This is a genomic window from Primorskyibacter sp. S187A (assembly GCF_049800955.1).
Lineage (GTDB): Bacteria > Pseudomonadota > Alphaproteobacteria > Rhodobacterales > Rhodobacteraceae > JAKVBH01.
The window spans coordinates 225,974-388,624 of sequence record NZ_JBNAGA010000003.1; the positions used below are offsets into that span (position 1 = coordinate 225,974).

Annotated in this window: 167 protein-coding genes, 2 tRNA genes and 2 other RNA genes (1 of these 171 running past the window's edge); 88 read left to right on the forward strand and 83 right to left on the reverse strand. The window is 61.1% G+C overall.

Features of this window, described 5'->3' with window-relative positions; all coding sequences use genetic code 11:
- The 3 genes in view from ACP15S_RS18430 to ccoG are tightly spaced (at most 4 nt apart) and all read right to left on the reverse strand, a layout consistent with a single transcriptional unit that may run on beyond the window.
- Window positions 1-1,029: the start of a heavy metal translocating P-type ATPase gene (locus ACP15S_RS18430; RefSeq protein ID WP_425041140.1), read on the reverse strand. The gene continues 1,155 nt to the left of window position 1, outside the view; only the first 1,029 of its 2,184 coding nucleotides appear in the window; its start codon is at window positions 1,027-1,029; its stop codon lies beyond the left edge, outside the window.
- Window positions 1,030-1,033: 4 nt separating this feature from the next.
- Window positions 1,034-1,495, reverse strand: a complete 462-nt coding sequence (locus tag ACP15S_RS18435) for a FixH family protein (RefSeq protein ID WP_425041141.1) — start codon at window positions 1,493-1,495, stop codon at window positions 1,034-1,036.
- The gene (gene ccoG / locus ACP15S_RS18440) at window positions 1,492-2,925 is read right to left on the reverse strand and encodes a cytochrome c oxidase accessory protein CcoG (RefSeq protein WP_425041142.1); all 1,434 of its coding nucleotides are present in this window, start codon (window positions 2,923-2,925) and stop codon (window positions 1,492-1,494) included. The genes ACP15S_RS18435 and ccoG overlap by 4 nt, the downstream gene beginning before the upstream one ends.
- Window positions 2,926-3,087: 162 nt before the next feature.
- Between ccoG and ACP15S_RS18445 the strand changes: the two genes are divergently transcribed.
- Window positions 3,088-4,041, forward strand: a complete 954-nt coding sequence (locus ACP15S_RS18445) for a hypothetical protein (protein ID WP_425041143.1) — start codon at window positions 3,088-3,090, stop codon at window positions 4,039-4,041.
- Here the strand turns inward: ACP15S_RS18445 and ACP15S_RS18450 are convergent.
- A complete protein-coding gene (locus ACP15S_RS18450; RefSeq protein WP_425041144.1) occupies window positions 4,025-4,906 on the reverse strand; it encodes a LysR family transcriptional regulator in 882 nt (293 codons plus the stop codon). The two genes, ACP15S_RS18445 and ACP15S_RS18450, sit on opposite strands and share 17 nt — an antisense overlap.
- Before the next feature lie 98 nt (window positions 4,907-5,004).
- Between ACP15S_RS18450 and ACP15S_RS18455 the strand changes: the two genes are divergently transcribed.
- Window positions 5,005-5,160: a hypothetical protein gene (locus ACP15S_RS18455; RefSeq protein ID WP_425041145.1), complete on the forward strand. Its 156-nt coding sequence runs from the start codon at window positions 5,005-5,007 to the stop codon at window positions 5,158-5,160.
- Between the two features lie 241 nt (window positions 5,161-5,401).
- Here the strand turns inward: ACP15S_RS18455 and ccoP are convergent, their stop codons facing one another.
- From ccoP to ccoN, 4 genes are read right to left on the reverse strand one after another with little or no spacing between them, the layout of a single operon-like run.
- Window positions 5,402-6,298, reverse strand: a complete 897-nt coding sequence (gene ccoP / locus ACP15S_RS18460) for a cytochrome-c oxidase, cbb3-type subunit III (RefSeq protein WP_425041146.1) — start codon at window positions 6,296-6,298, stop codon at window positions 5,402-5,404.
- A complete protein-coding gene (locus ACP15S_RS18465) occupies window positions 6,295-6,480 on the reverse strand; it encodes a cbb3-type cytochrome c oxidase subunit 3 (RefSeq protein WP_425041147.1) in 186 nt (61 codons plus the stop codon). Before ACP15S_RS18465 ends, ccoP begins: the two co-directional genes overlap by 4 nt.
- 12 nt (window positions 6,481-6,492) lie before the next feature.
- Window positions 6,493-7,224, reverse strand: coding sequence for a cytochrome-c oxidase, cbb3-type subunit II (gene ccoO / locus ACP15S_RS18470; protein ID WP_425041148.1), 732 nt, complete (start codon window positions 7,222-7,224; stop codon window positions 6,493-6,495).
- Window positions 7,225-7,238: 14 nt separating this feature from the next.
- Window positions 7,239-8,849, reverse strand: coding sequence for a cytochrome-c oxidase, cbb3-type subunit I (gene ccoN / locus ACP15S_RS18475; RefSeq protein WP_425041149.1), 1,611 nt, complete (start codon window positions 8,847-8,849; stop codon window positions 7,239-7,241).
- A 199-nt stretch (window positions 8,850-9,048) separates the two neighbouring features.
- Here ccoN and ACP15S_RS18480 point away from each other — a divergent pair, with 199 nt between their 5' ends.
- Entirely contained in the window at window positions 9,049-9,891 is an 843-nt protein-coding gene (locus ACP15S_RS18480) for a universal stress protein (RefSeq protein ID WP_425041150.1), read from the forward strand.
- Window positions 9,892-9,903: 12 nt separating this feature from the next.
- Here ACP15S_RS18480 and ACP15S_RS18485 read toward each other — a convergent pair whose 3' ends face one another.
- Complete coding sequence (locus ACP15S_RS18485) at window positions 9,904-10,338, reverse strand: DMT family transporter (RefSeq protein WP_425041151.1); 435 nt, start codon at window positions 10,336-10,338, stop codon at window positions 9,904-9,906.
- A 124-nt stretch (window positions 10,339-10,462) separates the two neighbouring features.
- On the opposite strand from ACP15S_RS18485, the gene ACP15S_RS18490 reads away from it, so the two are divergent.
- Complete coding sequence (locus tag ACP15S_RS18490) at window positions 10,463-10,906, forward strand: c-type cytochrome (RefSeq protein WP_425041152.1); 444 nt, start codon at window positions 10,463-10,465, stop codon at window positions 10,904-10,906.
- Between the two features lie 114 nt (window positions 10,907-11,020).
- Window positions 11,021-11,950 carry a polyphosphate kinase 2 gene (gene ppk2 / locus ACP15S_RS18495; RefSeq protein WP_425041153.1) on the forward strand — a complete coding sequence of 310 codons (930 nt, stop codon included), beginning with the start codon at window positions 11,021-11,023 and terminating at the stop codon, window positions 11,948-11,950.
- A 402-nt stretch (window positions 11,951-12,352) separates the two neighbouring features.
- On the opposite strand, the gene ACP15S_RS18500 is transcribed toward ppk2, so the two are convergent.
- From ACP15S_RS18500 to ACP15S_RS18510, 3 genes are all read right to left on the reverse strand, one after another.
- On the reverse strand, window positions 12,353-12,850 hold the full coding sequence (locus tag ACP15S_RS18500; RefSeq protein ID WP_425041154.1) for a MarR family winged helix-turn-helix transcriptional regulator: 498 nt from the start codon (window positions 12,848-12,850) through the stop codon (window positions 12,353-12,355).
- Between the two features lie 68 nt (window positions 12,851-12,918).
- Window positions 12,919-13,191 (reverse strand): succinate dehydrogenase assembly factor 2, encoded by a 273-nt coding sequence (locus ACP15S_RS18505; protein WP_425041155.1) that lies wholly within the window; start codon window positions 13,189-13,191, stop codon window positions 12,919-12,921.
- Entirely contained in the window at window positions 13,192-13,584 is a 393-nt protein-coding gene (locus ACP15S_RS18510) for a helix-turn-helix domain-containing protein (protein ID WP_425041156.1), read from the reverse strand.
- 121 nt (window positions 13,585-13,705) lie between these two features.
- Between ACP15S_RS18510 and ACP15S_RS18515 the strand changes: the two genes are divergently transcribed.
- A complete protein-coding gene (locus ACP15S_RS18515) occupies window positions 13,706-14,908 on the forward strand; it encodes a pyridoxal phosphate-dependent aminotransferase (RefSeq protein ID WP_425041157.1) in 1,203 nt (400 codons plus the stop codon).
- Window positions 14,909-14,920: 12 nt separating this feature from the next.
- Entirely contained in the window at window positions 14,921-15,328 is a 408-nt protein-coding gene (locus ACP15S_RS18520) for a hypothetical protein (RefSeq protein WP_425041158.1), read from the forward strand.
- 97 nt (window positions 15,329-15,425) lie between these two features.
- Here ACP15S_RS18520 and ACP15S_RS18525 read toward each other — a convergent pair whose 3' ends face one another.
- From ACP15S_RS18525 to ACP15S_RS18555, 7 genes are all read right to left on the reverse strand, one after another.
- On the reverse strand, window positions 15,426-16,754 hold the full coding sequence (locus ACP15S_RS18525; protein WP_425041159.1) for an MATE family efflux transporter: 1,329 nt from the start codon (window positions 16,752-16,754) through the stop codon (window positions 15,426-15,428).
- Between the two features lie 46 nt (window positions 16,755-16,800).
- Window positions 16,801-17,733: a nickel/cobalt transporter gene (locus ACP15S_RS18530; protein ID WP_425041160.1), complete on the reverse strand. Its 933-nt coding sequence runs from the start codon at window positions 17,731-17,733 to the stop codon at window positions 16,801-16,803.
- Window positions 17,715-18,377, reverse strand: a complete 663-nt coding sequence (locus ACP15S_RS18535; protein ID WP_425041161.1) for a DUF1007 family protein — start codon at window positions 18,375-18,377, stop codon at window positions 17,715-17,717. The genes ACP15S_RS18530 and ACP15S_RS18535 overlap by 19 nt, the downstream gene beginning before the upstream one ends.
- A gap of 57 nt (window positions 18,378-18,434) precedes the next feature.
- Window positions 18,435-19,118, reverse strand: a complete 684-nt coding sequence (locus tag ACP15S_RS18540; protein ID WP_425041162.1) for a DUF1194 domain-containing protein — start codon at window positions 19,116-19,118, stop codon at window positions 18,435-18,437.
- Complete coding sequence (locus tag ACP15S_RS18545; RefSeq protein WP_425041163.1) at window positions 19,118-19,546, reverse strand: VOC family protein; 429 nt, start codon at window positions 19,544-19,546, stop codon at window positions 19,118-19,120. Before ACP15S_RS18545 ends, ACP15S_RS18540 begins: the two co-directional genes overlap by 1 nt.
- Window positions 19,547-19,680: 134 nt before the next feature.
- Window positions 19,681-21,174, reverse strand: a complete 1,494-nt coding sequence (locus tag ACP15S_RS18550; RefSeq protein ID WP_425041164.1) for a hypothetical protein — start codon at window positions 21,172-21,174, stop codon at window positions 19,681-19,683.
- Window positions 21,175-21,220: 46 nt separating this feature from the next.
- Window positions 21,221-22,255: a hypothetical protein gene (locus ACP15S_RS18555; RefSeq protein WP_425041165.1), complete on the reverse strand. Its 1,035-nt coding sequence runs from the start codon at window positions 22,253-22,255 to the stop codon at window positions 21,221-21,223.
- Window positions 22,256-22,452: 197 nt separating this feature from the next.
- Between ACP15S_RS18555 and thyX the strand changes: the two genes are divergently transcribed.
- The gene (gene thyX / locus ACP15S_RS18560; RefSeq protein ID WP_425041166.1) at window positions 22,453-23,358 is read left to right on the forward strand and encodes an FAD-dependent thymidylate synthase; all 906 of its coding nucleotides are present in this window, start codon (window positions 22,453-22,455) and stop codon (window positions 23,356-23,358) included.
- Between the two features lie 362 nt (window positions 23,359-23,720).
- On the forward strand, window positions 23,721-24,530 hold the full coding sequence (locus ACP15S_RS18565) for a DUF3800 domain-containing protein (RefSeq protein WP_425041167.1): 810 nt from the start codon (window positions 23,721-23,723) through the stop codon (window positions 24,528-24,530).
- 743 nt (window positions 24,531-25,273) lie between these two features.
- On the opposite strand, the gene ACP15S_RS18570 is transcribed toward ACP15S_RS18565, so the two are convergent.
- Both ACP15S_RS18570 and ACP15S_RS18575 read right to left on the reverse strand, forming a co-directional pair.
- A complete protein-coding gene (locus tag ACP15S_RS18570) occupies window positions 25,274-25,756 on the reverse strand; it encodes a hypothetical protein (RefSeq protein WP_425041168.1) in 483 nt (160 codons plus the stop codon).
- 111 nt (window positions 25,757-25,867) lie between these two features.
- On the reverse strand, window positions 25,868-26,326 hold the full coding sequence (locus ACP15S_RS18575) for a YHS domain-containing (seleno)protein (protein WP_425041169.1): 459 nt from the start codon (window positions 26,324-26,326) through the stop codon (window positions 25,868-25,870).
- Between the two features lie 151 nt (window positions 26,327-26,477).
- Here ACP15S_RS18575 and ACP15S_RS18580 point away from each other — a divergent pair, with 151 nt between their 5' ends.
- Both ACP15S_RS18580 and ACP15S_RS18585 read left to right on the forward strand, forming a co-directional pair.
- Window positions 26,478-26,828 (forward strand): hypothetical protein, encoded by a 351-nt coding sequence (locus tag ACP15S_RS18580; RefSeq protein WP_425041170.1) that lies wholly within the window; start codon window positions 26,478-26,480, stop codon window positions 26,826-26,828.
- 37 nt (window positions 26,829-26,865) lie between these two features.
- Window positions 26,866-27,357 carry a copper chaperone PCu(A)C gene (locus ACP15S_RS18585; RefSeq protein ID WP_425041171.1) on the forward strand — a complete coding sequence of 164 codons (492 nt, stop codon included), beginning with the start codon at window positions 26,866-26,868 and terminating at the stop codon, window positions 27,355-27,357.
- 7 nt (window positions 27,358-27,364) lie between these two features.
- Here the strand turns inward: ACP15S_RS18585 and ACP15S_RS18590 are convergent, their stop codons facing one another.
- The 3 genes from ACP15S_RS18590 to lepA form a co-directional block, all read right to left on the reverse strand.
- Entirely contained in the window at window positions 27,365-27,742 is a 378-nt protein-coding gene (locus ACP15S_RS18590; RefSeq protein WP_425041172.1) for a Sir2 family NAD-dependent protein deacetylase, read from the reverse strand.
- Between the two features lie 113 nt (window positions 27,743-27,855).
- A complete protein-coding gene (locus tag ACP15S_RS18595) occupies window positions 27,856-29,097 on the reverse strand; it encodes a hypothetical protein (protein WP_425041173.1) in 1,242 nt (413 codons plus the stop codon).
- A 2-nt stretch (window positions 29,098-29,099) separates the two neighbouring features.
- Complete coding sequence (lepA, locus tag ACP15S_RS18600; protein ID WP_425041174.1) at window positions 29,100-30,902, reverse strand: translation elongation factor 4; 1,803 nt, start codon at window positions 30,900-30,902, stop codon at window positions 29,100-29,102.
- A 307-nt stretch (window positions 30,903-31,209) separates the two neighbouring features.
- On the opposite strand from lepA, the gene ACP15S_RS18605 reads away from it, so the two are divergent.
- Complete coding sequence (locus ACP15S_RS18605; RefSeq protein ID WP_425041175.1) at window positions 31,210-32,580, forward strand: DUF3179 domain-containing (seleno)protein; 1,371 nt, start codon at window positions 31,210-31,212, stop codon at window positions 32,578-32,580.
- 6 nt (window positions 32,581-32,586) lie between these two features.
- On the opposite strand, the gene ACP15S_RS18610 is transcribed toward ACP15S_RS18605, so the two are convergent.
- Both ACP15S_RS18610 and ACP15S_RS18615 read right to left on the reverse strand, forming a co-directional pair.
- Window positions 32,587-32,940 carry a hypothetical protein gene (locus tag ACP15S_RS18610; RefSeq protein WP_425041176.1) on the reverse strand — a complete coding sequence of 118 codons (354 nt, stop codon included), beginning with the start codon at window positions 32,938-32,940 and terminating at the stop codon, window positions 32,587-32,589.
- A gap of 86 nt (window positions 32,941-33,026) precedes the next feature.
- The gene (locus ACP15S_RS18615) at window positions 33,027-33,719 is read right to left on the reverse strand and encodes a metal-dependent hydrolase (RefSeq protein ID WP_425041177.1); all 693 of its coding nucleotides are present in this window, start codon (window positions 33,717-33,719) and stop codon (window positions 33,027-33,029) included.
- Between the two features lie 105 nt (window positions 33,720-33,824).
- On the opposite strand from ACP15S_RS18615, the gene ACP15S_RS18620 reads away from it, so the two are divergent.
- The 9 genes from ACP15S_RS18620 (at window position 33,825) to ACP15S_RS18660 (ending at window position 40,644) form a co-directional block, all read left to right on the forward strand.
- A complete protein-coding gene (locus ACP15S_RS18620; RefSeq protein WP_425041178.1) occupies window positions 33,825-34,493 on the forward strand; it encodes a ceramidase domain-containing protein in 669 nt (222 codons plus the stop codon).
- 31 nt (window positions 34,494-34,524) lie between these two features.
- Window positions 34,525-34,812 carry an Asp-tRNA(Asn)/Glu-tRNA(Gln) amidotransferase subunit GatC gene (gene gatC, locus ACP15S_RS18625; protein WP_425041179.1) on the forward strand — a complete coding sequence of 96 codons (288 nt, stop codon included), beginning with the start codon at window positions 34,525-34,527 and terminating at the stop codon, window positions 34,810-34,812.
- Window positions 34,812-36,296 (forward strand): Asp-tRNA(Asn)/Glu-tRNA(Gln) amidotransferase subunit GatA, encoded by a 1,485-nt coding sequence (gene gatA, locus ACP15S_RS18630; RefSeq protein WP_425041180.1) that lies wholly within the window; start codon window positions 34,812-34,814, stop codon window positions 36,294-36,296. Before gatC ends, gatA begins: the two co-directional genes overlap by 1 nt.
- Window positions 36,297-36,326: 30 nt before the next feature.
- Window positions 36,327-37,040 carry a hypothetical protein gene (locus tag ACP15S_RS18635; protein ID WP_425041181.1) on the forward strand — a complete coding sequence of 238 codons (714 nt, stop codon included), beginning with the start codon at window positions 36,327-36,329 and terminating at the stop codon, window positions 37,038-37,040.
- A gap of 10 nt (window positions 37,041-37,050) precedes the next feature.
- Complete coding sequence (locus ACP15S_RS18640; RefSeq protein ID WP_425041182.1) at window positions 37,051-37,704, forward strand: N-acetylmuramoyl-L-alanine amidase; 654 nt, start codon at window positions 37,051-37,053, stop codon at window positions 37,702-37,704.
- A 978-nt stretch (window positions 37,705-38,682) separates the two neighbouring features.
- Window positions 38,683-39,176: RNase P RNA component class A (gene rnpB, locus ACP15S_RS18645), an RNA gene on the forward strand.
- 159 nt (window positions 39,177-39,335) lie between these two features.
- Window positions 39,336-39,788 (forward strand): PAS domain-containing protein, encoded by a 453-nt coding sequence (locus ACP15S_RS18650; RefSeq protein WP_425041183.1) that lies wholly within the window; start codon window positions 39,336-39,338, stop codon window positions 39,786-39,788.
- An 82-nt stretch (window positions 39,789-39,870) separates the two neighbouring features.
- Entirely contained in the window at window positions 39,871-40,038 is a 168-nt protein-coding gene (gene rpmG, locus ACP15S_RS18655; protein ID WP_007814563.1) for a 50S ribosomal protein L33, read from the forward strand.
- A gap of 93 nt (window positions 40,039-40,131) precedes the next feature.
- Window positions 40,132-40,644 carry a GNAT family N-acetyltransferase gene (locus ACP15S_RS18660; RefSeq protein WP_425041184.1) on the forward strand — a complete coding sequence of 171 codons (513 nt, stop codon included), beginning with the start codon at window positions 40,132-40,134 and terminating at the stop codon, window positions 40,642-40,644.
- Here the strand turns inward: ACP15S_RS18660 and ACP15S_RS18665 are convergent.
- On the reverse strand, window positions 40,634-41,545 hold the full coding sequence (locus ACP15S_RS18665; RefSeq protein WP_425041185.1) for a GlxA family transcriptional regulator: 912 nt from the start codon (window positions 41,543-41,545) through the stop codon (window positions 40,634-40,636). The two genes, ACP15S_RS18660 and ACP15S_RS18665, sit on opposite strands and share 11 nt — an antisense overlap.
- A 68-nt stretch (window positions 41,546-41,613) precedes the next feature.
- Between ACP15S_RS18665 and ACP15S_RS18670 the strand changes: the two genes are divergently transcribed.
- From ACP15S_RS18670 to ACP15S_RS18710, 9 genes are all read left to right on the forward strand, one after another.
- Window positions 41,614-42,774, forward strand: a complete 1,161-nt coding sequence (locus ACP15S_RS18670; RefSeq protein ID WP_425041186.1) for an acyl-CoA dehydrogenase family protein — start codon at window positions 41,614-41,616, stop codon at window positions 42,772-42,774.
- Between the two features lie 211 nt (window positions 42,775-42,985).
- Complete coding sequence (locus tag ACP15S_RS18675) at window positions 42,986-44,995, forward strand: acetate--CoA ligase family protein (protein WP_425041187.1); 2,010 nt, start codon at window positions 42,986-42,988, stop codon at window positions 44,993-44,995.
- A complete protein-coding gene (locus ACP15S_RS18680; RefSeq protein WP_425041188.1) occupies window positions 44,992-45,777 on the forward strand; it encodes a carnitinyl-CoA dehydratase in 786 nt (261 codons plus the stop codon). Before ACP15S_RS18675 ends, ACP15S_RS18680 begins: the two co-directional genes overlap by 4 nt.
- Window positions 45,778-45,835: 58 nt before the next feature.
- The gene (locus tag ACP15S_RS18685; RefSeq protein ID WP_425041189.1) at window positions 45,836-46,744 is read left to right on the forward strand and encodes a 3-keto-5-aminohexanoate cleavage protein; all 909 of its coding nucleotides are present in this window, start codon (window positions 45,836-45,838) and stop codon (window positions 46,742-46,744) included.
- Window positions 46,741-47,493 carry an SDR family oxidoreductase gene (locus ACP15S_RS18690; protein WP_425041190.1) on the forward strand — a complete coding sequence of 251 codons (753 nt, stop codon included), beginning with the start codon at window positions 46,741-46,743 and terminating at the stop codon, window positions 47,491-47,493. The genes ACP15S_RS18685 and ACP15S_RS18690 overlap by 4 nt, the downstream gene beginning before the upstream one ends.
- Window positions 47,494-47,506: 13 nt before the next feature.
- Entirely contained in the window at window positions 47,507-47,851 is a 345-nt protein-coding gene (locus ACP15S_RS18695; protein WP_425041191.1) for a hypothetical protein, read from the forward strand.
- 16 nt (window positions 47,852-47,867) lie between these two features.
- Window positions 47,868-49,298, forward strand: a complete 1,431-nt coding sequence (locus ACP15S_RS18700; RefSeq protein WP_425041192.1) for a carnitine 3-dehydrogenase — start codon at window positions 47,868-47,870, stop codon at window positions 49,296-49,298.
- Between the two features lie 63 nt (window positions 49,299-49,361).
- Window positions 49,362-49,808 (forward strand): RbsD/FucU family protein, encoded by a 447-nt coding sequence (locus ACP15S_RS18705; protein ID WP_425041193.1) that lies wholly within the window; start codon window positions 49,362-49,364, stop codon window positions 49,806-49,808.
- A 3-nt stretch (window positions 49,809-49,811) separates the two neighbouring features.
- Window positions 49,812-50,720: a ribokinase gene (locus ACP15S_RS18710; protein ID WP_425041194.1), complete on the forward strand. Its 909-nt coding sequence runs from the start codon at window positions 49,812-49,814 to the stop codon at window positions 50,718-50,720.
- A 6-nt stretch (window positions 50,721-50,726) separates the two neighbouring features.
- On the opposite strand, the gene ACP15S_RS18715 is transcribed toward ACP15S_RS18710, so the two are convergent.
- Complete coding sequence (locus tag ACP15S_RS18715) at window positions 50,727-51,764, reverse strand: ABC transporter ATP-binding protein (RefSeq protein ID WP_425041195.1); 1,038 nt, start codon at window positions 51,762-51,764, stop codon at window positions 50,727-50,729.
- A gap of 203 nt (window positions 51,765-51,967) precedes the next feature.
- Between ACP15S_RS18715 and ACP15S_RS18720 the strand changes: the two genes are divergently transcribed.
- The gene (locus tag ACP15S_RS18720; protein WP_425041196.1) at window positions 51,968-53,599 is read left to right on the forward strand and encodes an extracellular solute-binding protein; all 1,632 of its coding nucleotides are present in this window, start codon (window positions 51,968-51,970) and stop codon (window positions 53,597-53,599) included.
- A gap of 181 nt (window positions 53,600-53,780) precedes the next feature.
- On the opposite strand, the gene ACP15S_RS18725 is transcribed toward ACP15S_RS18720, so the two are convergent.
- Window positions 53,781-55,328 (reverse strand): SulP family inorganic anion transporter, encoded by a 1,548-nt coding sequence (locus tag ACP15S_RS18725; RefSeq protein ID WP_425041309.1) that lies wholly within the window; start codon window positions 55,326-55,328, stop codon window positions 53,781-53,783.
- A gap of 332 nt (window positions 55,329-55,660) precedes the next feature.
- Between ACP15S_RS18725 and ACP15S_RS18730 the strand changes: the two genes are divergently transcribed.
- From ACP15S_RS18730 to ACP15S_RS18755, 6 genes are all read left to right on the forward strand, one after another.
- Window positions 55,661-56,881: a WD40 repeat domain-containing protein gene (locus tag ACP15S_RS18730; RefSeq protein WP_425041197.1), complete on the forward strand. Its 1,221-nt coding sequence runs from the start codon at window positions 55,661-55,663 to the stop codon at window positions 56,879-56,881.
- A gap of 65 nt (window positions 56,882-56,946) precedes the next feature.
- Window positions 56,947-57,819, forward strand: a complete 873-nt coding sequence (locus tag ACP15S_RS18735) for an S-methyl-5'-thioadenosine phosphorylase (RefSeq protein ID WP_425041198.1) — start codon at window positions 56,947-56,949, stop codon at window positions 57,817-57,819.
- Window positions 57,820-57,900: 81 nt separating this feature from the next.
- Window positions 57,901-58,530, forward strand: coding sequence for a LysE family translocator (locus ACP15S_RS18740; protein ID WP_425041199.1), 630 nt, complete (start codon window positions 57,901-57,903; stop codon window positions 58,528-58,530).
- The gene (locus ACP15S_RS18745; RefSeq protein ID WP_425041200.1) at window positions 58,527-59,057 is read left to right on the forward strand and encodes an adenine phosphoribosyltransferase; all 531 of its coding nucleotides are present in this window, start codon (window positions 58,527-58,529) and stop codon (window positions 59,055-59,057) included. Before ACP15S_RS18740 ends, ACP15S_RS18745 begins: the two co-directional genes overlap by 4 nt.
- A gap of 189 nt (window positions 59,058-59,246) precedes the next feature.
- Entirely contained in the window at window positions 59,247-59,792 is a 546-nt protein-coding gene (locus tag ACP15S_RS18750; RefSeq protein ID WP_425041201.1) for a VPLPA-CTERM sorting domain-containing protein, read from the forward strand.
- 184 nt (window positions 59,793-59,976) lie between these two features.
- The gene (locus tag ACP15S_RS18755; protein ID WP_425041202.1) at window positions 59,977-63,018 is read left to right on the forward strand and encodes a hypothetical protein; all 3,042 of its coding nucleotides are present in this window, start codon (window positions 59,977-59,979) and stop codon (window positions 63,016-63,018) included.
- Between the two features lie 114 nt (window positions 63,019-63,132).
- Here ACP15S_RS18755 and ACP15S_RS18760 read toward each other — a convergent pair whose 3' ends face one another.
- Entirely contained in the window at window positions 63,133-63,849 is a 717-nt protein-coding gene (locus ACP15S_RS18760; RefSeq protein ID WP_425041203.1) for a hypothetical protein, read from the reverse strand.
- 67 nt (window positions 63,850-63,916) lie between these two features.
- Between ACP15S_RS18760 and ACP15S_RS18765 the strand changes: the two genes are divergently transcribed.
- Together ACP15S_RS18765 and ACP15S_RS18770 are read left to right on the forward strand one after the other, a co-directional pair.
- Complete coding sequence (locus tag ACP15S_RS18765) at window positions 63,917-66,337, forward strand: calcium-binding protein (protein ID WP_425041204.1); 2,421 nt, start codon at window positions 63,917-63,919, stop codon at window positions 66,335-66,337.
- Between the two features lie 77 nt (window positions 66,338-66,414).
- Entirely contained in the window at window positions 66,415-68,349 is a 1,935-nt protein-coding gene (locus ACP15S_RS18770; protein WP_425041205.1) for a M10 family metallopeptidase C-terminal domain-containing protein, read from the forward strand.
- 47 nt (window positions 68,350-68,396) lie between these two features.
- On the opposite strand, the gene tyrS is transcribed toward ACP15S_RS18770, so the two are convergent.
- Entirely contained in the window at window positions 68,397-69,647 is a 1,251-nt protein-coding gene (tyrS, locus tag ACP15S_RS18775; protein ID WP_425041206.1) for a tyrosine--tRNA ligase, read from the reverse strand.
- A gap of 61 nt (window positions 69,648-69,708) precedes the next feature.
- Here tyrS and ACP15S_RS18780 point away from each other — a divergent pair, with 61 nt between their 5' ends.
- Window positions 69,709-70,803, forward strand: a complete 1,095-nt coding sequence (locus ACP15S_RS18780) for an anhydro-N-acetylmuramic acid kinase (RefSeq protein ID WP_425041207.1) — start codon at window positions 69,709-69,711, stop codon at window positions 70,801-70,803.
- 66 nt (window positions 70,804-70,869) lie between these two features.
- Here the strand turns inward: ACP15S_RS18780 and ACP15S_RS18785 are convergent, their stop codons facing one another.
- Window positions 70,870-71,838 carry an NADPH:quinone oxidoreductase family protein gene (locus tag ACP15S_RS18785; protein ID WP_425041208.1) on the reverse strand — a complete coding sequence of 323 codons (969 nt, stop codon included), beginning with the start codon at window positions 71,836-71,838 and terminating at the stop codon, window positions 70,870-70,872.
- Window positions 71,839-72,115: 277 nt separating this feature from the next.
- Here ACP15S_RS18785 and ACP15S_RS18790 point away from each other — a divergent pair, with 277 nt between their 5' ends.
- The 3 genes from ACP15S_RS18790 to ACP15S_RS18800 all read left to right on the forward strand — a co-directional run bounded on the left by ACP15S_RS18790 (window position 72,116) and on the right by ACP15S_RS18800 (window position 74,767).
- On the forward strand, window positions 72,116-72,496 hold the full coding sequence (locus ACP15S_RS18790) for a helix-turn-helix domain-containing protein (protein WP_425041209.1): 381 nt from the start codon (window positions 72,116-72,118) through the stop codon (window positions 72,494-72,496).
- A gap of 31 nt (window positions 72,497-72,527) precedes the next feature.
- On the forward strand, window positions 72,528-73,316 hold the full coding sequence (hisN, locus tag ACP15S_RS18795; protein ID WP_425041210.1) for a histidinol-phosphatase: 789 nt from the start codon (window positions 72,528-72,530) through the stop codon (window positions 73,314-73,316).
- A 119-nt stretch (window positions 73,317-73,435) separates the two neighbouring features.
- Window positions 73,436-74,767: an 8-oxoguanine deaminase gene (locus tag ACP15S_RS18800; protein WP_425041211.1), complete on the forward strand. Its 1,332-nt coding sequence runs from the start codon at window positions 73,436-73,438 to the stop codon at window positions 74,765-74,767.
- Window positions 74,768-74,787: 20 nt separating this feature from the next.
- Here ACP15S_RS18800 and ACP15S_RS18805 read toward each other — a convergent pair whose 3' ends face one another.
- A complete protein-coding gene (locus ACP15S_RS18805) occupies window positions 74,788-75,483 on the reverse strand; it encodes a PAS domain-containing protein (protein WP_425041212.1) in 696 nt (231 codons plus the stop codon).
- A gap of 247 nt (window positions 75,484-75,730) precedes the next feature.
- On the opposite strand from ACP15S_RS18805, the gene ACP15S_RS18810 reads away from it, so the two are divergent.
- Genes ACP15S_RS18810 through ACP15S_RS18820 form a run of 3 tightly spaced genes read left to right on the forward strand, consistent with a single transcriptional unit; the run spans window position 75,731 to window position 77,800 of the window.
- Entirely contained in the window at window positions 75,731-76,630 is a 900-nt protein-coding gene (locus ACP15S_RS18810; protein WP_425041213.1) for a YicC/YloC family endoribonuclease, read from the forward strand.
- Between the two features lie 4 nt (window positions 76,631-76,634).
- A complete protein-coding gene (gmk, locus tag ACP15S_RS18815; RefSeq protein ID WP_425041214.1) occupies window positions 76,635-77,276 on the forward strand; it encodes a guanylate kinase in 642 nt (213 codons plus the stop codon).
- Window positions 77,273-77,800, forward strand: a complete 528-nt coding sequence (locus tag ACP15S_RS18820) for a gamma carbonic anhydrase family protein (RefSeq protein WP_425041310.1) — start codon at window positions 77,273-77,275, stop codon at window positions 77,798-77,800. The genes gmk and ACP15S_RS18820 overlap by 4 nt, the downstream gene beginning before the upstream one ends.
- Before the next feature lie 3 nt (window positions 77,801-77,803).
- Here the strand turns inward: ACP15S_RS18820 and ACP15S_RS18825 are convergent, their stop codons facing one another.
- From ACP15S_RS18825 to ACP15S_RS18850, 6 genes are all read right to left on the reverse strand, one after another.
- Entirely contained in the window at window positions 77,804-78,451 is a 648-nt protein-coding gene (locus ACP15S_RS18825) for an aldolase (RefSeq protein WP_425041215.1), read from the reverse strand.
- Window positions 78,448-79,686, reverse strand: a complete 1,239-nt coding sequence (gene otnK / locus ACP15S_RS18830; RefSeq protein ID WP_425041216.1) for a 3-oxo-tetronate kinase — start codon at window positions 79,684-79,686, stop codon at window positions 78,448-78,450. Before otnK ends, ACP15S_RS18825 begins: the two co-directional genes overlap by 4 nt.
- Entirely contained in the window at window positions 79,683-80,585 is a 903-nt protein-coding gene (ltnD, locus tag ACP15S_RS18835) for an L-threonate dehydrogenase (protein WP_425041217.1), read from the reverse strand. Before ltnD ends, otnK begins: the two co-directional genes overlap by 4 nt.
- A gap of 56 nt (window positions 80,586-80,641) precedes the next feature.
- Entirely contained in the window at window positions 80,642-81,382 is a 741-nt protein-coding gene (locus ACP15S_RS18840) for a glutamine amidotransferase (RefSeq protein WP_425041218.1), read from the reverse strand.
- 149 nt (window positions 81,383-81,531) lie between these two features.
- Complete coding sequence (locus tag ACP15S_RS18845) at window positions 81,532-83,304, reverse strand: SLC13 family permease (RefSeq protein ID WP_425041219.1); 1,773 nt, start codon at window positions 83,302-83,304, stop codon at window positions 81,532-81,534.
- Between the two features lie 100 nt (window positions 83,305-83,404).
- Window positions 83,405-84,052 carry a hypothetical protein gene (locus tag ACP15S_RS18850; protein WP_425041220.1) on the reverse strand — a complete coding sequence of 216 codons (648 nt, stop codon included), beginning with the start codon at window positions 84,050-84,052 and terminating at the stop codon, window positions 83,405-83,407.
- Between the two features lie 89 nt (window positions 84,053-84,141).
- On the opposite strand from ACP15S_RS18850, the gene ACP15S_RS18855 reads away from it, so the two are divergent.
- From ACP15S_RS18855 to ACP15S_RS18865, 3 genes are all read left to right on the forward strand, one after another.
- On the forward strand, window positions 84,142-84,882 hold the full coding sequence (locus ACP15S_RS18855) for a YebC/PmpR family DNA-binding transcriptional regulator (RefSeq protein WP_425041221.1): 741 nt from the start codon (window positions 84,142-84,144) through the stop codon (window positions 84,880-84,882).
- Window positions 84,883-84,991: 109 nt separating this feature from the next.
- The gene (locus tag ACP15S_RS18860) at window positions 84,992-85,591 is read left to right on the forward strand and encodes a LysE/ArgO family amino acid transporter (RefSeq protein ID WP_425041222.1); all 600 of its coding nucleotides are present in this window, start codon (window positions 84,992-84,994) and stop codon (window positions 85,589-85,591) included.
- A gap of 85 nt (window positions 85,592-85,676) precedes the next feature.
- On the forward strand, window positions 85,677-86,579 hold the full coding sequence (locus ACP15S_RS18865; RefSeq protein WP_425041223.1) for a DMT family transporter: 903 nt from the start codon (window positions 85,677-85,679) through the stop codon (window positions 86,577-86,579).
- Window positions 86,580-86,585: 6 nt separating this feature from the next.
- On the opposite strand, the gene ACP15S_RS18870 is transcribed toward ACP15S_RS18865, so the two are convergent.
- On the reverse strand, window positions 86,586-87,446 hold the full coding sequence (locus tag ACP15S_RS18870) for a helix-turn-helix domain-containing protein (protein ID WP_425041224.1): 861 nt from the start codon (window positions 87,444-87,446) through the stop codon (window positions 86,586-86,588).
- A 99-nt stretch (window positions 87,447-87,545) separates the two neighbouring features.
- On the opposite strand from ACP15S_RS18870, the gene ACP15S_RS18875 reads away from it, so the two are divergent.
- Both ACP15S_RS18875 and ACP15S_RS18880 read left to right on the forward strand, forming a co-directional pair.
- A complete protein-coding gene (locus ACP15S_RS18875; RefSeq protein WP_425041225.1) occupies window positions 87,546-88,448 on the forward strand; it encodes a fatty acid desaturase in 903 nt (300 codons plus the stop codon).
- An 18-nt stretch (window positions 88,449-88,466) separates the two neighbouring features.
- Complete coding sequence (locus tag ACP15S_RS18880; protein ID WP_425041226.1) at window positions 88,467-89,366, forward strand: EamA family transporter; 900 nt, start codon at window positions 88,467-88,469, stop codon at window positions 89,364-89,366.
- On the opposite strand, the gene ACP15S_RS18885 is transcribed toward ACP15S_RS18880, so the two are convergent.
- Entirely contained in the window at window positions 89,363-90,460 is a 1,098-nt protein-coding gene (locus tag ACP15S_RS18885) for a THUMP domain-containing class I SAM-dependent RNA methyltransferase (RefSeq protein WP_425041227.1), read from the reverse strand. The genes ACP15S_RS18880 and ACP15S_RS18885 overlap by 4 nt on opposite strands.
- A gap of 6 nt (window positions 90,461-90,466) precedes the next feature.
- On the reverse strand, window positions 90,467-91,453 hold the full coding sequence (locus tag ACP15S_RS18890; RefSeq protein ID WP_425041228.1) for a 2-hydroxyacid dehydrogenase: 987 nt from the start codon (window positions 91,451-91,453) through the stop codon (window positions 90,467-90,469).
- A 118-nt stretch (window positions 91,454-91,571) separates the two neighbouring features.
- On the opposite strand from ACP15S_RS18890, the gene ACP15S_RS18895 reads away from it, so the two are divergent.
- The gene (locus tag ACP15S_RS18895) at window positions 91,572-92,069 is read left to right on the forward strand and encodes an SH3 domain-containing protein (protein ID WP_425041229.1); all 498 of its coding nucleotides are present in this window, start codon (window positions 91,572-91,574) and stop codon (window positions 92,067-92,069) included.
- 11 nt (window positions 92,070-92,080) lie between these two features.
- Here the strand turns inward: ACP15S_RS18895 and ACP15S_RS18900 are convergent, their stop codons facing one another.
- Together ACP15S_RS18900 and ACP15S_RS18905 are read right to left on the reverse strand one after the other, a co-directional pair.
- Window positions 92,081-92,797 (reverse strand): NUDIX hydrolase, encoded by a 717-nt coding sequence (locus ACP15S_RS18900; RefSeq protein ID WP_425041230.1) that lies wholly within the window; start codon window positions 92,795-92,797, stop codon window positions 92,081-92,083.
- 15 nt (window positions 92,798-92,812) lie between these two features.
- Entirely contained in the window at window positions 92,813-93,223 is a 411-nt protein-coding gene (locus ACP15S_RS18905) for a DUF983 domain-containing protein (RefSeq protein ID WP_425041231.1), read from the reverse strand.
- Between the two features lie 187 nt (window positions 93,224-93,410).
- Between ACP15S_RS18905 and ACP15S_RS18910 the strand changes: the two genes are divergently transcribed.
- From ACP15S_RS18910 to ACP15S_RS18925, 4 genes are all read left to right on the forward strand, one after another.
- Window positions 93,411-93,902, forward strand: coding sequence for an EF-hand domain-containing protein (locus tag ACP15S_RS18910; RefSeq protein WP_425041232.1), 492 nt, complete (start codon window positions 93,411-93,413; stop codon window positions 93,900-93,902).
- Between the two features lie 98 nt (window positions 93,903-94,000).
- Window positions 94,001-94,573, forward strand: a complete 573-nt coding sequence (locus tag ACP15S_RS18915; RefSeq protein WP_425041233.1) for a sigma-70 family RNA polymerase sigma factor — start codon at window positions 94,001-94,003, stop codon at window positions 94,571-94,573.
- Between the two features lie 10 nt (window positions 94,574-94,583).
- Window positions 94,584-94,925 carry a hypothetical protein gene (locus ACP15S_RS18920; RefSeq protein ID WP_425041234.1) on the forward strand — a complete coding sequence of 114 codons (342 nt, stop codon included), beginning with the start codon at window positions 94,584-94,586 and terminating at the stop codon, window positions 94,923-94,925.
- Between the two features lie 2 nt (window positions 94,926-94,927).
- Window positions 94,928-95,428: a periplasmic heavy metal sensor gene (locus tag ACP15S_RS18925; protein ID WP_425041235.1), complete on the forward strand. Its 501-nt coding sequence runs from the start codon at window positions 94,928-94,930 to the stop codon at window positions 95,426-95,428.
- On the opposite strand, the gene ACP15S_RS18930 is transcribed toward ACP15S_RS18925, so the two are convergent.
- Window positions 95,425-96,861: a diguanylate cyclase gene (locus ACP15S_RS18930; protein ID WP_425041236.1), complete on the reverse strand. Its 1,437-nt coding sequence runs from the start codon at window positions 96,859-96,861 to the stop codon at window positions 95,425-95,427. The genes ACP15S_RS18925 and ACP15S_RS18930 overlap by 4 nt on opposite strands.
- 94 nt (window positions 96,862-96,955) lie before the next feature.
- On the opposite strand from ACP15S_RS18930, the gene ACP15S_RS18935 reads away from it, so the two are divergent.
- The 10 genes from ACP15S_RS18935 (at window position 96,956) to ACP15S_RS18980 (ending at window position 106,844) form a co-directional block, all read left to right on the forward strand.
- Window positions 96,956-97,234 carry a DUF3572 domain-containing protein gene (locus tag ACP15S_RS18935; RefSeq protein WP_425041237.1) on the forward strand — a complete coding sequence of 93 codons (279 nt, stop codon included), beginning with the start codon at window positions 96,956-96,958 and terminating at the stop codon, window positions 97,232-97,234.
- Entirely contained in the window at window positions 97,225-97,926 is a 702-nt protein-coding gene (locus ACP15S_RS18940) for an HAD family hydrolase (RefSeq protein WP_425041238.1), read from the forward strand. The genes ACP15S_RS18935 and ACP15S_RS18940 overlap by 10 nt, the downstream gene beginning before the upstream one ends.
- A 100-nt stretch (window positions 97,927-98,026) precedes the next feature.
- Window positions 98,027-99,589: a trimethylamine methyltransferase family protein gene (locus ACP15S_RS18945; RefSeq protein WP_425041239.1), complete on the forward strand. Its 1,563-nt coding sequence runs from the start codon at window positions 98,027-98,029 to the stop codon at window positions 99,587-99,589.
- An 86-nt stretch (window positions 99,590-99,675) separates the two neighbouring features.
- On the forward strand, window positions 99,676-100,260 hold the full coding sequence (locus ACP15S_RS18950) for a heme NO-binding domain-containing protein (RefSeq protein ID WP_425041240.1): 585 nt from the start codon (window positions 99,676-99,678) through the stop codon (window positions 100,258-100,260).
- Window positions 100,257-101,258: a diguanylate cyclase domain-containing protein gene (locus ACP15S_RS18955; protein WP_425041241.1), complete on the forward strand. Its 1,002-nt coding sequence runs from the start codon at window positions 100,257-100,259 to the stop codon at window positions 101,256-101,258. The genes ACP15S_RS18950 and ACP15S_RS18955 overlap by 4 nt, the downstream gene beginning before the upstream one ends.
- Before the next feature lie 439 nt (window positions 101,259-101,697).
- Window positions 101,698-102,609, forward strand: coding sequence for a substrate-binding domain-containing protein (locus ACP15S_RS18960; protein ID WP_425041242.1), 912 nt, complete (start codon window positions 101,698-101,700; stop codon window positions 102,607-102,609).
- 96 nt (window positions 102,610-102,705) lie between these two features.
- Entirely contained in the window at window positions 102,706-103,872 is a 1,167-nt protein-coding gene (locus ACP15S_RS18965; protein ID WP_425041243.1) for an ABC transporter permease, read from the forward strand.
- A 2-nt stretch (window positions 103,873-103,874) separates the two neighbouring features.
- A complete protein-coding gene (locus ACP15S_RS18970) occupies window positions 103,875-104,648 on the forward strand; it encodes an ATP-binding cassette domain-containing protein (protein WP_425041244.1) in 774 nt (257 codons plus the stop codon).
- Between the two features lie 160 nt (window positions 104,649-104,808).
- Window positions 104,809-106,641, forward strand: a complete 1,833-nt coding sequence (gene iolD / locus ACP15S_RS18975; protein ID WP_425041245.1) for a 3D-(3,5/4)-trihydroxycyclohexane-1,2-dione acylhydrolase (decyclizing) — start codon at window positions 104,809-104,811, stop codon at window positions 106,639-106,641.
- Window positions 106,638-106,844: a hypothetical protein gene (locus tag ACP15S_RS18980; RefSeq protein WP_425041246.1), complete on the forward strand. Its 207-nt coding sequence runs from the start codon at window positions 106,638-106,640 to the stop codon at window positions 106,842-106,844. Before iolD ends, ACP15S_RS18980 begins: the two co-directional genes overlap by 4 nt.
- A gap of 201 nt (window positions 106,845-107,045) precedes the next feature.
- On the opposite strand, the gene ACP15S_RS18985 is transcribed toward ACP15S_RS18980, so the two are convergent.
- Together ACP15S_RS18985 and ACP15S_RS18990 are read right to left on the reverse strand one after the other, a co-directional pair.
- A tRNA-Ala gene (locus ACP15S_RS18985) sits at window positions 107,046-107,121 on the reverse strand.
- 72 nt (window positions 107,122-107,193) lie between these two features.
- Entirely contained in the window at window positions 107,194-107,514 is a 321-nt protein-coding gene (locus ACP15S_RS18990) for a TIGR02300 family protein (protein ID WP_425041247.1), read from the reverse strand.
- A gap of 95 nt (window positions 107,515-107,609) precedes the next feature.
- Between ACP15S_RS18990 and ACP15S_RS18995 the strand changes: the two genes are divergently transcribed.
- Both ACP15S_RS18995 and ACP15S_RS19000 read left to right on the forward strand, forming a co-directional pair.
- Entirely contained in the window at window positions 107,610-108,320 is a 711-nt protein-coding gene (locus ACP15S_RS18995) for a M48 family metallopeptidase (RefSeq protein WP_425041248.1), read from the forward strand.
- Between the two features lie 32 nt (window positions 108,321-108,352).
- Entirely contained in the window at window positions 108,353-109,000 is a 648-nt protein-coding gene (locus ACP15S_RS19000; protein ID WP_425041249.1) for a GntR family transcriptional regulator, read from the forward strand.
- A gap of 17 nt (window positions 109,001-109,017) precedes the next feature.
- On the opposite strand, the gene ACP15S_RS19005 is transcribed toward ACP15S_RS19000, so the two are convergent.
- Window positions 109,018-109,980 carry an acetyl-CoA carboxylase carboxyltransferase subunit alpha gene (locus ACP15S_RS19005; RefSeq protein WP_425041250.1) on the reverse strand — a complete coding sequence of 321 codons (963 nt, stop codon included), beginning with the start codon at window positions 109,978-109,980 and terminating at the stop codon, window positions 109,018-109,020.
- A gap of 113 nt (window positions 109,981-110,093) precedes the next feature.
- On the opposite strand from ACP15S_RS19005, the gene ACP15S_RS19010 reads away from it, so the two are divergent.
- Window positions 110,094-110,930 carry an AraC family transcriptional regulator gene (locus ACP15S_RS19010; RefSeq protein WP_425041251.1) on the forward strand — a complete coding sequence of 279 codons (837 nt, stop codon included), beginning with the start codon at window positions 110,094-110,096 and terminating at the stop codon, window positions 110,928-110,930.
- Here ACP15S_RS19010 and ACP15S_RS19015 read toward each other — a convergent pair.
- Window positions 110,927-111,535 (reverse strand): LysE family translocator, encoded by a 609-nt coding sequence (locus tag ACP15S_RS19015; protein ID WP_425041252.1) that lies wholly within the window; start codon window positions 111,533-111,535, stop codon window positions 110,927-110,929. The two genes, ACP15S_RS19010 and ACP15S_RS19015, sit on opposite strands and share 4 nt — an antisense overlap.
- A 72-nt stretch (window positions 111,536-111,607) precedes the next feature.
- On the opposite strand from ACP15S_RS19015, the gene ACP15S_RS19020 reads away from it, so the two are divergent.
- Complete coding sequence (locus ACP15S_RS19020; protein ID WP_425041253.1) at window positions 111,608-112,060, forward strand: Lrp/AsnC family transcriptional regulator; 453 nt, start codon at window positions 111,608-111,610, stop codon at window positions 112,058-112,060.
- Here ACP15S_RS19020 and ACP15S_RS19025 read toward each other — a convergent pair.
- Both ACP15S_RS19025 and ACP15S_RS19030 read right to left on the reverse strand, forming a co-directional pair.
- Window positions 112,021-112,680 carry a hypothetical protein gene (locus ACP15S_RS19025; protein WP_425041254.1) on the reverse strand — a complete coding sequence of 220 codons (660 nt, stop codon included), beginning with the start codon at window positions 112,678-112,680 and terminating at the stop codon, window positions 112,021-112,023. The two genes, ACP15S_RS19020 and ACP15S_RS19025, sit on opposite strands and share 40 nt — an antisense overlap.
- Before the next feature lie 66 nt (window positions 112,681-112,746).
- Entirely contained in the window at window positions 112,747-113,706 is a 960-nt protein-coding gene (locus ACP15S_RS19030; protein ID WP_425041255.1) for an L-malyl-CoA/beta-methylmalyl-CoA lyase, read from the reverse strand.
- A gap of 254 nt (window positions 113,707-113,960) precedes the next feature.
- On the opposite strand from ACP15S_RS19030, the gene dgcN reads away from it, so the two are divergent.
- From dgcN to ACP15S_RS19045, 3 genes are all read left to right on the forward strand, one after another.
- Complete coding sequence (dgcN, locus tag ACP15S_RS19035; RefSeq protein ID WP_425041256.1) at window positions 113,961-114,962, forward strand: N-acetyltransferase DgcN; 1,002 nt, start codon at window positions 113,961-113,963, stop codon at window positions 114,960-114,962.
- Between the two features lie 67 nt (window positions 114,963-115,029).
- Window positions 115,030-115,995 carry an N-acetyl-D-Glu racemase DgcA gene (dgcA, locus tag ACP15S_RS19040; RefSeq protein WP_425041257.1) on the forward strand — a complete coding sequence of 322 codons (966 nt, stop codon included), beginning with the start codon at window positions 115,030-115,032 and terminating at the stop codon, window positions 115,993-115,995.
- A gap of 4 nt (window positions 115,996-115,999) precedes the next feature.
- Window positions 116,000-116,863 carry a D-amino-acid transaminase gene (locus ACP15S_RS19045; RefSeq protein ID WP_425041258.1) on the forward strand — a complete coding sequence of 288 codons (864 nt, stop codon included), beginning with the start codon at window positions 116,000-116,002 and terminating at the stop codon, window positions 116,861-116,863.
- A 34-nt stretch (window positions 116,864-116,897) separates the two neighbouring features.
- Here the strand turns inward: ACP15S_RS19045 and ACP15S_RS19050 are convergent, their stop codons facing one another.
- Both ACP15S_RS19050 and ACP15S_RS19055 read right to left on the reverse strand, forming a co-directional pair.
- Window positions 116,898-117,215: a DUF1244 domain-containing protein gene (locus ACP15S_RS19050; RefSeq protein ID WP_425041259.1), complete on the reverse strand. Its 318-nt coding sequence runs from the start codon at window positions 117,213-117,215 to the stop codon at window positions 116,898-116,900.
- Window positions 117,216-117,233: 18 nt separating this feature from the next.
- Window positions 117,234-117,974, reverse strand: a complete 741-nt coding sequence (locus tag ACP15S_RS19055) for an N-formylglutamate amidohydrolase (protein ID WP_425041260.1) — start codon at window positions 117,972-117,974, stop codon at window positions 117,234-117,236.
- Window positions 117,975-118,120: 146 nt separating this feature from the next.
- On the opposite strand from ACP15S_RS19055, the gene pyk reads away from it, so the two are divergent.
- The 5 genes from pyk to ACP15S_RS19080 all read left to right on the forward strand — a co-directional run bounded on the left by pyk (window position 118,121) and on the right by ACP15S_RS19080 (window position 121,810).
- The gene (pyk, locus tag ACP15S_RS19060; protein ID WP_425041261.1) at window positions 118,121-119,566 is read left to right on the forward strand and encodes a pyruvate kinase; all 1,446 of its coding nucleotides are present in this window, start codon (window positions 118,121-118,123) and stop codon (window positions 119,564-119,566) included.
- A gap of 33 nt (window positions 119,567-119,599) precedes the next feature.
- Complete coding sequence (locus ACP15S_RS19065) at window positions 119,600-119,824, forward strand: hypothetical protein (protein ID WP_425041262.1); 225 nt, start codon at window positions 119,600-119,602, stop codon at window positions 119,822-119,824.
- A gap of 136 nt (window positions 119,825-119,960) precedes the next feature.
- The gene (gene rpmI / locus ACP15S_RS19070) at window positions 119,961-120,161 is read left to right on the forward strand and encodes a 50S ribosomal protein L35 (protein ID WP_425041263.1); all 201 of its coding nucleotides are present in this window, start codon (window positions 119,961-119,963) and stop codon (window positions 120,159-120,161) included.
- Between the two features lie 12 nt (window positions 120,162-120,173).
- On the forward strand, window positions 120,174-120,539 hold the full coding sequence (rplT, locus tag ACP15S_RS19075) for a 50S ribosomal protein L20 (protein WP_425041264.1): 366 nt from the start codon (window positions 120,174-120,176) through the stop codon (window positions 120,537-120,539).
- A gap of 380 nt (window positions 120,540-120,919) precedes the next feature.
- Complete coding sequence (locus tag ACP15S_RS19080; protein WP_425041265.1) at window positions 120,920-121,810, forward strand: OmpA family protein; 891 nt, start codon at window positions 120,920-120,922, stop codon at window positions 121,808-121,810.
- Between the two features lie 77 nt (window positions 121,811-121,887).
- Here ACP15S_RS19080 and ACP15S_RS19085 read toward each other — a convergent pair whose 3' ends face one another.
- Window positions 121,888-123,390: a DUF1963 domain-containing protein gene (locus tag ACP15S_RS19085; protein ID WP_425041266.1), complete on the reverse strand. Its 1,503-nt coding sequence runs from the start codon at window positions 123,388-123,390 to the stop codon at window positions 121,888-121,890.
- Between the two features lie 170 nt (window positions 123,391-123,560).
- On the opposite strand from ACP15S_RS19085, the gene pheS reads away from it, so the two are divergent.
- A complete protein-coding gene (gene pheS / locus ACP15S_RS19090) occupies window positions 123,561-124,631 on the forward strand; it encodes a phenylalanine--tRNA ligase subunit alpha (protein ID WP_425041267.1) in 1,071 nt (356 codons plus the stop codon).
- 85 nt (window positions 124,632-124,716) lie between these two features.
- Here the strand turns inward: pheS and ACP15S_RS19095 are convergent, their stop codons facing one another.
- The 8 genes from ACP15S_RS19095 to xdhA form a co-directional block, all read right to left on the reverse strand.
- Complete coding sequence (locus tag ACP15S_RS19095; protein WP_425041268.1) at window positions 124,717-125,685, reverse strand: alpha/beta fold hydrolase; 969 nt, start codon at window positions 125,683-125,685, stop codon at window positions 124,717-124,719.
- Window positions 125,686-125,765: 80 nt separating this feature from the next.
- Window positions 125,766-126,863 carry a BMP family ABC transporter substrate-binding protein gene (locus ACP15S_RS19100; RefSeq protein WP_425041269.1) on the reverse strand — a complete coding sequence of 366 codons (1,098 nt, stop codon included), beginning with the start codon at window positions 126,861-126,863 and terminating at the stop codon, window positions 125,766-125,768.
- A gap of 66 nt (window positions 126,864-126,929) precedes the next feature.
- The gene (locus tag ACP15S_RS19105; protein WP_425041270.1) at window positions 126,930-127,862 is read right to left on the reverse strand and encodes an ABC transporter permease; all 933 of its coding nucleotides are present in this window, start codon (window positions 127,860-127,862) and stop codon (window positions 126,930-126,932) included.
- Complete coding sequence (locus tag ACP15S_RS19110) at window positions 127,862-128,947, reverse strand: ABC transporter permease (RefSeq protein ID WP_425041271.1); 1,086 nt, start codon at window positions 128,945-128,947, stop codon at window positions 127,862-127,864. Before ACP15S_RS19110 ends, ACP15S_RS19105 begins: the two co-directional genes overlap by 1 nt.
- Complete coding sequence (locus ACP15S_RS19115; protein ID WP_425041272.1) at window positions 128,934-130,457, reverse strand: ABC transporter ATP-binding protein; 1,524 nt, start codon at window positions 130,455-130,457, stop codon at window positions 128,934-128,936. The genes ACP15S_RS19110 and ACP15S_RS19115 overlap by 14 nt, the downstream gene beginning before the upstream one ends.
- A complete protein-coding gene (gene xdhC / locus ACP15S_RS19120) occupies window positions 130,432-131,421 on the reverse strand; it encodes a xanthine dehydrogenase accessory protein XdhC (RefSeq protein ID WP_425041273.1) in 990 nt (329 codons plus the stop codon). Before xdhC ends, ACP15S_RS19115 begins: the two co-directional genes overlap by 26 nt.
- The gene (xdhB, locus tag ACP15S_RS19125; RefSeq protein ID WP_425041274.1) at window positions 131,411-133,750 is read right to left on the reverse strand and encodes a xanthine dehydrogenase molybdopterin binding subunit; all 2,340 of its coding nucleotides are present in this window, start codon (window positions 133,748-133,750) and stop codon (window positions 131,411-131,413) included. The genes xdhC and xdhB overlap by 11 nt, the downstream gene beginning before the upstream one ends.
- The gene (gene xdhA, locus ACP15S_RS19130; RefSeq protein ID WP_425041275.1) at window positions 133,747-135,132 is read right to left on the reverse strand and encodes a xanthine dehydrogenase small subunit; all 1,386 of its coding nucleotides are present in this window, start codon (window positions 135,130-135,132) and stop codon (window positions 133,747-133,749) included. Before xdhA ends, xdhB begins: the two co-directional genes overlap by 4 nt.
- A gap of 296 nt (window positions 135,133-135,428) precedes the next feature.
- On the opposite strand from xdhA, the gene dnaE reads away from it, so the two are divergent.
- A complete protein-coding gene (gene dnaE, locus ACP15S_RS19135) occupies window positions 135,429-138,923 on the forward strand; it encodes a DNA polymerase III subunit alpha (RefSeq protein ID WP_425041276.1) in 3,495 nt (1,164 codons plus the stop codon).
- Window positions 138,924-138,964: 41 nt separating this feature from the next.
- Here the strand turns inward: dnaE and ACP15S_RS19140 are convergent, their stop codons facing one another.
- On the reverse strand, window positions 138,965-139,420 hold the full coding sequence (locus tag ACP15S_RS19140) for an MmcB family DNA repair protein (protein WP_425041277.1): 456 nt from the start codon (window positions 139,418-139,420) through the stop codon (window positions 138,965-138,967).
- Between the two features lie 91 nt (window positions 139,421-139,511).
- On the opposite strand from ACP15S_RS19140, the gene ssrS reads away from it, so the two are divergent.
- Window positions 139,512-139,666: non-coding RNA, 6S RNA (gene ssrS, locus ACP15S_RS19145), on the forward strand.
- A 109-nt stretch (window positions 139,667-139,775) separates the two neighbouring features.
- Here ssrS and ACP15S_RS19150 read toward each other — a convergent pair.
- The 5 genes from ACP15S_RS19150 to ACP15S_RS19170 all read right to left on the reverse strand — a co-directional run bounded on the left by ACP15S_RS19150 (window position 139,776) and on the right by ACP15S_RS19170 (window position 142,688).
- Window positions 139,776-140,069, reverse strand: a complete 294-nt coding sequence (locus ACP15S_RS19150) for a hypothetical protein (protein ID WP_425041278.1) — start codon at window positions 140,067-140,069, stop codon at window positions 139,776-139,778.
- Between the two features lie 193 nt (window positions 140,070-140,262).
- Complete coding sequence (nusB, locus tag ACP15S_RS19155) at window positions 140,263-140,742, reverse strand: transcription antitermination factor NusB (protein ID WP_425041279.1); 480 nt, start codon at window positions 140,740-140,742, stop codon at window positions 140,263-140,265.
- Window positions 140,739-141,290, reverse strand: coding sequence for a 6,7-dimethyl-8-ribityllumazine synthase (locus ACP15S_RS19160; protein WP_425041280.1), 552 nt, complete (start codon window positions 141,288-141,290; stop codon window positions 140,739-140,741). The genes nusB and ACP15S_RS19160 overlap by 4 nt, the downstream gene beginning before the upstream one ends.
- 33 nt (window positions 141,291-141,323) lie before the next feature.
- Window positions 141,324-142,445 (reverse strand): 3,4-dihydroxy-2-butanone-4-phosphate synthase, encoded by a 1,122-nt coding sequence (gene ribB / locus ACP15S_RS19165; protein WP_425041281.1) that lies wholly within the window; start codon window positions 142,443-142,445, stop codon window positions 141,324-141,326.
- A gap of 54 nt (window positions 142,446-142,499) precedes the next feature.
- Window positions 142,500-142,688: a DUF6324 family protein gene (locus ACP15S_RS19170; RefSeq protein WP_425041282.1), complete on the reverse strand. Its 189-nt coding sequence runs from the start codon at window positions 142,686-142,688 to the stop codon at window positions 142,500-142,502.
- Between the two features lie 81 nt (window positions 142,689-142,769).
- Between ACP15S_RS19170 and ACP15S_RS19175 the strand changes: the two genes are divergently transcribed.
- Both ACP15S_RS19175 and ACP15S_RS19180 read left to right on the forward strand, forming a co-directional pair.
- Entirely contained in the window at window positions 142,770-143,246 is a 477-nt protein-coding gene (locus ACP15S_RS19175) for an N-acetyltransferase family protein (protein WP_425041283.1), read from the forward strand.
- 104 nt (window positions 143,247-143,350) lie between these two features.
- A tRNA-His gene (locus ACP15S_RS19180) sits at window positions 143,351-143,427 on the forward strand.
- A gap of 34 nt (window positions 143,428-143,461) precedes the next feature.
- Here ACP15S_RS19180 and ACP15S_RS19185 read toward each other — a convergent pair.
- The 7 genes from ACP15S_RS19185 to ACP15S_RS19215 all read right to left on the reverse strand — a co-directional run bounded on the left by ACP15S_RS19185 (window position 143,462) and on the right by ACP15S_RS19215 (window position 150,500).
- Window positions 143,462-144,214: a maleate cis-trans isomerase family protein gene (locus tag ACP15S_RS19185; protein WP_425041284.1), complete on the reverse strand. Its 753-nt coding sequence runs from the start codon at window positions 144,212-144,214 to the stop codon at window positions 143,462-143,464.
- On the reverse strand, window positions 144,211-145,176 hold the full coding sequence (locus ACP15S_RS19190; RefSeq protein WP_425041285.1) for an ABC transporter permease: 966 nt from the start codon (window positions 145,174-145,176) through the stop codon (window positions 144,211-144,213). Before ACP15S_RS19190 ends, ACP15S_RS19185 begins: the two co-directional genes overlap by 4 nt.
- The gene (locus tag ACP15S_RS19195) at window positions 145,173-146,714 is read right to left on the reverse strand and encodes a sugar ABC transporter ATP-binding protein (protein ID WP_425041286.1); all 1,542 of its coding nucleotides are present in this window, start codon (window positions 146,712-146,714) and stop codon (window positions 145,173-145,175) included. Before ACP15S_RS19195 ends, ACP15S_RS19190 begins: the two co-directional genes overlap by 4 nt.
- 54 nt (window positions 146,715-146,768) lie before the next feature.
- Window positions 146,769-147,686 (reverse strand): substrate-binding domain-containing protein, encoded by a 918-nt coding sequence (locus tag ACP15S_RS19200; RefSeq protein ID WP_425041287.1) that lies wholly within the window; start codon window positions 147,684-147,686, stop codon window positions 146,769-146,771.
- Between the two features lie 96 nt (window positions 147,687-147,782).
- Window positions 147,783-149,252, reverse strand: a complete 1,470-nt coding sequence (locus ACP15S_RS19205) for a xylulokinase (RefSeq protein WP_425041288.1) — start codon at window positions 149,250-149,252, stop codon at window positions 147,783-147,785.
- A 90-nt stretch (window positions 149,253-149,342) separates the two neighbouring features.
- Window positions 149,343-149,816, reverse strand: a complete 474-nt coding sequence (locus ACP15S_RS19210; protein WP_425041289.1) for a response regulator — start codon at window positions 149,814-149,816, stop codon at window positions 149,343-149,345.
- A 390-nt stretch (window positions 149,817-150,206) separates the two neighbouring features.
- Complete coding sequence (locus tag ACP15S_RS19215) at window positions 150,207-150,500, reverse strand: DUF6476 family protein (protein ID WP_425041290.1); 294 nt, start codon at window positions 150,498-150,500, stop codon at window positions 150,207-150,209.
- Here ACP15S_RS19215 and ACP15S_RS19220 point away from each other — a divergent pair.
- Window positions 150,499-151,518, forward strand: a complete 1,020-nt coding sequence (locus ACP15S_RS19220) for an RluA family pseudouridine synthase (protein ID WP_425041291.1) — start codon at window positions 150,499-150,501, stop codon at window positions 151,516-151,518. The genes ACP15S_RS19215 and ACP15S_RS19220 overlap by 2 nt on opposite strands.
- A gap of 56 nt (window positions 151,519-151,574) precedes the next feature.
- Here the strand turns inward: ACP15S_RS19220 and ACP15S_RS19225 are convergent, their stop codons facing one another.
- From ACP15S_RS19225 to thrS, 6 genes are all read right to left on the reverse strand, one after another.
- Complete coding sequence (locus ACP15S_RS19225; protein ID WP_425041292.1) at window positions 151,575-152,153, reverse strand: DoxX family protein; 579 nt, start codon at window positions 152,151-152,153, stop codon at window positions 151,575-151,577.
- Window positions 152,150-152,890: a putative DNA-binding domain-containing protein gene (locus ACP15S_RS19230; RefSeq protein WP_425041293.1), complete on the reverse strand. Its 741-nt coding sequence runs from the start codon at window positions 152,888-152,890 to the stop codon at window positions 152,150-152,152. Before ACP15S_RS19230 ends, ACP15S_RS19225 begins: the two co-directional genes overlap by 4 nt.
- The gene (locus tag ACP15S_RS19235) at window positions 152,887-153,756 is read right to left on the reverse strand and encodes a DUF692 domain-containing protein (RefSeq protein ID WP_425041294.1); all 870 of its coding nucleotides are present in this window, start codon (window positions 153,754-153,756) and stop codon (window positions 152,887-152,889) included. The genes ACP15S_RS19230 and ACP15S_RS19235 overlap by 4 nt, the downstream gene beginning before the upstream one ends.
- Window positions 153,757-153,877: 121 nt before the next feature.
- Complete coding sequence (locus ACP15S_RS19240) at window positions 153,878-154,183, reverse strand: DUF2282 domain-containing protein (protein WP_425041295.1); 306 nt, start codon at window positions 154,181-154,183, stop codon at window positions 153,878-153,880.
- A 312-nt stretch (window positions 154,184-154,495) separates the two neighbouring features.
- Window positions 154,496-154,999 carry a hypothetical protein gene (locus ACP15S_RS19245; RefSeq protein ID WP_425041296.1) on the reverse strand — a complete coding sequence of 168 codons (504 nt, stop codon included), beginning with the start codon at window positions 154,997-154,999 and terminating at the stop codon, window positions 154,496-154,498.
- Entirely contained in the window at window positions 154,996-156,945 is a 1,950-nt protein-coding gene (gene thrS / locus ACP15S_RS19250) for a threonine--tRNA ligase (RefSeq protein WP_425041297.1), read from the reverse strand. Before thrS ends, ACP15S_RS19245 begins: the two co-directional genes overlap by 4 nt.
- 227 nt (window positions 156,946-157,172) lie before the next feature.
- Between thrS and ACP15S_RS19255 the strand changes: the two genes are divergently transcribed.
- The 3 genes from ACP15S_RS19255 to ACP15S_RS19265 all read left to right on the forward strand — a co-directional run bounded on the left by ACP15S_RS19255 (window position 157,173) and on the right by ACP15S_RS19265 (window position 159,255).
- Window positions 157,173-157,373 (forward strand): hypothetical protein, encoded by a 201-nt coding sequence (locus ACP15S_RS19255; protein WP_425041311.1) that lies wholly within the window; start codon window positions 157,173-157,175, stop codon window positions 157,371-157,373.
- A 164-nt stretch (window positions 157,374-157,537) separates the two neighbouring features.
- A complete protein-coding gene (locus ACP15S_RS19260) occupies window positions 157,538-158,278 on the forward strand; it encodes an alpha/beta hydrolase (RefSeq protein ID WP_425041298.1) in 741 nt (246 codons plus the stop codon).
- The gene (locus ACP15S_RS19265) at window positions 158,275-159,255 is read left to right on the forward strand and encodes an alpha/beta hydrolase (RefSeq protein WP_425041299.1); all 981 of its coding nucleotides are present in this window, start codon (window positions 158,275-158,277) and stop codon (window positions 159,253-159,255) included. Before ACP15S_RS19260 ends, ACP15S_RS19265 begins: the two co-directional genes overlap by 4 nt.
- Here ACP15S_RS19265 and ACP15S_RS19270 read toward each other — a convergent pair.
- Entirely contained in the window at window positions 159,252-159,662 is a 411-nt protein-coding gene (locus tag ACP15S_RS19270) for a hypothetical protein (RefSeq protein WP_425041300.1), read from the reverse strand. The two genes, ACP15S_RS19265 and ACP15S_RS19270, sit on opposite strands and share 4 nt — an antisense overlap.
- Entirely contained in the window at window positions 159,604-160,779 is a 1,176-nt protein-coding gene (locus tag ACP15S_RS19275) for an alkane 1-monooxygenase (RefSeq protein ID WP_425041301.1), read from the reverse strand. The genes ACP15S_RS19270 and ACP15S_RS19275 overlap by 59 nt, the downstream gene beginning before the upstream one ends.
- Window positions 160,780-160,978: 199 nt before the next feature.
- Between ACP15S_RS19275 and ACP15S_RS19280 the strand changes: the two genes are divergently transcribed.
- The coding region (locus ACP15S_RS19280; RefSeq protein ID WP_425041302.1) for an NAD(P)H-dependent oxidoreductase subunit E at window positions 160,979-162,651 on the forward strand (1,673 nt) is incomplete at its 3' end.

Below are 162,651 nucleotides of genomic sequence, written 5' to 3' on the forward strand. Positions count from 1 at the left end.
CACCAGATCGGCCAGACGGTGCAGCGAGCTATCCTGCCCAACGGCTTCGGCGCGCAGGGTGAGCGGGCCTGTCAGGTTCACTTCGCCTGCCGAGACGGCCATGCCGGGGGCGGCATAGACGGGCAGCGTCTCACCTGTGAGCATGGAGCGATCCAGCTCGGAAGTTCCTTCCGTGATCGTGCCGTCGACGGGTGCGCGGGCACCGGGGCGCAGCAAGACCAGATCGCCAACCACGACCTCTGCCAGAGGCACAACCTCTTCGATCCCGTTGCGCAGAACAACCGCACGCGGGACTTCGAGGGCGGCCAGCTCTTCAGCGGCGGAGCGCGCAATGGCGCGGGTCCGGTGATCAAGATAGCGTCCTGCGAGCAGGAACATCGTCAGCGTAACGGCTGCGTCGAAATAGGCGTGATGGCCTGACAGCATCGTTTCCCAAAGCGACGTCCCCAGCGCCAGCGCAATGGCCAGCGAAATGGGCACATCCATATTGAGCCGCCCCGCGCTCAAGGCAGACCAGGCATTGACGAAGAATGGCTTGCCCGCAAAGCCAATGGCAGGGAAGGCGATGGCGGCGGAAATCCAGTGGAACATGTCGCGCGTGGCGCCTTCTGCGCCGGACCAAACGGCCACGGAGAGCAACATGATGTTCATCGAGGCAAAGAAGGCCACCGCCAGCCGCATCAACAGATCGCGGCCTGCGCGGTCCGTCTCGGTTGCGCGGATCTGGGCGGGATCGAGTTCGTGGGCCTCAAAACCGGCGCGCTCCAAGACGTCGATCAGGTCCTCTGCCGTGACGCCCTCAGCCTCGACGGCCACGCGCTTGAGCGTGAGGTTGACCCGTGCGCTCTCGACGTCCGGTACATCGCCCAGAACACGCTCGACTTGTGCAATACAGGCCGCACAATGGATCGTGGGCAGCGACAGCATCAGCCGTGTCTCTTCCAGCGGCGCCACGGTGATCTGTTCAGCCGGGGCCGCCAGGCAGCCCGGACAGGCCGCGGCAGAAGGCGGGCGGAGCGTCGCGGTCACGTCACTAGCCTTTTACAAAGAGCTCAATGCGCTGCTCGAAAGGCGTGCCATCGGCGGCATAGGCGCGCATGCGCAGGTTCCAATAGCCGGGCGCAAGCTTGGCGGGCGCTTCATAGCGATGGCCATTGAACGTGAAGATCGGTGATTGATCATCTTTCACATGGGTGGCCCGGCCCAGCGTCGCGTAGAGGCGATTAACCTCAACAGGCGCGCCGCGCGCGTCCTTGATCTCAAGGCTCACGCCACCGTTCATCGTTTGGGCATAGACATTCCAGCCAAGCGCTTCCTGCTGTTCGCGGCGCGCGTCAAAGGTTTGCGAGGCCACATAGGAATTCTTGACTTCGATGCCCGGGAAGGTCGAGACCGCTGAATAGGCAAGCATCAGGTTCACGGTGATGATGGTGCCGAAGAAGGCGCCGAAGATGGCCGCGACGTGCCAGCCGGTCAGTGTGCGTGGTTCGTTCATTGTCCTCTCCCGAAAAAGACTGTGTCGTTATGGGCGCGTTCCCCGTTCGAAATGTCTTCGATCCAGAACCGGAACTCGCTGCGTTCATCCTGCGCGGGCGCTGAGCCGCCGGGCGCAATCACGTAGACGCGCTGCAAAATCTGATCATTCGCGGGCACATCGACGCTGTCGTAGACCGTGCCCTCCAGATCGACGCGCAGCGCGCCATCGCCTTTGACCGAAATGCGGAAGGGCCGGTCATCGCCATGTTTGTTGCGCAGGCGAATGTCATAGGTGTTGCGGATGGAGCCATCCGAGAGTGTCACGAATTGCGGATTGCGCACAGGGCTGACCGTCAGCTCGATTTCCGGACGGATAAAGAGCGCGAAAAGCAAGGCCACGCCCACAAAGGCCCAAAGCCCGGTGTAGAGCAGGGTGCGCGGGCGCAGCACGTGTTTCCACGCAGCGCGCGGCGGCTTGCCCGCGCGCTCCGCCGGCTCATCGGACAGTGCCAGATAGTCGATCAAACCGCGCGGCTTGCCGATCTTGGCCATGATGTCATCGCAGGCGTCGATGCAGAGCGCGCAGGTGATGCACTCCATCTGCTGGCCATCGCGGATGTCGATCCCCACGGGGCAGACGTTCACGCAGGCCATGCAATCGATGCAATCGCCCTGCGGCTCACCGGCCTTGACCGCGTCGGAATGCTTGCGCGGCTCGCCCCGCCACTCGCGATAGCCCACGGTGAGCGAATCCTCATCCAGCATCGCGGCCTGAATGCGCGGCCAGGGGCAGGCGTAGATACAGATCTGCTCGCGCGCAAAACCGCCAAAGAAGAAGGTTGTTGCCGTCAGAATGCCAACGGTGGTGTAGGCGATGGGATGGGCCTGAAGCGTGAAGAAATCCCGGATCAGCGTCGGAGCGTCGGCGAAATAGATGATCCAAGCCCCGCCTGTGGCGAAGGCAATAATGAACCAGATCGTCCACTTGGTCAGCCGCAGGCGCAGTTTGCGCAGGTCCATCTTCTTTTGGCGATGCAGGCGCAGGCGCGCATTGCGGTCGCCCTCGATCCAGCGCTCCACCGCGATGAAGAGGTCTGTCCAGACCGTCTGCGGACAGGCGTAGCCGCACCAGACCCGGCCCGCGGCCGAGGTGAACAGAAACAGACCCAAGCCCGCCATGATCAAGAGACCGGCCACGAAATAAAACTCATGCGGCCAGATCTCGATCCAGAAGAAGTAAAAGCGGCGGTTGGCCATATCGATCAAGACAGCCTGATCGGGCAGGGCGGGCCCCCGGTCCCAGCGGATGAAGGGCACGAGATAGTAAATCCCCAGCGTGACGATCATGATGACCCACTTGAGATTGCGGAACTTGCCGGAAACGCGTTTGGGGAAGACCGGCTCGCGCGCGGCGTAAAGGGAGGTGTTTTCGCTGTCTTGATGGCTCACGGGCGGGACCGACTCATTGGCTAAAGAGGTTTTTCTGACGCCTGTTTTCCCCTGTGCGCCCCTGCCGCACCTTGATGCATGTCAAATTCTGCATCTCGGATGTTGGTTTTTTGTGATCAGGCGTCTCTTGCCAGCCGGAAGCGTCGTGGTATCTTTTTGCCCATGATGAAAAAAACCCGGTTTCCCGCCCGCCTTTTGTCCTGTCTGTCTGCGTTCTGTATGGCCACGACGGCTGTCGCCTGTGAGCTGCCCGCGTTTGAGCGTGTGGGAGGTCCGGTCTTCCGTGATCAGATTCCGTCGGAGAATTATCAAGCGGCGGCGGATGCCCATATCTTTGCGCGTCCGGGCGGCGGCTATGCGATGATCTACAGCGGTGATGACAGCGGCCATTCCTCGATCAAGATGGCGGTCAGCGATGATCGGGTAAACTGGCGGCCTGCGGGCACCATGGTGGGGCCCTCGGCGGGTCACCGTGCGCCCATCGAGAAGGAAACCTCATTTTATTTCCGCACAGCCTCGGGTGAGCATCAGATCTATTTCATCGGCTATGCTGATGGAAACACGTATGAATCCGAGATCTATATGGCGACATCCGGTAGCTACAACGGGCCTTACACCGTGCGGCCCGAGCCCATCGTGCGCCTAGGTCGGATGGACGGCAAACCGGTCAAGGTGATCACCTCGCCCTCGATTGTGGAGCACAATGGCGTTTTGCACATGGCGTTTCTGGGCTGGAACGGGTTCCATAATGTCTCGGCGGTCTGGACCTTCGGGACGACCTCGCCAGACAATGGGCGCAGCTGGGAAAACCTGCGCGAAGTGAATGTGCCGATTGGCATGGAGGGACAGATCACGCGCACGCCGCAGGGCCAGTATGTGGCCGTGGCCACCCGCGAGCATCGCGGCAAGGAGGCGATTTTTGCAGGCTGTGCCAACCACCCCTTTGGCCCCTACCAGACCCTGCGCCAACCGATCCTCGCGCAGGCAGGCCCGCCCCATGAGACCGATGAGATCATTGCGCCGCAGCTCTTTTACCCGCCTGGCGCCTCACGGCCCGAGCTTTTCTATACTGGTGCGCAATATGACACCGGCTGGTGGATCATGAAGGCGCGTTGACCTGACGGCGCAGCCAGACCGCAAAGAGTTTCGCAGACGGACGCAGCACACCCGGACGGGTGAGCAGATGATAGCCGTTGTCGGGGTTTTCCTCTGACAGGATTTTCAGCCGCCCCGCCGCCACATCGTCCTGCACCCAGACCGCCGCCGTTACGGCGATGCCTTGCCCCGCGCGCGCGGCCTCCAGCATCAGATTGCCGGGCAGGGCCATCATGCCCGCCGTGCGGGTCTCGGTTATGCCATTGCGCTCCAGCCATTGCGTGGCCTCATTGGTGCCGAGCTCTTGCAGCCAAGGAAATTCCTGCAGATCTGCCGGGCAGGCCACGGGTTTGTCTCCGATCAGGCTGGGTGCTGCGATCAATGCCATGGACGTTCGAATGAGCTGCGTGCTCTCCAGGCCCGGCCAGGTGCCTTTGCCATACCGGATGGCCATGTCGATCCCGCCGGGGCTGGGGTCGCAGCAGGCGGGGTTGGGGTCGATGACCAGATCAATCTCGGGGTGGCGCGCGCGAAAGTCGGCCAGACGGGGCATGAGCCAGTTGGCCGCAAAGGAGGGCGTGGTTGTAATATGCAGCGGGCGGGCCTCTTCGGTGCCGGTGAGCTCGGTGACGCGGCGCGCCATCATCTCGAACCCGCGCCGGAGCGCTTCTGACAGATGCGCGCCTTCCGCCGTCAGGGTGGCTTGCCGCGCCGTGCGATCCAGCAATTGCAGCCCCAGATGCTCTTCGAGATTGCGGATTTGCTGACTGATGGCGGCATGGCTGACATTGAGCGCGAGGCCTGCGGCCTGCACGGAACCCGTATCCGCATAGCTTGCGAAGGCGCGCAGAGCGGCAAGGGGAGGCAGGGCGTTCCAATCCATCATGTAACCTCAACTTACATTAAAGCATCTTTCCTGAGTCGTAATATTTGCAGGAAACCTCCATGTTTCAAGCATCAAACACGATCAAGTGGAGAAGAAACATGTTGGGAATATTTGCAGATGTATTCAAGCGCGCCACCCATCAGGATGCGCGTTTTCAAGACACACCCGGCGATTGGCGCCCGCCCACCTATTGGCAGCGCAACCCCGGCCAGAGCCATCTGGGCCCTTATGAAAAGGCGCACAGAGATGATTGATCCGATTGTGTATTGGCCGCAATACGTGGCCTCGCCGGTGTCCTTCCCCGCGCCACGGAGTAACCGCAAACCGGTGCGCCGCCGCTAGGCCCGCCGAAAAAGCATTATCAAAGCAAGAAAAAACCGGCCCTCGCGAGGGCCGGCTCTATATGTGGCATCAGGTGCCCAGGAAACGCGCGAACATTTAGGCGCCTGATGCCGTCCTCGCGCAGGATTTAGCCCGTCTTGCGCAAGGAATGGGTCACTCGCTGGCCTCGCCGCCGCCAAGCCCGTGGATATACGTGGCGACAGCGCGCAGCTCTGCTTCGCTAAGCCGCTCGTTCCACGCGGGCATCACGCCGAACCGTGAGTAGGTGACAGTCTCGGTCAGCGTCTCGGCATCGCCGCCATAGAGCCAGATGGCATCTGTCAGGTTCGGCGCGCCCTGGAAGCGGTCGCCTTTCCCGTCATCGCCATGACATGCGGCACAATTGTCGAGATAGACTTCCTCACCGGCTCCCACGAGCCCCGCATCACTGGGCGTTTGCCCGGAGATGTTTTGCACGTAGGCCACCACGGATGTGATCTCTTCGGCTTCGAGGATGTCCCCGAAGGCAGGCATTTCGGAGTAGCGCGCATCGTCGCTGTCCTCATTGCGGATCCCGTGGGTGATGGTCTCGTGGATGGCTTCGATGTCGCCGCCCCAGAGCCAGTCATCATCCAGAAGGTTCGGATAGCCCGAGGCCTGAACACCCGCGGCACCGGCCCCGTGACATTGCGAACACCAGGAGCGATAGACCGCCGCACCAGCCTGGCGCGAATAGGTCAGAAGTTCCTGATCATCGGCAATCTCGGTCAGAGCCACCTCGGTCAGACGTGCGTTGATCGGGCCATTGGCCTCTTCAACGGCCGCAATATCTGCGGCAACTTCAGCCCGGGTCGAAAACCCGAGGATGCCGGGCGTGGCGGCGTTGATCCCCGGCCAGGCCGGATAGAGGATCACATAGCCCACACCCCAGATGATGCAGAGATAGAAGCACCACAGCCACCAGCGCGGCATGGGATTGTTGAATTCTTCAATCCCGTCCCAGCTGTGACCGGTGGTGTCGATATCACCGGTCTGATGCTCAGGGACCTTGTCTTCATTGATTTTGGTCATGACCGTGCCTCCTTCGCGGCTGCGGGTCGATCCTCATTGCGGAGAATGACGGTTTTGGCCTGCGCATGGGCGGAATTCGAGCCGGGCCGGATGACCCAGACGAAGACCCCTACGAAGAAGGTGAAGAGCACCAGTAGCATCCAGCTGTCGGCGAATTCACGCAGGAGAGAATAGGTTTCCATACTCCCGCCCTCCTATCGGTTTGCTTCGGCGGTGAAGGTCGAGAAATCGACCAGCGTGCCGAGCATTTGCATGTAGGCGATGAGCGCATCGGCTTCCGAGACGCCCGGTTGGCCGTCAAAGTTGCGCACGTTCACGGTCTCTTCGCCATACCGCTCCAAAAGGCCGTCATAGTCACTGTCGGGATCGGCTTGCGCCAGGAAGTCCGACTGTGCTGCTTCGAGCATCTCGGGTGTGTAGGGCGTACCGACCCAGGAATGCACCCGCATCAGATCACCGATATATTCCCCGTCCACGAGCGTACGCTCGAGCTGGTCATATTTCGGCATCACCGATTCCGGCACAACCGATTGCGGATCGCGCAGGTGGTCCACATGCCAGCCGTCAGAGTAGCGGCCGCCGACGCGGGCAAGATCTGGCCCTGTCCGCTTGGAGCCCCACTGGAACGGGTGGTCATACATGGATTCTGCTGCGAGCGAATAATGCCCGTAGCGTTCCACCTCATCGCGCATCGGCCGGATCATCTGGCTGTGGCAGACGTAGCAGCCCTCGCGCAGATAAACCTCACGTCCCGCCAATTCGAGCGGTGTGTAGGGTCGCATCCCTTCCACTTCCTCGATGGTGTTGTCGAGGTAGAAGAGCGGCACGATTTGCACCAATCCACCTATTGTCACCACAAGGAAGGAGAAGATCAGAAGAAGCGATGCATTCTTCTCGAGGATTTTATGCTTCTCAAGGATAGCCATGTTCGAAGCCCTCCTTATTCTGCTGCGACGACGTTGTCGGAGGCTGCCTCTTTGGCAGGGCTACGACGAACAGTCATCCAGAGGTTGTAGCACATGATGAGCGCACCAGCGAGGAACAGGACCCCACCGAGAGCGCGGACCACGTACATCGGGAATTTGGCACCGACGGTGTCAGCAAAGCTGTTCACCAGGAAGCCGTTTGCATCCACTTCACGCCACATCAGGCCTTCCATGATCCCCGTGACCCACATCGAGGCCGCGTAGAGAATGATGCCGATGGTGGCGAGCCAGAAGTGCCAGCTGACAAGCGTGAGCGAGTAGAGCCGCTCGCGATCCCAGAGCTTGGGCACAAGGTAGTAGAGCGCGCCAAAGGTGATCATGCCGTTCCAGCCAAGCGCGCCGGAATGCACGTGACCGATGGTCCAGTCCGTGTAATGCGACAACGAGTTGACCGCACGGATCGACATCATCGGGCCCTCAAATGTGCTCATGCCGTAGAAGCCAAGCGAGATCACCATCATCCGGATGACCGGATCGGTGCGCAGCTTGTCCCAGGCGCCAGAGAGCGTCATCAGACCGTTGATCATGCCACCCCAGGAGGGCATCCACAGGATCACCGAGAAGACCATGCCCAGCGTCGAGGCCCAGTCAGGCAGCGCTGTATAGTGCAGGTGGTGGGGGCCGGCCCAGATATAGAGGAAGATCAGCGCCCAGAAGTGGATGATCGACAGCTTGTAGCTGAAGACCGGGCGTTCGGCCTGCTTGGGCACGAAGTAGTACATCATGCCCAGGAAGCCCGCCGTGAGGAAGAAGCCCACCGCGTTGTGGCCATACCACCATTGCACCATCGCATCCTGCACGCCCGAGAAGACCTGCACGGATTTGGACCCGAAGATCGAGACCGGGATGGAGAGGTTGTTGAACACATGCAGCATCGCCACCGTCACGATGAACGACAGCAGGAACCAGTTGGCCACGTAGATGTGGGGCTCCTTGCGCTTGATGATCGTGCCGAGGAACGAGGCCAGGAAACCCAGCCAGACGATTGTCAGCCAGATGTCGATATACCATTCCGGTTCGGCATATTCCTTACCCTGCGTCTGGCCGAGCAGATAGCCCGTCGCCGCGAGGACAATGAAGAAGTTGTAGCCCCAGAAGACAAACCAGCCCAGATTGCCGCCCCAGAGCCGCGCAGCGGAGGTCCGCTGGACGATGTAGAAAGAGGAGGCGATCAACGCGTTGCCACCAAAGGCAAAAATCACGGCTGACGTATGCAGGGGGCGCAGGCGCCCGAAGTTGGCATAGCCCTCGGCCCAATCGAAATTGAGCGCCGGGAAGGCCAGCTGAAACGCGATAAAGGTTCCCGCGAGGAACCCGACAACGCCCCAGAAGGCCGTCGCAATCACGCCGGCGCGCACAACGCCGTCGAAATATTCATCCTGAGGATGGGGATTGGCATATGCCGGCTCATCCGTGCGGCGCAATGTCCACACAAAGAGACCAGCCGAGACCAGCATGATGAGAATCATGTGGACCTGATATGCCAAGTCACGTGCAAAATTGGCTGCAATGGCGGCAAAGAGCGCCACGATGCCAAGCACGATAAGCTTGATATAGTTGGTCATTTTCGTTCCCTTCGTCTGTCCCCTGACAAAGGCATTCATGTTCGCGCAGGGGGGTAGTGACAGGGCGTTTTTGCCAAGCACACCCAAAAGATGCATTGATCCAAGTCAATATTTGCGACCGCAGCATTTGAGCCGTATCAAGGCGCTGCATCGCGGCATGGTGTTAGAATCCCTACGAAACGAGCGAAGGGATATCATCATGACACCCAAAACAGTCTTCACCGCGCTGACCGAAGCCGAACAGGCCAAGGAGCATCTGATTGCGGCGGCGACCCTGGCGGGGCAATACGGCGCGCATCTTGATGTGCTCGCACTTGGCGTCGACCGGACGCAGGTTGGATATTACTACGCTGGCGCAACCGCGCTTGTGGTTCAGGAAGCGCTGACACGCGCGCAAACCGGCTCGAAATCCGCAGGTGAGGCCGTGCGTGCAGAGCTCACGGGCCAACCCGCGCTGCGCTGGTCGGTGGACAATGCCGCGTGCCAATTGGCGGATGTGGGCCGTATCATCGCGCGCAATGCGCTCTTTTCCGATCTGGTCGTTTTGCCGCAGCCCTACGGGCCGGAAAAGGGCGAGGAGCTGGAAAACGTGCTCGAAGGCGCGCTCTTTGGCGGCATGGGGCGTGTGCTGGTTCTGCCGGACGGGGCCGCTGCGCCCAAGCTCTCGCGCATTACGCTTGCGTGGAACAACAGCCCCGAAGCCTTTGCCGCGGCGCGCGCCGCGCTGCCCTATCTGGTGCAGGCGGATCTCGTCAAAGTCCTGATCGTGGACCCGCCGACCCATGGCCGCGATCGCTCTGATCCCGGCGGGGCGCTGTCGGAATTCCTGGCGCGCCACAAGGTCAAGGTGGAGATCGATGTGCAGGCAAAATCCTTGCCGCGCGTCTCGGACATGATCTTGCGCCACGCGAGCGACAGTAACGCGGACATGATCGTCATGGGGGCCTACGGCCATTCGCGCTTCCGCGAAGCCATTATCGGCGGCGCCACGCGGCACATGCTGGAGCTCGCCGACCGGCCGCTCTTCATGGCCCATGCCTAAGCTTGCAGAAGGTCAAGCCATCTGCGTGAGCCAAACACCAAAGGCCATGACCGCAATGCCACCGGCCCGCATCGCACCCAGCGGTGTGGGCACGGCGCCGAAAAGGCCGAAGTGATCAATCGCTGCCGCTGAGATCAGCTGGCCCAACAGCACGAAAAAGACAGCATTGCCCACGCCGATCTTGGGCGCGATGAAGGTGATCGAGAGCACGTAAAACGCAATCAGAACGCCCGCCAGAAACAGATGCTTGGGCGCCTCGGCGACTTTGCTGAGCCCGGTGGGCCCCATAAGGATCAAAACGACCAGACTGCTGAGAAACGCCACGGCGAACAAAACGCTGGCCGCCGCCACGGGCGCGCCCAGCCGAACCCCAAGCGCGGCATTCAAGGCCGCGAGGATGGGAATGCCGATCCCGGCGATGAGCATGGTTAACGCAAGTGCTGGCATGGGTCTCTCCTCAAGCTTGCCCCACTCTACGACGCGCGCAATCGCGCGCAAGCACATGGGAGTTGCTTGGCAAGCCCGAGTGAGTGCGCCATGGTTGTGCCATCTACCGATGAAGGGTCATGTCATGCGCAGAATTGTCCTCTCCCTGGCGGCTGTCATTGCCGCAACTGGCTGTACGCCTGACGGCGGGCCCTTTCTGAGCCAGCCAGCGGATACGATGACGGCGATGCCGGACGCGACGGAAGGGCAGGCGCTCTATCGGGAGTATTGCGCAGCGTGCCACGGCGAGACGGGGGCGGGAGATGGCCCGCTGGCGCGCGGGCTGAACCCGGCGCCGCGCAATCTGACCCTGATCTCGGTGCGCCACGACAATAGCTTCCCGCGCGCCAAGGTTCTCTCGACGCTGGATGGCTATACCCGCGTGCAATCGGAGAATACGGCCATGCCGGAATTCGGGGATCTGTTGGGCGGTGAGAGCGTGCCGGTTGATGTGGGGTCTGATCAACCAAGCCCCGTGCCGCGCAGGCTGGCCGCGCTCATGTTCTATCTCGAGACGCTCCAGCAGTAGAGCGCGGGCCAGGCGACCGAAAAGATGCAGGCGGTACGCGGGTTTTTGACGCGTGTCAAAGCGGGCTGTGTTGGTCTGTGCGACCATGGGGCAACGCCAATCTTGGAGGACCCCATGACAACCGCAACTGTAGCCAAAGCCAGCCCCGTCCCGAAAGCCCCTCAAAAAACTTCTGCGAAACCGGCCAAACCGGCCAAGGTCAGCCCGTTGCAAGAGGCGTTTGACGCGGGCGAATACCCCTATGCGCAGAAAATGGGCACGTCTGAATATGAAACAACCAAGGCGCAACTTCAGGCGGAATTGCTGAAGGTGCAACTTTGGGCGCAGGAAACGGGCCAGAAGTTTGTCCTGCTGTTTGAAGGACGCGATGCGGCGGGCAAAGGGGGGACGATCAAGCGCTTTACCGAACATCTCAACCCGCGCGCGGCGCGGGTCGTGGCGCTCAACAAGCCCACCGATGAGGAGCGCGGGCAGTGGTACTTCCAACGCTATGTGACGCATTTGCCCACGGCTGGCGAAATGGTTCTCTATGATCGCAGCTGGTACAATCGCGCAGGCGTTGAGCGGGTGATGGGCTTTTGTGAGCCGACGGAATATCTCGAATTCATGCGTCAGACGCCTGATTTTGAACGTATGCTGACGCGCTCGGGCATCCGGCTCTACAAGTATTGGTTCTCGGTCACGCAATCGGAGCAAGCGCGGCGCTTCAAGTCCCGCGAGACGGATCCGCTGAAGCGTTGGAAGCTTTCGCCCATCGACAAGGCGTCACTGTCAAAGTGGGATGATTATACCGAGGCCAAGGAAGCGATGTTCTTCTACACGGATACCGCCGATGCGCCTTGGACGGTCGTGAAGTCAGATGACAAGAAGCGGGCCCGGATCAATTGCATGCGGCACTTCCTGTCGTCGCTGGATTATCCGGACAAGGATTTCGAGATTGCCGGTCCCCATGATCCGCTGATCGTGACAGGCGCCAGCCATGTGCTGCACCAGTCCGATCATATTTTGGGCAAGTCCCTGCATCCGGATCAACGCAAGAACTGACCAAACGCCCGGGGTTGCTTGAACCCCATGCAGCAGAAACGGTCGCACGAGCGTCTGGTGTGTTGCGGCAGGGCTCCTTGTCCGGGCGCATTCAGACGGTGCGTCCGGGCCATGCTCAGATCGGTCGCTTTGCGCCCGGGTCGGATGCGATGACGACGGAATGACACAGCAAAAAGGTGCCAACAGCCCCCGCGTTGGCACCTTTCTGTCACGGCCGGGCCGTGAGTAATCCCTGCGCATCTCGCGAAGGCGGGGAGGATATCTTGTGTCGATGATCTGTTCCGGAAAGAGGGTCCGGGTTCAGATGCTGCGACGCGAGGGGAGGTGGCACGGATCCTTTAGGGTTTTCTGAGCATTTGCGTTGCGCCCCGAGGCGCAACACAGGGCGTATGTGCGCGCGGGTCAGTAGATGTAGCGGATTTGATCTGCCCAATAGCGTTCGACCCGGCGCAGCATATGGGTGATCTCATTGATCCCGTCGGGACCCATCACGCCTTTTTCCTGCAAACCTTCCGCATGCCGGGAAAACAGATCGCGAACGACATCGCGGATCTCGCGGCCCTGCTCGGTCAGCCGGACGCGGACGGAGCGGCGGTCAATCTCGCAGCGCTGGTGGTGCATATAGCCCATCTCGACCAGCTTCTTGAGATTGTAGCTCACATTCGACCCCTGGTAATACCCGCGGGTTTTGAGCTCGCCTGCCGTGACCTCATTGTCGCCGATGTTGAAAAGAAGAAGTGCCTGCACTGCATTGATTTCGAGCACACCCACACGCTCGAATTCATCCTTGATCACGTCGAGCAGCAACCGATGCAACCGCTCAACCAGTGCCAGTGCTTCCAGATAGCTGCCCATGAAAGCGTCCTGTGACGCACCGGGCAAAGGGGTGTGCATTGACATGTTTGGCTCCGCCTGTTTGTTCGAGAGCCTTTGTGACGTATAAAAATGAATAGTTCGCTAAATGCAGATCACTTTATGGGGCCGGCCAACGCCACGGCGCGGATGTCTGCGATGAGGGCCTCAAGCGGCGCGGGCGGTGTCGCTTGCGCAGAGACCCATTGGTACAGATCCTGATCATTTTCCGACAAAAGCGCCTCATAGATATCAAGCTCTGCCTCCGACAGATCATCCAGGCGCGCGTCGGCATATCGCATCAGGATCAGATCCATTTCCTTGATGCCGCGCCGCATGGAGCGCATCTTGATGCGTCTGAGGCGGGTCTGTCGGGGTTCGTCGCTCATTCAGGCTTGCTCCTTCAAGGCCAGACGGAGGCGTTTTTCGAGGCGGCCCAACCTGTCGGCTCCGGCGCGCATTTCCGTGCGCATATCGCGAATTTCCAACAGCAGCGATGCGACATCGGGCGACATCTCGGGCTCTTCGTCATGGGGCGCGTCCAATCCGTCGCCTTCGCCATTGATCAGCCACATCAGCGAGACATTCAAAATCCCGGCCATCATCGACAGATGATTGGCGCGAGGCTCAGATCTGTCTTCTTCCCAGCCGCGCAAGGTGGTGACGCGGATCCCGAGCCGCTTGGCCAGATCGCCCTGGCTCATGCGCGCAGCATCGCGCGCAGCGGCGAGCCGGTCGCCAAATGTTGCAGTGTCGGGGCCGTACCAGTCCTGGGCTTGCATGAACATGCTCCTTTCGCAGTCGCACAGTTGCACAGTCGCGTTGTGCGGCGCCTGCATTGATTGATCCTTTCGTGCATCTTAAAGGAGATAACAGACGCAACAAACCCACAGGCCCGACGCCATGCCCTTTCTTTCCGACGCTCTTGCCCGCGTGCAACCCTCGCTGACCATTGCCGTGACGACGAAAGCGGCGGAGCTGAAGGCACAGGGCCGTGACATCATTTCGCTCGGCGCAGGCGAGCCGGATTTCAATACGCCCGAACATATCCGGGCCGAAGGGCGCGCCGCAATAGAAGATGGGCGCGTGAAATACACCGCACCTGACGGGATCCCGGAACTCAAGGACGCCATCGTGCGCAAGTTCGCCCGCGACAACGGGCTCACCTACGCGCGCGCGCAAATCACGGTGGGCTCCGGCGGCAAGCAGGTGCTCTTCAATGCCTTCAAGGCTACGCTCAATCCCGGCGATGAAGTGATCATTCCGGCCCCTTACTGGACCTCCTATCCCGATATGGTGGCGCTGTGTGGCGGCACGCCTGTGGTCGTGGAGGCCGGGATCGAGACCGCGTTCAAACTGACGCCAGAGGCGCTGGAGGCGGCGATTACACCGCGCACGAAGTGGATGCTTTTCAACTCTCCGTCCAACCCCACCGGTGCCGGATACAGCTGGGATGAGCTGAAAGCGCTCACCGATGTGCTCTTGCGTCACCCCCATGTCTGGGTGCTGACCGATGATATGTATGAGCACCTTGTCTATGACGATTTTACCTTCTGCACGCCCGCAGAGGTCGAGCCGCAGCTCTATGAGCGCACGCTGACCGTCAATGGCGTCTCAAAGGCCTATGCCATGACCGGCTGGCGGATCGGCTATGCCGGCGGGCCAAAAATGCTGATTGATGCGATGCGCAAGGTGCAGAGCCAATCCACCTCCAACCCCTGCGCCATCTCGCAATATGCAGCTGTCGAGGCGCTGGATGGGCCGCAGGATTTTCTCAAGACCAACGCCGCCCTCTTTGAAGCGCGGCGCGATCTTGTCGTTTCCATGCTCAACCAGATCAACGGGGTCAGCTGTCCGGTGCCGGAAGGGGCGTTTTACGTCTACCCCTCGATCAAGGAGTTGATGGGCAAGACCTCACCGGGCGGAACGCAGATCGAAACAGACGAGGATTTTGCAGCGGCGCTTCTGGAGGAAGAAGGCGTTGCGGTGGTCTTCGGGGCGGCCTTCGGGCTTTCGCCAGCCTTTCGCATCAGCTACGCTACCTCGGAAGAGGCCCTGACGGAGGCCTGCACCCGCATCCAGAGGTTCTGTGCGGGCTTGAAATAACCGGGTGAGGGCATGGCGAGCGAACTGCCGAAATACTACTTTCGCATCCGCGAGAATGGGGCGCTCTGCTTTCGCGTCGATACCGAAAATCGCCAGCGCCGGATCGAGATGGACCCCATTGCGCATATCAATATGCGCAATGGCGAGGTCAAACCGCAGGGCGACCGGGTGCTGTCAGAGGAGGATCTGGCCGAAATCAGCGCCTGGATGCGCGAGCGCAGCGAATTGCTTGCCTGGCGCGATATCGACGATATCCACCGCGCCGTGGATTATCTGAATATCACGACACAATGGGCGCAATCCAAGGCCTCGCCCGAACAGCTCGAAGAGGTCACGGACGCGCTGCTTCTGGCGATGCATGATCTGCGCTCGGTGCTGGTGCGCAAGAAGGCGGATCGCCTCCTCGACGACAAGAGCTGATCCCACGCGAGACTTGATCCCAAGCGAGACCTGATCCCACGGTGCGGCCCCTGCGGGCCCGCGCTCTATTCTGGGACGAATGGCAACGTGAGCCCTCTCAGGCCCGACGCCAAAAGCGCGTCATCATCATGAGCGCCGCACAGCTGAGCCCGGTGACAAGCCCGGCCCAGACCCCGACCGCGCCAAAATCCAGGACAAATCCAAAGAGCAAGGCCGAGCCCAGGCCAATGGGCCAATAGCTGAACGCGGCCATGAACATCGGGATTGTCGTATCCTGCATGCCGCGCAACAGGCCAAGCGCCATGACCTGTGCGCCGTCGGCCAATTGAAACAGGGCGGCCATGATCAACAACACGGTGCCGATGGCGATGACCTCGGCCCGGTTTGGCTCATCGGGTTTGAGAAAGAGCGAGATCAGCGGTTCGGGGAAGGCCACAAACAGCACGACTGTCACAAGCGCGATGCCGATGGAGGCGGCGATGGCAACTCTCGCCCCCAGACGCAAATGCGTCCGGTCGCCCCGCCCGAAGGCCTGGCCTGCGCGGATGGTGGCGGCGTTGGACAGGCCAAGGTGGACCATGAAGGTCGCCGTGGCGCATTGCAGCGCGATCCCGTGGGCGGCGAGAGGAATGGTCCCGAGCCATCCCATCAGGACCGCGCTTGCGGCAAACAGGCTGACCTCGGAAAGACTGGTAAGCCCGATGGGCACGCCGAGCCGCACCACCTTGCCCATCACGTCGAAATCAGGGCGCCAGAGCCGGCGGAAGAGGTCATGTTCTGGCAGCACGAGGCGCGCATAGAGAATGACGCCCAGCAGGCTGACCAGTTGCACCGAGACGCTGGCCCAGGCCGCTCCGGCGATGCCCAGTTCCGGCGCGCCCCACATCCCGAAGATCAGCGCGTAGTTCACCAGCGCATTGACGATCACGGCGAGGCTCGTGATCCAGAAAACAACCGAGGTGCGCTCGAGGGCTGCGAGATAGCTCTTGAGGACCATGACGCCCAGGGCAGGCAGGATCGCAGGCCCGGTAATGCGCAGGTAGGTCTGCGCGTCCTGCGCCACTTGAGGCGCCTGACCGATCGCCTCCAGAAGGGGTGCGGACCACCAAAAGAGCGGCAGGCACAAAAGCCCGAACAGGGCCGAGAGCCACAGCGCCATGCGGGTCACGCGGCGGATGGTTTGCGCATCGTCATTGGCCGCGGCAACCAGCGGTACAACCGCCCAGGCAAAGCCCGAGCCCACCAGAAAGAACACAAAGAAGAACGAGGAGGCCAACACAAGCGCGGCCAGCCCCTCGATGCTGTAGCGGCCCATCATGATCGTATCGGTCAGACCGATAGCAAACTGCCCCAGATGCCCGCCGATCAGCGGCATGCCGATGCGCATGACATCCTTGAGATGGTGAGTGGAGGTCTGGCTATGCATGGAGCGGCCTTAGCGGCCATGGCAGGATTCGAAAAGCGCTATCGCCTCACAGGGCGCGGCTGAGCAGGGTCAGGGCGACGGCGGCAATGGTCAGACCGACCAGCGCCTCGAGCGCCGAAAGGGCTTGCAGCGCGCGCGTGCCCGACAGGTGATCCGCGAGGCGGCGCGTGGTGCCCTCGCGCAGGGTGATGGCGGCCAGCGCCGCGGCGATGCTGACGCTGGCGGTGCCCAGCCCCATGGCAAAGGCTGCCGCGATCCCTTCCGCGACCAATCCCATGCGCCATGTCAGGATCAGCACGAAAATCGCCCCGGTGCAGGGGCGCAGGGCGATGGCGCCAATCAACATGACAGCATCGCGCAGGCTGCGGGTGTTTTGGGCTTCTGTCAGGCTTGGGCCATGGGCGTGGCCGCAGCTGCTGCAGGTGCCGTCATGAGAATGATCGTGGTCATGGTCGTGGTCGTGGTTGTGATGGTGCTGGGCGCGCAGGGCTTGCCGCAGCCGACGTTGGCCGCGCCAGACGAGCCAGAGACCAACCGCGCCAATGGCGGCGTAAGACGCAGGCGCCAGCCAATCCTCCGTGACGTCCACCAATTGCGTGCGCGTCATCTCAAAGGCCCAGACGCCGGCATAGACCAGCATCACCGCGCTGGCCGCCTGCGCCAGCGAGGAGGCGAGCGCCAGGGCCGAGAGCCGCACAAGCGGAACGTCTGTGCCCAGCCCATAGCCGGAAATCAAAACCTTGCCGTGTCCGGGCCCAACGGCATGAAAGAACCCATAGGCAAAGCACAGGCCCCACAGCGCCCAAAGCGCACCCGGCTCACCGGCGCGCAGCGCGCGTAGCGCAGTGGCCAGCGATTGCTGTGCCTCACGCTGACCTGCAGCGGCCCAGATGGCCAGCCTGTCCGCGCCGCCCATGCCCCAAAGCCAAACTGCGCCCGCGAGAACCGCGAGCGCGGCCGTCAGGACAATCCATCGCATGTGATACGCACCCGATCGGCATAGTGAATGCCGAGCTCGACGGTCTGGAAGATGTCTTCGCTATCGCCCAGACGCTCATCCTCGGCCAGGATCTCGGCCAAAGCGGCCTCCTGCGCCAAGCGCGCATCGTTGAGGTCGGGATGAATGACCTGCGCGGCGCAGCCACGCTCGAAATGCACGCCGCCCGTCACGGTATAGGCGACATAAAATGTCGGATCATATTGCCAGACCTCAAGACCCTTGGGGCTGACGGGGGTGACGGGGCGCTTGTGTGCGGCGTGGATCTTGCCATCGATCACATCGAGATGGGTCGCCACGGGCGTGCCCAGAGCCACCTTGCTGCCGTCTGCCGCCGTCAGGTACAGATCGCCCTCAAAGCCCTCGTACCAGTTCTCGAGATCAAAGCCCCAGAGCTTTTCCATCTCCGCCTCGGTCAGCTGCGCATCGCCATCCGGGTCGAGCCCCAGGTCCTCGAAAATCAACAGCGTGAAAAAGTCGTCATAGACCCAGGTCACCTCGACCTCGGTCACGCGATCCTGTGCATCCATGCGAAAATGCAGGGTCGAATCCACAAAGATATGCGGATGAGAGCCCCCGATCTGGGGCAGAACGCACAAAAGGGCGGCCGTTGCGAGCTGTTTCATACCTGCCAAAGTAGGCAGATGACGCCCGGACGCAAGACCCGGCGCAGCACTTAGGCGTTACTCTGCCCAGCCCACGAGCATCTCGGAGAGCTCCCGATAGAGCTTGCGCACCATCACGCGCTCGAAATCCTCATAACCCTGCGCGACTTCGACGAAAGACAAAGGCCCGCGCGCCACAACGCCCTCGAAATACGGCACGACATCAGCCTCCGCGCCCTTGATGGCCAGACCGTTGACGGTGATGTCACTGAAATCGAAATGCTTGTAGGTCAGCGCCGGGCTGAAGCCGTCATTGGTGACGCCATCGCCGGACAGATCAATGACCTTGCGGCGGCACTCCGGCGCGCGCTCCATCATCGTGTGACCAAAGCCAAGCGCATAGCCCATGGCCGTCGGGAATTCCGAATATGAGCGCGGCGCGGCCTGCACCGTCGCGGCCACAGCCTCGATATCCCCCAGACCGCGCATCATGGTCCAATCCACGACCACGCGCTGCTGGCGCCGCCCGGACCATTCATAAATGGCCAGCGCAACCTCGCCGGGCCCCTGCAGGATCGCATCGGCGACATCTGCATGCCGCAAGGCGGCGGCGAGGCCGTCCCGCTGCAGATCATGCTCGCCCTCATCCACAGAGGAAGAGACATCCACCGCCAGCAACAACGCAACCCGGCAGTTGGCCTGCGCCACCGTTGCGACCAGGGCAGCAGTGGCCAGCGCGGCCGAAAACAGGGCCCCGCGCATTACCAATGCCCCGTGTTTTCCATGGACGTCCAGGGCTCTTGCGGGGGCAGGTTATCGCCTGCTTGCAACAGCTCGATGGAGATATTGTCGGGAGAGCGGACAAAGGCCATATGCCCGTCGCGCGGCGGGCGGTTGATCGTGACGCCATTGTCCATCAGATGCTGGCATGTCTCGTAGATATTATCGACGCGGTAGGCGAGATGGCCGAAATGGCGGCTGTCCGATGGCAGACCCTCGTCGCCATCCCAATTATAGGTCAGCTCCACCGGGCATTCGGGCTGGCCGGGAGGGGCGAGGAACACCAGCGTGAACCGCCCGCCCTCGCTGTCCATCCGTCGCGTCTCTTCGAGCCCCAGAAGCTTGTAGAACGCAATTGATGCGTCGAGATCTTTGACGCGCACCATTGTGTGTAGATAAGTCAATGCCATTGGGGCTGCTCCTTCATGTTTGCAAAGAGAGCTAAGGCGCTGCGACAATCTGTCCAGTCCGGTGGTGCGCGTGCAGTCACTGCGCGCGCGGTAAGTCCCGCAGATGGCCTCTTGTGACGGCGGTAAACGCAGGCTTAGAACTGGGACTTGAACCCGATGGAAATCGACGTGGCCTCGGTATCAAACCGGCCCACGTTGGAGCTTGTCTTCTGCCGTTTGACGCTCAGCGTCGGGATGAACCCCATGTAGTCGAGCTGATGCAGGCCAATGTCGATCTGCGCGCTCAGCTGCGTGTCCCAGCGGCCGCCGGGCACGGGGAAGATCACGTGATAGTCCGGGTAGTGGCTCTCTTGCGCGCGCAGGCTGGCGGAGAGCTCCAGCGGGCCCACGGGTTTGGCGCGTGCATAGCCGAGGCTGAGCCCCCGGGTTGTCTTGCCGATCTGGACGTTGTCCCCCTCGGTTTCCCCCAGAAAGAGGCCCGCAGAGAGGCGGTCGGCATTGCCCAGCTTGTGCGAGAGCGCCAGCGACCAGGATGTATTGACGACGTCATCGCGCGTCCCGTCGGCATCGATCTGGATCTGGCGGCCATGGCCCAGATGCAGCTCTGTGGCATCGCCGATTTTCTGGGTCAGGCCCAGCTGGGCGCGTTGCGTGTCATAGGCGTGATCGCCGCCAAACCATGCGCGGCCCAGATGCGCGCCAAAGCTGAGCACAGGCCCGCCTTGCACGGTCAGCCTGCGGTGGGCGAGGCCCAGTTCTGCTATCGTGTAGCCGTAGTTCTTGGCGTCGGCCATCGGGGCCTTGTCGCGCGCGTCAGCAGAGAGGGTGACCCGCTGGACCTGCACATCGCCCACCACTTCCGTCACGGCGGTCTGTGTCTTGTGCAAAACATAGCCGCCCGAGACGCGCCCACGGCTGATTGTGCCCGAGAGGGCCAGCGCATCAGGCGAGAGGATGCCCACGAAAGGCAGACCTTCGACGACATGCACTTCCTCAGAGGCCCCGCCGTTCACATTGTTGGACGGCGACACCGAGAGCGCAAAGCGCAGCCGCAGTTTCGAGGCGCGGCGGACGGTGCGGAATTCGTTGGCGGCGCGTGCTTCGGCTTCCGGTGTCGGTGCGTTTTGCAAAGCGCGGCGCATCCAGATTTGCGCAGGCAGAAAGCGCTCCTGCGTGGCGGCCGTCAGCGCGGCCACACGGGCAGCCTCATGCTTTTGCGTGGGTGTCTGCGCCAGAGCGAAGGCCCGGCGCGCCGGCGCGCGCGCCTTGTCTGCCTGACCCGCCCGCAAGAAGGCCTGCGCCAGGACAAAATGCCCGAATGTGTCCTCGCTGTCGCGCGCGATGAGCGCCTCGGCAATGGCAATGGCGATATCGTTGCGCCCGCGCGCCAGCGCCTGTGCGGCCACTTCGCGGGCCTGCTGCGGCGCCATGGCATGCCCTGCGACGCGCACCTCATCGACAGAGGCAGCGATCTGCGGTTGGGCCGGGGGGGTGCCATCGGCTGTTCCGGGGGCGGCATGGCCGGTCAGCGCGCCTGCGCCCAGAGCGCAGCCGAGCGTCGCCGCCCAAATGGCCCTGCGCCGCTTGGGACGGTGCGAGGCCACAGGGCGAAGGAGAGGGGGGCTCATCCGTGACACGACAGGCGCGCGATACCGGCGAATGCCTGGGCCGCGCTTAAGGCGCGACCGCGTCACAGATCGGTGCATCATCGGGCTGGCCGCATTGCGTCAGCACGAAGACACCGTTTTCCAATTCACCCTCGCGGGTTTCGTCATACCGGTCGATGGAGACAAGGCCACCCACGGCGGAGGCATTGGTGCCCCCGAAAGTGCCCCCGTAATTGCCGATGGTCTGGCCAACCTCATTGGTGATCTCCACTTCGCCCAGAAAGGCACCCTCATCATTGATATCGGTGATCAGGAGCGCCAGCGAATTGAGGTCTTCCTCGGTCCCGTCGGGCAAGAGCAACGTGCGGGCATAGACCGACCCATTGACCTGATTGTCCACGAAGTTCGCATTGAGCAGGATCGAGCCCACAATGCGCGCCGCTTCAAGCGGCTGAATGTCTTCATCCGTGCCGGGCGGAATGGGCAGGAGCGCGGGACCACCGAATTGGCCGATATTGGTCACCGCAGCGTAATCACCCGCATAGCTGACCTGGCCCGCGCCGGGGCCATCGCCCACGGCCGGGCGCGTGAACGTGCCGTTCTGGCGATAGAAGCCACCCTGTTGCACCTCGTTGAACTGCGGGCCGCCGCCCACGGTAAAGGCTGTGACAGAGCCGTCCGCACTGTCGCCACCGATCGCGATGAAGAGACGGTCCAGCGCGTCTTCCTGCTTGGTGTAGGCCACATAGTCGATCCCGTCGCCATCCGCCGTGGTCGAGATCTTCAGTGTGTTGTTGCGCGCATAGGTGACCGATTCCGGCGTGCCGTCGATGCCCTTGGTCGTGACCGAGATGGTGTTGCCATCGGGCGCAATCGTCACGTTGGTGGTGTTGATGAACAGATCTTCCGGGACGGTCGGGGCGTCGGTCGGCGCATCGGGATCCACCGGCAGGGCCGGGTCCGCCGGATCGGTCGGATCCGTCGGTGTGTCATCCGGCGCTTCCGCTTCGGGATCCGCCTCGAATGGATTGTCTTTACCCGTTGAGCCGTCGCATCCCGCAACAAACCCAAGTGCCAGCAACACCGCAAGCATCCGTGTCATGACCAGCCCCAATCTGCCTGAATAATTGTTTTGTCCCACCTGCTGTGAACAACTCAAATTCGTCAATAAAAAAAGCGGCCTACCACGATTTCTTCACCCATTGCGTCCGTGGCGCAATACTGCATCTCGCGGTTCAAAAAGCGCGCCACACAAGATAGGGTGGGACACCGACTCATCTAGTGGAAAGGATTCGCCCCATGGGCCTCACGCCGGAACAGCAAGCCGAAATCGACGCCCAGCGATCCGAGACGCACAGCACATTGCGCGCCACCGTGCCTGCCATGGAGGCCCATCTCTACCACGCGCGCCCCGTGCTCGATCACGGGTTTGTCCGCGTGATCGACTATATGGGCGACGATGCCGCCATCTGTCAGGCTGCCCGCGTCTCCTACGGCAAGGGCACGAAATCGGTCCAGAACGACGAGGGGCTGATCCGCTACCTCATGCGCCACTGGCACTCGACGCCCTTCGAGATGTGCGAGATCAAACTGCACGTGAAACTGCCCGTCTTCGTCGCCCGCCAATGGATCCGCCACCGCACCGCCAATGTGAACGAATATTCCGCCCGCTACTCGATCCTCGATCGCGAATTCTACATCCCCGCCCCCGAGCATCTCAACGCGCAGTCCGTGGTCAACAATCAGGGCCGCGGCAAGGCGCTGGAGGGGGCCGAGGCCGACCGCGTGCTCAAGATCCTGAGCGACGACGCCATGCGCTGCTATGACAATTACGAACAGATGATCTCACAGGACGGCCAGGACGGCCTCGCCCGCGAGCTCGCCCGCATGAACCTGCCCGCCAATGTCTACACGCAATGGTACTGGAAGGTGGACCTGCACAACCTGCTGCACTTCCTGCGGCTGCGTGCCGACGCCCACGCCCAATACGAAATCCGCGTCTACGCCGACGCGATCTGCGAGATGGTCAAGGATTGGGTGCCCTTCGCCTACAAGGCGTTCGAAGACTACCGCATGGGCGGCGCGACTTTGTCGGCTGGCGCTTTGGACTGCTTGCGTCGCATGCTGGCCGGCGAAGAGGTCACGCAGGAGAACTCGGGTATGAGCAAAGGCGAGTGGCGGGAGTTTCAGGGGGTGATTGGGTGAGCTGCACCAACAGAGGGTAGCCCCAGACCCTGGGTGGGGGCGCAAGCCCCCTCCGTTTTGCCGCAGGCAAACCTCCGGTTTGAAGGGGAGGGTCGGGGGCTGCCCGGCGATGCCGGGCGGAGCGCGCGTGCCAAGAGCGGCAAGGATCCAATCCATGGGATCAACGCACCCCAGCCCGATGCGCGCTCGCAGAGCGCAGGGCAGCGCCGGACCGTCCCATCGGGCTGGCGATTTGGCTGATCTAAGTGCGCCGATTGTCTGGTGCGATGATTTGGTGGGGATAAAGGGCTTTTGAACGCAGGGTGGTTCGCCATCCCGCGGGCAGGCGATGGCCGGTCAATCACCATTTTGGATGAGTGAATATGAAATTTAGAGTTTTTGTAGATGAAAGTGGGCAAACTGGTATTACAAAAGTCCGTAGTAAAAATAGTCCTGGCGCGTCGCCATATTTTGTGATGGGAGCAGTGGTTTGTGAGCCAACAAGTGAAGTCCATCTTGCAAATGCGATTGCGCAGTTCAAAAAAGAAATTAGAAAGAAATCGTGGAAGCATGCTTCGGACCTTGGGCACTTCGAAAAAGTGCTGTTAGCGAGAGAATTAAGTCGTTTGCCAATTAGATATTTCGCTACAATATCTCTCAAAGAAACACTTGGGGAGTATAAAGAGGATATCGATAACGATCCTCATAAGTACTATAATAAGTGCCTAAAATATCTGCTTGAACAGATCTTTGGTTACTTGGGTCCAAGGCTCACAAGTTGCAATGATGTTGATGTCATACTTGAAGAGAGAAACCATGACTACGATGCCATGTATCGATATCTAGAAAAAGTAAAAAGAAACCCTCTGCATCCAAATTCAATAGCTTTGTCAAAGATGAATCCATTTGCGATTTCTGTAATGAAAAAGGGTGAGGCTCCAGGGCTGGAAGTTGCAGATTTTGTTGCTCATGCCGTTTTTCAATGCGCGAATGCGAGCGCATCAAATTATGGAATCCCGGAGCCACGCTATTTTCGTGAGATGGTTTCAAGATTCGCTGGAGACAAATCAGGCAGAGTATTGGGGGTAGGAGTGAAATGCATACATTCGATAAATCAGGTTTCTTTGCAATTGGAGGTTAGGAAAATACTTGAAACAGCTTGTGCTCAATTGCCTTCGAAAAGAGTTTCCTAGTATTCGCGTTTGTCGAGGCCTCTAGCCCGGAATAGCACCGCAGGTGCCCGCCTCTCGCGCATTTTTGACAAATGCGCTGCCGGTTCCCGCTGTAAAGAGCGTCCAAGCCAGCGCCGACCCGCCCCGTCGCACCGAAGGTGCGCCGCCTACAATCGGCTCGCCTTCGGCGAGACGGGGCGGCGCTTTTGTGGACCTCAGCACGCCGCTCATTCTGCGCAATGACTTGGCTGGGATAAAGGGCTTTAGAATGCATGTTGGAGCGCCTTCCCTCGGGTCGGCGCTAGCACGGGCGCTGCTGGGCTTCCGCTAGACTGCAAGCGCCCCTGGGCTCCACCCGTTCGGACCGCAAACGATCCACTGGATCGTTTGTCACTTCGTGAACTGGTCCTCACCCCCTCGGGTCGGCGCTGGCCCTCTGCGTCTAACAAGCGCCCGGGGCTCCGCCCGCTCGTCTCTCAAACGATCCCCCGGATCGTTTGCCGCTTTGCGGTCCGAGACTCGCTCCCGCGGGTCGGCGCTGGCCTGGACGCAAGCTTGCTTGCGCTAACCGGCAATGCATTTCTTGCAATGCATGAGAGGCGGAGTCCGTTGGCTGTTTGGGGCTTACCGCGTCGGGTGCGCCTGGAGTGACGTCTGTGTGGGACCGCGTTTTTTGGCGGAGCCAAAAAATCGCTTTTCCCACCGTCAACAAAACGCGTTGCGTTTTGTTGCTTTGTCCCACCCGTCTTGCTTTGGAAAGGGCGTCACTTTTGGTGCCGCAGTCTCTCCAAAGCCAGACGTCTTTCAACCTCTTCCTCCGGCAACGGATCATCTTCCGGCCCCAACAACTCATCCAACTCCGCCAAGGCTTGCAGGTCGCGCATCCGTTGGCGTTCGCGTGCGCGGTCTTCGGCTTTGCGTTTCTCTTCAGCCTCAAACGTCGCGTATTTCGTGGTGAAGCCTTCGCGTTCCCAATCGAAGGGTTGATCCTTGTCGAGGTGCCCGAGCGCCTTCATGCGTTTCCACGCGCCGTATTCCTCCTCCAGACGCCGCCGCCGGTCGGCCAGCGTGCGGCCCTCGAAAGCCTCCAGCTTTTCGCATTGATCCATCGGCACCACAGCGCCCACGAGGCGGCCATAGCGTTTGAGCCAGATGCGGTTGCCCGTGGTCTCGACCCATTCCATGAGCGGGCCGGTGTTGTGGCGAAACTCGGTCAGGCTGACGATGCGGAAATCTTTGAGCGACATACCCCGACCTCGCAGGTCAGGGTTAACAGCGCGCAAACCCGCCGCGCGCTCAAACGCGGCGGGGTGAGGGGTTTTGTGCGATTTGGAGGGGTCATCGCACAACTTGCCCCCTTAGCCGAGCACGCCGGGCCAGTTTGCGAGGCCCGCCGCGATGTTGCCCGGCACGTCTTGCAGCCACAATTCACGGGCGCGCAGATTGGCGTTGAGATAGAGCTTTCCTTCATGGACCGTCCAGGCCTCCGGCACTGTCGGGGCGAGGTAGCCCTTGGAGGCGGCATAGGCGCAGTAGCCGCCGAAAACGGGCGCGTAAGCCTCTGGATTTGCTTGGAAAGTCGCGGCGTTCTCGGCTGAGGAGAAGTGCCATTCCGCGCCGTTCCACATGACCTTGTGATCCGCGCTGCCGGGCACGGGTTTGCTCATCGTGAAATAGGCGACGGGGTCTGTGCCATTGATGGCGATGGGGTTTTGGAATATCTGTGGCTCCATGGCGGAGGCTGCCTTGGGCGTGAGCGCATAAGCCACTGGGGCCATTGCGAAAAGTCCGAGTGCGGCGCGGCGTGTCAGGGTCATATCAAGTCCTCTCGTTGCTGTGTCTGAGGAGCATATGGGCGCGTTTGTGAGCCCGCGCAAAGCCCGCTCCCTGCCTCGTGATCCGCGCGTGAGAGGGCACTGCGGCGAAAAGCGCCTTGTCAGACATGTCATTTCGGGACAAGTCTTTCACATGTCAGTGTTTTTCACCCGCGTGATCTCACTTGTGCTGTCCGTGACGCTGCTGCTCACGGCTGAAACAATGGCCATGGCGCGGGGTGCTACGGCGGCCGTTGATGAAATAATTCTCTGCACGGGCCACGGACCGAGTTCCGTTTACGTTGATAGCGACGGAGAGCCGACCTCCGCGCCGCATATCTGTCCCGATTGTGCGCTGTTTTTTGCAGCGGTATCAGGGGCTTCGCCGGACGCGGCACTTGTTGAGGTTTTGGTAACCCTGGGTTTTGCGCCGGAAACGGTAGACGCAACGCCCGCCGATCCCCGGATCGCGCAACGGGCCAGAGCACCGCCTGTCATCCTGTGACTCACCCCTGAAATTCCCTCTTCACAGGACCATACAGATGAAACGCAAATTTGCTGCGGCCTTTGCCGCGACCCTTCTCGCCCTTCCCGCCTTCGCCGAAGGCATCATGATCAAAGACGCCTACGCCCGCGCCTCTGGCCCCAATGCCAAGGCGGGCGCGGCCTTCATGCAGATCATGAACCATTCCGACAGCGAAGACCGCCTGATCGGAGCCAGCGCCGATGTCGCAAAACGTGTGGAACTTCATACACATAAGGACATGGGCGACGGCGTCATGAAGATGATGGAAGTGGAGGAAGGCTTTGCCGTTCCCGCCGGTGGCATGCATGCGCTTGCGCGGGGCGGCGACCACGTCATGTTCATGGGGCTCAACCAGAGCTTTATCCAAGGCGAGACGATTTCGGTCACGCTTACCTTTGAGCAAGCGGGGGATGTCGTCGTCGAGATCCCGATCGACAATGAGCGCAAGGGCGGGCATGGGTCTATGGACCATTCCGGCCATGGCATGAAGAAAGACGAAAACAGCTAAGCGCTTGTTATGAGAGAATTTCCGCGACCCATTGGGGCACCACCTGGGTCGCGGGACCAAGCCTGACTTCATCAAATTGCGACGAGATGGCCGTGGGTTCGAGGGACATCTCCAGCGTCGGGATATTGCGCGCATTGGCGTCTTCCACGAAGGCGGCGGCGGGGTAGACCTGACCGGATGTGCCGATGGAGACAAACAGATCGGCACTGGCCAAATGGTCTGCGATGGCGTCGAGGTGGTGGGGGATTTCGCCGAACCAGACGATGTCGGGGCGGGCGGTCAACGCATGGCAATCTGGGCAGGGCGTGTCGCGCCCCATCTCCAACGGTGCCTCCCATGTCGCATGGCAGGAGGTGCAAAGAGCGCCAGACAGTTTTCCGTGCATTTGCAGGAAAACTCCTTGTAGTGGCGTTGCCACTAGAAAATTAGCACTATGCAGATTTGGCTCTAAACTCACTCCCGTCCGGGGATCTAACGTATCTTGTCAAGTACCGTAGGTTACCGGAACGCCACGTACGGGCTAATCTCTTCTTTTTTGCCTTTACGCGTGAGTATATCAATTTTTGCTGTCGCCATTGCATTTCCAGCCTTAATCACTGCGTGCAAAGCGTCTCGAAAATCGTGATCGACTTCACCGGCGTAAGTCCGTAAAACCACATCTCTGGGTCCAAGTCTTTGGTTTTCTGTATCACTGGCAATTAAGTCGAAACTAGGAAATCTTTCATCTTGCACTACAAAACGGCATTTGTTTGATAGAGCTGCAGCATAACGGGCAGAATTAAAAACTTTCAGCACTACTCTGATAGTAGAAGGTGAAGATCTTAAAAGTAAGTCATTGAAACTAGAAATTGCTTTTTCAATGCTTTCCCGCTCTCGCGCGGCTCTATCCCTTTGCCGCCGAAATACTTCTGCCATTTTAGAAGAGTTGCACGAGGCTACTAGTGAGTAAATCACCGCAGCTGATTTTTTCCGTTGCGGCGCGAAGTGACCTTCACAAGTCAATCCAATTCCAAATCCGGGGAAGTCGCAGAGCAATGCAGTTACTCCATTGTCTGCAATCCAATATGCCGGGACGCTCAGTTGTTCGACCTGCTTACGTGCCGCTGCTTTTTGATCTATGGGTGTATCGGCTTGTATCATTGACAAAACCAACTTTGCCAGATTTTCCTCCTTCTCATCGATTAGGTCTTCTAGCTGCATCTCTCCTCGATTGTGTGCTACCAGAATTGACGTGAACATGGGGGTTGACAATCCAGTTCCTTGGATGGCGCTGTTGAAGTAGTGCAGATATGCTGCTTCATCATCGGTTGGAATTTGCTCTAAACCTTCAGCTAGTAGTTCTGCTGTTTTTTCGTATACTCCCATTCGACCGTAGTTGACGATTGCTCCTTGGAAAAGTTCAAAAAGCGTTTCGCCATTGTAAGCCATGGCGAAACATGGCCTTATAGTTCCAGATTCTACAGAAATCTCGTTTATCTCTTTTTGAATTCGAGAATCAAAGACTATAGTATCCCTCGCTAAAAAAGAGCGCTCTATCCTTTGAAATTCATCGTGCGATAATAGGCCTTCCCATTCGGCCGTATTGAGGGGATCTAACCCAAAGCTAATTTTCTCAATGCTGGTATCTATTTTGGTTGGTGTGTCGCGAGAGTTCTGAAGCCACGACCAAGCGATCGTTCCCCCGGATCCGGCCAAAAGCAGCAGCACCTCATCTCTCAAAGACAACAGAGTCTCAAGCATGTTTAACCGTCCATCTTCAGCGCGGAGATGAAAGCCTCCTGCGGAATGTCGACCTTGCCGAACTGCCGCATCTTCTTCTTGCCGGCCTTTTGCTTGTCGAGCAGCTTGCGTTTCCGCGTCGCATCCCCGCCGTAGCATTTCGCCGTCACGTCTTTGCGCAGGGCGCTAAGCGTCTCGCGCGCAATGACTTTTCCGCCAATGGCCGCCTGGATCGGGATCTTGAACATGTGGCGGGGAATGAGGTCCTTGAGCTTCTCGCACATCGCCCGCCCGCGCATCTCCGCGCGGTCCCGGTGTACCATCATGGAGAGCGCATCGACCGGCTCGTCATTTACGAGCACCGACATCTTCACAAGGAGATCTTCGCGATAGCCCGTCATCTGATAGTCAAATGACGCATAGCCCTTCGTGACCGATTTGAGCCGGTCGTAGAAGTCGAACACCACCTCGTTCAAAGGCAGATCGTAGACCACCATTGCGCGGGAGCCTGCATAGGTCAGGTCCAGCTGGATGCCCCGACGGTCCTGACAAAGCTTGAGCACATCGCCAAGGTATTCATCAGGCACAAGGATGGTCGCTTTGATGCGCGGCTCTTCGAGGTGATCCACCTTTGACATATCGGGCATGTCGGCGGGGTTGTGCAGCTCGATCATCTCGCCGTCTTTCATGTAGACGTGATAGATCACCGAGGGCGCGGTTGTGATGAGTTCGATATTATACTCCCGCTCGATCCGGTCGCGGATCACTTCGAGATGCAACAGACCAAGGAAGCCACAGCGGAAGCCGAAGCCGAGCGCGGCGGAGGTCTCCATCTCATAGGAGAAGCTCGCGTCGTTGAGCGCGAGTTTCTCAATCGCGTCGCGCAAGTCTTCAAACTCGGCGCTGTCCACCGGGAAGAGCCCACAGAACACAACGGGTTGGCTCGGTTGGAAGCCGGGCAGGGCCTCGGTCGCACCTTTCTTTTCATGGGTGATCGTGTCGCCCACTTTGGTATCGCGGACCTGCTTGATGGAGGCTGTGATGAAGCCCATCTCGCCCGGGCCCAGCTCGGCCACGTTTTCCATCTGCGGGCGGAAGACGCCGATCCGGTCGACGCCATATTTCGCGCCGGTCTGCATCATCTTGATCTGATCGCCCTTTTTGAGGACCCCGTCCATGATCCGCACAAGCACGACCACGCCAAGATAGGGGTCATACCAGCTGTCCACGAGCATCGCCTTGAGCGGCGCGTCCCGGTCGCCGCCATGGGGCGCGGGCAGGCGGGTTACGATGGCTTCCAGCACGTCTGGAATACCCACGCCTGTTTTTGCGGAAATCAAACAAGCGTCAGAAGCATCAATGCCGATGACGTCTTCGATCTGTTCGGCCACGCGCTCGGGCTCGGCAGCAGGCAGGTCCACCTTGTTGAGAACGGGGACAATTTCGTGATCTGCCTCGATAGCAGTGTAGACATTGGCCAGCGTCTGCGCCTCGACGCCCTGCGAGGCATCGACCACCAGAAGCGAGCCCTCGACCGCGCGCATGGAGCGGGAGACTTCATAGGCGAAGTCCACATGGCCGGGCGTGTCGATGAGATTGAGGACGTAATCCAGACCATCCTGAGCGCGGTAGTCAATCCGCACGGTGTTGGCCTTGATCGTAATGCCGCGTTCGCGCTCGATATCCATAGAGTCGAGCAATTGCTCCTTCATGTCCCGGTCCGCGACCGTATTGGTCGACTGGATCAGCCGGTCAGCAAGGGTGGATTTCCCGTGGTCGATATGGGCCACGATGGAGAAATTGCGGATGCGAGAAAGCTCTGTCATGCATGGGGATATGATGCGCTTTGGAGGCTTGGTCAATGGGGCTGTGGTTTGGTTGGGGTAACAGGCCGCAGTGACGCTGTGCGTGCGACGAAAAACGCCTCGCGTTTTAGGCGACACAGGCGGCGCGACAACCGGCCGGGAATGCGTAAGAACAAGATGCAGAACGTCTTGGCTGCCGTCGTCTCATGCGTGATGGCTCACCGCTTTCTGATGCAAACGTGATTAGCGCGAAGCGGCGATTGCAGGGATGCTGATCGCCAAGGCGGGTCGCGGACCTGCGACATGGCAGTCAGGAAAGGCGGCACCTATGGGACGGGATTGGATTTCGATGCAGCTCTGGCGGGGGCTCGTCTGCGCGCTCGTGGTGAGCCTAGCAGGCATTGCAGCAGCGCAGAGCGCGCCGCGCACGGCGGAGGCCTTTGGTGCCGCGCCTGTGAGCCCGACCGGTGCCTTGTCCGCTGAGGTTCAAGCCGCCATTGACGGCGCTCTTATTGATGCGGTGGAGCAGGGCGCGTGGGGGCCGGATCAGGGCGCGGCACTGGAGGTGATTGCCGCCTCCGGCGATCCCCGACTGGCATGGATGATTGCAGATCTCATGCGATTTGCCTCCAGCCAGCGGTTGAGCGCCGTGTTGGGTGATGCCGCCGCTGTTTTGCTGGGCATTCCCGCGCCGCAGCAGAACCACTGGGGCATCATCACCGATCACCTGATTGCCTGGGACATTCCCGCGCCGCCTGATTACCTGCGCGTCAAACGCGCGATCTTTACAGGCATCGTGCCCGGCTGGGAGCGCATTTTTGTCGAAGGTGAGATCGATTGGCGGCAGGTGTCCTGGGGTGGTGTGATGATTGATGACCGCGCCTATGACACGACCGAGCGTCCCTGCAATTGCATTCCTGCCGCGGACAACCCCGAAGTGCAGGCCGCGTCCGAGGCGACGTGGCTCGCGGATGATGCGATTGTCTTCGGGGTCGAGGTCAACGGAGAATACCGCGCCTATCCACGCCGCATCATGGAAGTGCGCGAGATGGTCAATGACACGTTGGGCGGGCGCGATTTGGCCATTCCCTATTGCACGCTCTGCGGCGCTGCGCAGGCGTATTTCACCGATGATCTGGGCGAGGGTCTGCAACGGCCTGTCCTGCGCACCTCCGGGCTGCTCATCCGGTCCAACAAGGTGATGTATGACATCAACACCTATTCAGTGTTTGACACGTTCAAGGGCCATGCCGTCACCGGGCCGCTCGCAGAACGCGGGGTTCAGCTGAGCCAGGCCAATGTCATCACCACCGATTGGGGCACGTGGAAAGCCACGCATCCCGAGACGAGTGTGCTTGTGGAAGATCTGGCGCTGGGGCGTGATTTCGATTTCCGCAACACCCGCGATGCCAATGGTCCGATTTTCCCGGTGGGTGATGTGGATCCGAGGCTGCCGGTGCATGAAGATGTCATTGGCGTCATCACGGCGTCGGGCCAGCCGGTTGCTTTCCAGCGGAGTGCGGCCTTTGTGGCGCTGCAAGCCGGGCAGGAGATCGCGGTCGAGAATGTGCGGCTTGCGCTGGATGCGGGCGGCATCAAGGCGGTGGATGCGCAAGGCGAGGGCCTTGGGAGCCACCAGGCGTTCTGGTTCGCCTGGTCGCAGTTTTATCCCGCCACGATATTGTGGGACGGTTCCTGAGAGGGCTTAACCCTTGATCTCATAGGGTTGCGAGGAGCTGCCGTCGCGCCGGTTGAAGACAACGGTATTGCCGTTCTGAACCGGTGTGCTGCAATACTCACGTCCAGTGAGGAAGTCAGGCGCAGAATAGGTGCTGCAGATTTCCTTGGCGGTTGCGGAATAGCTGCCCATGATGGCTTCGCCGCGAATGGTTCCGCCGACAGTCCCGTCTGCGCCGAAGAGGAAAACTGTGCCATCATCAGACACCAGCTGTTTGCCGACGTAAGGCGCGGCCGCGTCTGACATCATCATCTCTTCTTCCGGCGCGCAGGCCGCAAGGGCGAGGGCGGCGGCCGCGAGCGTGGGCACAAGCAATTTCATTCCGACTTCCTTTCTTGGTTCAATGGCGCAAGTCTGTCAGGCGGTGTTCAGGGAGGCAAACAAATTTTGCCGCCCGCAAAAAGGGGTCACAGCGCGATGGGTTGCATCACCTCCGGCTCGATCACCTCCACGCCGGGCAGGCCCGCGCTCAGCAGCTCCGCCGATTGTTCGAGGGCCGGGAAGGTGCGGTAGTGGCAGGGGATAACCGTCTTGAAATCGAAGTATTTCCGCGCGGCAAACGCGGCCAGTTTCATGTCCATCGTGTAGTATCCGCCTGCCGAGAGGATGCCGACATCGGGCAGGTAATACTCGGCGATCCAGGCCATATCCGCCATGGGCGCCGTGTCTCCGGACAGGTAGATCGAGCGCCCTTCGCCTTTGAGGATGAAGCCGGTTTCGCGGCCCATATAGGCGCTCTTCCCGTCGCGTTCGATGGAGGAGGAATGCGCGGCAGGCACCATGTGCACCTCGACATCCCCCAGCGTGATCGTCCCGCCGAGATTGAACGCGTGGCCCTCCACCGCGCCTTGCCCGTGCAGGTGCCCCGCGAGCTCATAGATGGCCGAGACCGGCGCGCCTGTGTCTTTCGAGATTTGCACAATATCGACCGTGTGATCGAAATGGCCGTGCGTCACGAGGATATGGCTCGCGTCCTGAATGGCGGCGGCGTGATCCTGGTCTTCCATCATTGGATTTCCATTCAGCCAGGGATCCACAAGCAGGACTTGATCGCCGATCTCGATGCGGAATGAGCCGTGGCCGAGCCAGATGATGTTCATGAGTGTCTCTCCCTGTGTTGTCTTTGGGTCAATGTAGCGGAAAGACTTGAAGCCTGTCACCTCTGGCACAGGTTGGTCTTTGCGTATTTGGAGCCAGAAGAAACCATGGATCTAACACGACAGATGGACGGCTATTGTGAGCGGCTGGACCCGTCTTTCTGGGCGGAGCCTGTGAATGCGGTGACCAATCTGGCGTTCATGGTGGTGGCGCTTGTGATGTGGCGGCGCAGCGCTGGCGTGCCCGGGGCGCGGTGGTTGTCGGCTGTGCTTTTTGTGATCGGGGTGGGCTCGTTCCTGTTTCACACCTTTGCGACGGTTTGGGCGGTGATCGCAGATGTGGTGCCGATCCTCATCTTCACGCTGAGCTACATCTTTCTCGCGGCGCGCGATTATGCGGGCTGGCGGCCTGTGTGGGCTGCAGGAGCGGTCGTGGCGTTTTTCCCGTATGTGGCGGTCTTGGTGCCGGTTTTGCGGGAGATACCGTTCTTGCAGATCTCGGCCGGCTATTGGCCGATTGCGCTGTTGATCGGCGGGGTCGGAGCCTTGCTGTTGCGGCGCTTGCCCGCGGTGGGGCGGGGCTTGTGTCTGGGGGCGCTTGTCCTGGCGCTCTCGATCACCTTGCGCTCGCTCGACATGCCCTTTTGTGATGCGCTGCCCATGGGTACGCATTTCTGGTGGCATGTGCTCAATGCGCTCATGCTGGGCTGGATGATCGAGGTTTACCGACGCCATCAGCGCGCGGATGGACTTGCGAGCCAAAGGGCGGCGCGCTAAAGCGGGCAAAAGTCTGAGGATGAGAGGTCCCATGTCCATCGATCAAGACACCGCGGCCAAGGTGGCCAAGCTGGCCCGGATCCGGGTTGAACCTGAGGAGTTGCCCGCGCTGGCGCAGGAATTCAACGGTATTCTGGGCTTCATCGAGCAGCTCTCCGAGGTCGATGTCGAGGGCGTCGAGCCGATGGTCTCCGTCACGCCGATGCGCCTGAAGCGGCGCGAGGACGGGGTCACCGATGGGGGCCAGCAGGAGAAGGTTCTCGCCAATGCGCCGGATGCGCGCGAGGGATTTTTTGCGGTGCCGAAGGTGGTTGAGTGATGGGTGAGCTGAACAAACTCAAGATTGCCGAGGCGCGCGACGCGCTGCGCAAGGGCGATGTGACCTCGGCTGAGCTGACCGAGGCCTGCCTTGGGGCCATCGAGGCGGCGGGTGAGCTCAATGCCTTTGTGCACAACACACCCGAGATCGCGCGAGAACAGGCGGCGGCGGCAGATGCGCGGATCAAGACGGGCGATGCGCCTGCGCTCTGCGGCGTGCCTCTCGGCATCAAGGACCTCTTTTGCACCAAAGGTGTGCCCTCGCAGGCGGCCTCCAAGATCCTCAATGGCTTCAAGCCGGAATATGAGAGCACCGTCTCGCGCCAGCTTTTTGAAGCAGGTGGCGTCATGTTGGGCAAGCTCAACATGGATGAGTTTGCCATGGGTTCGAGCAACGAGACCAGCGTTTATGGCAATGTGGTCAACCCCTGGCGCGCGGGCAATTCCGATCAGGCGCTGACGCCCGGTGGGTCCTCTGGCGGCTCGGCCTCTGCGGTCGCCGCCGATCTCTGCCTTGGCGCCACGGGCACTGACACCGGCGGTTCGATCCGCCAGCCTGCCGCTTTCACCGGGATCACCGGGATCAAGCCAACCTATGGGCGTTGCTCGCGCTGGGGCATCATCGCCTTTGCCTCCTCGCTGGATCAGGCGGGCCCGATGACCAAGGACGTCCGCGATGCGGCCATCATGCTGGAAGCCATGTGCGGCCATGACCCGAAAGACAGCACGTCGGCCGACCTCGCCGTGCCCGATTTCGAGGCGGCGCTGACAGGTGACATTCGCGGCAAGACCATCGGCATTCCCCGCGAATACCGTATGGACGGCATGCCCGACGAGATCGAGGCGCTCTGGGCGCAGGGGCGCGAAATGCTGGCCGATGCCGGTGCCAAGATCGTCGATATCTCGCTGCCGCATACGAAATACGCCCTGCCAACCTACTACGTGATTGCGCCTGCCGAGGCCTCCTCCAATCTCGCGCGTTACGATGGGGTCCGCTACGGGCACCGGGCGCAGCTGAGCCAAGGTGATGGCATCACCGAGATGTATGAAAAGACCCGCGCCGAGGGGTTTGGTGCTGAGGTCAAGCGCCGGGTCATGATCGGGACATATGTGCTCTCGGCGGGTTTTTATGACGCGTATTACAACCGCGCGCGCAAGGTGCGCAGCCTGATCAAGCGCGACTTTGAGACCGTATTTGACCAAGGCGTCGACGCGATCCTCACACCTGCCACGCCATCTGCCGCATTTGCCTTGGGCCAGGAAGTGGCTGATCCCGTGCAGATGTATCTCAACGACGTCTTTACCGTGACGGTCAACCTCGCCGGGTTGCCAGGGATTTCGGTGCCTACTGGGCTGGACGGGCAGGGCCTGCCTTTGGGCTTGCAGCTGATCGGGCGTCCCTGGGAAGAGGGTGATTTGCTCAATACCGCTTATGCGCTGGAGCAGGCGGCCGGGTTTGTGGCCAAGCCGGGCAAATGGTGGTAAACCCCATCCAAAAGCGATGAGGCAGTCAAAATGATCCGAGTTCTCCTGTGTGGTGCCGCGTTGGCGGCGCTGGCCGCGTGCCAACCTGCGATCCCCGACAGCGGGGCGGGTGTGGGGTTTGATCGTGTGGATGCCGAGCGCACCGCGCGGCTGAACCGCGAGGCGCAGCTTGAAGGCCGCAGCGCGGCACAGCCCGGGCTGACAGCGCCTGCAACCGTGGCGCAGCAGAGCCTTGAAGACACGGCGGGCGCAGCCGCGCGCGCGCAGAACTCAGGCCAAGCGCCGCTTGACGCCAGCCCCTCAAATCCGGCGCCCCGAGCAGTGACAAACTCCGCAGGCATCAGTCAGGAGCAGGATTTCAACGCGGTCTCTGATGAGCGCGGCATTCAGGATGATGCCGCCCGCATTGCCGCCGCGCGCGCGCAATACGTTGTGATTGAACCCGGCGCTTTGCCGACGCGTCCCGGGACGGATGTGCCAAATATCGTGGAATACGCAATCCGGACCAACAACCCGGTGGGCGCCAGCGTCTATCGTCGCGGCGGCTTTAACGCGCAGGCCAAGTTCGTGCGCAATTGTGCGGTTTATGCCTCGCCCGACCAAGCACAAGAGGATTTCCTGATCCGCGGCGGGCCGCAGCGCGATCGCAAGGGCCTCGACCCCGATGGGGATGGCTTCGCGTGCCAGTGGGATCCGACGCCGTTCCGCAGGGCCGTACAGGCCAATACGGCCACCGGCGGGTAAGAGCCGCGCCGTGCGCGATGCAAACGCCGTGTGGCATCCCAGCCCCAACGCCGGTGCGCGCAGGGCGGGGCTGACGCCCCACCTCATCGTCTTGCACTACACGGCCATGGCGTCTGCTGAGCGCGCGCGCGACTGGCTGTGCAACCCCGAGGCGCAGGTCTCCGCGCATTACGTGCTCGCACGCGACGGGACCCTGTGGCAGCTCGTAGACGAAACAGAGCGCGCCTGGCACGCGGGCGCCGGTGAATGGCGCGGGCAGGACGACATCAACTCGCGCTCCATCGGGATCGAGATCGCCAACACAGGGGCGGAGCCCTTCCCGGAGCCGCAGATGGCCGCGCTGGAAGCGCTCATGGGCCGGATTAAGGCGCGCTGGGATATCACTGAAACGATTGGTCATTCCGATATGGCCATTGGCCGCAAAATCGATCCGGGTCCCCGGTTCGACTGGGCCCGTCTGGCTCGCCAAGGCCTCGCGCATGGCGTCGGGCAAGGACCTACCCAAAATCCAACCCCGGCGCAGTTTCGCGCCGCAGCAAAGGCGCGCGGCTACAGCTGTGATGCCAGTGATGACGCTTTGTTGCACGCCGTGCGGATGCGGTTCCGTCCCTGGGCGCGCGGGTCTCTGTGCGCCGCAGATATGGCCGTTCTGGCAGAGGTCTAGCCCCACGGTGCTCAAGGTCCCGCGAGCCAATTCGACCCTATGGGTATGCTATGCGAATTGTCCCGCCTCAGGCGATACGCGTAGCGGCATGCCAATGCTGAGCATGGCCGCTACCGTCTAGGCATTCTCGTCATGCCGGTCACTTGGCGGCCATAGCACGATCCACGCCATTCGTCTCGGGTTCCGTTGTCGCGAGGACAGGAAACCGACCTAGGCCCGCGTGGTGGCGCGCATCGGGGAGGTGGGTGCGCAAGCCGCCGTAACTCAATCGGCCATCCCGGAGAATTGGCGCCGAAAACAGAGGCGCCATACCCCAATCCGGCTCAGCCGCTTCGAAACGCCGGTTTTTATATTGGAGCCGCTGCCCAGACTCAGCACCTTGTCCATGACCAAAAAGCGGTCAAACCGATCTGGCATATCTGGCGGGACGGTCAGACCCGGTGAACCACCCCACAAGGACCACATAATGCAGACCCAGCGCGGTAGTCACCGCCAAAAGGCTGTAAAGATTTGAGCCGAAGCTACAGACGGCTGTCTCTCTCAGGCTTGTCCATGTATCGAACTCCCAAAAAGTCAGCCAGGATGACACGCGCGCCAGTGTCCAAAAAGCTGAGATCAAATAGGGTTGGAAAACTCCGCAAGAGGGTCGACGATACAAGAGAAGAACAATGCATCCCGCCTCATAGCTATCCACAGCCCCTCATCCACAGCCCCTCAAATTCAGCCAGTTCCTATGAGTTACTCTACTATTCTCGCAAGCGTACTGGCCGACACGACGCATCCTCTTGTCACGACTGGCCCGATACAGATCACCCAAGCCGTTCAAAATGCGCCGACCTGTCTTCTTTTGTCTTCAAATACCTCGGGGGAGCGCGCCGCGCGCGCGGGGGCAGCGCCCCCAAGAACACCGCCCATCCTTTTCACGAGAAGGGTCACACCATTGACCACACCCGCCCCACGCCCTAAACGACCCAACGCGCGGTGGGCCGGATGGCCGCGGGGGTTGTCACCAGCCTTCGAGGAAAGTCCGGACTCCCTGAAGCAACGGTGCCGGGTAACGCCCGGGCGGGGCAACCCGACGGAAAGCGCCACAGAGAACAGACCGCCCGTCGCACCGGAGGTGCGCCAAAGGTATGACCGGAGGTGCGCCAAAGGTATGACCGGAGGTGCGCCAAAGGTATGACCTGAGGTGCGCCAAAGGAGATTGCGCACGGGCAAGGGTGAAACGGTGGGGTAAGAGCCCACCGGGGAGGCGGCAACGTCTTCCGCATGGCAAGCCCCACCGGGAGCAATGCCGAATAGGACCTTCGCGGGCCCCGCAAGGGGCCCAGGGCGGCTTCAGCCCAGAGGGTCGGGTTGGCAGCTAGAGGCCGCGTGGTAACGCGTGGTCGAGAGGAATGGTCATCTCGGGACATGCAGGTTCGCGCCGGCAGGTCCTACGACAGAATCCGGCTTACAGGCCCACCGCGCAAATCTCTTCGTCCCCCGAGCGCGCCTGCTCCGCGAGGGCAGCTCGGGGTGCGACCTCTCAGCGCTTTTCCGCACGACAGGCAGTTATCTTTTGCCAGCCTTGCCCGAATCGTGAATGTTTCGTGAGGGGAGCCGGGTGCCGCCAAGGAAAGGGCCCGCACATGACAATCGAAGTGCACCAGCGTGCGTTTCAACCACAGATCAACGAAGGCATTCTCGATGTGCTTGGATTGGCCACGCCATCCTTTGTGCTCTCGATGCTGCACGCAACGCCGGATTGTCTGTTCCTGCTCAACGAGGTGGGAGAGGTGATCTACGTCAACGAGCATGGGCTGCGCAGGGTCTGCCACACCAGCTTTGATCAGGCGCGGGGTGCCCATTGGGCCTCGTTCTTCCCGCCCTCGGCGCGGCGCGAATTGTTGCGCGCGGTGCAGCTGGCGGCGCAGGGCGAGCAGGTGCATTGCGAGATCGCTGAGCCTGGTTCCATGGAGGGGCAACTTCTGTCGATGACAATTGCGCCGGTTTTCCTGCGCGACGGGTCAGTCGAGTGTCTGTGTGTCGTCGGTCGCCGCTTGAGTGCGAACACCAATGCGCGGCCCGCCGAATCCAGTTGACAGCCCCGCCCAGCCCGGTAAAAGGCGCCTCTCAAGAGATACGACGCGCGCGCAATCCGCGTGAGCGCCCGAGGAGAGTGACATGGCCAAGCCGACCACAATCAAAATCCGCCTGAACTCGACCGCAGGCACTGGCCACTTCTACGTGACCAAGAAAAACGCCCGGACCATGACCGAGAAAATGGTTGTTCGTAAGTACGACCCGGTCGTGCGCAAGCATGTCGAGTACAAGGAAGGCAAGATCAAGTAATCTTGCCCTCTATGCAGATGGAAGCGCCGCCTGATTTACGACAGCGCGGCGTTTTGTTGTGGTCAGGGTGCACCTTTGCCCTACCTCAGCCGTATGACCGCAACGCTCCTCCATCCCCGCGTGCGCGTTTCTACACCGAATGACCTAATGGCGGTCGATGCTCTGCTGTCGCAAAGCTACCCCGCACTTCTGAAACATGACTACCTGCCTTCGGTGTTGGTGACGGCGCTTCCGCTGATTTCCCGTGCACAGCCCCAGCTGCTGGCATCGGGCAGCTATTTCGTGGCTGAACTCGACGACGAAATCGTCGGGGCCGGTGGTTGGACCATGGAGGCCCCGGGCGGCAAGCCGGGCTCACGCGGGGTTGGTCATGTCCGCCACGTTGTGACGTCCCACCGTCATACACGTCACGGCATTGGCCGCGCGCTGATGTCAAACGTGATCCTGCACGCCAAGGGCTGCGGGATGATGAAGCTCGATTGTCTCTCGACCCGGACAGCTGTGAAGTTTTACGAGGCCATGGGCTTTTTGCAGATGGGCGGCATCGACGTTCCGCTGCGCCCGGGCATAACATTACCCTCCATTCGCATGGAACTCATGCTCTAGCCTGCCGGTAGGCGCGCGGGCTGGTGCCATAGCGACCCCGAAAGGCCCGACCCATCGCGGAGGGGTCAGCATATCCACACAGCGCGGCAATGGTCCCGACGCTTTCGCGCGTATGCTGGAGAAGTCGTTTGGCCTCTTCCAGTCTCAGGCGCTGGTAGAGCTGTCTCGGGCTTTCTCCGAGCCTTCGGGCAAAGAGGTCGTCCATGCGCCGTTGTGACATGCCGATGCGCGTGGCGACCTCGGCTATGGGCAGCGGCTGGCTGACATTGCGGCGCATCAAGGCTACGGCGGCATCCAATCGGGCCTCACCGCTTGGATGGGCCGGCAGGCCGCCGCGCCACTCGCCGTGCATGAAGAGCGCCGCGACTTCGAGGCGCAGCGACGCACCGTGATGCTCTTCGATCAACGCCAACACGAGATCAAACGCTGTCGTGGCACCGCCGCAGGTCCAGCGCGGCCCATCGCGCACGATGCGGTCCGGGCAGGCGGTGATCTCGGGGAAGGCCTCGGCAAAAGCGGCGTATTCGTCCCAGTGCACGGTGGCGCGGCGTCCATCCAGAAGCCCGGCACGGGCCATAAGCCAGGCGCCTGTATCCATCCCTGCAACGCAGCCGTGACGGGCCGCAGATGCCCGCAGAGCAGCATTTAGGGGCGGCGTGTCGAAACGGTGGTGGTTATAAGACGGGATAAGAAACAACGCGTCACCCCGGGCCGTCTTCAAATTGCATTGCGGCATTATTTCCAGACCGGATGAGCTTTGGACCGCCCTGCCATCGGGGCTCACGATCTGCCATCCATAGAGCGCCGCGCCGCTCAGGTCATTGGCGGCCCGCAGGGGTTCCAGCGCGTTGGCCAGGCAATGGTTTGAAAATTGCGGATAGAGGCATAGCGAAATCTGCATGATCATTGGCGTATTCTGCAGAGTATGTGGCGTCAAGCCGTGGCACCTTCCGCGCAGGAGGAGCGCCAATGGATTTTGCCCTGAGTGATGAGCAGAAGATGATCGTGGATACGGTCCGTGCCTTTGTGGAAAACGAGATCTATCCACATGAGGCCGAGGTGGACCGCTCAGGCCATGTGCCGGAGGCGCTGGCTCAGGAGATCAAGCAAAAGACATTGGAGCTGGGGTTTTATGCCTGCAACTTCCCCGAAGAGGTGGGCGGGGCGGGGCTCTCACATCTGGAGTTTGCCTTGGTCGAACGAGAGTTGGGCCGGGGCTCCATGGCGCTGACACATTTCTTTGGTCGTCCGCAAAACATCCTCATGGCCTGCGAGGGGGACCAGCGCGAGCGCTATCTCCTGCCCGCGGTGCGCGGTGAACGTATGGATGCGCTGGCCATGACCGAACCGGATGCAGGCTCTGATGTGCGTGGCATGAAATGCACAGCGCTGCGCGAAGGTGGTGATTGGGTGGTCAATGGCACCAAACACTTCATCTCCGGCGCCGATCATGCCGATTTCGTCATTGTGTTTATCGCAACGGGAGAAGACCAGACGCCAAAAGGTCCGAAGAAACGCATCACGGCCTTCCTTGTGGATCGTGGTCATCCGGGCTTTTCGATTCGTGATGGCTACCGCTCCGTGAGCCACCGCGGCTACAAGAACATGGTCCTTGAGTTCGACAATTGTCGCTTGCCGGATGCGCAGGTTCTGGGAGAGGTCGATGGTGGCTTTGATGTGATGAATACCTGGCTCTACGCCACACGGATCACGGTCGCCACGATGGCGGTGGGCCGCGCGCGGCGCTGTTTTGACATGGCCTTGGCCTATGCCGCCGAGCGCAAGCAATTTGGCCAGCAGATCGGCAAGTTTCAGGGCGTCAGCTTTCCAATAGCGGACATGATAACCGAAATCGATGCCGCAGACCTCATGACGCTTATGTCCGCCTGGCGACTTGATCAGGGCCTGCCCGCCAACCGTGAGATCGCCTCTGCCAAGCTTTTCGCCACGGAGATGCTCGCGCGCGTCACCGATCAATCCTTGCAGATTTTTGGCGGGATGGGCCTGATGGATGATTTTCCCATCGAGCGCTTCTGGCGCGATGCGCGGGTCGAGCGGATCTGGGACGGGACATCGGAAATTCAGCGCCACATCATCTCGCGCGAATTGCTGCGGCCCTTGGGAGCATGAGGCAGATGGGCCAACATTGCGTATTTGGGGCCAGAAGAAACGGGGGAGCCATGGTGAGCCCCCCCGATCAAAGCATCCGATGTGCTTCTCCTGGCGCGGTCATCGGCACGCCTGCCTGTACCGCCTTTTTACGATCGCGCGTTAACCTTAATATTCCGTTGCTTCTTTTGGCAAAAAATACGCATCCCCGCTTCGAGCCAGGTGCTGTCTGATGGCAGGCGCGCGCGATCTGCGTCGATTGTTGACCCCCCAATCCGTTGCAGTGGTGGGGGGCGGGTTTTGGTGTGAGAACGTGATCGCCGAGCTTGGGAAAATCGGCTTTGAGGGCGACGTTTGGCGTGTGCATCCGAGGGAAGGTTTTGCCAAGGTGCGGGATTTGCCGGCTGTGCCGGACGCGGCGTTTATCGGTGTCAACCGTGTTGCGACGTTGGACGTCGTTGCGGACTTGGCGGAGCTTGGCTGCGGAGGGGCTGTGTGTTTTGCGAGCGGCTATGCCGAGGCCGCAGGTGAGCTCTCGGATGCGGGTACCTTGCAATCAGCCTTGCTGAATGCAGCGAGCCACATGCCGATCCTTGGGCCCAATTGCTATGGCATGATCAACTATCTCGACCGCGTCGCGCTGTGGCCCGACCAGCATGGGGGCAAACCCGTGGCGCGCGGTGTGGCCATCGTCACCCAGAGTTCCAACATTGCCATCAACCTCACGATGCAGGCGCGGGGCCTCCCTCTTGGGTTTGTCGTGACTGCGGGCAATCAAGCTCAGCAGGGTGTGTCGCAGCTCGCGTGCGCGTTGCTGGACGATCCGCGGATCACGACAGTGGGATTGCATGTGGAAGGCTTGGGCGATCTGTCTGCGTTTTGGGCCTTGGCGGAGCGGGCACAGGCGTTGGGCAAAACCGTCGTGGTCTTGAAGGTCGGGTCGTCCGAGGAAGCGCAGGTGGCCACTGTGTCCCACACAGCCTCGCTGTCTGGTTCTGAGGCGGGAGCGCGGGCGCTTTTTGCGCGGGCAGGCTTTGCGCAGGTGCGCACGATTGAGGGATTTGTTGAAGCTTTAAAAATCGCGCATTTGCATGGGGGATTGCCCAGTGCGCAGGTGGCCTCGTTGTCGTGCTCTGGCGGTGAAGCGTCACTGATGGCGGATATTGGTGGCGCCCTTGGTGTCGCGTTCCCGCCGCTTGTCGAGACGCAGGAGCACGCCTTGCGAGAGGCCTTGGGGCCCCATGTCGCTCTGGCCAATCCGTTGGACTACCACACCTATATCTGGGGAGATGAGGCGGCGATGACGCGGGTGTTTTCAGCGATGATGACATCAGACCACGCCATGGGGTTGCTCGTATTGGACACGCCGCGCGCGGATCGATGTGACGCCCGGGCGTGGGAGCCCGCGTTTCGGGCCGTGGCGCGGGCGCAAGAGGAAAGCGGGCGCCCCATGGCGGTGCTTGCATCGCTTGCGGAGACCATGCCTGAAGATTTGGCAGATCGTTTGATGGATCAGGGGATCGTTCCCTTGTGCGGGATGCCCGCCGCCTTGGAGGCCATTGCCGCTTTGGCCGTCTCTGCGTCGTGCCTCTCTCCGGCGTGGCCGCCACGCGAGAGCGGATCTGCGGCGCTTTTGAGCGAAACCGAGAGCAAACAGGCGCTGGCCTGCGCAGGGATTGCGGTGCCGCGGGGGGCCTGTGTTGCTGCTGCGGACCTGGCGGACGCGGCGCAAGCGCTGGTGCCACCGTTGGTCCTGAAGGCATCAGGCGTGGCGCATAAGTCGGAGGCGGGCGGCGTTGCACTGGGGCTCCGGGACGCTGATGCGGTGCGTGCTGCGGCCCGTGTCATGGGTGGGGCGCAGTTTCTTCTGGAAGAGATGGTCGATGGGGCCTCAACTGAATTGCTCATTGGGATCTTGAGTGATCCGGCCCATGGGATGGTCTTGACTGTGGGGCGGGGCGGCATCGAGACGGAGCTTTTGGGCGATGTCACTCATGCGTTGTTGCCGGTTTCTGCGGATGAGGTGCGCGATATGCTCCTGCGGCTCCGCTGCGCGCCGGTTTTGCAGGGCTTTCGCGGCCGCCCGGGCGCGGATATCGATGCGATTGTGCAGGTGGTGATGGCGATGCAGGCGCTGTTGGAGGCGCGTCCGGGGATCGTCGAATTGGAGATCAACCCGCTTTTGTGCAAGACAGACGGCGCCATCGCGGTAGATGCGCTCATCAGGGAGGAGCAGGCATGACAGACAGCCCGATCAGAACGGAACGTGTGGGCCATGTGCTCGAGGTGACGCTGGACCGGCCCAAAGCCAATGCCATCGATCTGGCCACCAGCCGCATCATGGGGGAGGTCTTTCTTGACTTCCGCGATGATCCGGAGTTGCGCGTGGCACTGATCACGGGCGCGGGTGAGAAGTTCTTTTGCCCAGGCTGGGATCTCAAGGCCGCCGCCGATGGCGATGCGGTGGATGGCGACTACGGTGTCGGTGGTTTTGGTGGATTGCAGGAGCTGCCCCATCTCAACAAGCCGGTGATTGCGGCCGTGAACGGGATATGTTGTGGCGGCGGGCTGGAGCTGGCGCTGTCGGCGGATATCATTCTGGCCGCCGATCATGCGTCTTTTGCGCTGCCGGAGATCCGATCCGGCACGGTTGCGGATGCGGCCTCGATCAAGCTGCCCAAGCGGATCCCCTATCACATCGCGATGGAGATGCTGCTGACGGGGCGGTGGCTCGAGGCGGAGGAGGCGGCGCGCTGGGGGTTTGTGAATCACATCTATCCCGGCGCGGAGCTCATGGCGCAGGCGCGGGAGATGGCGCAGCTCATTGCCTCCGGCCCGCCGCTGGTGAATGCCGCGATCAAGGAGATCGTGCGCGAGGCGGAAGACATGAAGTTTCAGGACGCGCTCAACCGGATCACCAAGAGCCAGTTCAAGACCGTCGAGACGCTCTACACCTCCGAGGATCAGCTCGAGGGCGCACGGGCCTTTGCGGAGAAGCGGGACCCGGTCTGGAAGGGGCGGTAAGAGTGGCACCGTCGGATATGCGTATTTTTGGCCAGAAGAAGACAGCAGGAGCGGATCTATGCCGTTGAGTATGAACAAAGAGGTTTTCATCACCGCTGCGGTGACAGGGTCGGGGTCTACTCAGGATCGCAGCCCCCATGTGCCGCGTTCGCCGCGCCAGATCGCCGAGAGCGCGATTGAGGCGGCCAAGGCGGGGGCGGCGATTGTGCATTGTCATGTGCGCGATCCCGAGAGCGGGGTACCGTCGCGCGATCTGGCCTATTACCGGGAGGTGACAGATCGGATCCGGGAGGCGGAGGTCGATGTTGTTCTGAACCTGACCGCGGGAATGGGGGGCGATATCGTCTTTGGTGGCGTCGAGGCGCCGTTTCCCGTGGTCGAGGGGACAGACATGATTGGCGCCACTGAGCGCGTGGCCCATATCGCAGAATGCCTGCCGGAGATCTGCACGCTTGATTGCGGCACGATGAATTTCGCCGAGGCCGATTACGTGATGACAAACACGCCCGGCATGCTGACCGCGATGGGGCGGATGATGACCGAGATGGGCGTGAAGCCCGAGATCGAGGCCTTTGACACCGGCCATTTGTGGTATGCCAAGCAGCTGGTGGCCGATGGGGTGCTGGACAGCCCCGCGCTTGTGCAGCTTTGCATGGGGGTGCCCTGGGGCGCGCCGGATGATCTCAACACCTTCATGGCGATGGTGAACAATGTGCCGGACGACTGGACGTTTTCCGCCTTTGCGCTGGGCCGCAACCAGATGGCCTATGTGGCGGCGGCTGTGTTGGCAGGGGGCAATGTACGCGTCGGGCTGGAGGATAACCTCTGGCTCGAGAAAGGCGTTCTCGCCACCAATGCGCAGCTTGTGGAGCGCGCGGCAACCATTGTGAGCAATATGGGTGCGCGGGTCATCGGGCCGCAGGAAGTGCGTGAGAAGCTGGGTCTCGTGAAGCGGGCGCCCGTGTGAGCCACGAAGGTCAAAGGATTTTCATCACCGCGGGCGGCGCGGGGATCGGGGCCTGTCTTGTGCGCCGCTACCTCGCTGCGGGCGCGCGCGTGGCCTATTGCGATCTGGATCCGGGCGAAGTGCCAGACGGCGCGCTGGGCCTGCAAGCTGACGTGACCGATGAGGCGCAGATGCTGGATGTCTTTGCGCAGGTTGAGGGCTGGATGGGCGGGGTGGATATCCTGTGTGCCAATGCAGGAACCGGTGGACCCGCGGCCCCGCTCCAGGACATGGATTTCGCCGAATGGCGCGCCTGTCTTTCTGCCAATCTCGACGGGGCCTTTCTCGCCGGGCGCTGGGCTGCGGGGCACATGGCGTCACAGGGCCGTGGAGCGATTGTTCTGACCTCCTCCACTTCTGGTCAATGGGGCGTGCCCACGCGCTCGCCCTATGTGGCGGCGAAATGGGGCGTGCTCGGGTTGATGAAAACCTGGGCCATGGAGCTTGGGCCTTCGGGCGTTCGGGTCAATGCGATCTGTCCCGGGGCGGTGGAAGGCCCGCGCATGGAGCGGGTCGTGGCCATGGAAGCGGCCGCGCGCGGTGTGCCCGAGCGGGACGTGCGCGCGCTTTATGCCGAGGGCAATTCGCTGGGCACCTGGGTCACGGCGGAGGATCTGGCCGACACGGTTCTGTTCCTGACATCTTCGCAGGGCGCGATGATCTCCGGGCAGGCCATCGCGGTGGACGGCCACACGGAGCGCATGACATGAGCGCAGCTCTCTGATGGTCGCCGCGTTTGTCATCGCAACGGGGCTCGCGGCGTTGGTCACACTGGGCTGTTGGCTGGAGATCTCGCGGGCGGCCGGATGGCGCTTTGTCTGGGCGCCGCTTGCGCTGGGTGTGCTCTGCCTTTCGGGTGCCGTGTCGCTCGAGGATCAGGGATATCCGCTGACATTGACGCTGCTGCTTCTGGGCTTTTTCTTGGGCTGTGCCGTGGCCTTCGGTGGGCTGGCGGGCGCTCTCTTGCGCGGGCGGAGCGCGCCGTCAGTGGCGGTGCGCAGGACGGGGTTGGCGGTCTGGGCGATCTTGGGTGTGGGGCTCAGCCTCAGAGCCCTTTGGAACATGTGATGGAAAGGAATGCGCGATGAAGGCGGCGATAATCGGCGGCGGTGTGATTGGCGGCGGATGGGCCGCGCGGTTCTTGCTGAATGGCTGGGACGTCAATGTCTTTGACCCGGACCCGGAGGCCGAGCGCAAGATCGGCGAGGTGTTGGCCAATGCGCGCCGCGCGCTGCCTGCGCTCTACGACCGCGCGTTGCCGGAAGAGGGCGCGCTGAGTTTTGCGCCCAGCATCGCAGCCGCGGTTGACAGCGCCAGTTGGGTACAGGAGAGCGTGCCCGAACGGCTCGAGATCAAGCACACCACCTTCGCCGAGATCCAGGAGACGCTGGACCCCGAGGCGGTGATTGGCTCCTCGACATCTGGTTTCAAACCGTCCGAGCTGCAACGGGGCGCCAAGGACCCGACGCAGATCCTCGTGACCCATCCGTTCAACCCGGTCTATCTGCTGCCGCTCATCGAGGTTGTGCCGGGCGACAATTATGACCCGCGCGCGGTGGCCTGGGCCAAAGAGGTCCTGACCGGCATCGGCATGTATCCCTTACATGTCCGCAAAGAGATCGACGCCCATATCGCGGACCGGTTCCTTGAGGCGGTCTGGCGCGAGGCGCTTTGGCTGGTCAAAGATGGCGTCGCCACGACGGAGGAGATCGACGAGGCGATCCGCATGGGCTTTGGGCTCAGGTGGGCGCAGATGGGCCTGTTTGAGACCTACCGCGTGGCGGGCGGCGAGGCGGGCATGAAGCATTTCATGGCGCAGTTTGGCCCTGCGCTGGAATGGCCCTGGACCAAGCTCATGGATGTGCCGGAATTTACCGACGAGCTTGTCGACCTCATCGCGGGGCAGTCAGACGCGCAATCGGGGCACTTGAGCATTCGCGCGCTGGAGCGGCTGCGCGACGACAATCTGGTGGGAATTTTGCGCGCGCTCAAGAAGAACGAGGCGGCGGCGGGGAACATTCTCAACACCCATGAGGCCACGCTGCCCCTGACGCAGGAGGCGGATCTGCCCATCACGGTGGATCGTGTGATCCCGCAGACATGGACCGATTACAACGGCCATATGAACGAGGCCCATTATCTTGAAGCGGGCGCGCAGGCGACCGATGCTTTTATGGTGCTCGTGGGCGCGGATGCCGATTACATCAAAGCCGGGCACAGCTATTTCACGGTCGAAAACCATCTGCGTTATCTGGGTGAGATGAAGGCAGGCGAACGCTTGCGCGTGCGCTCGCAAGTGATGGGCGCGCAGGGCAAGAAGCTGCATCTGTTCCACTTTATCGAAAATGGCGACGGGCATCTCTGTGCGACGATGGAGAGTATGCTTCTGCACGTGAGCCTCGAGACGCGCCGGTCCTGTCCGCCCTTGCCGCAGGTTGCGGAGAAGCTCGTGGCGTTCGAGGCGGCCCATGCCGCGCTGCCCAAACCCGAAGGGGCCGGGCGCGCGATCGGGTGAGCCGCGAAAGCGTTGCAGAGTTTTTGCGAACTGGGCTAGGCTTGCTGCAAAAGGGAGGGCCTCATGCTCAAAGGGATTGATCCGATATTAAACGCCGACGTGCTTTATGCGCTGCGGGCCATGGGGCATGGGGATGATCTGATCATCGCCGATACCAACTTTCCGTCCGATTCCGTGGCCCGGGAGACGGTGCTGGGCGAGGTCTTGCGGATTGACCGGCCTGCGGCAGAGGTCGTGCGCGCAGTGCTCTCGCTCTATCCCATTGACACATTCGTGGATGATGCCGCCGCACGGATGGAAGTGGTGGATGAGCCGGAGACCATCCTGCCCGTGATGCAGGAGGTGCAGGCCGAGGTCAGCGCCGTGGCCGGGCCCACGATGATGTCCATCGAACGCTTTGCCTTTTATGAACGCGCCAAGCAGGCCTATGCGGTGATCCAGACCGGTGAGCGGCGGTTCTATGGTTGTTTCGCGCTGCGCAAGGGTGTCGTGCCGCCGGACGAGGGCTGAGCCATGGGGAAGGTTGCAATCCTTGGCATCTTCGTGGCCGATACCGCCTATCGCGCCGACCGGATGCCACGCATGGGCGAGACGATCCTGGGCAACGGCTTTGCGCTGGGTCCGGGCGGCAAGGGCTCCAATCAGGCGGTGGCGTCTGCGAAGCTGGGGGCGCAGACCCACATCGTCTCCAAGCTGGGGCAGGATGATTTCGCCAAGCTCGCGTTGGAGACATGGGCCAGGGCCGGTGTGATCGCGCATGTCGATCAGGTCAGCGAGACCTATACCGGCGCGGCCTATATCTTCATCGAGGAAAACACGGGCGACAATGCGATCATCGTTGCGCCGGGGGCTGCCGCGCTGATCTCGGTCGCCGATATCGAGGCGCGTGCGGAGGTCATCACCGGCGCCGATGTCTTCGTGACCCAGCTGGAGCAACCGATGGACGCCGCTGTGCGGGCGCTGGAACTGGCGCGCGGGGCGGGGGTCACGACTGTCCTCAACCCGGCTCCGGCGGCGGAATTGCCTGAGGGAATGTTGGCCTTGTGCGATTACGTGACGCCCAACGAGACGGAATGTGAGGCGCTCACCGGGATCACGGTAGTGACGCCTGAGGATGCCGAACGCGCCTGTATGGCGCTCAAGGAGATGGACGTGGGCACGCCGATCATCACGATGGGCGAACAGGGGGCGTATCTGCATGGACACGGGCTGGTGCCTGCGGTCAATGCGGGCCCCGTGGTCGAGACGACAGGGGCGGGCGATGCGTTCAACGGTGGGTTTGCCGCAGGCCTCTCGGAGGGTTTGAGCCCGCTGGAGGCCGCGCGCATGGGCTGCGCCACGGCTGGTCTCTCTGTGACGAAGGCAGGCACGGCGCCCGCGATGCCGGAGCGTGCGACGGTTGATGCGCTTTTGCGGGGCTAGGGCTTTTCAGGCCAGACGCGCGCCGCTCTCGGCATCGAACACATGTAGGTGGTCCGGGTCCGGCTTGAGATGGATAGTCTGTCCAGGCTCGAAGGCATGGCGTTCGCGGAAGACGGCTGTCACGTCCTGACCGTCAAAGCGCAGGAAGACCATCGTCTCGGACCCGGTGGGCTCCACCACTTTCACCTGCATGGGCAGGCCGTCGTCTGACAGGATCAGGTGCTCCGGCCGCACGCCCAGTTTGACCGACCCCGCGCCCGTGGGGCCGGGGAAGCTCTGGCCACCGAGGGTTACAGCACCATCGCTCAATTTGCCTGCGAGCAGGTTCATCGACGGCGCGCCTATGAAGGTGGCGACGAACTCGTTGGCTGGGTTGTCATAGAGCTCTAGCGGTGTGCCGACCTGCTCGATCACGCCGCCCTGCATGACGACGATGCGGTCAGCCAGCGTCATGGCTTCGATTTGATCATGGGTCACGAAGACAGTGGTCGTCTTGAGGCGCTGGTGCAGCTCCTTGATCTCGGTGCGCATCTGGATGCGCAGTTTGGCGTCAAGGTTCGACAGCGGCTCGTCAAACAGGAACACCTGCGGGTCGCGGACAATGGCGCGGCCCATGGCGACGCGCTGGCGCTGTCCGCCCGACAGGTGGCGCGGCTTGCGGTCGAGGTATTCGGTAAGGCTCAGGATCTCGGCGGCTTCACGCACGCGCCGGTCAATCTCGGCGCGATCCACCTTGGCCACCTTGAGCGCAAAGCCCATGTTCTCGGCCACGGATTTATGCGGGTAGAGCGCGTAGGTCTGAAAAACCATCGCAATGTCGCGCTCGGCCGGCGGCAGGTTGTTGACCACACGATCGCCAATGGCAATCGTGCCGCCATTGATCGGCTCAAGCCCCGCAATCATGCGCAAGAGCGTGGATTTCCCGCAGCCAGACGGGCCCACAAGCGCCACGAACTCGCCATCGGCAATGTCGACGTTGAGCCCGTGCAGCACTTCGACCGCGCCGTAGGATTTGCGGATATCCTGAATTTTCACATCAGCCATCTGGCGACGTCTCCCCTCCCGCGTGCCGTGATAATCCTTCGCGATCTCCGGCCCGTGTGGGCCATCAAAGGGCTATTATTGACTTAAGGTCAATAAGGTTCATACTCAAATGATGTGGGCAGCCCCGAGACGCAGCATATTCAAATCGCGACAAAAAAAGCGTCCGAGACCTCACATCATAACAAACTTGTCGTCTTGGGAGGATGCACGTGAAAGTCGAACTTTATAACTACATCAGAGCGGCTCAGAAAATGAACCGGCGCCAGATGCTCAAGGGCTCTGCGGCGCTTGGTGCGGCTGCGATGATGCCGAAGGTGGCCTCTGCAGCAGGCCACGGCAATGTCCGCGCCGAGATCCTGAAAATCCCCGGTGTGGGCGCGGGCTCTCCGACAGACAGCGATTGGCAGAAGGTCGGCGAGCTGTGCCTTGGTGCGACGAAAGAAAACGTCGCGGAGGGCGAATTTGAAGGCGTTGAGCTGACCTTCATGGGCCTCAACAACCAAAACCTGCATAACTTCCTCTTCCGTGGTTTCCTCAAGCCGTGGGAGGCCTATACCGGCGCGAAAATCAACTGGATCGACCTTGCGCAGGCCGATTACAACGCGCGCTTGCAGCAGAGCATCGCGACGGGCACTGTTGATTTCGACATCGTCGAAATGGGTGCGCCGTTTGAAGGTGATGTGCTGGGCAAAGGGCTCGCCTCCGAGATGCCAGATTGGGTCAAAGAGCAGATCGACATGGACGACTACGTCGATTACCTTAAGGCCCCCGTCGGCACATGGGGTGGCAAGACTTATCGCGTCTCCATTGACGGCGATTGCCACACCTTCGCCTATCGCAAGGACTACTTCGGAGAGGGTGGCATTGGCGGCGCGGAGGTGCCGACCACATGGCAGGAGATCAATCAGGTCTCCAAGGATCTCATCGGCAAGGAAGACCCACTCACAGGTCTGCCTGCGCATGGCTATCTCGATCCGCTTAAGGGGTGGGGCGGCTTCGGATTCTACTTCCTGGAAAACCGCGCGGCGGCCTATGCCAAGCATCCCAACAGCCCCGCCTGGCTCTTTGAGCCGGAGACCATGAAGCCCATGGTCAACAACCCGGCTTGGGTGCAGGCCATTCAGGACGTGATGGACCTGATTGATGCCGGCGCCTACCCGACCGATCAGATCAACGCCGATCCCGGCACGACGGCCTTCCAGCAATTCCTCGCAGGCACAGGCTCCATGCTGATGTGGTGGGGCGATGTGGGCTCAAGCGCACGCACCTCCGACACCTCTGTCGTCGGCGATGTCGTGGGCTTTGGCATCAACCCGGCTTCCGATCGCGTCTACAACGCGCAGGCCGGTGCCTGGGAAGAGACCCGCAACGAGGCGCCCAACATGGCCTATATCGGCTGGGGCGTCTACGTCATGGCGACGGTCGAGGGCGACGAGAAGAAGAAGAAAGCGGCCTGGTCCGCGGCGGCCCATCTGGGCGGCAAGGACCTCTCTCTCTGGGCCTCGGCTTACCCATCGGGCTTCCAGCCCTATCGCCAGTCGCACTTCCAGTTCGAGGAATGGGAAGAGGCAGGCTATGATCGCGCCTATGTCGAGGATTACCTCGGCTCCAACGCCGACAGCTACAACCACCCCAACGCCGCCATTGAGCCGCGTATCCCGGGGATCTTCCAGTACTACTCAGTGGCGGAAGATGAGCTGGCGAAAGGCTATGCCGGTCAGTATGCCTCCGCGCAGGAAACCGCAGATGCGATTGCGGCGGCCTGGGAGGAGATCACCGACCAGATCGGACGCGAGAGCCAGATCGCTGTCTACAAAGCCTCGCTTGGCATGTAGTCACCAGAGTGCTGAACGTGAGGGACGCAGGCATCGCGCCTGCGTCTTTTTTTGTACCGCACGACGCTCAGGCCGCATCATAGCGCTTCTCGAAAAAGCCTGGATCACGAAATCACAGCCAAGCACCTGCTTTCTCGTGATTTTCGCGATGCACGATCTCGCAGGTGTCCGTCGAATTGCTTTAGTGGCCGCCTTCGAGAATGCCCGTGCGCACGGAATAATCGACTGCAATGCCGTAGTCGGGGTCGTCATCGCTATCGACCATGAGATGCCCGGCTTTTGTGAGCAACTGATGACAATCGCGCGTCAAATGCCGCAGTTTGATCGTCTTGCCAGCCGCCTCATACCGCCCGGCCACCGCTTCAATGGCCTGCAAGGCTGATTGGTCGGCGACACGGCTCGCGGCGAAGTCGACGATCACGGTGTCGGGGTCGCTCTCGACTTGAAACAGCTCCACAAACCCGTCGGTGGAGCCGAAGAACAGCGGGCCCTGGATCTCATAGACCTTCGCGCCGGTTTCGGTCTGTGACTCGCGCTCAATGGCGTGAATGCGTGTCGCGTTTTGCCAGGAATAGACAAGCGCGGAGACGATCACGCCAACGACAACGGCGATGGCCAGATCATAAGCCACAGTTGTTGCCGTCACCAGGATGATGACAAAAGCATCGGCCCGTGGGACCCGGCGCAGGATGCGCAGAGAGTTCCAGGCAAAGGTTCCGATGACGACCATGAACATCACGCCCACAAGCGCTGCGAGCGGGATTTGCTCGATGATGGGGGAGCCTACGAGGATAAAGGCCAGAAGGAAGAGCGCCGCCGCGATCCCCGCAACCCGGGTCCGACCCCCGGATTTCACGTTGATCATGGATTGCCCGATCATCGCACAGCCGCCCATGCCGCCGAAGAAGCCAGTCACGGTATTGGCCACGCCCTGCGCGATGCACTCCTGGCTCGCGCCGCCGCGCTTGCCGGTGATGTCGCCCACGAGGTTCAGCGTCAAAAGGCTTTCGATCAGGCCAATGGCCGCGAGGATCACCGCATAGGGCAGGATGATCTCGAAGGTCTCCCATGTCAGCGGAACGGAGGGAATGTGGAAGGGGGGCAGGCCGCCCTCGATAGACGCCATGTCGCCCACGCGCGGCACATCAAGCCCAAAGGCAATCACGAGGCCCGCCACAACGCCGATGCCCATCAGAGGCGCGGGAATGACCTTGGTGATGCGTGGCATGACCCAGATGATCGCCATGGTCAGCGCCACCAGCGCCAGCATGATCGCCATCTGATCCATCGGGAGCCATTGACCCCCGCCCATGCCGTGCCCTGTATTCTCAATCGTGCCGGGCACCTTGAACTGACTGAGCTGAGCCAGAAAAATCACGATGGCGAGCCCGTTCACAAAGCCCAACATCACAGGATGGGGCACGAGCCGGATGAACTTGCCCCAATGCATCACGCCCGCAATCAGCTGCAGAATACCCATGAGCACAACAGTGGCGAAGAGGTATTCCACGCCGTGCTGCGCCACCAGCGCCACCATGACAACCGCCAAAGCCCCGGTTGCGCCCGAGATCATACCGGGCCGCCCGCCGATCAGCGCCGTGATCAGCCCCACGATGAATGCCGCATAAAGCCCCACCAGCGGATGCACCCCGGCGACGAAAGCAAACGCCACCGCCTCGGGCACAAGAGCCAGAGCGACGGTCAGGCCGGAGAGCAGTTCAATGCGCATCCGCGCGGGTGTCAGGGCTTCTCCACCGGCCAATTCGGACAGGGAATAACGGCTTTTCTCACGCGCGGGTGCGGCGTTACTCATCGGGCAACCTTTCGGGGGATATTTGTTCGCTGTGTGGCCGTTAGCGCATGTCAGTGGGAAATGCACGGCTTTCTTGCGAATACCAGCCATGTGTAACAGGCAAAACAGTGGGTTCGCGGAAAACCTTGCATCCTGTGCGCGCCCCGTCTTCCCGACAGCCCTTAAATGGAAACAGAGCTTCCCTAAAATTGCCGTACTGATCGCCTACCAAGTGACGAAAGTACCGCGTCGAGATCCGGGAACTGCTCATGAAAACATGTTTTGCCTCCGCGGCTTTTGGGATCTTCTGCCTGCTACAGCTTGTTTCGGCCTCTGTTGCGGCGGAGCCCTTGCGTCTCGTGCAGACGATTGAAGCGCCAGAAGACGCTGAGCGCATGGGGGAGGCGGTTGCGTTCACGGCGCGCGGAGCTCTGGTCTCGGTGCATTTTGATGGCCATGACCTCTATCGCTCCGGCGCCGTGCTCTTTGGTCTGGACCTAGCGACTTCTGAGCTCACCGCGCTGCCGCAGGCCGAGGGGCAGAGCAGCTCCCATTGGGCGGCACGGCGGCTGCATGTGGACGGCGATCGCACCTTGGTTTGCGAGAAGGTCAAGGACCGTGTGGCTACGCCGTGGCGCTCGGTCATGATCCGGACGACCCCACCCACAGGAGAGATCCTTGCCCGTTTCGAACTGCCCGAGATCGACGGCTACACGTTGAAACGCTTTGGCGATGCCTGCGCGATGCACGGCAACACCGTTGCTATCGGTGCGCAATGGATCCAATCTGAGACGCGCCACAGGCGCGGGGTGGTGCATCTCTTCGAGGCTGACACCGGCGCTTTGCGCCAGACAATGGAGTCTCCCCCAGTCCAAACACCCCTCACATTCAGCCAGGCTCTCGCCATGAATGGCCGTTTCCTCGCCATTGCCTCCACCGGGGCCAACGCGAGGGTTGGAGCCATGGGGGAGGTTACCCTGTATGACCGTGCCACGGGCCAACCACTGCATGTGTTCCGCCGCCCTGAAAACGGGTTCGAAGGGCGCGACGGACGGTTTGGCGCCCGTATTTTGATCGAAGGAGACAGGCTCATCATCGCGTCGCCATCGGGCGCTGAAAAGGGTCATACCGGCGGGACTGTTTGGGTGTTTGATCTCACGACCTACGCTCTCGAACATCGCTTCCAATCTCCCTTGGACGGCAAGAGCGCCGATTTCGGGCGCGCGATGGCTTTGCATGACGGCAAGCTTCTCATCGGGCAGCCGACGGCCCGCGTCGCGGGTCGTGCAGAGGCGGGCATGGCCTTCCTCTTTGACCTTGAAACCGGCGCACTCCTGCAAAGCCTGACGGCCCCAAAGAGCCCGCTGGGCGCGCAATTCGGGCGCAGCCTCGCGCTGGGTCCACAGGGCGCGCTCATCGCCGCGCCGACCCAGCGTCTGGGCCAATGGCGCGCGGGTGCGCTCTATCATTATCGATGGAACGTGAACTGAGGGCGGCTTGCGGGTGCCGGTCTGACATGTCTTAGTGCCGCCAAGGCAATCAAGTGAGACACAGCATGACCAAGACCAAAATCGGCATCATCGGCGGATCGGGGCTTTATGAAATCGTGGGGCTTAAAGAGGCGTCCTGGCAGGCGGTTGAGAGCCCGTGGGGGGCGCCCTCCGATGAGCTACTGACAGGCACGCTGGACGGCGTCGAGATGGTGTTTCTGCCCCGTCATGGCCGCGGTCATGTGCATTCGCCCAGCACCGTGCCTTATCGCGCCAATATCGACGCGCTCAAGCGACTGGGGGTTACGGATGTGATCTCGGTCTCGGCCTGCGGCTCGTTTCGCGAAGAGATGGCGCCGGGCGATTTCGTGATCGTGGATCAGTTCATCGACAGGACGTTTGCGCGCGAGAAGAGCTTTTTCGGCACGGGATGTGTGGCCCATGTAAGCGTGGCGCATCCAACCTGCCCGCGTCTGGGGGATGCCTGTGAAACAGCCGCCAAGGAGGCGGGTGTCACGGTGCACAAAGGCGGGACGTATCTGGCCATGGAAGGCCCGCAATTCTCGACGCTGGCGGAAAGCAAGATGTACCGTGAGGCATGGGGATGTGACGTGATTGGGATGACAAACATGCCCGAGGCCAAGCTCGCCCGCGAGGCGGAGCTCTGCTACGCCTCTGTCGCCATGATCACCGATTATGACAGCTGGCATCCCGATCACGGCGAGGTCGATGTCACGCAGATCATCACCACCTTGATGGGCAATGCCGAGAAGGGCCGCGACATGGTCAAGCGGTTGCCACGGCTGTTGGGGGCGGAGCGCGCCGATTGCCCGCATGGCTGCGACAAGGCGCTGGAATTCGCCATCATCACCGGGCCGGACAACCGTGATCCGGCGCTCATGGCCAAGCTGGATGCCGTGGCCGGGCGCGTGCTCTGAGCGGCTGTCTGACGTCTCTTCTGTTTTTCACTATCCCTTGCGGACGCGCACGCGCTCCGCTTGATCGAAAGGTCTTACGCCATGTCATTTGAACTCTGGTTGGCTTTTGTGGCCGCCTCCACGGCGCTGCTCATGATCCCCGGGCCAACGGTCTTGCTGGTCTTGTCCTATGCGCTGTCCAAGGGGCGCTCGGTGGCGGTCGCCTCTGCGGCGGGGGTCGCCCTGGGCGATCTGGTCGCCATGGTGGCGTCGCTGGCGGGGCTGGGCGCGCTGGTGCTGGCCTCGGCCACGGCCTTCACCCTGCTGAAATGGGCCGGGGCGGTCTATCTGATCTGGCTGGGCATCAAATTGATCCGCTCGGCTCCCTCGCAAGGTTTGGCCGTGCCACAGGCGCACGATGTGACCGCTGGCAGCGTCTTTGGCCATGCCGCGACCGTCACGGCACTCAACCCCAAGAGTATTGCGTTTTTCATTGCCTTTGTGCCGCAATTCATCGACCCCGCCGCCGCCTTTGTTCCGCAAGCGGCCATCCTTGTGGCCACCTTCGTTACGCTTGCAGCTGTCAACGCCTTTATCTATGCGCTGGCCGCGGACCGGCTGCGCCAGTTCATCACCCGCGGCGGTGTGATCACCTGGATCACGCGCGCTGGTGGGGCCACGCTCATCGCCATGGGTGTTCTGACTGCAACTCTCAAAAGGGCCACCCCATGAAACAGGTCAAAGACTACATCCGCACCATCGTCGACTTTCCCCATGAGGGCATTCTCTTTCGCGATGTCACGACGCTCTTTGCCGATCCACGCGGATTGCGCATGTGCATTGACCAGTTGCTGCATCCCTATGCGGGCCAGCGCTTTGACAAGGTTGTCGCGCTGGAGGCGCGGGGCTTCATCCTCGGCGGCGCGATTGCGCATCAACTGGGCGTGGGCTTCGTGCCCATTCGCAAGAAAGGCAAGCTGCCCGGGGCCGTGATTGCAGAGGAATACACGCTGGAATACGGGCAGGCGACGGTCGAGGTACATGACGATGCGATCTCGGCGGGCGAGCAGGTTCTGGTCGTGGATGATCTCTTGGCCACAGGTGGAACGGCGGAGGCAGGGATCAAACTGGTCGAGCGTCTTGGCGGGGAGATCATTGGCTGCGCTTTTGTTGTCGATCTGCCGGAACTGGGCGGGCGCGAGAAACTGGAGGCCATGGGCATGAACGTCCATGTGCTTTGCGAATTCGAGGGGCTTTGAGAGCTGCTGGCAGGGCCATTGTTTCGTATTTGAAAACGGCTGCTGTCATCGTCGGGCATTGTTGCTAAGTTGGCGCCTGTTTTCTTAAGTTTGGCCCCTATTTTGCCACATTTTGTCCTTTGTGCCTTTGCGCAGTTCTTAAAGAAGTGTTAAAACGACGACATTGATAAAGTCTTTAGGGGACAAAACATGAAATATTCTGCAATTCTGGCCACGGCCATTCTCGCGCTTGGCACGGCGGCCTCGGCATCAACACTCAGCGGCGACTCCGTCACGCGAGAAGTCACTAACAATGGCTCGATCATTGTTCCGGTAACTTCCTTTACAGTCGGCGCAGGCGTCGACTTCACTGACGCGAATATCAATATTGATATGAATGCCGGTGCGATGGGCGATCAGCTCGAGATCACTGTGGCCCCCGGCAACTACGGCGGAATGTACAGCACGTCTGGAACGACGGTCCTCACCTTTGGTGATCTGGATTTCACCGATGGGTCTTCTTTGATCGGCTTCGACGTCATTGACGATGGTCCTCTGGATTTCGTGGCCAGCATTGTTGACGGCTCCACGCTCGCGCTGACATTTGACGAAGCCCCGATTACCGGCGGCACATTTGCTCTGGGCACATATGTGACCGACATCGTGACGGCGCCGGTTCCACTGCCTGCCGGTGGTCTGCTTCTGCTCACGGGTCTGGGCGCCTTCGCCGTGTCGCGTCGGAAATCCGCGGCCTGAGGCAGCACAGCCTGAAGCTCTGTGCCGCCCTGAGCGGCGCATCTCGAGTACAGAAAACGTCGCCCCTCGGGCGGCGTTTTTTTCTGCGCGGGCTCTTCAAATTCCTTGCCTCAGCTCCCGGCGGGTCGCAAACTGACGTTACGTAACAAAAATGCATAAAAAGAAAGATCAAGGGGGACAGACTATGGCTACCGAAACGCGCGTGCTTGATGGCACGACGAGTGTCACGATTTTTGGCACAACCGTAAATTGGGACGGAGAAGACGACCGCCAGGATTATATTGGGATCTCCAATTCGGACTCTCCCGTCGACATTTTGAACCTGACCCTCTCTGACGGATCCTGGGTCATAGACACGATGTTTTTCCGCACGCCCGACGGCATGGATGTCAATATTCAGGACACCGCGGATGCAATGGATCGCACGATCAACTTTCTCAGCCTGGGCGAGGGAAGCCATGTTGTGGTTCTGGAGACGACGCAAATCCAGTTCCTGCGGCATGATGCAAGTTCTTCTTCGAGCTTCATGGATCTCACCCTCGGGAGCTCCGACACGAAATCTGTGGTGTTGGACAATGGCGACGATGTCGTGGCCACAGGCACGGGCCGGGTGGAATATATGGACACCGACGACGGTGACGATGAAGTCACCGTTGGCGCCAATGGTCGGATCGAATTCCTGAACCTGGGCTCGGGCGACGATACGCTGACCCTGCAAGATGATGCGCGCGTCAATTCCGTATATCTCGAAGGCGGATCGGACGTGTTTAACGGGTCCACGGGCGCGGACAGCAAAGTGGATACGCTCATCAGCTATGGCGGCGCAACAAACACGATCAATGTGAATCGTACGGACTTCGATTTCCTGTCGCTGGACGCCAATGGCTCGGAGTCAGCGACGATCAATGGCGGGACAGGCGATCTGCGCTCGGTCAAGTTCAACGGCAACGGCGCCTTTGTCGTCAATGGGAACGACAGTTTCATTGAGAGCATTCGGGGCAATGACGGCAATCACACCATCAATGCCGGAAGTCGGGGCGTGGATACCATTGCGCTGGGCAGCGGCACGAATGTGTTGAACACGACGAGCGATAGTTTCATCGCCAATTTCACGTCCTTCAGCGGCACCAACACACTGAACATCGCGACGGATGTCAGTGTTCGCTCCATCGGAACCAGCGACGGCGTCGATACGCTCAACAACCAGGGTAACGTCAATGCCGCGTCGCTCGGCAACGGCGATGATGTCGCCATTTTCTCTGGCGAGGGGCGCGGCGGCGTTCTCAATTTGGCGGACGGAAACAACACGTTCACGCATACCTCGTCGCGGGGTCTGGATGCGCTCGTCACCTATTCGGGTGATGACACCGTAACGATGAACAATGCCGATGCCTATCTCGGGACGGCAGACCTCGGGAACGGCAGCAACACCCTGAACCTGATTGATGGTGACCTGGGCAGCTATCGCGGCGGTGGCGAGAGCGATGACATCAACATGGATGGCGGGAGTATTGAAACTCTCAATGTCAGCGGTGGTGCCAATGACATGGACATCCTCGGTGGCCGCGTTGCGATAATCAACGCCTATGGCGGCAACGATGACTTGCTCGTGGACAATGGGGCGCGGATCGATTCAGCTGTGCTGGGAAGCGGCAACAACGACATTCACCTGCGCAATAATGCGCAGATTGAATCTCTCGAGGTGTTCGGTGGAAACGACACGATCGAAGTTGAGACCGGGTCCAGGATCGGCAGCCTGCGCGCAGGTGGTGGCGACAATGAAATCACTGCGCAAGCCGACACCCGGATCGATGACATTACCAGCTTTGACGGCAATGACACGATTGATCTCAACGGGGATGCCTCGGTTGAATACATCAGCGCGGGCAACGGTGACAACATCGTCAATCTGAGCTCGGCCTTTACGGCCATCGTGGATACCTTCGGGGGCAGCGATGATGTGACAACCGGCACGGGCTTTGTCCGTACGATCAGTACCGGAGACGGCGAGGATACGGTGGATGCGCGCCTTGCAGAGGGCGTCGGGCTCATCGAAACGGGCCGCGGCAATGACCGTGTGCAATTGGGGACGAACCTCGCAGGCAAGATCGTGTTGGGTGATGGCGACGATACCGTCTTTGTGCAGGCCGCAGGCGCCAGTAATCGCGGTGTGCAGATTTCCGGCGGCGGCGGTATGGATCGCATCGACTTTGGTGGTCTGGGCACAAGCGTTGTCTTCACACTCGATGGTGCCGGCATCTTCCAAAACGTAGGCGCGCCGGATGGCGCGATTGATGCGGAAGGCGTGGGCTTTTTTGCCGAAACCGGGATCGACAACGTCACAGGGGGCGATCTCGATGATGTGCTGACCGGGGACAACAACACCAATGTTCTCGACGGTGAGGCCGGCAATGACGTGCTCAACGGGTTGGGCGGCGACGATTCCCTGTTGGGCGAAGGCGGCAACGACACGCTCAACGGTGGTGATGGCAGCGACACATTGCGCGGCGATGACGGAGACGATCGTCTGAACGGCGATGCGGGAGAGGACACGCTCCTTGGCGGCGACGGTGACGACACGCTCTTTGGCGGCACGGAGAATGACCTGTTGGCCGGTAACAACGACGATGACAGCCTACGTGCTGGGGAAGGGGACGATACGCTCTTCGGCAATTCTGGCGACGACACGCTCAATGGCGAGGAGGGCAACGATAGCGCCTCCGGCGGCAATGGCGACGACCGTCTCTTCGGGCGTGCTGGTGAGGACACCATGCGCGGCGGGAATGGGGAAGATCTGTTCTACGGTGGGGCCGACGATGATATCCTGTCGGGCAACAATGGCAACGACACCCTGTTTGGTGGCTCCAGCGACGATCGGATCTTCGGCGGCGCGGGCGACGACAGTTTGATCGGTGGCTCTGGTGCTGATTTCATGGGGGGCGGCTCCGGCGCGGATACCTTTGTCTTCACCGCCATTTCCGACAGCCCCCATTCCGGGCCGCGCGATGAGATCGGCGATTTTGTCAGCGGAACTGATATGATCGACCTATCAGGCTTTGCCGGAACGTTGAGCTTCGTGGGCAGCTATACCGGCGCAGGCAACGAGGTCCGGTATAATTCCACGATCGGGCGGCTCTATGCGGATATCGACGGCGATGGCGCATCGGATTTCTCGGTTGATCTGGACGGCGCACCAACATTGGTGGCGAGCGATCTGATCCTCTGAAGAAAGCCATGTCCAAGAGAGGCGCGGGGCAAGCTCCGCGTCTCATCTATTCTGATATGCGGCCATGCTCTGGGCACGACGCTGTGGCCGTGGCCCCAGTGCTGTCCCGTTGTCTCAGAAACCGATTGCGATCCCGTAGCTGACATCAATGGCCTTGTTGCTCCAGGCCGTAATGCCCGCGCGCAAGGCCGGACTTCGGGGTTGATTGCTGAAGAGATCAAGGTGGCTCGAGACGCGCAGGAAGCCCAGATCTTCAAAATCCTCCGCGTCCACGTCCAGCAAGTCGGATGACAGATGCGCGCGAAAATGGGTGCGCTGCGCGCCGAGGCCAAACCGCAAGTCAGCCGTGCGACCGTTCAGGACATCCCAGGTTTTGCGGGCCTCTGCTGACGAGCCAAGAGAGAGATACCGCAAGGAGATTGTCACAGGGTCGGTGAAGACACCAATGCCTTCGGGCAACTTGTAGCGGCGCAGCCCGTAGCTGCCGAGGACCCCGGCATGCAGCGACCAATTGTTGAGGGTGTCGAACACGCGCCAGCTGATCTCCGCGGCGATCTCCTGACCTTGCCCAAGATTGCGCGCGCCTGTTGTGCCGTCTGAGGTCTCTCCGAAGAGCGGTACATCGCTACCGCTATCAAACGATTCCCCAAAAAACGCCGTGAAGAGGGCCGCCTGGGCCGCCTGTTCGCTCTGGGCTGACCCGGTGCCCAGTCGGAGTTGAAATTCGGGGGCTTCGGCTCGCGCGTAGGTGGACAAGGCCACAAGCGAGAGCGCAAACATCCCTGATTTGCGCGCGCATCCGTCCCAGTTTGGCATGCGTATTCTTTCCACCGTGACAATCCTTACGCGGCTCTTTACCTATAAGTTCAGGAGAATCCCATTAAATGGAGACCGCCAAATGGCAACGTTAACCAGTACAGTTGAAAATCTCGAAACGCTCGCCATCGAACTCGACACGGACATCAGCATCGAGTCCGAATTCGATGACCTGTTGGAGCAATTCGAAGAGCTGATCGAAACCACTGACCCTGTCTTCACGACGATTTCCTCGACCCTGATCGAAATGGAATTCGGCGACTTCACGGTCGAGCTTGCCGGTACGTCGCTGGGCCCTGTGGGCAGTGTGTCCGAGTTGGAAGATGCGATTGAGAATGCCACAGCGTCGGGCAATTTCACCAGCTTCACAGTCACCCATACAGCAGGTTCGACCGATACCGAAATCCTGGTCCTGACGCCTAACTTTGAAGGCTACTCGCTGACATCGGGGGATGTATCGGTTGTGTTGGCCGGCAGCCTGCCTCTTGGCTTCCCGACACTCTTTTCGCTGTCTGACGCGGTCGAAGAGCTGGGCCAGGCCATCGAAGATACACGCAACGGCGTTCCGCTTTCCGCGTCTGAACGCAGCGATTTGATCGCGACCCTGTCTGATTTCTCATTTGAAGGTGTGTTTGCCTCGCAAGCTGGCGGCTCGTCCGTTTCGTTGTCCTTGAGCAACGAGGAAGCCAGCGCCCAGATCAACGATCTGGAATTGGTCATCACGGGCAGCTTCGTCGGTCTGGAGACATTGGGAGATCTGGCCGATCTGATGTTGACCATTGTCGAAGATCTGGGTCCTGACTTCGATGGCTTTGGTGATATCGACTACGATGAAATCGACGGTGTTGAGATCGCCACTGCCGAATTCTCGCTGGACGGGGATCCTCTGGTCACGCTTGAGATGGGCGAAGAAGGCGAAGCGGACGTTATCGAGATTGACGGCGTCGAGTATGATGGCGTGATCGTCGGCACCGAGGATGACGATTTCGAGCGCCTCGAACTGGCAGATAATTCCGAGGTCGGCCTCATGCTTGGCTTTGGCGGCGATGATACGCTTGCCTCCTTTGACTCCGATGTTGGCCGCTATGATATCCGCGGCGGCGCGGGCAACGATGTCCTGATCGGCGGTGATCTGGGCGATACGTTGAACGGCGGCGCTGACAACGATGAGCTCTATGGCCTGCAAGGCGACGATACGCTCTTTGGCGAGGATGGTGATGATACCCTCTTCGGCGAAGAGGGCGACGACAGCATTCGCGGCGGTGAGGGCAACGACAGCATCGACGGTGATGCCAATCCCTTCGTGGAGTTTGAATCGGCGCAAGGCAACGGTGACGACACGCTGCGCGGCGATGGCGGCGATGACACGCTCCTTGGCGGCGATGGCAACGACAGCATCCTCGGCGGCGCGGACAATGACGCGCTCTCAGGCGGCGATGACAATGACACGCTGCGCGGTGATGACGGCAACGACACGCTGGATGGCGGCGACGGCAACGATTTTGTGCGTGGTGGCGCCGGTGACGATTCCGGACGCGGTCAGGATGGCAATGACGTCATGCTCGGCGACGCGGGCAACGATTCCCTGCGCGGCGGCCGTGGCGAAGACAGCCTGCGCGGTGGCGATGACAACGATCTGCTGCGCGGTGAACAGGGCAATGACACGCTGGATGGCGACGCCGGAAACGACACGCTCTCCGGCAGCTCCGGTGACGACAGCCTGCGGGGCGATCTTGGCAATGACCGTCTGTTTGGCGGCTCCGGCGATGATGTGGCCCGCGGTGACGAAGGCGCTGACGAAATAGACGGCGGCACGGGCAACGACAGCCTCTACGGCGGCGATGGCGATGATACGGCCACAGGCGGCACCGGCGATGATCTGTTGGTCGGCGGTGACGGCGAGGACCGCATGTTCGGCGGCGATGACGGCGATGTCATCTACGGTAATTCCGGCGAGGACACGCTGAACGGCGAAGACGGAAACGACTGGTTGTCGGGCGGCAGTGGTGACGATCTGGTGTTGGGTCGCGCGGGCAACGACACGATGCGCGGCTCCAACGGCGACGACCGTTTCTTCGGCGGCGCCGATGATGACGTGATTGCCGGCAACAACAACGACGATACGCTCAACGGCGGCTCCGGCGATGACCGGTTGTTTGGAGGCTCCGGCAACGACGTACTTGTCGGCGACGGTGGCGCAGACTTCCTCAACGGCGGGTCGGGTGCAGATGTCTTCGTCTTTGAAGAGGTGTCCGACAGCCCGCATTCCGGTCCGCGCGACGAGATCGCCGATTTTGTCAGCGGGACCGATATGATCGATCTCTCGGGCTTTGATGGCACGTTGACCTTCGTGGGCAGCACCTACACAGGCGCGGGCAACGAAGTGCGATACAATGACAATATCGGGCGGCTCTATATCGACATCGATGGCGATAACGCATCCGATTTCTCCGTGGATCTCGATGGCGCGCCAACGCTGCTTGGGAGCGACTTGATCCTCTGAACGCCTTGATTACTGATTGGAGGCGCGCGGGTTCTGCTCGCGCGCCTTGTTTATTGAGCAATGGAGGCTGACACCGCATGCAGACGTTGACAATGGCGACCGCCGTGAGCCGAGAATCCGCGCAATTTCGGGTGATCGAGGCCTGGGCGCGCTCCGTGGAAGACCGATCTGACGGTGCACTCGACATTGAGGTCTTCGCAGCGGGTGAGTTGATCGGTGCATTTGAAGTCACGGACGCGGTCAGCGCCGGGCAGATCGATCTGGGTTGGACGTCGCCTGCCTTCACGCCGTTTTTCTTTCCCGCCGTGAACGGTCTGGTTGTCCCAGGTGATGCGCCTTTGGGCTCCGTGGCCTCGGAGAGTGCCTGGCAAGTCCTGACGGACACGGACGAACCCGGCGTCAATATTGAGATTTTGGCCGCTGCCATGTCGGGCTTGTCGCAGATTGCATTGCGCGGACCGTTTGCAGGGTTCGAGGGATTGAAGATCGCGGCCCAAGGGGCGCTTGGCTCTGTGCTCAGTACGATGGGGGTCTCTGTTCAAAATATACCCGCCGGAGAGGTGGCCTCGGCGCTCGCGTCGGGGGCGATCGATGGTTTTGCATCCTCGTTCGATTTGGCCAGACGGTTGGAGTTTGATGATCTTATCGCGGAACGCCTTGTTCTGCCGGACAATGCCTTGGCAGGGCTTATTCCCTTTGCCCTGATGGCCAACGAAGACGCCTTGGCAAATCTGCCGCCGGCGCTCCGCGACCTTTTGCTGGAGGAAACCGGCGCAGGTTTGTCTCGCGAGCTTGGGGCGCGGATGGAGGCGACAGAGCGCGCAGCTTTGGAGGTCATCACAACGCCGGAGCGGGCTCTGGATGGCGCGGCGCTTGATGCATTTGCGGCGGCAGTCGAGACGTATCGCGACGGTTTGTCCGCCCAGGCGCGCGCGGCCAATGACGCCTTCCGGCATGCCCTGTCGAACGGGACAGAAGGCGCGCTGATCTACGGCACGGAAAGTGCCAATGCGCTGGAGGGCTCGGGCAGGGACGATCAGATCGAGGCCTTTGGCGGCGATGATACGATCCGGGCCGCGGACGGTGAGGATTCCGTCCGCGCGGGGCAGGGGAACGACTCGGTGCGCGGCGGCGCCGATGATGACCTGCTGCGCGGTGAACAAGGCGACGATACGCTGGATGGCGATGCGGGTAACGATACCTTGTCCGGGAGCGCCGGTGACGATTCTCTGCGCGGTGACGGCGGGGATGACAGGCTGTTTGGCGGCGCGGGCGAGGATACCCTGCGCGGTGGCTCTGGAGACAATGAGCTCTCGGGCGGCGCAGGCGCTGACAAGCTCTACGGTGGCAGCGATGACGATACGCTGAACGGCGGGGCTGATGCGGATCTCCTCGTGGGATCGGGCGGCAACGACTCCCTGCGCGCGGGAGACGGAGATGACACGCTCTTTGGCAATGCGGGGGATGATCGTCTGAACGGCGAGGACGGCGATGACTGGGCCTCTGGCGGGTCTGGTGATGATCTTCTGCTGGGACGCGCGGGACAAGATACGATGCGCGGCTCTACGGGAGATGATCGGTTTTTCGGCGGCGCGGATGAGGATGTTCTGGCGGGCAACGGCAACAACGATACGATCCATGGCGGGTCTGGTGATGACCGGCTGTTTGGCGGATCGGGAAATGATGTGTTGGTGGGCGACAGTGGGGCAGACCTGCTCAATGGCGGATCGGGGGCCGATGTCTTTGTCTTTGAGACTGTCGCTGACAGCCCGCATTCCGGCCCGCGCGACGAGATCGCTGATTTCGTCAGCGGGACTGACAGGATTGATCTCTCAGGGTTTGCGGGGACGCTGAGCTTTGTGGGCAGCACCTATACCGGGGCAGGCAACGAGGTGCGCTACAATGAGAGCATCGGACGGCTCTATGTCGATCTTGACGGTGACAGGGCCTCTGATCTGTCCATTGATCTGGATGGCGCGCCGGAGCTGCGCGCCAGTGATTTGATTTTGTAAGCGGGCCTACGGGGGGCGATCCGCTTTGCCGATGCTACAGGCTTTGATCAGCTCAGCTTGACCAGAGCGTGGCGCTTTTTGCCTGCCGACAGCTTGACCGGTGAGGCGAGGGCCTGAGCATCGAGCATCAGGCCCGCATCGGTCAGGGGTGCATCATCAATCCTGGCTCCGTTTTCCGCAATCAGGCGCTTGGCCTCCTTGCCGGATTTGGCGAGGCCCGCCTTGACGATGAGCTGGACGATGGAAATCCCGTCGCCGACATCTGCCTCAGAGAGATCCAGCGTTGGCAAATCATCCCCCACGCCGCCTTTCTCGAACACTTCGCGCGCCGTGGCCTCTGCCGTCTCCGCGGCCGCGCGGCCATGCAACAGAGCGGTGACTTCGCCCGCCAGCACGATCTTCGCGTCGTTGATCTCAGCCCCGCCCAAAGCGCCCAGCCGGTCGCATTCCTCTACGGGCAGCTCGGTGTAGAGCTTGAGAAACCGGCCCACATCAGCATCGGTTGTGTTGCGCCAGAACTGCCAGAACTCGTATGGCGAAAGCATCTCGGCATTGAGCCAAACCGCGCCCGAGGCGGATTTGCCCATCTTCTTTCCATCGCTGGTGGTCAGCAGGGGCGAGGTGAGCCCATAGATCTCATGGTCCAGAACCCGGCGCGTCAGGTCGATCCCGTTGACGATGTTGCCCCATTGATCCGACCCGCCCATCTGCAACACGCAGCCATAGCGGCGGTTGAGCTCGAGGAAGTCATAGGCCTGCAGGATCATGTAGTTGAACTCGAGAAACGATAGCGATTGCTCCCGATCCAGCCGCGATTTGACGCTTTCAAAAGCGAGCATGCGGTTGACCGAGAAGTGCCGTCCGATGTCGCGCAGAAAATCGAGGTAATTGAGCCCGTCCAGCCATTCGGCATTGTTGAGCATCATGGCGCCTGAGGGGCCATCGTTATAGTCGATATATGCGGAGAACACCTGTTTGATGCCCGCAATGTTGTCATCGATCTGTGCAGGCGTCAGCAGCGGGCGCTCATCGGCGCGAAAGCTCGGATCGCCCACCTTGGTTGTCCCGCCGCCCATCAGCGTGATCGGGCGCCCGCCGGTCTTTTGCAGCCAGCGCAGCATCATGATCTGGATGAGTGAGCCGACATGTAGGGATTTGGCCGTGGCATCAAAGCCAATATAGGCCGGCATCCCGCCCTTGAGCGCGGCATCGTCGAGGCCTTGGTAATCCGTACAATCCGCAAGGAACCCGCGCTGCATCATTACAGCCATAAAGTCGGATTTGGGATGGTAGGTCATGACGGCTCTCCGATATGCTGGGCTTAAGCCTATAAAGGGCAGGCGGGGTGAGGAAAAGGGCATGTTGAAAGAGGGCAGGATCTGGGCCGTGGGTGCCATGTCGGGCACGTCGCTCGATGGTGTGGATGTGGCGGCACTGGACTCCGATGGCGAGCACATCTTCGGCTTTGGCGAGAGCGGCTATCGCGCCTATTCCCCGACCGAACGACAGCTCCTGCGCGCGGCTTTGGGGCGGTGGCCGGGTGACGATCTGGAAGCGGCGCAGGAGGTCATTCACAGGGCGCATCTTGAAGCGCTCCGCGAGATGCCCGGTGCGCTCATTGGCTTTCATGGCCAGACGCTGGCTCATGATCCATCGGGCCGGGGCACTCATCAATTGGGGGATGGTCAGGCATTGGCCGACGCGTTGCAGAGGCCCGTCGTGTGGGATTTCCGGACGGCTGATGTGCAGCTTGGTGGCCAAGGCGCGCCTCTGGCACCGTTCTATCACTTTGCCTGTGCCCGCTACATTGGTGCCAAGGCGCCGATGGCTTTCCTCAATCTTGGCGGGGTCGGCAACATCACATGGGTTGATCCGCGCAAATCGGGCCCTGAAGTGCAAGGCGCGCTTTTGGCGTTCGACACTGGCCCGGCCAATGCCCCGCTCAATGATCTGATGACAGCCCGGCGTGGCGTGCCTTTTGACGAAGACGGCGCGCTTGCCAGGACAGGAACGGTCGCAGACGGCGCGCTCGAGCTCTTTTTGCAAGAGGCGTATTTTCGCAAGATGCCCCCCAAATCGCTGGACCGGGACGACTTCGCGCTCATGCTCGATCTCGTCAAGGAATTGTCAGACGCAGATGCGGCGGCGACCATGTGCGCGATGGCAGCCAGCGCTGTGATGCAGGGCATGGAATATCTGCCCGAGAAGCCTGCGCAGCTCCTCGTCTGCGGGGGAGGCCGGCACAATCCTGTCATCATGGACATGCTCTCCGTCGCGCTTGATTGCCCTGTGCGCCCGGTCGAACATGTGGGGCTCGATGGCGATATGCTTGAGGCGCAGGCCTTTGCATATCTGGCAATCCGCGTGGCGCGCGGCCTGCCGACGTCTTGTCCCACCACTACAGGTGTGCAAGCGCTTGTGGGGGGCGGCGTCGTGAGCTGGCCTGCGGGCTGACCGGTCGCGGTCATGCCCCCTTTGTGTCTCGCGGGTGCGCGTCGTGTCACGGGGGCGTGCCCCCGCTCAAAGATCAGCCACTTGCACAACGACCTTACCGGTTGAGCGCCGCTCGCGGAGCAGTTCCAGCGCGTCGCGTGCTTCTGCCAAAGGCAAGACGTTGGAGACGTGAGGCTTGATGCGCCCGGCCGCATACCAGTCAAACAATTCGGTCAGTGAGCCTGTCAACGCCGCCGGGTTGAACTTCAGATAGCCGCCCCAATAGACGCCCATAACGGTGAGATTTTTGACCAGCAGATGGTTGGCAGGCACGGAGGGCACATCTCCGGAGGCAAACCCTATGGGCAACAGGCGCGCTTCGGGGTTGCAGGCGCGAAACGCATCCTTGAATTGCGCGCCGCCCACGGGATCATAAACAACATCAGCACCGCCAAGCGCTTTGACCTCGGCCCGCAAATCCGCATGGCTCGCGTCAATCAGATGGTCCGCACCGGCTGCCTTGGCGGCCTCAAGCTTTGCGGCACCGCGCGCGCAGGCAATGACTTCCGCGCCCATCAACTTGCCGATCTCGACGGCTGTCAGCCCAACGCCGCCCGCCGCGCCCAGCACCAGCAATCGCTCACCGGGTTGCAAACGGGCGCGGTGCTTCAGCGCCAGATGAGAGGTACCATACGCAACTTGAAACGCGGCTGCGTCCACCAATGACATCGCATCGGGCAGTTGCACGGCGCGGTTTGCATCAAAACATCCGTACTCAGCCAAACCGCCCGATCCTCCAAAGACCGCGATCCGGCTGCCGATGGGAGGCGCGGTAACACCCTCGCCAAGGGCTTCCACATAGCCCGCCACTTCCATGCCGAGGGTGAAAGGCGCGTCGGGTGTCTCCTGATAGGTGCCTTTTTCCATCAGCAGGTCCGCGAAGTTCAATCCGCAAGCGCCAATGCGCAAGAGAATCTGTCCCGGTCCGGGCTCGGGTTTCTCGATCTCTGTCAGCGCGGCGGCACTACCAGTGGTTGAAATATGAAAGGCCTGCATCGCTCATCTCCTGCAGAATTGTCACAAACAGGCCTATCTTGTGACACTCCTGAGTGCAAAGGAGATATATGGGGGGTGGTATGATACCGCTTTGCGTGTGCTGTCGCCAAATAGCGCCCGTATGGCGCGCAAATAACACTTGCTTTAAGCGCCGAAGTTACTAACCTTGGCGCGTCCGGCTGAATGCCCGGTGATTGTGATGATTTTGGTAAGAGTGTGGAAATGGTCTCGCTGTATCGTATAGCTGGGCCGCATATTAAAGAGCAAGGACGATAACATGGCACATCCCGTAGACGTTCACGTCGGAAAACGCATTCGTCATAGACGCTGGCTGGTCGGTATGACCCAACAGCAATTGGCAGAACGTGTGGGGATCAAGTTCCAACAGATCCAGAAATATGAGACAGGGGCCAATCGCGTCAGCGCGTCCCGTCTTTGGGACATTGCCGAGGCGCTTGATGTGCCCGTGAGTTTCTTCTTCGAGGGGATCGAAGAAGGTGAGATCGAGGCCGCAGATCAATCCGCGAGCAGCGCGGTCCCCGCGGACCTGTTGGGCGACAAGGAAGCCCTCGATCTTGTGCGCTCTTATTACGCTATTCCTGAAAATCAGCGCCGCCGCCTCTTTGAGCTTGCGCGCGTGCTGAGCGACGTCGCATAAGCGGCCCCGCCGGATCTGGCGGGAGGAATAGATGTCTGATGATATGACCGACGCGCTGGTTGTGGCGCAGGAAATGGCCGACGCGGCGCGCGCGGCCATTTTGCCGTATTTCAGGGCTGGTGTGTCCGCTGACAACAAGGATGCCGGAGGATTTGACCCTGTGACCGTTGCGGATCGCGCGGGCGAGGAAGCCATGCGCGCTGTCCTTGCGCGCAGACGCCCGCAGGACGGTATTCTGGGCGAGGAATTTGATGCCGTTGCGAGCCGGAGCGGTTTGACCTGGGTCCTTGATCCGATCGATGGCACGCGTGGCTTCATCTCTGGAACACCGACCTGGGGCGTTTTGATCGCACTTTCAGATGACAGGAAAGTACATCTGGGGATCGTGGATCAGCCCTATATCGGCGAGCGTTTCATCGGTGGCCCCGGTGTCGCCCAAGTTCACGGCCCGCAAGGTGTGTCGCCACTTCGGACCCGCGATACGACAGCCTTGGCCGAGGCCACGCTGTTTACAACCTTCCCCGAAGTCGGGACTGCGGCCGACCGGGACAGCTTCGAGCGCGTGGCGCGCCACGTGAAACTGACGCGATATGGCTGCGATTGTTATGCTTATGCTCTGCTGGCTGCGGGTCAAATCGATCTGGTGATCGAGGCGGGCCTGAATGCCTATGACATCCAGGGCCCGATTGGCGTGGTTGAGGCGGCAGGTGGTCTTGTGACCGATTGGGACGGAGGCCCCGCGCTGCACGGGGGGCATGCTCTCGCCGCGGCCAATCCCCAAATCCACGCCGCCGCTTTGGAAATTCTGCGCAAGGGCTGACGCGCCCCTCTTGCGTCGCGCCGCTTTTTTGGCCTACCGTCAGACATAACGCGCGTAATTTGCCCATTTCCGGCGCGTTCATCCCTCTCATAGAAATGGGCCAATCGAGAGGGGCTGGAATGGATCATATCCTTAAAAATGCAAGCTGTGTCATGACGATGGATGACGCGAGCTCTGAGTTGTGCGATGTTGATATTCGGCTGAGCGACGGGTGTATCACTGAGATCGGCGTCGCGTTGGATGGGCCCGGCGAAGTGCATGATCTGAGCGGTTGCCTTGTGACGCCGGGGCTCGTGAATACCCATCACCATCTCTACCAGGTTCTGACGCGCGCTGTTCCTGCCGCGCAAGATGCGCTGCTCTTCGGCTGGTTGCAGACCCTCTATCCGATCTGGGCGCGGTTCACCCCGGAGGATATGTTCGTCTCGGCTCAAGTTGGCCTTGCAGAGCTGGCCTTGTCAGGGTGCACGCTGACCTCCGACCATCTCTATCTTTATCCCAATGGGGCCCGTCTGGACGACACGATCGACGCCGCGCGCGACGTGGGCTTGCGCTTCCACCCGACACGCGGTGCTATGTCAATCGGCGAGAGCGCGGGTGGCTTGCCGCCCGATGCATTGGTCGAGCAAGAGGCGGCGATCCTTGAGGACTGCATGCGCGTGATTGATGCCCATCACGACAGTCGCCCGGGCGCTATGGTCCGCGTGGGGGTTGCGCCTTGTTCGCCCTTCTCCGTCAGCCGGGAACTCATGCGGGATGCCGCGCTGCTGGCCCGAGACAAGGGCGTCATGATGCATACGCATCTGGCCGAAAATGATCAGGATATCGCCTATTCGCAGGCGCAATTTGGCTGCACGCCGGGTGAATATGCGCAAGACTTGGGCTGGACGGGCAGTGATGTGTGGCACGCCCATTGCGTCAAGCTCGACGCGCGCGAGATCAGCCTTTTTGCGCAAAGCCGCACCGGTGTGGCCCATTGCCCCTGTTCAAATTGCCGTTTGGGCTCCGGGATTGCGCCGGTGCGTCAGATGCTGGATGCCGGCGTGCTTGTGGGCCTGGGGGTGGACGGGACGGCGTCGAATGACACGGGCAATCTGATCTTGGAGGCGCGACAGGCCATGCTGCTGCAAAGGGTCAGTCAGGGCGCGGATGCCATGAGCGCGCGGGATGCGTTGCGTTTGGCAACCCGCGGTGGCGCGGAGGTGTTGGGCCGCGATGATTGCGGACAGGTTGTGCCCGGCATGCGCGCGGATCTGGCGATTTGGGATATGCGCGGCATCGAGGCCGCTGGAAGTTGGGATCCGGCGGCGCTTTTGCTGGCGGGGCCAAGTCAGGTGCGCCACCTGTTTGTGGAAGGGCGCCAGATCGTCCGGGAGGGCGCCGTTGTCAGTTTTGACCTGAACCGCGCGTTGCATCAGGCCGAAGCCTGCGTGCAAAGGCTAATGGCGTAACCTCAGGAACGCGTCTGGATCTAACGGACAACACGCAAGTAAGGCACAGCGGTGTGCTCGAAAGCGGCTGGCTCTTCGGCGAGGCCCATGGGCGCCGCTTCCTCGTGCACCTTGGCCACTGGAGCGGTATCGGGTGTTTGCGCGGTCAGGATCTCTTCCTTGGCATGAGTGATGTCAAAGCGGCGCGGGGCGCGGCCGATATCGCCATCAACCACGATGCACCCAAGGGCGCGGGAGATGTCCCCCATGTCATTGCGCAGCGGATAGATCGACATGCGCGCGTTCAGGGCGGGCTTGCCAAGGCTGGCCCCGCTCGCAAGCTGCATGCGGTAGACCATGGGCGCGTCAAAAACATGACGCAAGATCCCTTGCAGGCGATCCCGGGCTGTGGGCTCGAACAGAGCAGAAAGGGGCATGCCACGCACTTCCATGCCAAGGATGTCGCTGAGGTGCTGCCCTGCGATCCGCACGCGCGCGTGGCCGGGCGCAATGCGCTCGGCGATGAAGGAATGGCTCAGCGCCCCTTCAATGCCGCGCGGGTCGACGTCAGATCTGTCAGGCACAAGGCGAGAGCCGCGCAGCGCGTGCCAATAGGCATCCACCTGCGCCAGCGCGCCGGAGGATTTGATGCCGCTCCAATCCTGAGGCAACTTGATGATCTGTCCCTGCGCGTCATTACGCAGATCCGTGGGGTGTTTGATGTCCATGTCGTCCATGTCTTGCCTCCGCCGAGTGACGTCAGCGCCCGATCGCAGACTTCGCCGTCTGCGTTTTGGACCAACATTCACTCGGAATGGTTACTCAAGTCTTAACATGACACGAATTTTTAAGATTTGGGCTGTTTTCTTGACTATTGGTTAACCCTCGTCGGCCACGTACTGGCGTCAGGTCAGCAACAGAAGCACCTTGCTCGAGGAGGGGCAGGCGCGCTATGGCGCTGAGGAGACGACGAAAGATGCATCCATGATTTTCTCGATGACAGGCTTTGCCGCCGCCGAAGGCCAGTTAGACCCTTTCAGCTGGAGCTGGGATGTCCGCTCGGTGAATGGCCGGGGTCTGGATTTGCGGGTTCGGGTGCCCGATTGGATTGACGGGCTCGAAGCGGCTCTGCGCAAACGCCTTGGCGGGGCGCTGGGGCGTGGCAACGTGACGGTGAACCTCCGTCTGACGAGGGTGAGCGAGGAGGCAGCGCTCAAGGTCAATGCGGCCGTTCTGGAAAGCGTTTTGTCGGCGATTGGCACGGTGGAGAGCGCCGCCATGGCGCAAGGCCAAAGCCTGGCGCCGGCGACAGCTGCCGATGTTTTGGCCTTGCGCGGTGTCCTGGAGACGGGGGACACCGCCAGCACCTCCGAGGAAATCGCCGCCTTGCGCGGCGCGCTTCTTGAAGACTTCGAAGATGTTCTTGCCGCTTTCATCGCCGCGCGGCAAAGCGAAGGGGCCGCATTGTCGGACATGCTGAGCACCCATCTCGACGAGATCGCTCGGCTGACAGACGCTGCCACGCAGGCAGCGGAGGCCCGGCAGGGTACGGCGGAGGCGCAGCTCACATCCGCTCTGAGGCGCGTGACCTCCGCAGTGGAGGACATGCCGCAGGAGCGTATTGTGCAAGAGCTTGCGCTGCTTGCGGTCAAGGCGGATGTGACCGAGGAGATCAACCGACTGGGCGCGCATATCGCCGCCGCGCGGGATCTCATGATCAAAGGTGGCCCGGTGGGGCGGCGGTTTGATTTTCTGATGCAGGAATTCAACCGGGAAGCCAACACGCTCTGTTCCAAATCCGGTGACGCGGCGCTCACGGCTATTGGTCTGGAGTTGAAGACCCAAATCGACCAGCTGCGCGAGCAGGTCCAGAACGTGGAGTAACGCAATGCCTGACCGTCGTGGTTTGCTGATCATCCTGTCGTCCCCCTCCGGTGCGGGCAAATCCACGCTCGCAAAACGGTTGCGCCAATGGGATGAAAGCATTGTCTTTTCGGTCTCGGCCACAACGCGTACGCCCCGGCCCGGCGAGGTGGATGGCGCGGATTACCATTTCGTGTCGGATGCTGCGTTCAAGTCGACCGTGAGCGAAGGCGGGATGCTCGAGCATGCCCATGTCTTCGGCAATTTCTACGGCTCTCCCAAGGCGCCCGTGCAGGCGGCCATTGATGCGGGACGCGATGTGTTGTTTGATATCGATTGGCAAGGGGCGCAGCAGATCCGCAATTCCGATCTCGGTCAGCACACGTTGTCGATTTTTCTTCTGCCCCCCTCGATCATCGAGCTGCGCCGCCGGTTGGAAGCGCGGGGGCAGGACAGCTCGGATGTGATCACCAAACGCATGCAGAAGAGCTGGGATGAAATCAGCCACTGGGACGGGTATGATTTTGTACTGGTCAATGATGATCTGGATGCGACAGAGTCCAAATTGCGGACCATCCTGACGGCGACTCGGCTGCGCCGCTCGCAACAACCAGACCTGCTCTCCCATGTGCGGGCCTTGCAGATGCAATTCGAGGAGATGCAATAATGCTTTACACGCTGGACGGCGTTGCGCCGCAGGTTGCGGAGACGGCCTGGATCGCGCCGGGCGCCCATGTCTTGGGGCGCGTGGTGCTGGAAGAGAAAACATCCGTCTGGTTCGGGTGCACCTTGCGCGGTGACAATGAAGAGATCCGCATTGGCGCGGGCAGCAATGTGCAGGAGAACTGCGTCATGCATACGGATATGGGCTATCCGCTGGTGATTGGCGCAGGCTGCACAATTGGCCACAAGGCGATGCTGCACGGCTGTGTGCTGGGCGAAAACACTTTGATTGGCATGGGCGCAACGGTTCTGAATGGCGCGCGGATTGGCAAGAATTGCCTGATTGGTGCCGGCGCGCTGATCACCGAGGGCAAGGAGATCCCGGATGGCAGCCTCGTGATGGGCAGCCCGGGCCGTGTGGTGCGCGCGTTGGATGAGGCCGCGATTGAAGGCCTTCGGACGTCCGCGCGCCATTATCAGGAAAACGCCGCGCGTTTTGCCAAGGGGCTGGTCGCGTTGGCGCCTTGAGCTCTAGTCGTCCCACTGGATGTCGAACTTACGGACAACTTCCGTGATGTGATCCGGGGTGAGCCCCTGATGGGGCAGGCCGCGCAGCATGAGCGCGAGCTTCGCTGTGGCCTCCAGCTCTTCTATGGCATTACACGCGGCCTCAACGGATTTTCCGGAGACTACAGGACCGTGGTTGGCCAGCATGACCGCCGCCCGTTTGCCCGCCAGCCCACGCACAGCTGCCCCCATGGCAGGATCGCCGGGCACAAAGAAGGGCAACAGCTGGATCTTGCCCAATTGCATCACGGCATAAGGCGTCAGCGCGGGCAGAAAGTTGTCGGGATCGGTATCGTCCAGCATTGACAGAGCCACGGAATGACATGAATGCAGATGCACGACCGCGCCCGCGGTGCTGCGGGTCTCATAAAAGGCGCTGTGCAGGGGCATCTCCTTGGTCGGCGCGTCGCCGTCGACGTGATGTCCGGCGGCATTAAACCGGCTGAGGCGCGCGGGATCAAGGCGGCCGAAGCTGGTCCCGGTCGGAGACACGAGCAGCCCGCCATCCTCGGTGCGGGCCGAGATGTTTCCGGTGGCGCCATGGGTCAGGCCGCGCTCGAAAAGCGATGCGGACAGGCGGCAAATCTCTTCGCGCAGGGCCGTTTCGCTCATGATGCCCCCGAGAGCAGAGCATCGGCTTTCTCGAAAAAATCCTCCGCGCCGAAATTGCCGGATTTGAGGGCGACCACTAAAGTATCGGACGCGCGCAGGGCAGGGACGCCGGGATCGATCTCCGGCCCGATCTGCAGGGTTGTCAGCCCGAGGCCTTCCACAACCGCGCCAGAGGTTTCTCCGCCTGCGCTGATCACGCGCGTCGCGCCCGCGGCAACGCACAGCCGCGCGATCTCGGCAAAACACTGCTCCAGCGCCTCAGCTGCCCGCGTACCGCCATAGCGCGCTTGGATTTCGCGGACGGCCTCGGGATTTGCAGAGCTATAAGCGAGCGGCAAGCCGTCCTGTCCCATGAGCCAATCTGCGATCTCCCTCGCCGTTTCGCGCCCTTCAATCACAGCGGCTGCGTCAATCTCGCGGGTCGGATGGCGCGTGCCATGCCGCGCCACTTGCGCGCGCGTCGCGATGGAGCAGGAGCCCGACAGGATGACCGCCTTGCCGGCTTGCCCCGTCCAGGCAACATTGCCCGGTGTGCAGCCATAATTCGCAGGCAGACCAAGGGCCACGCCGGAGCCGCCAGTGATCAGCGGCAGCGGGGCCGCCGCTTTGCCGATGGCCTGCAGATCTTCGTCGCGCAGCGCATCCACGATGATATGGCGATGGCCCGCGTCATGCGCACGCTCGAGCGCCTCGGCAATACGCTCTGCACCCGCAAATACGTCTGGGGCCGCGACATGCCCGACGCTGTGTTTCGTTTGCTGCGCCAACCATCGGCGCAGGTCCGCATCGGTCATGGGGGTCAGTGGGTGGTTCTGCATGCCGCTTTCATTGAGCAGCGTGTCATTTACGAAAAGATGGCCTTGGTAAATCGAGCGCCCCGTGCCGGGAAAGGCCGGGCAAAAGATGACCCGCGTCGCTCCAAGTGCCTCGGCGAGGGCGTCAGCCACAGGGCCGATATTGCCCTCTGGCGTGCTGTCAAACGTCGAGCAATATTTGAAGAAAAACTGCTCGCAGCCTTGCGCCTTGAGCCAGTCCAGCGCCCTGAGTGATTGCTCAACGGCCTCTTGCACGGGGATCGACCGGGATTTCAGCGCAATGACGCCAGCTTCCACGTCAGCCGCAGCCGCCGTGTCCGGGATGCCCGTATATTGCGTGACCCGCATGCCGCCTTTGGCCAGCGTGTTGGCGAGATCTGAAGATCCCGTGAAATCATCGCCGATGCACCCCAGTTTCATGTCTGTTCTCCCGGCAATGTGAGCCCGGCATTGCGTGCGTAAACCTTTGCAATGGCCGCATCGTCTTGCGCACCAAGGCCCATACCGACGGCGACCATATATTGTTGCAAGGCAGCCGCGGTGATCGGCGCCGAGAAACCTGCCGATTTCGCAACCTCCAGCACAATGCCCAGATCCTTGGGCCAGATATTCACCTGCGAATGCGGCGTGTAATCGCCTTGCACGATATGGGGCGCCCGGTTTTCCAGCATCCAGCTGGTGCCCGCGCATTGTGAGATCACTTCTGTGAAGTCTTCAGGCGAGATGTCTTGTGTCATTCCGAAGGTCATGGCCTCTGCCATCGTCGCGATATGTACGCCAGCCAATAGCTGATTGACCGCTTTCATGGCCGATCCCGGCCCCGCTTCATCGCCCAGCCGAAAGACCTGTTGCGCCGTGGCGTCCAACACCGGCCCGGCTGCGTCAAAGGCCTCCGGCGTGCCCGATGCCATGATGCTGAGCGCCCCTTCTGCGGCTTTGACGGAACCGCCTGAAATGGGGGCGTCGAGGTAGTGCACACCGTGCTCAGCGCAGCGCCCGGCCATCTCTCGCGCAAAGGCGGGCGGGACAGTGGCGCATGCCATGACAACCGCGCCAGCCTTGAGCCCCTGCACCACGCCCTGTGGCCCGAAGAGAACCATTTCGGTCTGTGCCGCATTGAGAACCACGACCACAACCGCGTCCAGCCGATGCAAATTGTCCTGGACATCGCCCGGAGCCCCGCCTGCCTCACGAAATCGCGCCATTTGATCGTTCACGACATCCACGCCCCATGTCGTGAGCCCTGCCGCCAGACAGGAAGACGCCATGCCAAATCCCATCGAGCCCAATCCAAAAACAGCCGCTGACGATCCTGCCATGTCATTCCTCCCATTGCGGTTGTGCAGTTTTATCCGAAGACAGCCAAATGACCAGACTAGCGGCGTGCGTACCGCGCCACAAAGCGTTTCAGGATTTGCCGGGGCACATCAACCTGCGCGGCGTGGCAGGCCGCCACGAGGCGCTCGGCGTCTTCTGGTGGAAAATAGCCATGGTTGCGATAGATCGCGATGCGCCGTTCGAAATCCGCAGCCTCGGCTTCCGGATGAAACTGCGTGGCATAAACATTCTGCCCGGTCCGGATCATTTGCATGGGGCAGGGGGCGGAGGCCACGAGATGCACGGCGCCGTCGGGCAAGGCCTGAACGGCTTCCTTGTGGCCCACAAAAGCCTGCCAGGTCTCGGGTAAGCCTGCGAGCAAAGGATCACGCGCCCCGTCAGGTGTCATCTGGCACAACGTCGCCCCGACAGGTTCGCCAAACCGATCCTTGGAGACCTTCGCCCCCAAATAATGCCCCAGAACGCCCATGCCATAACAGCACCCCATAAAAGGAATGTCGCGCGCCACGATCTCGGGCATCAACTCCAGCACCTGCGCTTCAATCCGAGCTTCCACAGGCGTCTTGGCCTCGGGCGCATCAGAAATACAACCCGGCCCCCCGCCGACGATCACGCCAGAGACATCCTCCAATGCGAGGCCTTCAGGAAGCGCGTCGCAGTCCAGCCTGACGCGCACCGTGTCCGAATGCGCCAGTCCTCCCTTGTCGCAAATAGCCTCAAATTCATCGTCGGAGGCGTCGGCCTCCGGGCGCAGTTGCAAGATCAAAAACGGTTTCATACCAATGGGCTTACCCAAATCATGGCCGAAAAACCATGTCTTCTTTTGTCGTCAAATACCTCGGGGGTCAGGGGGCAGAGCCCCCGTCTCGCGCGCGTAGGCGCGCATCTCCAGAGCGGGCGCAGCCCGCACGATTGCAGACCATCGGCCTAAAGCGGCCAAAAGGTCAGGATGGCCGGGATCGAAACCGCGATAATGAGAATCTCCAGCGGCAAACCCATCCGCCAGTAATCACCGAATTTGTATCCGCCGGGTCCAAGGATCAGCGTGTTGTTCTTGTGCCCGATTGGCGTGAGAAAAGCCGCAGAAGCAGCAACAGCCACCGCCATGAGAAAGGGATCGGGTGAGACGCCCAGCGTCTGCGCCATCTGAATGCCCACCGGGGCTGCGACAATCGCTGTGGCGGTGTTGTTGAGCACATCCGAAAGCGTCATCGTCACCACCATCAAGACCGTCAGAACAGCCCAGGCGGGCAGGCCTTGCGTGAGCCCAACGAGCGCGCCCGCGATCAGCTGGGTGCCGCCGGACGCATCAAGCGCCGCGCCCAGCGGGATCATCGAACCCAACAAGACCACTACGGGCCATTCGATATGGTCGTAGATTTCCTGCAGGGGCAAAATGCCCGTTAAAACATAGGCCATGGCCACCAGACCAAGCGCCACCGGCAAGTACAACAAGCCGAAACTGGCCAGTGCAACCGCCCCGGCAAACAATGCGATGGCGGCCCAGGTCTTGGTGTTGGCCGTTACGGCAAGCCCACGGTCCGCCAGGGGCAGACAGCCCAGCCAATCGACAACAGCCGGTGCGCTGTCGCGCGGGGCCAGCAGGAGCAGGATGTCGCCTTCCTCAATGGGTGTCTTGCGCATTTGCGCGGTGATGCGGCGTCCGCGGCGGGAAATGCCCATGAGTATCGTGCGTTGGCGCCAGGCGAGGCCCACCGCTTGCGCTGTGCGACCCACAAGCCGCGAGGTCTCCGGCACGACCACTTCGGTCAAGGCAAGCCCGTCGCCCTCCGCCCGCAGAAGCTCTTCGCGCCGCTCGTCTGCAAAGGCGAGACCTGCGGCCACGCGGAATTCATCGAGTGCTTCGGGCGTGGCTTCCAGAACCAGAGCGTCATTGGCCTGAAGCTCCGCGTTCAAAGCCGCGCCGTAGCGCCTCTTGCCGGATCGGATCAGCCCGATGATGGCCACATCGGCGCTCTCCGCCATCTCCGAGAGATCAGCCAAGCGCTGGCCGATGTGCTTGGAGCCCTCAGGCACCGTCAACTCAGCGATATAGGGCGCAAGCTCGGCCTCGGATGTCAGCCCGTCATCGCGCTCAGGGATCAAGCGCCAGCCGACGAGGGCCACGAAGGTTAGCCCAACCAACGCGGCAACCCCACCCACAGGCGCAAAATCGAACATGGCAAAGGGGGCCCCAAGGGTCTCTTCCCGGATCGATGCAATGATGATGTTCGGCGGCGTGCCGATGAGCGTGACCATGCCGCCCAAAATCGTGCAGAACGACAGGGGCATCAAGGATTGCGCAGGCAAGCGACCCGCTTTACGCGCGGTCTGAATGTCCACAGGCATCAGGAGGGCAAGTGCTGCGACATTGTTCATAAAGGCCGACAAGATCCCGCCAATGGCCCCCATCAGCGCAATATGCGCGCCAAGGCTGCGGGCACTGTCCACCAGCGTGCGCGTGATCAGAAACACCGCGCCAGACCGCACGAGACCGGCCGAGACAACCAGCACAAGTGCCACGATGATCGTGGCGGGGTGCCCAAAGCCTGAAAAGGCGTCCTTTGTCTCGACGACCCCCAGAACCACCCCGGCCATGAGCGCGCCGAACGCTACCAGATCATAGCGGAACCGCCCCCACAGGAGCAGGCCGAACACGGCGCCAAATAGGCTAAAGAGAATAATCTGATCTATTGTCATCGCACCTGATACCGCACTGAAGAGTTCTGTCCGGCGCACGCGTCCGGTCTTATGCGCCTATCATCTGCGCTTGCGTGCCGCTTGCCAAGCGCACCTCAGCTCAAAGCCCCCGAAATGGCCAGGAAAACCGCTCAACAAACCGAGGCGTGCGGACTTTTGTATATCCCGCGACGCTGCGCCTTGGCGGGATCAGAAAGAAACTCAGCTCGGGAATGTAGTGGCCCGCACGTGTTGTCTCGCGCATGTTGCCATCGGGTTGCAGCCGGGCTTCCGTCAACTGGAGCGGAAAGGCAGGGTAGGTGCATTCTCCGATCGTGATGTCCATCTCTGCACCACTGCGCAAGACATACGCCACTTCCTGGGCCGCAGTTGCGCTGCGCCATGTGGCGGTCCCGCGGATTTCAGTGTTGGCGACCGGGGGCAGTGCGGCGGCAAGTGCGTCATCCAGCGTGACTTCGAGGCGCTGCGCGCCTGATTTGCGTTGCGCCTCCTTGAGGATGACACCCGCGGTTTCCAAGCGCTCCCACGGGTCTCCGGTCAATTGCGGATGGTCCGCGACAGCGATGAGGCCTTCGCCCGCCGCGCGGTGATAGAGCGCCAGACTCTCCACGCGTCCACGATTGTCCTGTTCCTGAAATTCGAAAATCAAGCCGCGATCAAGATCAGCCCGGCTCGGGCAATCCGCCCAAAGCGAACCTGCGCTGACCGTGCAGGCCAGGGCGGCAGTCCAGTACAGTGATCGTGGCATTTCGGTGCTCCCCTCGCGCTGTCGCGTTGCATGCGTGCTGCAACTTGCCATATAGAACGCAAAACCACGATCGACAGACGAGGACCACCATGGCCGGCCATTCAAAATGGGCAAACATCCAGCACCGTAAGGGGCGTCAGGACAAGCTGCGCGCCAAGCTATTCTCGAAGCTTTCCAAGGAGATCACCATCGCCGCCAAGATGGGTGATCCCGATCCGGAGAAGAACCCGCGCTTGCGTCTTGCTGTGAAGGAAGCGCGCGGTCAGTCCATGCCCAAGGACAATATCGAACGGGCGATCAAAAAGGCCGTCGGCGGCGAGGGCGAGGATTACGAAGAAATCCGCTATGAAGGCTACGGCCCGGGCGGCGTCGCGGTGATCGTGGAAGCCATGACCGACAACCGCAACCGGACCGCGTCAACGGTGCGCTCCACCTTCACGAAATCCGGTGGCAATCTGGGCGAGACGGGCTCGGTCGGTTTCATGTTCGAGCGCAAAGGTGAGGTCGTTTACGGCCCCGAGGCGGGCGATGCTGATACGGTCATGATGGCGGCCATCGAGGCCGGCGCCGAGGATTGCGAAAGCTCCGAGGATGGTCACATCATCACCTGTGCGGATACCGATCTCAACGAAGTGTCGAATGCGCTGGAAGCTGAACTGGGCGAGAGCCAATCCACCAAGTTGATCTGGCAACCGACGACCACGACCGAGCTTGATCTGGACGGTATGCAAAAGCTCATGCGTCTGATCGAAGCGCTGGAAGACGATGACGACGTCCAGCGTGTGACGGCGAATTTCGAAGCCTCTGACGAGGTGATGGAGCAACTCTGAGGCACATCTCGCGCGGCGGCACGTTCCGCTGCGCGGAATATCGGGACCACGGCGCAAGGGGCTTGGACGCCTCTTGGCGTTGCCCGCACGGACCCAACGAGGACATGTCATGGAAAGCGCTCTGGCCGGCTTCGCGTTGAGCCTGTCTCTCATTCTGGCCATTGGTGCGCAAAATGCCTTTGTCTTGCGGCAGGGTCTGCGGCGCGAACATGTGGGCGTCATCGTTGTGTTTTGCAGCTTGTCCGAGGTCTTGCTGATCTCGGCTGGCGTTGCGGGGTTTGGCGCGTTGACGCGGGCCGTTCCGTGGTTCGAACCGGCGATGCGCTACGGCGGCGGCGCCTTCTTGCTTTGGTATGGTATCAACAGCTTGCGCGCGGCCTTGCGGGGCGGGCAAAGCCTCGAGGAAGCCTCACAAGGGGCGAGCTCTGCGCGCGCCGCGATCCTGACGTTGCTGGGCATTACCTGGCTCAATCCGCACGTCTATCTAGATACGGTCGTTTTGATCGGCGCTGTCTCCTCCAATTATGATGCGCCTTGGCTCTTTGGGGCGGGTGCCATGGCCGCCTCAATCCTCTTTTTTCTGATCCTTGGGTATGGCGCGCGGCTCCTTGCACCCTTTTTTGCGCGACCCCGTGCCTGGCAAATCCTTGATGGCATCATCGGCGTCACGATGTGCGCGCTGGCTGTAAAGCTCGTCTTTTTTACCTGATCTCACCTGGCGCGTCCCGTCGCATCGGTGGCATGCGTGCAGCTGCGGCTTGCCCATCACGGTTCGGGGGGGTAGGGCTCAGGGAATGGATGCGCGCGCTTCTTCACCCCTTCGCGGGATTTTCTGGATGCTCATCACGGGGCTGTGCTTCGTGGCGGTGACAGCGCTTGTCAAATACCTCGACAATGCAGTGCCTGCCGCGCAGGCGGCTTTTTTGCGCTATGTGCTGGGCCTCGTGTTTTTGATCCCGATGTGGAAGGTCATGCGGGACACGCAGCTCACGCGGCGACACTATACGCTCTTTGGCGCACGAGGCGTTGTGCATGCGCTTGGCGTGACAGCCTGGTTTTTCGCCATGACGCGTATTCCCATCGCCGAAGTCACCGCGATGAATTACCTCTCACCTGTCTATGTGACGCTCGCCGCAGCGCTTTTTCTGGGCGAAAAACTGGCGTTTCGGCGCATCCTCGCGGTGGTGGCGGCGCTGGTGGGCGCGCTCATCATTCTGCGGCCCGGGTTTCGCGAGCTCAACATTGGCCATTTCGCAATGATCGGCACGGCGCTTTTGTTTGCGGGCTCCTATCTTTTTGCCAAGATCACAGCCGATGAAGTGCCTGCCGCGATTGTCGTGGCGATGCTGTCTATCTTTGTCACAATCGGCCTTGCGCCCATGGCGCTCGCGGTCTGGGTCACGCCCTCACTTTGGGCCTTGCTCGTGCTCTTCGCCGTGGCCTGTTTTGCGACTGTGGGCCATTATACCATGACACTGGCCTTTGCATCCGCACCGCTGACAGTGACGCAACCGGTGACATTCCTGCAGCTCGTCTGGGCGGTCACGCTGGGCGCGGTTGTCTTTGGAGAGCCCGCGGATGTCTGGGTGATCGTGGGAGGCTGTGTGATCCTGGGGTCGGTCATTTTTCTGACCATTCGGGAAGCTCAGCTCAAACGGCGCGGCGTTACGCCTTCGGTGCATGCGCCCAAGACATAAGCGGCGTTAGGTGATCCCCTCTTTGAGCCGGGCCAGCCGCTCCGGGACGGCGCGTGGCGGAATGCGCGCCTCGCGGATCAACGTGTCAAAATGGGCCGTGATCACCTGCACGCGCTGGGTGTCGCGGAAGGCAAGGTAATTGGCACCAAGATAGATCACCGCAAGCAAGGGGCCAAAGATTGTCACGGGCGCAGAGTAGAGCGCGCGGGCATCGAAGAACGACAGCCGCAAGCGCGGATAGAGGTGATCGGCGAGTGCGATGAGGTGGTCCAGCTGAGTGCGTCGGATCTGCGGGTCGAGCCCCGTATAATAACCTTCTCCTCGCGCAAAACTCTCGATCTCATGCTGGCTCACGGCAATTTCGTAGTCCGATCCGGATTGGCGCATCCAGGACAGCCGATCTTGCGACGCGCCAATGGCTTGCCGGGCCGTGCGGCCGAGATGCGGCGTATATTCCCAAAGCATCAGATCTTCGATCTTGAGCATGTCGGGCAGGCCCGCGGGCACGTGCCTGATCTTGTATCCCTTGGCCTCCTGATGCCATGCGAAGATCTGTTCATCGACCAGCGTGCGGGGCGCGGCGGTCACGCTCATGTCGCTGTCAAACACCTGAGCGATCTGCTCAGCGCGGTCTGACAGGCTCAACAGCCAATCCGAGGAGACACCGCAGGCCCGTGCCGCTTCTGCCACGACCTGCGCATTGGGCAAACGCGCGCCGTCACCGCTCAGCAATTGTGAAATCGTGGAGCGATCCACGTGAATGGCGCGTGCCAGTGCGGCCTGGCTCAATGCGGCATCATCCATGGCTTTGGCGAGCCGGTCCCGAAAGGCCTGAGCGCGGATGCGTTTGTCTGTATGGTGGTCCATTTGGTGATTATTATCATCGATGGTGAATTCTGTTAATTGAATTCGGACTTCTCGTAAGGAGGCGGCATTCCTAAAGACGAGGGATAGGAACCAACGAGGATGGCTATGAAACGTGCGGAGCCGTTGTGCGAATGGCCAACCCTGGCGTTGATCTTCGCCTGTTACGCCATTTGGGCGATGGCGCTTTTTCTCCCTCTGGCACTCGCGATCCCTGTTGTGGCGTTGAGCGCGGCGCTGCATGCGTCTCTGAGCCATGAAGCTTTGCACGGACATCCGACGCGTTGGAGCGTGCTGAACGCCGCTTTGGTTTTTCCGGTCTTGTCTCTGACCGTTCCCTATTTGCGCTTCAAGGATACGCATCTGGATCATCACCGCGACAGCCGCCTGACGGATCCTTACGAAGACCCGGAAAGCAATTTTCTGGATCCTGCGCGCTGGCCACAGATGGCAGCATGGCAACGCAAGGTGTTCGAGCTGCACAACACGCTGGCAGGGCGTATGCTGCTTGGACCCATCCTCGGTCAATTGCGGTTCATGTGGTCGGACCTCAAGGCCATGGCGCGGGGCAATATGCGTGTTGCGCTGGGGTGGACGCTGCATGTGCCGTCTGTGGCTTTGGTGCTTTGGTGCGTTGCGCAAAGCCCGATGCCCATCGGCGCCTATCTCTTCGCGGCATACCTCGCCAATGCCATTCTGCGGATCAGGACGTTTCTGGAGCATCGCGCACATGAGAAATCCCGCGCGCGGACCGTGATCATTGAAGACCGTGGCCTCTTGGCATTTTTGTTTCTCAACAACAACTTCCACGCGGTTCATCATATGCACCCGCGCGCGCCTTGGTATGATCTGCCAGCGCTCTATGCCGCCCGAAAGGCGCGCTATCTCGCGTGCAACGAGGGCTATCACTATCCTTCATATCGAGAGATCTTCGCGCGCTTTTTGACCCGCGCGAAAGACCCGGTGCCGCATCCGCTTTATGAAGACTGGACGCGGCGCAGCTAAACGCGCACAAGGCGGGTCATGTCATGGTGGGTTATTGCTTCGCTTCTTGCCGCCTTCGCGCAGGCGCTGCGCTTTATGCTGCAAAAGTCCATAAACCTTGACGGGATCACGGCCACAGGCGCGACGTTCGCGCGCTTCGTCTATTCCGCCCCCCTGATGATCAGCCTTTTGGCGCTGTGGGTGTTCTCCAGCGGTAAGGCTCTGCCGGATGCCAGCTGGGCCTTCTACCTCTATGCCATGGGCGGCGGCGTCACCCAGATCATGGGGACAATCTGTATCGTCCTGCTTTTCAGCCAGCGCCACTTCGCTGTTGGAACAACCTTCATGAAGACGGAGGTGATCCTCACGGTGCTCGTGGGTTTCACACTTCTGGGCGATGCGATCCCAACTCTGGCGTTTGCGGCAATTTGCCTTGGCGTGGTTGGGTTGGTCGTCTTGTCGTTGCGTCCGGATCAGCCGTTTTCACTGAGAGAGATAGGCAACCGCTCGGCATTGCTGGGGTTACTTTCGGGGCTTCTGTTTGCGTTTTCAGCCGTCAGTTACCGGGGTGCGTCACTCGAGCTTGAGGCGGCACCGCTCCTGCGGGCGGCCTGCACTCTGGCCTTCGTGACGGGATTTCAGATGTGTATCATGGCGGTCTGGCTGCGGCTGCAGGCACCGGGTGAGATCACCGCTGTCATGAGGGTTTGGCAGCGGGGCGTGCCCTTGGGACTGTTGTCCCTCGCGGGGTCTTTTGGATGGTTTTTTGCCTTCACGCTGCAAAACGCAGCTTATGTGAAGGCGGTGGGTCAGGTTGAGTTGATCTTCTCGCTTCTCATCGGGGCGCTGGTGTTTGGCGAGCGGGTCACACCGCGGGAGCTGCTTGGCATGGCGCTTTTGGGCGCCTCGATTGCCGCGCTCTTGTTGGCCGCGGCCTAGAGTTGGGCGCTGTAGAGTTTGACCTTCAGCCCGCCAAACGCGATGGGTTCTGAGGCGTCAAGGGTCAGGCCCGTGGCTTTTGCCAACCCGCCATCGCTTGTAATCATCCCAAAGCGCCAACCGCTATACTGCGCGCGCATGGTCTGTCCCAGGGCGCCGTAGAGCGCGAAGAGCGCGCGGCGGTCTCCGATGCGTGTTCCGTAGGGCGGGTTGACCATGATCAGACCGGGCGGGCCCGCAGGTCTTGACTGGGCGGCCAGCGGGGCCTGGGCAAACGCGCAGGCCTCCGACACGCCTGCGCGCGCGGCGTTGGCCTTGGCGCCAGCGATGGCGCCGGCATCCCGGTCGAAGCCATGAAACATCCGCGCTCCGGGCGATGCGGGGGCATCTTTGAGCGCATCCCAGGCCTGCGCATCAAAACTCTTGAGCTGCTCGAAGCTGAACGATCGGGTCCGCCCCGGGGCGAGGCCTGCGGCGATCTCGGCGGCCTCAATGGGGAAGGTACCTGAGCCACACATCGGATCAACCAAAGTTTCGTGGCCAGAGAAGTTCATCAACCTGAGCGCCATTGCCGCGATGGTCTCGCGCAGCGGGGCCTTGCCCACGGCTTCCTTGTGGCCGCGTTTGTGCAACGGTGCGCCCGAAGTATCGAGGCTGAGCGTCACGAAGTCTTTCTCAACGCGCGCCATGATCCTGAGCGTGTCTTTATCCTCTGACAGAGCCGCGCCACAGGCGCTTGCAATCCCGGCGGCAATCCGCTGCGCGACGGCGCCCGCATGGTTGAGGCGCGATTTGCGGCAGGTGGCCTCCACATGAAAGGCCGTGCCCTCGGGGATCAGGCGCGGCCAGTCGATGGCGCGGGTTTCCGGTTCGATTTGCTTGAGGTGGTGGGCCTTGAAGACCGCCACGCGCGCCAAGACGCGCACGGCGCCGCGCAAGTGCAGATTCGCGCGCCAGACATGCTGCCACGTCCCATCAAAGATGACACCGCCCGGGATAATGCGGGGCGAATGAAAGCCTGCGTCAAGCGCCTCTGCCCGCAAAGGCTCTTCCAGCCCCGGAATGGCCGCCAGAAAGATCTGAAACTTGTCCAACGCCGGTTACAGCATCGCCGGGACAACTTGATCGGGCGGGCGATGGCCATCGTCGAAAGTCTTGATATTGAGCAGGACCTTTTCGCCCATCTCAGCCCGGCCTTCCTCGGTGGCCGATCCCATATGTGGCAGCAACACCACGTTCTTGAGTTCGCGCAGACGCGGATTGATGTCCACGCCATGCTCATAGACGTCGAGCCCGGCCCCGGCGATCTCGCCTGCGCGCAGCATCCGCGTGAGCGCATTTTCGTCGATCACCTCGCCGCGCGACGTATTGACGATCACAGCCGAGGGTTTGAGCAACTTGAGCCTGCGCGCATTGAGCAGATGGAAGGTTGAGGGCGTGTGGGGGCAATTGACGGAGATAACGTCCATCCGGGCGATCATCTGATCGAGGCTTTCCCAATAGGTTGCTTCAATTTCTGCTTCGGTCTCCGCATGCAGGCGTTTGCGGTTGTGATAGTGGATTTGCATGCCAAAGGCGCGGGCGCGACGGGCCAGCGCCATGCCGATGCGGCCCATGCCCAAAATGCCCAACCGTCGTCCACCAACGCGGCCCCCCATGAGGGCCGTTGGAGCCCATCCCTGCCATTCTCCCTTTTGCATTTGGGAGAGCCCTTCCGGGATGCGCCGGGTTACCGCCAGAAGCAGCGCCATGGCCATGTCTGCCGTGTCCTCAGTCACCACGCCGGGCGTATTGGAGACGAGGATGCCGCGTTGCCGCGCCGTGGACACATCGATATGATCCACGCCTGCACCGAAGTTTGCGATAAGCCGGAGATTGTCGCCGGCCTGAGCAATCAGGCTTTGATCAATGACATCGGTGATCGTGGGCACGAGGACATCGGCCTCGCGCATGGCGGCGGCAAGCTCATCGCGGGTCATTGGCGCGTCGCTCTCGCGCAGGCGCACATCGAAGAGTTCGGACATTCGCGTCTCGACCGCCTCGGGCAGGCGTCGCGTCACGACAACACTCAGGCCTTTTTTCGGCATTGCCAGCATGCTCCTTCTTTGTGTGCAGCGCTTTCGCAGCATAGAGTGCAACGGGTCAGGTCCGGGCACAAGAACCCGGCACACAGATAATATCGTACACGTGAGGTAGAGGCTGCTTATGCTTGGGATTTTTGCCCGTTTTTTCCTGATAGTTGTTTTCTGTGCAGGGCCGGTTGCTGCGGAGGTGCAGCGGGGGCCGGTGACAAATCTGCCCTTGCCGCGATTTGTCTCGATGAAGGCCGTTGAAGGCAATGTGCGCCGGGGCCCGTCGCTGACCCATCGCATCGATTGGGTGTTCAAACGCCGCGACATGCCGTTGATGATCACGGCCGAGCATGGGCACTGGCGGCGCGTGGCCGATCGCGAAGGCGCGGGGGGATGGGTCCATTATTCCCTGCTCTCGGGCAGCCGGACCGTCATTACCGAAGCTGACATCACACCGCTGCACGCGCGCGCTACGCAGGAGGCTCCGATCAATGCGAAGCTGCAAAAAGGCGTTGTCGCGCGTTTGGGAGAATGCTCTCGCGAATGGTGCCGGTTGTCTGCCGGTGGCTATCGCGGCTGGGCGCGTAAGGATGGCCTGTGGGGCGTAGCGCCAGATGAAATCCGCGACTGAGCGCGGACAGGCTACCTGTCCTGATCGCGCCCGTAGAGCCTGAGAAAGAGGCTTTCCTCGTCATCATTGCGAAAGAAGGGCACAGATGCGGGCGGCTCCAGGGTCGCTGCGCGCTGCGCAATTTCTGCCAGAACCACCTCCGTGATAAACGGCAAGTCAAGCGCGCGTGCTTCGGCGAGCGGGACCCAATGCAGATGGCTCAACTCATCTGAGGCAAGGGAGAAGTCGTCAAGATCGCTGGTGATTGCGTCAGCATCGAGCAGGAAAAAACGCGCGTCGAAGCGGCGGGGCCTGCCCGGCGGGGTGATCGCGCGAAAGACGAATTGCAGCGGCGCCGCAGTGGGCAGGTGATCGCCCTGAGCAAATCCTGCCCAATCGGGTGAGGGCGTGCTTTGCCATTCTCCCGGCTGCGACAAGCGCAGACCGGTCTCTTCCCAAAGCTCTCGGATGGCTGCGACAGCCAGAGCATGGCTGCGATCCGTGGCGCTGTCTTCCCTCAGCCGATCCCGGCACAGGGCGTTCATGCTCTGGGCCAAGGGGACTTGCGCATCTTCGGGATCTACAGCGCCGCCGGGAAACACGAATTTGGACGGCATAAACGCGGCCTTGGCGCCGCGCTGGCCCATGAGGATTTGGGGCGCGGTCGTGCGATCACGCAGAACAATGACCGTGGCCGCATCGCGGATCGCGGTTTTGTCAGGCAGCGCCGCCGGGGATGTGTCAGCCATTTGGCCCCTTTCTCCTCAGGAAGGGGGACCGCCAAACCCATGCAGCCGCCGCGCCCATTGAAACCCAATGATCGCGCCCTTCAATCTGGGCAAAAGATAAAGGGACAAACCGATGCAGCCAACGGCAAAAATCGTAAAGAGCACCAGCGGTTCGGGGCGAAAACGAACGAAGGCAATATGCAACAGCGGCGCCATGAGATGCCCCACGATCAGGATCGTGAGGTAGGCTGGTCCGTCATCAGCGCGGTGGTGATGCAATTCCTCGCGGCACACCTGACAGGTGTCACGCGTTTTCAAGAAGCCCTTCATGACGGGGCCGCTGCCACAGTTCGGGCAAAGCCTGCGCCATCCACGCCATAGGGATTGCTTCATGGGTCGTTCGTCGATCTCCGGGACGTCCACCGCGGAACTCGTCTGACTGGTCATCGTATATTCCTCTCGCTCGCGCACAACATAGGGATGAACGCGCGCTGATGGCATTCCGCAGATTGCCCTTGCGACGGGATGCCGCGACGGCCGTTAAAAAAAATTGCGTTTCGTGCGACGGAAACTGCGTCGCGGCCCGTTTGAGTGTCATGAACCCGCTGATGAGGCGATATTCTTGGAGAAGAACATGACAAAGACAGGCACAACCATGACATCGAAAAAGACCTGGAGCGTCGCGACGGCCAGCGTTCTGGTCCTCGCAACTCTGATTGCCGGTCCGGCGTTGGCACATGGCGGCAAAGGCGGCGCGGGGCGCGGGGCGCCGATTGACTTCGAGGCGCTCGACACGAACTCCGACGGCGCGCTGACGCGCGAAGAAGTGGCCGCCCGCGGAGAGGGGATGTTTTCGCAAGCAGACAGCAACAACAACGGTGTCCTCAGTCAGGAGGAGATTGAAGCGCAGGGCGGGAAGCGGGCCAAGCGCCATGCGGCACGCATGATCGAGCGGCTGGACGCGAACAATGATGGTCAACTCAGCCTTGCGGAAATTCAGGATGGCCGGTCTGATCGTCGGGAAGCTCGGTTGGATCGTATGTTTGAGCGTCTGGACGCTGATCAGGACGACCGTATCACGAAGGCGGAATTTGATGCGCGCCCCAAAAAGAAACGCGGCAACTGATCTCTGACGCGGCAGGCCGGGCATTGTGTCCGGCCGGTTCGCACCTTATGCGAGGTGGGTCTCAATACATGCCCTTGGATCCCGGGTTGCCAGATGTAATGCGTGAACTGAGTGATGATGCTTTGTTGGCAGCCTATGTGCAGGGCGACAAGGTGGCTGCGCGGGTATTGACGCTGCGGCTCACACCGCAGGTTTTCGCGCGCGCCATGACGCTTTTGAAAAACCGGACGGAGGCCGAGGACGTGACCCAGGAGGCCATGTTGCGACTTTGGCGGATTGCGCCGGACTGGCGGGCGGGCGAGGCCAAGATCACGACCTGGCTTTGGCAGGTCACAACGAACCTGTGTACGGATCGTTTGCGCCGCTCAGGCCGCACCCGGCCATTGGATGATGCAGGTGATCCTGTGGATCCTGCCGTCTCTGCAGAGATGTCGATGCTGAATTCCGCGCGTGCCGAGGCTTTGAAAAACGCCCTGGCTGATCTGCCCGAACGGCAGAGACGCGCGGTGCAGATGCGGCATATAGATGGCATGGGAAATGCACAGATCGCATTGGCTCTGGACACCAGCACGGAAGCGGTTGAATCGCTGACAGCACGCGGATGCCGGGCATTGAAAGCCGCCCTTGCCGGGCGACGCGCAGACTTGGGGTTTACGGATGACGAAGAGTAAGGAACCACAGATGACAGACGCAGAGCTGTCTGCATTGTTCTCAGCCGTCTCGGGCGCGCAAGAAAACGTGGCGGAGGCCGATGCAGACCTCATGGCGCGTGTCTTGCGAGATGCCATCGAGATGCAGCCCGGCGCACGCGCCGCGATGCGCCGGTCCTCGCCTCTGGAGGAGCTGTTCCGCGCGCTGGGTGGCTGGATGGGGGTTGGCGGTCTCGCCGCGGCCTCGATCACAGGGGTATTGCTTGGATTCAATGTGTCCGGTGAGGTGCCTGGGGTCACGACGTTTCTGACCTTGGATACTGCTATTGTTGATCCCTTCACGGGGTTCGATGTTTTGCTGGAGGAGGGCTGATCATGTCGGATACCGACCAGAAACAGCCGCGCAGCGGGCGCGTCCTGCGGGTGCTTTTATTTGTCTCGCTGGCGGGCAATCTTGTTGTTCTTGGCCTCGTGGTGGGCGCTGTGCTGAAAGGGGGGCCGCACGATGGACCGCGTAATCTGGCCCGCGATACAGTGGCGCCTTTTACCCGTGCTCTGGCGCGGGAGGATCGACGCAGCATTGGGCGCGACATCCGTCAAACCGTCGCCGGCGGAGACGCGGCGGCATGGCGCGCGGCACGGCAGCAAAGGTATACGGAGGCCCTTCGGCTGTTGCGCGAAGAGAGTTTCGACGCGGATGCCTTTGGCGCTGTGCTGGCCGGGCAGGTCGCTCAGGTGCAGGCGGTGGCGGGGGCGGGGAGCGTGGCTTTGACGCGCCATATTGCAGGCATGTCAGCCTCGGAACGGCAGAGCTATGCTGACCGCGTCGAAGAAGAGCTGCGCCGTGGAAAGAAGGATCGCAAGGGCAAGCCCTAGGCCGCCGCGTTATAGAACTCGACTGTATTGCGCCCCTGTGCCTTCGCTTCATAGAGCGCACGATCCGCTTCCTGGAGCAGAGCGTCATGATCCAGCGTGGCGGCGACTGGCATGCCGGGCGTTGCGAAATGGCCAGAGCGCGGGGCGCTTGGGCCCCCCATCGCCACGCCAATCGATACCGTCGCCGTCAATTCGCTGACCTCGCCGGGAATTTGGAAGGGGTGATCTGAAATCAAGCGGCACAAGCGCCGCGCCGTGGCAATGGCTGCGCGTCGGGTTGTGTCGGGCATGATGATCAGAAATTCTTCGCCTCCCAGACGGGCCACCATGTCCACAGCGCGCAACTGATCGCGCAAGCGATCCGCAACCCCCGCCAGCACGGCATCGCCCGCCGCATGACCGTATTTGTCATTGACCAATTTGAAATGGTCGAGATCTGCGATCATGACCGCGAAACTGCGCCCAGTTCTGCTCGCGCGATCGGCGATGCGCTCGAGATGCGGCATGGCATAGCGGCGGTTGAACAGGCCGGTCAGTGGATCCGTGGCCGCGGCGCGTAATCCATCGCGGGTGGTCGAGCGTAACCGGTCAGCTTTGCGCTTGCGCTCCACGTGTTTGTCGAGGCGCCAGAGCATCTCCGGCACTGACAAATCCTGCGTACGCACCAGATCGTTCGCGCCCAGATCAAGCAAGGTGGCCCCCGTCCGGCGCAGGGCATCAGGCGCAATGACAACGATGGCGGCGTGTCGCGTTTCTGCACGGGTGCGCAACTCGGGCAGCAATTGCATCCCTAGGGTGCCATCTGTCGTTTCCGACAAGACGATGACATAGACATCCGCCGCTTCGGAAGTGGCGGCAGAGGACTTGCCCGACATCAGATCCCGCAGGGTAACCCGTTCAACCTTGTGCGGGATCTTCTGCTCAATGTCCTCCACGACAGGATGGGTGTGATGGGAGTTGTCATGCAGAAAAGCGATGCGCCCCTGCATGCCGAAGCCTGCGGGCGCTTCGCTCAACCCAAGAGCGCGCTGCGTGCTCTCGCGCATCGACAATTCACTGTCGGCCTCGCGCGCTCGTTGCAACGAGCGCAGGCGCGCCAGCAACACGACATCATCGATAGGCTTGCACACGACATCATCCGCCCCTGCTTGCAGCACCGTCAGCCGGGTGCTGACATCGTTGCCCTGCAAGAGCACAAGCAAGGGAATATGGGTGGTTTTGGGATTGCCGCGAAAGCGCCGTACCAGCTCAGCGCTGTCGATCCCGTCCACCTCGCCCAGCAAGATGGCGCCGGGATTGCGTTCGCCCGCGCGCCGAAGAGCCTCTTCCGCGCTTGATGCCTGCAAAGTGTCGTAATAGGCAGACGAGAGTTTAACCTTGAGAACGATGCGATTTGTTGCGACAGCATCGACAATCAAAACAGTACCTGGCATCGGACGACTCTCAACGTTTACGGTTGCGTCAACATGCAAAAAAAAGAGTTAATAATTTCTTTCTAATTGTTGCGAATTGTGAGGAGGATCAGCGGTGAAGCGAGAATCTGCCGAAACCCTGGCGTTGCAGGCCCTTGGCTGGCTGGTGGGCGAGGATGATCTGCGCGATGTGTTTCTGGGCGCTACAGGAACCTCAGAAGCAGACTTGCGCGCGCCCGCAACGGAGGCCGAGTTTCTCGCATCCGTTCTTGATTTCCTCTTGATGGATGACGCTTGGGTGGTTCGGTTTTGCGATGCGTATGGTCATGGCTACCCCGATCCCATGATGGCGCGCGCAGCCTTGCCCGGTGGGGAGGCGGTTCATTGGACGTAGCAGGCATCGTTTTTGACAAGGATGGAACACTGATTGATTTCAGTGGCACCTGGGATCGTTTTGCGCAGGATTTGATTGAAGAGCTCTCGGGTGGCGCAACTGAACTGGCCGCGCGGTTGGCCGATGCCATGGATTTCGATCTCGCCGCCGGCACATTTCGCGCCACGAGCCGCATCATCGCAGGGACAAGCCGGGAAGCGGCTGAATGTGTGCAATCGGCGTTGCCGGACCGCAGCCTTGATGAAGTCGAAAACTTGATGGCTGAGCGTGCGGCGGTGGCCCAGATGGCCCCTGTTGTCCCGCTAGGACCCTATTGCGCGGGCCTCAAGGCGGCCGGGTTCAAGCTTGGCGTGGCGACAAATGATTCCGAGGCTGTGGCGCAGGCCAATTTGCGCACCTTGGGGCTTACAGGCGTTTTCGATTTTGTCGCGGGCTACGATTCCGGCTTTGGCGGCAAGCCGGACGCCGGAATGCTGACAGCCTTTGCCAACGCGATGGCGCTCGCGCCTCAAACCTGTGTCATGGTTGGCGACAGCCCCCATGATCTGATCGCCGCGCAGCGGGCTGGATTTCGGTCGGTCGGCGTTCTGACGGGGGTGTGTGACCATGACACGCTTGCCCCGCTATGTGAGGTCGTCCTGTCTGATATCGGGCATCTGCCCAACTGGCTTGGATTGAAGCCCGCGCCCTAGGCGGCACATCAAGCGCCAATTCCGACATTCTTCGTCGTAAATGACGCGGTGCGGCTCTTGTGCGCGTGGTTCTCTGAGCGCGTTGGTCAGGGAGAAAAGCATGGCAGATGGTGCAGGGCGGACGCGGCGGCGCGGCGGAGGGCGGGCTGGCAATGCGGCGCGGCGTGGAACACTGGCAATTGATCAAATGCGCTGGAGCCCCCCGATCAATATCGATCGCCCAACGGAGCCTCTGTCAGAGGAGGGCATCGAAGCGCTGCACAATGCGGCCATGCATATCCTTGAAAACATCGGGATTGCCTTTCTGAACGAGGAAGCTCTGGGCATACTCAAACAGGCGGGCTGCAAGGTTGAGGGCGAGCTTGTGTTCATGGACCGTGACTTTGTCATGGAGATGATCGGCAAGGCGCCAAGGACGTTCACCCTGACCCCGCGCAATGAGGATCGTCGGATAACAGTGGGCGGCAATCAGATGCTCTTTGGCAATGTCTCCTCGCCGCCCAACTACTGGGACATGGAGATTGGAAAAAAAGTCCCCGGTAATCGGGAGATGTGCCAGAACCTGTTGAAGCTGACCCAATATTTCAACTGCATTCACTTCGCGGGCGGCTATCCCGTTGAACCGGTGGATATCCATGCCTCGGTCCGCCATCTCGATGTCGTCTTTGACAAGCTGACCCTGACAGACAAGGTCATGCATGCCTATTCCCTCGGCCGCGAGCGTGTTGAGGATGTGATGGAAATGGTGCGGATCGCAGGCGGGCTGTCGCATGAAGAGTTCGAAGCAAGCCCGCGCATGTATACGAATATCAATTCAACCTCGCCGCTCAAGCATGACCAGCCGATGATGGATGGCTGGATGCGTCTGGCGCGGCGTGGTCAGGGGCTCGTTGTGACGCCATTTACTCTGGCCGGTGCCATGGCGCCGGTCACGATGGCGGGCGCAGTTGCGCAATCCCTGGCCGAGGGGCTCTGCGCCATTGCACTTGCGCAATACATCAATCCCGGCGCGCCCTGTGTGATCGGGACATTCACCTCGAATGTTGACATGAAGAGCGGTGCGCCTGCCTTCGGCACTCCTGAGTATATGCGCGCGACCCAGATGACAGGACAGATGGCGCGGTTTTATGGCTTGCCCATGCGCGCGTCAGGTGTCTGTGCCGCAAACGTTCCGGATGGTCAGGCAATGTGGGAGACCTCGAACTCACTTTGGTCTGCGGTGCAGGGCGGTGCCAACATGGTCTACCATGCGGCGGGATGGCTGGAAGGCGGGCTGATCGCCAGCCCTGAAAAATTCGTCATGGATTGTGAAATTCTCCAGCATATCCAAAGATATATGGCGCCTGAATTGACGTCGACCGCCCCAGATGATCTGGCCTTGGGCGCGATTGAGGAAGTGGGTCAGAGCGGTCATTTCTTTGGCATCCAGCATACGCAGGATCGGTATGAGACGGCGTTTTATCAACCTTTCCTGAGTGACTGGAAAAACTACGAAGCCTGGGAGGCGGCAGGCGGCATCTGGACGGCCGAGCGCGCGCATCGAACCTTCAAGGAGATCCTTGCCAGTTTCGAGCCGCCGCCCATGGATGAAGGCATTCGCGAGGAATTGGAGGCCTTTGTGGCCCGTCGCAAGAAGGAAGGCGGCGCTCCTACCGATTACTGAGCGGGAAATCTCGCTCGAATTTGAGCTGTTAGGTTCGTGTTAAACGATTGCCCTGCAAATTGGCTCCCAGCGAAATGGGGCAAGGTATGCATGGGTTAATCAACAGGGCAATTCAGTCCTTCTACAGGGATACCTACGGGCGGCAGGCATGGTCAGATATCGTGCGAGCGCTCGAATTGCCGTTTTCTGAATTCGAGCCGATGCTGCATTACGACGCGTCGCTGACCTATGCGATGCTTGATGAGATGAGCCGCGCGTTGGACAAACCATGTGAAGTGGTTCTGGAAGACCTAGGGACTTACCTTGTTTCGCACCCCAATCTGGAATCATTGCGACGTCTTCTGCGCTTCGGCGGCGTCAGCTTCGTGGATTTTTTGCATTCTCTGGACGATCTTCCGGGGCGCGCGCGCTTGGCCGTTGAGGATCTCGAATTGCCCGATCTGGAGTTGCGCGAACACGGCGGGCGCAACTTCTCACTTACGTGCCACAGCCACGGAAACGGCTTTGGCTATGTCCTTGTGGGGATTTTGCGCGCTTTGGCTGATGACTACGGAGCGTTGATCTTTCTCGAACATCGCGGGGGCAGCGAGACCGAAGCCATTGATATCACAGTCTTTGAGACGGAGTTTGCGGAAGGCCGGGAGTTTGATTTGGGGGCGGAAGCGGGATGATGCATTCAAGTCTAGATGTTCTGTGCCCTATGCATGTGGAGCTCGATGCAACGGGTCATATCGTTCATGCAGGTCCAACGCTGAGAAAAATGATCGCGGACGGAGGTGTTGGTCGGCGATTTCTGGAAGTGTTTGAGCTTCGCAGGCCGCGCAGCGTGTCCAGTATGAAAGATCTGCGCACCATGATGGGCAGCAAACTGCACCTGCGCATGCGCGATGCAGTAAGCACGGGGCTGAAAGGCGTCTGTGTGCCTGCGGTGCAGGGTGATCGGCTGATCGTAAACCTGTCCTTTGGCATTTCGGTGGTAGATGCGGTACGTCGATACAAGCTGACTTCAGCGGATTTTGCAGCCACTGATCTGGCCATTGAGATGCTTTATCTCGTGGAAGCCAAATCGGCGGCCATGGACGCCAGCCGCAAGCTCAATCAACGTTTGCAAGGGGCAATGATTGCTGCCGAAGAGCAAGCATTTACCGACACTTTGACCGGGCTCAAGAATCGGCGTGCTCTGGAACACATTCTTGGACGCTTTGTCGAATACGGCAATGATTTTACCTTGATGCAACTGGATCTGGATTTCTTCAAAGCAGTGAATGACACGATGGGTCACGCCGCCGGGGACCATGTCTTGCTGCAGGTGGCCCGCATCCTCGTTGAAGAGACACGTGAACAAGACACGGTCGCGCGGGTCGGCGGGGATGAGTTCGTTCTGGTTGTCAACGGTGCTCTGGGAGCGGAGCGGATTGCGGATATCTGTAATCGGATGATCCAAAGACTGGAAGAACCGATTCCGTTCGGCGATGAGATGTGCCGTATTTCTGGCAGCCTTGGGGTTGCCACGACCGCGCAATATGACGACGTCGACATTCCGACGATGTTCGAAGACGTCGATATCGCGCTTTACGCGTCAAAACATGCCGGGCGTGGCTGCTTCACGATTTATGCGTCTGATCTTCGCAAGGAAGGCGTTCTCCAAGGTCTGGATGGTGCAGCCTGAGGCTGGTGGGCTTTCGCATTTTTTCCCAACTTGTGAGCATGGCTGTCGAGCGGCTCGTGGTAAACAGTCTGCGATGATCTCCATGCCCGACATGTTCCGTTCAAACGCTTGCGGTGTCAGTCGCAGTCGCATGCTGAACCACGCGCGCAATCGGCAAACTTGCGGATGTGATTGAAACCGGTTGCAAAAAAATGAAACCGGTTGCAATATCATGTCCAGCATATCGATCCGGCGGGAATTAGGGGTTGACGTCTGCGTGCGGCAACGACCTAATCCATCTTCAACGAGAGGCCGGCTGAAAGCTGGAGGGACACTATTACACCGACGTACGGACAAGGCGCATCAATCATGATGTAGAGCGCCGATGTTTGCAAAAGAATTCGGTTCATAATCCGAATAGGCCCGAAACAGGGTCACAACAATCCTTGGGAGGAAACCAATGAAAAAACTACTTATGGCCGGTGCTGCGCTTGCAGTGATGGCGTCGGCAGCCGCCGCTGAACGCTATGTTGTCATCACGCACACGCAGGGCACGGATCCGTTCTGGCCTGTCGTGGAAAAAGGTGCCCGTGACGCCGCGGCCGCCGTCGGCGCAACAATTGAATACAATTTTGACGTCTCCGGTGACATGGCTGCCATGGCCGCACTGATCGAAGCCGCCGCAGCATCCGAACCTGATGGTATCGTTGTGTCTTTGCCCGATGCGGCCGCCCTCGGCCCGGCAATCAAATCCGCCGTTGCGGACGGTATTCCGGTCATCACGATGAATTCCGGACTGGAATCGTCCGCAGAACTCGGCGCGTTGATGCACGTTGGCCAGCCAGAGCGCCTCGCGGGTGAGAAAGCCGGTGAGCGTGCGAAAGCCGAAGGCGTGACCAACGGTCTGTGCCTCAACCAGGAAGCATTCAACACGGCGCTTGTGGATCGTTGCTCGGGTTACTTCGACGGTCTGGGCGGTGATCTCAACATGATCGACGTGTCGAATGACCCTGCACAAATCGAAACGCGGACGGCTGCGGCTCTGGAAGCCGACGAATCCATCGATGGCGTTCTCGCCGTCGGCCCGCATGTCTGTGAAGCGGCCAACAAGGCGATCACGGCGGTTGGCGCAGAAGTGCATCTGGCATGTTTTGACCTGTCCCCCGGCGTGATGGACATGATCGAAGCAGGCGACGCTGCCTTCACGATCGATCAGCAGCAGCGTCTGCAAGGCTACATGCCGATCATCGTTCTGCACCTGTACAACAACCATGCGGGCCTACTGCCTGGCGCAAACATTCCCTCGGGCCCCGGCTTCGTGGATGCGTCCAACGCAGCATCGGTCAAAGAGCTCGCGGGCGTCGACAGATAAGTCGCCTCGGATGACATGACATCCACGAGACAGGCGGGGCCTCGCTCCGCCTGTTTCACACCCGGCTGATGATTTGCAGAACACCAAGAGGGCATGATGGCGCAACGCAGCGAATCCGATAGATTGGCAGATGAAACCTGGCTTCAGCGTACGATCAGGAAACCTGAAATAGGGGCCTTTGTCGTGATGATCGTGATCATCGTGGCACTGACGGCAGCGTCAAACGGGAAAGCGTTCAACGCGCTTGGGTTGAAAAACAATATCCAGATTATTTCTCAGTACGGCATCATCGCAATCGGTGCGGCGATGTTGATGATCGCGGGCGAATTCGATCTCTCCATTGGATCGATGATCGGGTTTGCCGGCATGTCTATGGCGCTCATGCTGAAATGGGGTTTGCCCTTCGGGCTTGGGGAAGCCACGCCCTTGATGGCTTTCGCGCTCACGCTTGCGATGACCTTGGCCATAGGATGGGCCATAGGCACCATCGTCGTCCGATCCGGATTGTCGAGCTTCATCGTAACCTTGGGCTTTTTGTTTTTCCTGCGTGGCGTCACGGAAGTGGCCTTCCGCCTGATCAACAAATCCACTCAGGTCTCCGGCCTGCCGGATTTCAAAGAGGAAAGCTGGGTCGCCTGGTCCTTCGGGGGGGAGGTGTTCGGCTGGTTCTATGACGCGTGGTTCTGGCTTGGGCAAAGGTTTGTCGACATGGGGTTTGAGCGCACGGATCAATGGTTCCTGCTCGGCGGCAACCTCAACCGGCGCGGAACGCAATGGGTTGAAGGTTTCGATGCGCGCTTCTTCTGGTTCATCCTGATCGCCGTTGTCGCGAGCTTTGTGCTGTCACGCACCAAGCTGGGCAACTGGATCTTTGCGACGGGTGACAACAAGGAAAGCGCACGGGCCAACGGCGTACCTGTGAACAAGGTCAAGGTAGGGCTCTTCATGTTCACCGCGTTTTGCGCGACGATCTTCGCCGCTTGCCAGGTGTTTGAAAACAACACGGCCGATGCCGCGAAGGGCAACCTGATGGAGCTCTTCGCCATCGCCATTGCCGTTGTTGGCGGGACGCTCATGACAGGCGGGTTTGGCTCGATCCTCGGCGTTGTCTTCGGCGCCATCACCGTGGGCCTGGTGTCCAATGCTGTATTCTTCATTCCGGCGATCGACGGCGCGTGGTTCCGCGTGTTTCTGGGCGCGATCCTCTTGGCGGCGGTCTTTGCCAATGAACGCATCCGCAAGCGCATCACTGGGGGGATATGATCATGGCGGCTCAACCTTATATGCGCGTCGAAAATCTCGTGAAGCGGTTTGGTCCTTTCACGGCTTTGGGAGGTGTGACGCTTGAGGTGTATCCCGGTGAAGTGCACGCGCTTCTGGGCGACAATGGCGCGGGTAAATCCACGCTGATCAAGACGCTGGCCGGTGTGCATGAGCCCACCGAGGGGCAGATCTTCATCGAAGGCCAGCCCGTCAATTTCCGAAGCCCGCGCGACGCGTCCAACGCCGGGATCGGGACCGTGTATCAAGATCTCGCGGTCAATCCGTTGATGTCTGTGACGCGCAACTTCTTCATGGGGCGCGAGCTCACCACCGCCTGGGGCGCCTTGCGCATGTCGGAGATGGATCGCATCACCCATGATGAAATGCTCAAGATCGGGATTGATATTTCCGATCCGACGCAGGCCGTGGGCACGATGTCTGGTGGTCAGCGGCAGACGCTGGCCATCGCCCGTGCGATCTACTTTGGTGCGAAGGTTTTGATCCTTGATGAGCCTACGTCCGCACTGGGCCAAAAGCAGCAGATGGAAGTGCTCAAGACAATCAAACGGGTGAATAACCGGGGCGATATCGCGATCATTTTCATCACCCACAACGAGATTCACTCCCGCCTTGTGGGCGACAGGTTTACCTTTCTGGCGCTTGGCAAGGTCATCGGCGCGGGCAAATCCGAGGATATCAGCGATGTGGAAATGCGCCGCCTGATGTCCGGCGGTGTCGAGATGGGCGATCTCAAACAGGAACTGGCGGCGATCTGATGGGCCCATCGGCGCATATCTCATGGCGTGCAGGGGACCGGTCGGATCCCTGCACAACCTGCATCGATGCATCAGGTCCGGCGCCGGCATCCTGATCTCATCCACCGCGACGCCTCTGAACGAGGGCCGGTGCGCGGCTCTTTATTGACGAGGCTTTGACATGACAAAAACGATCCGACTGACAGCGGCGCAAGCAATGATGCGCTGGCTCTGCGCCCAAAAGACACCCACAGGTGAGACCTTTATTGCCGGATGCTGGGGCATCTTTGGCCATGGCAACGTCGCAGGATTGGGCGAGGCGCTGCACTCCGTGCGTGAGACACTGCCCACCTACCGCGGCCACAATGAACAGACGATGGCGCATACCGCGATTGCCTATGCCAAGCAGATGCGACGGGACCGGGCCATGATGGTCACGACGTCAATCGGCCCGGGCGCCACAAATGTCGTCACTGCGGCAGCGTTAGCCCATTGCAATCGCCTGCCGGTCTTGATTGTGCCGGGGGATGTCTTTGCTTCCCGCGCGCCAGATCCGGTTTTGCAACAGCCCGAGGTCTTTCAGGATGGCACCGTCAGCGCGAATGACTGCTTCCGCCCTGTGAGCCGCTATTACGACCGGATCTCGCGGCCCGAACATGTTTTGACGGCGCTGCCCCGCGCCATGCGTGTTTTGACCGATCCCGCTGAATGCGGCCCCGTCACATTGGCCTTTTGTCAGGACACGCAAGCGGAGGCTTTTGACTATCCCGAGAGTTTCTTTGAGGAACGTGTCTGGCGGACCCGCGCGCCGCAGCCTGATCCCATGGAGGTCTCCACGGTCGCAGACCTTTTGGCAAGTGCCGCGTCGCCGGTCATCGTCGCAGGCGGGGGGGTGCTCTATGGCCGTGCGGAAACGGCGCTCCAGACGTTCTGCGAGGCGCATAACATCCCGATCGTTGAGACACAGGCGGGCAAATCCTCTCTGCCGTGGGATCATCCCCTCAACCTCGGTCCAGTGGGCGTCACAGGGGGCGAGGCCGCCAATGATGCGTGCGCGCGCGCGGATGTGGTCATCGGTGTCGGGACGCGGTTTCAGGATTTCACGACCGGCTCCTGGTCGATCTTTCGCAACCCCGAGCGCCGTCTCGTCAGCCTGAATGTGCAGCCCTACGATGCGATGAAACATGGGGCGGAACCGATCTGTGCGGATGCCACAGCGGGTCTGACGGCCTTGTCTGAGGCCTTGGGCGATCTGAAATTCGAAGCACCATCTGCGGTCGCCAAGAGCGCTTGGTTTGCCAAGGTTGATCCATTGACCGCGCCGCCTGAGACGGGCAATGCCCTGCCCACGGACATGCAGGTCGTGGGCGCTGTCCAGCGGGCGCAAACAGAGCAAACCGTGGTCATGGGCGCAGCGGGTACGATGCCAGGCGAGCTCCACAAACTCTGGAAAGCGCAAGGGCCGGGCGGGTATCACATGGAGTACGGGTTCTCCTGCATGGGATATGAGATCGCGGGGGCGCTTGGCATCAAGATGGCTGAGCCGGAGCGCGATGTGATTGCGATGGTCGGTGACGGCTCCTACATGATGGCCAATTCCGAAATGGCGACCGCCGCCATGATGGGCGCGGGATTTACCGTCGTTGTGACGGACAATCGTGGTTTTGGCTGTATCAACCGGCTGCAAATGGGCACCGGCGGGGCGGAGTTCAACAACCTCCTCGATACCGCCCACCATGTGAACCCTTCACAGATCGACTTCGCGGCGCATGCGGCGTCCATGGGCGCGACGGCCGTCAAGGTCGCGTCGATTGCGGAGCTTGAAGAGCATCTGGCCAAGGCCAAAGGCGCGGACCGGCCCTATGTCATCGTGATCGATACCGATCCTTACCCCTCGACCGAACATGGCGGGGCCTGGTGGGATGTGGGCGTGCCGGAAGTGTCACAGCGCGACAGCGTGCGCGCGGCGCGTGAGGCATGGGATCAGGGTCGCAAGGATCAAAAGCTCACATGAAGAAGCTCTTTGACGTGCAACTGCCATTTTTTGTGCCGCTGTGGCGGCGCATTGCTCTGGTGGTTGCGTGTCTGGTGTGGGCAGGGCTCGAATATGCCTGGGGCAACCCGGGCTGGGCCCTGCTGTTTCTCGGGATAGGGACGTGGTGCGCGCACCAGTTTTTCATCGCCTTCGATCCGCCCGATCCGGGGGAAGGCACTTAGACGATGGTCGTGAGCAGGGCGCTCGTCAGGTCTGGAGGCAGTCGCTAGCGAACAGAGCATGTGCGCGCGCATCATGCTCTTAGATTCGTTTTTGGCTAAAGCCCTTCGCGAAAAACCTGAATCACGAAAACACTGCCAAGCAACTGCTGTCTCGTGATGCTCGATGTAATGGTTTTCGTCGAAGTGCTTTAATGGGAATTTTGGTGGAGCCTAGGAGGATCGAACTCCTGACCTCTACAATGCCATTGTAGCGCTCTCCCAGCTGAGCTAAGGCCCCATCTTTTGTGCGTTGCGGGATACGCAAAGCAGGTGGCGGACGCAAGAGAAAAACTGCGTCCGCGACCGAATTTTAGCTGTCATCATCCTCAGAGGCGACATCGGCAATCTCGTCAAGCGAGACGTTGTCGTCATCATCATCTTCAAGCACATCATCGCCGAGATCGACGTCAACATCATCATCATCTTCGATGACCGCGTCTTCGTCTTCGACGGCCTTCATTTTCGTGGTTTCCGCATCTTCGGCATCCGCGGCAATCATCCGGTTCTTGGACTGATCAAATTTAACCACTTCGCCTGTGTATGGGCTCACGATCGGATCGCGGTTCATATCGTAAAAGCGTTTGCCTGTGGTCGGGCACAGGCGTTTCACGCCCCATTCTTCTTTGGGCATCGGATCCCTCTTTCACTCTTGGGCTTGCGGACAGTTCCGCTCCCCTGCCATAACGGTCAGACCCTGTCAAACCGTTGCATCCTATGAGCGCCCATATGGGACACCTGACCCTGTCCGGCAACCCCCCGATCTCGATTGCCTTGCGTCGCTCCGCGCGGGCGCGCCGCATGACGCTGCGCATCTCCGGGTTGGATGGGCGGATTACACTGACGCTGCCGCGCGGGATCAATGAGCGGGAAGCGCAGGCCTTTGCCGCCGAAAAAGAAGCGTGGTTGCGCAAGCACCTGGCCAAGCAGAGCGCGCCTCAAAGAATCGCACAAGGCACCTCCATTCCAATCGAGGGCAGGCCGCGCAAACTGGTCGCGGGGCAGGGCAAGCGCATAACGCTATCGGATGATGCATTGACCTTGCCGCTGGATGACGGACGCGGGGGGCCGCGTTTGCGCGCTTGGATCAAGGCACAGGCGCGCCAGCGATTGGCAAATGCGTCGGATCACTATGCCGCCAAGCTCGGGCGCGATTATAGCCGGATCACGATGCGGGACACGCGCTCGCGGTGGGGGTCGTGTTCGTCCCAGCGCGCGCTGAACTATTCCTGGCGTTTGTATATGGCGCCGCCCGACGTGCTCGATTACGTGGCCGCGCATGAGGTGGCGCATCTGGCGGAGATGAATCATTCGCCGGCGTTCTGGGCTGTTGTCGAGCGGTTGTATGGACCCCATGCCGCGCAGCGCAGCTGGCTGCGGACCCATGGCAATGCCTTGCACACTTACATTTTCGACGCCCAGCCGGGCGCAGGCGATTGACCTGGCGCGCATTTGTGATCACAACATGGGCGATGTTGATCTCACAGCGCAACGATGCCGTTCTGTCGGCCCATGACACCGTCTACCGAGGCTTGCGCACGCGCATCATGCACGGCGAAATTGCGCCGGGCTCTGCCATGACATTGCGCGGGATCGGCAAGGAATTTGACGTCTCGATGACGCCCGCGCGGGAAGCGGTTCGGCGTCTGGTGGCAGAAGGCGCTTTCTCGATGTCCTCCTCTGGTCGTGTCTCAACGCCGGAATTGAGCAGTGAGCGCATCGAGGAACTGGCGGCTCTTCGGGCTTTGATCGAGGTTGAGCTTGCCTCGCGGGCCCTGCCGCGGGCGCATATGGCGCTGATTGAACGTCTCCAGAGCATCAACGGCCAGATTGCGGATGTGATTTCCAATCGTGATGCCGTGGGCTACATTCGCTCCAATCTTGAGTTTCATCGGACGCTTTATCTGCGCGCCCAAGCGCCTGCGATGCTGGCCATGGCAGAAACCGTCTGGCTGCAACTGGGCCCGACCATGCGCGCGCTCTACGGACGGTTGCGGCGGACCGAACCCCCGCATTTTCACAAGCTGATTATATCTGCGCTCAAGGCGGGGGATGAGCCCGGCTTGCGCCTTGCGGTGCGCTCGGATGTGACCCAGGGCTTGAAACTTCTGACAACCTGAGCTGCCGGGTTTCTGGATCAGGCCGCGAGGCCCTTGGAGCCCAGATCAAGGAACTTCTGACGCCGTGACAGGCGCAGCTCTGACGCCTCTTTCTGGTCCAATTCGTCCAACAGCTGCGCGATGGCCGCGCCGACCATCTCGATGGTTGCCTGACGGTCACGCTGCGCGCCGCCAACCGGCTCGGGGATGATCCTGTCACAGACGCCGAGTTTGTAGAGATCCTGCGCGGTGAGCCGCAAAGCTTCGGCCGCTTCGCGCATTTTCTCGGCGTCTTTCCACAAAATGGAGGCGCAGCCCTCGGGGCTGATGACGGAATAGACCGAATGCTCCAGCATCGCGACACGATTGGCCGTTGCAAAGGCGACCGCTCCGCCAGATCCGCCCTCGCCAATAATGACGGAGATCAGCGGCACGCCGATGGATAGACAGGTTTCCGTCGAGCGGGCGATGGCCTCCGATTGCCCGCGCTCCTCGGCGCCTTTTCCCGGATAGGCGCCCGGCGTATCGACCAGTGTTACAACGGGCAAGCCAAACCGGTCCGCCATTTCCATCAGGCGGATCGCCTTGCGGTAGCCTTCCGGGCGGGCCATGCCGAAATTACGCTGCAGGCGGCTCGATGTGTCGGAGCCTTTTTCATGCCCGATGACCATCACGGGCCTGTCGTTCAGCCGCGCAAGCCCGCCCATAACGGCCTGATCCTCGCCGAAGCCGCGATCGCCCGCAAGCGGGGTGAATTCAGTGAACAACGTCTCGATATAGTCGCGGCAATGCGGGCGCTCGGGATGACGCGCGACCTGGCACTTTCGCCAAGGCGTCAGATCCGCATAGAGATCCACCAGCATCTCAGCGGCTTTGCTATCCAGCGCGCTGGCCTCCTGCTCGACATCCATCTCTTCATTTTGGCGCGCCAGCGCGCGCAGTTCCTCGGCCTTGCCTTCAATCTCGGCCAGCGGTTTTTCAAAATCGAGATAATGCGCCATGGAACCCTCCAGCTGCTCGCTCGTTATATGGCGCGGCATCGCGGGGGATGCAATAAAGCAAGATTTGCCGGGATGGGCTGTGCCAAGGTCGGTTTGAGCAGAAGGAGAGCCAAGTGCGCAGCTATGAAGACCGCATTCGCCGTGTGAAACGGTATATCCATGACAATCCTGCGGGGGATCTTTCGCTCGATGCTTTGGCTGATGTGGCGGCGGTCTCGCGGTTTCACTGGCACAGGATCTATGCCGCGATGACGGGGGAGACCTGTGCGCAAGCGGTGCGCCGCATCCGGGCCCATCGCGCCGCCTGCTGGCTCGTGCAAACCGATTGGTCACTCGATGTGATCGCCGCGCGTGCGGGCTACGGGCATCGCGACAGCTTCGAGCGCGCCTTTCGCGCCATTTACGCGATGACGCCAACGGCATTTCGCAAGCGTGGGCAAGCGCCCCATGACACACCCAAATCCCGGACAAAGGAACATCTCATGCAAGACATCAACATCACCGATCGCGCCGCGTTGCGCATGGCCGCGCTGCCGCATCGTGGCGCCTATCCTAACATCGGACGGGCCTTTGAAGAGGTCAGTGTCATCTTCACGGCGCGCGGTCTCTGGCCTCAGGCGCAGGGCATGGTCGCCGTGTTTTACGATGATCCCTCAACCGTCGCCGAGGCGGATTTGCGCAGTCATGCTGGCGTGTGTGTTGGCGAGGCGTTTGAGATGCCCGATGCTCTGGAAGATGTTCTTCTGCCCGGCGGCCCCCATGCAGAACTGATTTTCAAGGGGCCCTACGCTGGTTTGCCCGCGGCTTACGATGATCTCTATGGCCGCTGGTTTCCGCAATCCGGGCGTTTGCCGGGCGCGGCTGCGTCTTACGAAGTATATCTGAACTCGCCGATGGACACGGAGCCTGCGGAGCTTCTGACCAAGATTTGTGCGCCTTTGGCGCCCTAGGAGGCCATCAGCGCTGGCACCAGCGAGGCCAGCAGCAGGAGCGCCATGGCAATATTGAAAAGACGCAGCGTGCGCGGTCTGGCCAACAGGCGGCGCACCTGCACGCCGAGGCCTGTCCAGATCGTTGTCGAGACAATCGAGCACAGGATGTAGGCCACGGCGATCAGCAAAACTGAGAGAAATGCGCGGTCGCCTGCGTAGAGCGTGTTGGCGCTCAAGGCCATCGACCAGGCCTTGGGGTTGACCCATTGGAAGGCTGCGGCCTGTAGAAAAGTCAGCGGTGCGCCCTCGGTTTTGCCGTCCGCGCCGCCTTGCGCCGGCGGTGCGGCATTGGCGATTTTCCAGGCAAGCCACAGCATATAGACGACAGACAGCACCTTTAGAATGTCGTAGCTCACCGGCCAGATATCGAAGACCTGCATCGCGCCCAGACCGACGAGGATCAGCATCGCGGGAAAGCCCAGACCAATGCCCAGCATATGCGGCACGGAACGGCGCATTCCAAAGTTTGCCCCTGATGCCATCAACATCAGGTTGTTTGGGCCGGGCGTGGCCACGGTGACGAAGGCAAAGCCAAAAAGGGCTGCGAGAAATTCTGGTGTCATTTCCGCACAATGCCTTGTTTGACGTGGCATCTGGTTGCAATATGCGTCGAAAGCGCAGGATTTTTCGCACTAATGATCAAGTACGACGACATAAACGACAGGATATTGCAAGAGCTTGAGCGCGATGGTCGTTTGAGCAATCTTGAACTGGCCGACCGGATTGGCCTGTCTCCCTCGGCTTGCCTGCGACGTGTCGCGGCGCTCGAGCAGGAGGGTGTCATCCAGGGCTATCGCGCCTGTATTGATCGCAGCAAATTGGGCGCGGGATTTGTGGCCTATATCGGCGTGGGTTTGTCCGCACATTCCAAGGCGGCGCAAGAGGCATTTGAAAGGGCTATCTCGCGAAGCCCGGAAGTGCGGGAGTGCCACAATATTACAGGGACGATTGAATATCTCCTGCGCGTGGAATGTGCTGATATTCGCGCCTACAAGGTGTTTCACACGGAGGTTTTGGGCACGTTGCCCCATGTGAATTCGATCACGTCTTATGTCGTGATGGGATCACCCAAGGATATGCGCGCCTGAGCGTTCAAGGCTGCGCCCAAGGCCAGCTCGGGTGAAGCCAACACGCGTAAGCCCGCCCCATCCAAAAGGTGCGCCACCGGCGCCATGGAGACCTGCGCCAAAACAACGGTTTTGATATCTGGACGTGCGGCGATTATCTCGATAACGGCAGCTGCGATTGCGGCATGAAAGCCTGCCACGTCCCCACTTTCAAAAAGCGGCCAGAAGTGTTGCAACACGATGGGCAGGACAAGAGGATCAACATCCGCCAGATCAAGCTCTTCGTGCAACAATGCAAGGCTCGCCTCTGCCGTGCTTTGCAAGGCGCAAACCAAAAGGATCGGCTCGGCGGCCTGTGCGGCTGCGCGCATCATGGGGCGGTCAATCCGCATCGCACCGTTCTCTTCGGCAACAGGCCCCAGCGTCGAGCAAGTGCATAGGACTTTTCCCGGCGCGGAGTGAATGACGCCTGAGATCTCGCTTTGCAGTTCCGGTGTAATTCCGTCTGACTGCGCGCGCGCCAACCATTCGGCATGGACGGCATGGGATATCCGGGCGTCTGGAAACCGCGCATCACGCAGTGTGTCGAATGTATCGACGTGCACATCGGCCGTGTGCAGTAACCAAAGTTCACTCGTCATCGTTCAATCCCGAAAGCTGCAACCACCATGGCGGTTGCAGCCTAAGAACGCGTTAACACCTACGCGCTAATGCCCATTGATCATCTCGAACTGACGCACAATGACCTCGGCTTGCTTGATCGATGCGATGTCGACCAGGCGGCCCTTGTAGACTGTCGCGCCCTCGCCATTGGCCTTGGCTTCCTCCATGGCGGCCAGGATTTCGCGCGCTTCGGTCACGGCCTCCTCGGAAGGGGTGAAGACTTCATTGGCCAAAGCGACCTGCTTGGGGTGGATGGCCCATTTTCCGACCATGCCGAGCGTGGCAGAGCGCAGCGCCTGCGCGCGGAACCCATCGTCATCGGAGAAATCGCCAAAGGGGCCATCAACCGGCAAGATCCCATGGGTCCGGCAAGCCGCCACGATATTGGCCTGGGCCCAATGCCAGGGATCGGACCAGAACTTCTGACCGTCGCGATGCATGTAGTAGTTCTCCTGCGTGCCGCCGATGCCGGTAGTGGCCATGCCCATGGAGGCTGCAAAATCAGCAGCGCCGAGGCTCATCGCTTCGAGGCGGGGAGAGGCGGCCGCGATCTCCTCGACATGGGCGATGCCCGCGGCACTCTCAATGATGACCTCGAAGGCGATTCGTTTGGAGCGCCCCTTGGCGGCCTCAATTGCCGTGACAAGCGCATCCACCGCATACAGATCACCCGCACAGCCCGCTTTCGGGATCATGATCTGGTCCAGCCGATCGGAGGCTTGCTCAAGCAGATCAACCACATCGCGATACCAATAGGGCGAATCCAGCCCGTTTATGCGCACGGAGAGGGTCTTGTTGCCCCAATCGATATCGCCAATGGCTTCAATAACGTTCTTGCGGGCGCTGTCTTTGTCTGACGGGGCGACGCTGTCTTCCAGATCGATATTGATCACATCGGCTTGCGAACCTGCCATCTTCTCAAACAGCGCGGGACGCGAGCCCGGGCCAAAAAGCTGACAGCGGTTCGGACGCGCCACGGGCGTGGGTTGGATGCGGAAAGACATGGGCGATCCCCTTTTCGAATATTCCAATTGCTTGGTCGTGAGCGTTATATAGTTGCGCAGTGAGTGACAAGGCTCTTTTTGCAGATGCAGAAATTTGCGCAGATACGGACGTCTTGTATGCAATTATCTTCGCAAAGGCAGGCAAATCATGCACGATTTTTGCGTCATTTGTCGTTGAGCCCATGGAAAACGGAAGTTTGACGCGTGGAATCGACGCAAACTGCGCGAAACGATCAAGCACCGGAGGGCTCACCGTGATTCAGACACCATATCTTCTTTTCCTGGGCGATGCGCCGGATCAGTTGGCTGCGAAGGTTGCGCAGGGGATCAAAGACTGGCGTCCGGAAAACGCGGTTGGCCAGTTCCGTTTGCCCGGGTGCGGCGCGGATATGGGGCTGGTGGATATGAGCCTCGAAGAGGGCCTGGCCGCTGGGGCCAAAACGCTGGTGATCGGCGTGGCAAACCGGGGTGGCGTGATTTCTCAGGAGTGGAAAACGGTGCTCGTGAAGGCCTTGCAGATGGGCTACGATATCGCGGCCGGGCTGCACAATCTTCTGCGCAATGAAGATGAGTTGCAGGCGGCGGCCCGCGTGAATGGCGGCACCTTGTTTGACGTGCGCATCCCCACGGTGGCCTATCCCATCGCAAATGGCAAAAAACGCACGGGCAAACGGGCTTTGGCGATTGGGACGGATTGCTCCTGTGGCAAGATGTATACGGCGATGTCGATGGATGCAGAGATGATCAAGCGCGGTCTCAAGTCCGACTTCCGGGCGACAGGGCAGACAGGCATCCTGATCACCGGCAAGGGCGTGCCTCTGGATGCGGTGATTGCGGATTTCATGGCTGGGGCCGTCGAGTATCTGACGCCTGACAATGATGCCGATCACTGGGATCATATCGAAGGGCAGGGCAGCTTGTTCCATGTCTCTTATTCCGGTGTGACCATGGCTTTGATCCATGGGGGCCAGCCCGATGCGCTGATTTTGTGCCACGAGCCCACGCGCACGCATATGCGCGGCCTGCCGGATTATACCTTGCCCAGCCTCGAGCAGCTGCGCGATACGGCGCTGCCCATTGCACGGGTGGCCAACCCTGCCTGTCAAGTCGTGGGTGTGTCGGTTAATACAAAGGCGCTCGGCGAAGCGGAGGCCTGTGCCTATCTGGCCGATGTGGAGGCGCGTATGGGCCTGCCCGCAACCGATCCTTTCCGTTTTGGGGCGGGACCTTTGGTGGATGCGCTGCTGACGCTCTGAGCGGCTTGCGAGCGGCGACGAAGGGAGCCTCCGGCGGGAGTTTATTTGGCAAGATGAAGGGAGCGTCATGCTGAAGGTATCGAGCGATGTGTTTGCGCTGGCAGAGGTCTTTACGATTTCGCGCGGTTCCCGGACGGAGGCGCGCGTTCTGACGGTCAAGGTCACGCGGGGGGGTGTCACAGGCTGGGGCGAATGCGTGCCTTATGCGCGCTATGGCGAGACACTGGAGAGTGTCTCAGACCAGATCACTGCGCTGCCTTCAGATATTACACGTGCTGATCTGCAGGCCGGGCTTCCCGCTGGCGCCGCGCGCAATGCGGTGGATTGTGCGCTTTGGGATCTTGAGGCGAAAACGGCGGGCCAGCGTGTCTGGCAATTGGCAGGGCTGCCTGAGCCCGGGCCCACCATCACCGCCTACACGCTGTCTCTCGACACGCCGGACAAGATGCGCGCGCAAGCGGCCAAACATGCGCACCGACCGTTGCTTAAAACCAAGCTGGGCGGCGGGGAAGAGGATGTGGCGCGGATAGAGGCTGTGCGCGCAGGCGCGCCACAGGCCCGGATTATTGTCGATGCAAATGAAGGCTGGTCGGCGGACCTCTATCAGACGCTTGCGCCAGTGTTGTTGCGTCTTGGCGTGGAAATGGTTGAGCAGCCTTTGCCCGCAGGCGCAGATGAGGCCCTGGCTGAAGTGGAGCGGGTGTTGCCGGTTTGTGCGGACGAAAGTTGTCACGACCGGGCGTCGCTGGCAGGTCTTGCCGGCAAATACGACATGGTCAACATCAAGCTCGACAAGACCGGGGGACTGACCGAAGCCCTCGCGCTCCGGCGGGATGCGATGGCGGCTGGTTTTGATGTCATGGTCGGATGCATGGTGGGCTCGTCGCTCGCCATGGCGCCCGCCACCCTGTTGGCCCAAGGTGCGGCGGTAGTAGACCTTGACGGGCCGCTTCTTCTGGCCGAAGACCGCGCAGAGCCGTTGATTTTTGACAGCGCGGGCGTTCATCCGCCCAAGCCTGGATTGTGGGGATAAACACATGAGCCGTATCGTCTATGTGAATGGTGAATATCTGCCTGAAGAAGAGGCCAAGGTCTCGATCTTTGACCGTGGGTTCCTGATGGCGGACGGCGTGTATGAGGTAACTTCTGTTCTTGGCGGCAAGTTGATCGATTTTGACGGCCATGCCGTGCGTCTCGAACGCTCGCTCAAGGAGCTTGATATGGCCAGTCCGGTGAGCAAGGAGGAGCTCCTTGCGATCCATCGGCAGTTGGTATCGGAAAACGATGTGGAGGAAGGCCTTGTCTATCTCCAGATCACGCGCGGCGCGCCCAGTGACCGGGATTTCGCCTTCCCGAACCCCGACGAGACACCTTCTACCATCGTGCTTTTCACGCAAAACAAGCCCGGCCTCGCAAAAAGCCCTGCGGCGCAGAAGGGTATGAAGGTTATCACTATCGATGACGAGCGCTGGGGGCGGCGCGACATCAAGACGGTGCAGCTGCTCTATCCCTCCATGGGCAAGATGATGGCCAAGGCCGCGGGTGTCGATGATGCCTGGATGGTGCAGGACGGCTTCATCACGGAAGGAACATCCAACAACGCCTATATCGTGAAGGGCAACACGATCATCACACGCGCGCTCAGCAATGATATCCTGCACGGGATCACACGCGCCGCCGTCCTGCGGTTTGCCGCAGAAGCGCAGATGCAGGTCGAGGAGCGCAATTTCACGGTCGAGGAAGCAAAAGAGGCGGATGAAGCGTTCATCACTTCGGCGTCAACCTTTGTCATGCCTGTTGTGGAGATTGACGGCGCAACGCTGGGCACTGGTGCGCCCGGCTCCGTTGCGCCGCGTCTGCGCGAGATTTATCTTGAAGAGAGCATGAAAGCGGCCGTCTGATCCGCTCTCCTTCTCACAAGGTGGATTGGAGGGCTTATTTGCCCTCCGACCCGACATTTTCCTCAAAGGCAACTTTAAAGGCGGCCTGTTGTTCGGGCGTGGCCTCGGTTTGATATTTGGATTTCCACTCGTCCATGCTCATGCCGTAGTAGAGTTCGCGCGCTTCCATTTTGCCCATGTCGATGCCGCGCGCATTGGCGGCTTCCTGATACCAGCGCGACAGGCAGTTGCGGCAAAAGCCTGCGAGGTTCATCATATCGATGTTCTGCACATCCGTGCGGTCTTCCATCAGATGTTTGCGCAAGCGGCGGAAAGCGGCGGCTTCAAGCTCGATTTGTGTCTGTTCATCCATCATGTGTCTCCCTTTGGCTCAGATATTGGTGCGTTCGAGCGCCCGTGCAAGCATGGGGGCGATCCTGTCGGCCCAGGCGATTTGCGTGGCAGGCTCGGCAATCAGATCATTGCGCAGCTCGATCAGGATATTCGGACGGCCTTCCTCCAATGCGTGCCGGGCAATCGCATCGCCGGGTAGATGGCCTGAGTAGGGAGCGTTGTCGCCCACGACCAGATCCGCCTCGGCCTGCATGATCTTCAGTAAAGGCTGCGCCAGACGCGCGTCATGGGCATAGAGCAGGCCGATATGCCAGGGCCGCGGCGGGCGCGATTGCAGCTGGGGCGTGAAGGAGTGCACCGAGCAGATAACCGTATCGGGCCGCCGCGCGGCAAGCCGGGCCAGCGCTGCGTGGTAGGGCCTGTGATGGGCGTTGAGGCGACGTTCGATCTCGGCGGCATCGGCATGGCGATTGGCGGGAATGATCGTGCCGTCATACAGCTTCATCAGAAGGGTCGGATCATCTTCACCGCGATTGGGATCAATCACGAGACGGGAAAAGTTGCTGAAGATCGCAGGTGCGCCCAGAGCCTCTGCGAGGCGCGAGGCCACGCCCGCGGCACCCACGTCATAGGCAATGTGGCGGCGCATGTCGTCAGGGGCCAGACCGAGATCGCCACCGTTCACATCGGGAGGTATGCGATTGGTCGCGTGATCGCATGTCACGAGCCAGCGGCCGGGGCGCGTCTCGCCTTCAATCCAAAACGGGTGGTCTTTCATGAGTGTCCTGTGTCACAATCTCACGGATATCTAGCGCCAAACCCCGTTGCGGGCGAGAGCGGAATGGGACATAAGCCAGGGAAAATCTGTTAGCGTTAACATTGTTCGATTCACGCGACAGCCGGACCCGGACGCAAGAGGGACTTATGCAAAGACAACGCAATGTAAAAATCGTGGCCACGCTTGGCCCGTCGTCATCGACGTACGAGACAATCCGCGCGCTGCATGAGGCCGGGGCGGATGTGTTCCGCCTCAATATGAGCCATGGCAGCCATGACGAGATTGCGGAGCGGCACAAGATCATCCGGCAGGTCGAGAAAGACCTCGACAGCCCCATTGCGATTCTGGCCGACCTTCAGGGGCCCAAACTGCGGGTGGGCGCATTTGCCGAAGGTCCGCAAGAGCTCGAGGAGGGCGCGCAGTTCCGTCTCGATCTGGATGAGGCGCCGGGCGACATCACCCGTGTTCAACTGCCGCACCGCGAGATTTTCGCGGCATTGGAGCCCGGTGCGACGCTTCTTGTGAATGATGGGAAAATCCGGCTCAAGGTCGAGGACTGCGGGGCTGATTTTGCGGATTGCATCGTGGTCACGGGCGGTACGATTTCTGATCGCAAGGGTGTGAATGTTCCAGACGTTGTTCTGCCCCTTGCGGCGCTGTCCGAGAAGGATCGCAACGATCTGGAGTTTGTCTGTCAGCTGGGCGTGGATTGGCTGGCCTTGTCTTTCGTCCAACGCGCCAAGGACGTCTACGATGCGCGCCAGCTGGCTGACGGTCGCGCGGCGATCCTGTCGAAAATCGAGAAACCTGCGGCGGTCAAGGCTTTTGAGGAAATTCTCGATGCCTCGGATGGCATCATGGTCGCGCGTGGCGATCTTGGTGTTGAGCTGCCGGTGCAGAATGTCCCGCCAATTCAGAAGCGATTGGTGCGCAAATGCCGTGCGGCGGCCAAACCTGTGATCGTGGCGACACAGATGCTCGAGAGCATGATCGAGAGCCCGATGCCCACCCGGGCAGAGGTCTCCGATGTTGCGACGGCCATCTATGAAGGCACGGATGCCATTATGCTGAGCGCGGAATCAGCAGCCGGGGATTACCCGATTGAGGCCGTCACGACGATGGACAATGTGGCCCGGGAAGTGGAATCAGATCCAACCTACCGTGAGATCATCGAAGCCAGCCGGACGGCGCATCGTGCCTCTGTCGCGGACGGGATTGTCGCGGCGGCGCGTGAGATCGCGGAAACCACTGATATTGTTGCGATTTGTTGCTTCACTCAGAGCGGGACAACCGCCAGCCTCGTGGCGCGTGAGCGTCCTCGGGTGCCGATTGTGGCCATGACGAGCCAGCGCGGGACGGCCCGTCGTCTGGCGCTCTTGTGGGGCACAAATACCTTCATGACACCCGAGCTTGAGCGCTTTAAGCAAGCCGTGGTCAACGCGGCACGTGCGGCGCGCTCGATCGGTCTTGCGCGGGAGCAGGATCAGATCGTCGTCACGGCGGGTGTGCCCTTTAATGTGCCGGGTTCGACCAACATCCTGCGTGTGGCGCCCTGTGATGAACGTTTGATTTACAATACTGACCCAGAGTAAGCTGCACCCCACATATTGTGAGGGTTTTTGGGTATGGATACAGATTTAGCGCTGATTATCGGGATTTGCGTCTGCGCATTGGCCGTGCCGGGTGTCATTTCCGCCATCACCGAGAGTCGCGCGCCGCGCGCCGCAGCGATCGCCTTTCTGGTGGGCGGCGGGTTGGTGCTCTTCGCCGTGACGCAGCACCCGGGAGGCTACAGCCTGTCCGAGTTGCCAGATGTGTTTTTCGAAGTCGTCGCGCGCTATATCCGATAGTCGGTTCAACCGGAGCGCGGGCGCGCTTTTGCCCTTGGCAAGAGCCCCGCTTCGGTCTAGAGAGCAGCCTCTATCTCGCGCGTGGGCCGAAGTGGCATGCCTGCGCGCGTTTCACGTCTGACGATAGGAGACCGAAATGCCCAAGATGAAGACAAAGTCGAGCTGCAAAAAGCGGTTCAAAGTGTCGGCGACCGGTAAGGTTCGCGGCGGCCAGGCGGGCAAACGCCACGGCATGATCAAACGCACCAACAAATTTCTCCGCAACGCCCGTGGCACAACCACGTTGAGCGAACCGGATGCAAAGATCATCAAGGGCATGATGCCCTACGCGCGCTGAGGAGACTGAGATATGAGCCGAGTAAAAGGTGGAACCGTCACCCACGCCCGTCACAAGAAGGTTATCAAGGCAGCCAAAGGTTATTATGGCCGCCGCAAGAACACTTTCAAGGTCGCCAAGCAGGCAGTCGATAAAGCCAATCAATACGCGACACGTGACCGCAAGGCGCGCAAGCGTACATTCCGTGCATTGTGGATCCAGCGGATCAACGCGGCTGTGCGTGCCCATGACGAAGCGCTGACATACAGCCGCTTCATCAACGGCCTGACGCTGGCGGGGATCGAAGTGGATCGCAAAGTCCTCGCGGATCTCGCGGTGCATGAGCCCGAAGCGTTTGGTGCGATTGTGGAACAAGCCAAAGGGGCCCTCGCGGCGTAAACGCGACGGAACCTGACAGTTAAGAAGCCGCGGAGACGTCTCCGCGGCTTTTTTGTTTTTTGCGCGCTGACCGGGATCAAATGCTGTTTTGCCCGAAAACAATGCACCCCGCGTCGGGTGATGCTGGATTTATCCCCAAATATTTTACGCCTGATCTCGCAATAAAGTGACGTAGCGGCACGAATCGGCTTACTACTAGCACTAGTGGTCTTGGTGACGTGTGTGACAGCATTTAGGTACTTGCACTATTTCTGGTGGAGAACCGGGAAGGTCTTCCTGTAGTCTCGCATTGCGACGAACAGGACCCAATCGCGGGGTCTTTCCCCGCCGGAAAGTCAATTGGGGGAACGATTGTGCAGAAAAGCAGTTTTGACAAACGAATGATACAGGCCGCAGAGCAGGATGCGTTGGTCAATGGCGGACCAAGGGGCTCAGCAGGGATCATGTGGGGCGTTGCAGGGGTCGTCGCCGGCATGGGAATGGTTGGCGCGATGTTCGCTCTGGGCGCTTTTGGCGGTGCAGACACGGCTGGCGGGCCGCCCAAAGCGGCCGTTGTCCAGGCAAGTGCACCCGCTGTGACCAATGCGCAGGCAACGTCGGTGGCGACTGAGCGCCTCGGCTCCAGTATGCGCGAAGGCACGCGGCTGACAGCGAAAAACGAAGAACGGCCCAACGCAGCAGCCCGTTTGGCGGCCTTGACCGCCCAGGGGAACTCCGCCGCGGCCGACGATCTGGCTGCGCTTCAGGCTGAGGCGGAAGCGGCAAAAGCGGCGGCCCGTCGCGTTGAGTCGCTTTTGAGTTCCACACAATCCGAGATTATGGCGCTCCGAGCCTTGGTCCAAAGGGAACAGCTGTCGCCAAATCCGGTAGCGGCCACCGCGCCGGAGGGGCAGGCACTTGTCGAAGTCCGCGAATGCGTTGAAGAATTGCGCGGCATGGCGCCGTCTCTCGTCGTCTTTTTTGGATCGGGCTCAGCGGCCCTGTCGGATCGGGGCGAATTGAACGTGCGTCTGTTTGGTGCCGCGCTTCAGGAATGTCCCGGCGTCAAAGTGCATGTCACGGGCCACTCGGACGCACAGGGGGATGACCTCGTCAATCTCAACCTGAGCTGGCAACGCGCGGACAACGTTGTCGCGGCGTTGAGCGGCCTGGGCGTGGATACCACCTATGTGGATGCCGTGGGTTTCGGAGCGCGCGTACCATATGCGCAAGGCGATGCGGATGAGGAGCGTGACCGGCGCGTGGAATTTCACGTCCTGAGTGATGGCTAGGCGTACGACCCCGTACCAGATCCATCAGATGTGCAGGCCGCGGGTGCTGGATGCAGCCACGGCCTGCGCTTTTTTGATCAGGTGAAATCTGCCGAGAACATCATCTTCTCAAAACGGGCCTGCGCCAGATCCTCAGGCGCCATCCAAAGTTGCAGCACCCCGTCACCGCCGAAATCGAGGGGCAACCCGGCATGGTCGCCGCCGATCTGGAGCAGCATCACGTTTTCGGCGTTCGCCTCTACCGCGCCTTGAATATCGAGACCGCGGCCGAACATCTGCAAGGGCATGGCGCCGGTGCTGAAATTGCTCGTGGAGGCGGCCATGTTTTCCGCCTTACGCTCTTGATCCCACAAGACGTTTTGCCAACGCTCATCCACATCCATCGCGCTCAGCGCGACTTCGCGGCGGGCCATGGCGCGCTCTATGGCGTCGTCCAGTGCCGCACGGGCGCAATTCATGGTATTGCCCGCATGACGATCATGGCCCCGCACGATCCGGTCCAGTAGGTCATTGCGCGGCCCGACGTTGTAGCCGTCGTCATCGGTCAGATTGTTGTTGTCCTCAACCTCTTGCAGCATGTCAGCAAAAGCCCGGAACATGGCTTCGGGCACATCCCCGTCTTTGCCCCGTGACAAGGCCACCCATGTCTGCGCCATTTTGTCGAAAGGCAGATCACGAGCAGGCGGGGCATCGGCGTCCCATCTGGGCGGCACTTTACCTTCACGCTGACCGATAGCCTCAACCTTCGCGCGGTCCTTCTGGGCGAAACGCTTGAAATACCACATGATCCAGCGCTGCAGTCCAGCCGCTTCCATTCTTTTGAGATGGTCGATCCGCATCTGATGCAGTTCCAGCAGAAACGCCTTGGAAAAGTCGAAGATGAAAGCCCAATCGCAATGACGATCCTCGAGGCGCCATTTGTACTTGATCATGTCAGCGGGGAGGTGCTTGATCCGGTGCGGCGTTGGATTTTGTGGCTGCTCGGACGCGCTCAGAGCTTTTGCGATGCGCGCCTCGTTATTGACGTTGTCCGCTTTCAGTTGCGATAGGTCCGTGCCGTCAACGGCCGTCATATTGATCCGCAACGGGCTGATCGGGGCTTCGGTCTCGATGGGCTGGGGGAAGGCCGTTTGCTTTGCCAGGATACGCCCGCAGTCTGACAGCCCCTCCTTGCGGAGATGGTAACTGTCCGCATCATGAAGCGATTGCAGCGTGTCAGGGGCGGGACGTTCGGGCAAGCCTGCCACGGGCAGGGGGGTATAGAGCATGCGCAGCCCGTCTTTTGGCTCGTAGAGGCCTTCGCCCGCCAGCATGCCAAAAAGAAACGCGCTCCCGTTCTGGGGCATGTGTGGCAACTCAAGGCGCCGTCCATCAATGTCGACCGCGCGCGGCATGGCGGCAAAGTCGATTTCTGCGAGAAAGTAGTAGTCTTGCCCATGGCGCCCGACGGGCCAGTCCATGCCCTCTGGAAGCCGAGGCAGGCCCCCGAAGCGGATCGGGCCTTCCAGGGCGCCTTCGTGGCGTTGATGGGGGTTTAGCACAAGGGCTGCGTTGTTCGGTCTTTGGCTATCATCCAGCATCGGGTCTCGTTTCCTCTGGTCGTGCTGCGGCAATGGGACATGTCTATGCGGCGAGATTGCGACGAGACGGAGGTTATGTTGCGGGAGCCATGGGGCGTGGAGGTGATGCTTGTCATTTCGGGGCGGGCCGGGTAGCAGTCCTGCAACAAAAGTCATGGGGCCCATTGTCGATGTCTGACCTGCGTGAAAAGTATATTTCTCTGATTGCCGAGGCCGCAGATGAAGCCGCCCTGGAGGCCTTGCGCGTGCAGGCCGTTGGCAAAAAGGGTGAGGTCAGCCTGCAGATGCGCAGCCTGGGCAAGATGACACCTGAGGAGCGTCAGGTGGCGGGCCCGGCGTTGAATGCCCTGAAAGACGAGATCAATTCGGCCCTTGCGGCCAAGAAAGCGGCGCTGGCCGATGCGGCGCTGGATGCGCGATTGCAAACGGAATGGCTGGACGTCACTCTGCCGGCCCGCCCATCGCGGCAAGGGTCTATCCATCCGGTGAGCCAGGTGACGGAAGAGGTCACCGCGATCTTTGCAGAGCTGGGCTTCTCCGTTGCGGAAGGCCCCCAGATTGACAGCGATTGGTATAATTTTGACGCTTTGAATATCCCGGGCCATCATCCTGCGCGGGCGGAGATGGACACGTTTTACATGGCGCGCGATGAGGGCGATAACCGTCCCCCCCATGTGCTGCGCACGCATACCAGCCCCGTGCAGATCCGCACGATGGAAAAACAGGGCGCGCCGATTCGCATCATCGCCCCGGGCCGGGTCTACCGCGCGGATTATGACCAGACCCACACACCGATGTTCCATCAGGTCGAAGGCCTCGCGATCGACAAAGACATCTCGATGGCGAACCTGAAATGGACGCTGGAGGAATTCCTGCGCGCGTTCTTCGAGGTGGATGCCGTAGAGCTGCGCTTCCGCGCCTCGCATTTCCCCTTCACCGAGCCTTCCGCGGAAGTCGACATCCGCTGTTCCTGGGAAGGGGGCACGCTCAAAGTGGGCGAGGGGGATGATTGGCTGGAGATTTTGGGCTCCGGCATGGTGCATCCAAAGGTGTTGCAGGCCGGTGGCATTGACCCCGATCTGTGGCAGGGCTTTGCCTTTGGCATCGGGATCGACCGGATTGCCATGTTGAAATACGGCATCCCCGATCTGCGCGCCTTCTTTGACAGTGATCTACGCTGGCTGCGCCACTACGGGTTCAATGCGCTCAGCCAGCCCAATCTGCATGGTGGTTTGAGCTAACGACACAAGCGGTGCTGCGGCCTTGATCGCAAGGTGGCGCGGCTTGCCGGCTTTAGGTCTCCTGTGATCCGATAGTTGGGGCAGGTCACCTCATCTGCGACAGCGCTGTGAGGAGATGGGCCTGAAAGGCCTCGGGCGCTTCGATTTGCGGAATGTGACCGACGTTCTCCAGCCAGTAGAGGTCTGCTTTGGTGATCTCGGCCAGCGTCTCTGCCTGCTCGGGAGGGGTGAGTCTGTCTTCGCGGCCCCAGATTAGGGCGAGGGGTTGGCCGTAATCAGCCCAGGCGCTGCTTTGCGTACTGATGGTCTTGCGTGTGTCGGGGGCGATGAGCGAAGGGAGCCAATCGGCAAAGGCTTCCGTGGTTCCCTCGCGCCGCATGGGCCGTTGCAGGATCTCGATGCGGGCATCCGTGGCCGCCTCCGTTTGATGCAGCATGGGGCGGAGCAGGGCGCGTGTCAGGAGCGGGTTCAGGGCGCTGGCCGTGCCGATCCAGCGCCGCGCACTCTCAGATTTCAGAGGCAGGGGCAGGGACTTGGCTGTTTTGGCTTCGGTCAATCCAACCGCGCCCGCCACGAGAACGAGACCGGCGAAGCGGTCCGGATTTCGCAAGGCAGCCTCGGACCCTGGTGCCGCGCCAAATGAATGCGCCACGAGGATCGGCGTCACGTCCAATGCTTCAACGATCGCAAGGATGCGCTCAGCCTGTCGGATGCGGCTATAGTCGCCGTCGCGCGCGCGGTCTGAGAAGCCAAACGGCGTGAGATCAAAGGCAATCGCGCGGTAGCCCTCTGCGGCCATGGCATCGACCGTTTCCATCCAGAGGCCGGACCACGCGCCTGTGCCATGAGCGAAGAGCAGCGGAATACCATCGGCCGGGCCGCGTTCTTGTACGAAAACAGCGCCCTCACGGGTGCTCAGGAAGCGGCCTGTTTCGGGGGCGGAGACGGTGTGTGTTTCCGTTTCGCGCACATGGGCCGCGCCACGGAAGACCGCGAGGACGCCAAAGAGCAGCACACAGACGACGAGCAAGAGGCGGAGTATTTTTCCAATCATGTCCGTACCCTAACCCACCGCCATCAAATGAAAAGGCCCGCCAAATGGGCGGGCCTTATGGTGTTTGCCTCGAAGCGGGATCAGTTGGGGATATCGCCGCTGATGCCTTCGATGTAGAAGTTCATGCCCAGAAGGGGGCCATCTGCGATCACTTCGCCCTCGGCGAGGAATTGTGTGCCGTCCTGCTTGTTCATCGGGCCGGTGAAGGGATGGTATTCGCCTGCCGTGATCGCATCAATCATGGCTTGTGCTTCGGCGCGCACATCAGCGGGGATTGCGTCAGTCATCTCGCCGATCACAACTTCGCCCTCGGGCATGCCCGCCCAGCTGTCCACCTGCTCATAGGTGCCGTCCATCAACTGGCCCACGCGCTTGACGTAGTAGGGCGACCAATCGTCGATGATGGAAGCCACGCGCGGCCCCGGCGTGCCGTCATCATTGGTGGCGAAGGCCGCCATGTCGGAGGCTTGGCCGAAGCCCCAGGCTTTGCCGCCTTCCTTGGCGATCTCGGCCAGCGGTGCGGTGGAATCGGTATGCGCCGTGATCACGTCAACGCCCTGATCGAGCATCGCGCGGGCCGCGTCCGCTTCCTTGGCAGGGTCAAACCATGTGTAGGCCCAGGAGACGACCAGCTCGACATCCGGGTTGGCCTTCTTGGCGTGGTGGAAATAGGAGTTGATGCCCATGATCACTTCGGGGATCGGGAAGGACGCGATGTAGCCGATCTTGTTGGTCTGGGTCATCTTGCCCGCGATATGGCCCACAACCGCGCGGCCCTCGTAGAAGCGACCGTTATAGGACGAGACATTGGGATGCTCGCGCTTGTAGCCCGTGGCATGTTCGAACTTCACATTCGGGAATTTCGCAGCGACGGCATTGGTCGCGTCCATGTACCCGAAAGAGGTCGTGAAGATGATGTCACAGCCAGAGAGCGCCATCTGCGTGATCACGCGTTCTGCATCGGCCCCCTCAGGCACGCTTTCCTGCCACGCGAGCTCGACCTTGTCGCCATAAGCTTCCTTGACAGCCAGTGCGCCTTGGTGGTGCTGGAAGGTCCAGCCGCCGTCGCCAATCGGACCGACATAGACAAAGCAGGCCTTTGTGGTTTCTGCCATGGCAGGCGCGGCGAAGCCCATGGCAGCGGCGGCCGCTGTTGCGAGCAGAGTTCTACGGATCATTGGTTTCTCCCCAGTTGAACGGGCCGAGTGGCGGCCCTGATTAAGCAGTATCTCTTGTGTCAGCCTTCAGCGTGACGCCTGAAATGTCTGTCCGAGGCTGGCCGGAGCGGCATGGCTCCCCTGTCTGCGGTTGGACGAGATCAAGACAAGTACGAGGATCGTTATCAGATAGGGCGACATAGACAAGTATTGCACGCCTACGGTTGCTCCTGCCGCCTGCAGATTCAACTGTAAGACGGTAAGCCCGCCGAACAAATAAGCACCGACCAAAACCCGTCCCGCGCGCCAGCTGGCAAAGACCACGATGGCCAGCGCGATCCAGCCTGCGCCTGCGGTCATGCCCTCGGTCCATTGTGGGACGCGCACAAGGCTGAGATACGCGCCGCCCAGGCCCGCGCAAGCACCGCCAAACATGATCGCCATGAACCTGATCCGCACGACCTTGTAGCCCAGGGCATGGGCGGCGTCGTGGTTTTCACCCACGGCGCGCAACACAAGGCCCGCACGCGTGTATTTGAGCACGTACCAGACCGCCAACACCAGCAGGAGCGAGAGATAGACCATTGGGTCATGATTGAAGAGAACGGGGCCAAAGAAGGGCAATTCAGAAAGCGCCCCCAGCTCGACCTTGGGCAGGGTCGGGGATTTGATCCCCTCATAGGGCTTGCCGATCAAAGCCGAGAGCCCCAGCCCCACCAGCGTGAGCCCTAGCCCCGTGGCCACTTGATTGGACAACAGCACCTGCGTGAGAAACCCAAAGGCCAGCGAGAAGACCGCGCCCGCAAGCGCTGCAGCGGCGAAGCCGAGAGCGGGGCTGTCGGTGTTCACGCCGATGACGAACCCAATGACCGCGCCAAAGATCATCATGCCCTCTACGCCGAGGTTCAATACGCCCGAGCGCTCGACCACCATTTCGCCAATGGCGGCAAGCAGGATGGGGGTCGAGGAGACCATCAGGGCTGCGATGAGCAGGGCGGGGTTGATGCTTGAGAGATCCATTACGCCACTGCCTTTCCACCGAAACGTAGCCGGTAATTCGTGAAGACATCCATCGCCAGCAGGAAAAAGAGCAGCATGCCCTGAAAGAGCTGGATCGCCGCGGCGGGTACGCCGAGCATCAGTTGCGCCAGTTCACCGCCGATATAGGTCAGCGCCATCAAGAGCCCTGCGAGCAAGATGCCCACCGGGTGCAGCCGGCCCAAAAAGGCCACGATGATCGCGGTGAACCCATAGCCGGAGGCGAAATCGATGGTGATCTGACCAGCAGGTCCACTGACCTCGAAGAGGCCCGCCATGCCTGCGAGCGCCCCCGCAAGGCCCAGACAAAAGATGACGATCCGCGTTGTGTTGACCCCGGCAAAGCGCGCGGCGCGCGGGGCTTCACCGGCCAGCCGGATCTGAAAGCCCCGGATGTGGCGGGTCATCATGACATAGGCGCCGATAACCGCGATGAAGGCCATGACCACGCCCCAATGCATGCCGGTTCCCGCGATCAGCTCGGGATTGGCGGAGGCCTCCCATTGCCCAAGGTTGCGCGATCCCGGAAAGCCCATGCCTTCGGGGTTGCGCAAGAGGCCCGAGGAGACGGAGGCCAGAATGTTCTCCGCCACATAGACGAGCATGAGCGAGACAAGGATTTCATTGGTGCCAAAGCGGGTCTTGAGCAGGGCAGGGATCATCGCCCAGGCCCATCCCCCCAGCGCACCGCACAGGACCATCAGTGGAAAGATGAACGCGCTTTCAGAAGGGTAGAAGGCCAGCCCGGCCCCCGCCCCACAGATCGCGCCCATGATGTACTGGCCCTCGGCCCCGATATTCCAAATCCCCGCGCGAAAGCCGATGGACAGGCCAATGGCTATCAGGATCAGTGGACCCGCCTTGACCAGCAATTGCGGCCGCGAATAGGCGGCAAATTGCTCCGCGAAGAGCGGGTCCCAAAAGATGATGCGGATGGCTTCAAACGGATCCTGACCCAGCAGCGCGAACATCACGCCGCCTGCGATCATCGTCAGCGCTACCGCCAGTAGCGGGGTGATGGCCGCCATGGTCCGGTTGGGGGACAGTCGTTTCTCAAGCCGCACCATGGGCCACCTCCATCCCATGCGCGCCGCCCATCATGAGCCCGATCTCATCCACGCTAAGCCCCTCAACAGGCCTGATCTCGCTGATCCGCCCTTCGTTGAGCGCGCCGAAGTTGTCGGCAATTTCCATCAGTTCATCAAGGTCTTGCGAGACAACGACAACGGCTGCACCTCCGGCTGAGAGATCGAGAAGCGCCTGCCGGATCGCGGCTGCGGCGGCGGCGTCTACCCCCCAGGTTGGCTGGTTCACAACAAGCACTTCCGGCGCCTGCAGCACCTCGCGGCCAATGACGTATTTCTGCAAGTTTCCCCCCGAAAGAGCACGCGCCGCGACATGGGTGCCCGGCGTGCGCACATCAAAATCCCGGATGACATCGCTGGCGAAATCCTCTGCGCGCGCCCAATTCACGAACCCCCGGTTGAGCATGCCCTTGCGCAGTGTCCCTGTGAGCGCCGCGTTTTCCGTTAGGCTCATGTCCGGCACTGCCGCATGGCCCAACCGTTCCTCGGGGGCGCTCAAAACCCCGATCCCGCGACGCGCCTCAGGCCCGAGATGCCCGACCGCCTGACCGTCCAGGACAATCGTGTCCTTGCCGGTTTTCCGTTCGCCCGAAAGGGCGAGCAGCAATTCATCCTGCCCATTCCCGGCAACCCCGCCAATGCCCAGGATTTGCCCGGCGCGGACCTGAAAGGAGATGTCCTTGAGCGCGGTGCCGAAGGCATCGGGGGCGGGCAGGCTGAGGTTCTGGACAGATAACCGGATGGGACCGGGCGCATGACTGCGCGCCTTGGGGCTCGCAAAAGATGCGCCAACCATCATCTCCGCCAATTCGCGCGCGGTGGTCTCCTTGGGTGTGCAGGTGGCGACTTTCTTGCCCAGGCGCAGGATCGTCGCCGTGTCACACAGGCTGCGAATTTCTTCCAGCTTATGCGAAATATAGAGGATCGACGTGCCCTCTGCAGCAAGCTGGCGCAGGGTTTTGAACAAAATGTCGACCTCCTGCGGCGTCAGCACGGAGGTCGGCTCATCCATGATCAGAAGGCGCGGATTTTGAAGAAGGCAGCGGATGATTTCCACACGCTGGCGCTCGCCCGCCGACAGGGTTCCGACAATGCGCTCGGGAGAAAGTGGCAGGCCGTAGGCATGTGACACGTCTCGAATGCGCTTGGCGAGATCGCGCGCCTTTGGCGGATTGTCCATGCCAAGCGCGATGTTCTCAGCGACATCAAGCGCATCGAACAATGAGAAATGCTGAAACACCATGGCCACACCCGCGCTGCGCGCCGCCTGCGGTGAATTCGGCGCAAAGGTTTGCCCTGCCAGCTTCAAGGTGCCGCGATCGGGTTTGACGAGCCCGTAGATCATCTTGACCAGCGTGGATTTGCCCGCGCCATTCTCGCCCAGAAGAGCGTGGATTTCGCCTGTGCCAATGGAAAATGACACGTCATCATTGGCCACCACACCGGGATAGGCCTTGGTCAAGCCGTCAAGCGCGAGAAGCGTGTCGGTCATCTGGATGTCCCTGTTCGTCTCGTGGGCCCTCGGCAGATTGCGCGGCCGGGTGCCAATTGGTTTGGAGGTATCGCGCTGCCACACCGACTGCAATGGCATGTGGATGTTTGCCCAAGGCGGGATCGCCGATGGGGCAGGTGATGCGATCGATCGTTTGGGGGGTGTGCCCCAGCTCCATCAGCCTCTTGCGGAACCGCGCCCATTTCGTCTCTGAGCCGATCAGCCCCAGCGAGGCAAAGCCATGGCAGAGCCCCGCATGGCACAGCGCCAGATCAAGCGCGTGGCTGTAGGTCAGCACGAGGTGATGGGCGTCGTGAGGCGCGCGGGCCATGGCCTGCTCCAAGGCGGGGCTGGGCAGCGTGTTGACGTGCGACGGGACCGCATCGGGGAAGCGTTCCAGCCCGACATCAAGCCAAGTGATCCGGGCGTCGGGCAATGGCGCCAGGACCTCGACAAGCGCGCGGCCCACGTGGCCTGCGCCCCAAATCCAAAGTGGCCGGCGCGCTGGCGCGACAGGTTCGATCATCCAATCTGCCGTGAACTGACAGCAAGGCTCTTGCCCGGACTGACGCCACATGCGCAACGCTGCCATGACGGCGAGCGGTTGGTCACCGATCCCGCGCGCGAAGACACCGCTGTCGGGGATCTGGGCCACACGTTCGGCATCAAACACCTCCGTGACCAACGTCACAGCGCCGCCGCAGCACTGGCCAAGTTCAGGTCCGAGCGCATGCCGGGACACAGTATAGGTGTCGCGCTCCAGCGCCGCTTGCGCCGCCGCAAACTCCAATGCGCCCCCGCCGATGGTCCCGCTCTGACCGCCTTGCCAAACCAGCATCGCAGCGCCAACCTCGCGGGGTGACGAGCCCCGGATCTGGGCAATGACCACACGGGCGACCCGGCCATGGGCCGCCACAGCCTGCGCGAGCTTCACCTTGTCAAAGCCTACGACTTCACCTCCCATGGCGCACCCGCTCGACGGCCCAAAGAACCTGCTCCGGCGTAGCTGGCGCTGGGAGGTCCGGATACCCCGGCCCGCAGGACGCGACGGCATCCGAGAGGGCAAAGAAGACAGACATGCCAAGCATGAACGGCGGCTCGCCTACGGCTTTCGAGCGGTAGATCGTCTCGGCGCGGTTCTCTCCCTCCCACAGATCGACGTTGAAGATATCCGGCGTGTCCGACGCGGCAGGTATTTTGTAGGTCGAAGGGGCATGGGTGCACAGCCGTCCGGCCTCATCCCAGACAAGCTCCTCCATCGTGAGCCAGCCAGCACCCTGCACAAAGCCGCCCTCGACTTGTCCAATATCCAGCGCCGGGTTGAGAGACCGGCCTGCGTCATGCAGGATGTCGCTGCGCAAAATGCGATACTCGCCCGTCAATGTATCGATGACCACTTCCGAGCATGCCGCGCCGTAGGCGAAGTAGAAGAAAGGCCGCCCCTGACCCTTGATCCGATCCCAGGCCACGTCTGGCGTTTTGTAAAACCCGGTCGCTGACAACGAGACGCGCCCCTCATAACAGAGCTTCGCAGCCTCTGCGAAAGCGATATCGTGATCGCCGATCCAGACCCGCCCATCGGCAAACCGGACTTCTGCAGGCGCCTTTTGGTGCAAACGGGCCAAATGATCTGCCATCCGCTCCCGGATCGTGTTGCATGCCGCAAGCACTGCCATCCCGTTCAAATCCGAGCCTGAGGAGGCCGCCGTGGCTGATGTGTTGGGAACTTTGGCCGTATCCGTTGCCGTGATGCGGACCGCATGGAGATCTGTGCCAAATCGATCCGCTGCGACCTGCGCCACCTTCTGAAAAAGGCCCTGGCCCATCTCCGTGCCACCATGGTTCAGCGCGATGGAGCCGTCCTGATACACATGAACCAAAGCCCCCGCCTGATTGAGATGGGTCAGCGTAAACGAAATCCCGAATTTGACGGGCGTGAGAGCCAAGCCTTTCTTCAGGATCGGATTTTCTGCATTCCACGCCGCAATCGCCGCGCGGCGTTTGGCATAGTCCGACGTGTCCGCCAAATGCGCCGTCATCTCATGCAGTATGAAATCCGTGACCTCCATGCCGTAAGGCGTGGTATTGGGCAGAGCCTCTGTCTTCTTCTGGCTCTCAATACGCCGGGGGTCCGGGGGCAGCGCCCCCGGGGCTTGCCGATAGAAATTCCGTTGCCGCAGCTCCAAAGGATCAAGGCCCAGCACATGGGCCGCATGGTCCATGACGCGCTCGATGCCCAGCATCCCCTGCGGCCCGCCAAAGCCGCGAAAGGCGGTTGCGCTTTGCATGTTCGTGCGCAAGCGATGGCTCTCAATGCGGGCGTTGGGCAAAAGGTATGCGTTATCGGCATGCAGCATGGCGCGATCCGCGACAGGCAGAGAGAGATCCTGCGCCCAGCCGCATCGGGTGTAATGCACAACATCGAGCCCGAGGATATAGCCATCGGGATCAAAGCCCGCACGGTATTTGATACGAAAATCGTGGCGTTTGCCGGTGACGATCATGTCATCATCCCGGTCATAGCGCATCTTGCAGGGCTGGCCAGTGGTGGCCGCGGCGATGGCGCAGGCCACAGCAAGCGCATTGCCCTGACTTTCCTTGCCGCCAAAACCACCGCCCATGCGCCGGGTTTCTACCCGGACAGCATGCATCGCCACGCCCAGTGCTTCGGCGACCTTGTGCTGGATCTCGGTCGGATGCTGGGTGGAGCTGTGGACGAGCATATCGCCATTGTCTTGCGGCAAGGCCAGCGCGGCCTGACCCTCAAGATAGAAGTGTTCCTGACCGCCCATCTCGATTGTGCCCTCGATCACGTGAGCGGCACCCGACAGCGCAGTCTCAACGTCACCCTTGGCGTAGATGCGAGGCCCGTCCTCAAACCGGGCATGCGCAGCCAAGGCCTCGTCAATCGTCAGGATTGCCGGCTTCTCTGCATAGGTCACTTTCGCCATGCGTGCGGCTGCGCGGGCAGCAAGATGGCTGTCAGCGATCACGAGAAAGATCGGCTGGCCCACGTAATGCACCACACCCGTGGCCAAGAGCGGCTCATCATGCACAGATGGCGAGACGTCATTGGCATGGGGCAGATCATCCGCCGTCAGGACCGCGCGCACACCCGGCGCGCGGTGCACGGCGTCCAGATCAAGATCGGTGATGGTGCCATGGGCCACGCTGGAGAGGCCGAAGGCGAGATGCAGCGTCCCGCGCGGTACGGGTATGTCATCAACATAGCGTGCACTGCCTGCGACATGCAGCTTGGCGGCATCATGCGGGAGCGGTTTGGCGACGCTCATGGCGCGACCTCCAAAACATGCGCTGCGTCCCCGTTTCGGCGGTGCCATATGCGACGCAGCATATTTTGCGCGCTGCGCATCCGGTAGGCCGCTGAGCCTCGCATATCGCTCAGGGGCGTAAAATCTGTCTCCAAAGCGGCGGCCGCGTTTTCAACCGTTTCCTCTGTCCAGACTTTGCCCATCAGGGCTGCCTCCGCGGCTTTTGCGCGTTGGGGCGTGCCTGCCATGCCGCCGAAGGCAATTCGGGCGTGGGTGATCTGCTCCCCGTTAATGCGCAGGGCAAAGGCGCCACAGACTGCTGAAATGTCCTGGTCAAACCTTTTGGAGAGTTTGAACACATGCAGCTCGAGCGGGTGTTTGGGGATTGTTATGGCCTCGACGAATTCGCCGGGTCGGCGATCCTGCGCGCCATAGGCCAGAAAGAAATCCTCCAGCGGCAAGCTGCGCCGTGTCTCTCCTTGCCGCAAATGCAGCGTTGCGCCCAAAGCGATCAGGGGCGGTGGGCTGTCTCCGATGGGAGAGCCATTGGCGATATTGCCGCCCAGTGTCGCGGCTTCGCGGACCTGCACGGAGCCGTAGCGCCGGATCATTTCACCGAAATCTGGCCAATGGCGCGCCAAGGTCTCATGGGCCTGGGCGAGCGTCACGCCTGAGCCAATCCTGATCTCCTGCGCGTCCTCTTCGATGGTCTGCAAATCATGGCATCCCTGCAAGAAGATCACTGGGCCCAGATCGCGCATCTGCTTGGTCACCCATAAGCCCACGTCTGTGGCGCCGGCAATCAGCGTGGCGTCGGGCTGGGCGGCATAAGCTTGGGCAAGCGCGTCTGCTGAGGTGGGGATCAGGGGGGCCAGCCCCCCCGCGCTATCGCGCTCCCCCCCGAGGTATTTGGGGACAAAAGAAGACAGATGCGCAGGGACCGGAGCGCTTTCTGCGGCTTTTGCGGCGCGCAAAATAGGCGCGTAGCCGGTGCAGCGGCACAGATTGCCCGCGATGCGGTCGGCGTGGTCGGTCTGGCCATTGATATGCGCTGTGGCCATGCTGACGGCAAAGCCTGGGGTGCAAAAGCCGCATTGGGAGCCGTGATGTGTAACCAGAGCGTCCTGAACCGGGTGCAGCGCGCCATCCGGGCTTTGCAGCCCTTCGACGGTGACCACTTCTCTACCATGGAGTTGCGGCAGAAAGAGGATGCAGGCGTTGAGAGCGCGGTTGGAGCGTGCATCGCGCACCATCACGGTGCAGGCGCCGCAATCGCCTTCGTTGCATCCTTCCTTGGTGCCCGTGAGACCACGCTCTTCGCGCAGCCAATCCAATAGGGTGGTCGTGGCGGAGAACTCCCGCAGCTCGACGCTCTCTCCGTTGAGAAGAAAGGTGAGGGTCATGTGGGTCAAACCTGCCGCGTTACCAAGGCCCATTTTTGTGGCCTCCCCTCGATGCGGCGTAGAAAGGGGCCGGGCATTCCCTGTTGTGTCGTGTCAGGCTAGGCGGGGGTGTGCCCCGTTGGCAAGAAATTTTTGCCCGATCTGGCGTATGTGAGGATCTTGAGCTGTGCGTTTGGGCAATTCCTCGTGGCTTTTGCGGAGTGTGAACGTCCAGGTGGCTGGTTTTGCGGATGCCATCGCAGATTTAGGGGGCAGGGGGGCTTTTCTTGGCACATCCTGCGCCTTAGCGTGGCGCCATGACAGAGCCTCGATTCATCCACCTGCGTGTTCATACAGAGTATTCGCTTCTCGAAGGCGCCATGCGGCTCAAGAAGCTGCCGGGTCTCATCGCGGATATGGGCATGCCTGCCGTTGCCGTGACAGATACCAATAACCTGTTTTGCGCGCTGGAATTCTCGGTGGGGGCCCAGGGCGCGGGGGTCCAGCCGATCATGGGGCTGCAATGCGACGTGGCCTATGTGCCTGCCGCGCCGGGCGGCAAGCCGCAGATGCCCGCGCCGTTGGTTCTCCTGGCCCAGAACGAGGCGGGCTACGAGAACCTCATGCGGTTGAACACGTATCTCTACGTGGACAAAGACGGGCAGTTGCCGCAGGTGTCGCTGGACGAGTTGGAAGCGCACGCAGAGGGCGTTATTTGCCTGTCGGGCGGGCCGGATGGGCCGGTGGGGCGGCTGCTTCAGGATGGCAAGCGGCCGGCGGCGGAAGCCTTGATGGAGCGTCTGTCCAAGGCCTTCCCCAACCGGCTCTACGTCGAGTTGCAGCGCCATCCGCGCGAAGACGGGACGCCACCTGAGGCAGAACAGCTGACCGAGCGCGGCTTTGTCGAGATGGCCTATGCCATGGATTTGCCGCTTGTGGCCACGAATGATGTCTATTTCCCGAAATCGGACATGTACGAGGCCCATGATGCGCTGATCTGTATCGCGGAAGGCGCCTATGTGGATCAGCAGGAGCCACGCCGCAGGCTGACGCCGCAGCATTACCTCAAGAGCCCTGAAGAAATGGCCGTGCTCTTTGCGGATTTGCCAGAAGCGATTGAGAATACAGTTGAAATCGCCAAGCGATGCGCCTTTGGCGCCTACAGGCGGGATCCGATCCTGCCGAAATTTGCCGACGATGAGGTCGCCGAATTGCGACGCATGGCCAATGAGGGCCTGCAAAAGCGCCTTGCGGTCATCCCCCATGCCGCCAGCGTGGAGGAATATCAGGCGCGGCTTGATTTTGAACTTGGGATCATCGAGGGGATGGGCTTTCCGGGCTATTTCCTGATCGTCGCGGACTTCATTCAATGGGCCAAGGATAATGATATCCCCGTAGGGCCCGGGCGAGGCTCGGGCGCGGGCAGCCTTGTGGCTTATGCACTCACGATTACCGATCTCGATCCGCTGCGCTATTCGCTGCTGTTTGAGCGGTTCCTGAACCCAGAGCGGGTCTCGATGCCGGATTTTGACATCGACTTCTGCATGGACCGCCGCGAGGAGGTCATCCGCTATGTTCAGGAGAAATACGGCCGCGACAAGGTGGGGCAGATCATCACCTTCGGTGCGCTCCTGTCCAAGGCCGCCGTGCGCGATGTGGGGCGTGTGCTCCAGATGCCCTATGGGCAGGTGGACCGGCTGTCGAAGATGATCCCGGTGGAGGGCGTCAAGCCCGTCTCCATCGAGAAGGCGCTGGCCGATGAGCCGCGCCTGCGCGAGGAGGCCAAGAACGAAGAGGTGGTCGACAGGCTTTTGACCTATGGCCAGCAGGTCGAGGGGCTGTTGCGCAATGCCTCGACCCATGCGGCGGGCGTCGTGATCGGGGACAGGCCGCTGGACCGGCTTGTGCCGCTCTACCAGGACCCGCGCTCGGATATGCCTGCGACGCAGTTCAACATGAAATGGGTCGAGCAGGCCGGGCTCGTAAAGTTCGACTTTCTGGGCCTCAAGACGCTGACAGTCATTCAGAACGCGGTTGACCTGATCCTGAAATCCGGGCGGCATCTGCACATCGCGGAGGACGGCACGGAGCTCTATACGCCGGCAGACGGCACCATTGATGATATCAACGCCATCCCTCTCGACGATGAGGCGAGCTACAAGCTTTATTCCGCGGCAAAGACCGTGGCGGTTTTCCAGGTGGAAAGCTCCGGCATGATGGACGCGCTCAAGCGCATGAAGCCTACCTGTATCGAGGATATCGTGGCGCTTGTGGCGCTCTATCGACCGGGGCCCATGGAAAATATCCCCACTTATTGCGAGGTCAAAAACGGCATTCGCGAGATTACCTCGATCCACCCGTTGATTGATCACATCCTTGAAGAGACCCAGGGCATCATCGTCTATCAGGAACAGGTGATGCAGATCGCGCAGGTCATGGCCGGGTATTCCCTGGGCGGCGCGGATCTGTTGCGCCGGGCGATGGGCAAGAAGATCAAGGAAGCGATGGACGCGGAGCGCCCGAAGTTCGAAAAAGGCGCAAAGGACAACGGCGTTGACAAGAAGAAAGCCTCAGAGGTTTTTGATCTTCTTGAGAAATTTGCCAACTATGGATTTAACAAATCCCACGCGGCCGCCTATGCCGTGGTGAGTTATCAGACGGCATGGCTCAAAGCGAACCATCCTGTCGAATTCATGGCGGGCGTGATGAATTGCGACCTGCATCTCACTGATAAGCTTGCAGTTTATTTCGAAGAGGTGCGCAAGGGCTTGAGCCTCAAATACGTGCCGCCCTGTGTGAACCGGTCTGAGGCGACATTCGATGTTGTGGACGGCGCTTTGGTCTATGCTCTGGGCGCATTGAAGAACGTGGGCGTCGAGGCGATGCGCCTTGTCACGGAGGCGCGAGACGGGCAGCAGTTCGTCACGATCTTTGATTTTGCGCGGCGGGTCAATCTCAAACGCGTGGGCAAACGGCCGCTGGAAATGCTGGCGCGCGCGGGCGCGTTTGACGTTCTCGAACCCAACCGGCGCCGCGTCTTCGAGAGCCTTGACGCCCTTGTGAACTATTCCGCCGCCGTGCACGAGCAGAAGACATCAAGCCAGGTAAGCCTCTTTGGCGAAGCGGGCGATGATCTGCCGGAGCCGCGCCTGTCGCCGGTCGATGATTGGTTGCCAGCGGAACGTTTGGCGGAAGAATTCAAGGCCGTGGGCTTCTATCTCTCTGGCCATCCGCTCGATGATTACATGGGCCCGCTCAAACGCAAGCAAGTCATGACGTTGGATGAGGTCTCGGCCAAGGCGCAGGGCGGCCCCTTGATGGCGAAGCTTGCCGGCATCGTCGCGGGGCGGCAGGAGCGCAAATCGGCGCGGGGCAACAGGTTTGCCTTTGCGCAGTTGAGCGATCCGACAGGGGCTTATGAGGTGACGCTGTTTTCCGACACGTTGGAGAAATGCCGCGAGCATCTCGAGGCGGGCTCCAAGGTTGTGGTCACGGTGGAGGCCACGATGGAGAGTGATCAACTCAAGCTTCTGGGCCGCTCGGTGGCGCCGATTGATATCGTCGCGGCGGATGCGGGATCGGCGGGGCTGAAGGTTTTTGTCGAGGGAGCAGACGCGATTTCTTCCGTGGCCACCATCCTTGAGAACGCCGCACAGCAAGTGAAGCGCGCCGGGCGCGGACCGGTTTATCTGTGCCTGATGGCCAATGATCGCGAGGTTGAAATGGACACGGGGCGCGAGTATCCTGTGACGCCGGAGATCAAGGGAGCCATCAAGGCGCTGAGCGGTGTGATGGCCGTTGAAGAGATGTAAGGCTCTGATTCAAATCGTTCTTTCAGGTCTTGCAGTGCGGTTCAGAGGCCGGCAGACGGATCGCGCATCAGATGCAATCGGCGTGTGGCGCAGCTTGCGAACTTTTGCATCAGGGCCTTGCGCCGGGCGCCAGCGAGCTTGTCTTCCGGCGCCATGCGAATGACCTCGCCATCGTAATCATCTGCAATGATCAGGCCGGTGTTCTCGGGCAAAAGATCGGTCGGGAAAGCCTCATCAACGGCCCAGAAATACCGGTCGCACCATTCCAGATAGCCCTGCCATTTGCCGTCAGACGTGAAGTCGGCCCGTGAGCTTTTGCATTCCACACACCAGAACTCGCCCTTGGGCCCCAGCGCCAGAATGTCCATGCGCAGCCCGCGTGCGGGCACAAATTCTTCGAGGGGTGCAAATCCCAAAGCGCTCAAATGACGGGCCACGCCGCGCGCAAGTCTTTGACCCGGCTGTAAATTTCCTGAAAGTGAGAGGCATTCATCCATGGGAATGAGTATGAACAATACCAGAACATTTGCAAGGGGGATGACAACGAGGCCTTGTCCCGGGCGGCGGGTCAGCCTATGTGTGCGGGGACGGGTTCTGCATGGTGCGAGAGCGGGTGCATTCCGGTGGCCTTAAGCAATTCCGAGGGAGCTGGCTCTGTGCGAGCCCTGGTTCGTTTACCTGGCGCCCACCTGTATATACAGGTCCTCGGGAATGAGAGACCCCACGGCCAATGCGGTTCCCGTCGCATGAAGGATAACAGCGGCCAAATATGCTGCGACACTCTCAACAGACGCCGGATAACCCCTTGATTTCAATGGCATATGCCAAGGGTGCCACGCAGCGCAGCAGCGCTCACACCCGGTCGTTTTCCGTCGCGCGGGCATAGGCCAGAATACGCGTGCCACCGCCGGGCTTTTGCGGTTCGTCTTCGCGTAACGCCATGACTTTGATGGCAAATTGGACGGCGGCAAAGACCGTCCCGTTGAAATACCAGATCATCAGCACAGCCAGCCAGCCCATGGGATCAGATGTGACCAGATGGCCCAGATTGGCCACGTTGTAGTACAGCAATATCGCGGTGAAGATGGCGGAGATCACAAATCCCAACAGGCATTGTGTGATGTATAACTTGATCAGTTTGGGCATTCTCTATTCCTCGCTGAGGGGAAAAGTAGTGCGTTGCCGAGCGCGGGCAAGACAGAATGTCGCAGGGGTATTTGTGCGATCTACCCCTCAAATCGTACAAAATGCCTCCTCAACGCGCCGTGCACCGCGCGCAGACTGCGCAACACCCAATCGTCCTCACTCAGCCGGTACTCAGCCCGAACTCAGCCCGAACTCAGAAAGCGTCAGGCCGGGCCTCGCGCGCCATGTGATCGAGCACGGCATTCACAAAACGCGCTTCCTTGCCATCAGGGAAAAACGCGGCCGCCACATCCATGTATTCGGAGATCACAACCCTGGGCGGCGCATCGCCATGGGCCAACTCGGCCCCGCCCGCACGAAAGAGCGCGCGCAGTGTCGGGTCGATCCGCGCGATGGGCCATTTGGCCACAAGGGCGCGGTCCGTCATCTGGTCAATCTGGGCCTGATGGTTGACCGCGTCATTGAGCACCTGCGCAAAATGCTGAATGTCGCCATCCACCATTTCCGCGCCATCATATGTGGCGCCAAAGCGATGCTCGAGGAACTCGCGCCGGACCGCGTCCACGGTCTGACCAATGGCTTCCATCTGAAAGAGCGCCTGCACAGCATAGAGCCGCGCGGCGGAGCGCATCTTGCGTTTCTGGTTGCCGGATAGCTTGGGCGCTTCGCTCATGCCGTTGTCGTTCCTTTTGCATCGCCCGCGAGCTGGATCTCATCACTGGCTGGGCGAAAGCCCACACCTTTGCGCGGCGCGCCCCATTTGCGCGTGAGCGCGATCAGATGCAACGCTGCCGCAGCGGCACCGCCGCCTTTGTTCTGATCGTCCACATTGGCGCGCACCTCCGCCTGCGCGCGGTTTTCCACGGTCAGGATGCCGTTGCCGATGCACAGGCCCTGCAGCCCCATGAGCTGGATCGCGCGAGAGCTGTCATTGCAGACCGTCTCGTAATGCGTGGTTTCGCCCCGGATGACACAGCCCAGAGCCACGTAGCCGTCAAAATTGCTCATCCGCTCCGCGATGGAAATCGCTGTCGGCACTTCGAGCGCGCCGGGCACCTCGATCAGATCCCAGCTGGCGCCACAGGCCTCGATCTCGGCCTGTGCGCCCGCGACCAGCTGATCGGCGATGTCCTTGTAATAAGGCGCCACGACAATCAGAAGCTTCGGCGCTTTGTCGAACTCGGGGCGGGGCAGGATGTAGTGCTGTTCAGCGGTGGCCATGAATGCCTCCTTGAGAATTCAGGGGGAGGGGCCTCAGCCCGTGATCGGGCGCGTGCCCACGATTTCCAGACCGTAGGCATCGAGGCCCACGTAATGCGCGCCGGGGCTGTCGGTCAGCAGGATGAGCTGCGTCAGGCCCAGCGTTGAGAGAATTTGGCTGCCCAGACCCACTTCGCGCACCGTGCGGGGGCCTTCGCCTTCCTCCTCAAGGATGGGTTTCAGCGGATTGCGGAAGATGCAGATCGCCCCGCGCCCCTCGGCCGCAATGGCCTGCATCGCACGCTCAACACCGTCATGGCTGCCCACGCCCAGAACATCGGGCAGAACGTCCAGCGCATGGGTGCGCACGAGGACCGGTTCGGGGGTGGTGATATCGCCCATGGTCATGACGACATGCTCGGTCCCTTCGGTCAGATCCTTGAAGACACGCAAGGTCCACGCGCCACCGAACTGCGAGGTGACCTCGCGGGTGGCCACTTCCTTGACCAGATTGTCATGGCGGCGGCGGTAGGCGATGAGATCGGAAATCGTGCCGATCTTCATGCCATGGAGCTGGGCAAAGGCCACAAGCTCAGGCAGGCGCGACATCGTGCCGTCCTCGTTCATGATCTCACAGATCACACCCGAAGGGTTCAGCCCCGCCAGCCGTGCAACATCCACGGCGGCCTCGGTATGGCCTGCACGGACAAGTACGCCGCCATCGCGCGCGCGCAGCGGGAAGACATGGCCCGGCGTCGCGATATCAGCGGCATCCTTGGAGGGATCAATCGCGGTGGAGACCGTCAGCGCGCGGTCAGCGGCAGAAATGCCGGTCGAGACACCTTCGCGCGCCTCGATGGAGACGGTGAAGGCGGTCTCGTGGCGGCTGGAATTGTGCTGGGCCATGAGCGGCAGGCCAAGCTGGTCCACCCGGTCGGACGTCATGGCAAGGCAGATCAGCCCGCGCGCATGGGTGGCCATGAAATTGATCGCATCAGGCGTGGCCATTTGCGCGGGGATGATGACATCGCCCTCGTTCTCGCGGCTCTCATGGTCGATCAGGATGAACATCTTGCCGTTGCGGGCGGCGTCGATGATCTCTTCGGTGGGCGAGATCGCGTCTTTCCACGTGATCTCGACAGGGCCGGGGGTCTCATAGCTGGTATTGGGGCTCATGTCGGGTCTCTCCTTGGCCTTTCAGATAGGCCAACCGGGGGGCAGGCAAAAGGCCTACTTGCGCATCGCTTCGGCGGCTTGTGCGGCGGCCATCATTTCCTCGGCGATTTCGCGCGCCTCATCGGGATCAAAATCCATCGGTATTTCGGTATTGCCCGCCGCAATAAACAGACGCACCATGCCCTGATCGGTGGGCCCGATTTGCAGGTTGGCTTCGATGTCGCGCTCGTCGTTGATGCCCATGGGATGCTCCTGATGTGCGCAAGGTCTGCGCGGGGGCTGTGCCGGGGTGCGTGGTAGCGCGAGTGGGAGGGTGAGGCAAGTATGGTTGCACTGCGCGAGGTATGTGACGCAGATGCCGGGTGGCTCGTGCGGGCCCATGGGGAGGCCTATGCGCGCGATGAGGGGTTTGATGCCAGTTTCGAGGACCTCGTGGGGGAGATCGTGACCGCGTTTTTGCACGGGCATGATCCCCTCCTGGAGCGCGGCTGGATTGCGCAGGATGACACCGGGCCCTTGGGGTCGATCTTTTGCGTGTCCCAGGCCCCGGGCGTTGCCAAATTGCGGCTCTTTTTCCTTCTGCCAGAGGCCCGGGGCCGGGGCGTGGGGTGGCTATTGCTCGACACATGCATGGGATTCGCGCGCGAGGCGGGCTACCGGCGCATGGAGCTTTGGACCCATGCCGAGCATCGTGCGGCCTGTGCGCTCTATGCCAAAGCGGGGTTTGCGCGGCTCTCTGCACGCCCGGTGCATTCCTTTGGCGTGGATCTGACGGAGGAGAACTGGGGGATTGATTTGTAGGCAGGCGCCCCCCGTCCCCGGGGCCGCTTGCGCGACAAAACCTGCTTTTTGAGGCCGGATGCCTCTTGCAATCGTGTGAACGTGTTTGTAATCCACCCAACAGTGCCGCCTTAGCTCAGTTGGTTAGAGCGCTGGATTGTGGATCCAGAGGTCCCAGGTTCGAACCCCGGAGGCGGTACCATTTCTCCCCAACCTTGTGTGGTCAGATCGCTGTGTTAGCCGTGGCGCGTCTGGCAAAGCCTGTAGTGCAGGTCCGGCGCCAGTTTGGCGCGGGCTGTGGCGGCCATGTGCCAGGCGAGCGTCAGATTGCTCGACAGCACGGGCAGGCCAAGCTCTGCTTCGAGCGGGGCTATGACGTCCAGCGTTTTGAGGTTTGTGCAGGAGAGAAAGAGCGCCTCCGGCGTGCCTGTGGCCACGGCGTGTCTGGCGGCGTCGCACAGGCTCTCGGGCGTGATCCGCGCGACATTCCGCTCGATCCGCTCGCCGAAGGACACGGCCTCGGTCACCGTGATGCCGTCTGCCTCGAAGGCTGTGCAAAGCGGCTGGGCAACGCTTGGGATGTAGGGTGAGACGATCGCGACCCGGCGCGCGTTGAGCGCTGCGAGCGCGGCTCGCGTTGCGGTGAGCGGGTTGGTGACAGCGCGTGCTGTGCAGCCTGCGCGCACCTGCTCCGCAACCCGCGTTGCCCCAATGAGCGTCGTGCCAGATGTGCAGGCATAGCCCACCGCGTCAAAGGTGGTGTCTGGCAGGAGCGCGGCACTGGCGTTCAGCGCGGCATCCATCCGGGCAATGCTTTGCGGGGTCAGCTCTGCGCCAGAGGGAATGCGGCTGACCTGAAGCGAGATGGCCTGTGGCGCAAAGAGCCTGCGGAAATCATCCTCGATGGTCTCATCCACCTGCAGGACAATGAGCCCCAGCCGGGGCGTCTGGCCTTCCGGCAGAAGCGTATAGGCCAGAGGTCCGCTCATCTGCGGCGCGCTTTCGTCAGGCTGGAGAAGGCCACAGCGGCGATCACAATCGCACCCACGAGGATCTCGCGGATATAGCTGTCGACCGACATCTGCGTGAGCCCATTGTCCAAAACGCCCAGAATGAGCACGCCCACAAGCGTATAGGCCACGCGCGGCTCGCCTTCCTCGCTCATCGTCATGCCCAGAAAGACAGCAGCAATCGCATCCAGCATCAGCCCGCTGCCTTGGGTCGGGTTGGCCGAGGCCACGCGGCTGGCATACATGAGGCCTGCGATGGCCGCGCCCACACCGGCCAACGCGAAAGCCGTCAAACGGTTGCGCCGCACGCGCACGCCCGCCAGCCGCGCGGCTTCGGCATTGCCGCCAATGGCATAGAGCCTGCGCCCAAAGCTCGTCTGCTCCAGAACAACCCAGACCAGCACCAGCCCCGCCAGCATGATCAGCGTCAGGTAGGGCAGCTTGAGCCCCGCGAGGCCCAGGCTCTCAAGCGGAATGCCATCGCGGGCAAAGCCCGAAAAGCTGCGCGGGATATCGCGGCCAAAGATCGTCTTTCCGCCAGAGATCAGGAAGGCCAACCCGGAAAACATCGTGAGCGTGCCCAGCGTGGCCACGAAGGGCAGAATGCCCACGTAGGCCACCAGAAATCCGTTGAAGAGCCCCCCGGCGAGCCCGATCAGAAGCGCCGCTGCGATGCCTGCCGACACCGGATAGCCAGCCGCAAAAAGCACCGCCGCGACAACCCCCGCGAGCGAGGCCATGGAGCCCACGGAGAGGTCAAAATCGTTCATCACCATCACCAGCGTCATGGCAAAAGCCACAACGGCCAACATGCTGATTTGCTGGGAGATATTGATGAGATTGCGCGGGGTCAGAAAGGTCTCGGGCAGGTTGATCGCAAAAAAGAGGCAGATCAGGGCAAAGCCTGCCAGAGAGCCATAGCGGCGCAGGACACGGATCATGAGGCTTGGCTTTCGTCAAAGGGCGCGTAGCTGCGCGCCAGAAGGTCTGCGGGCGTCAGGCCTGCGCTGGGCAAGAGCGCGCTTTGGCGCCCGTCTTGGAGGATCAAAACACGATGGCTCAGCGCGATGAGCTCCGGCAGGTCAGAGGAGGTCAGCACGATGGCACAGCCCTGAGCGGCCAGGCGGCGCAGAAGCGCGTGAATTTCGAATTTCGCGCCAACATCCACGCCGCGCGTGGGCTCATCCAGTAGCAAGAGGCGTGGTCGGACAGACAGCGCGCGCGCCAAAACGACCTTCTGCTGATTGCCGCCCGAGAGCTGGTAGACCGGCTGGCGAAGGTCTTCGAACTTCAGCCCGACATCGGCCACAAGGGCGGCGGCATCGCGCCGCTCTTGCTTGCGGTCTCTCCAGCCCAGGGGGCCGGCATGGGCGGGGATTTGTGCGAGCCCCACATTGTCGCGGATCGATTGTTTGAGCAAAAGCGCCTGCGTGCGCCGCTCGCGCGGGACATAGGCAATGCCCCGTGTCCAGGCCTCGGAGACATCGCCCGGAGGCGGGCTGTTCTCGATGTGCAAGGTGCCGCCCGTGACGCGCTCCAGACCACAGAGCATATGCAGCAATGCGCCCTGACCCGCGCGGGCGAGCCCGCCGATGCCCAGAATATCGCCGGGGCGGATCTCAAAATCGAGATGTGAGAGGCGCTGTGTGCAGGTGCCACGGGCCGTTACGAGGGCCGTCACGAGGGGGACAGGGCCGTCCGGGTGCGGCGTGTTTGCGGCTTCAACGGTTTGGGGGGCCAGGCTGCGCCCGATCATGGCAGTGATCAGCGCGTCCTGCCGGGTCTCTGCCGTGGCCGCGCTCATGACAGGCGCGCCATCGCGCAGCACGCTGACCTGATCACTGAGAGCCATGACCTCCGCCATGCGATGCGACACATAAAGCACCGCGACGCCGCGCGCGCGCAGCGTCTTGATCGCGGCAAAGAGCCGGGCGCTGTCCGCCTCCGACAGGGCGGCGGTGGGCTCGTCAAAGACATAGAGACAGCCCGCGTCGTCGGTCAGCGCGGAGGCAATCCGCATGAGCATCTGATCGCCGGTGCTTAGCGTCGCAGCCTGCACGGCGGGATCGATGTGGTGCACATCGAGGCGCGCCAGCGCGTCGCGGGCTTTCGCATGCAGCACCGGCCAGTCAATCAAGGCGCCAAAGCGCCGGGGATAGGGTTGCCCGAGGAAAATGTTTTCGGCCACGGAGAGCTGCGGGACGATGTCGAGCTCCTGATGGATAAAGCGAAAGCCCGCGCGCTTGGCGTCTTCCGCACTGTTGAGCGCAACAGGCGCGCCGTTGATCCGCAAATACAGCTGGTCCGCCCGCGTCAGCCCGGCCAAGACCTTGATCAGCGTTGATTTTCCGGCGCCGTTCTCGCCCATCAGCGCATGGACCTCGCCCCCGCGCAGGCTGAGCGAGACATCGCGGAGCGCGCGGGTCTTGCCGAAGGCTTTGCTGGCCTTGGAGATATCGATCTGCAGGGGCTGAGGCATCGTGTTTTGGGGCGGCCCAGTGTGTCAGTGTTTTTGTCAGGGCTGCCCGCGTGATCATTCAGCGGCGTTGGACTGAGTGACCAGAACCGTGGGCACGTAAATCACGGAGGCGCGGATCTCTTCGCCCTTGATGGCGCGCAGGGTCTCGGCCGCGGCGCGCCCGCCGATACCTGCGAAATCCTGCGCCACGGAGGCTTCGAAATTGCCACCTGCGGCAATGGCATCGCGCGCTTGCGGATTGGCGTCGATGCCCACGATGACGATGCCTTCGCCGCTGCGGCCTGCATCCTCAATGGCCTGCATGGCGCCGAGCGCGGGCTGGTCCCAGGCCGCCCAGACGGCGGAGATGCTGCCGGGTTCGGGGTTGGCGGCGAGGATCGCATCCATTTTCGCGCGGCTGTCTGCAATGCCGCCGTCCTGTACGTCGGGTGTGATCCGGTCGACGATCTCGATATCGGGATGGTTGCCAAAGACAGCGTCGGCAATCACGCCCCGGATTTGCACCGGCGGGAAGGCATCAAAGACAAACATGACCACGCGCCCTGCGCCGCCCAGACGGTTGGCCACATAGACGGAGGTCTCTGCGGCCATGGCGTAGCCGTTGGAGGTCACGTTGGTGGCCAGCATCGGATGCGCGCCGCTGTCCATGCCGATGACGGGGATGCCCGCCTCCTGGGCCACTTCGAGCCCGGCCTCGATCTGGGCCGGGTCCACGTTGATGACGATGGCATCGACGCCTGCGGCCACGGCATCCTCGATCCGGCTGATCACGGCGGCGACGTCTCCCGCGGTATCAATCACATTGGGCTCCACGCCCATGGCGCCCGCGGCCTCGGTGAAGCCTTCGATGATGGCCTGGCTGCCCGGCTGTGCGAGATAGGGGGTGATAACGGTGATGTTTTGGGCGAGAGCGGCGCTGACGGACAGGGTCAGCGCTGTGGCGGCAGCGGCGAGACGCGTAGGTGTGAACATGGATCCTCCCAAGGATGTCGTTTGGTTTGCGCGAAGGTGAACATGGCCTCGGGGGGAGGTGCAAGGTCAAATCCCCTGTGCCGGGGCCAGCGCACCTCACAGCCGTGGGCGCGGCAAGGCTGTCAGGCGGTCATTGACCGGGGCCAGCCGCGTGGTCAGGTCCTCGAAGATCGCAAATTGCGCGTCATAGAGCGGGGCCAGTGCCGGGTCGGGTCTGTAGGTCTTGTCGATATGCATGAGCTCGTCGAGCGCGCTGGCAAGATCGGGGGCTTGCCCGGTGGCGGCGCGGGCGATGGCTGCGGCGCCCAGAAGGCCGGGATCGGTCACGGCGAGACGGTGCAGCGTGCGGCCCAGCACATTGGCGCGGATCTGGTTCCAGACATCGGAGCGAAAGCCCCCGCCGCCGCAAATCAGCTCGGTACTTTGCACCTGCGCCGAGCGCTCCAGCGCGTTGAGCAGCAGCCGCACCGAGAAGGCCACGCCCTCATAGACGCTGCGCGCGAGATCAGCGGCATCACTCGTCTGATCAATCCCGAGGAAGGCGCCACGGGCGTTGGCGTTCCAGAGCGGTGCGCGCTCGCCTTGCAAATGCGGCAGGAACAGCGGCGCGGGCTTGTCGGGCGGAGAGGCTGCGGCCCGTTGGCTCATTTGCTCCGGGCTGATCCCGTTGAGATCGGCCCACCACATCTGCGCCGCGCCGCCGGCCTGGGTGGGGCCTGCATGCATGCGCAGCCCGTCGCTTTCGGCAAACACAATGACGCCGGGCGTCGGATGCACGGCCTCTGACGTGATGCCGAGAATTTCGCTTGTTCCACTGAGATAGGACGCCGCGCCCTCTCTGTGCCCGCCGCAACCCAGCAGGCCGACCCAGCCATCCATCGTGCCATTGGCCACGGGGATGTCTTGCGCCGGACCCTGCCGCACACGACCAGCCAGCGCGCTCAGGGGCTTGAGGGGCGCCATCCGGTCCGCCGCGCCCGCCACCAGACCGAGGACTTCGGGGATATGGCGATGGGCCAAATCGACGAGCCCGATATTGGACAGCGGATCGCTTACGACCGCACCTGTCATGTGCCACAGGCACAGATCCTTGGGCAGCAGCACATAGCGCGTCTTGTCCCAGATCTCGGGGTGGTGGCGCTGCATCCACAGCATGCGGGCCAGCGCATGGCTGGCATCAATGGGCATTGGCGCGCCCCACCATTCCAGACGTTGCGCCTCGCTGATCTGCGCATCGAGCTCCGCCGCCTCAGCCGCGGCCCGCCCGTCCTGCCAGACGATGGCAGGCGCGAGCGGGGTGCCCTCGGCATCCACGAAAACATGGGTGTTGACCTGAGACGTCAGCCCGATACCGCCCACGCCGGGCATCAGGGGGGTGAAGCGCGCGAGCGCCGCGTCAATCGCACGGGTCCAATCCCTCGCATCCTGCTCGACGCAGGCGCTCTCAGGGCGCTGGGTGTCATGGGGTTGATGCAGCCTGTCGAGCACGGTCCCGTCGGGCCCAAAGACCGCCGCTTTCACGGCCGTGGTCCCCACATCAATGCCAATCAACTTTGTGCCTGCCATGTCCGTCTGCCTCCCTCATGCTGAGAGCCATCTGACGGGCTTTGCGCGCGCAGCGCAAGCCTTGGGGCAGGGGGGGGCGGCTGGGGGCAGCTAGAGCAGGGCTGTAACCCGGTTCTTGAAATGGCAAAAGCTCAAGGGCTTTGGCAAAAAGTCCTGAAATCCGGATGAGGCCATACGGTGATAATCTTCCGGCTGGCTGCATGCGGTATAGGCAATGAGCGGGATGCGGCAATGCTCGGACAGATGACGGGCCAGCGCAAAGCTCTCGCCGTCGGGCAACATCAGGTCAAAAAACAACACATCATAGGTGCCGTTTACGATCTCATCGCTCAGATCAATGGCCTCAGCGATGCATCTGACCCAATGGGCCTCAGGCAAATCCATCAGCCCCAGGTATTCCTGCAGCAGGAACGCGTTCATCTCATTGTCCTCCAGCAACAGCGACGACAGGCCGGGCTGGGTCAGCATCTGTTTGACATCGCTCACATGGGCAATGGGGACGTCGGGGGGCTGGGATCGGTGCATTTCTCGTTGGAGATCGTGCGGCTCATACAGATCCGACATTGAAAGTTCTCCTTAAGGTTGCGTTCGATGGTTAACAGATGCGCTTCAAGTGCTAACAAAGTGTTAACCCCCTGTGCGCAGCGCAGCGTGCAGGGGGGTTTTGTGGTTTTTTGGACTGGGAAATCCTCGAAATCGTCCTCCGAATACGTATTGCATGGGGGCAAGATGCTGAAATTAAACATTTATTCCAGAATCAGCTAGTGGTGTTGGCGTTTTTGCTCTGGCCTGCGCCCCGTTGCGCATGGCCGTTTGCCTTGTACCTTTGCGGTAAATTGATACCGAATCACGGTGAGGGAACAGGCGTCTTGCAGCCTTGGACGCAATAGTCTTTTAATCAGTCTTAAGGCGCGTGCGGCTCACCGAAGGGTTGCGCGAGGCCTCTTGCCGGTATCAGCGCGTGATGGCCACGCGCTGGGTCATCTCGCCGCTCAGACGATCAAAAATCAGGATCTCATCGGCGTCCGTGACAATCGCGTACCAGGCCTCGCCTTGCGTGAAGGCCAAGGCCCGGGCGCCGTCGGGCAGTGCGATGGACGCAGGCAGGACAGGGCTTTGATCACCGAGGCGCATGACAAGCAGGCCAACCACCGTTACAACGCCCACGATCATCACGGCGGTCAGAACCGTCACGAGCGTTTTGAGCAGCTTCAGGCTGCCCGGTAATTCAGGGGTCTCGTCGTCCATGCCAACCCTCCGGTTCGAAATCGGGCCCACGCCGCCCGCGCGCCTTGATAAGGCGCTGGCGCGCGATGTGCCAGAGGCGGCCGCGCTTTCGCGCACCCGGCTCGCCAAATTGTTGGACGCAGGCGCAGTGCGCGTCGATGGAATCGTTGCGGACAATCCCAAGGCCCCTGTTGCGCCCGGTGCGCAGGTCGAGGTCGAGATTGCCGAGGCGCGCGAGAGCCATATGGCGCCGGAGCCCATCCCGCTGGATGTGATTTTTGAGGATGACGATCTCGTTGTGGTCAACAAGCCTGCCGGGATGGTCGTGCATCCCGCACCGGGCACACCCTCTGGCACCTTGGTCAATGCGCTTTTGCACCATTGCGGCGCCGCGCTTTCCGGTGTGGGCGGCGAGAAACGGCCCGGCATTGTGCACCGGATCGACAAGGAAACCTCGGGGCTCTTGGTTGTCGCGAAATCAGACGCGGCGCATCACGGGTTGGCCGCGCAATTTGAAAAACACACTGCGCGGCGGCGTTATCTGGCCCTCGTGCACGGCGTGCCGGATCCGGCGGACCCCCGGCTGCGCGGTGTGCGCGGGGCGTCGTTTGAGACAGGCTCGGTTCTGAAACTGACCACGGGTCTGGACCGACACCGGACAGACAGGCAGCGACAGGCGGTGCGGTTTGAAGGTGGGCGTCATGCGGTAACACGGGCGCGCACGATCGAGGCTTTCGGCGCGCCGCCCTGTCTGGCTCTCATGGAATGCTGGCTGGAGACGGGCCGGACCCATCAGATCCGGGTGCATATGGCCCATGCAGGCCACGGTCTTGTGGGCGATCCGACCTATGGCGGCTCACGCAAACTGCCTCAGAAGGCGCTCTCGGAGGCCGCGCGCGCCGGGGTATCTGCCTTTGCCCGTCAGGCTCTGCATGCGGCCAATTTGGGATTTTGTCATCCTGTGAGCGGTGTGGAGCATGATTTTGAGGCGCCGTTGCCGCCTGACATGCAAGCGCTTCTGGGTCTTTTGCGCGGCTGAATGACAGACGCCAGCCCCGGGGCTGGCGTCTGTCATTCATGCCATGTCGTGTGGGTTCACGCGGTGGCCAGCCCTGCATTGCGGAAGACCTGACGGCGCAGAATGTGATCAAGCGACAAGGCGCCAGCTCCTTTCACGACAAGTACGAGAAGCAGGAAGATCCAAAGCGCGCGCTGATCAAGGATCACGCCTGCGGGGTTGCCATCAAAGAAGGCGCCCAGCGTTTCGGAATGCGCAATGCCGCCGTGGCCGTAGAGATCTGTCAGCGATTGCACGACGACAAAGCCGATCATGCCCAGCGAGGCCAGCCGCGTCATCAACCCGATGACGATCAGGATGGGCAGGACAAATTCGGTCACTGTTCCCGCGGTGACAACCGCCCAGTGATAAAAGCCCAACTGGCTCACATCAAAGCCCACGGCTTCCATTTGCTTGGGGAAAATCTGCGCATAAGCGCCCAGCGAGGGATTGAAGATGCCAAAGATGCCATCGCCCAGTTTCGTCAGTCCGGAATTCCAGAAGTAGACGAACAGCACGCCCGCGAAGATGGCGCGCGCCAGAATTGGCAGCAGGCCTTCGAGCGACTTTTCGAGCGAGGAGAAGAGCGCGGTGTAGAATTGGGCAAAGGGGGTCATGTGTCAGATCCTTGCAGGGCGGAATTGGCAATAAGCAGTGTGAGGATGGCGGACAGATCGAAGCTCTCGCTGGCGGCGAGACCGGCCTCATAGGCCGCCTCGAGCGTGGTCCCGGCGCGCAGGGCGCTCAGGAAGGCATGGCCGCCGGGGGGCAGCACGTGGGGTTCGGGATCAAACTCGGCTCGCAGGATCACGACATCCTGCCCACCGCCCGAGGGTTTCGGCCCGCCTGCCATGTTGAACGCCCAAAGTGCATGGATGGGCCAGGGTGACGAGAGCAGGCGCACGGAAGGCGCGAGGCTCAGACGCATCTGCATGAGCGCCTCCGGCGCGACGGCCAGCGCATTGGGATCAAGGGGCTGATGATCGGCTGCGTGATAGCTTTCGCGCAGGGCGAATTCGAGCCGTGCCACAGCGCCCAGATAGGGGTATTTCGCCAAGGGTTCGAAACCATCGAGAAAATCGCCGAACGCCGCGCCATAGAGCATCATGCGCGCTGAGCTTGGGGGATGAGTACGCAGGTAAAGCCTTGCCAGACCGCGAAAATTCTCCTCACCCAACAGCTTTGCGATGGCGGGAAAGCCTGTCTCCAGAGCCTCGCTCAGCGATGCGGTGATATTGTTGCGATAGACATTGTAGCGCCGTCCGGCGGGGTTGCCGTCGCCATCGAGAAGGCCCTCGGGGATCGCCAGCTCGGGATCGAGCAGGGCCGCGCGGAAGGGCGCCTCAACGCTCATGCCCGCGCCTGCGTGGGCAGGGACGTCAGCGCGCGTTCAGCCCGGTGGGCCTCATCGGCCAGCACAGACCAATCGGGCACATCATTGTCCCACTCGACAAGCAGCGGGCGCGGCCCGCATTGCTCCAGCGTATAATCAAGCAGTGCCCAGACAGGCTCCGCGACTTCGGCGCCATGGGCGTCAATCAAGAGCGGTTGGCCATGATCGTCGTGGTCTTCTTCATGGCCCGCGAGATGGATCTCACCCACACGGTGTAATGGAAAGGCGTCGATATAGCTTTGGGGCGAAAACCCGAGATTGGTGGCGGAGACAAAGACATTGTTGACGTCGAGCAGCAGCCCGCAGCCCGTGCGCCGTGCGATCTCATCCAAAAAGGCAGGTTCCTCCCAGGTGCTTTCTTCAAACGCGAGATAGGAAGAGGGATTTTCCAGCAGCATTTGCCGCCCAATGGCCTCTTGCACTTCCTCCACATGATCGCAGACGCGCTGCAAGGTGGCGTCGGTATAAGGCAGGGGCAGCAGATCGTTCATGAAATGGCTGTCATGGGTCGACCAGGCGAGATGTTCGGAAAAGCTGGCCGGATTGGCCCAGCTGACGAGATGCTTGAGCCGGGCGACATGTTCGGGATCGAGACGCTCCGCGCCCCCGATGGAAGCGCCAACGCCATGGATCGACAGGGGAAACCGCTCGGCCAGATGGCGCAGCTGCGCAATGGGGCGGCCGCCATCGCCCATGTAATTCTCCGCATGCACTTCAAACCACGCCACGGGCGCAGGATTGTTCAGAATGTCAGTCCAGTGCTGCGGCTTGTAGCCCACACCGGGCAGGGGCGGCAGCGCTTCAGAACGGGGGGCAACATCATACATGGCAGACATCGTCTCAGCTTAGTGGAAAGAGCGAAGCCTGTCTCGGGGATAAGGAGACAGGCTTCTGGGTGGCTGCGGCGCATCGGGATACGCCACAGCAATCGGGTCAAAGGGCCCGGCCTTAGCCTTGGGGCAGGTCACGGTCCAGCTCTTCGAGCGAACCCATGCGTGCTTTGCCGTCGGCCATTGCAGGCAGCTCGATGTCGGCGCATGTGCCTGCGTCAACCAGCGTCCATGCGTTGCCTTGGTAGTCCACTGTGGAGGAACCGGCGCATGTTGTGCCGGGGCCCGCTGCACAATCGTTTTGGCCTGCGAGCGAAACGCCGAAGCACTTTTCCTTGGCTTGCGCAGTGGCTGTCGTTGTGTGGGACACCAGAGCAGCAGCAACGGCACCAGCGACAGCAGCGGATTTAACAAGTTTCGACATGAGTGTTTTCCCTTTTAGGTCAGAAATCGATGCCGCCGTGATTGGCGACTGAAAACAGATTAGGGGCGAAGTGACGCAATGCGCTACTCACGGGCACGTGCATCACGCGGCCGTGTGTCGCTTTGAGAGTTTTGTGAGGCGGGATCGCCGGTTTTTGGGGATTTTCCCGCCATTTTCGGGCTCTGGAGGCGCAAATGGCGATACGTTTGAAAGGTTTTTCGGATCAATTGTTACAATTTGTGTCACGCCCGAGCTGCTCTTGGCGCCCAGCTCACGCAACCGGGCGGGCATGTTACAAACGCGCAGCGGCGCTCAATCGTCCATCATCCACAGATCAGAGACGGTGAGCACGCGGGAGAGCACATCGGGAGGTGTAGTCGCCGCGACATCTATAATGTCGTTGAGCATCGCGATCCGGTAATGCAGCAGCGGTTCGTCCAGAAGTTTGTCAGCCAGCGTTTCGTCTTTCAGGAACCTCAGAAAGCGCGAGTCGGTGTAGCGCCGGAGCGGGGTGCTGAAATCCTCATGATCTTCGGGAACGTGCAGGCCCTCGTCGTAATGGGCATGCATGACGACGGATGTGAAGCGAATCTCGTAGCGGCGACAGCCGGGGCGCACAACGATGGCGCGGCTCCCGCTGAGAACGGCATCAAGCTCTGGCAGGCCTGTATCCGGGGCTTGCTCTTCGTCATCAACCCGCGTGCCATCGGCCCACAGGACCAGCTCACCGCTGCCGGATGCGATTTCCATGCCCGCGAAGGCAAGCCCGTTTTCCCGCGCGAGGCGTGCCGCGGCGGCGGCGCCTTTGAGCGTCACGCCACCTGATCGGGGGGCAAGGCGGATTGGCCCAGCTCCGTCACGATCTCATCCAGCGCCGCCACGGCGGTTTGCTTTTCACCCAGGCGGCGTACCGTCACCGTGCGATCCGCCACCTCGCGGTGACCAATGGCCAGAATGACCGGAATCTTGCCGAGGCTGTGCTCGCGCACTTTGTAATTGATCTTCTCATTGCGAATGTCAGCTTCCGCACGCACGCCCGCTGCGGTCAGCGCGGCCACGACCTCATGCACATAGTCATCGGCCTCCGAGACGATGGAGGCCACAACAACCTGGCGCGGGGCCAGCCAGAAGGGAAGTTTGCCCGCGTGGCTTTCGATCAGGATTCCGATGAAGCGTTCAAAAGAGCCCAGCGTGGCGCGGTGCAGCATGACGGGACGATGCTTCGCCCCGTCAGAACCGATATAGGTGGCGTCGAGCCGCTCGGGGAGGACGAAATCCACCTGATGGGTGCCGCATTGCCAATCGCGGCCAATGGCATCGGTCAGAACAAATTCCAGCTTGGGGCCGTAGAAGGCGCCCTCGCCGGGGTTCAGCTCGAACTCGCAACCTGCGGCAAGCGTGGCCGCCTTGAGGGCGTCTTCGGCTTTGTCCCAGACCTCATCGGAGCCCGCACGTTTTTCGGGGCGGTCTGAGAATTTGACCTTGAAGCTGTCAAAGCCGAGGTCGCGGTAGACTTCGCCGAGGAAGTCGATAAAGCGTTTTGTTTCATCTTCGATCTGATCCTCTCTGCAGAAAATATGGCCATCATCCTGGGTGAATCCGCGTACGCGCATGATCCCGTGAAGGGCCCCGGAAGGTTCATATCTATTGCACGAACCGAATTCGGCCATACGCAATGGAAGATCGCGGTAAGATTTTAAGCCTTGGTTAAAAATTTGCACATGGCAGGGGCAGTTCATCGGTTTGAGCGCATTGACCGCTTTTTCGCGAGCGTGGTCTTCGTCCACTTCGACGATGAACATGTGCTCTTGATACTTGTCCCAGTGGCCCGACGCCTCCCACAAACGCCGGTCGACGACTTGCGGTGTATTCACCTCGACATAGCCGCCCTTGGTCTGCATGCGGCGCATGTAATCCTGCAGGCCGGTGTAGATGCGCCAGCCGTTGGGGTGCCAGAAGATCTGGCCCGGCGCTTCTTCCTGCATGTGAAAGAGGTTCATCTCACGACCCAGCTTGCGGTGATCGCGTTTGGCGGCTTCCTCCAGCATGTTGAGATGCTTGCGCAGCGCCTCTTTGTTGAGGAAGGCCACGCCGTAGATCCGTTGCAGCATGGCGCGATCACTGTCGCCGCGCCAATAGGCGCCCGCCACGGACATGAGCTTGAACGCATCGGCCGGCACCTGACCGGTGTGTTGCAGATGCGGGCCGCGGCAGAGATCCTGCCAATCCCCATGCCAATACATGCGCAGCGGCTCATCGCCGGGGATCGCGTCAATCAGTTCGACCTTGTAGGGCTCGCCATTGTCCTCATAATGCTTGATCGCCCGGGCCCGATCCCAGACTTCGGTGGTCACGGGCTCGCGCTTGTTGATGATCTCGCGCATTTTCTTTTCGATGGTGCCAAGGTCTTCGGGTGTGAAGGGCTCGGCGCGGTCAAAGTCATAATACCAGCCATGTTCGATCACCGGGCCGATGGTGACCTTCACATCCGGCCAGATTTCCTGAACTGCGCGCGCCATAATGTGCGCCAGATCGTGGCGCACCAGTTCAAGCGCCTGCGCCTCGTCTTTCAACGTGTGCAGCGCAAAGCTTGCATCGGCTGTGATAGGCCATTGCAGATCGTGATGCGCGCCGTTGACTGTCGCGGAGATGGCTTTCTTGCCCAGCGAAGTGGAGATGTCGGATGCGACCTCAGCAGGCGTGATGCCTGCGGGGTAGCTGCGCGCATTGCCATCGGGAAGGGTAAGGGTGATCTGGGCCATGGATATGGGCCTCCTCGTCATTTTGGCGCCTACGAAACGCCCGGTTGCGATTATGTGGTTCTTGACGGGGTTTTCGCGCCGAGGCCCGGGGAAGTCAACCTTTGGCGCTGTATACAAAGGTATGCTCTATATCCGACATTTTTGTATTCAAATCCGACCTTTAGGGCTTGATTGCTGCGCTGCATCGGTTATTTAGTTTCGCATAAGAAACACTAGGAGTAACAATGATGCCCAGCCCAAACCGCAATATCGAGTTGTCGGTGGAAGACATGGAACTGATCGAATCCGCTCTTCGGGCGCGCAAGGCAGCACGCGCGTCAGATGATGCACGTTGTGACGAAGCGCGGGAAATCCATGAGTTGTTGGGCCGCCTGCATAACCAGAAGGTGTTCTACCGCCCAAGCTCGGCGCCCTACGTCAGCGGCTGACACCCGACCTTCCGATGACCCTTGACCGGCCCGCTCCTGCGGGCCGTTGTCGTTTTGGTTCCAACCATACCCGTCCCGCCGGGATCTGACCCAACGATGCAATTGCACCCGCCCCGCGCCTGCGCCACATTGCGCGCAAGAGGGAGGACAGCGTTGTGCCAGACATGTTTGCAGGTCCAGACGGACGCCAGATCGCGTATCATTTCACACCCGGGTCCGGCCCGGTCGTGGTTTTTCTGGGTGGGTTCAAATCCGATATGGAGGGCTCCAAGGCGCTGTTTCTTGAAGAGTGGGCCAAAGCGCGCGGTCAGGCGTATTTGCGGTTTGACTATTCCGGTCATGGCCAATCCTCGGAAGCCTTCACCGATGGATGCATTGGAGATTGGGCCGCCGATGCCGAAGCGCTGATCCGGGCCAAAGCGCCGGGGGCCAAAGTCCTCGTGGGCTCCTCCATGGGCGGTTGGATCTCTCTGCTCCTGAGCAAACGGCTGGAGGGCATTGTCGGGCTCGTCAACATCGCTGCGGCCCCGGATTTCACCGAAGATGGCTTCTGGGCCGGTTTTTCCGACAGCCAACGCCGTGCTGTCATGGAGGAGGGCTATTTTGATGTGCCCTCCGAATACGGCGATCCTTATCGCATTACACGGCGGTTGATCGAAGACGGGCGCAATCATCTGGTGCTGCGCAGCCCGCTCGTGCTGCCGTTCCCAGTACGCGGCTTGCAAGGCACCGAGGACAGCTCCGTCAGCACGCAGACAGCCCTGCGTTTGTTGGATCATGCCCAGTGTGCGGACATGACATTAACGCTCAAGACAGGCGCGGATCACTCGTTTTCCGCGCCAGATTGCCTGCCGCTGATCACGGCGGCCATTGAAGACGTGCTCCGGCACGATGCCGGGTCATGAAAACTGTGATGCGCTGGATGGGCCGGCTGGTTCTGCTGGTCCTTGCGGCCATCGCGGGTTTTGCCGCCCTCGCGCCCCGAGAACCCGTTGTGACGGAGGTCAGCTTTGATGCAGATGCCATCGGCGAGGATTTGGACGCCTATCTTGCGGCGCAGGAAGCGCGCTTTCCGGATATCACCCCGGGGACAGAGAAACGCGTGCTTTGGGCAGGAGAGCCGGGCCACCAGACCGATCTCGCCGTGCTCTATGTGCACGGGTTTTCAGCGACGTCGGAGGAAATCCGTCCTGTGCCGGACCGCGTTGCCGAGGCGCTGGGCGCGAACCTCGTGTTCACACGGCTGACAGGTCACGGGCGCAGCGGCGCGGCCATGGCAGACACGTCCCTGGAGGCCTGGATGAACGATCTGGCCGAAGCGCTGGCTGTGGCGCGTCGCGCGGGGCGAGAGGTGATCGTCCTCTCGACCTCCACCGGCGCGACGTTGGCCACGATCGGCGCGCTCGATCCAACTCTGCAAGAGGGGATCAAGGGGCAGGTGTTCATCTCGCCAAACTTTGGGATCAATTCGCCCGCTGCCGTGATCCTGACCTGGCCGGGGGTGCGCTGGTGGGGGCCGCTTGTTGCGGGGGCTGAGCGCAGCTTTACGCCGCAAAATGATGATCATGCCCGCTACTGGAGTACGCGCTATCCAACGGTCGCGCTCATGCCCATGGCCGCCGCCGTGCGCCACGCCCGCGCGCTTGATGTGAGCGCGATCACCCAGCCTTTGCTCGCTATGTTTTCGGATGAGGACCGTGTCGTGTCGCCTGACGCCACCCGCGCGGTGGCGACCTTGTGGGGCGGGGAGGTGAGACGCGAGATCGTGCGCCTGGGTGATGGAGATGATCCCTACAACCATGTGATCGCAGGCGACATTCTCAGCCCCGGGCAAACAGACAAGACCGTGACGGTGATCCTGGACTGGATCGCGGGGCTCTAGACGCCAACCTCCGGGCCAAGACAGAGCATGGGTTCGTCTGTGCGGCGCGCCTCATAAAGGACGCGGCCGCTCTCGCCCATGAAGGTCGCGATCAGGCCCTGGGCGCTGCGTTCGAACGTCCAGCATTGGGAGGTTTCGGGCCGGTCTTCATAGACAAAGCAGATCTGGCTTTCGGCGCCTTCGTACCAATAGCCTTCCTTGCATTGGCCATCGAGAAAGGACCAGCGCACGCGGCGGTTCTCGCGGTAGTCTTCTGCGCCATAGTCCTGACCTTGCGAGCCGAAATAAAGCGTCTTGCCAGTGGTGTAGGCTTCGAATTCCGCCGCCGACATGGCGGCTTCGCTGCTCTCAGTGCTGCACAGGAGCGCGATCGCCAGGGCGGGCAGGTATGTCGTCCATCGGGTCATGGGGCCAGTTTGGCAGAGGTCGTCTGCCGGGGCCAGTCCCTCTTGCGTGATCGAGGACCGCTTGCGGAATATCGCGTGCGCGTCGTCCGTCGGGGCCTTCGGCCTTCAGGCGCCATCGTTGCGCGCGGTGATCCATCAAGCGGCGCCAGATCGGCGGCACCAGTGCAATGACCGCCATGACCGGCAAAGACTGCGGCAATGTGGGCATCGTGTCCCGATCCAGCGCAAGCGCCGGAAAGGGGCGGGCGGGGTTCATGTGGTGGTCCGAGTGGCGTGGCGCGTTGAGCATCATGGCCGATGAATACCAGCGCGGCGCGTTCCAGCTGTGATGCGGGCCCACAGGCTCTGGTTTGCCATTGGCCAGAACCCGGCGGCGGAGCCCATAGTGCTGCACATAGTCCGACAGCATCAATTGCCATGCCGCGTAGGCGGAGAGAATTGCCAGAACCCCAACGCCAGACCATCCGCCAAGCGCAAACGCCAGCGCCAATGCCGTGGAGGACACCAGCGCATCGCTCAGAAACGGATGGCTCCACAGGCTGGGTTTGGGCTCCAGCTGCGCGCGGGCCGCGCTTTCGGCGGCCAGGCCTTCGGTATATTCGCCCACGGCGCAGCGCAGGGCAAAGGCCCAGAAGCCCTCACCGACACGCGCTGAATTGGGATCGCGATCTGTCGCGGCATGGACGTGATGCACGCGCAGATGCGCGCTGGCGTGGTGGCCATAAAGGATGCTCGCGTAGAGCGCGCGACCGAGTCTGCGTGTGCTGCGTAAGGGGCGATGGATCAGCTCATGGGCATTCGAATTTGACACCTGCCCAAACCAGAGCCCCGCGCCCGTCACGAGGAGCACCTTGTCGAGCATCGACAGCGCGGGGTTGCTGGACACAGCCCAGACCACCAGCGGCAAGAGCAACAAATGCGCAACGCCCAGGCCAATGCTCAGCCCGGCGCCGCTGGCCTCGTGCGTGTCGGGCATGGTTTTGTTGGCGATCTTGTCGAGGAAAAAGACCAGCACAGTGATGGACAAAACGCCCGCTGCAGCCCAGACGCCGCCCCACAGGGCACCCGCCGCCAGAAGGACGGCAGGCAGAAGCGACGCGATGGCAAACCAGATCATGGCGGGCGAATCTCTCCAAACTGCTCTCGAGCCTAGCAGATTTGTTCACAATCGGAGGTTAATGGCGCTTTTCGGCAACCTCGTGTCCTTCCCATGGCGCATCTAAGGCGCGCGTTGGGCGGTAAGTGTCGTTTTTGTCGCGGTGTCTGGCGATGCCCAGACTAGAATCTCCAAAAATGTGACGGAGGAGTTGCGCGCCATGGCTTTGGACGAACGCAAAGGCGTATGGAAGTCTGGTCGGGGTCGGGGTCGTGTTACGCCGAAGGGTCGTCAGTATGACGATTTGGCCTTGTCGGATGTTCGGGATCTTTTGGGGGATCGCCCGCGGCGTCGGGATTTGTTGATCGAGCATTTGCATCTTTTGCAGGACGCCCATGGCCATCTGTCGGCGGCGCATTTGCGGGCGTTGGCGGAGGAGATGCGGCTTTCGATGGCGGAAGTTTACGAGGTTGCAACCTTTTATGCGCATTTTGACGTGGTCAAGGAAGGCGAGGCGCCGCCGCCGGCCGTGACGATTCGAGTGTGTGACAGCCTGTCTTGTGAGCTTGCCGGGGCACAGGCGCTCAAGGCGGCTCTGGAAGAGGGTCTTGATCCAGATGAGGTGCGCGTGCTGCGTGCGCCGTGTATGGGGCGGTGTGATACCGCGCCGGTGCTCGAGCTGGGGCACCATCATATTGACCACGCGACGCCTGAGAAGGTGCAGACGGCCATCGCGTCGGGCCAGACCCATGCGCATGTGCCGCCCTATGAGGGGCTGGTGGCCTATGAGGCGACGGGTGGCTATGAGGCGCTCAAGGCGCTGCGGGCGGGCGGCGATTGGGAAGCGGTGCAGGACAAGGTGCTTGCATCGGGGCTGCGCGGGCTTGGCGGCGCGGGCTTCCCCTCGGGCAAGAAATGGGGCTTTGTGCGGGCCAATCCCGGTCCGCGCTACCTTGCGGTGAATGGCGATGAGGGGGAGCCGGGAACCTTCAAGGACCGTTACTACCTCGAGCGCACGCCGCATCTCTTCCTCGAAGGCATGCTGATCGCGGCCTGGGCGGTGGAAGCGGAGACCTGCTTCATCTACATGCGCGATGAATATCCGGCGGTGCTGCATATCCTCGCGACGGAAATTGCGGCGCTGGAGGAGGCCGGCCTGGTGGCGCCGGGGTATATCGATCTGCGGCGCGGCGCGGGCGCCTATATTTGCGGCGAAGAGAGCGCGATGATCGAGAGCATCGAGGGCAAGCGCGGCCTGCCGCGCCACCGCCCGCCGTTTGTGGCGCAAGTGGGTGTCTTCGGTCGTCCGACGCTGGTGCATAATGTCGAGACGCTGCACTGGGTGGCGCGGGTTTGCCGCGAGGGGCCTGAGGTGCTGAGTTCGGTGGAAAAGAACGGGCGCACCGGGCTCAGAAGCTACTCGATCTCGGGGCGTGTCCAGCAGCCCGGCGTCTATCTGCTGCCTGCGGGCTCGACGATCCTGGACCTGATCGAGGCGGCGGGCGGCATGGCGGAGGGCCATGTGTTCAAGGCCTATCAGCCGGGCGGGCCCTCAGCGGGGCTTTTGCCTGCGTCGATCAGTGACGTGCCGATGGATTTTGACACGCTGCAGGCCCATGGCACCTTCATCGGATCTGCCGCCATCGTGATCCTGAGCGATCAGGACAAGGCGCGCGATGCCGCGCTCAACATGCTGCGCTTCTTCGAGGATGAAAGCTGCGGGCAATGCACGCCCTGCCGCGTGGGCTGCGAGAAGGCGGTCAAACTGATGCAGGCGGACAGGTGGGATCAGGGGCTGCTCGAAGAGCTCAGCCAAGCCATGGTCGACGCCTCCATCTGCGGCCTCGGACAAGCCGCTCCAAACCCCATCCGACTCACTATCAAACACTTCAA

Bases quoted from the DNA above. Each gene is read 5' to 3' on its own strand.
- ACP15S_RS18825 (WP_425041215.1), bottom strand. From the start codon at position 78,451: ATGAGCGAAACGGCCCTGCGCGAAGAGATTTGCCGCCTGTCCGCATCG.
- tyrS (WP_425041206.1), bottom strand. From the start codon at position 69,647: ATGACCTACCATCCCAAATCCGACTTTATGGCTGTAATGATGCAGCGC.
- ACP15S_RS18870 (WP_425041224.1), bottom strand. From the start codon at position 87,446: ATGGACCACCATACAGACAAACGCATCCGCGCTCAGGCCTTTCGGGAC.
- ACP15S_RS19200 (WP_425041287.1), bottom strand. From the start codon at position 147,686: ATGTTCACACCTACGCGTCTCGCCGCTGCCGCCACAGCGCTGACCCTG.
- ACP15S_RS18485 (WP_425041151.1), bottom strand. From the start codon at position 10,338: ATGCCAGCACTTGCGTTAACCATGCTCATCGCCGGGATCGGCATTCCC.
- ACP15S_RS18545 (WP_425041163.1), bottom strand. From the start codon at position 19,546: ATGGCATTGACTTATCTACACACAATGGTGCGCGTCAAAGATCTCGAC.
- ACP15S_RS19265 (WP_425041299.1), top strand. From the start codon at position 158,275: ATGAAAACTGTGATGCGCTGGATGGGCCGGCTGGTTCTGCTGGTCCTT.
- otnK (WP_425041216.1), bottom strand. From the start codon at position 79,686: ATGAAACTGGGGTGCATCGGCGATGATTTCACGGGATCTTCAGATCTC.
- ACP15S_RS19260 (WP_425041298.1), top strand. From the start codon at position 157,538: ATGTTTGCAGGTCCAGACGGACGCCAGATCGCGTATCATTTCACACCC.
- ACP15S_RS18510 (WP_425041156.1), bottom strand. From the start codon at position 13,584: ATGCAAGCCCAGGACTGGTACGGCCCCGACACTGCAACATTTGGCGAC.
- ACP15S_RS19020 (WP_425041253.1), top strand. From the start codon at position 111,608: ATGATCAAGTACGACGACATAAACGACAGGATATTGCAAGAGCTTGAG.
- ACP15S_RS18705 (WP_425041193.1), top strand. From the start codon at position 49,362: ATGCTCAAAGGGATTGATCCGATATTAAACGCCGACGTGCTTTATGCG.
- ACP15S_RS19230 (WP_425041293.1), bottom strand. From the start codon at position 152,890: ATGAGCGTTGAGGCGCCCTTCCGCGCGGCCCTGCTCGATCCCGAGCTG.
- ACP15S_RS18915 (WP_425041233.1), top strand. From the start codon at position 94,001: ATGCGTGAACTGAGTGATGATGCTTTGTTGGCAGCCTATGTGCAGGGC.
- ACP15S_RS18960 (WP_425041242.1), top strand. From the start codon at position 101,698: ATGAAAAAACTACTTATGGCCGGTGCTGCGCTTGCAGTGATGGCGTCG.
- ACP15S_RS18500 (WP_425041154.1), bottom strand. From the start codon at position 12,850: ATGTCAATGCACACCCCTTTGCCCGGTGCGTCACAGGACGCTTTCATG.
- ACP15S_RS18565 (WP_425041167.1), top strand. From the start codon at position 23,721: ATGAAATTTAGAGTTTTTGTAGATGAAAGTGGGCAAACTGGTATTACA.
- ACP15S_RS19190 (WP_425041285.1), bottom strand. From the start codon at position 145,176: ATGATCCGTGTCCTGCGCCGCTATGGCTCTCTGGCAGGCTTTGCCCTG.
- ACP15S_RS19045 (WP_425041258.1), top strand. From the start codon at position 116,000: ATGAGCCGTATCGTCTATGTGAATGGTGAATATCTGCCTGAAGAAGAG.
- ACP15S_RS18735 (WP_425041198.1), top strand. From the start codon at position 56,947: ATGACCAAGACCAAAATCGGCATCATCGGCGGATCGGGGCTTTATGAA.
- ACP15S_RS18780 (WP_425041207.1), top strand. From the start codon at position 69,709: ATGTTGAAAGAGGGCAGGATCTGGGCCGTGGGTGCCATGTCGGGCACG.
- ACP15S_RS18860 (WP_425041222.1), top strand. From the start codon at position 84,992: ATGGAAAGCGCTCTGGCCGGCTTCGCGTTGAGCCTGTCTCTCATTCTG.
- gatA (WP_425041180.1), top strand. From the start codon at position 34,812: ATGGGTGAGCTGAACAAACTCAAGATTGCCGAGGCGCGCGACGCGCTG.
- ACP15S_RS18660 (WP_425041184.1), top strand. From the start codon at position 40,132: ATGACCGCAACGCTCCTCCATCCCCGCGTGCGCGTTTCTACACCGAAT.
- ACP15S_RS18875 (WP_425041225.1), top strand. From the start codon at position 87,546: ATGGCTATGAAACGTGCGGAGCCGTTGTGCGAATGGCCAACCCTGGCG.
- ACP15S_RS18585 (WP_425041171.1), top strand. From the start codon at position 26,866: ATGAAACGCAAATTTGCTGCGGCCTTTGCCGCGACCCTTCTCGCCCTT.
- ACP15S_RS18480 (WP_425041150.1), top strand. From the start codon at position 9,049: ATGACACCCAAAACAGTCTTCACCGCGCTGACCGAAGCCGAACAGGCC.
- ACP15S_RS19150 (WP_425041278.1), bottom strand. From the start codon at position 140,069: ATGCCCAAACTGATCAAGTTATACATCACACAATGCCTGTTGGGATTT.
- gmk (WP_425041214.1), top strand. From the start codon at position 76,635: ATGCCTGACCGTCGTGGTTTGCTGATCATCCTGTCGTCCCCCTCCGGT.
- ltnD (WP_425041217.1), bottom strand. From the start codon at position 80,585: ATGGCAGGATCGTCAGCGGCTGTTTTTGGATTGGGCTCGATGGGATTT.
- ACP15S_RS18845 (WP_425041219.1), bottom strand. From the start codon at position 83,304: ATGACAATAGATCAGATTATTCTCTTTAGCCTATTTGGCGCCGTGTTC.
- ACP15S_RS18810 (WP_425041213.1), top strand. From the start codon at position 75,731: ATGATTTTCTCGATGACAGGCTTTGCCGCCGCCGAAGGCCAGTTAGAC.
- nusB (WP_425041279.1), bottom strand. From the start codon at position 140,742: ATGAGCGAAGCGCCCAAGCTATCCGGCAACCAGAAACGCAAGATGCGC.
- ACP15S_RS18725 (WP_425041309.1), bottom strand. From the start codon at position 55,328: ATGCGCATTGAACTGCTCTCCGGCCTGACCGTCGCTCTGGCTCTTGTG.
- rplT (WP_425041264.1), top strand. From the start codon at position 120,174: ATGAGCCGAGTAAAAGGTGGAACCGTCACCCACGCCCGTCACAAGAAG.
- lepA (WP_425041174.1), bottom strand. From the start codon at position 30,902: ATGACAGAGCTTTCTCGCATCCGCAATTTCTCCATCGTGGCCCATATC.
- ACP15S_RS19225 (WP_425041292.1), bottom strand. From the start codon at position 152,153: ATGACCCCCTTTGCCCAATTCTACACCGCGCTCTTCTCCTCGCTCGAA.
- ACP15S_RS18840 (WP_425041218.1), bottom strand. From the start codon at position 81,382: ATGAAACCGTTTTTGATCTTGCAACTGCGCCCGGAGGCCGACGCCTCC.
- ACP15S_RS19140 (WP_425041277.1), bottom strand. From the start codon at position 139,420: ATGGATGAATGCCTCTCACTTTCAGGAAATTTACAGCCGGGTCAAAGA.
- ACP15S_RS18555 (WP_425041165.1), bottom strand. From the start codon at position 22,255: ATGACACGGATGCTTGCGGTGTTGCTGGCACTTGGGTTTGTTGCGGGA.
- hisN (WP_425041210.1), top strand. From the start codon at position 72,528: ATGTCTGATGATATGACCGACGCGCTGGTTGTGGCGCAGGAAATGGCC.
- ACP15S_RS18685 (WP_425041189.1), top strand. From the start codon at position 45,836: ATGCCGTTGAGTATGAACAAAGAGGTTTTCATCACCGCTGCGGTGACA.
- ACP15S_RS19270 (WP_425041300.1), bottom strand. From the start codon at position 159,662: ATGACCCGATGGACGACATACCTGCCCGCCCTGGCGATCGCGCTCCTG.
- ACP15S_RS18990 (WP_425041247.1), bottom strand. From the start codon at position 107,514: ATGCCCAAAGAAGAATGGGGCGTGAAACGCCTGTGCCCGACCACAGGC.
- ACP15S_RS18880 (WP_425041226.1), top strand. From the start codon at position 88,467: ATGTCATGGTGGGTTATTGCTTCGCTTCTTGCCGCCTTCGCGCAGGCG.
- ACP15S_RS18620 (WP_425041178.1), top strand. From the start codon at position 33,825: ATGGATCTAACACGACAGATGGACGGCTATTGTGAGCGGCTGGACCCG.
- ACP15S_RS18570 (WP_425041168.1), bottom strand. From the start codon at position 25,756: ATGTCGCTCAAAGATTTCCGCATCGTCAGCCTGACCGAGTTTCGCCAC.
- ACP15S_RS18740 (WP_425041199.1), top strand. From the start codon at position 57,901: ATGTCATTTGAACTCTGGTTGGCTTTTGTGGCCGCCTCCACGGCGCTG.
- gatC (WP_425041179.1), top strand. From the start codon at position 34,525: ATGTCCATCGATCAAGACACCGCGGCCAAGGTGGCCAAGCTGGCCCGG.
- ACP15S_RS19030 (WP_425041255.1), bottom strand. From the start codon at position 113,706: ATGTCTTTCCGCATCCAACCCACGCCCGTGGCGCGTCCGAACCGCTGT.
- ACP15S_RS18955 (WP_425041241.1), top strand. From the start codon at position 100,257: ATGATGCATTCAAGTCTAGATGTTCTGTGCCCTATGCATGTGGAGCTC.
- ACP15S_RS18995 (WP_425041248.1), top strand. From the start codon at position 107,610: ATGGGACACCTGACCCTGTCCGGCAACCCCCCGATCTCGATTGCCTTG.
- ACP15S_RS19025 (WP_425041254.1), bottom strand. From the start codon at position 112,680: ATGACGAGTGAACTTTGGTTACTGCACACGGCCGATGTGCACGTCGAT.
- ACP15S_RS19105 (WP_425041270.1), bottom strand. From the start codon at position 127,862: ATGGATCTCTCAAGCATCAACCCCGCCCTGCTCATCGCAGCCCTGATG.
- ACP15S_RS18670 (WP_425041186.1), top strand. From the start codon at position 41,614: ATGGATTTTGCCCTGAGTGATGAGCAGAAGATGATCGTGGATACGGTC.
- ACP15S_RS18855 (WP_425041221.1), top strand. From the start codon at position 84,142: ATGGCCGGCCATTCAAAATGGGCAAACATCCAGCACCGTAAGGGGCGT.
- ACP15S_RS18980 (WP_425041246.1), top strand. From the start codon at position 106,638: ATGAAGAAGCTCTTTGACGTGCAACTGCCATTTTTTGTGCCGCTGTGG.
- ACP15S_RS18535 (WP_425041161.1), bottom strand. From the start codon at position 18,377: ATGAAACAGCTCGCAACGGCCGCCCTTTTGTGCGTTCTGCCCCAGATC.
- ACP15S_RS18575 (WP_425041169.1), bottom strand. From the start codon at position 26,326: ATGACCCTGACACGCCGCGCCGCACTCGGACTTTTCGCAATGGCCCCA.
- ACP15S_RS18695 (WP_425041191.1), top strand. From the start codon at position 47,507: ATGGTCGCCGCGTTTGTCATCGCAACGGGGCTCGCGGCGTTGGTCACA.
- ACP15S_RS18745 (WP_425041200.1), top strand. From the start codon at position 58,527: ATGAAACAGGTCAAAGACTACATCCGCACCATCGTCGACTTTCCCCAT.
- ACP15S_RS19015 (WP_425041252.1), bottom strand. From the start codon at position 111,535: ATGACACCAGAATTTCTCGCAGCCCTTTTTGGCTTTGCCTTCGTCACC.
- ACP15S_RS19210 (WP_425041289.1), bottom strand. From the start codon at position 149,816: ATGTCGGATCTGTATGAGCCGCACGATCTCCAACGAGAAATGCACCGA.
- ACP15S_RS19255 (WP_425041311.1), top strand. From the start codon at position 157,173: ATGCCCAGCCCAAACCGCAATATCGAGTTGTCGGTGGAAGACATGGAA.
- ACP15S_RS18610 (WP_425041176.1), bottom strand. From the start codon at position 32,940: ATGAAATTGCTTGTGCCCACGCTCGCGGCCGCCGCCCTCGCCCTTGCG.
- ACP15S_RS18635 (WP_425041181.1), top strand. From the start codon at position 36,327: ATGATCCGAGTTCTCCTGTGTGGTGCCGCGTTGGCGGCGCTGGCCGCG.
- ppk2 (WP_425041153.1), top strand. From the start codon at position 11,021: ATGACAACCGCAACTGTAGCCAAAGCCAGCCCCGTCCCGAAAGCCCCT.
- ACP15S_RS19185 (WP_425041284.1), bottom strand. From the start codon at position 144,214: ATGAGCGGACCTCTGGCCTATACGCTTCTGCCGGAAGGCCAGACGCCC.
- ACP15S_RS18905 (WP_425041231.1), bottom strand. From the start codon at position 93,223: ATGACCAGTCAGACGAGTTCCGCGGTGGACGTCCCGGAGATCGACGAA.
- ACP15S_RS18730 (WP_425041197.1), top strand. From the start codon at position 55,661: ATGAAAACATGTTTTGCCTCCGCGGCTTTTGGGATCTTCTGCCTGCTA.
- ACP15S_RS18800 (WP_425041211.1), top strand. From the start codon at position 73,436: ATGGATCATATCCTTAAAAATGCAAGCTGTGTCATGACGATGGATGAC.
- ACP15S_RS19080 (WP_425041265.1), top strand. From the start codon at position 120,920: ATGATACAGGCCGCAGAGCAGGATGCGTTGGTCAATGGCGGACCAAGG.
- ACP15S_RS18925 (WP_425041235.1), top strand. From the start codon at position 94,928: ATGTCGGATACCGACCAGAAACAGCCGCGCAGCGGGCGCGTCCTGCGG.
- ACP15S_RS18715 (WP_425041195.1), bottom strand. From the start codon at position 51,764: ATGGCTGATGTGAAAATTCAGGATATCCGCAAATCCTACGGCGCGGTC.
- ACP15S_RS18580 (WP_425041170.1), top strand. From the start codon at position 26,478: ATGTCAGTGTTTTTCACCCGCGTGATCTCACTTGTGCTGTCCGTGACG.
- ACP15S_RS19175 (WP_425041283.1), top strand. From the start codon at position 142,770: ATGGTTGCACTGCGCGAGGTATGTGACGCAGATGCCGGGTGGCTCGTG.
- ACP15S_RS18770 (WP_425041205.1), top strand. From the start codon at position 66,415: ATGCAGACGTTGACAATGGCGACCGCCGTGAGCCGAGAATCCGCGCAA.
- ACP15S_RS18850 (WP_425041220.1), bottom strand. From the start codon at position 84,052: ATGCCACGATCACTGTACTGGACTGCCGCCCTGGCCTGCACGGTCAGC.
- ACP15S_RS19050 (WP_425041259.1), bottom strand. From the start codon at position 117,215: ATGGATGAACAGACACAAATCGAGCTTGAAGCCGCCGCTTTCCGCCGC.
- ACP15S_RS18435 (WP_425041141.1), bottom strand. From the start codon at position 1,495: ATGAACGAACCACGCACACTGACCGGCTGGCACGTCGCGGCCATCTTC.
- ACP15S_RS18515 (WP_425041157.1), top strand. From the start codon at position 13,706: ATGCCCTTTCTTTCCGACGCTCTTGCCCGCGTGCAACCCTCGCTGACC.
- ACP15S_RS18965 (WP_425041243.1), top strand. From the start codon at position 102,706: ATGGCGCAACGCAGCGAATCCGATAGATTGGCAGATGAAACCTGGCTT.
- ACP15S_RS18680 (WP_425041188.1), top strand. From the start codon at position 44,992: ATGACAGACAGCCCGATCAGAACGGAACGTGTGGGCCATGTGCTCGAG.
- ACP15S_RS18605 (WP_425041175.1), top strand. From the start codon at position 31,210: ATGGGACGGGATTGGATTTCGATGCAGCTCTGGCGGGGGCTCGTCTGC.
- ACP15S_RS19115 (WP_425041272.1), bottom strand. From the start codon at position 130,457: ATGACCGACACGCTTCTCGCGCTTGACGGCTTGACCAAGGCCTATCCC.
- thrS (WP_425041297.1), bottom strand. From the start codon at position 156,945: ATGGCCCAGATCACCCTTACCCTTCCCGATGGCAATGCGCGCAGCTAC.
- pyk (WP_425041261.1), top strand. From the start codon at position 118,121: ATGCAAAGACAACGCAATGTAAAAATCGTGGCCACGCTTGGCCCGTCG.
- ACP15S_RS18920 (WP_425041234.1), top strand. From the start codon at position 94,584: ATGACAGACGCAGAGCTGTCTGCATTGTTCTCAGCCGTCTCGGGCGCG.
- rpmG (WP_007814563.1), top strand. From the start codon at position 39,871: ATGGCCAAGCCGACCACAATCAAAATCCGCCTGAACTCGACCGCAGGC.
- ACP15S_RS19110 (WP_425041271.1), bottom strand. From the start codon at position 128,947: ATGGTGCGGCTTGAGAAACGACTGTCCCCCAACCGGACCATGGCGGCC.
- ACP15S_RS18450 (WP_425041144.1), bottom strand. From the start codon at position 4,906: ATGATGGATTGGAACGCCCTGCCTCCCCTTGCCGCTCTGCGCGCCTTC.
- ACP15S_RS18650 (WP_425041183.1), top strand. From the start codon at position 39,336: ATGACAATCGAAGTGCACCAGCGTGCGTTTCAACCACAGATCAACGAA.
- ACP15S_RS19100 (WP_425041269.1), bottom strand. From the start codon at position 126,863: ATGATCCGTAGAACTCTGCTCGCAACAGCGGCCGCCGCTGCCATGGGC.
- dnaE (WP_425041276.1), top strand. From the start codon at position 135,429: ATGACAGAGCCTCGATTCATCCACCTGCGTGTTCATACAGAGTATTCG.
- ACP15S_RS18750 (WP_425041201.1), top strand. From the start codon at position 59,247: ATGAAATATTCTGCAATTCTGGCCACGGCCATTCTCGCGCTTGGCACG.
- ACP15S_RS18455 (WP_425041145.1), top strand. From the start codon at position 5,005: ATGTTGGGAATATTTGCAGATGTATTCAAGCGCGCCACCCATCAGGAT.
- ACP15S_RS18540 (WP_425041162.1), bottom strand. From the start codon at position 19,118: ATGCGCGGGGCCCTGTTTTCGGCCGCGCTGGCCACTGCTGCCCTGGTC.
- xdhB (WP_425041274.1), bottom strand. From the start codon at position 133,750: ATGAGCGTCGCCAAACCGCTCCCGCATGATGCCGCCAAGCTGCATGTC.
- ACP15S_RS18805 (WP_425041212.1), bottom strand. From the start codon at position 75,483: ATGGACGACATGGACATCAAACACCCCACGGATCTGCGTAATGACGCG.
- ACP15S_RS18785 (WP_425041208.1), bottom strand. From the start codon at position 71,838: ATGCAGGCCTTTCATATTTCAACCACTGGTAGTGCCGCCGCGCTGACA.
- ACP15S_RS19000 (WP_425041249.1), top strand. From the start codon at position 108,353: ATGTTGATCTCACAGCGCAACGATGCCGTTCTGTCGGCCCATGACACC.
- ACP15S_RS19275 (WP_425041301.1), bottom strand. From the start codon at position 160,779: ATGATCTGGTTTGCCATCGCGTCGCTTCTGCCTGCCGTCCTTCTGGCG.
- ACP15S_RS18945 (WP_425041239.1), top strand. From the start codon at position 98,027: ATGGCAGATGGTGCAGGGCGGACGCGGCGGCGCGGCGGAGGGCGGGCT.
- ACP15S_RS18525 (WP_425041159.1), bottom strand. From the start codon at position 16,754: ATGCATAGCCAGACCTCCACTCACCATCTCAAGGATGTCATGCGCATC.
- ACP15S_RS18490 (WP_425041152.1), top strand. From the start codon at position 10,463: ATGCGCAGAATTGTCCTCTCCCTGGCGGCTGTCATTGCCGCAACTGGC.
- thyX (WP_425041166.1), top strand. From the start codon at position 22,453: ATGGGCCTCACGCCGGAACAGCAAGCCGAAATCGACGCCCAGCGATCC.
- ACP15S_RS18700 (WP_425041192.1), top strand. From the start codon at position 47,868: ATGAAGGCGGCGATAATCGGCGGCGGTGTGATTGGCGGCGGATGGGCC.
- ribB (WP_425041281.1), bottom strand. From the start codon at position 142,445: ATGAGCCCCAATACCAGCTATGAGACCCCCGGCCCTGTCGAGATCACG.
- ACP15S_RS19195 (WP_425041286.1), bottom strand. From the start codon at position 146,714: ATGCCTCAGCCCCTGCAGATCGATATCTCCAAGGCCAGCAAAGCCTTC.
- ccoO (WP_425041148.1), bottom strand. From the start codon at position 7,224: ATGGCTATCCTTGAGAAGCATAAAATCCTCGAGAAGAATGCATCGCTT.
- ACP15S_RS18890 (WP_425041228.1), bottom strand. From the start codon at position 91,453: ATGCCGAAAAAAGGCCTGAGTGTTGTCGTGACGCGACGCCTGCCCGAG.
- pheS (WP_425041267.1), top strand. From the start codon at position 123,561: ATGTCTGACCTGCGTGAAAAGTATATTTCTCTGATTGCCGAGGCCGCA.
- ACP15S_RS19220 (WP_425041291.1), top strand. From the start codon at position 150,499: ATGCCAACCCTCCGGTTCGAAATCGGGCCCACGCCGCCCGCGCGCCTT.
- xdhC (WP_425041273.1), bottom strand. From the start codon at position 131,421: ATGGGAGGTGAAGTCGTAGGCTTTGACAAGGTGAAGCTCGCGCAGGCT.
- ACP15S_RS19205 (WP_425041288.1), bottom strand. From the start codon at position 149,252: ATGGCAGGCACAAAGTTGATTGGCATTGATGTGGGGACCACGGCCGTG.
- ACP15S_RS18910 (WP_425041232.1), top strand. From the start codon at position 93,411: ATGACAAAGACAGGCACAACCATGACATCGAAAAAGACCTGGAGCGTC.
- ACP15S_RS18445 (WP_425041143.1), top strand. From the start codon at position 3,088: ATGATGAAAAAAACCCGGTTTCCCGCCCGCCTTTTGTCCTGTCTGTCT.
- ACP15S_RS18675 (WP_425041187.1), top strand. From the start codon at position 42,986: ATGGCAGGCGCGCGCGATCTGCGTCGATTGTTGACCCCCCAATCCGTT.
- iolD (WP_425041245.1), top strand. From the start codon at position 104,809: ATGACAAAAACGATCCGACTGACAGCGGCGCAAGCAATGATGCGCTGG.
- ACP15S_RS19240 (WP_425041295.1), bottom strand. From the start codon at position 154,183: ATGTCGAAACTTGTTAAATCCGCTGCTGTCGCTGGTGCCGTTGCTGCT.
- ACP15S_RS18970 (WP_425041244.1), top strand. From the start codon at position 103,875: ATGGCGGCTCAACCTTATATGCGCGTCGAAAATCTCGTGAAGCGGTTT.
- ACP15S_RS18930 (WP_425041236.1), bottom strand. From the start codon at position 96,861: ATGCCAGGTACTGTTTTGATTGTCGATGCTGTCGCAACAAATCGCATC.
- ACP15S_RS18755 (WP_425041202.1), top strand. From the start codon at position 59,977: ATGGCTACCGAAACGCGCGTGCTTGATGGCACGACGAGTGTCACGATT.
- ACP15S_RS18720 (WP_425041196.1), top strand. From the start codon at position 51,968: ATGCACGTGAAAGTCGAACTTTATAACTACATCAGAGCGGCTCAGAAA.
- ACP15S_RS19095 (WP_425041268.1), bottom strand. From the start codon at position 125,685: ATGATTGGAAAAATACTCCGCCTCTTGCTCGTCGTCTGTGTGCTGCTC.
- ACP15S_RS19170 (WP_425041282.1), bottom strand. From the start codon at position 142,688: ATGGGCATCAACGACGAGCGCGACATCGAAGCCAACCTGCAAATCGGG.
- ACP15S_RS19055 (WP_425041260.1), bottom strand. From the start codon at position 117,974: ATGAAAGACCACCCGTTTTGGATTGAAGGCGAGACGCGCCCCGGCCGC.
- ccoN (WP_425041149.1), bottom strand. From the start codon at position 8,849: ATGACCAACTATATCAAGCTTATCGTGCTTGGCATCGTGGCGCTCTTT.
- ACP15S_RS18710 (WP_425041194.1), top strand. From the start codon at position 49,812: ATGGGGAAGGTTGCAATCCTTGGCATCTTCGTGGCCGATACCGCCTAT.
- ACP15S_RS19160 (WP_425041280.1), bottom strand. From the start codon at position 141,290: ATGGCCACCGCTGAACAGCACTACATCCTGCCCCGCCCCGAGTTCGAC.
- ACP15S_RS19215 (WP_425041290.1), bottom strand. From the start codon at position 150,500: ATGGACGACGAGACCCCTGAATTACCGGGCAGCCTGAAGCTGCTCAAA.
- ACP15S_RS18550 (WP_425041164.1), bottom strand. From the start codon at position 21,174: ATGAGCCCCCCTCTCCTTCGCCCTGTGGCCTCGCACCGTCCCAAGCGG.
- ACP15S_RS18665 (WP_425041185.1), bottom strand. From the start codon at position 41,545: ATGCAGATTTCGCTATGCCTCTATCCGCAATTTTCAAACCATTGCCTG.
- ccoP (WP_425041146.1), bottom strand. From the start codon at position 6,298: ATGACCAAAATCAATGAAGACAAGGTCCCTGAGCATCAGACCGGTGAT.
- ACP15S_RS18950 (WP_425041240.1), top strand. From the start codon at position 99,676: ATGCATGGGTTAATCAACAGGGCAATTCAGTCCTTCTACAGGGATACC.
- ACP15S_RS18615 (WP_425041177.1), bottom strand. From the start codon at position 33,719: ATGAACATCATCTGGCTCGGCCACGGCTCATTCCGCATCGAGATCGGC.
- ACP15S_RS19065 (WP_425041262.1), top strand. From the start codon at position 119,600: ATGGATACAGATTTAGCGCTGATTATCGGGATTTGCGTCTGCGCATTG.
- ACP15S_RS18895 (WP_425041229.1), top strand. From the start codon at position 91,572: ATGCTTGGGATTTTTGCCCGTTTTTTCCTGATAGTTGTTTTCTGTGCA.
- ACP15S_RS18530 (WP_425041160.1), bottom strand. From the start codon at position 17,733: ATGCGATGGATTGTCCTGACGGCCGCGCTCGCGGTTCTCGCGGGCGCA.
- dgcA (WP_425041257.1), top strand. From the start codon at position 115,030: ATGCTGAAGGTATCGAGCGATGTGTTTGCGCTGGCAGAGGTCTTTACG.
- ACP15S_RS18900 (WP_425041230.1), bottom strand. From the start codon at position 92,797: ATGGCTGACACATCCCCGGCGGCGCTGCCTGACAAAACCGCGATCCGC.
- ACP15S_RS18865 (WP_425041223.1), top strand. From the start codon at position 85,677: ATGGATGCGCGCGCTTCTTCACCCCTTCGCGGGATTTTCTGGATGCTC.
- ACP15S_RS18590 (WP_425041172.1), bottom strand. From the start codon at position 27,742: ATGCACGGAAAACTGTCTGGCGCTCTTTGCACCTCCTGCCATGCGACA.
- ACP15S_RS18765 (WP_425041204.1), top strand. From the start codon at position 63,917: ATGGCAACGTTAACCAGTACAGTTGAAAATCTCGAAACGCTCGCCATC.
- ACP15S_RS18520 (WP_425041158.1), top strand. From the start codon at position 14,921: ATGGCGAGCGAACTGCCGAAATACTACTTTCGCATCCGCGAGAATGGG.
- ACP15S_RS19235 (WP_425041294.1), bottom strand. From the start codon at position 153,756: ATGTATGATGTTGCCCCCCGTTCTGAAGCGCTGCCGCCCCTGCCCGGT.
- rpmI (WP_425041263.1), top strand. From the start codon at position 119,961: ATGCCCAAGATGAAGACAAAGTCGAGCTGCAAAAAGCGGTTCAAAGTG.
- ACP15S_RS18595 (WP_425041173.1), bottom strand. From the start codon at position 29,097: ATGCTTGAGACTCTGTTGTCTTTGAGAGATGAGGTGCTGCTGCTTTTG.
- xdhA (WP_425041275.1), bottom strand. From the start codon at position 135,132: ATGACCCTCACCTTTCTTCTCAACGGAGAGAGCGTCGAGCTGCGGGAG.
- ACP15S_RS18465 (WP_425041147.1), bottom strand. From the start codon at position 6,480: ATGGAAACCTATTCTCTCCTGCGTGAATTCGCCGACAGCTGGATGCTA.
- ACP15S_RS19085 (WP_425041266.1), bottom strand. From the start codon at position 123,390: ATGCTGGATGATAGCCAAAGACCGAACAACGCAGCCCTTGTGCTAAAC.
- ACP15S_RS18505 (WP_425041155.1), bottom strand. From the start codon at position 13,191: ATGAGCGACGAACCCCGACAGACCCGCCTCAGACGCATCAAGATGCGC.
- ACP15S_RS18790 (WP_425041209.1), top strand. From the start codon at position 72,116: ATGGCACATCCCGTAGACGTTCACGTCGGAAAACGCATTCGTCATAGA.
- ACP15S_RS19005 (WP_425041250.1), bottom strand. From the start codon at position 109,980: ATGGCGCATTATCTCGATTTTGAAAAACCGCTGGCCGAGATTGAAGGC.